This is a genomic window from Actinoallomurus acanthiterrae, assembly GCF_054775715.1.
In genome coordinates, this window is record NZ_BAAHCO010000001.1 from 8335858 (window position 1) to 8562442 (window position 226585).

199 protein-coding genes, 3 tRNA genes and 9 pseudogenes (1 of these 211 cut by a window edge) are annotated in these 226585 nt (G+C 71.3%); 83 read left to right on the forward strand and 128 right to left on the reverse strand.

Features of this window, described 5'->3' with window-relative positions:
- Positions 1 to 83: 83 nt before the first annotated feature.
- On the forward strand, positions 84 to 914 hold the full coding sequence (locus ACYVF7_RS39255) for a MerR family transcriptional regulator (RefSeq protein ID WP_460350767.1): 831 nt from the start codon (positions 84 to 86) through the stop codon (positions 912 to 914).
- On the opposite strand, the gene ACYVF7_RS39260 is transcribed toward ACYVF7_RS39255, so the two are convergent.
- Together ACYVF7_RS39260 and ACYVF7_RS39265 are read right to left on the reverse strand one after the other, a co-directional pair.
- Positions 903 to 1007 (reverse strand): DUF397 domain-containing protein, encoded by a 105-nt coding sequence (locus tag ACYVF7_RS39260; RefSeq protein WP_460350769.1) that lies wholly within the window; start codon positions 1005 to 1007, stop codon positions 903 to 905. The genes ACYVF7_RS39255 and ACYVF7_RS39260 overlap by 12 nt on opposite strands.
- Positions 995 to 1795, reverse strand: a complete 801-nt coding sequence (locus ACYVF7_RS39265; RefSeq protein ID WP_460350771.1) for a helix-turn-helix domain-containing protein — start codon at positions 1793 to 1795, stop codon at positions 995 to 997. Before ACYVF7_RS39265 ends, ACYVF7_RS39260 begins: the two co-directional genes overlap by 13 nt.
- 153 nt (positions 1796 to 1948) lie before the next feature.
- Here ACYVF7_RS39265 and ACYVF7_RS39270 point away from each other — a divergent pair, with 153 nt between their 5' ends.
- The 3 genes from ACYVF7_RS39270 (at position 1949) to ACYVF7_RS39280 (ending at position 3221) form a co-directional block, all read left to right on the forward strand.
- Positions 1949 to 2230 (forward strand): hypothetical protein, encoded by a 282-nt coding sequence (locus ACYVF7_RS39270; RefSeq protein ID WP_460350773.1) that lies wholly within the window; start codon positions 1949 to 1951, stop codon positions 2228 to 2230.
- Positions 2227 to 2472 (forward strand): hypothetical protein, encoded by a 246-nt coding sequence (locus ACYVF7_RS39275; RefSeq protein WP_460350775.1) that lies wholly within the window; start codon positions 2227 to 2229, stop codon positions 2470 to 2472. The genes ACYVF7_RS39270 and ACYVF7_RS39275 overlap by 4 nt, the downstream gene beginning before the upstream one ends.
- A 356-nt stretch (positions 2473 to 2828) precedes the next feature.
- Complete coding sequence (locus tag ACYVF7_RS39280) at positions 2829 to 3221, forward strand: hypothetical protein (RefSeq protein WP_460350777.1); 393 nt, start codon at positions 2829 to 2831, stop codon at positions 3219 to 3221.
- Between the two features lie 30 nt (positions 3222 to 3251).
- Here ACYVF7_RS39280 and ACYVF7_RS39285 read toward each other — a convergent pair whose 3' ends face one another.
- The 3 genes and pseudogenes from ACYVF7_RS39285 to ACYVF7_RS39295 form a co-directional block, all read right to left on the reverse strand.
- On the reverse strand, positions 3252 to 3440 hold the full coding sequence (locus ACYVF7_RS39285) for a hypothetical protein (protein WP_460350779.1): 189 nt from the start codon (positions 3438 to 3440) through the stop codon (positions 3252 to 3254).
- A gap of 337 nt (positions 3441 to 3777) precedes the next feature.
- Positions 3778 to 4575 (reverse strand): ArsR/SmtB family transcription factor, encoded by a 798-nt coding sequence (locus ACYVF7_RS39290; protein WP_460350781.1) that lies wholly within the window; start codon positions 4573 to 4575, stop codon positions 3778 to 3780.
- A gap of 147 nt (positions 4576 to 4722) precedes the next feature.
- Positions 4723 to 5007 (reverse strand): annotated as a pseudogene (locus ACYVF7_RS39295) (aldo/keto reductase); the annotation flags it as partial.
- A 15-nt stretch (positions 5008 to 5022) separates the two neighbouring features.
- Between ACYVF7_RS39295 and ACYVF7_RS39300 the strand changes: the two are divergent.
- On the forward strand, positions 5023 to 5610 hold the full coding sequence (locus ACYVF7_RS39300; protein WP_460350783.1) for a TetR family transcriptional regulator: 588 nt from the start codon (positions 5023 to 5025) through the stop codon (positions 5608 to 5610).
- Positions 5611 to 5634: 24 nt separating this feature from the next.
- Here the strand turns inward: ACYVF7_RS39300 and ACYVF7_RS39305 are convergent, their stop codons facing one another.
- Positions 5635 to 6741 (reverse strand): YbfB/YjiJ family MFS transporter, encoded by a 1107-nt coding sequence (locus ACYVF7_RS39305; protein ID WP_460350785.1) that lies wholly within the window; start codon positions 6739 to 6741, stop codon positions 5635 to 5637.
- 77 nt (positions 6742 to 6818) lie between these two features.
- Here ACYVF7_RS39305 and ACYVF7_RS39310 point away from each other — a divergent pair, with 77 nt between their 5' ends.
- Positions 6819 to 7418, forward strand: a complete 600-nt coding sequence (locus tag ACYVF7_RS39310; RefSeq protein ID WP_460350787.1) for a TetR/AcrR family transcriptional regulator — start codon at positions 6819 to 6821, stop codon at positions 7416 to 7418.
- A 58-nt stretch (positions 7419 to 7476) separates the two neighbouring features.
- Here ACYVF7_RS39310 and ACYVF7_RS39315 read toward each other — a convergent pair whose 3' ends face one another.
- The 4 genes from ACYVF7_RS39315 to ACYVF7_RS39330 all read right to left on the reverse strand — a co-directional run bounded on the left by ACYVF7_RS39315 (position 7477) and on the right by ACYVF7_RS39330 (position 10310).
- Positions 7477 to 7887, reverse strand: coding sequence for a VOC family protein (locus tag ACYVF7_RS39315; protein ID WP_460350789.1), 411 nt, complete (start codon positions 7885 to 7887; stop codon positions 7477 to 7479).
- 89 nt (positions 7888 to 7976) lie between these two features.
- A complete protein-coding gene (locus ACYVF7_RS39320) occupies positions 7977 to 8504 on the reverse strand; it encodes a GNAT family N-acetyltransferase (RefSeq protein WP_460350791.1) in 528 nt (175 codons plus the stop codon).
- Positions 8505 to 8508: 4 nt separating this feature from the next.
- Positions 8509 to 9306 (reverse strand): class I SAM-dependent methyltransferase, encoded by a 798-nt coding sequence (locus ACYVF7_RS39325; RefSeq protein ID WP_460350793.1) that lies wholly within the window; start codon positions 9304 to 9306, stop codon positions 8509 to 8511.
- Positions 9307 to 9341: 35 nt separating this feature from the next.
- Positions 9342 to 10310 (reverse strand): MerR family transcriptional regulator, encoded by a 969-nt coding sequence (locus ACYVF7_RS39330; protein WP_460350795.1) that lies wholly within the window; start codon positions 10308 to 10310, stop codon positions 9342 to 9344.
- A 121-nt stretch (positions 10311 to 10431) separates the two neighbouring features.
- Here ACYVF7_RS39330 and ACYVF7_RS39335 point away from each other — a divergent pair, with 121 nt between their 5' ends.
- The 3 genes from ACYVF7_RS39335 to ACYVF7_RS39345 all read left to right on the forward strand — a co-directional run bounded on the left by ACYVF7_RS39335 (position 10432) and on the right by ACYVF7_RS39345 (position 12985).
- Entirely contained in the window at positions 10432 to 11289 is an 858-nt protein-coding gene (locus ACYVF7_RS39335) for a DUF72 domain-containing protein (RefSeq protein WP_460350797.1), read from the forward strand.
- Between the two features lie 105 nt (positions 11290 to 11394).
- Positions 11395 to 11967 carry a phospholipid scramblase-related protein gene (locus tag ACYVF7_RS39340; protein ID WP_460350799.1) on the forward strand — a complete coding sequence of 191 codons (573 nt, stop codon included), beginning with the start codon at positions 11395 to 11397 and terminating at the stop codon, positions 11965 to 11967.
- Positions 11968 to 12175: 208 nt separating this feature from the next.
- The gene (locus ACYVF7_RS39345) at positions 12176 to 12985 is read left to right on the forward strand and encodes an SAM-dependent methyltransferase (RefSeq protein ID WP_460350801.1); all 810 of its coding nucleotides are present in this window, start codon (positions 12176 to 12178) and stop codon (positions 12983 to 12985) included.
- A 114-nt stretch (positions 12986 to 13099) separates the two neighbouring features.
- Here the strand turns inward: ACYVF7_RS39345 and ACYVF7_RS39350 are convergent, their stop codons facing one another.
- The 18 genes from ACYVF7_RS39350 to ACYVF7_RS39435 form a co-directional block, all read right to left on the reverse strand.
- Positions 13100 to 13687: a DUF6939 family protein gene (locus ACYVF7_RS39350; RefSeq protein WP_460350803.1), complete on the reverse strand. Its 588-nt coding sequence runs from the start codon at positions 13685 to 13687 to the stop codon at positions 13100 to 13102.
- A gap of 84 nt (positions 13688 to 13771) precedes the next feature.
- Complete coding sequence (locus tag ACYVF7_RS39355; RefSeq protein ID WP_460350805.1) at positions 13772 to 14443, reverse strand: GntR family transcriptional regulator; 672 nt, start codon at positions 14441 to 14443, stop codon at positions 13772 to 13774.
- A gap of 186 nt (positions 14444 to 14629) precedes the next feature.
- Entirely contained in the window at positions 14630 to 15340 is a 711-nt protein-coding gene (locus ACYVF7_RS39360) for an ABC transporter ATP-binding protein (protein WP_460350807.1), read from the reverse strand.
- Positions 15324 to 15842, reverse strand: coding sequence for an ABC transporter ATP-binding protein (locus ACYVF7_RS39365; protein ID WP_460350809.1), 519 nt, complete (start codon positions 15840 to 15842; stop codon positions 15324 to 15326). The genes ACYVF7_RS39360 and ACYVF7_RS39365 overlap by 17 nt, the downstream gene beginning before the upstream one ends.
- On the reverse strand, positions 15736 to 16170 hold the full coding sequence (locus ACYVF7_RS39370; RefSeq protein WP_460350811.1) for an ATP-binding cassette domain-containing protein: 435 nt from the start codon (positions 16168 to 16170) through the stop codon (positions 15736 to 15738). The genes ACYVF7_RS39365 and ACYVF7_RS39370 overlap by 107 nt, the downstream gene beginning before the upstream one ends.
- The gene (locus ACYVF7_RS39375; RefSeq protein WP_460350813.1) at positions 16170 to 17186 is read right to left on the reverse strand and encodes a branched-chain amino acid ABC transporter permease; all 1017 of its coding nucleotides are present in this window, start codon (positions 17184 to 17186) and stop codon (positions 16170 to 16172) included. The genes ACYVF7_RS39370 and ACYVF7_RS39375 overlap by 1 nt, the downstream gene beginning before the upstream one ends.
- Positions 17187 to 17206: 20 nt before the next feature.
- Entirely contained in the window at positions 17207 to 18100 is an 894-nt protein-coding gene (locus ACYVF7_RS39380) for a branched-chain amino acid ABC transporter permease (protein ID WP_460350815.1), read from the reverse strand.
- Between the two features lie 10 nt (positions 18101 to 18110).
- Positions 18111 to 19259, reverse strand: coding sequence for a branched-chain amino acid ABC transporter substrate-binding protein (locus ACYVF7_RS39385; protein WP_460350818.1), 1149 nt, complete (start codon positions 19257 to 19259; stop codon positions 18111 to 18113).
- Positions 19260 to 19349: 90 nt separating this feature from the next.
- Entirely contained in the window at positions 19350 to 20354 is a 1005-nt protein-coding gene (locus ACYVF7_RS39390) for a 4-hydroxyproline epimerase (protein ID WP_460350820.1), read from the reverse strand.
- Positions 20347 to 21243 carry a dihydrodipicolinate synthase family protein gene (locus ACYVF7_RS39395; protein WP_460350822.1) on the reverse strand — a complete coding sequence of 299 codons (897 nt, stop codon included), beginning with the start codon at positions 21241 to 21243 and terminating at the stop codon, positions 20347 to 20349. Before ACYVF7_RS39395 ends, ACYVF7_RS39390 begins: the two co-directional genes overlap by 8 nt.
- A gap of 131 nt (positions 21244 to 21374) precedes the next feature.
- Positions 21375 to 22868 (reverse strand): FAD/NAD(P)-dependent oxidoreductase, encoded by a 1494-nt coding sequence (locus ACYVF7_RS39400; protein ID WP_460350823.1) that lies wholly within the window; start codon positions 22866 to 22868, stop codon positions 21375 to 21377.
- Positions 22861 to 23112: a (2Fe-2S)-binding protein gene (locus tag ACYVF7_RS39405; RefSeq protein ID WP_460350826.1), complete on the reverse strand. Its 252-nt coding sequence runs from the start codon at positions 23110 to 23112 to the stop codon at positions 22861 to 22863. The genes ACYVF7_RS39400 and ACYVF7_RS39405 overlap by 8 nt, the downstream gene beginning before the upstream one ends.
- Before the next feature lie 131 nt (positions 23113 to 23243).
- On the reverse strand, positions 23244 to 24446 hold the full coding sequence (locus tag ACYVF7_RS39410; protein ID WP_460350828.1) for an NAD(P)/FAD-dependent oxidoreductase: 1203 nt from the start codon (positions 24444 to 24446) through the stop codon (positions 23244 to 23246).
- A 25-nt stretch (positions 24447 to 24471) separates the two neighbouring features.
- Complete coding sequence (locus ACYVF7_RS39415; RefSeq protein ID WP_460350830.1) at positions 24472 to 24801, reverse strand: L-rhamnose mutarotase; 330 nt, start codon at positions 24799 to 24801, stop codon at positions 24472 to 24474.
- A 52-nt stretch (positions 24802 to 24853) separates the two neighbouring features.
- The gene (locus ACYVF7_RS39420; protein WP_460350832.1) at positions 24854 to 25750 is read right to left on the reverse strand and encodes a carbohydrate ABC transporter permease; all 897 of its coding nucleotides are present in this window, start codon (positions 25748 to 25750) and stop codon (positions 24854 to 24856) included.
- A gap of 8 nt (positions 25751 to 25758) precedes the next feature.
- The gene (locus tag ACYVF7_RS39425; RefSeq protein ID WP_460350834.1) at positions 25759 to 26658 is read right to left on the reverse strand and encodes a carbohydrate ABC transporter permease; all 900 of its coding nucleotides are present in this window, start codon (positions 26656 to 26658) and stop codon (positions 25759 to 25761) included.
- Positions 26658 to 28016: an ABC transporter substrate-binding protein gene (locus tag ACYVF7_RS39430; protein ID WP_460350836.1), complete on the reverse strand. Its 1359-nt coding sequence runs from the start codon at positions 28014 to 28016 to the stop codon at positions 26658 to 26660. The genes ACYVF7_RS39425 and ACYVF7_RS39430 overlap by 1 nt, the downstream gene beginning before the upstream one ends.
- Entirely contained in the window at positions 28003 to 29292 is a 1290-nt protein-coding gene (locus ACYVF7_RS39435) for an alpha-L-fucosidase (RefSeq protein ID WP_460350840.1), read from the reverse strand. Before ACYVF7_RS39435 ends, ACYVF7_RS39430 begins: the two co-directional genes overlap by 14 nt.
- Positions 29293 to 29409: 117 nt before the next feature.
- On the opposite strand from ACYVF7_RS39435, the gene ACYVF7_RS39440 reads away from it, so the two are divergent.
- Together ACYVF7_RS39440 and ACYVF7_RS39445 are read left to right on the forward strand one after the other, a co-directional pair.
- A complete protein-coding gene (locus ACYVF7_RS39440; RefSeq protein ID WP_460350843.1) occupies positions 29410 to 29793 on the forward strand; it encodes a GntR family transcriptional regulator in 384 nt (127 codons plus the stop codon).
- On the forward strand, positions 29793 to 30182 hold the full coding sequence (locus ACYVF7_RS39445) for an FCD domain-containing protein (RefSeq protein ID WP_460358366.1): 390 nt from the start codon (positions 29793 to 29795) through the stop codon (positions 30180 to 30182). Before ACYVF7_RS39440 ends, ACYVF7_RS39445 begins: the two co-directional genes overlap by 1 nt.
- Positions 30183 to 30200: 18 nt before the next feature.
- Here the strand turns inward: ACYVF7_RS39445 and ACYVF7_RS39450 are convergent, their stop codons facing one another.
- Both ACYVF7_RS39450 and ACYVF7_RS39455 read right to left on the reverse strand, forming a co-directional pair.
- Complete coding sequence (locus tag ACYVF7_RS39450; RefSeq protein ID WP_460350845.1) at positions 30201 to 30530, reverse strand: hypothetical protein; 330 nt, start codon at positions 30528 to 30530, stop codon at positions 30201 to 30203.
- A gap of 191 nt (positions 30531 to 30721) precedes the next feature.
- Positions 30722 to 31582, reverse strand: coding sequence for a hypothetical protein (locus tag ACYVF7_RS39455; RefSeq protein ID WP_460350847.1), 861 nt, complete (start codon positions 31580 to 31582; stop codon positions 30722 to 30724).
- Positions 31583 to 31964: 382 nt separating this feature from the next.
- Between ACYVF7_RS39455 and ACYVF7_RS39460 the strand changes: the two genes are divergently transcribed.
- Complete coding sequence (locus ACYVF7_RS39460; protein ID WP_460350849.1) at positions 31965 to 33218, forward strand: nucleotidyl cyclase domain-containing protein; 1254 nt, start codon at positions 31965 to 31967, stop codon at positions 33216 to 33218.
- A gap of 8 nt (positions 33219 to 33226) precedes the next feature.
- Here ACYVF7_RS39460 and ACYVF7_RS39465 read toward each other — a convergent pair whose 3' ends face one another.
- The 3 genes from ACYVF7_RS39465 to ACYVF7_RS39475 are packed head-to-tail and all read right to left on the reverse strand — an operon-like array spanning position 33227 to position 34719.
- Positions 33227 to 33925, reverse strand: coding sequence for a dienelactone hydrolase family protein (locus ACYVF7_RS39465; RefSeq protein WP_460350851.1), 699 nt, complete (start codon positions 33923 to 33925; stop codon positions 33227 to 33229).
- A 15-nt stretch (positions 33926 to 33940) separates the two neighbouring features.
- Entirely contained in the window at positions 33941 to 34543 is a 603-nt protein-coding gene (locus ACYVF7_RS39470) for a winged helix-turn-helix domain-containing protein (RefSeq protein ID WP_460350854.1), read from the reverse strand.
- A 35-nt stretch (positions 34544 to 34578) separates the two neighbouring features.
- Entirely contained in the window at positions 34579 to 34719 is a 141-nt protein-coding gene (locus tag ACYVF7_RS39475) for a putative leader peptide (protein ID WP_460350856.1), read from the reverse strand.
- 295 nt (positions 34720 to 35014) lie between these two features.
- On the opposite strand from ACYVF7_RS39475, the gene ACYVF7_RS39480 reads away from it, so the two are divergent.
- Positions 35015 to 35353, forward strand: coding sequence for an STAS domain-containing protein (locus ACYVF7_RS39480; RefSeq protein ID WP_460350859.1), 339 nt, complete (start codon positions 35015 to 35017; stop codon positions 35351 to 35353).
- Between the two features lie 227 nt (positions 35354 to 35580).
- Here the strand turns inward: ACYVF7_RS39480 and ACYVF7_RS39485 are convergent, their stop codons facing one another.
- The 5 genes from ACYVF7_RS39485 to ACYVF7_RS39505 form a co-directional block, all read right to left on the reverse strand.
- On the reverse strand, positions 35581 to 37521 hold the full coding sequence (locus tag ACYVF7_RS39485; RefSeq protein WP_460350862.1) for a S9 family peptidase: 1941 nt from the start codon (positions 37519 to 37521) through the stop codon (positions 35581 to 35583).
- Between the two features lie 264 nt (positions 37522 to 37785).
- The gene (locus tag ACYVF7_RS39490) at positions 37786 to 37998 is read right to left on the reverse strand and encodes a hypothetical protein (protein WP_460350864.1); all 213 of its coding nucleotides are present in this window, start codon (positions 37996 to 37998) and stop codon (positions 37786 to 37788) included.
- A 119-nt stretch (positions 37999 to 38117) separates the two neighbouring features.
- Positions 38118 to 38501, reverse strand: coding sequence for a hypothetical protein (locus ACYVF7_RS39495; RefSeq protein WP_460350866.1), 384 nt, complete (start codon positions 38499 to 38501; stop codon positions 38118 to 38120).
- Complete coding sequence (locus ACYVF7_RS39500; RefSeq protein ID WP_460350868.1) at positions 38498 to 39283, reverse strand: hypothetical protein; 786 nt, start codon at positions 39281 to 39283, stop codon at positions 38498 to 38500. Before ACYVF7_RS39500 ends, ACYVF7_RS39495 begins: the two co-directional genes overlap by 4 nt.
- 629 nt (positions 39284 to 39912) lie before the next feature.
- Positions 39913 to 41904 (reverse strand): hypothetical protein, encoded by a 1992-nt coding sequence (locus ACYVF7_RS39505; protein ID WP_460350870.1) that lies wholly within the window; start codon positions 41902 to 41904, stop codon positions 39913 to 39915.
- Between the two features lie 275 nt (positions 41905 to 42179).
- Between ACYVF7_RS39505 and ACYVF7_RS39510 the strand changes: the two genes are divergently transcribed.
- The gene (locus ACYVF7_RS39510; RefSeq protein ID WP_460350873.1) at positions 42180 to 44012 is read left to right on the forward strand and encodes an ATP-binding cassette domain-containing protein; all 1833 of its coding nucleotides are present in this window, start codon (positions 42180 to 42182) and stop codon (positions 44010 to 44012) included.
- Positions 44013 to 44201: 189 nt separating this feature from the next.
- Here ACYVF7_RS39510 and ACYVF7_RS39515 read toward each other — a convergent pair whose 3' ends face one another.
- Positions 44202 to 44933: a fibronectin type III domain-containing protein gene (locus ACYVF7_RS39515; RefSeq protein ID WP_460350876.1), complete on the reverse strand. Its 732-nt coding sequence runs from the start codon at positions 44931 to 44933 to the stop codon at positions 44202 to 44204.
- Positions 44934 to 44942: 9 nt separating this feature from the next.
- Positions 44943 to 45554 (reverse strand): hypothetical protein, encoded by a 612-nt coding sequence (locus ACYVF7_RS39520; RefSeq protein ID WP_460350879.1) that lies wholly within the window; start codon positions 45552 to 45554, stop codon positions 44943 to 44945.
- A gap of 332 nt (positions 45555 to 45886) precedes the next feature.
- Here ACYVF7_RS39520 and crcB (ACYVF7_RS39525) point away from each other — a divergent pair, with 332 nt between their 5' ends.
- From crcB (ACYVF7_RS39525) to crcB (ACYVF7_RS39535), 3 genes are read left to right on the forward strand one after another with little or no spacing between them, the layout of a single operon-like run.
- Positions 45887 to 46570 carry a fluoride efflux transporter CrcB gene (gene crcB, locus ACYVF7_RS39525; protein WP_460350882.1) on the forward strand — a complete coding sequence of 228 codons (684 nt, stop codon included), beginning with the start codon at positions 45887 to 45889 and terminating at the stop codon, positions 46568 to 46570.
- Entirely contained in the window at positions 46567 to 46920 is a 354-nt protein-coding gene (locus ACYVF7_RS39530) for a DUF190 domain-containing protein (protein WP_460350886.1), read from the forward strand. The genes crcB (ACYVF7_RS39525) and ACYVF7_RS39530 overlap by 4 nt, the downstream gene beginning before the upstream one ends.
- Positions 46917 to 47279: a fluoride efflux transporter CrcB gene (gene crcB / locus ACYVF7_RS39535; RefSeq protein WP_460350888.1), complete on the forward strand. Its 363-nt coding sequence runs from the start codon at positions 46917 to 46919 to the stop codon at positions 47277 to 47279. Before ACYVF7_RS39530 ends, crcB (ACYVF7_RS39535) begins: the two co-directional genes overlap by 4 nt.
- Before the next feature lie 72 nt (positions 47280 to 47351).
- Here crcB (ACYVF7_RS39535) and ACYVF7_RS39540 read toward each other — a convergent pair whose 3' ends face one another.
- The 14 genes and pseudogenes from ACYVF7_RS39540 to ACYVF7_RS39605 all read right to left on the reverse strand — a co-directional run bounded on the left by ACYVF7_RS39540 (position 47352) and on the right by ACYVF7_RS39605 (position 65504).
- Positions 47352 to 49748: a glycoside hydrolase family 95 protein gene (locus ACYVF7_RS39540; RefSeq protein WP_460350890.1), complete on the reverse strand. Its 2397-nt coding sequence runs from the start codon at positions 49746 to 49748 to the stop codon at positions 47352 to 47354.
- A gap of 87 nt (positions 49749 to 49835) precedes the next feature.
- Positions 49836 to 50972: an aldose 1-epimerase family protein gene (locus tag ACYVF7_RS39545; RefSeq protein WP_460350893.1), complete on the reverse strand. Its 1137-nt coding sequence runs from the start codon at positions 50970 to 50972 to the stop codon at positions 49836 to 49838.
- Between the two features lie 255 nt (positions 50973 to 51227).
- Positions 51228 to 51946: pseudogene (locus ACYVF7_RS39550) on the reverse strand (SDR family NAD(P)-dependent oxidoreductase); the annotation flags it as partial.
- A 14-nt stretch (positions 51947 to 51960) separates the two neighbouring features.
- Positions 51961 to 53109, reverse strand: a complete 1149-nt coding sequence (locus ACYVF7_RS39555) for a hypothetical protein (protein WP_460350895.1) — start codon at positions 53107 to 53109, stop codon at positions 51961 to 51963.
- A complete protein-coding gene (locus ACYVF7_RS39560) occupies positions 53106 to 54323 on the reverse strand; it encodes a CaiB/BaiF CoA transferase family protein (RefSeq protein WP_460350897.1) in 1218 nt (405 codons plus the stop codon). The genes ACYVF7_RS39555 and ACYVF7_RS39560 overlap by 4 nt, the downstream gene beginning before the upstream one ends.
- A gap of 1 nt (position 54324) precedes the next feature.
- Positions 54325 to 55101, reverse strand: coding sequence for an enoyl-CoA hydratase/isomerase family protein (locus ACYVF7_RS39565; RefSeq protein ID WP_460350899.1), 777 nt, complete (start codon positions 55099 to 55101; stop codon positions 54325 to 54327).
- A gap of 8 nt (positions 55102 to 55109) precedes the next feature.
- Positions 55110 to 56360: a dienelactone hydrolase family protein gene (locus ACYVF7_RS39570; RefSeq protein ID WP_460350901.1), complete on the reverse strand. Its 1251-nt coding sequence runs from the start codon at positions 56358 to 56360 to the stop codon at positions 55110 to 55112.
- 63 nt (positions 56361 to 56423) lie between these two features.
- Positions 56424 to 57638 carry an SGNH/GDSL hydrolase family protein gene (locus ACYVF7_RS39575; RefSeq protein WP_460350903.1) on the reverse strand — a complete coding sequence of 405 codons (1215 nt, stop codon included), beginning with the start codon at positions 57636 to 57638 and terminating at the stop codon, positions 56424 to 56426.
- A gap of 3 nt (positions 57639 to 57641) precedes the next feature.
- Positions 57642 to 59516: a hypothetical protein gene (locus ACYVF7_RS39580; RefSeq protein WP_460350905.1), complete on the reverse strand. Its 1875-nt coding sequence runs from the start codon at positions 59514 to 59516 to the stop codon at positions 57642 to 57644.
- A 62-nt stretch (positions 59517 to 59578) separates the two neighbouring features.
- The gene (locus ACYVF7_RS39585; protein ID WP_460350907.1) at positions 59579 to 60370 is read right to left on the reverse strand and encodes an RraA family protein; all 792 of its coding nucleotides are present in this window, start codon (positions 60368 to 60370) and stop codon (positions 59579 to 59581) included.
- 11 nt (positions 60371 to 60381) lie between these two features.
- Complete coding sequence (locus ACYVF7_RS39590) at positions 60382 to 62424, reverse strand: type I phosphoribosyltransferase (RefSeq protein ID WP_460350909.1); 2043 nt, start codon at positions 62422 to 62424, stop codon at positions 60382 to 60384.
- A 2-nt stretch (positions 62425 to 62426) separates the two neighbouring features.
- Positions 62427 to 63344: a carbohydrate ABC transporter permease gene (locus tag ACYVF7_RS39595; RefSeq protein WP_460350911.1), complete on the reverse strand. Its 918-nt coding sequence runs from the start codon at positions 63342 to 63344 to the stop codon at positions 62427 to 62429.
- Positions 63345 to 63387: 43 nt separating this feature from the next.
- Positions 63388 to 64239: a carbohydrate ABC transporter permease gene (locus tag ACYVF7_RS39600; RefSeq protein ID WP_460350913.1), complete on the reverse strand. Its 852-nt coding sequence runs from the start codon at positions 64237 to 64239 to the stop codon at positions 63388 to 63390.
- On the reverse strand, positions 64236 to 65504 hold the full coding sequence (locus tag ACYVF7_RS39605; RefSeq protein ID WP_460350915.1) for an ABC transporter substrate-binding protein: 1269 nt from the start codon (positions 65502 to 65504) through the stop codon (positions 64236 to 64238). Before ACYVF7_RS39605 ends, ACYVF7_RS39600 begins: the two co-directional genes overlap by 4 nt.
- A gap of 187 nt (positions 65505 to 65691) precedes the next feature.
- Here ACYVF7_RS39605 and ACYVF7_RS39610 point away from each other — a divergent pair, with 187 nt between their 5' ends.
- Positions 65692 to 66783 (forward strand): GntR family transcriptional regulator, encoded by a 1092-nt coding sequence (locus tag ACYVF7_RS39610; protein WP_460350917.1) that lies wholly within the window; start codon positions 65692 to 65694, stop codon positions 66781 to 66783.
- Positions 66784 to 67302: 519 nt separating this feature from the next.
- On the opposite strand, the gene ACYVF7_RS39615 is transcribed toward ACYVF7_RS39610, so the two are convergent.
- The 4 genes from ACYVF7_RS39615 to ACYVF7_RS39630 form a co-directional block, all read right to left on the reverse strand.
- Entirely contained in the window at positions 67303 to 67929 is a 627-nt protein-coding gene (locus tag ACYVF7_RS39615) for a carboxymuconolactone decarboxylase family protein (protein WP_460350919.1), read from the reverse strand.
- 56 nt (positions 67930 to 67985) lie between these two features.
- Positions 67986 to 68279: a hypothetical protein gene (locus tag ACYVF7_RS39620; RefSeq protein ID WP_460350921.1), complete on the reverse strand. Its 294-nt coding sequence runs from the start codon at positions 68277 to 68279 to the stop codon at positions 67986 to 67988.
- Positions 68280 to 68649: 370 nt separating this feature from the next.
- Entirely contained in the window at positions 68650 to 69519 is an 870-nt protein-coding gene (locus tag ACYVF7_RS39625; protein WP_460350923.1) for an SDR family NAD(P)-dependent oxidoreductase, read from the reverse strand.
- Between the two features lie 365 nt (positions 69520 to 69884).
- A complete protein-coding gene (locus ACYVF7_RS39630) occupies positions 69885 to 71114 on the reverse strand; it encodes an MFS transporter (RefSeq protein ID WP_460350925.1) in 1230 nt (409 codons plus the stop codon).
- A 349-nt stretch (positions 71115 to 71463) separates the two neighbouring features.
- On the opposite strand from ACYVF7_RS39630, the gene ACYVF7_RS39635 reads away from it, so the two are divergent.
- Positions 71464 to 72228 carry a polysaccharide deacetylase family protein gene (locus tag ACYVF7_RS39635; protein WP_460350927.1) on the forward strand — a complete coding sequence of 255 codons (765 nt, stop codon included), beginning with the start codon at positions 71464 to 71466 and terminating at the stop codon, positions 72226 to 72228.
- Between the two features lie 27 nt (positions 72229 to 72255).
- Here ACYVF7_RS39635 and ACYVF7_RS39640 read toward each other — a convergent pair whose 3' ends face one another.
- Complete coding sequence (locus tag ACYVF7_RS39640; RefSeq protein WP_460350929.1) at positions 72256 to 73035, reverse strand: 3-hydroxybutyrate dehydrogenase; 780 nt, start codon at positions 73033 to 73035, stop codon at positions 72256 to 72258.
- 211 nt (positions 73036 to 73246) lie between these two features.
- Complete coding sequence (locus ACYVF7_RS39645) at positions 73247 to 75244, reverse strand: exo-alpha-sialidase (protein WP_460350931.1); 1998 nt, start codon at positions 75242 to 75244, stop codon at positions 73247 to 73249.
- A 133-nt stretch (positions 75245 to 75377) separates the two neighbouring features.
- On the opposite strand from ACYVF7_RS39645, the gene ACYVF7_RS39650 reads away from it, so the two are divergent.
- Complete coding sequence (locus ACYVF7_RS39650; RefSeq protein WP_460350933.1) at positions 75378 to 76718, forward strand: sialidase family protein; 1341 nt, start codon at positions 75378 to 75380, stop codon at positions 76716 to 76718.
- Here the strand turns inward: ACYVF7_RS39650 and ACYVF7_RS39655 are convergent.
- On the reverse strand, positions 76709 to 77488 hold the full coding sequence (locus ACYVF7_RS39655) for a FadR/GntR family transcriptional regulator (RefSeq protein ID WP_460358367.1): 780 nt from the start codon (positions 77486 to 77488) through the stop codon (positions 76709 to 76711). The two genes, ACYVF7_RS39650 and ACYVF7_RS39655, sit on opposite strands and share 10 nt — an antisense overlap.
- A 144-nt stretch (positions 77489 to 77632) precedes the next feature.
- On the opposite strand from ACYVF7_RS39655, the gene ACYVF7_RS39660 reads away from it, so the two are divergent.
- The 6 genes from ACYVF7_RS39660 (at position 77633) to ACYVF7_RS39685 (ending at position 85291) form a co-directional block, all read left to right on the forward strand.
- Positions 77633 to 79243 carry an ABC transporter substrate-binding protein gene (locus ACYVF7_RS39660; RefSeq protein ID WP_460350935.1) on the forward strand — a complete coding sequence of 537 codons (1611 nt, stop codon included), beginning with the start codon at positions 77633 to 77635 and terminating at the stop codon, positions 79241 to 79243.
- Positions 79244 to 79327: 84 nt separating this feature from the next.
- Positions 79328 to 80287, forward strand: coding sequence for an ABC transporter permease (locus ACYVF7_RS39665; protein ID WP_460350937.1), 960 nt, complete (start codon positions 79328 to 79330; stop codon positions 80285 to 80287).
- The gene (locus tag ACYVF7_RS39670) at positions 80287 to 82356 is read left to right on the forward strand and encodes a dipeptide/oligopeptide/nickel ABC transporter permease/ATP-binding protein (protein WP_460350939.1); all 2070 of its coding nucleotides are present in this window, start codon (positions 80287 to 80289) and stop codon (positions 82354 to 82356) included. Before ACYVF7_RS39665 ends, ACYVF7_RS39670 begins: the two co-directional genes overlap by 1 nt.
- Positions 82274 to 83293 carry an oligopeptide/dipeptide ABC transporter ATP-binding protein gene (locus ACYVF7_RS39675; RefSeq protein ID WP_460350941.1) on the forward strand — a complete coding sequence of 340 codons (1020 nt, stop codon included), beginning with the start codon at positions 82274 to 82276 and terminating at the stop codon, positions 83291 to 83293. The genes ACYVF7_RS39670 and ACYVF7_RS39675 overlap by 83 nt, the downstream gene beginning before the upstream one ends.
- Before the next feature lie 128 nt (positions 83294 to 83421).
- The gene (locus ACYVF7_RS39680; protein WP_460350943.1) at positions 83422 to 84348 is read left to right on the forward strand and encodes a dihydrodipicolinate synthase family protein; all 927 of its coding nucleotides are present in this window, start codon (positions 83422 to 83424) and stop codon (positions 84346 to 84348) included.
- A gap of 247 nt (positions 84349 to 84595) precedes the next feature.
- Positions 84596 to 85291 carry an IclR family transcriptional regulator gene (locus ACYVF7_RS39685; protein ID WP_460350945.1) on the forward strand — a complete coding sequence of 232 codons (696 nt, stop codon included), beginning with the start codon at positions 84596 to 84598 and terminating at the stop codon, positions 85289 to 85291.
- A 75-nt stretch (positions 85292 to 85366) separates the two neighbouring features.
- Here the strand turns inward: ACYVF7_RS39685 and ACYVF7_RS39690 are convergent, their stop codons facing one another.
- From ACYVF7_RS39690 to ACYVF7_RS39705, 4 genes are all read right to left on the reverse strand, one after another.
- Positions 85367 to 86548 (reverse strand): MFS transporter, encoded by a 1182-nt coding sequence (locus tag ACYVF7_RS39690; protein ID WP_460350947.1) that lies wholly within the window; start codon positions 86546 to 86548, stop codon positions 85367 to 85369.
- Between the two features lie 74 nt (positions 86549 to 86622).
- Complete coding sequence (locus ACYVF7_RS39695) at positions 86623 to 88317, reverse strand: JmjC domain-containing protein (protein WP_460350949.1); 1695 nt, start codon at positions 88315 to 88317, stop codon at positions 86623 to 86625.
- A gap of 19 nt (positions 88318 to 88336) precedes the next feature.
- Positions 88337 to 89461, reverse strand: coding sequence for a SagB/ThcOx family dehydrogenase (locus ACYVF7_RS39700; protein WP_460350951.1), 1125 nt, complete (start codon positions 89459 to 89461; stop codon positions 88337 to 88339).
- Entirely contained in the window at positions 89458 to 90465 is a 1008-nt protein-coding gene (locus tag ACYVF7_RS39705) for an ATP-grasp domain-containing protein (protein ID WP_460350953.1), read from the reverse strand. The genes ACYVF7_RS39700 and ACYVF7_RS39705 overlap by 4 nt, the downstream gene beginning before the upstream one ends.
- A 448-nt stretch (positions 90466 to 90913) precedes the next feature.
- Here ACYVF7_RS39705 and ACYVF7_RS39710 point away from each other — a divergent pair, with 448 nt between their 5' ends.
- The 4 genes from ACYVF7_RS39710 (at position 90914) to ACYVF7_RS39725 (ending at position 94208) form a co-directional block, all read left to right on the forward strand.
- The gene (locus tag ACYVF7_RS39710) at positions 90914 to 91129 is read left to right on the forward strand and encodes a hypothetical protein (protein ID WP_460350955.1); all 216 of its coding nucleotides are present in this window, start codon (positions 90914 to 90916) and stop codon (positions 91127 to 91129) included.
- A 63-nt stretch (positions 91130 to 91192) separates the two neighbouring features.
- Entirely contained in the window at positions 91193 to 91954 is a 762-nt protein-coding gene (locus ACYVF7_RS39715; RefSeq protein ID WP_460350957.1) for an alpha/beta fold hydrolase, read from the forward strand.
- Positions 91951 to 93210: a cytochrome P450 gene (locus ACYVF7_RS39720; protein WP_460350959.1), complete on the forward strand. Its 1260-nt coding sequence runs from the start codon at positions 91951 to 91953 to the stop codon at positions 93208 to 93210. The genes ACYVF7_RS39715 and ACYVF7_RS39720 overlap by 4 nt, the downstream gene beginning before the upstream one ends.
- The gene (locus tag ACYVF7_RS39725; RefSeq protein WP_460350961.1) at positions 93207 to 94208 is read left to right on the forward strand and encodes an IclR family transcriptional regulator; all 1002 of its coding nucleotides are present in this window, start codon (positions 93207 to 93209) and stop codon (positions 94206 to 94208) included. Before ACYVF7_RS39720 ends, ACYVF7_RS39725 begins: the two co-directional genes overlap by 4 nt.
- A gap of 7 nt (positions 94209 to 94215) precedes the next feature.
- Here the strand turns inward: ACYVF7_RS39725 and ACYVF7_RS39730 are convergent, their stop codons facing one another.
- Positions 94216 to 94779: a TetR/AcrR family transcriptional regulator gene (locus tag ACYVF7_RS39730; protein WP_460350963.1), complete on the reverse strand. Its 564-nt coding sequence runs from the start codon at positions 94777 to 94779 to the stop codon at positions 94216 to 94218.
- A gap of 77 nt (positions 94780 to 94856) precedes the next feature.
- Here ACYVF7_RS39730 and ACYVF7_RS39735 point away from each other — a divergent pair, with 77 nt between their 5' ends.
- The gene (locus tag ACYVF7_RS39735) at positions 94857 to 96095 is read left to right on the forward strand and encodes an FAD-dependent monooxygenase (protein WP_460350965.1); all 1239 of its coding nucleotides are present in this window, start codon (positions 94857 to 94859) and stop codon (positions 96093 to 96095) included.
- Positions 96096 to 96110: 15 nt separating this feature from the next.
- On the opposite strand, the gene ACYVF7_RS39740 is transcribed toward ACYVF7_RS39735, so the two are convergent.
- Positions 96111 to 97055 carry a GNAT family N-acetyltransferase gene (locus ACYVF7_RS39740; RefSeq protein ID WP_460350967.1) on the reverse strand — a complete coding sequence of 315 codons (945 nt, stop codon included), beginning with the start codon at positions 97053 to 97055 and terminating at the stop codon, positions 96111 to 96113.
- Between the two features lie 296 nt (positions 97056 to 97351).
- Positions 97352 to 98152 (reverse strand): hypothetical protein, encoded by an 801-nt coding sequence (locus tag ACYVF7_RS39745; protein WP_460350969.1) that lies wholly within the window; start codon positions 98150 to 98152, stop codon positions 97352 to 97354.
- Positions 98153 to 98344: 192 nt separating this feature from the next.
- Here ACYVF7_RS39745 and ACYVF7_RS39750 point away from each other — a divergent pair, with 192 nt between their 5' ends.
- The 5 genes from ACYVF7_RS39750 (at position 98345) to ACYVF7_RS39770 (ending at position 102576) form a co-directional block, all read left to right on the forward strand.
- Complete coding sequence (locus ACYVF7_RS39750; protein WP_460350971.1) at positions 98345 to 99574, forward strand: cytochrome P450; 1230 nt, start codon at positions 98345 to 98347, stop codon at positions 99572 to 99574.
- 45 nt (positions 99575 to 99619) lie between these two features.
- On the forward strand, positions 99620 to 100294 hold the full coding sequence (locus ACYVF7_RS39755) for a class II aldolase/adducin family protein (protein ID WP_460350973.1): 675 nt from the start codon (positions 99620 to 99622) through the stop codon (positions 100292 to 100294).
- On the forward strand, positions 100291 to 101232 hold the full coding sequence (locus ACYVF7_RS39760; protein ID WP_460350975.1) for a carbohydrate kinase family protein: 942 nt from the start codon (positions 100291 to 100293) through the stop codon (positions 101230 to 101232). The genes ACYVF7_RS39755 and ACYVF7_RS39760 overlap by 4 nt, the downstream gene beginning before the upstream one ends.
- A gap of 134 nt (positions 101233 to 101366) precedes the next feature.
- Complete coding sequence (locus ACYVF7_RS39765; protein ID WP_460350977.1) at positions 101367 to 102185, forward strand: class I SAM-dependent methyltransferase; 819 nt, start codon at positions 101367 to 101369, stop codon at positions 102183 to 102185.
- 115 nt (positions 102186 to 102300) lie between these two features.
- Positions 102301 to 102576 (forward strand): isoamylase early set domain-containing protein, encoded by a 276-nt coding sequence (locus ACYVF7_RS39770; protein WP_460350979.1) that lies wholly within the window; start codon positions 102301 to 102303, stop codon positions 102574 to 102576.
- Positions 102577 to 102711: 135 nt separating this feature from the next.
- On the opposite strand, the gene ACYVF7_RS39775 is transcribed toward ACYVF7_RS39770, so the two are convergent.
- Positions 102712 to 103290: a TetR/AcrR family transcriptional regulator gene (locus ACYVF7_RS39775; RefSeq protein ID WP_460350981.1), complete on the reverse strand. Its 579-nt coding sequence runs from the start codon at positions 103288 to 103290 to the stop codon at positions 102712 to 102714.
- 96 nt (positions 103291 to 103386) lie between these two features.
- On the opposite strand from ACYVF7_RS39775, the gene ACYVF7_RS39780 reads away from it, so the two are divergent.
- Complete coding sequence (locus ACYVF7_RS39780; RefSeq protein WP_460350983.1) at positions 103387 to 104298, forward strand: TIGR03620 family F420-dependent LLM class oxidoreductase; 912 nt, start codon at positions 103387 to 103389, stop codon at positions 104296 to 104298.
- Between the two features lie 111 nt (positions 104299 to 104409).
- On the opposite strand, the gene ACYVF7_RS39785 is transcribed toward ACYVF7_RS39780, so the two are convergent.
- From ACYVF7_RS39785 to ACYVF7_RS39795, 3 genes are all read right to left on the reverse strand, one after another.
- Positions 104410 to 105618 (reverse strand): MFS transporter, encoded by a 1209-nt coding sequence (locus tag ACYVF7_RS39785; protein WP_460350985.1) that lies wholly within the window; start codon positions 105616 to 105618, stop codon positions 104410 to 104412.
- Positions 105619 to 105839: 221 nt separating this feature from the next.
- On the reverse strand, positions 105840 to 106712 hold the full coding sequence (locus ACYVF7_RS39790; RefSeq protein ID WP_460350987.1) for an alpha/beta hydrolase: 873 nt from the start codon (positions 106710 to 106712) through the stop codon (positions 105840 to 105842).
- A 57-nt stretch (positions 106713 to 106769) separates the two neighbouring features.
- On the reverse strand, positions 106770 to 107180 hold the full coding sequence (locus tag ACYVF7_RS39795) for a MerR family transcriptional regulator (RefSeq protein WP_460350989.1): 411 nt from the start codon (positions 107178 to 107180) through the stop codon (positions 106770 to 106772).
- 56 nt (positions 107181 to 107236) lie between these two features.
- Here ACYVF7_RS39795 and ACYVF7_RS39800 point away from each other — a divergent pair, with 56 nt between their 5' ends.
- The 3 genes from ACYVF7_RS39800 (at position 107237) to ACYVF7_RS39810 (ending at position 109284) form a co-directional block, all read left to right on the forward strand.
- Entirely contained in the window at positions 107237 to 108436 is a 1200-nt protein-coding gene (locus ACYVF7_RS39800) for an MFS transporter (RefSeq protein ID WP_460350991.1), read from the forward strand.
- Between the two features lie 44 nt (positions 108437 to 108480).
- Positions 108481 to 108777, forward strand: a complete 297-nt coding sequence (locus ACYVF7_RS39805; protein WP_460350993.1) for a Scr1 family TA system antitoxin-like transcriptional regulator — start codon at positions 108481 to 108483, stop codon at positions 108775 to 108777.
- A 138-nt stretch (positions 108778 to 108915) separates the two neighbouring features.
- Entirely contained in the window at positions 108916 to 109284 is a 369-nt protein-coding gene (locus ACYVF7_RS39810; protein ID WP_460350995.1) for a hypothetical protein, read from the forward strand.
- 79 nt (positions 109285 to 109363) lie between these two features.
- Here the strand turns inward: ACYVF7_RS39810 and ACYVF7_RS39815 are convergent, their stop codons facing one another.
- Positions 109364 to 109924, reverse strand: coding sequence for a TetR/AcrR family transcriptional regulator (locus ACYVF7_RS39815; RefSeq protein ID WP_460350997.1), 561 nt, complete (start codon positions 109922 to 109924; stop codon positions 109364 to 109366).
- A 105-nt stretch (positions 109925 to 110029) separates the two neighbouring features.
- Here ACYVF7_RS39815 and ACYVF7_RS39820 point away from each other — a divergent pair, with 105 nt between their 5' ends.
- The 3 genes from ACYVF7_RS39820 to sigJ all read left to right on the forward strand — a co-directional run bounded on the left by ACYVF7_RS39820 (position 110030) and on the right by sigJ (position 112311).
- Positions 110030 to 110578 (forward strand): cupin domain-containing protein, encoded by a 549-nt coding sequence (locus ACYVF7_RS39820; protein WP_460350999.1) that lies wholly within the window; start codon positions 110030 to 110032, stop codon positions 110576 to 110578.
- A 99-nt stretch (positions 110579 to 110677) separates the two neighbouring features.
- On the forward strand, positions 110678 to 111415 hold the full coding sequence (locus ACYVF7_RS39825) for an SDR family oxidoreductase (protein ID WP_460351001.1): 738 nt from the start codon (positions 110678 to 110680) through the stop codon (positions 111413 to 111415).
- The gene (gene sigJ / locus ACYVF7_RS39830; protein WP_460351003.1) at positions 111412 to 112311 is read left to right on the forward strand and encodes an RNA polymerase sigma factor SigJ; all 900 of its coding nucleotides are present in this window, start codon (positions 111412 to 111414) and stop codon (positions 112309 to 112311) included. The genes ACYVF7_RS39825 and sigJ overlap by 4 nt, the downstream gene beginning before the upstream one ends.
- Positions 112312 to 112353: 42 nt before the next feature.
- Here sigJ and ACYVF7_RS39835 read toward each other — a convergent pair whose 3' ends face one another.
- On the reverse strand, positions 112354 to 113613 hold the full coding sequence (locus ACYVF7_RS39835) for an SGNH/GDSL hydrolase family protein (RefSeq protein ID WP_460351005.1): 1260 nt from the start codon (positions 113611 to 113613) through the stop codon (positions 112354 to 112356).
- Positions 113614 to 113785: 172 nt separating this feature from the next.
- On the opposite strand from ACYVF7_RS39835, the gene ACYVF7_RS39840 reads away from it, so the two are divergent.
- The 5 genes from ACYVF7_RS39840 to ACYVF7_RS39860 all read left to right on the forward strand — a co-directional run bounded on the left by ACYVF7_RS39840 (position 113786) and on the right by ACYVF7_RS39860 (position 117619).
- Positions 113786 to 113858 (forward strand) — tRNA-Trp (locus ACYVF7_RS39840).
- Positions 113859 to 113886: 28 nt separating this feature from the next.
- Positions 113887 to 113959: transfer RNA gene (locus tag ACYVF7_RS39845), tRNA-Arg, on the forward strand.
- Between the two features lie 279 nt (positions 113960 to 114238).
- Positions 114239 to 114310: transfer RNA gene (locus tag ACYVF7_RS39850), tRNA-OTHER, on the forward strand.
- A gap of 10 nt (positions 114311 to 114320) precedes the next feature.
- Positions 114321 to 116486, forward strand: a complete 2166-nt coding sequence (locus ACYVF7_RS39855) for an SDR family NAD(P)-dependent oxidoreductase (protein ID WP_460351007.1) — start codon at positions 114321 to 114323, stop codon at positions 116484 to 116486.
- Positions 116486 to 117619: a leucine-rich repeat domain-containing protein gene (locus ACYVF7_RS39860; RefSeq protein WP_460351009.1), complete on the forward strand. Its 1134-nt coding sequence runs from the start codon at positions 116486 to 116488 to the stop codon at positions 117617 to 117619. The genes ACYVF7_RS39855 and ACYVF7_RS39860 overlap by 1 nt, the downstream gene beginning before the upstream one ends.
- A gap of 57 nt (positions 117620 to 117676) precedes the next feature.
- Here ACYVF7_RS39860 and ACYVF7_RS39865 read toward each other — a convergent pair whose 3' ends face one another.
- Complete coding sequence (locus ACYVF7_RS39865) at positions 117677 to 118885, reverse strand: RNA-guided endonuclease InsQ/TnpB family protein (RefSeq protein WP_460351011.1); 1209 nt, start codon at positions 118883 to 118885, stop codon at positions 117677 to 117679.
- A 1224-nt stretch (positions 118886 to 120109) separates the two neighbouring features.
- Between ACYVF7_RS39865 and ACYVF7_RS39870 the strand changes: the two genes are divergently transcribed.
- The 4 genes from ACYVF7_RS39870 to ACYVF7_RS39885 are packed head-to-tail and all read left to right on the forward strand — an operon-like array spanning position 120110 to position 125561.
- Positions 120110 to 121174 carry a hypothetical protein gene (locus ACYVF7_RS39870; RefSeq protein WP_460351013.1) on the forward strand — a complete coding sequence of 355 codons (1065 nt, stop codon included), beginning with the start codon at positions 120110 to 120112 and terminating at the stop codon, positions 121172 to 121174.
- Positions 121171 to 123012, forward strand: a complete 1842-nt coding sequence (locus tag ACYVF7_RS39875) for an ankyrin repeat domain-containing protein (RefSeq protein ID WP_460351015.1) — start codon at positions 121171 to 121173, stop codon at positions 123010 to 123012. The genes ACYVF7_RS39870 and ACYVF7_RS39875 overlap by 4 nt, the downstream gene beginning before the upstream one ends.
- Positions 123009 to 124268, forward strand: coding sequence for an AAA family ATPase (locus ACYVF7_RS39880; RefSeq protein WP_460351017.1), 1260 nt, complete (start codon positions 123009 to 123011; stop codon positions 124266 to 124268). The genes ACYVF7_RS39875 and ACYVF7_RS39880 overlap by 4 nt, the downstream gene beginning before the upstream one ends.
- Before the next feature lie 3 nt (positions 124269 to 124271).
- Positions 124272 to 125561, forward strand: coding sequence for a vWA domain-containing protein (locus ACYVF7_RS39885; protein WP_460351019.1), 1290 nt, complete (start codon positions 124272 to 124274; stop codon positions 125559 to 125561).
- Here the strand turns inward: ACYVF7_RS39885 and ACYVF7_RS39890 are convergent.
- The gene (locus tag ACYVF7_RS39890; protein ID WP_460351021.1) at positions 125447 to 126220 is read right to left on the reverse strand and encodes a polysaccharide lyase; all 774 of its coding nucleotides are present in this window, start codon (positions 126218 to 126220) and stop codon (positions 125447 to 125449) included. The genes ACYVF7_RS39885 and ACYVF7_RS39890 overlap by 115 nt on opposite strands.
- 197 nt (positions 126221 to 126417) lie before the next feature.
- Between ACYVF7_RS39890 and ACYVF7_RS39895 the strand changes: the two genes are divergently transcribed.
- Complete coding sequence (locus ACYVF7_RS39895) at positions 126418 to 127635, forward strand: alpha-hydroxy acid oxidase (protein WP_460351023.1); 1218 nt, start codon at positions 126418 to 126420, stop codon at positions 127633 to 127635.
- A 15-nt stretch (positions 127636 to 127650) separates the two neighbouring features.
- Here the strand turns inward: ACYVF7_RS39895 and ACYVF7_RS39900 are convergent, their stop codons facing one another.
- The 6 genes from ACYVF7_RS39900 to ACYVF7_RS39925 form a co-directional block, all read right to left on the reverse strand.
- Positions 127651 to 128220, reverse strand: coding sequence for a hypothetical protein (locus ACYVF7_RS39900; protein WP_460351025.1), 570 nt, complete (start codon positions 128218 to 128220; stop codon positions 127651 to 127653).
- A 323-nt stretch (positions 128221 to 128543) separates the two neighbouring features.
- Positions 128544 to 129515 carry a serine hydrolase gene (locus tag ACYVF7_RS39905; protein ID WP_460351027.1) on the reverse strand — a complete coding sequence of 324 codons (972 nt, stop codon included), beginning with the start codon at positions 129513 to 129515 and terminating at the stop codon, positions 128544 to 128546.
- 154 nt (positions 129516 to 129669) lie between these two features.
- The gene (locus tag ACYVF7_RS39910; protein ID WP_460351029.1) at positions 129670 to 132909 is read right to left on the reverse strand and encodes an NACHT domain-containing protein; all 3240 of its coding nucleotides are present in this window, start codon (positions 132907 to 132909) and stop codon (positions 129670 to 129672) included.
- A gap of 98 nt (positions 132910 to 133007) precedes the next feature.
- Positions 133008 to 134201, reverse strand: coding sequence for a hypothetical protein (locus ACYVF7_RS39915; RefSeq protein ID WP_460351031.1), 1194 nt, complete (start codon positions 134199 to 134201; stop codon positions 133008 to 133010).
- A 124-nt stretch (positions 134202 to 134325) separates the two neighbouring features.
- The gene (locus tag ACYVF7_RS39920; protein ID WP_460351033.1) at positions 134326 to 135516 is read right to left on the reverse strand and encodes a L,D-transpeptidase; all 1191 of its coding nucleotides are present in this window, start codon (positions 135514 to 135516) and stop codon (positions 134326 to 134328) included.
- Between the two features lie 199 nt (positions 135517 to 135715).
- Positions 135716 to 137164 (reverse strand): aldehyde dehydrogenase, encoded by a 1449-nt coding sequence (locus ACYVF7_RS39925; protein ID WP_460351035.1) that lies wholly within the window; start codon positions 137162 to 137164, stop codon positions 135716 to 135718.
- 112 nt (positions 137165 to 137276) lie between these two features.
- Between ACYVF7_RS39925 and ACYVF7_RS39930 the strand changes: the two genes are divergently transcribed.
- The gene (locus ACYVF7_RS39930) at positions 137277 to 137870 is read left to right on the forward strand and encodes a cysteine hydrolase family protein (RefSeq protein WP_460351037.1); all 594 of its coding nucleotides are present in this window, start codon (positions 137277 to 137279) and stop codon (positions 137868 to 137870) included.
- A 7-nt stretch (positions 137871 to 137877) separates the two neighbouring features.
- Here ACYVF7_RS39930 and ACYVF7_RS39935 read toward each other — a convergent pair whose 3' ends face one another.
- The 5 genes and pseudogenes from ACYVF7_RS39935 to ACYVF7_RS39955 form a co-directional block, all read right to left on the reverse strand.
- Positions 137878 to 138261 carry a Zn-ribbon domain-containing OB-fold protein gene (locus ACYVF7_RS39935; protein ID WP_460351039.1) on the reverse strand — a complete coding sequence of 128 codons (384 nt, stop codon included), beginning with the start codon at positions 138259 to 138261 and terminating at the stop codon, positions 137878 to 137880.
- Positions 138258 to 139454 carry a thiolase C-terminal domain-containing protein gene (locus ACYVF7_RS39940; RefSeq protein WP_460351041.1) on the reverse strand — a complete coding sequence of 399 codons (1197 nt, stop codon included), beginning with the start codon at positions 139452 to 139454 and terminating at the stop codon, positions 138258 to 138260. Before ACYVF7_RS39940 ends, ACYVF7_RS39935 begins: the two co-directional genes overlap by 4 nt.
- Complete coding sequence (locus ACYVF7_RS39945) at positions 139451 to 139888, reverse strand: hotdog family protein (RefSeq protein ID WP_460351043.1); 438 nt, start codon at positions 139886 to 139888, stop codon at positions 139451 to 139453. Before ACYVF7_RS39945 ends, ACYVF7_RS39940 begins: the two co-directional genes overlap by 4 nt.
- A gap of 104 nt (positions 139889 to 139992) precedes the next feature.
- A complete protein-coding gene (locus ACYVF7_RS39950) occupies positions 139993 to 140580 on the reverse strand; it encodes an FAS1-like dehydratase domain-containing protein (RefSeq protein WP_460358370.1) in 588 nt (195 codons plus the stop codon).
- 153 nt (positions 140581 to 140733) lie between these two features.
- A pseudogene (locus ACYVF7_RS39955) lies at positions 140734 to 141793 on the reverse strand (CaiB/BaiF CoA transferase family protein); the annotation flags it as partial.
- Between the two features lie 81 nt (positions 141794 to 141874).
- On the opposite strand from ACYVF7_RS39955, the pseudogene ACYVF7_RS39960 reads away from it, so the two are divergent.
- A pseudogene (locus ACYVF7_RS39960) lies at positions 141875 to 142060 on the forward strand (hypothetical protein); the annotation flags it as partial.
- A 177-nt stretch (positions 142061 to 142237) separates the two neighbouring features.
- On the opposite strand, the pseudogene ACYVF7_RS39965 reads toward ACYVF7_RS39960, so the two are convergent.
- From ACYVF7_RS39965 to ACYVF7_RS39990, 6 genes and pseudogenes are all read right to left on the reverse strand, one after another.
- Positions 142238 to 143773, reverse strand: a pseudogene (locus ACYVF7_RS39965) (CoA transferase); the annotation flags it as partial.
- A gap of 1 nt (position 143774) precedes the next feature.
- Positions 143775 to 144641, reverse strand: a complete 867-nt coding sequence (locus ACYVF7_RS39970; RefSeq protein WP_460351045.1) for an SDR family NAD(P)-dependent oxidoreductase — start codon at positions 144639 to 144641, stop codon at positions 143775 to 143777.
- A 204-nt stretch (positions 144642 to 144845) separates the two neighbouring features.
- Positions 144846 to 145055 (reverse strand): ferredoxin, encoded by a 210-nt coding sequence (locus tag ACYVF7_RS39975; RefSeq protein ID WP_460351047.1) that lies wholly within the window; start codon positions 145053 to 145055, stop codon positions 144846 to 144848.
- A complete protein-coding gene (locus ACYVF7_RS39980) occupies positions 145052 to 146251 on the reverse strand; it encodes a cytochrome P450 (RefSeq protein WP_460351049.1) in 1200 nt (399 codons plus the stop codon). Before ACYVF7_RS39980 ends, ACYVF7_RS39975 begins: the two co-directional genes overlap by 4 nt.
- A gap of 86 nt (positions 146252 to 146337) precedes the next feature.
- Positions 146338 to 147123 (reverse strand): SDR family NAD(P)-dependent oxidoreductase, encoded by a 786-nt coding sequence (locus ACYVF7_RS39985; RefSeq protein WP_460351051.1) that lies wholly within the window; start codon positions 147121 to 147123, stop codon positions 146338 to 146340.
- Positions 147124 to 147184: 61 nt separating this feature from the next.
- Positions 147185 to 148618 carry an MFS transporter gene (locus ACYVF7_RS39990; RefSeq protein WP_460351053.1) on the reverse strand — a complete coding sequence of 478 codons (1434 nt, stop codon included), beginning with the start codon at positions 148616 to 148618 and terminating at the stop codon, positions 147185 to 147187.
- Positions 148619 to 148838: 220 nt separating this feature from the next.
- Between ACYVF7_RS39990 and ACYVF7_RS39995 the strand changes: the two genes are divergently transcribed.
- Both ACYVF7_RS39995 and ACYVF7_RS40000 read left to right on the forward strand, forming a co-directional pair.
- A complete protein-coding gene (locus ACYVF7_RS39995) occupies positions 148839 to 149279 on the forward strand; it encodes a nuclear transport factor 2 family protein (protein ID WP_460351055.1) in 441 nt (146 codons plus the stop codon).
- A gap of 83 nt (positions 149280 to 149362) precedes the next feature.
- Complete coding sequence (locus ACYVF7_RS40000) at positions 149363 to 150976, forward strand: flavin-containing monooxygenase (protein ID WP_460351057.1); 1614 nt, start codon at positions 149363 to 149365, stop codon at positions 150974 to 150976.
- Between the two features lie 186 nt (positions 150977 to 151162).
- Here ACYVF7_RS40000 and ACYVF7_RS40005 read toward each other — a convergent pair whose 3' ends face one another.
- A complete protein-coding gene (locus tag ACYVF7_RS40005; protein ID WP_460351059.1) occupies positions 151163 to 151402 on the reverse strand; it encodes a hypothetical protein in 240 nt (79 codons plus the stop codon).
- A 1738-nt stretch (positions 151403 to 153140) separates the two neighbouring features.
- On the opposite strand from ACYVF7_RS40005, the gene ACYVF7_RS40010 reads away from it, so the two are divergent.
- Positions 153141 to 154610 carry a hypothetical protein gene (locus ACYVF7_RS40010; protein ID WP_460351060.1) on the forward strand — a complete coding sequence of 490 codons (1470 nt, stop codon included), beginning with the start codon at positions 153141 to 153143 and terminating at the stop codon, positions 154608 to 154610.
- 216 nt (positions 154611 to 154826) lie between these two features.
- Here the strand turns inward: ACYVF7_RS40010 and ACYVF7_RS40015 are convergent, their stop codons facing one another.
- Together ACYVF7_RS40015 and ACYVF7_RS40020 are read right to left on the reverse strand one after the other, a co-directional pair.
- Complete coding sequence (locus tag ACYVF7_RS40015) at positions 154827 to 155372, reverse strand: hypothetical protein (RefSeq protein WP_460351062.1); 546 nt, start codon at positions 155370 to 155372, stop codon at positions 154827 to 154829.
- Positions 155369 to 156466 carry a helix-turn-helix domain-containing protein gene (locus tag ACYVF7_RS40020; protein ID WP_460351064.1) on the reverse strand — a complete coding sequence of 366 codons (1098 nt, stop codon included), beginning with the start codon at positions 156464 to 156466 and terminating at the stop codon, positions 155369 to 155371. Before ACYVF7_RS40020 ends, ACYVF7_RS40015 begins: the two co-directional genes overlap by 4 nt.
- 1683 nt (positions 156467 to 158149) lie before the next feature.
- Here ACYVF7_RS40020 and ACYVF7_RS40025 point away from each other — a divergent pair.
- Positions 158150 to 159523 carry a serine hydrolase domain-containing protein gene (locus ACYVF7_RS40025; RefSeq protein ID WP_460351066.1) on the forward strand — a complete coding sequence of 458 codons (1374 nt, stop codon included), beginning with the start codon at positions 158150 to 158152 and terminating at the stop codon, positions 159521 to 159523.
- Between the two features lie 998 nt (positions 159524 to 160521).
- Here ACYVF7_RS40025 and ACYVF7_RS40030 read toward each other — a convergent pair.
- Both ACYVF7_RS40030 and ACYVF7_RS40035 read right to left on the reverse strand, forming a co-directional pair.
- Entirely contained in the window at positions 160522 to 161604 is a 1083-nt protein-coding gene (locus ACYVF7_RS40030) for a questin oxidase family protein (RefSeq protein WP_460351068.1), read from the reverse strand.
- A gap of 10 nt (positions 161605 to 161614) precedes the next feature.
- Complete coding sequence (locus tag ACYVF7_RS40035) at positions 161615 to 161785, reverse strand: hypothetical protein (RefSeq protein ID WP_460351070.1); 171 nt, start codon at positions 161783 to 161785, stop codon at positions 161615 to 161617.
- Positions 161786 to 161888: 103 nt separating this feature from the next.
- On the opposite strand from ACYVF7_RS40035, the gene ACYVF7_RS40040 reads away from it, so the two are divergent.
- The 3 genes from ACYVF7_RS40040 (at position 161889) to ACYVF7_RS40050 (ending at position 166048) form a co-directional block, all read left to right on the forward strand.
- Entirely contained in the window at positions 161889 to 162914 is a 1026-nt protein-coding gene (locus tag ACYVF7_RS40040) for an ArsR/SmtB family transcription factor (RefSeq protein ID WP_460351072.1), read from the forward strand.
- 176 nt (positions 162915 to 163090) lie between these two features.
- Positions 163091 to 163777 (forward strand): maleylpyruvate isomerase family mycothiol-dependent enzyme, encoded by a 687-nt coding sequence (locus ACYVF7_RS40045; protein ID WP_460351074.1) that lies wholly within the window; start codon positions 163091 to 163093, stop codon positions 163775 to 163777.
- A gap of 192 nt (positions 163778 to 163969) precedes the next feature.
- Complete coding sequence (locus ACYVF7_RS40050; RefSeq protein WP_460351076.1) at positions 163970 to 166048, forward strand: glycosyltransferase 87 family protein; 2079 nt, start codon at positions 163970 to 163972, stop codon at positions 166046 to 166048.
- Between the two features lie 16 nt (positions 166049 to 166064).
- Here ACYVF7_RS40050 and ACYVF7_RS40055 read toward each other — a convergent pair whose 3' ends face one another.
- From ACYVF7_RS40055 to ACYVF7_RS40065, 3 genes are read right to left on the reverse strand one after another with little or no spacing between them, the layout of a single operon-like run.
- A complete protein-coding gene (locus tag ACYVF7_RS40055) occupies positions 166065 to 166499 on the reverse strand; it encodes an ROK family protein (protein WP_460358372.1) in 435 nt (144 codons plus the stop codon).
- 10 nt (positions 166500 to 166509) lie between these two features.
- Complete coding sequence (locus ACYVF7_RS40060; protein ID WP_460351078.1) at positions 166510 to 167199, reverse strand: ROK family protein; 690 nt, start codon at positions 167197 to 167199, stop codon at positions 166510 to 166512.
- Positions 167196 to 168392: an ROK family protein gene (locus ACYVF7_RS40065; protein WP_460351080.1), complete on the reverse strand. Its 1197-nt coding sequence runs from the start codon at positions 168390 to 168392 to the stop codon at positions 167196 to 167198. The genes ACYVF7_RS40060 and ACYVF7_RS40065 overlap by 4 nt, the downstream gene beginning before the upstream one ends.
- A 267-nt stretch (positions 168393 to 168659) precedes the next feature.
- On the opposite strand from ACYVF7_RS40065, the gene ACYVF7_RS40070 reads away from it, so the two are divergent.
- From ACYVF7_RS40070 to ACYVF7_RS40080, 3 genes and pseudogenes are all read left to right on the forward strand, one after another.
- Positions 168660 to 170330 carry a carboxylesterase/lipase family protein gene (locus ACYVF7_RS40070; protein ID WP_460351082.1) on the forward strand — a complete coding sequence of 557 codons (1671 nt, stop codon included), beginning with the start codon at positions 168660 to 168662 and terminating at the stop codon, positions 170328 to 170330.
- Positions 170331 to 170462: 132 nt separating this feature from the next.
- Positions 170463 to 172955 carry a glycoside hydrolase family 3 C-terminal domain-containing protein gene (locus ACYVF7_RS40075; protein ID WP_460351084.1) on the forward strand — a complete coding sequence of 831 codons (2493 nt, stop codon included), beginning with the start codon at positions 170463 to 170465 and terminating at the stop codon, positions 172953 to 172955.
- A 226-nt stretch (positions 172956 to 173181) separates the two neighbouring features.
- Positions 173182 to 173778: pseudogene (locus ACYVF7_RS40080) on the forward strand (IclR family transcriptional regulator); the annotation flags it as partial.
- Between the two features lie 155 nt (positions 173779 to 173933).
- On the opposite strand, the gene ACYVF7_RS40085 reads toward ACYVF7_RS40080, so the two are convergent.
- Entirely contained in the window at positions 173934 to 175196 is a 1263-nt protein-coding gene (locus ACYVF7_RS40085) for a poly(ethylene terephthalate) hydrolase family protein (protein ID WP_460351086.1), read from the reverse strand.
- 367 nt (positions 175197 to 175563) lie between these two features.
- On the opposite strand from ACYVF7_RS40085, the gene ACYVF7_RS40090 reads away from it, so the two are divergent.
- Positions 175564 to 176055 carry a MarR family winged helix-turn-helix transcriptional regulator gene (locus tag ACYVF7_RS40090; protein ID WP_460351088.1) on the forward strand — a complete coding sequence of 164 codons (492 nt, stop codon included), beginning with the start codon at positions 175564 to 175566 and terminating at the stop codon, positions 176053 to 176055.
- A 42-nt stretch (positions 176056 to 176097) separates the two neighbouring features.
- Here the strand turns inward: ACYVF7_RS40090 and ACYVF7_RS40095 are convergent, their stop codons facing one another.
- Positions 176098 to 176748, reverse strand: a complete 651-nt coding sequence (locus ACYVF7_RS40095; protein WP_460351090.1) for an FMN-dependent NADH-azoreductase — start codon at positions 176746 to 176748, stop codon at positions 176098 to 176100.
- 148 nt (positions 176749 to 176896) lie between these two features.
- Between ACYVF7_RS40095 and ACYVF7_RS40100 the strand changes: the two genes are divergently transcribed.
- From ACYVF7_RS40100 to ACYVF7_RS40110, 3 genes are all read left to right on the forward strand, one after another.
- Positions 176897 to 177565 (forward strand): nitroreductase, encoded by a 669-nt coding sequence (locus tag ACYVF7_RS40100; protein ID WP_460351092.1) that lies wholly within the window; start codon positions 176897 to 176899, stop codon positions 177563 to 177565.
- 119 nt (positions 177566 to 177684) lie between these two features.
- A complete protein-coding gene (locus ACYVF7_RS40105; protein ID WP_460351094.1) occupies positions 177685 to 178953 on the forward strand; it encodes an MFS transporter in 1269 nt (422 codons plus the stop codon).
- Positions 178954 to 179026: 73 nt separating this feature from the next.
- Positions 179027 to 179566 (forward strand): hypothetical protein, encoded by a 540-nt coding sequence (locus ACYVF7_RS40110; RefSeq protein WP_460351096.1) that lies wholly within the window; start codon positions 179027 to 179029, stop codon positions 179564 to 179566.
- Between the two features lie 84 nt (positions 179567 to 179650).
- On the opposite strand, the gene ACYVF7_RS40115 is transcribed toward ACYVF7_RS40110, so the two are convergent.
- From ACYVF7_RS40115 to ACYVF7_RS40165, 11 genes and pseudogenes are all read right to left on the reverse strand, one after another.
- Entirely contained in the window at positions 179651 to 180658 is a 1008-nt protein-coding gene (locus ACYVF7_RS40115; protein ID WP_460351098.1) for an LLM class flavin-dependent oxidoreductase, read from the reverse strand.
- Entirely contained in the window at positions 180655 to 182331 is a 1677-nt protein-coding gene (locus ACYVF7_RS40120; RefSeq protein ID WP_460351100.1) for an NAD(P)/FAD-dependent oxidoreductase, read from the reverse strand. The genes ACYVF7_RS40115 and ACYVF7_RS40120 overlap by 4 nt, the downstream gene beginning before the upstream one ends.
- 10 nt (positions 182332 to 182341) lie before the next feature.
- Positions 182342 to 183130, reverse strand: a complete 789-nt coding sequence (locus ACYVF7_RS40125) for an enoyl-CoA hydratase/isomerase family protein (protein ID WP_460351102.1) — start codon at positions 183128 to 183130, stop codon at positions 182342 to 182344.
- A complete protein-coding gene (locus tag ACYVF7_RS40130) occupies positions 183123 to 183917 on the reverse strand; it encodes an amidohydrolase family protein (protein WP_460351104.1) in 795 nt (264 codons plus the stop codon). Before ACYVF7_RS40130 ends, ACYVF7_RS40125 begins: the two co-directional genes overlap by 8 nt.
- Positions 183914 to 184747 carry an SDR family NAD(P)-dependent oxidoreductase gene (locus tag ACYVF7_RS40135; protein WP_460351106.1) on the reverse strand — a complete coding sequence of 278 codons (834 nt, stop codon included), beginning with the start codon at positions 184745 to 184747 and terminating at the stop codon, positions 183914 to 183916. Before ACYVF7_RS40135 ends, ACYVF7_RS40130 begins: the two co-directional genes overlap by 4 nt.
- An 89-nt stretch (positions 184748 to 184836) precedes the next feature.
- Entirely contained in the window at positions 184837 to 186108 is a 1272-nt protein-coding gene (locus tag ACYVF7_RS40140; protein ID WP_460351108.1) for a CaiB/BaiF CoA transferase family protein, read from the reverse strand.
- Between the two features lie 523 nt (positions 186109 to 186631).
- Entirely contained in the window at positions 186632 to 187453 is an 822-nt protein-coding gene (locus ACYVF7_RS40145) for an HpcH/HpaI aldolase/citrate lyase family protein (protein ID WP_460351110.1), read from the reverse strand.
- A gap of 265 nt (positions 187454 to 187718) precedes the next feature.
- Positions 187719 to 188168, reverse strand: a complete 450-nt coding sequence (locus tag ACYVF7_RS40150; protein ID WP_460358374.1) for an AMP-binding enzyme — start codon at positions 188166 to 188168, stop codon at positions 187719 to 187721.
- Between the two features lie 93 nt (positions 188169 to 188261).
- A pseudogene (locus ACYVF7_RS40155) lies at positions 188262 to 189366 on the reverse strand (AMP-binding protein); the annotation flags it as partial.
- A gap of 85 nt (positions 189367 to 189451) precedes the next feature.
- Positions 189452 to 190588, reverse strand: a complete 1137-nt coding sequence (locus ACYVF7_RS40160) for an acyl-CoA dehydrogenase family protein (protein ID WP_460351112.1) — start codon at positions 190586 to 190588, stop codon at positions 189452 to 189454.
- 35 nt (positions 190589 to 190623) lie between these two features.
- Positions 190624 to 191808 (reverse strand): acyl-CoA dehydrogenase family protein, encoded by a 1185-nt coding sequence (locus ACYVF7_RS40165; protein ID WP_460351114.1) that lies wholly within the window; start codon positions 191806 to 191808, stop codon positions 190624 to 190626.
- 61 nt (positions 191809 to 191869) lie between these two features.
- On the opposite strand from ACYVF7_RS40165, the gene ACYVF7_RS40170 reads away from it, so the two are divergent.
- The 3 genes from ACYVF7_RS40170 to ACYVF7_RS40180 are packed head-to-tail and all read left to right on the forward strand — an operon-like array spanning position 191870 to position 194594.
- Positions 191870 to 193051, forward strand: a complete 1182-nt coding sequence (locus ACYVF7_RS40170) for a thiolase family protein (protein WP_460351116.1) — start codon at positions 191870 to 191872, stop codon at positions 193049 to 193051.
- A gap of 23 nt (positions 193052 to 193074) precedes the next feature.
- Positions 193075 to 193839: an SDR family NAD(P)-dependent oxidoreductase gene (locus ACYVF7_RS40175; protein ID WP_460351118.1), complete on the forward strand. Its 765-nt coding sequence runs from the start codon at positions 193075 to 193077 to the stop codon at positions 193837 to 193839.
- Positions 193836 to 194594, forward strand: coding sequence for a crotonase/enoyl-CoA hydratase family protein (locus ACYVF7_RS40180; protein ID WP_460351120.1), 759 nt, complete (start codon positions 193836 to 193838; stop codon positions 194592 to 194594). The genes ACYVF7_RS40175 and ACYVF7_RS40180 overlap by 4 nt, the downstream gene beginning before the upstream one ends.
- Positions 194595 to 194800: 206 nt before the next feature.
- On the opposite strand, the gene ACYVF7_RS40185 is transcribed toward ACYVF7_RS40180, so the two are convergent.
- The 7 genes from ACYVF7_RS40185 to ACYVF7_RS40215 all read right to left on the reverse strand — a co-directional run bounded on the left by ACYVF7_RS40185 (position 194801) and on the right by ACYVF7_RS40215 (position 203661).
- Positions 194801 to 195562 (reverse strand): FadR/GntR family transcriptional regulator, encoded by a 762-nt coding sequence (locus tag ACYVF7_RS40185; RefSeq protein WP_460351122.1) that lies wholly within the window; start codon positions 195560 to 195562, stop codon positions 194801 to 194803.
- 103 nt (positions 195563 to 195665) lie between these two features.
- Entirely contained in the window at positions 195666 to 197117 is a 1452-nt protein-coding gene (locus tag ACYVF7_RS40190) for an amidase (RefSeq protein ID WP_460351124.1), read from the reverse strand.
- Between the two features lie 394 nt (positions 197118 to 197511).
- Positions 197512 to 198756, reverse strand: a complete 1245-nt coding sequence (locus tag ACYVF7_RS40195; protein WP_460351126.1) for a PP2C family protein-serine/threonine phosphatase — start codon at positions 198754 to 198756, stop codon at positions 197512 to 197514.
- Positions 198757 to 198861: 105 nt separating this feature from the next.
- Entirely contained in the window at positions 198862 to 199809 is a 948-nt protein-coding gene (locus tag ACYVF7_RS40200; protein ID WP_460351128.1) for a hypothetical protein, read from the reverse strand.
- A gap of 117 nt (positions 199810 to 199926) precedes the next feature.
- Positions 199927 to 200703, reverse strand: a complete 777-nt coding sequence (locus ACYVF7_RS40205) for an ABC transporter ATP-binding protein (RefSeq protein WP_460358376.1) — start codon at positions 200701 to 200703, stop codon at positions 199927 to 199929.
- A gap of 581 nt (positions 200704 to 201284) precedes the next feature.
- Positions 201285 to 202520 carry an iron chelate uptake ABC transporter family permease subunit gene (locus tag ACYVF7_RS40210; protein WP_460358378.1) on the reverse strand — a complete coding sequence of 412 codons (1236 nt, stop codon included), beginning with the start codon at positions 202518 to 202520 and terminating at the stop codon, positions 201285 to 201287.
- A gap of 100 nt (positions 202521 to 202620) precedes the next feature.
- The gene (locus tag ACYVF7_RS40215) at positions 202621 to 203661 is read right to left on the reverse strand and encodes a FecCD family ABC transporter permease (RefSeq protein WP_460351130.1); all 1041 of its coding nucleotides are present in this window, start codon (positions 203659 to 203661) and stop codon (positions 202621 to 202623) included.
- Between the two features lie 129 nt (positions 203662 to 203790).
- Here ACYVF7_RS40215 and ACYVF7_RS40220 point away from each other — a divergent pair, with 129 nt between their 5' ends.
- The 6 genes and pseudogenes from ACYVF7_RS40220 to ACYVF7_RS40245 all read left to right on the forward strand — a co-directional run bounded on the left by ACYVF7_RS40220 (position 203791) and on the right by ACYVF7_RS40245 (position 212699).
- Positions 203791 to 204816, forward strand: a complete 1026-nt coding sequence (locus ACYVF7_RS40220; protein ID WP_460351132.1) for an ABC transporter substrate-binding protein — start codon at positions 203791 to 203793, stop codon at positions 204814 to 204816.
- Between the two features lie 38 nt (positions 204817 to 204854).
- Positions 204855 to 205823, forward strand: coding sequence for a siderophore-interacting protein (locus ACYVF7_RS40225; RefSeq protein WP_460351134.1), 969 nt, complete (start codon positions 204855 to 204857; stop codon positions 205821 to 205823).
- Between the two features lie 17 nt (positions 205824 to 205840).
- Entirely contained in the window at positions 205841 to 207364 is a 1524-nt protein-coding gene (locus ACYVF7_RS40230) for a pyridoxal phosphate-dependent decarboxylase family protein (RefSeq protein WP_460351136.1), read from the forward strand.
- A pseudogene (locus ACYVF7_RS40235) lies at positions 207348 to 208643 on the forward strand (lysine N(6)-hydroxylase/L-ornithine N(5)-oxygenase family protein). The gene ACYVF7_RS40230 and the pseudogene ACYVF7_RS40235 overlap by 17 nt, the downstream one beginning before the upstream one ends.
- Before the next feature lie 107 nt (positions 208644 to 208750).
- Positions 208751 to 211077 (forward strand): annotated as a pseudogene (locus tag ACYVF7_RS40240) (GNAT family N-acetyltransferase).
- A gap of 170 nt (positions 211078 to 211247) precedes the next feature.
- Positions 211248 to 212699 carry an exo-alpha-sialidase gene (locus ACYVF7_RS40245; RefSeq protein WP_460351138.1) on the forward strand — a complete coding sequence of 484 codons (1452 nt, stop codon included), beginning with the start codon at positions 211248 to 211250 and terminating at the stop codon, positions 212697 to 212699.
- Between the two features lie 176 nt (positions 212700 to 212875).
- Here ACYVF7_RS40245 and ACYVF7_RS40250 read toward each other — a convergent pair whose 3' ends face one another.
- Genes ACYVF7_RS40250 through ACYVF7_RS40260 form a run of 3 tightly spaced genes read right to left on the reverse strand, consistent with a single transcriptional unit; the run spans position 212876 to position 216066 of the window.
- Positions 212876 to 213910, reverse strand: coding sequence for a Gfo/Idh/MocA family protein (locus tag ACYVF7_RS40250; RefSeq protein ID WP_460351140.1), 1035 nt, complete (start codon positions 213908 to 213910; stop codon positions 212876 to 212878).
- A 3-nt stretch (positions 213911 to 213913) separates the two neighbouring features.
- Positions 213914 to 214909, reverse strand: a complete 996-nt coding sequence (locus ACYVF7_RS40255; protein WP_460351142.1) for a Gfo/Idh/MocA family oxidoreductase — start codon at positions 214907 to 214909, stop codon at positions 213914 to 213916.
- Positions 214906 to 216066 carry a Gfo/Idh/MocA family protein gene (locus ACYVF7_RS40260; RefSeq protein WP_460351144.1) on the reverse strand — a complete coding sequence of 387 codons (1161 nt, stop codon included), beginning with the start codon at positions 216064 to 216066 and terminating at the stop codon, positions 214906 to 214908. Before ACYVF7_RS40260 ends, ACYVF7_RS40255 begins: the two co-directional genes overlap by 4 nt.
- Positions 216067 to 216321: 255 nt before the next feature.
- On the opposite strand from ACYVF7_RS40260, the gene ACYVF7_RS40265 reads away from it, so the two are divergent.
- Positions 216322 to 217248, forward strand: a complete 927-nt coding sequence (locus tag ACYVF7_RS40265) for a dihydrodipicolinate synthase family protein (protein WP_460351146.1) — start codon at positions 216322 to 216324, stop codon at positions 217246 to 217248.
- Here the strand turns inward: ACYVF7_RS40265 and ACYVF7_RS40270 are convergent.
- Positions 217186 to 217944 carry a TetR/AcrR family transcriptional regulator gene (locus tag ACYVF7_RS40270; RefSeq protein WP_460351148.1) on the reverse strand — a complete coding sequence of 253 codons (759 nt, stop codon included), beginning with the start codon at positions 217942 to 217944 and terminating at the stop codon, positions 217186 to 217188. The two genes, ACYVF7_RS40265 and ACYVF7_RS40270, sit on opposite strands and share 63 nt — an antisense overlap.
- 82 nt (positions 217945 to 218026) lie before the next feature.
- Here ACYVF7_RS40270 and ACYVF7_RS40275 point away from each other — a divergent pair, with 82 nt between their 5' ends.
- Positions 218027 to 218971 (forward strand): alpha/beta fold hydrolase, encoded by a 945-nt coding sequence (locus tag ACYVF7_RS40275; protein ID WP_460351150.1) that lies wholly within the window; start codon positions 218027 to 218029, stop codon positions 218969 to 218971.
- A gap of 33 nt (positions 218972 to 219004) precedes the next feature.
- Here ACYVF7_RS40275 and ACYVF7_RS40280 read toward each other — a convergent pair whose 3' ends face one another.
- Both ACYVF7_RS40280 and ACYVF7_RS40285 read right to left on the reverse strand, forming a co-directional pair.
- A complete protein-coding gene (locus ACYVF7_RS40280) occupies positions 219005 to 219790 on the reverse strand; it encodes a hypothetical protein (RefSeq protein ID WP_460351152.1) in 786 nt (261 codons plus the stop codon).
- A gap of 98 nt (positions 219791 to 219888) precedes the next feature.
- Complete coding sequence (locus ACYVF7_RS40285; RefSeq protein WP_460351154.1) at positions 219889 to 220992, reverse strand: DUF2637 domain-containing protein; 1104 nt, start codon at positions 220990 to 220992, stop codon at positions 219889 to 219891.
- A 142-nt stretch (positions 220993 to 221134) separates the two neighbouring features.
- On the opposite strand from ACYVF7_RS40285, the gene ACYVF7_RS40290 reads away from it, so the two are divergent.
- The 3 genes from ACYVF7_RS40290 to gap all read left to right on the forward strand — a co-directional run bounded on the left by ACYVF7_RS40290 (position 221135) and on the right by gap (position 225623).
- Positions 221135 to 223483, forward strand: a complete 2349-nt coding sequence (locus ACYVF7_RS40290) for a penicillin acylase family protein (RefSeq protein ID WP_460351156.1) — start codon at positions 221135 to 221137, stop codon at positions 223481 to 223483.
- Positions 223484 to 223559: 76 nt separating this feature from the next.
- On the forward strand, positions 223560 to 224516 hold the full coding sequence (locus ACYVF7_RS40295; RefSeq protein WP_460351158.1) for a GlxA family transcriptional regulator: 957 nt from the start codon (positions 223560 to 223562) through the stop codon (positions 224514 to 224516).
- A gap of 108 nt (positions 224517 to 224624) precedes the next feature.
- Positions 224625 to 225623: a type I glyceraldehyde-3-phosphate dehydrogenase gene (gene gap, locus ACYVF7_RS40300; RefSeq protein ID WP_460351160.1), complete on the forward strand. Its 999-nt coding sequence runs from the start codon at positions 224625 to 224627 to the stop codon at positions 225621 to 225623.
- A 191-nt stretch (positions 225624 to 225814) separates the two neighbouring features.
- Here the strand turns inward: gap and ACYVF7_RS40305 are convergent, their stop codons facing one another.
- Positions 225815 to 226585, reverse strand: partial view of a LysR family transcriptional regulator gene (locus ACYVF7_RS40305; protein WP_460351162.1) — the 3' portion only. 168 nt of this gene lie beyond the right edge of the window; the window shows 771 of its 939 coding nt (coding positions 169-939); its start codon lies off the right edge, out of view — the gene reads right to left on this strand; its stop codon occupies positions 225815 to 225817.

A 226585-nucleotide genomic window follows, 5' to 3' on the forward strand; every position in this document is an offset into this window, starting at 1 on the left:
ACGTTCGCCGCTGCCACAGCGGAAGGGTCAAGTCAGAACGCGGGCGGAACTCTCCCCTCAGGGGAGGCCGCACAATGGTCCCCATGCTGAGGTACCTGTCCATCGGCGACTTCTCCCGAGCCACCCACATGACGGTGAAGACGCTGCGCCACTATCACCGCATCGGCCTGCTCGAGCCTGCCGCCGTGGACCCGCACACCGGCTACCGCCGCTACACCCCCGAACAGATCCCCACCGCCCAGGTCATCCGCCGCTTCCGGGACCTGAACATGCCGCTGGAGGAGATCCAGGCCGTGCTGACCGCCCCCGACCTGCGGACCCGCAACGAACGGATCAGCGCGCACCTGACCAGCTTGGAAGAAGAACTCGGCCGCACCCAACGCGCCGTCACCTCACTGCGCGACCTCCTGGCACCTCCCCCGGCCGACGTCCCGGCCGGCATCGAGTTGCGCAGCGTCCCGGCGACCCCCGCGGCGGCGATCAGCGAGGGCGTCGACGCCGAGGACTCCGTCTCCTGGCTCCAGGGCGCCCTCGGCGAGCTGTACGCGACCCTGACCGCGCAGAACGTGTCACCCGGTGGGCACGCCGGGGGCATCTACGCCGACGAGTTGTTCACCGACCACCGCGGGCAAGCAACGATCTTCGTGCCCTGCACCAGCGAGATCCGCGCAGTGGGCCGGGTCACCTCGCTGGTCGTGCCACCGGCCGAACTCGCGCTCATCACCCACGCAGGCCCACCAAGCGACGTCGACCGCGCCTACGGCACCCTCGCCACGTACGTGACGCGCCACGCCCTCGCCGTCGACGGCCCGATCCGCGAGTACTACCTCATCGGCCAGCGCGACACCGCCGACCCCTCCCAGTGGCGCACCGAAATCGGCTGGCCGGTCTTTCAAACAGGCTCAGGCGCCTGATACCGAACGCCCCTTCTCAACAACAGCGATCTCAACACACTGTTCAGCGTTCGACCCACTGCGCGACGACTTCCTCCATGTCAGGGTTCCCACTCTTGAGCCACCATCTCTATTAATGCAAGCGAGTCATTGGGCGACAAGGCAAGTTCACGGATATCCTCCCAGACCCGCCCGATCTCCGCGACCTGGTCAGGTTTCTCGATCACCTGACCTCTGAGAGCGGTGTCCAAGTTCGCAATTTCGGCCCCGTCCAACTTTGCGATCATGAACGGACAGCCTGCGTAGTACCTCGTGCCCGCAGGCACTACCTTTACGACGATGTTCGACCACTGCGCCAAGTCACGCACATGCATCAGCTGGTCGAACATCACCTTCTCGTCGCCGACCATGCGCCGAAGCGCATATTCGTCGATGACAAAGATGCACATCGGTGGATTCTCATCGTTGAGTATCACCTGCCGCTCGATTCTTCGACGTACGAGCTCCTCGACGTCGATCGACAAGTGCCGATTAAACCGAATAACGGCACGTGCATAGTCCGGAGTCTGGAGGAGTCCAGGGATAACCGCGAGATCGTAGTTCTGAATCATGTTCGCGTGAGCCTCGGCGGACAGCCACCTGTCGGTCCACACGGTGGGAATCTCGCGAGTCACCCACTTGTCGAAGTATCGAGCGAGGTAGCCGTTGGTACCGAGGGCTTCATCGCAGCGTTTGACGTCGTCCAGGTGCGGCGTACGGCGGCCGTTCATCCACTGGCTCACGGTGGAGGGCGCGACGTGCAGTGTTTCGGCGAACTGCTTGCCGGTCAGGCCGGCCGCTTCGCAGGCATAGGCCAGCTCCCTACCCCACGCGTCGAGCGCCGTCTCTCGTTTCGGTGCCATTGGGGGTTCACATCCTCATGTGAATGGCTCTCGGGGCTTCACGCAGGAGCGACGGGGGCTTAGTCCTTCACAGCCTAATCCCTTGCCGCCACGCTGTGTAGTACCGATCTCACGTTAGGAGATTAACCAATGCGGCCGCACACGAGCGAAGAGATGAGCGCATTCGCGAAGTGGCTTACACAGGCCTGCCAGGAGGCGGGGATGCGCGCGGAGCAGTACGGGGCAAAGGTCCGGATTATCGCAAGCTCCCACTTTCTCACCGAAGAGGTCGAATGCCGCCCCGACAGCGACGGAGACCTCCGATGGTGGTGGTCCTGGGGCAAGCCGATCGCCGCCGGAAACGACTCCGCGCGCATCCTCACTCCGGACGAGGTGGACGATCTCGTGGACGCCATCGCCCGCGTCGTCGCGGTCCCGATCAGGCGGCGGCCATGACGGAGCCCCAGGGGGTGACCGACCCGATCGCCCGGGCGACCCTGGAGTCGGTCCGGGCGTTCAACGCCGCCATCGACCGGCTCGGGCTGCCCGCCATGACGGCGGCGTGCGAGCTCACCCAGCTCGACCGCCTTATCCGTAGGTATCCGGAAGCAGCGCGGAAGAGCCTCCAGCTCCACGACCGCGAGAAGCGTCCCCGGCTCGAAGCCCCGAGACGCATCGGAACGACGCGAAGACCTTAGTCGTCGAAGTCCGCATGTCCCGACGGACCGCAATCTCATTGTTGGCCGCTGCCGTTCTCTTCGGCGCGGGCTGTTCACCGGCGGGCCCCGGTGATCCGGTGCTGCCGGATCAGGCCGCAGCCTGCGCGACACGGTCGCCGAAACCCACCCCGCGTCCCAGCCCCAGTGTGACGAAGCTGGCGTGGCGGGCCGAGGAGACCTCGGACGGCGCCGTTCGGATGACGGTCGGCGATGTCGCTGCGGCGCCACGGACCCCTGGGGCTCGGCGAAGAGCGGACTTCCGCCACCCGTGGAATCCGAACGACTGCGACGACGTACGGATCGTGCGGGTCAAGGGCTGGTGGTGCACCACGACCGTGGACAAGATCGTGGAGTCGGGAGAGATCGTGGTCGGCGGCGGCACGCCACGCGCCCGCATTCATGGTGCGGGCTTTTCGACCCGATGCTCCGGCCGCCCGCACCGGATGCGCCAGCGGTACCAGGTCCAGCGGGACAGCTGGAACGGCATGCGTCCCTACACCCATTTGCAGGAGACGCACTGGACTGCGGATCAGAACCAGACGGGTCAGCCGATCTCCGTGGGGTGCCCACGCGGGAGGGTCGGAACGTATACCTATCGCCTGGCGGTCGCGACCGAAATCGATGATGACCATCTTCCCGCCGGGGGCACAGCCGACGACTCATCGGTCGGAGACTCTCCCGCGACCAGCCCGGTCATCCGCACCAGTTGCGGTACCGGCGTCAGCTGACCCCCGGACGGACCGGCATCCGGAGGAAGATCACGCTACGGCTTCGACACTGATGCCTTCCGATAGCAGGGCCAGGAGTTGTTCCGTATGGCCGGGCAGTTCCGCTGCTGCGAGGCCCGTGATGAGGTCCCTCAGCGGCAGACACTGATCGGCCAGCACTCTGCCGTTGGAGAGGAGCCGGGTGGGGACCAGCGTGTCGAGTTCGGCGTCGCTGAGCATCGGTCCGCCGAGGACGCAGAGGGCGTCCGCCTGGATGCGGATGCGGTCCCGAAGTCCCGCGTTGCCGCCGGTGAGCGTGATGACGCGTTCGATGGTCCAGGCGTCGAGTGCCGTGCGGTTGTCGTACGTCGTGTTCGCTCCCGAGGCGATCGAGGAGACGGCGGCGAGGGTGGCGGCGTTGATGAGGGTGACGTGCGCCAGGATCTGGTCGGCGTTCCATTCGCGCCGGCGGGACGGGGCTCGTACCGGAGTCGGCCACGGTGGCGGCGGCGTCCAGCAGCGCGCGGTAGGCGTCCCGGAGCGGGGCGGTGTCCATCATGTCTTCTCTCCCGCCGTCTCAGGCGTGCGCACTGGACATCTCCCATGGTGCCTGCGGGAGGACGTCGCCGGTCTCGAGCAGCGACTTGAGGTTCGCCAGCACCGCCGGCCAGCCCTGCGAGATACCACCGAGCATCTCCAGGTTGGGGAGCTTCTCGTGGGTCACGGTGAGGCGGACGATGTCCTGGTGCGGTTCGACGAGGAAGGTGACGACCGACGGCTCTCGCTCGGCGTCGAGGCTGTCCTCGAAGGTGATGACCAGGCGCGTCGGGGGCTCGCTTTCGAGCACTCGGCCCACGACGTCGACGGCGCCTGACCCGTCGACGCGCCGGTGCTCCCAGGACGAGCCCGGCTGCCAGTCCGAGACGTTGGCGTGTCCCCAGTAGCGCGCCGTCAGGTCCGCGTCCGTCAGCGCCTTCCACACCTGCTCCGCGCTCGCGCGGATGTAGGTGACGTAGACGTAGGTCGGCACGGTGGTGGGTGCGTCGGTCATGGCGTACTCCTCTGCTTGGTTCTTGATGGCGCTGATCACCTGCAGGCGCGGCTTGTCGAACTCCGAGATCCAGCGCTCCTCGATCTCGTGGATCGGCGCCGGGTTGAGGTAGTGGAGCCGCTCCCGTCCGCGCCGTACGACGGTCACGAGGTTGGCGCGCTCGAGGATGTCGAGATGCTGTGTCGCCGACTGGCGCGCCATGTTCAGCCGCTCGCACAGCTCGCGCAACGTCTGGCCGTTCTGCTCGCGCAGACGGTCGAGCAGGAGTCGTCGGGTGGGATCGGCCAGCGCTTTGAAGACCGAGTCCATCGCTTCGAGGCTCACGAGACCATTATGCAGGTATTTACCTGCATAATGTCAATGCCGAGCATCTTCGGCCTGGTCAGGCCGGTGATCACCGGAACCACCCGACGAGATCGCCGAGGTCAGGAGCGGGCCTCGGCGAGGCGACGGAGCGGGCCCTCGGCCGGGTTACGCCGGTACGCGAGCGGAGACCTCGTCGAGTGCCTTCAGCTCGTCCTCGCCGAGCTCCACCTCGACCGACGCCACCAGGGCCGGGAGCTGGCCGACGGTACGGGCGCTGGCGATGGGAGCGACCACGTTGGGACGCTGGCGCAGCCAGGCGAGGGCGATGGTGGCGGGCTCGGCGCCTCGGGCCGTGGCGATCTCCCGCAGGGCCGCCACGACGGCGAGTCCCGCGTCGGAGAAGTAGGAGTCGGCCATCTGCTCGCGCGAGGCGCCCTTGAGGTCGGCCCTGGTCCGGTACTTGCCGTGCCTCCCTACAACCGAGCCGAGACCACGCGCCGGATCTTCGAGGCCGCGGTGAAGGAGTTCTCCGCGGAGGGGGTCTCAGGTGCCCGGGTGGACCGGATCGCGCAGCTGGCGGACAGCAACAAGGCGCTCATCTACAGCTACTTCGGCAACAAGGAGCAGTTGTTCGCCGCCGTCCTGCAGAGCCGGCTCACCGACCTTGCGGAGGCGGTCGCGCTGGATCCCGAGCGCGTGGGCGACTACATCGGCGAGCTGTTCGACTTCATGACGTCCAACCCGGACGTGCTGCGGCTGGTCCAGCACGAGGCCTGCCATTTCACGGTCGGCGACGTGCCGCACCGTGGGCCTCGCCAGGCGCACTACGAGGAGAAGGTCGCAGCCGTCCGTGCCGCACAGGAGGCCGGCACGGTGGATCCCGGCCTGGACGCGCGTTTCGTGGTGATGAGTCTCATCAGCCTGGTGAGCTGGTTCGTGGCGGCCCCGCAGATCACCGACATGGTGGTCGGAGACCCAGGGGACGCCGATCTGCGTCGCCGCTACCGCGGCCACCTCGTGGACATGGCACACCGAATGCTCGCCCCCCGCTGACCCGCCGTACGGGGGTCGCCGATGTCAGGTGCGGGTCTCGGCGAGCCGCCGCGAACGGGCGGAGCGCGTACGGTCCCCAGCGAAGGCGATCACGGCCCCCGCGAGGCACAGGATCGCGGTCCACGCCAGGGTGGCGGTCCAGTCGGCGGGCGGGACGTGGCCTTTAATGAGGGTGGTGACGGCGGCCGGGACGCCCATGAACGTCGCCCCGTAGATCAGCGCGGAGGCCAGGATCACCGGTGGCGCCGAGGTCGTCAGCGCCAGCGCCGCTCCCCCGCCCAGGGCGGCGAGCAGGGTGGCCAGGGCGCGGGCGCCGGGCCACTGGGCGGTCGGGCGGCTCCACAGCGCGGGCGCCGCGATGACGGCCAGGCCCAGCGCCGTCCAGGTGAGCACGATCTGCGTGAGCGACGCGTGCCGGTCGGCCAGGTAGGCCGACAGGAACGTGATGTACGTGATGTATCCGGCGGCGAACAGCAGATAGGCCAGGCCGGGGGCCCACAGGGCGCCGAGGCGGGCCCGGCCGGTCGTCGCGGCCCGCGCGTCGTCGTCCGCGCCCGTCGCGGTCCAGCTCACCACCGTCGCCAACGCCGCGGCGACCGCCAGGCCGCCCCAGGCCAGGCGCCAGTGCTCGCCCAACGCCGGGATGGTCGCGCCGCTGAGCACGATGCCGAGACCGGCGCCGGCGAAGTACACGGTGATGGGAGTGCCGGAGTCGGCCTGGGCGGCGATGCGCGAGGCGATCACCCCGCCGGTGATGAACACGACCGCCCCCGTCGCACCGGCCGCGGTCCGCGCGGCCAGCAGCGCCCCGTAGTCGGCGCTCACGGCGGTGGCGGCCAGCGACACGGCCGTGAGGGCCATGCCGGCGCGGAAGAGGGCGGCGGTACCCCAGCGGCGGACGAGGACGGCGGTCACCAGCGCGCCGAGCAGGTAGCCGAGTCCGTTGGCGGTGCCCATCGCTCCCGCCTGGCCCAGGCTCCAGCGCAGATCCTCGCGCATGGCCGGCAGCAGCAGCCCGTAGGCGAAGCGCGCCAGTCCCAGCGCCGAGGCGGTGCCCAGAGCCAGCCGCGCGGCCCGCCACACCGCCGACCGCGCCGTGGGCGTCCTCGGTCCAGCGCGTAGATCCGGCATGACAGCCCCTAGATCGAACCGGTCGGTACGACCCTGGACGATAACACCTGATCGAACCGAGCGGTACCATCCATGTCATGCCGGTCCCCAAAGGCTCGACGATCGACCCGGCGCGCACCCGCGCCGCCATCCTGGAAGCCGCCACCCCGATCCTGTACGAGCGCGGCCTCGACGGCATCGGCGTCGCCGAGTTGTGCACCCGCCTCGGCGTCTCCAAGGAGACGCTCTACCGGCACTTCGGCACCAAGGACGGGCTCGTACGGGCCATGCTGGAGGCGCGCAGCGAGCGGGTGACCCGGTGGCTGGCCGAGAGCGCCGCGGCCGCCGGGCAGGACCCCGCCGACCAGCTCGCCGCGGTGTTCGACGCCCTGCAGCAGTGGTACGACGACCCGGTCTTCCGCGGCTGCGCGATGCTGAACGCGGCCGCCCAGCACCACGTCGAGGCCGTGCGCGCCCTCACCGCGCGCCACCTGGACCGCCACCTCGAGCTCCTGACCGGCATCGCCGGGCGCGCCGGGGCCGCCGACCCGCACACCCTGGGACGGCAGTTGCTCATGCTCGTCGAGGGAGCGACCGTCGTCGCCGCGTATCACCAGGCGGCCGACGCGGGCGAGCACGGCCGCGAGGCCGCGCTCGCCCTCCTGTCCGCCGCCACCCGAACCGACCCGCAGGACTGACCCGCCGGGCCGGCGCGGGAGTGCCGGAGCGACTACGCGCCGACGTCGACGATCCGCGTCACGAGGACTGGCCGATGTTGACCATCCACGGGACCCCGAACTGGTCGACGCACATGCCGAACTCGTCGCCCCAGGCCTGCTTCTCCAGGGGCATCGTGACCGTCCCGCCCGCGGACAGCTTCTCCCAGTAGCCGCGCAACCGGTCGGCGTCGTCGCCGCTGAGACTCAGCGAGACTCCCGCCATGGGCTGGAACTCCATCTCGCTGGGGACGTCGGCGCCCATGATCGTGTAACCGGCGTCGGTCTCCAGCATCGCGTGCATGATCCGGTCGGCGTCGGGTGAGTCCGCGGCGCCGAACTCGGCGAAGGTGTTGGACATGAGGTTGCCGCCGAACACGCCGGCGTAGAACTCCATCGCCTGGCGGGCGTTGCCGTTGAAGCTGAGATACGGGTTCAGCCGAGAGGCCATGATTCCTCCTGAGACTGCGGGCTCTGGAGCCCGGTCGGCCGAGGCGGCGTAGGTGCGCGCCGCCCGGACACGCGCCCGCCCCGGGGGACTCAGGTGACGATGGCCCAGACCTGCACGTCGCGGTGTTCGCCGTCGAGCTGGAAGGCCTTGCGGTGAGTGCCCTCGTGGGTGAAGCCGAGGCGCCGGGCAGCGGCGATGCTCGCCTCGTTACGAGGGTCGCACAACCACTCGACGCGGACCATCCCCCGTACGTCGATCGCCCAGTCGATGAGCAGACGGCAGGCACGGTTGATCAGACCCTTGCCGCGCGCCTCCGGGGAGAGCCAGACGCCGAGCTCGCAGACGCCCTGGGCGGCGTTGAAGGTGCGGAAGATGACGCCGCCCTCCAGGACGCCCGAGACGTACAGGCCGAAGATGCGAGCGCGGTCGACGGCCTGACGGTCGGCGTAACCCTGCAGGTAGGCACGGGCCGACTGCTCGTCGACGACGGTGTACGCCCACGGGATCCACGGCTTGAGCGCGGCCCGTACCCGGTCGGCGTATACAGCGAACTCGGCGGCCTGCCACGGCTCCAAGGGACGCAGTTCGGCGTCGTATCCCAGCGATGTGCTCAGCATCCCGTCATCCCACCGGAATCGCGCGTACGAGGACAAGCGAGCCGTTCAGGTACGGCTGACGGCGCAGGGCACCGTGGCGTTCGTCCCAGGCTCCGGAACGGAGGTCGGTCCGGAGCCGCTCCACGTACTGCTCGCACGTCTGCGAATCGACGAAGCTCCACGCCGAGCACGCCTGCCGCGCCCCGGGATCGAGCAGGCGCTCCGGTCGCGCGTAGTACGCCTCGTTGAAACCGTCGGTGCAGTCGGCGGGGATGGGCACCGGCCGCACCGACACCTCACCGCCGAGCGCGTCGGCGATGTCGCCGATCGCCGGATAGCGCCGCGCCTCGGTGTCCAGGACGAGCGGCGCGTATTCGTACAGCCAGAAGTCGCGCACCAGGTCCGGGTCGCAGGTCAGGACGACGACGGGCCCGCGCGCGACGCGCCGCATCCCGCGCAGGCCGGCCTTCAGGTCGCTCCACTGGTGGACGCTGAACGTGGTCATCGCGGCGTCGAAGGCGTCGTCGGCGAACGGCAGGTCCTCGGCCGTGGCGTCGACGGCGGGCGGCAGGTGGGCGGGACGCTGGGACCGCATGGACGCCGACGGCTCCACCGCCGTGACATCCGGCGCCACGGACTCGTACGCGCCGGCGCCCGCACCGACGTTCACCAGGGACCGCACGTCGCCCAGGGCGCCGGCGATGAACCGCGCGATGCGGTCGTCCGGCCGGCGGTAGTCGGTGTAGCCGCCGCCGATGCTGCCGTAGTCCGCGTCCCCCGCGCTGCCGTCCGCGCTGCGCTCGCCCCTCGATGCGTGATCCATGATCGGCAACCTAGACCTTGCCCTCGTGGGCAACGTCAAGCGCCCCCGGCGGGATCGGCGTGCAGCCAGCGCAGCACCTGCTGAGCGTGCTGGTCGGGCGGGAAGATCGGGTAGAAGGCGTGCTCGATCCGTCCGTCGCGGATAACGAGTGTCAGGCGCTTGTAGAGCCGGGACCCGCCGGCGTGGAAGGTGGGCAGGTCGAGCGCGTCGGCGAGCCGGAAGCCGGTGTCGGACAGCATGGCGAAGGGCAGGTTGAGCCGGCCGACGACTTCGCGCTGGTAGTCGGTGTCCTGGCTGGACAGCCCGAACACGCTGCTCACGCCGGCCGCCCTCAGTTCGCCGTGGTGGTCGCGGAAGCCGCACGCCTCCGGCGTGCAACCGCGGGCCCCGGGGATGGCGTCCCAACCCTCGGGCAGATCGGTGTCCGGCCTGCCCGTGAGGGGGTAGCAGTAGAGGATCGACCGGCCCGTCCGTCCGAGTTCCGCGAGGTCGATCACGTCGCCGGCCGTGCTCGGCAGCCGCAGGGAGGGGACGGCGAGACCCGGCAGATGATCCGCCGCGCCGTCGTCCTGGGGCACCGGCAGGTCCGCCGGAATCCTGGTCCAGTCGTGCATGACAATCCTTTCGTCGGAGGGATCGCTCACCGTGCTGCCGCGGTAGGCGGCCTGTCGCAGGTGGTGGACGAGGAGGTCCCGCCGCGCGGTGAGCGCCTCGATCCGCGTGTTGAGATCCGCGATGGCCTCGCGGTAACCGGCCAGCGCGGCCGGGCAGTCGTCGGCGTGCTCCCGGCCGGATGCCAGACATTCCAGGAACGGCCGGGTCTGTTCGACCCGGAGCCCGAGTTCGCTCAGCGCGCGTACCTCACGGACCAGCCGGACATCGTGCTCGGAGTAGTCCCGGTAGCCGTTGGGCAACCGCCCCGGCGTGATCAACCCCAGCGATTCGTAGTACCGGACCGTCTTGGTGGTCACTCCGGCGCACCGGGCGAGCTCTCCGATCCTCACCCCGGCCTGCCTGCGAAGACGCTCATGTCCTCCATGAGGACGAAACTAGACCTTGCCCTCGTGGGCAGGGTCAAGCCACCGTCGCGCGCCAGAGCGTGGGAATTTGGGTAGCGTCGCGTCCGTGCGGCTTCATGTGGGATGCGCGATGTGGACGCATGCGCCATGGCAGGGGCGGTTCCTGCCCCAGCGGCTGCCTCCCCAGGAGCGGCTGAAGGCGTACGCGTCCTGGTGCAACGCGGTCGAGGGGAACACCACGTTCTACGCCATTCCGGCGAGAGGCACGGTCGAGACCTGGGCGGACCAGACCGACCCGGATTTCCGCTTCGTCCTGAAGCTGCCCAGGTCGATCACGCACGAACGCCGCCTCGGCGACGTCGGCTCGGAGCTGCGGTCGTTCCTGGACGCGATCGAACCGCTCGGGCCGCGCGCCCACGCCCTGTGGATCCAACTGCCGCCGGCGTTCGCACCGGCGGACGTCGGAGTGCTGGCGGGCTTCCTGCGCCGGCTCCCTTCTTCGCACCGGTACGCCGTCGAGGTCCGCCACCGTGCGTTCTTCGAGAACGAGAGCGCCGCGCGGCTCCTCGAGAAGGCGCTCGCCGGCGTCGGCGCGGAGTGGATCCCCTTCGACACGACGCCCCTCTTCCAGACCCCGCCGACGAGTGACATGGAACGGGACGCGTGGACGAAGAAACCGCGCGTGCCGCGACGCACGGTCGCCCTCACCGACCGTCCCATCGTCCGGTACCTCGGCCGGGACTCCACCGACCGTACGGTCGAGGGCTGGCGGGGATGGGTCGGCCAGGTCGCCCAGTGGCTGCGCGAAGGCCGTACGCCGACCGTGTTCATCCACACGCCCGACAACGCCGACGCGCTCTCGCTCGCCCGCCGCTTCCACGAGGACGTACGGGCGCGGTTGCCCGAGGTCGAGCCGCTGCCCGAGCCGATGCGGGCGCCGTCCGAGCCGCCGACCCTATTCTGACCGGCGGCCACCGCACTTTCGAATGGCTGAGGCCCCGCTGAGATCGGAAGATGACGCGTCCCGGCAACCCCGATCGGCCGAATTGACGAGGCATACTCAGTGAGTATGGACGTGCTCTTCGATTCCCCGGTCGTACGGGTGCGGCAGCCTGGGAAAATTCTGCCTACCCAGGCGAAATACGAGATCTACGACGACAGGCGCCAGCACCTGGCGTCCGCCGCCGAGACGGACAGGCGCACGCGTCTGCAAATACTCAAGGCGGCACTGCCCACCGCGCCGCCGGCGGGCGCCCGGATCCTCATGGTCACGGCGGCCGACGAAGAGCCGCTCCTGCTCCTGACCCGGCATCCGGACGGGCGGCTCAGCGAGGTGCATCAGCCGGACGGCGGCCTGGTCGGCCGGATCCTCGCGACCCGGACCACCCGCCATTACAGCCTCACCGACGACCAGGAGCAGGTCCTGGCGGAGGTCGTCGGGGAGTTGTCGCTCAAGCATTTCAACGTCACCGGGCCCTCGGGCGCGCGCGTCGCCCATCTGAGCAAGACCTGGGCGGGGCCCAAGGAATGGCTCACGCCGGCCGACAACTACAAGGTGACGTTCACCGGCCCCGCACCCGAGCCGGCCCGCACACTGATCGTCCTGACGGCGATCGTGCTCGACCTGGCACTGTACGAATAGGGTCCCGTTCCGCGCTTTCGGCGGCCTCGCCCATGAAATGATTCCGATTTGCAGGTAACGGAGGGCCCGCAACCCATATAATGGCGGATCAGTGATCTTGGGCCGCAATTCAACAGATGTGGCAACTTACCGCAAATGGCCGCGTTTGCGGCGGTACGGGCCTACGGTGTTGATCGATGTCCGCGACCACTGCGCCAGGAGATTCTCCATGACCGACGGCACTCCCCCGTCGCGGCCGGCTGCGAAGATCGACACATCCCGGCCGCATTCCGCCCGGATCTGGAACTACTGGCTCGGCGGCAAGGACAACTACCCGGTGGACCGCCAGGTCGGCGACGAGATCGAACTGCTCCACCCCGGCATCATCACGTACGCGCTGGCCGACCGGGCGTTCCTCGGCCGCGCCGTGCGGTACCTCGCGGAAGAGGCGGGGACCCGCCAGTTCCTCGACATCGGCACCGGCCTGCCCACCGTCGACAACACCCACGAGGTCGCCCAGCGGGTCGCGCCGGAGGCCCGGATCGTGTACGCCGACAACGACCCTCTCGTGCTCGTCCACGCCCAGGCCCTACTCACGAGCAGCCCCGAGGGCAGCACCGACTACATCGACGCCGACCTGCACGACCCGGACGCGATCGTGACCGCCGCCGCCAAGACGCTGGACTTCGACCGGCCGATCGCGATCATGCTGCTGGGCATCGTCAACTTCATCGCCGATCTCGACGAGGCGTACGCGATCGTACGGCGGCTCATGGACTCCGTACCGGCGGGCAGCCACCTGGCCATCTCCCACACCACGTACGGCCCGGCGATGGACGCCGCCGTGGAGTACTGGAACCGGTTCGGCACGCCCAAGCTGACCCAGCGCACGCCCGAGCAGATCGCGGGGTTCTTCGACGGGATGGACCTGCTGGAGCCGGGTGTCGTGTCCTGCTCGCGATGGCGGCCCGAGGCGGAGCCGTGGGGCGAGCCCGAGGAAGTGAATCTCTTCTGCGGACTCGCCCGCAAGCGCGCGTGACACCCGCCCGCACCGTGATGCCGGCGACCTCCAGCACGCAGCCGGCCGCGAAGACACCGAGGAGCCAGGCCCGTACGCGCGGGCGCAGCGTCAGCGCTTCGACGAAGAGCGCGGTTATTGATCGTCTTCCTCTGGCCACCGACCTTGGATGTAGAGGCAGATCAGCGCGGCGTGGGAGAGCGGGGTTGCGGGATCGTTGATGTCGCCGTTGGTGGTGTAGTCGAGGAGGAGGACATCGTGTCCGTCGGCGAGCTGCCGGAGCCGTTCCACGAGATCGCTGGTCTTGTTCTCCAGCACCCAGCGGTAGCTGGGGAGATAGATGCGGCGACGCGCGGTCTGGTAGCTCAGCAGCCGGTCTCCCCGCAGGCCGTCGCGGTGGCCACGTACGGATCCGTGCTTGCGTACGGTGCGTTTTAGTCCGGTCATGGTGGTGATGTTGAGCTTGGCGGCGTCGACGTCGGCGGTCTCAAAGACCTTGAGAGCCTGCCAGATTCCTTCGACGGACTGGCTGTTGACGCCCGGGGTCCGCGGGACGGGGATACCACCGTGTGGGTAGAACGGGCTCAGCCTCACCCATGGCTCATCCGCCTTGGAGGTCACGTCGATGACCTGGGCACCAGGGAAGGCCTTGGCGAGCGAGGCCGCCGAACGACGGCGGCCGGCAACGTGAATGGACAGGACGAGACCCCAATTTCGCAGCAAATGGACGGGGTCAGCTTGGCCGATGGGGGTGACATTTTCCGTGACCTGGCCGGGCCGACGTAGCGTAACGACGCTTGGAAGTGGTCAGCTGCCCGTGGCCTTGGCGGGGCCGGCCCAGATGCCGCGGACGTGGCGCAGGTGGTGGCGCATCAGCGTCTCGGCGCCCTCGACGTCGCCGTGGGCGACCACGTCGAGCAGGTCGAGGTGTTCGCGTGCCGAGGGCAGCAGCTCGCCGCGCTCGGCCAGATTCGGCACGCCGTACAGCCGGGAGCGGTGGCGCAACTCCCGCACGACCTCGACGAGCTGCGCGTTGCCGGCCAGGGCGAGCAGCTCCAGGTGGAAGGTCTGGTCGGCCTCGATGTAGGCGAGGATGTCGCGGCGTTCGGCGGCCTCGACGATGGCCTCGGCGAGCGGCCGCAGCTTCTCGACTCCGGCGGGGGACGCGGCGACCCGGCCCACGGTCGGCACCTCGACCAGCGCGCGGATCTCGGTGATGTCGTCGAGGTCGCGGTCGGACAGCTCGGTGACCCGGAAGCCCTTGTTCCGGACCACGGTGACCAGGCCCTCCTTGACCAGGTCGAGCATGGCCTCGCGGACCGGGGTGGGTGAGACTCCGAACCGCTCGGCCAGCGCCGGCGCGGAGTACACGACGCCCGGCCGCATCTCCCCGGCCACGAGCGAGGCACGCAACGCCTGCGCGATCTGCTCGCGGACGTTCTGCCTCGCCCCTAGCTGCGGCAGGTTCAGCTCACTCATGCCGCGTCCTTCCTATGACGGCCCCGGCGACGAGACGATCCTCCCAGGTCCGTAGCAGTGCGGATGCACGGCCTCCGGCGTCCGCACCGCTACGTACGCCTCTACGCACGGCACCCGCTCACCGCCGCGGGGTCGCGGCCGGGCTCGGGCGAGCCGGCCGCGACCCCGCGGCGCGTGGGGAGGGACTCACGTGACGCCGCCGAGGTAGGCCTCGACCACGCGGGAGTCGGCGGCCAGGTCGGCCGCCGGGCCGTCGAGGACGCAGCGGCCGTTCTCGATCACGTAGCCGCGATGGGCGATCTTCAGCGCGGCCTTGGCGTTCTGCTCGACGAGCAGCACCGACGTGCCGGCCTCGTTGATGTCGCGGATGACGTCCATCACCGCCGCGACGATCAACGGTGCCAGCCCCATCGACGGCTCGTCGAGCATGAGCAGCCGGGGCCCGGCGACCAGCGCGCGGCCGATGGCCAGCATCTGCTGCTCGCCGCCGGACAGGGTGCCGCCGTGCTGGTCGCGGCGTTCGGCCAGCTTGGGCAGCAGGGCGTACGCCCGGTCGACGCGGCGGGCCAGCTCCTTGGCGTCGCGCACGAGGTAGCCGCCGAGCAGCAGGTTCTCGTGCACGGTCAGGGTGCTGAAGATCCGGCGGCCCTCCGGGACGTGCACCAGACCCCGGCCGACGATCTTGGGCGGGGACTCGCGGGTGATGTCCGCGCCCTCGTACGCGATCCGCCCGGCACCGGGCCGGACGAGACCGGACACGGCCGACAGCGTCGTCGTCTTGCCCGCGCCGTTGTTGCCGAGCAGCGCGACGATCTCGCCCTCGCCCACGGTGAGCGACATCCCGCGCAGGGCCTGGACCCCGCCGTAGCTCACCTCCAGGTCACTCACCTCGAGCACCGCCGACCTCCTCTCTCGCCGCTTCGACCTCGGCCTCGTCGGCGTCCCGCCCGAGGTACGCCTCGATCACCGCCGGATCGCCCCGGACCTCCGCGGGCGGCCCGTCGGCGATCTCCCTGCCGAAGTTGAGCACGACGACCCGGTCGGAGACCTCCATGACCAGGCCCATGTCGTGCTCGATCAGCGCGATCGCGATGCCGAGGTCGCGGATCCGCCGGATCAGGTCGAGCAGTTCGGCCTTCTCGCCGTGGTTCAGGCCGGCCGCGGGCTCGTCGAGCAGCAGGAGCTTCGGGCGCCGGGCCAGCGCGCGGGCGATCTCGACCCGGCGCTGCTCGCCGTACGGCAGGTTCCGGACCAGGCCGGTGCGGTCGCCCCGCAGTGCTTCACCCCCGTGGCTACGCCCCGCCGCCCCCCAGCCGACGAAGTCGAGCCACTTGTTCGCCTCGTCGGTGCCCTCGCGCTCGCTGCGGCGGTACCGGGGGGTGTGCAGCAGCGCGTCCACGACCCGCTGCCGCAGCCACAGGTGCGTGCCCGGCCCGTACGTTGTCCAGCACGGACATCTCGCCGAACACGCGCAGATTCTGGAACGTCCGCGAGACGCCCCGCGAGGCGATCAGCGAGGGCCGCCGCCCGGTCACGTCCGCGCCGTCGATCCGGATCCGGCCCGCCGTGGGCTTGTAGAACCCGGTGACGCAGTTGAACGCCGACGTCTTGCCCGCGCCGTTCGGGCCGATCACCGAGACGATCTCGCCCGCGCCGACGCCGAACGACAGCCCATCCACGGCCAGCACGCCGCCGAACGACAGCCGCAGGTCCTCGACTTCCAGCATCACCGCTCCCTCGATCGATGGGGCCACAGACCCTGCGGCCGGGCGATCATGACGATGATCAGCAGGACGCCGAAGGCGAAGAACCGGTAGTCGGCCAGGCCGCGCAGCACCTCCGGCAGGAGGCTGATCACGATCGCGCCGAGCACCACGCCGGGCGTCGAGCCCATGCCGCCGAGCACGACCGCCATCAGTACGAGCGCCGACTGCAGGAACGTGAAGCTCGCCGGGGAGATCGCCGACAGCTGCGCGGCGAACAGCACCCCGGCCAGGCCGCCCCAGACCGCACCCGCGATGTAGGCGGCGAGCTTCACCTTGTAGGTGTTGATGCCCATCGCCTCGGCGGCGTCCTCGTCCTCGCGGACGAACCGCCAGGCCCGGCCGATGCGAGACCGGCCGAGCCGGGCCGCGAGCAGCACCGCCACGGCGACGATGACCAGCACGGCGTAGTAGAAGACCACCGGGTCGGACGACGCGTCGCCGAACAGGCCGGGGATGCCGTAGATGCCGGACGGTCCGCCGGTGATGCTCAGGTTGTTGGCGGTGATCCGGATGATCTCCCCGAACCCGAGCGTCACGATCGCCAGGTAGTCGCTGCGCAGCCGCAGCGTCGGCCCGCCGATGATGACGCCCGCGAGCACCGTCACGACGATCACCGCCGGGACGGTCGCCAGCAGCGGCAGCTTCAGCTCGGTGGACAGCACGCCGCTGGTGTAGGCGCCGACCGCGAAGAACGCGGCGTACCCGAGGTCGAGCAGGCCGCAGTAACCGACCACGATGTTCAGCCCGACCGCGAGCATGACGAACACGACCGCGCTGGTCATCACGTCCATCGCGTACGGCGTGGCGATGATGAACGGCGCGAGCAGCCCGATCGCCAGGCCTGCCCAGCCGAGGTGGCGGCTCTCCAGGAACCGCGTGACGAACGTCGGACCCCGGCCCTTGACCGGCTTGACCGGCGGATCCTGCACAGTGGCGCCGCCGCCCGCGCTCACACCCGCTCCGCTATCCGAGCTCACGCCCGCTCCGTCGCCCGCGCTCATACGCGTTCCGTGACGCGTTCGCCGAGCAGGCCGGTGGGCCGCACGGTCAGGAACAGGATCAGGAAGCCGAACGCGAAGACGTCGCGCCACTGCCCGCCGACGAAGTGGGTGCCGAACGACTCCAGCAGGCCGAGCAGGAGGCCGCCGAGCATCGTGCCCGGGATGTTGCCGATGCCGCCGATGACGGCCGCGGTGAACGCCTTGAGCCCGATGATGAAGCCCATCAGGAAGTCGATCTTGCCGTAGTAGCCGCCGGCCATGACGCCCGCCGCCCCGGCGAGCGCCGAGCCGATGAAGAACGTCCGCGAGATGACCTTGTCGACGTCGATGCCCATGAGCAGGCACGCCTTCGGGTCGAGGGCGATGGCCCGCATGGCGCGGCCCTGGCGGGTCCGGGTGATCAGGACGTTCAGCGCGACCATGAGGACGACGGAGACCGCCATCAGGGCGATCTGCTGCCAGGTGATGCGCGCGCCCAGGACGTTCAGCGAGGTGCCGTCGAGCCGGACCGGGTAGACCTTCGGGTTCGGGCCGGCGACGATGCGGGTGCCGTACTCCAGCGCGAACGACGCGCCGACCGCGGTGATCAGCAGCGACAGGCGGGGCGAGCCGCGCAGCGGGCGGTAGGCGATCCGCTCGATGACGACACCGGACAGGCCGGTCGCCACCATCGTGAGGATCAGCACGACGAACAGGGCGACGAGCGAGGAGGACTTCACCAGCCCGCCCATCGCCCCGAGCATCGCGAACCCGCTGAACGCGCCGAGCATGTACAGGTCGCCGTGGGCGAAGTTGAGCAGCTTGATGACGCCGTACACCATGCTGTAGCCCAGCGCGACCAGCGCGTAGAACGAGCCGACGAACAGGCCGTTCCAGATCAGCTGTGACATTGACGCAGGCCTACTTCAGCGCGTCCTGGAGAACGAACTTGCCGTTCTTGACGACGAGGATCACGAAGCCGCCGCTGGACAGCGTGTGCCGCGGGGTGAACTTCAGCGGGCCGGAGAACAGCTGCAGCCCGTCGATGCCCTCCAGCGCCGTGACCAGCTTGTCGCCGTCGGTGCTGCCGGCCTTCTTGATGGCCTCGGCCGCGACGCGCACCGCGTCGTAGGACTGGGTGGAGTACGGTCCGGGCTCCGCGCCGAACTTCTGCTTGTAGGTGGTGATCCAGCTCTCCGCGCCCTGGATGGTGTCCGGGGTCTGGGTCATCGTCGCGTACGCGCCCTCGCGCGGCCCACCGGCGATCTTGATGAGCTTGGCGTCCACCGAGCCGTCGCCGACCATGAACTTGCCCTTGTACCCGGCCTGCCGCAGCTGGCGGAGGATCAGGCCGCCCTCCTGGTAGTAGCCGGTCCAGTAGATGAAGTCCGGGTTCGAGTGCAGCACGTTGGTGATGTTCGCGGAGTAGTCGGACTCGCCAGGGGTGACCGCGTCCAGCGTCGCCTTGTCCGGGCCGCCGGGCTTGTCGAGCTCGGCGGCGGTCCGCACCGCGATGTCCTTGGAGTACGAGGTGTTGTCGTCGAGCACCGCGACCTTCTTGGCGCCGCTCTTGGTCAGCCACGCCATCGCGGCGGCGGCCTGCTGGTCGCCGGTGCCGTTGACGAAGAACACGTGCTTGAGCTTCTGGTCGACCAGCTCGGTGGAGTTCGCCGCCGGGATGATCATGGGGATCTTGCGGCGGTCGAAGACCGGCAGCGTCGGCAGGGTCGCGCCCGAACAGTAGCCGCCGACCGAGACCGCGACGTTCGCGGCGACCAGCTTGTTCGCGGCGGCGACCGCGGTCTTCGGGTCGCACGCGTCGTCCTCGGCGCGCAGCTGCAGCTTGCGTCCGATCACGCCGCCCTTCGCGTTGATCTCGTCGATCGCCAGCTGGGCGCCGTTCTTCATGTACGGGCCGATGTCGGCGCTGCTGCCGGACAGGGGGATGTCCATCCCGAGCAGGATGGGGCCCTTGTCCTTCTTACTGTCGCCGCCGAGCACACCCTGGCCGCAGGCCGAGGCGGTCAGAGCGGTCGCCGCCAGCGCGACGCCGAGAGCGGTTCTTCTCATAACGATCTCCGAGGTGACAGGTAGGGGGAGATGGCGGCGCGGCCGGATGGCCGCGCCGCGTCGGGGACGGTCGGTGTCAGGAGCGGGGGCTCACAGGAGGAACCCCTCGGGGAAGGGGTCGTCGGGGTCGAGGAAGTACTGCGCGGTGCCGGTCACCCAGGCCCGGCCGGTGATCGTCGGCACGATCGCGGCCCGCGAACCGGCGAGAGTCGTCTCCTCGGCGATCCGGCCGATGAACCGGCTGCCGATGAACGACTCGTTGACGAAGTCCTGGCCGGGCGCCAGCTCGCCGCGCGCGTGCAGCTGGGCGAGCCGGGCCGAGGTGCCCGTGCCGCACGGCGAGCGGTCGAACCAGCCGGGGTGGATCGCCATCGCGTGCCGGGAGTGCTTCGCGTCCGAGCCCGGCGCGACGAACTGCACGTGGTGGCAGCCGGTGATGTCGGGGTTCTCCGGGTGCACCGGGCGGTGCTGCTCGTTGATCGCGTCCATCATCGCCAGTCCGGCGGTGAGGATGTCGTTCTTGCGGGCCCGCTCGAACGGCAGCCCCACGCGCTCGATCGGTAGGATCGCGTAGAAGTTGCCGCCGTAGGCCATGTCGTACGTGACGGGCCCGATCCCCGGCACCTCGACGGTCTGGTCCAGGGCGTCGGCGAACGACGGGACGTTCTGGATCGTCACGCTCCTCGCCGCGCCGTCGCGCACCGCGACCTCGGCGACGACGAGCCCGGCGGGCGTGTCGAGCCGGATCGTGGTGACCGGCTCGGTGACCGGCACCATCCCGGTCTCCACGAGCACGGTGGCGACGCCGATCGTGCCGTGCCCGCACATCGGCAGGCAGCCGGAGACCTCGATGAACAGCACGCCGTAGTCGGCGTCCGGCCGCGTCGGCGGCTGCAGGATCGCGCCGCTCATCGACGCGTGCCCGCGCGGCTCGTACATCAGCAGCGTGCGGACGTGGTCGAGGTGCTCCATGAAGTGCGCGCGCCGCTCGAACATCGTCGCACCCGGGATGACGCCGACCCCGCCCGTGATGACGCGGGTCGGCATCCCCTCGGTGTGTGAGTCCACGGCGTGGAACACGTGCTTGCTACGCATTGGTCTCCAGGTGCGCGGCGGCCTCCGTGGCGGCCCGCACGGTCGCGGCCTGCTCCTCGGTCAGCGGCAGGCGGGGCGGGCGGCACGGTCCGCCGTACCCGCCCATGACGTCCATGGACAGCTTGATGGCCTGCACGAACTCGGTCCGGGAGTCCCAGCGCAGCAGCGGGTGCAGCGCGCGGTACAGCGGCAGCGCCCGCTCCAGGTCGCCGGCGACCGCCGCCCGGTAGAGCTCGACGCTCGCCTTCGGCAGGGCGTTCGGGTACCCGGCGATCCAGCCCTTGGCGCCCGCGATGGCCAGCTCCAGCAGCACGTCGTCCGCGCCGATCAGCAGGTCGAGCTCGGGCGCGAGCTCGGCGATCCGGTAGGCGCGGCGCACGTCGCCGCTGAACTCCTTGACCGCGACGATGTGCCCGGCCTTGTGCAGGCCGGCCAGCATCTCCGGGGTCAGGTCCACCTTGGTGTCGTACGGGTTGTTGTACGCGACGATCGGCAGGCCGGCCTTGGCCACGTCGGCGTAGTGCGCCTCGACGATCCGGTCGTCGGCGCGGTAGGCGTTCGGCGGGAGCAGCAGGACCGCGCCCGCGCCGGCCTCGGCGGCCTGCTCGGCCCAGCGCCGCGACTCCGCCGAGCCGTAGGCCGCGACGCCCGGGACGACCCGGTCCCCGCCGATGGCCTCCACGGCGGTCCGTACGACCCGCTCCCGCTCGTCGTCGGTGAGATTCTGGTACTCGCCGAGCGAGCCGTTGGGGCACACGCCGTCGCAACCGGCGTCGACGAGCGCGCGGACGTGCTCGGCGTACCGGTCGAAGTCGACCGACAGGTCCTCTCGCAGCGGCAGCGCGGTAGCGACCAGGATGCCGTGCCAGGGCTTACGGGGGGCAGTCATGCGGTTCTCCCTGATGCGATGTGACATTTCACGTTCTGCTGAGCGTGGCCGTCAAGGTGTCCCCGGACTCGTGATACGTCCGTTATGCCGGGTTAATCGGATGGTTCCCGCGCCGGGACGACGCGGAACGGTCAGGGCTGCTCGTCGCCGAGGTCGTCGGGACGCGCAGGCGGATCCTCCGCAGCGTCGCGGAGGCGTACGGACTGGTCGTCGGCGAGATCGCGGAGGCGTACCGGCGGATCCTCCACGGCATCGCCGAGACGCACGGACTGGTCGTCGGCGAGATCGCGGAGGCGTACGGGCTGGGCGATCGGTCGTCGCGCCGCGGCGAGCAGATCGTCCGCGCCCGGCGGCCGGCCGCAGGCCGTGGCGGTGAGCCAGGAGGTCGCGTAGCCGCAGACCCGGCCCTGGCACCAGCCCATGCCCGCCCGGCTGAGCAGCTTGGCCGACCGCGGATCGGTGGCCCCCAGCCCGGCCGCCTCGGCGAGCCGCCCGCAGGTCACCTCCTCGCAGCGGCAGACGAGCGTGTCGTCGTCCAGGCGGCCCATCCATCCCGGGCGGACCGGATACGCCTCGTGCATGGCCTCGGCGAACGCCCGCAGCCGCCGCCGTTTGGCCAGCAGCCGGCTCACGTGGGCCGGGTCCGGCGCGACCCCACCGGCCGCCTCGGCGACCCCGAGCCCGGCCAGTTCTCCCTCGACGAGCGACAGCTGCGCGCCGCCGACCCCGGTGGTCTCCCCCGCCGCGTACACGCCGGACACGCTCGTACGCTGGGCGACGTCGACCGCGACCACCGGGCTGCCGTCGGCGTCCATGCGGGTGGCGCAGCCGAGTTGCAGCGGGATCTCCAGCTGCGGGGTGAAGCCGTAGCCGACCGCGACCGTGTCGCAGGCGACGACCCGCTCGTCCACCGGAGCCCAGTCCCGGTCGAGCCGGGCGACGGTGACCGCCTCGACCCGGCCGTCCCCGTGCGCCGCGACCACGGCGTGTCCGGTGCGATACGGGATCCGGTGCCGCGCCAGCGCGGCGGCGTACCCCGCGCCCTCCCAGGCCTTGCCCGGATTCCGGGCGAGGTTACGGGCGAAGCCGTACGGCCGGTTGCTCTCGAAGACGCCTGCGACCGTGGCGCCCGCCCCGGCCAGGCCGGTCGCGACGGGGAACAGGAACGGCCCGGTGCCCGCCACGACGATCCGCTCGCCCGCCGTGACGCGATCGCCCTTGAGCAGGGCCTGCGCGCCGCCCGCGGTGAGGACGCCCGGCAGGTCCCAGCCGGGGAACGGCAGCGAGCGGTCGTACGCTCCGGTGGCGACGATCACCGATCGCGCGTCGATCCGTACCGGCCGCTCGTCGCGGTCCCCCGCGAGCGCGTGCACGGTGAAGCCGTCCTCGACGTGCCAGACCCGGTGGGCCGGCAGGTAGGTCAGCCGGTCGAGCGCGTCGCGCAACCGGACGAACGCGTCCCAGCCGTGGTGGAGGCCGCCCGTCTCGGCCGCGTGGTGCCGGTAGTACTGCCCGCCGGGACGCCGCCCGGCGTCGACGAGCGCGACGTCCAGCCCGGCCGTCGCCGCCGTCACCGCCGCGGCCAGGCCCGCCGGACCGGCCCCGATCACCACGACGTCACGCATCGGGACCACCGCCCTCGACGACGTCCCCGGACCGCGCCTCGACCATGCAGGCCCGCAGGGACCGACGGCCGTTGACGGTGACCAGGCAGTCGAAGCACACGCCGATGCCGCAGAACAGCCCGCGCGGCCGCTCGTCGAACCGGGTCGTCCGCCAGGACCGGATCCCGGCGGCGGTCAGGGCCGCGCCGATGCTCTGGCCCGGTTCGAACGGCACGGGCCGCCCCTCGAAGACGATCTCACTCATGCGCCCCCCTTCCAAGCCCAACCAATCTGTTCTTCCCGACCAACCGGCCCCGACCGACCTCCCGGCCCGGCCGACCTCCCGGCGTCGGAGGAGTGACCAGGCACGCTGTGCTTTCGATTCGCTCGCTCCGCTCACTCATGGTTCTCCGGAAAACGGTCGGGGCGGAACGGTCCAAGGTCGAGGTCGGGCCGCGCGCCGGTCAGGGACTGGGCGATCAGGTGACCGGTCGCCGCGGCCAGGCCGATTCCGGCGCCCTCGTGGCCGCAGGCGTGCACGAGGCCCTCGGCGCGCGGGTCCGGTCCGATGACCGGCAGGTGGTCGGGGCAGTACGGCCGGAACCCGCAGTAGGCGCGGATGGCCGCGACGTCGCCGAGCACCGGGAACAGCCGGATCGCCTGGCCGGCGAGCCGCCGCAGGGCCGGCAGCGACAGCGTCCGGTCGAACCCCACGCGTTCGCGGCTGGCGCCGATCAGGATCGTGCCGGACGGGGTGCCCTCGACGACCGCGGACGACTCGAGCCCCTCGTCGTCGCTGGCGACGTTCGCGACGTACTCCGCCCCGTACACCTTGTGCCGGATCAGCGGCGGCAGCGGCTCGGTGACGAGGATGAACCCCCGGCGCGGCAGGATCGGCACGTGCGCCCCGGCGAGGGCGGCCACCTCCCCGCCCCACGTCCCGGCCGCGTTCACGACCGCCCCGGCGGCGAGATCCCCGTGGTCCGTGCGCACCCCGGTGACCCGGTCGCCGGCGCGCAGCATCCCGGTCACGGTGACGCCCGTACGGACCTCGGCCTTCGACGCGCGCAGCAGGTGCGCGGCGGCCAGCATCGGCTGGACCTGCGCGTCCTGCGGATAGAACATGCCTCCGGCCAGGTCCGGGGCCAGATGCGGCTCGTAGCCGGGAAGGTCGGCGGCGGGCACGGGGTCCGCGTCGACGCCCGCGGCCCGCTGGTGCGCCGCAAGCTCCGCCAGGCCGGCGACGCCCTCCTCGGTCTCCGCGACCACGAGTCCGCCCTTGGCCTCGTACTCGAAGGTCGCGCCGAGCCCGTCCCGGGCGGCCAGCTCCGTCCACAGCGCCGAGGAGAGCAGCGCGAGGTCGAGCTCCGGGCCGGGCTCCTTGTCGGAGACGAGGAGGTTGCCCTCGCCCGCGCCGGTGGTGCCGCCGGCCACCGCGCCGCGCTCGACGACGGTCACGCTCAGCCCGGCCCGCGCGGCGTAGTACGCGCAGGCGGCGCCGACGACACCGCCACCTACGATCACCACGTCAGTGCTGCTCACAGGCAGTAAAATGTCACATTGCTCGTGAACGCACAAGAGTCGGCGGACACGACCCATGGGAGAAGGCCGGGACATCTCTCCCCTACGGTCCGTCGTCGTGGAAGACCTCCTCCATCGGCGCCCACCACTCTCCTTCGGCCGCCGACTCGACCGGCTGCTGGCACGGATCGGTCAGCAGCCACCACCGCCGCGTCGTCTCGTCCTCGGCGAGCCGCGCGAGGTCCGCGGCCAGGTCGTCGCCGCCGTACTCGTAGTAACTGAACAGCAGTCCATCGCGGAGGAAGATCGAGTAGTTGCCGATACGGGCACGGTGCAGTGCGGCCAGCACGTCCGGCCACACGGCCGCGTGCAGCGCCCGGTACTCCTCTTCCTTCTCCGGCCGGAGCCGGATGACGGTGGCCACTCGCCTCATCGGCGCTCCTCGCTCTCGTACGGGGACGGTCGTCCCCCCGTGTGGTCCAGTCTCACTTGAGGGCGCCCAGAGTGATGCCGCTCGTGACGTAGCGCTGGAAGAAGAGGAAGAGGACGACGATGGGGAACGTGGCGATGACGAGACCGGCGAAGAAGGCTCCCTGGTCGCTGACGAACTGCCCCTGGAAGGAGAGCAGCCCGACCGAGAGCGTGCGGTTCTGCGGGCGGGTCAGCAGCACGACCGCGAACTGCACCTCGCTCCACACGAAGATGAGCCCGAGCAGCGACACCGAGATGAAGCCGCCCTTGCTGATCGGCAGGACGACGCGCAGCAGCGCGGCGAGCTCGCCGTACCCGTCGATCTTGGCGGCCTCGAGCAGCTCCCGCGGGACCGCGGCGAACACCGACCGCATGATCAGCGCGATCGTGGGCGTCATGAAGGCCGCGTAGACCAGCGAGACCCCCAGCACGCTGTTGAGCAACCGGTAGCGCCCCAGCAGTTCGAACGTCGGGATCAGCGCGACGACCAGGGGGACGCTCAGTGCGAGCACCATGATCCGGCTCACGACGTTCGACAGGCCTCTGGTGGCGCGGGCCAGCCCGTAGCCGGCGAGGCTGCCGCAGGTCACCCCGATCGCGAGGCTGCAGAGTGCCACGAGCAGGCTGTTGACGATGTAGGTCGACAGCGGCGCCCCACCGACCACGCCGCGCCAGGCGGCGGCGTAGTTCGACAGCTGCCATCGGCCGCCCAGCCCGAGCGGATGGGCGTAGATGTCGTTCGTCGGGTGCAGCGAGAGCAGCAGCATCGAGACGAACGGGACCACGGTGATCGCGGTCCAGGCCAGCAGGAGCAGGTATCCCAGGTACCAGAGTGGCCCGTGCCGCCGGGCCGACCGCCGCCGCCTGGTGGCCGCCGGCGCGGCCGGATCGGCGGGCCGCGTCCGCGTCATCGAGGCCGTCATCGCGCGTCCAGGGAGCGCTGACGGAACACCTGCAGCACCATGATGCCGATCGCTCCCACGATCAGTGTCGTCACGACCGCGGTGGCCGAGCCGTAGCCGTAGTCCTGGTCGAGGAAGGACTGTTTGTAGACCAGTACCGGCAGGATGCTCGTGGAGTTGCCGGGTCCACCGCGGGTCATCGCGTAGATGACGCCGAAGGCGTTGAACGAGAACACCGACATCAGTGTGGTGATCGTGCCCAGCATCGGCAGGATGTTCGGCAGCGTGATGCGGAACAGCCGCCCGGCCGCGCCGACTCCGTCGAGGGTGGCCGCCTCGTGGACCTCCGGCGGGATCGCGTCCATCGCGCCCAGCAGGATCAGCATCGCGTACCCGGTCTGCGTCCACACCGCGACGAAGATCGTCGCGTACAGCGCGGTCGAGGACGAGGCGAGCCAGGCGTGCCCGTCGCCGAGCCCGACGGAGCCGAGCACCGAGTTCACCACGCCGCTCGTCGGCTGGAAGGCGTTCGACCAGAAGACGCCCGCGACGCTGACCGGGATGATCACCGGCAGGAACCACACGACCTTGAAGATCCGGGCGCCGGGAACGTTCCGGCTGACCGCGTTGGCGAGCAGGCAGCCGATCACCACCGTGAACACCACGGTGCCGAGGAAGAACGCCAGGCTGGTGACGATCGACTGACGGATCAGCGAGTCATGGACGAGACGCCGGTAGTTGGCCAGGCCGCGGAAGGCGACCGAGCCGACGCCGTCCCAGGACCCGAGACTGATGTGCACGGACTCCGCGATCGGGAAGGCGATGAACAGGGCCAGCAGCAGCATGGCCGGAGCGATCATGGCGAGCGGGAAGATCCGCGGGCGGCGGGCGCGCGCCGCCACATGGGGTGAGGCCATCAGTCGGACGCTCCGGAGACCTTGCCGGACTGGAGGTTCTCCAGCGCCGTCTGGAACTGCTGCGCCGCCTGCTGGGGGCTCAGTTTGCCCGCCACGAGCTTCTGCAGCACCGGCACGGCGAAGGCCTGTCCGAGCGTGGAGGGCACGGTGGAGTCCCAGATGTTGACCAGTCCGACGGACTGCGACAGTTCGAACTGCTGCTGCACCAGGTCGCCGAGGTTCGACAGGCTCGACGGCTTGATCGAGGTGAACACGGGCAGCGAGCCGGTCCCGGCGATGACGCTGACCTGGTACTTGTCGGTCATGAAGAACTCGAGGAACTTCTTGGCGAGCGCGGGGTTCGCGGCCTTCGCCGGGATCACGAAGGTGTCGCCGTTGAAGGCGTCGAACGGCGTCTTACGGCCCGCGGTGAGCGGGGGCAGCAGGAACCAGCCCATGTCGAACGACGGCTTGGCCGTCTTCAGGTCCGCGTAGGAGTAGTTGCCGCCCTGCAGCATCGCGAGCTTGCCGCTGGTGAACAGCGCCTGCGCCTGGGTGGTGTCCATGCCGAGCATCCCCTTCTGGTAGATGCCCTTCGTCTGCCAGTCCCGGATCGTCTGCAGGACCTTCACGAAGCCCGGATCGGTGTACTTGACGTCCGTGGGCGATCCCGGCTTGAAGTTCGTAAGCATGGCGCTGTACTGCTCGGGCGTCACCGCGGTGGGCAGCAGTGCGTCGAGCGTGTGCCCCAGGTCGAACGGGCTCGAACCGCCCACGCCGAAGCCCTGGTAGCCGGCGGTCTTGAGCCTGCCCACCATGGACTCGAAGTCGGCGACGGACGCGACCTGGTGGCCGGGCGGGTCGGGGATGCCGGCCTTCGCGAAGGCCGCCTTGTTGTAGTAGACGGGAGCGATCAGCAACTCGTCGTAGAGGACGCCGTAGTGGTGCCCGTCGGTCGTGTAGTAGGCGGTCTGGCTCTTGGAATACTTGTTCGCGAGGTCCGCGGCCGTCCAGACGTCGTCGATCGGGGTCAGCTGGTGGTTCTTCAGCAACGCCGACCAGACGCCGGTGCTGCGCTGGAGGTAGCCGATGTCGGGGGTGGCGGTCGAGCTGAGCAACGCGACGTTCGGGCCGCGCGAGCTGTTCGAGTCGACGCCCTCGAAGGTGACCTTGGTTCCCGGGTTGGCCTTCTCGAAGTCCGTGCCGACCTGCCGCATGGCGGTGCCCATCGGCCCGGTGGCGATCTGCACCCGGAGCGACTTGCCGTCGCCGCCGGAGGTGGGGCCGGTGCCGCACGCCGACAGCACCGCGGCGGTCGCGAGCAGGACACCGGCGACGGCGGTGTATCGGGTGGCCCTTGCTGTTCTAGAGACTCGCACGTGACTCGTCCTTCGGGGAGGTGGCCAGTTCGATCGCGATGACGTCGATGAGCGCGCCGGTCGGCGGTGGCACGGTGATGAAGAGTTCGCCGAGCGGTTCGTCGTCGGCGCCGTTCGCCTTGTGCACCTCCTCGTTCACGCGGTACGGGAGCGGTTGTTCGGTGCCGAGCATGCGTACGCCGGTGACCGAGCTGATGGGAACGTTGCGGACGATGAGGTCGTCCTGGGGGCGCAGGAGCAGGTGCAGGTAGATCTGGTCGCCCCGCTGGGTGACCGGACCGTGGAAGTCGATGCGCTCGGGCGCCGGCCCGGCGCCGATGACGCTCTCGCCGTGGCCGGCCAGCCAGGCGCCGAGCGCCTTGAGGGTGGCGACCTCGGTCGGCACGAGCGACCCGTCGCCCCGCGGTCCGATGTTGAGCAGGAGGTTGCCGCCGCGGGAGACGACCTCGCTCAGGTAGCCGGCGAGCAGCCGCGGGCTCTTGTAGTCCAGGTCGTCCGGCCGGTACGCCCAGCTCTCGCTCATGGTGAGGCACAGCTCCCACGGGCCGGCCGGAGGGCGCCGCGGCATGCCCTGCTCGGGGGTGGCGTAGTCGCCCTGGCCGGGGAGGCGGTCGTTGATGATCACTTCCGGCTGCAGCGACTTGATCAGTTCGCGCAGCTCCGCGGCGTGCCACTCCTCGGCGGTGCGCTCCCACTCGCCGTCGAACCACAGCAGGTCGATCGGCCCGTAGTCGGTGAGCAGCTCGGTGAGCTGCCCCTTGACGTAGTCGAGGTACCGCGCCCACCGCTCCGGCGAAGGCCGCCGGTACAGGTCGTGCGGATAGGGACGGTCGGCGTCGGTGAACGCGGGGTAGTCCGGGTGGTTCCAGTCGAGGAGGGAGTAGTAGACGCCGACGCGGAGTCCCTCGGCGCGCAGCGCGTCGAAGAACTCGCGGGTGATGTCACGCCCGTACGGTGACGCCGCGATGGAGAACCGCGACCACCGGGTGTGGTACATCGAGTAGCCGGCGTGGTGGCGGACGGTGAAGACGACGTAGCGGGCGCCCGCGTCGCGGGCCAGCCGGGCGACCGCCCGGGGGTCCCAGCGCCGGGGGTCGAAGACCGCCGCGCTCGACTGGTACTCCGCGACCGTGACGTCGGCCTCCGGCTCCGTTCGCCCTGGCAGGATCGACTTGCCGACCAGCGGCCACCCGATCTCCAGGCCCTGCGTGCTGGCGTGGTCCCAATGGACGAACAGCCCGAAGCCCGCTTCGCTGAACCAGTCGGGAAGAGCCACGAGATCACCCTCTGTTTCCGGCGGGCGTGGCCCGGATCGGATACGATACGATTTGAACGAGAGAATGCAGGTCTGTTCCGACGCGTGTCAACAGGTGGTCGACAAAGATTCGCGGCCATGGCGGTGACGTACCGACGAATCGGTCCCGCTGAGATCGTGGGCGTCGTCGAACTGGGAGGTGTGATGAGCGAGCCGCCGCCGTCCGGGCGCGCTGACGCCGGAGCCGACCCGGGCGCGGCCGGACCGGCCAAGGTCAACGTCCGCGAGTCGGTGTTCCAGACGCTCAAGACGCTGCTGATGGACCACGACCTGGAGCCCGGGACGCGGTTGTCCATCGACGGGCTGGCCCGCCGGCTGGAGGTGTCGCAGACCCCGGTCCGCGAGGCACTCGCACGCTGCGAGTCAGAGGGGCTCGTCGTACGCGGCCGAACGCCGGGTATCTCGTCGCTCCCCTGCTCGACCAGGCCGGCCTGGACGACCTGTACGACGTCCGCCTGCTGATCGAGCCGGCGGCCGCCGCCCGCGCAGCCCGGCACGCCACCCCGGAGGAGGTGACCGAGATGCACCGCCTCATCGAGCGGATGACGCCCACGCTGCGCGGCGACACCTACGAGGCGTACCGCGGCTTCGCCGAACTGGACGCCGCGTTCCACGACGCGATCGCGCAGGCCAGCCGCAGCCCTCTCATCGCCGACACGTTGCGCAGGTTCCGCGCGCACACGCACAGCTACCGCCTCTACTTCCGCCAGGGGATCGCCGGTCACGCCGTCGACGAGCACCGTACGGTGCTCGCCGCCATCGAGCGACGGGATCCGGACGCCGCGGCGGCGGCCATGCGCGGCCACCTGGAGACGTCGCGGTCGCGGCTGAAGAGCGCCTACCAGGAATGACGCCGGAGAGTTCTGGCGTCAGGCCGCGTGATGATGAACGAGGCGGCCGAGCGGCACGAGCAGCACCGTGGCGCGCAGGTCGGCGACGAGCAGGGCTCGCGCGAAGAGCCAGACCGCGACGACGCCGAGAACGGTCGTCACGTCGGCCAGCCACCACGGCGGGTCGGACGCGACCCAGACCCGCTCGGCATCGGGCCAGGCCAGGAGGAACAGGCTGAGCGCCGCGACGAGGACGATGTACGGCGCTCGGCGCGCATCGCCGCCGGCGGCAGGGGCACCGGCGTCCGGGGCCGGGCTGTCGGGCTTCGGCGTGTCCGCAGGCCTCGGAGCGATGCCGGCAGAGGCCACGCCGCTCGGTCCCGTACGGCGCCGTCGCGACCGTCCCCCCACGTTCCCCCAGATCCTCTAGGTCGGGGATGAACCTACACCGGACCGTGGCCCGTCATGAGCGGAGCGCGTCGGGAGAAGGGGGCTCTGGCGCGGCCGTGGACGGTGAGGTCCCCCGCCGGCGGAGGACCTCACCGTGACCGGTCATCCGGCTAGGCGCGGGAGGCCTTGTAGTTCCGGAACAGCAGGTGGGTGTCGATGATGTCGGAGGACGCGCTCTTGATCGACCGGTAGATCCCCCACTTGGGCCGGACGTAGTCGCCCTGGTCGGGGATGTTGACGTTGGACATGCTGCCGTCGGCCACGACGGGCGCGCTGGAGCCGGTGCCGTTGCGGGCCACGAACCCCGCCTTGCCCTTCGAGCCGATCGTGAACGTCCACTCGACGGTGATCCACTTGTCGCGCAGCGGGGACAGGTTGGTCGAGGCGATGTCCGGCGATCCCGACATGCTGTACGCGCGGGCATGGAACGTCTCGGTGCTGCCGCTCCGGCCCAGGTCCAGCGTGATCCAGGGCCCGCCGTTCGTGGCCGGCGTCTTGAGCTGGAAGATGTGCGTGAACTTGCTGGTGCCGTGCAGCGTGGACGGCATGTACATCTCGTACGAGATGGTCCAGGTCTCGCCGTTCTTCATCTTGAGGGCCGTGCCGTTGGACACCATGCCCTTGGACTCTGTCCGCTGCCGGTCGTTGTCGCCGGTGCTGTCCAGATCGTCCTTGTAGATGTCGAACCGGTAGTGGTCGCCCTCGACGTAGACGTACTTGCGGCCCGGGTGCTTGCCGGCGCGGTCGGCCTCGATGCCCTCGAACGCGTTGAGGCCGTCGGTGGCCGGGTTCGGAGACCAGAGCACCTGCGCGGCGGCCTTGGCGCCGAGCGCCTGACTGTCGGCCGTCAGGCCACCGGCCGAGGCCGAGGCGCATCCGGTGAGCGCGATCGGCGCGACCATGGCGGCGACGGCGAGCGAGCCGAGCACGCGCCGGCGTTCGTACCGGGGAGATGCTGAGCGATCGGTCACGGAGACTCCTTCGCTGGTGCGCGAGGCGGGTGAGGTGCGCCGCCACGCGACGGGGCGGGGGACCCCGAGCCGTGCGGGTGAACGGCCGGCTCAGGGCGTGTGCGCCCATGGAATCATCGGAGGAGTCTTCTATCAACAAGGTTTCCTAAAAAAGGACGATCGCTCGCACTAACCCTCTTTCGAGCGGCGTATATGCACGCGAGATTGCGGCAGACGCTCCGTTCCATGGCACTTGCGACCGGACGCGGGGACCGTATCGTCGCCCAGGTGGACGCGTCACTGAGAAGCAATACATCGGATGTCTATGGCCATCGCCTTTACGGTGTAGATCAATATAACTTAGGGCGTTCAATTGATGACTCTTCGCTGTTATTCTGGCGCGGTGACCTCCGAATCCCCTTCGGGCCGGCACGCGCCCGGCGACTTCGACCTCACCCATGACATCGCCGGCGAGCCGCCATCGGCCCTGGTCGAGCAATGGCGGCGAAGCGGCGGGACCGCCGCTGACGCGCGGCGCCTCCTGAGCGGGTACGCGATCGAGGGCTACAGCGTCGTGTCGGACTCGGCGGGGCTGACCCGGCTCAGTGAGCGGCTGACGCTCCTGGAGGTGCTCGCGCTCATCGACCGGCCCAAGCGGATCCTGCACGCGTACGGCAGGTCCGTCGGCGGCCGACCCGTCGGCGTGTGGGCCGCCGACAACGGCCAGATGTTCCACCCGGCCGAGACCCGCGCCGCGACGGTGCTGTCCGCCCTGCTGACCGTTCAGGACGAGATCCGGCGTCACTGCCAGGTCCGGATCGGCATCGGCGCCCATCGCGGGACCTTCAGCGCGCTGTCCGGCGGCCTGTACGGCGCGGCGGCCGACGCGATCGAGGACCTCGCGGAGAACCACGTCGACGGCGGCGAGATCGTCGTGACGGAGGCGGTGGCCGATCGGCTCCCGGCCGGGCACCCCTTCGTCCTGCGACGCAAGGACGCGCCGGCCCACCCGCTCGGCACCGTCCATCGGGTGCTCGACGGGCCGCGCCTGGACGACGTGCGGCCGGTGGACGGCGAGCGATATCCCATCCCCTACTCCCCCGACCTGCACGCCGACCTGCTCCGCCTGGAGAAACGCCCCGGAGACGCCGCGCTCCTCGCGGAGCTCACCGCACGCCACCTCCGCGAGGGGACGATCGTCCTGGCCGAGCGCGGCGGCGTCCCGGCGGAGACGCCCGACGTCGCGCTGCTGCGCGGGCTGTCCCGGTCCGCGGTGATGAAGGAGACCGGCCTGCGGCTGCTGCCCCCGCGCGGCGCCCTCGAGATCAAGGTCGCCGGTCCGCTGGCGATCTACCTCTTCGACGAGCCGCAGCCGGCGGTGCGCTTCGCGCTGCGGCTACGCGCGGCCCTGGCCGACCGCGAGATCGTCTCCCGGATCGGCGTGGACACCGGGCCGGTGCTGGCCGGAGAGACTCCCGGCGGCGGCCGGGACGTCGCCGGCGCACCGGTCAACGTCGCGTCGAAGATGGCCCAGGACCTCGGTCGGCCGGGCCACGTCTACCTCAGCGACGCCCTGCGCGAGCACACCGGCCTGGCGTCCTTCGTCCCAGTCGAGAAGGTCGTCTCGGGAGTGCGCATCTGCTTCTTCGAGGGATGAGCCCCGGCTCAGCGCAGGTGGCGGGCGAGGAAGTCCTCGGCGCGACGCCAGGCGCGGGCGGCCGGCTCGGCGTCGTAGAACATCGGTGCCTTGCGGTTGTGGAAGGCGTGCCCCGCCTGCTCCTCGACGTGGATCTCGACGGCGGGCCGCTCCGCGACGGCGGCCTCGATCCGGGCGACCTCCGCGCGTGGGATGTACGGGTCGCTGCCGCCGAAGTGCAGTTGCAGCGGCCGTTCGATGGAGTCCAGTAGGGCGAGCCGTTCCGGCACGGCGGAGCCGTAGAAGGACACGACGGCCGCCGCGGTGCCGCGCGCGGCGAGGGCGAAGGCGATCGAGCCGCCGAGGCAGAACCCGACGATCCCCACCGGGCCGTCCACGTCGGGAAGGCCGGCGAGGTGGTCGAGGGCGGCGGCCGCGTCGGCGACGCCCTGCTCGAGGTCGAAGCGCTGGGCCAGCTCGAGCGACTCCTTGAGGCCCGTCTCGTCGTGCCCGGCACGCCAGCCGGGCCGCAGCCGCCAGAACAGATCCGGTGCGGCGGCGACGTATCCCAGCCGGGCGAGGTCCTCGGCGACCGCCTCGATGTAGTCACTGACCCCGAAGATCTCTTGAATGATCAGAACTCCGGGCCCGGTGCCGCCCTCGGGCAGCCAGACGTTCAGGTCGAACGCACCGCCGGGGACCGTCACCTGCTCGACACGTGAAGTCACGGCGTCCAGCGTAGATCAAACCGAGGAGGACGACCGGTCCGGGATCCGGCGCTCCTCGGATGGGCGGTAGCAGTAGCCGACCCGCCGTACGGTCACCAGGCGCCTGCCGTGCCGGCCGAGCTTGCGGCGCAGCCGATGGACGTGGACGTCGACCGTTCGCGGGACGACCACGCCCCCGGCATCCCAGACGGCGTTCATCAGATGGAGCCGGGTGAACACCTTGCCCGGTCGCGCCGTCAGGTAGTCCAGCAGCTCGAACTCCTGGAACGTCAGCGGCACCTCCGTCCCGTCCACCCAGACGCGCCTGGCATCGCGCTCGACCACCACCAGGTCGTCGGGCTCCTCTTCGGGACGCTCCCGGGACGCCGGCGGTGTCCCAGGCGTCTCGTGCGTCCCGGACGTCCCGGGCGTCCCGGGCGTCCTGGGTGCCTCGACGTCCGCCGCCGGCAGGAGATGCGCCGTGATCACCATCACCTGACCCGTCTCCGGGATCGGGATCATCTCGAGCAGACCGCCCGGCGGCACGTCGCCGACGATCGCCGGAAGCGCGTCGCCGAGCCCGCGCTGATCGTCGTCCTGGAGGCCGGGATCGAGCTTCGCAACCTGAAGTCGTGACATCGACTGACTTCCTTCGTTCCCATGGGTACGGATCTTCAGGGCCGGGGCGTCGGGGACGCACACAGGGCGCTGGCCTGCCGGCGCAGATCGACGTGCCGGCGCACCGTCAAGGGAACGTTGCGACTCACGATTCCAGACTGCGGAACTATTCCTACTTTGTCAACCTGAAATATCATAAATAACGCCCGTCATGTGATTCCGTCGATCGGGATGAGTCGGCGGGATGGGGGTACCCCACGTCAGTGGACCGGATGGGTCGAGGGAAGGGCGCCGGCGGCTGCGAGCGCGTCGCCGATCCGCCCCTCGTTCCGCCCGGTGGTCCTGGGAACCGGGAGGGGAAGGGCGTGGGCAGGCTTGCCATACGATCGGCCAAGGATGAATGGCGGTCCAAGGGTGAAGACCACCATCATTCGGCGTGGAGGTAGAGACGACATGGCGGCGGATCGACCGGAGGAAGCGACGCTGGATGTGGTGATCGGAACACGGGGCGAGTGGTCCCTGATCCAGGTGGCTGGGGAGCTCGACTACACGACCGTCGGAGAACTCCGCGAACGACTGGACGCCATGCTCTCGGCGGGGCAGCCCCGGATCGCCCTCGACCTGTCCGCCCTGGACTTCTGCGACTCGGTGGGGCTCGGCTGTTTCGTCGGCGCGTGGAAGCGCGCCCGTAAGGCCGGCGGCGACCTACTCCTGCTCCGCCCCGCCGGGCACGTCCAGCGGATGCTCCGGATCACGGGCCTCGACAGGTTCCTTTCCAGCCTCGACCAACTTCCCGGCGCCGGGCCGGCACCGGCGGTGACGCGGACCTGACGGCGGCCCTGGAGGCGGGTCGCACCAGGTCTGCCACATAACGTCGCGAAGCCACACCGCTGAGGCCTGGCCGTCAAGACCGGGCCGTCAAGACCGGGCCGTCTAGGCCGGGCCGCCAAGGCCGGGCCGCCAAGGCCAGGCAGTCAAGGCCAGGCAGTCAAGGGCGGGCCCTCAAGCTGGGGCCGCCAAGGCAGGGCCGCTAACACAGGTCCGCCAGGGGCGGGCCGTCAAACCGGCGACGGGCCCGTCGCGGTCAGCCAGGCGGCCTTCTCCGCCAAGGCCGTCGCGATGCCATCCCGGCTCTGAGGCGAGTGGCCTTCCCCTGGAAGCAGGACGAGCCGCGCTCGGGTCCCGTTGGCGACGAGCGCCTGGAACAGAAGCGTCGCCTGGGTCACGGGGGTCGCCGGATTCGGGTCGGCGTCGCCGTGGATGATCAGAACCGGCCGCCGGATGCGGGGCGCGTTAACGATCGCGTCGAAATCCTGGTAGACGCGCGGAGCCTCCCAGAGCGTACGGGTCTCATCCTGGAAGCCCAAGAGCGTCAACTGCCGTGAGTACGCACCGCTCTGCACGATCGCGGTACCGAACAGATCACAGTCCGCGATGGCCAGCAACGCGAGTGTCGCGCCGAAACTGGCGCCACCGACGGCGAGACGAGACGGGCCGGTGCGGTCGGCGACTCCACTGCGGAGCACCGCGTCGCGAATCTGCCGGACGAGGCGGGGCCGGATCTCCTCATCGGGAACACCTGGCGACCAACGAGGGACGAGCCTCAGGTCGAGTACGCCGTATCCGGCGAGGGTCAGCCAGTGGGGATCGAGCGCGGCCCCCCCGCCGGGGACCGTCTCGGCCGCCTGCGACAGCCAGACGAGGACGGCCGGCGGATCCGGCCGTGCGGGCAGGTGGAGCGAGAACTCCGCGCCCGCCTCGGGAATCCGGCCATGCAACGGCGGCGGCCCTCCCGGGTGGGCCGGCAGCGGGGACCGCACCCGCCGCTTGCCGCGGACGGGCCGTACGTCGCCGGGAGACCAGCCCGCGACGGCGATGAGCTCCTCGTCCTCCGGCACTGTGAGGTCGCAGAGCCGACTCGCGTCCATGCCCTCCTCCGGCACCTCCCAGACGGCCAGATGGTTCGCGGCGTCGACGGTGGCGAACCGCCGACCGCCCGCCACCGGGCGGGGAGCGACGGCAGCGATCTTGATCAGCGTGGGCGGCCGGAGGCCGAGACCCAGACACCGGACGGGCCGAGGTGAACCGGGGTCGACGACAAGGACGGAGTAGGCACCGTCGGCGTCCAGCGCCAGGATGAAGAGACCGTCCTGGCAGTGCGCCTGGAGGTAGCGCCCTCGGTGCCGGTGCAGCGGCCGTGCGCGCTCGATCGGACCGTCCGCCATCGCATACGAGGTGACCGCGAAACCGTCCAGGTCGCCCGTGACCACGACCAGGTGCGCCGTCCCTGTCTCCGTCCCCGCCGCTGTCCCCGTTCTCGTCGTCGCCCCCGCCCCCGTTCCCGCCATCGCCGCCACAGTCCCCGCCGTCGCCGCCGCTGTCGCCGTCGCCGTGGTGGTTGTCGCGGTGGGTCCGCCGGTGTGCCGGGGCGCGTGATGTGGCGCGTGGCGGGCGGCTCGGATCCAGCAGAACTCGAGCAGTTGGCCCTCGTCGGCCTGGATCAGATGTTCGTCCGAGGATCCGGGGACGCCGACTGCCACGAGCGCGCCGCCGATCGTCGCCGGAGCGCAGGCGGCGACGTGCCCGGTCGGCGCGCCCCGCACCTGTTGGTACGGCCGGGCGCCGAGGGGGATCCGCTCGACCGCTCCTCCGGCCGGATCCAGCGTGACGAAGCGGGATGGCCGGTCTTCCGCGTCGTGAGCGTCGCCAAGGACCCGGACCCGTTGGCCGGGCGCGGCTTCGAAGACCCGGGGCATCGCGTGGTGGGCCGGGGCCAGAGCGTCGTACGGGCCGCTCGACAGGTCCACCGGCACCACGAGTGCGGGGCCCGCCCAGGCCACGGGGAACTCGTCGCCCGAAAGCAAGGCCGGCACCGGGGCCAGGAACGTGACCGAGCGTGCCACGGCATCGGCGATCCAGCACCGCGGGCGGCCGGGTTCGAGCGCGACACCCGCGAACAGGCGATGCTCCGTGGGGTGCTGGACCGGTCTTCCGAGCACTTCTCGTAGCCGCTCCGGGACCCACCGCGTGCCGTCCGGAAAATGAAAGGACAACCGCCCGGACGGCAGGCTCGCTGGAATTCGACCGGAACGAACGGTGGGCGGATATGGCATCCGGGTGAGCGAGCTGCCATACCCGCCACTGTGAGATTCCGTCGCGGTCTCGACGCACGCGTCGAGCATGTCGCAGACCTGTTTCCGGAGTCTCTCGTCGATCATGTCACCCGCCGCAACGGCCGGTGACCTCAAGCCCTCGAAGGACCTTTATGCCCGGCAGCAGTAGACCTTGTATCCGGTCCAGCAGCAGGCACCGTCGCCGCAGCTGTTGCGATTCCGCTCGGTGTATCCGGCCGGGCAGGCGCCGGCGCAGAACGGCGCCGTCCCGTCCCAGTAGCAGGACTCGGCCTCGCGCTCGTTGCGGTAGGGGGTGACGGTGAACGTGGTGCGTGTCGCGGCCATTTCTTGAAGACCGTGCATGCGTGGCAGATCCTTTCTTTTTGCGACTACCGGCCATCCCGGCACTTACAGAATGACCTGCCGTGAAACCGATGTCAATGAGCAATTCTTGATCCTATTTTGATCGATTTTAAATGCACTCACTGCGGAGATTCGCCCGTTTTTGGATATCTGATCAATTCGACCAGATAATTACCGGGCGGCGCGTCGATGTCCAGCGGAACGCCCGCGATCTCGATCCAGGTAAAGACGCGGTATCCCCCGTGGGACTCGGGCAGCGGGTCGGCTCCCACGACGAGTTGCGCGGGGACGCCACAGCGGTGCAGAGCCGCCACGACGAGGGCGTTCTCCCGCATCGGAGCGCAGAAGCCGGCGAAGAGCCGCAGCGTCAGGACGATCGGGGTGACGGCCGGGCGGGCGGCGCGGCGCCGCCGGGGTGGCCGGTCCATTCCGGCGATGAGGTCGGGCAGCTCCTCGCGGCGCAGCCGCAGTGCCGTCCACATCGCGCTGATCGTTGTCGTCATGTGGTCACCTGTGAGCCCGGTCGGCGGGAGTGGGGCGTCGAACGGCGTAGCAGATCACGGATCGCGGCGAGCCCATGGGCAGCCTCGGAGATCGCGGTGCCGTTCGCGTCGTACGCGACGGCGGCCGGGAACGCTCCACCCGCGGCCGTCGCGTCCTCTTCGGTGTCGGCGCGCCGGAAGCGCACCGGGCAGTCGGCCATGGCCTCGTAGCGGTCGCGCTGGGCCTCGAGCGCGGCGCAGTAGCGGCAGGACTCGGCCGTGAAGATGACGATGTGGTCGACGTCGGCCGGTGCCGGCAGGTCACCGGTGCCGGAACGGCGCGCGAACCAGGCGACGGCGGATCCGGCGAGGCCGACGCCGACGGCGGCCTCGCCGCAGGCGGGCCAGACCCCTGGGGGGCCGATGAGGCCGGCGAAGGCCGCCGCCGCGACGACCGCGCACCCCGCGGCGTGCCCCGTCGTGAATCGCGTGGGAATCCAGCTGCCGAAGCACGCGCACCGGCGCCCCCTCATCCGGAGCGCGGCGATCGTGTACGCGGTGAAGACGGCGCCGAGCAGTCCCAGGCGTGCCGAAACTGACGACGGGACGAGCGCCGCCACGACCACGAGGCCCTCGGCCACCGTCACCTGGGCCGGCCCCGCGAGCCTGCCCGAGCGGCCCGTCATGGGCCAGCTGACGCGCGTGGTCTCCCAGTCGGTGAGTTTGGCGGCGAGACTAAGGGCGAGAACGGCGACGCCACCGACGAGGACGGCGGCGGCGCACAGGCCGGCGAGCTCTCTCATGCGGTCCTCTCCTGCTCGATCAACCAGCCCTCCTCGACGCCAGCCCGGATCTCGGCGGCGAGTGCGCGCGATGGCGGGCCGACCGACGGGAGGTCCGCCGGCGCGCAGTCACCCGGCGCAAGGTCCGTCGGCGCGAGGTCCCCCGGCGCACGATCACCCGGCGCGACATCCTCCAGCGCACGGTCACCCAGCTCGACGTCCCCCGACGCGACGTCCCCCGGCGCACAGCCACCCGACGCGACGACCCCCGACGCGAGGTCCGCCGACGCACGGCCACCCAGCGCGCCGTCACCCAGCGCACGGCCACCCGACGCGACGTCCCCCGACGCACGGTCACCCAGCGCACGGTCACCCGGTTCGACGTCCCCCGGCGCAGGGGCGGAGTCGGCGCGGATCTCGGCGGCGAGGGCGGGCGGTGGCGGGCCGGCGCCGGGTCGGTGCCGGCGAGCAGTGCGGCCAGCTCGGAACCGATCTGCCGGGCGGCCGGCCGGGCGCCGTCCAGCACGAAGGCTCCCCCGAAGGGCATGGGATGCAGGCTGATGCCGTCGTCGAGTCTCCAGCTCATGAGCCCTCCTTCGTCTGGGGAGTGACCGGGCGCGCCATGCCTACGATTCGCTCGCTCCGCTCGCTCATGACCGCCCTCCCGTGGCCAGCAGGTCGGGGTGGCACGTGGCGGTGACGTAGAGCCGGCGCAGCGCCCGCGCGTCGGCCAGCACCCGCATGGAGTCGGAGAGAACGGCGCGCAGGCGGTCATGGACGATCCAGGGACTGCCGTCGGCCCGGGCGAGCAGTGCCGCGCGCTGCGCCGGCGTGGCCAGGCGGCTGGTGACGAAGGCGGCGGCCAGCAGGCCGTCCCGTTCGTCCGGTGTCACGTCGCCGGGCCGCCGCCCGGGCGGGAGCAGGTCGTGCAGCAGCGGGGCGGCCTGGATGTGACCGTCGCGCCGGCGCACCCGAAGGCGACCGTCGCGGGCCAGGAGCACCGCCGCGCCGAGCACCACCGGATGGGCGCAGACCAGGACCGGGTCGGCCCTGCGGTCGCCGGGTGCCGGTGGCGGGCGCTCGAGAAGGTCGAGTACGACGTGCAGGGCCTCGGCGCCGGGGACCGCGCCCGTCGTGTCGTCGACGATGGGAAGCAGGTGGCTGGCGGTCTGAGCGGAGGTCACGGCGGCGCCGGCCTCGGCGACGGCCGGCGAGATCCAGCCGCCCGGGAGGAGGGCGTCGGCGTCGTCCGGCGGGTGCGCGTGGTCGTGCGCCGACGCGGACTCGTCGCCGCGCGGCGGGCTCCAGGCCCGCCACCCAGGTCGGCCGAACAGGGTCGGGAACGGCGCGGCCATGGTGAGCTGCCGCCATCCGGTACGGAGCCGGCCGGGCGTGTCGGCCACTCCGGTCAGCAGCCGGACGATCCCCGCCCCGCTGAGGAGCGGGCCGGCCTCATCTCCGGCACTCCGGAGGAGCTCAAGGACCGGCGGCCAGGGATCACCCGCACCGGTGACATCGGCCCGAGGGTCGTCGCAGGCCCGTCGCCAGTGCTTCGTGCCGTCGATGACCTCGGCGCCGACGGCGAGTCGTCCGCGCCGCCGGTCGAGCACCGGGACGTCCAGATGGACGTGGAGGCGCCGCAGCCGGGCCGGGTCGACCGCGGCCAGGGCCGCCGCGCCGAGCCCGCCGCCGTCCCCGAGGACTCCACGGCCCCCGGCCGCGGCCAGGGCCTCGTCGACGGCGTGCCGGAGGGCTCGGCGGACCATCTCGCGCGGGTCGGCGGGACGCCCGAGGATCCGGCGGGCCTGGTCGGCGAGGGCGGCGAGGGCGGCGAGGTCGAACTCGTCCAGGGTGAGGCGCTCCCGGCCGCCGGACGTGCTCAGCGCCGTGCCGCACGCCAGTTGGAAGACCCCTTCGTGCGGCGTGAGCGGCATCGGCACGGGCTGCCCGGACAGCGCCGCCGCGACGGCGGCGACCCAGGGCGCGGATCCGTCGCCGGCCACGTCGGCCAGGTCGGTGGAGAACCGCACCACGCGGCCGTCCGGGCCGTCGGCGACGGTGTAGAAGAGCCGTGTCTGCGACAGCGCGCCCCTGCCGAGAGTGCCGGTGGCCGGGTCGGCCCACGTCTGGGCGAGACGGCCCGCGGCGGCGAACGGTCCGACGACGACGGGACCGGCCCCCGCCCCCGCGGGGGAGCCGGTCCCTGCCTCAGCGTCGGCCGTCGTGTGGACGCCCGCCCCGGGCCCCGCCTCCGCGTGGAAGCCCGCGTCGGGCCCGACCCCCGTGTGGGAGCCCGCCCCGGGCCCGACCCTTGTGTGGGAGCCCGCCCCGGGCCCCGCCTCCGCGTGGAAGCCCACCCCGGACCCGACCCCCGTGTGGGAGCCCACCCCGGGCCCCGCCCCCGCGTGGGAGCCCGCCCCGGACGCCGCCACCCCGGGCACCGTCGCCCCGGATGCCACCGCCCGGAAGTCCGGCGTCGGCGAATGGCGTCTCCCGCAGGAGCAGATCGTCTCGACGACCATCCGTCCGGCCGTGGCGGTGCCGGTGAAGCCGACCGGCGCCCCGCCCGAGGCGCAGCCGACGGCCCGAGCTCCGGGCGGGACACCGGTCAGCGTGCCGCGCCGGAGGGTCGAATCCGGCAAGCTATTGCGTTTTCCCACCGATCACCCCGAAGAGCCAGGTCCGGACATTCCATCGAATTTCACATTCTGCGCCACCCAGATAATCGATCTTTCCCAGAAAAGGCCACTGCTTGGGCGACACATTGACCCGACCTTACCAAGAGCGACGGACATTGCCGAGATGCCGCGTGAATTGTCCAATGATGTAGGCATTCACGGCGCTCGTCATTTCCTCACGACGCGTGGCAGACTGCCGGACGGTAACGGGAGAGCATGGCGCGAAGAAAGGCGGCACCATGACGATCGAGGGTCAGTGGCGGCGTTTTACCGGGATGCGGCAATTGCTGGCCTTCGGGGTGTCCCTCGGCTGGCGAGCCGACCATCGCCGGGTGGTGGCCGTCCTGCTTCTGCAGATCCTGCAGTCGATCGGGCTGGGCGGCATGATCCTCGGCGGACACGGAGTGGCCGACGGGCTGCTCGGCTCCGCGCACGGACACGCCGACATTCCGCGAGCCGGAATATCGGCGCTCATCGTCATGGCCCTCGCATTCGTCAACAGCACGCTCAATGTCATCGGTCTCCTTCATCAGAGCGTGCTTCGCGTCGCCATCGAACGCGACGCGGTCGAGGCGGTGACCGCGGCCACGGCCCGGGCGGATCTACTGGAATTCGAACGGCCCGGATTTCACGACACGGTCCGCCTCACACTGACGGCGGCGCAGATTCACGCGCCCAATCTGCCGTTCACCGTCATGACGGTGACGCGGACCGCGTTGACGCTGGTGACGGTGGTGATCGCGCTGATCGCCATGGCCTGGTGGCTGCTTCCGCTTCTGCTCGTCGCGGCGATCCCGTCGATACGCGTCGCACTGCTCCAGCAGCGGTCCCATTTCGACCTGCGGCGGAGCCTCACCGAGAACCAGCGCACCGCCGGATACCTCACCCAGTTGCTCACCGGCAGAGATGAGGCCAAAGAGCTTCGCGCATTCGGCCTGAGCCGTACCTTCTTCGACCGGTTGACGGCGTGTTATGACCGCGCGCTGAGCGCGGAGGTCGCGTTCCGGCGGCGATTCCTATGGAAGGAGATCCGGGCGCGACTGGCCGGGCACGCCGTGGCGGCCGCCGCGGTCGGCGGTCTGATCGTCGCGACGGCCTCGGGGGTCATCGGCACGGCGGCCGCGCTGACGGCGCTCGGCGGCCTGCTGATCGGCGTGCAGCAGGGCATCGCGCTCACATCCGTTCTGCGGGCGTCCGGCGACTCGCTACGCCACCTCGACGCGTTGCGGACGTTCACCGCCGGCGTGGGCGGGCCACCTCCACCCCCCGCGGTCACCCGCCGGTCGTTCGGCTCCCTGCGGGCCCGCCGGCTCTCCTTCACCTACCCCGGGACCGCCCGTCCCGCCGTGGACGGCGTGTCGATCGACCTGCGCCCCGGCGAGGTCATCGCCCTCGTCGGGGAGAACGGCTCGGGCAAGACGACGCTGACCAAGCTGCTGACCGGGCTGTACGTCCCGGACTCCGGGGAACTGCTGATCGACGAACGGCCCATCGCCTCGGCCGCCGAGCTGCGGGCGCTGTCCACGGTGCTGTTCCAGGACTATCTGCGCTACAAGCTGTCCGTCGCGGAGAACATCGCGCTCGGCGATCCGGCGTTCCTCGACGACCGCGGCCGGGTCCTCGGCGCGGCACGGCGCGCCGGCGTCGCCCCGATCGTCGCGAACCTGCCCGGCGGGTACGACACGCTCCTCGGGTCGGAGTTCACCGGCGGCACGGACCTGTCCCTCGGGCAGTGGCAGCGCGTCGCGCTGGCCCGGGCCTTCTTCCGGCAGGCACCGCTCGTCGTGCTGGACGAGCCGACGGCGGCGATGGACGCGCGCGCGGAGGCCGACCTGTTCGCCCGCATCCGGGAACTGTTCGCCGACCGTACCGTCCTGCTGATCTCCCATAGGTTCTCGAGCGTCCGCTCGGCCGATCGGATCCACGTGCTGTGCCAGGGCAGGATCATCGAAGTCGGCACCCACGACGAGCTGATGGCCGTCGACGGGACGTACGCCGAGTTCTTCCGCGTTCAGGCCGCCGCCTACCTCGACGACCCGGCACCGCGGTCGCGATCGATCAAGCCGGTGTGAGCCGCCGCCGGACTACGCCGCCCGACTGCGCCGCCGCCTCACTCCGCCGCCTCACTCCGCCGTCCCACTCCGCCGTCCCACTCCGCCGTCCCACTCCGCCGGGCCGTGTCCGCCGGGCCGTGTCCGCCGGGCCGTGTCCGCCGGGCCGTGTCCGCCGGGCCGTGTCCGCGGACACGGCTCGGCGGCGCCTCACCGGTCCGCGGGATCCGCGCCCGTCTTCCGGGCGGCGAGGTTGGACGACCGCCCGTAGGCGAACGCCCGGACCCGGTACGACGCGACCCGCTCCTCGGGCAGGGTGATCAGCCCGAAGGAGTCGATGTCCGGGTCGATGACCGCGACCACCTGGAAGTCGGGGCGTCCGCTCGGCCGGGACTCGAGCAGGTACCCGTCCTCGTCGCCGGCGTGGTCGATCCACGTGAACCTGATGCCGTTCGACGTCATGACGGTGCCGCGCAGATCCGAGGGGGCCGCGGCGGCGCTCCCGTCTCGTACGGTGTGCCGGTCGGCCGGGCCGCCGATGCGCCGGGGAGTCGCCCAGTCGTCATCGCGCTTCGCACCCGCGCCCTTCCGCCGACCTCCGGGGACGGTGATGTCGATCGGGCGTGAGGCCGGCCCGCGGTAGGCGCGGACCCGATAGTAGAACGACGTCTCCGGCATGAGGTCCGGATGCGTGAACGTCGTCTCGCCCGGTGGGGCGAACCGCAGGATCGTGTACGGGCCGCGGGGGTCCGTCGCGAACTCCACGACATGACCGGCGACACCTCGCTGCGTGTCCCGCCACGTCAGGGTGACCTCCGTCGGCTTCACCAGAGTGGCGGTGAGCCGGATGGGCGGATCCGTCGCGGCAGGCCGGGCGGTCGACCGGGACCCGCAGCCCGCCAGGCCGAGCACGAGGAGAAGCACCAGGATGGAGACCCTCATCGAGGGGGCCTATTTCTGCCAGAAACTGATGTCGCTCCACTCGACCTTGATCGGCCCTTTGCCGCTGGCGGTGCGGTAGGCGCCGAACTTGTCGTAGAAGCTCCCGCTCTCACTCGACGTCGTGTATTTCAGCGACCCGTTGATGTAGACCCGGAGCTGCTTGCCGACGACGTGGACGGTGTTGACCCGGACGCGGGTGCCGACCGTCGCGCCGGTCGCGATGGTGTCGCCGCCGTGCACGGAGTAGAGCCGGCCTCCGTTCTCGACGGCGAGCAGGAAGAACGGCCCGGTCGTCTTGAACGTCTGCTTCAGGCTGACCCGGCTGCCGCCCATGCTGACGATGCGGAAGTAGCCCTCGAACTGCCGGGTGCCGCTGGAGTAGGTGTCGTACCGGCGCTCGGCTCGCTGCTCGCCGCTGGAGTTGGAGCAGCTCAGGGTGAACGTCAGGCCGTCGACCTGGCCGCAGCCCACCTCTTGGACCTTGTAGCCGGGTGAGTACGACGTCCAGGGACCGGACTCGACGGGGTCCGCCGCGGCGGAGCCGGGAAGGGCGAGGACGCCGAGCACCGGTGCGGCGGCGAGCGCCCCTGCCGCGAGCCGCGTCCGGGTGGGAGATCGCATGAGTTCCTCCACATCCTTCTTTGATAAAGCTTCCTTACAATTAATTCATAGGACCACCATCCACTGCTCACGTCAATACTCGCAACCTGACCAGTCGTCGATAGACCGTTCCATTATGAGAAATGCCAGGTGATGACGACCGACGGTCAGCAGCAACCGGACACAGTGGCGTCGGAATACATCCGATCAGTACGGTGACGGCACGCGACGGGACGGGGCCGTCTCTGCGGGGCACGTCGATGGGGCACAATGGGGAGATCGAGGTGATGGGGCTCACCCACAACCGCGGCACCCGCCGCTGACGGTCCCTGACGTGATGTCAGGGAGGTGTCGTGCCGCGAAGGATCGTCGTCGCGACGTCCACGGTCCGCCGGTCCGGCGGACGCCCGCCCCGAGCGGGCGCCTCCCGCATCCGGTTCCTGATGAGCGCCCACCCCGGAAGGATGGCCGTGACCTCACGATTCCCCGATGGCTCGGTCGGCGGCCGCGCCGATCTGCCGATCGATCCCGACCTCGATCCCGACCTCGACACCGATGACGAGGGCACCGATGCCCAGGGCGACGTCTTCGCGCATCGGGCGTCGCCCCGCCGCCGTCGCGAGTGGAGCGTCCTGGCGACGATCTCGCTCGGCGGCTCGCTCGGCAGCCTCGCCCGTTATCTGGTCTCCGTGGCCGTTCCCGTCGCGCCCGGCCGCTTCCCCTGGGCCACCTTCCTGATCAACGTGTCCGGGTGCTGGGCGATCGGCCTGCTGATGGTGCTCGTCATGGACGTATGGCCGCCGAACCGGTACGTCCGTCCCTTCTTCGGCGTCGGAGTCCTCGGCGGCTACACCACGTTCTCCACGTTCGCCGTCGAGACCAGGAACCTCGCCGGGCACGGCGCGTGGCCCCTCGCCGGCGGGTACGTGCTGGCCAGCCTGGCCGGTGGCCTGGCCGCTGTCTGGTGCGGGATGATCGTCGCCCGCCTCATCGCCGGCCTGCCCGTACGCCGAGGCCGGGAAGGGAAGCGAGCATGAGACTGCACGGCAGGGCCTGCCGCGTCACGATCTTCATCGGTGAGACCGACCAGTACCACCACAAGCCGCTCTACACCGAGATCGTCCATCGCGCCCACGCCCGTGGGCTGGCCGGAGCGAGCGTGTTCCGCGGTATCGAGGGATACGGCGCCTCCTCCCACATCCACACCAGCCGGATCCTGTCGCTCAGCGAGGACCTGCCCCTGGCCATCGTGATCGTCGATGCCGAAGAAAAGATCGTCGACTTCCTCCTCGAGCTCGACGACCTCATCGACGAGGGTCTCGTCATACTCGACCAGGTCGAGGTCTACCGGTACGTCGGCCGCGGAACCACCCCGGAGGACTCATGATCGTCCTCCTCGTCCTGGTCGGTGGCGCCGTCGGCGCGCCCAGCCGTTACCTGCTCGACCGCTACGTCCAGCAACGTCGCGAGAGCGTCTTCCCCTGGGGAACCTTCGCCGTCAACCTCATCGGCTGTCTCATCCTGGGACTGCTGACCGGTGCCGCCCATGACCTGTCGAGGCCGGTCGTCGCCCTGCTCGGGACCGGCTTCTGCGGCGCCCTGACCACCTTCAGCACGTTCGGATTCGAGACCGTACGGCTCCTGGAGAACGGGTCGTACCGCGAGGCCGGCCTCAACGTCGTGGCCGGCGTCGGACTCGGGCTGCTGGCTGCCACGGCCGGCTTCGCGATCGGCGTCTCCGTCTGAACCACGGCGACGCCGATCACGCGTCGTACGGCGGGCGCGCCGCCACCCCGGCGCGAGCGCGAACGCCGGTGCTCAGGACGGCCGGATGCGGTACGTCCCGCCGGGCCGGGTGTCGAAGACCGCGACGTTCGGCTCGGGACGGCTGACCCGCGCGCCCGTCACCGACACCGGCGCCTGGGTCCGGAGCCGGATCTCCTCGCCGAGGTCGGAGCGGATCTCCGCCTCGGACAGGGCGCCTCCCCGCCACTCGACGTCGACCTCGAATCCGCCTCGCGCGCGCAGGCCCCGTACGTGACCGGCCGGGAAGGCGTCCGGCAGGGCGGGCAGGAGGTGGACCTCCCCGGCGTGGCTGTGCAGCAGCATCTCGGTGATCCCGGAGACGCCGCCGAAGTTGCCGTCGATCTGGAACGGCGGATGCAGGTCGAACATGTTGGGCGCCGTCCGCGCGGGCGTGAGCAGGCTGGACAGGTGCTGGTAGGCCTGCGCGGCGTCCTCCAGCCGGGCCCAGATGTTGATCTTCCAGGCGAGTGACCAGCCCTGGCCGGCGTTCCCCCGCAGTTGGAGGCTCCGCTTGGCCGCGTTGACCAGGTCGGGCGTCTGCCGCGGCACGATCTGCGCGCTGGGGAACACCCCGTACAGGTGGGAGACGTGCCGGCTCACGACCAGCGCCGCCTCCCGCCAGTCCTCCAGCCACTCCTGGAGCTGGCCGAGGTAGCCGATCTGCATGGGCGCGAGCCGGGCGCGCGCCGCCTTCACCTTCGCGCGGAAGTCCCGGTCCTGCCCGAGGATCTCCGACGCCTCGGCGCACGCGTCGAACAGGTCGCGCAGGATCTGCATGTCCATCGTCGGCCCGGCGCAGATGCTGACGCTCTCGCCCTCGTCCTGGTGGTGGGTGACCTCGGGCGACTGGGACGGGTTGGTGATCAGCCAGCCGTGGTCCGGGTCCTCGACGAGCGTGTCGAGGAAGAACTGGGCGGCGCCCTTGATCACCGGGTAGTCGCGGCGGAGCAGGCGCTTGTCGCCGGTGAACCGGTACCGGTCCCACAGCACGACGGACAGCCAGGCGCCGCCGCTCGGCCACATGCCGTACTGCGCGTAGTCCACCGGCGCGGTGCCGCGCCAGCCGTCGGTGTTGTGGTGCAGCACCCAGCCGTCCGCGCCGTACTGCGTCTTGGCGGTGCGCCGCCCCGACTCCGCCAGCTCGTGGACCATCGCCGCCGCCGGCTCCCAGCAGTCCGCCAGGTTGGTGGGCCCGGCGGGCCAGTAGTTCATCTCGAAGTTGATGTTGACGGTGTACTTGGACTCCCACGCCGGGGTCATGCTGTCGTTCCACAGCCCCTGCAGGTTCGCCGGCTGCCCCGGCGAGCGCGAGCAGGAGATCAGCAGGTAGCGCCCGTATTGGAAATACAGGGCCGCGAGCTGGGGGTCGGCGCCGGTCTGGAACAGCGGGATCCGTTCGTCGGTCGGCAGCGCCACCTTGTCCGAGGTGCCCAGGTCGAGCTGGACGCGGCCGAACAACCGGCGGTAGTCGTGCACGTGGACGCGGCGGAGCAGCTCGTACGGCCCCGCCGCAGCGGGCCCGAGCGGCCGCCGCGCCCGGGCCGCGGGGTCCGCGCTCACGTCCTGGTAGTTCCGGTAGCTGCTGCCGATCGAGATGAGCAGGGTGACGGCGTCCGCGTCCTCGACGATCAGCTTGCCCTGGTCGGTACGGACCCGGCCGCCGTGCGCGACCGCCCGCGCGAGCGCCTGGAACCGGACGGCCCCGGCGCGGCCCTGCCACTCGCCGCTCACGCCGTCGAGGGCGATCGTCCGGTCGTCGGCCGCGGTCGTCGTGGTCTGCTGCGGGCTGTCGAACGCGGCCTCGAAGGAGATCGAGCCCGCCCGGTCCGCGGTCAGCCGCACCGCGATGACCTGGCCGGGGGTGCTGGCGAAGACCTCACGGGTGTACCGCACGCCGTCCCGGACATAGGTCACGCTCGTGATCGCGGTCTCGAGGTCCAGCTCGCGGCGGTAGTCGGTGGGGTCGCCGCCCTTGGGGAAGGTGAGCGTGAGGTTCCCGACCGGCTGGTACGCGGCCTGCTCCGACGGCCGGCCGAGGAAGGTCCTGTCCACGAGTCGCTGGGCCTGGTTCCACTTGCCCGCGAGCACCAGGCGGCGGATCTCGGGCAGGTTCGCCAGCGCGTCGGGGCTGTCGTAGTCGTGCGGGCTGCCGGCCCAGATGCTGTCCTCGTTCAGCTGGAGCTTCTCGGAGTCGACCCCGCCGAACACCATGGCGCCGATGCGGCCGTTCCCGATCGGGAGGGCCTCCAGCCACTCCTTCGCGGGCCTGCGGTACCAGAGCCGGAGCGGGTTGGTCTCCTGGTCGCCGGTGTCGGCGTGGGCGGCGGCCCCGGTGACGACGGCCGTCGACGCGACCGCCGCGCCGACTCCGGCCGCTTTGAGGACACTACGTCGGGAGAGCTCGGACATGTCATGACCTTTCGTTCGGTCCCTGCTACTGGCGGAGTCCCCGATGGTTCGCGGCGGGCGGGTGCCCGCCTCCGGCGTCCCGGCGCCTCAGGTGAGGCGGGTTTCGAGGCCGGCGATCCGGCCGTCACGGCTGAGGCGGGTCTCGAGATCGGCGATGGCGTCGGCGCCCTGATGGACCCGGAAGACGGTGTGGTAGGTCCGGGACTCGCCCGGTCCGAGCCAGATCATGCTTCCGTCGTCGCGGGCGGCGGCGTCGCCCGCCACGTGGTGCGTCGACGGTTCGAGGCCCACCGCGTAGTCACCGGCGCGCAGGTTGAGCCACTGGAAGAAGCACGGGAACTCGGCGGCCCGCCACTCGACGCTCACCGCGAGCCCGAGCCGGTCGTTGACCAGCGCGGCCCCCGTCAGCCCGTCCGCGTCGGCGGCCAGCTCGTGCTCGTACACCTGCTCCACGAATCCCGGCAGCGGAGCCGGGAGCGTCCACGCGTCCACGCCCTGCTCGGCGACGCTGTCGGTCCGCCACACCGTCTCGCGTACGGGCGCGAGGAAGCGGCTGCCCTCGTCGAGCAGAGGCCAGCCGAGGTTGATGTGGTACAGGAACATGTGCGGGACCGGATCGAATCCGGGGTTGTGCACCGTGTCGGTGAGGCGGATCTCGTCGCCGCCCAGGTCCGCCTCGATCCGGCGGGTCAGCCGCAGGTTCTCGGCGAACACCGCCGCCTGCCGCACCTCCCCTTCGGCCCACAGCACGCAGTCGTCGCCGTCCCACCGCTCGCCGTACCCGGTCAGCCGCGCCGGGATGTTGGCCACCCGGCCGTGCAGCCCGTGCCGCACCGCCGGCCGTGGCGGGTACCGGTACGACGCGGCGTCCACCTCTCCGCCGAAGAGGGTGTGGTCGAGTCCCGCGGTCACGGTCAGCCCGGAGAACGAGCGCAGCCACGAGAGGCCGTCCTCGTCCGCGTGCTCGTGCAGCCCGGGGTTGCGGAACCCGGTCCGCGACCGCCACCCGAATGCCCGGCCGCCGTGCTCGGCCGCGCCGAGGTCCATGCAGCGGTCCACGAGGACGTCGAAGGCCAGCCCGCTCCCGGTCCGGAACTCCAGCGCCCGGATCCCGCGCTCGACACCGTCGCCGAGGGTGACGAGCCGCACGCCTCCGGCCGCCGCCGGATCGCCCATCCGCGCCGCGAGGTCACGCCGTCCCAGTTCCTGCCCGCGCACTCTCATCGCTCACCTGTCCAGATTCGTTCGGCAAAGGTTTTCCGCCGTCGCCCGCGCCGGTGTCCGGAGATCGGGGGGCGGCCTGCGTCGGCGTACTCGGGGGTGGCTTGCGTCGGCGTACGAAGATCGGGGGCGGCTCGTGCCGGTGGCCCCGGTCGCCGTGCCGGTGGCCTCGGGACGGCCCGTGCCGGCGATCCCAGGCCGCCCACGGGCACGGTGGCCCGCGCCGGTGGCCGCGGATCGCCGGCCGCCGCCGTGCTGTCAGGTCATGACCCAGCCGCCGTTGACCTCGATCGTCTGCCCCGTCACGAAGGACGCGTCGGGTCCCGCCAGGAAGGCGACGACCGAGGCGAGTTCGTCCGGAGTGCCGCGCCGCTTGAGCGCCTGACGCTCGAGGACGAAACGCGTGTAGCCGTCCGGGTCCGGGTGGATTGTCTCCGCGGCGGTGGGGAACGCGCCCGGGGACACGCAGTTGACCCGGATCTCGCGTGGCCCGAGCTCCCGTGCCAGCGCCCTCGTCAGCGCGGTCACCGCGCCCTTGGTCGTGACGTACGCGGCCAGGTCGGGCCACCCGCCGTGCATGGTGATGGACGCGACGTTGATGATCGCCCCGCTGCCGTGTTCCGTCATGAGCCGGGCCGCCGCCTGGGCGATGATCCAGTACGCCCGCTGGTTGACCGCCTGGACGTCGTCGTACTCGGCGAGCGGCACCTCGAGGAACGGCCGGCTGGGTAGACGGCCGCGTTGTTGACGAGGACCCGCACCGGGCCGAGCCGCTCGGCGGCCGTCGCCACGGCCGCCTCGATCGCCGCCGCGTCGCGCAGGTCGGCGACGAGCGGCAGGACCGTGCCGCCCGCCCGCTCGATGAGGCTCGTGGTCTCGGCGAGCGTGGCCGCGTCGACGTCGAGAGCCGCGACCGGGGCGCCGTCGCGGGCGAGGCGGCGGGCCGTGGCGCGGCCGAGCGCTCCCCCGGCCCCGGTGACAAGAGCAGTGGTCATGCGCACCTCCAGGCTTCGTAGTGTTTGTCGAGGTCGCGGAGCAGTTCACCGTGCGGTGCCCGGCCGGCCAGCCCGTCGCGGATCAGCCGGGAGGCGGTGTCCTGGAACGTGAGGTAGCCGGCGGACCGCGGGCGCACCCACGCGGCCTCGAGCGTGGCGCGGGTCGCCCGGTAGAAGCCGCCGCTCAGCGCGGAGACCGCCGGGTCCGTCCAGGCGGAGCGCGCCGCGGGCTGCCCTCCGGTGGCGGGGTACAGGTTGCGCTGTACCGCCGGTGACAGCAGCCGGCGCACGTGGTCGCGGATCGCATCGCGCACCTCCAGGTCCTCGGTGCGGGACCGGGACACCGCGAGCCCGGTGCCGCCGAGCACGCTCCCGGGCCGCCCGCCCGGCGCCCACGCCGGAGCGTCGGCGAACCGCACGCCACGAGCCCCGGCGTAGGTGACGTATCCGTACACGAGCGGGCAGTACGCCGGGCCGCCGTCCGCGGCGATCGCCTCGAGCACGCAGATCGGGTTGAGCCGCCAGACCTCCGCGACGCTCCGGGCCAGCAGATCGGCCATCGCGTCGAGCGCGACCTCCCCCGCCTCGCGCGGCACCAGGACGTCACCGGACCGGCAGGGGTCCGCGCCGTACGTGACGCACAGCGCGCAGAAGGTGAGGAAGGCGTGCGGCCCGCCGAGGCACAGCGTCGTCGGCGCCGACCGGGCCAGCTCGCGTACCTCGTCCCAGGTCGCGGGCGGCGTGGCGGTCAGGCCGCGGCGGAACGCCGACACCTGGCCCGCGGCGTCGACCGGCAGCGCCCACGGCCGGCCGTCGAGGACGTAGCTGTCGAAGGAAGGACCGACGGCCTCCTCCCGCCACGCCGCGAGCTCCGCCGCTTCGAACAGGTCGTCCATCGGCAGCAGGCAGCCGTCGGCCACGGCCGTTCCGAGCCCGGGGTGGTCGACGACCAGGAGGTCGTAGTCGCCGGTGAGGGTGACGAGGGGCCGCGACTCGAAGCCCTCGAGGGGCTGGCGGTCCCAGCGCAGCGGGGCCCGTACGCGCCCGTACCGGTGCGGCCCGGCGTCGTCGAGCCGCGCCAGGACGTCCAGCGGCGCGTACCCGCGCGGATGGTCCCAGGTGAGGCCCCGCAGCCCTCGCGTCACGACGCCCGATCCTCACGGACGGCCGTGTCCGGGGCGGTCACGACGTGGTCCGCGAGGAGCCGCGTCACCTGGTCGCCGGTGTAGCCGGCCTCGGTGAGCACCTCGCGGGTGTGCTCGCCGACGACCGGCGCGCCGCGACCCACCCGGGGCGGGGTCGCGCTGAACCGGTACGGGAACCCGGGCGTCGTCACGGTGCCCTCGGTCGGATGCTCGTAGGTGACGAACGACCCGTTGTGCCGTACCTGCGGATCGGCCAGGACGTCGGCGTAGGAGTAGACCGGGCCCGCCCAGATGCCGTGCCGGCCGAGCAGGTCGAGCCACTCGCCGGTGGTGCGGCCGGCCAGCCGTTCCCGGACGAGTGCGGTGATCTCGTCGCGGCGGCGGTGCCCGTCCACGTCGGTGTCCATCTCCGCCAGCGCGGGCAGGTCGAGCGCCGCGCCGAGCGCGTCCAGGGGTGGCATGGCCAGTGCCAGGTGCCCGTCGTGGGTGGCGAACACCCCGTACGGTGCGCGGATGTAGGTGTGTCCGTGCGGTTCGGCGCCGCGGCGTTGCGGCACTCCCCCGACGGTGTACACCGACAGCTCCTGCATCTGCACGGCGATGGCCGCGTCGAGCATGTTCACGGTCACGAGCTGGCCCTCGCCGGTGCGCTCCCGGTGGAGCAGGGCGGCGAGGGCCCCCTCGAACGCGCTGTACGCGGTGATCGCGTCGATCGCGTACGTGCCGGCGGGCGCGGGCGGGTCGCCGTCGCGTCCGACGCTGAACATCGCCCCGCTCATCGCCTGGAGCAGCAGGTCCTGTCCCGGCCGCCCGGCGTAGGGGCCGGACTCGCCGTACCCGGAGATCGAGACGTACACGATGCCCGGGTTGATCGCGCGGATGGTCTCGTAGTCCATCCCGAGGCGTTCGGCGACGCCGGGCCGGTAGTTCTGCAGGAACACCGCCGACCGGCGCGCCAGGGCGTGGACGGCGGCGCGGCCCTGCGGGGTCTTCAGGTCGACGGCGAGGCTGCGCTTGTTGCGGTTCAGGGACAGGAACGACGCGTTCAGCTCCCTCCCGACCGCACCGCCGGCGGGGGCGCTCCGCTGCCACTCCCCGCTGATCGGCTCGACCTTGACGACGTCCGCGCCAAGGTCGCCGAGCCGCATCGCCGCCAGCGGCCCGGCCATCGCGATCGACAGGTCGATCACCCGGTACCCGTCGAGGATCCCCATGTCAGCGCCCCTGGAACCGCGGGTCGCGGCGCTCGGCGAACGCGGCCCGGCCCTCGGCCGCATCCTCGGTGGCGAAGCAGATGGTCTGCAGGTCCCGCTCGTAGCGGATCGCCTGGTCCAGCGGCATCGTGTACGCCGCGCGCAGGTTGGCCTTGGCGGTCTGCGCGGCGATGGGCGCGCGGGCCGCGATGCGCCCGGCCAGCTCCCGGGCTTCGGCCCGCAGGTCCTCCGGCTCGACGACCGCGCTGACCAGGCCCCAGGCGAGCGCCCGCTCCGCGTCGATCGGGTCGCCGGTGAGCAGCATCAGCGCCGCGTTGCCCGACCCGACGCTGTGCGCGAGCAGGGCGGACTGGCCGGTGCCGCCGATCCAGCCGAGCTTGATCTCCGGTGCGGCGAACGTCGCGGTGCGGGCGGCCAGCCGGATGTCGCAGGCCAGTGCGAGTTCGAGGCCGCCGCCGTAGGCGTACCCGTTGACCGCCGCGATGAGGGGCTTGCGCAGCTCCCGCAGCGCGTCGCCGTAGTCGCCCCGGTTGCGGAAGTCCCAGGGCGTCGCGTACGCGTCGAGCTCGCCGATGTCGCTGCCCACGCAGAAGGCCCGGTCGCCGGCGCCGGTCAGCACGACGGCGCGGATCTCCGGATCGTCGCTGAGCCTGGCGGCGTGCCCGCGCAACGCGTCGGCCATCGCGGGCGTGACGGCGTTGAGCTTGGCCGGCCGGTTCAGCGTGATGACGGCGACGTGGCCGTCGACGTCGCACCGGACGTCGGTGGTCTGGTTCATGGATTTCCTTACGTCAGCCGGCGCTTCAGGTGATCGAGGGCGGAGTCCTGCAGGTCACGGTCGAAGCGGTGCGGGCCCGGGTGGAACTCCCCGACGTACGCGTCCGGCGCCCCGGCCCGGCGGTAGTGCTCGGTGAGCCTGTCGTGGGCGGCCCGCATGCCGTCGAGCGGGAACAGCGCGTCGTCGCGCAGGTACTGGACCAGGAGGGGTGAGGGCGCGCGGGCGGCGGCCAGGTCGGGCCAGTCGCCGACCCGTGGTAGGTCCGGCGGGAAGAACATCCAGGTGTGCCCGGCGACGTGCCGGTCGAGGAGCGCGCGGTGCGTGCTCATCATGCCCGCGATGACGGCGGCGCCGACGTGCGGACTCGTGGCCTGGAGCAGGGCGGCCCGGCATCCGCCGCCGGAGAAGCCGACGCAGCCGATCGGCCCGTCGCGTACGTCCGGTCGCGAGCGGAGGTAGGCGGCGGCGACGCGGTCCTCGTAGGCCGCGATGCCGGCCAGGCTCGTCCCCAGCAGCGCGCAGTACTTGGCCACGACGTGCTCGTGCCGGGCGGCCAGGCGGTTGTACCAGCGGAGGTCGGCGGGGTCGCCGCCGTCGTGCTCCAGGGCGACCCACCGGTCCTCCGGCGACGGCCCGGCGGATCCCGCCATGGTCGCCGCCGGGAAGCGGCGGCTGCCCCACAGGAACACGTCGGGGACCAGCACCGTGAAGCCGCCCCGCGCGATCGCGTCGGCGAAGGGACGGCCGCCGTAGAACGCCCGCCGCAGCTCGCCGACGCCGGGCGGGATCCCGTCGGGACCGTCGGCGATCTTCTCCTTGCCGTGGTACTTGAAGGCGTCGTGGCCGTGCAGCGCGAGGACGCCCGGCAGCGGGCCGCGTGCCCCGGCCGGGCGCAGCAGCCAGGCGCGCGTCCGCGGCCCGTACCCGACCGACCACGACACCTCCTCTCCGTCGAGCCCGCCCCTGGACCAGCGCCGCTCCACGCGCGGCTCGCCCGGCGTCCCGTCATGGTCGAAGCCGACGATCCGGCGGACCGCGGCCGCGTCGAGCCGGCCCGCGCCGGCCGGTGCCAGGCCCGCGCCAGCCGGATCCATGCCCGCCCCGCCTGGAGCCAGGACCGCCCCGACCACAGCCGTGCCCGTTCCGGCCGGCCCCAGGCCCGTCCCGCCCGGAGCCAGGCTCGTCCCGGCCGACATCAGGCCCGCGGCGAAGTCCGCCAGGTCGCTGAACGGCCCCAGGTCCCGGTGGTTCCGCGTCACCGTTCCCCTCCGCTTCCTCGGAGGCGGCGTGCCCGGGAGGGTCGCTCCCGGGCACGCGCGCGCCTATCTCCGGCAGTGCAGCAGCGCCAGGCCGATCGTGTCGGCCATGGCCCGGTAACCGGCGTCACCCAGGTGGAGGTGGTCGCCGGAGTCGTACGCGGGCAGCAGCCGCGTGGGATCGGCCGGGTCACGGGTGGCGCGGTCGAAGTCGACGACGCCGTCGAAGACGCCGCTCGTCCGGATGAAGGCGTTGACCTCCTGCCGGACGGCCTCGTTCGCCGCGCTCTGGTAGACCGAGCCGCCGAACGGGGTCAGCGTCCCGCCGACGAGGCAGCGGCCCGCGGCGTGCGCCGCCACGACCATGTCCCGGTACGCCGCGGTCAGCTGCGCCGCCGTCGCGCCGCCCGCGCCGATGTCGTTGACCCCTTCGAGCAGGATCACCGTCCGGACGCCGGGCTTGGTCAGGACGTCGCTCACCAGCCGCGTCCGGGCGCTGCGGCCGACGCCGTCCTTGAGGACCCGGTTGGCCGAGATCCCCTCGTCGGTCACGCCGAGCCGCCACGCGGGCGGCAGGGCCCGCAGCCGGTCGGCGAGGTAGTCGGGCCACCGGTGGTTCGCGTTCGTGGTGGAACCGACTCCCGAGGTGATCGAGTCGCCGAGGGCGGCGACCGTGGAGACGGTCCTCGGCGCGGTCACGACCACGGCGTCCAGCCAGAACCAGACGGCCGACTGGGTCGGGAACGCCGTCCCCGCCTCCTCGGCCGCGTGGTCGCCCGCCGTCGACTTGTAGGTGAACTGCATCGTGCGGTTGTGCGCGGTGAGCTTTCCGCTCGCGCCGCGCAGGTAGAGGCTCACCGCGAGGTTCCGCCGGGCCGGCACGCGCCCGGGCAGCGGGTCGCTGAGCACCACGCCGCCCGGCGGCACCGTCACCGAGTCGCCGCCGCCGAAGCGCAGCCGCCGGTTGGAACCGGGCACCAGGCCCGGTCCGGACCGCTCGACGCCGACGTACGCGGCGCCGAACGTCACCGGCCGGTCGCCCAGGGCGTTGGACAGCCGGATCCGCAGGCCGGTGCCGCCGACGCTGGTGTGCACGATGTTCCGTACGGTCATCTCGGTGAGGGTTCCGCCGGTGGTGTCGTCGGCCGCCGCCCACGTCGACACCTCATGGGAGGATCCGCGGGCGGCGTACGCCGGTGTGGCACCGATCAGGGGAACGACGAGCAGCGCGATCGCCCACCGCGCCCGGCGTCGTGTGGATCTCCCGTTCCGCGCGTCCATGGGTCAGTGGCCCTGGGCCGCGGCGGGGATCGGGTAGGGGAAGCCGGCGGTCACGCCGATCTTGTCGTACTCCATCTTCGAGGAGTCGAAGTTCGCGTCCCAGCTGTTGTTCTCGAAGGTGTTGCAGTTCGTGTTGCCGTGGAACGGCTGCCGGTACTGGATGTTCGTGGCCTGGATGTCGGAGAACCTGTAGCCGCAGCCGCCCGCGTCCATGTGCACCCCGCTGGGCACGACGTCCGGCATCGACGGGTCGGCGTTGACGTCGTCGATGAGGATCTGCGACATCGACGCCTCGATGGTGTGCGGCTCGAAGTTCTGCACGCCGTACGAGTCGATCGCGCCCATGTCGCCGCTGTCCTTGCCGGCGTGCGCGATCCGCAGGTAGCTCAGCGCGTTGCCGCCCGTGTAGTTGTCCGCGTTGGCGACGGTGGTGATCGCCTTGACGCTGACCGCGTAGCGCGCGCTGTGCTGGATGACGCTGTGGCTGAGCTCGTTGTGCCCGCTGTCGAGGATCTCGTAGCCCGAGGCGTCACCGGGGACGAGCTCGCCGATCCAGCTGATGTAGTTGTCGGTCAGGACGTTGTGGTTCGCGACGTCGCCCTCGCCGGGGTAGGGCCCTTCGATCTTGACGCCGTCGCCGCCGAGGTTCTCGAAGAGGCTGTCGGAGACGGTGTCGTGGTCGTTGGCGAACAGCAGGAACACGCCGGTCCAGCCGGTGTCGGCGATGTGCAGGCGGCGCAGGCCGACGCGGGTCGTGTTCGTCAGCGTGATCGTGCCGTATTGATTGCGCGGCATCTCGATCTGCCGGTCGTAGTCCGGGTACTTGTGCACGTAGCCGGAGTCGCCGACGCCGTTCCAGCCGTAGCGGTACCAGTCGGTGAAGTCGGTGTACTGGACGGTGAGCCCGTCGAGCGACAGGTCGTGCACCCGCGCGGACGGCGAGCTGCCCGCGATCGAGAAGACCGTCTTCACCGTCGGCGCCATGACCGTGCTGTTCTCGATCGAGCCGTTCTTGGGCCAGTAGTAGAGCATCCCGTCGCTGTGGTCGAGGTAGTACTCCCCTGGCTCGTCCAGGAAGTCGAGGGAGTTCTGGATGAAGTAGCGCGAGCCGACCTGGGAGTACAGCGAGAACCTCGTCGGGTAGCGGAGGCTGACGAACTTCTTCTTCCAGTTGACGTTGAGGACCGGGTCGGTGTCGGTGAACCAGCTCCAGTGGCCGCCGGACCAGACGACGACCTGGGCGTCGTGCAGGTCCCAGTTCTGGTTCCAGTCGCCGTCCTTGTAGGCCATCCACTGCTGGGAGTTGGTCAGGGCGTCGTCGGAGCTCTCCACCGACTGCAGGTAGGGGCCGAGCGTCTCGGTGGAGGTGCGGTTCGGGTAGCGCGCCGTCGTGGCCCGCTGACCGTTGTCGTACAGGGTGTAGAAGGGATGGTTCTTGTCGGTCTGCACCCGGTAGATGTCGCCCTTGTAGTGCTGCCAGCCGGTGATCTGCCGGGCTCCGAGGAAGCGGGCCTTCCCGGGACCGTCGTAGCTGCGGTAGACGACCGAGTGCCCGTTGCTTCCCGAGTCGGCCTCGTTGAACTGGATCGTGTTGTCGACCTCGTAGTCGCCCGCTCGTACCTGGACGTCGAGGTCGCAGCGCATGTCCCGGTTCAGGTGCCGTTGCCGGATGACGTCCCGGGCGTGCTCGATGGTCTTCCACGGGTGGCCGATGGTGCCGTTCGCCCGGTCGTCGCCCTGCGCGGAGACGAACAGCTGCTTCGGCGTGCACGCCCGGTCGCGGGCGTCGGCGGCGGCCGTGGGCACGGTCAGGCACGCGAGTGCCGTGACCGCGCCGACGGCGCCGCGCAGGAGTCGCTGGCGGGATCTACGGAACATGAACCCTCCTCGGGTCGTACTGGCGGGAACCCCGATGGATCGGTCGCGATGGTCGGCGGCGGTCAGGCTCCCCGCCCGTCGGCGCGCCAGCGCTCGTACTCGGCGCGGGTCTCGGGCGTGAGCGGGTAGTAGTCGGTCAGCGCGCCGCCCTCCTCGATGCGCGACCGGCTGAACCGCTCCCACTCCTCGTGGTCGGCGGCCGCGTCGATGAGGTCGGGGGCCTTCCGGCGCGGCACTACCACGGCACCGTCGTCGTCGGCGACCACCAGGTCGCCGGGCAGGACGAGCACGCCCCCGCAGGCGATCGGCACGTCGTACGCCCACGGGAACAGCTCGGACTGGGAGGCGTAGTGTGGGGTGACGCCGGTCGACCAGATGGGGACGCCGAGCCGGCGGACGCGGGGCGCGTCGCGGACGCAGCCGTCCACGACGATGCCGGCACCGCCCCTCTGCTTGAAGTAGCGGACCAGCATGTCCCCGAAGCAGCCGGTGTAGGCGCTGCCGTAGGCCTGGACGACCAGGACGTCCCCGGGCTGGACGGTCTCCAGCACGGCCCACAGCGCGGTGTGCCGCTCGATGTACTCCTGGCCGAGACCGGAGGCGATGTCCTCCCGCTGGGGCATGAACTGCAGCGTCAGCGCCCGCCCCGCGACCTTCTGCCCGGGCGACATCGGCCGCGGCCCGGACACGAACGTGCGCCGGATGCCCTGCCCGTGGAGCTTGGCGCAGGCGGTGGCCGCGCTGACCGCGGAGAGCCGCCGGACGAGGTCGGGATCGGGTGGTTCCGGCGCCTCACCGCGTACGGGCAGCTGCCACACCAGGTCCTCGTCGGTCGTCCGGGCGCTGTCTTCCACTGATGGGCTCCTCACGGTCGCCGTCCCGCCGGGATGGTCCCGGCGTGCTGGTGGGCGGGCCGGGCGGCCCGCAGGGTCAGACGCAGATCGATCCGGATGCGGCGCCCCGGCGGCAGCACGACCTCCAGGCGCGGCCCGCCGACGTCGAGCTCACGGGTGACGACGGTCGCGTCCGGCGCGACGTACGACGTCAGGTCGCCGGGGTAGCCGGTGTCGGCGGCGGTGACGACGGCCCGGGTGATCCGGTGCTCGCCGAACGCGCCGGCCTGCACGACCACCCGCCGGGTCCCCGTCAGTCCCGTGTGCACGAGTTCGACGCCGGTACGGTCGGGGCCGACGTCGTCGACGAGGGCCGCGACGCCGGGCGGCAGGCCGGGCCGGCGGCGTTCGGCGTCGAAGTAGGCGAGGCGCGTCGGCAGCAGGCCGCCGTTGTACAGCACCTGCGGCGTGCCCGTCGTGAGCTGGAGCAGCGCCTCGGTCAGCACCGGGTTGAGCCGCTGCCAGTGGTGGATGTGGAACTCATCCGGCGCGGCCCGGTCCGCGGCGATGAGCGCCATGCGGCGCTCGACCTGGCCGAGCGCGGCGGCGAGCATCGCCTCCGGGAACCCGGGGTTGTCCCCGCGCAGGTACGCCAGCCACGGCGCCTCGTGGCCGGCCTCCTCCTTGTTTCGGAAGCCCCGGACGACGCTCCAGTCGTAGCCGGACGCCTTCCACAGCCGGTCGAGGCGGTCCCGGTCCTCCTCCGCCATGCCCGCGTGCCACAGCCACACCGGCAGGCCGAGCTGCGGCGGCTGGAAGTCGAACCAGCCGGTGTCGTCGTGCCGGTTCGGCACCAGGAGGGTGGGCCGGTCGGCGTCCTCGCCGAGTTCGGCGAACCACCGGTCGCTGATGCTCATCGACGTCGCCCCGGGAGGTCGGTCGGGGCCGGGAGGTCGGTCGGGGCCGGTTGGTCGGGAAGAACAGGTTGGTCGGGAAGAACAGGTTGGTCGGGAGAAGGCACTGACGGTCCCGCGGATCCCGTGGCGCAGGACCAGGTCGAGCGGACCCCGGCCGAGGTCGAGGTGGTCGGTGCCGCCGGTGAGCAGGACCGTGTTGACGGCGGCGACCACGGCGGCCGCTCCGACGCTGTACACGCCGTGCGGCCACTGCCAGCCGTAGTTGCCGCCGTACCAGCGGCCGTCGTGCAGCTCCCCCACCCGGCCCGACGGACCGACGTTGTCGGGGAGGATCCCGCCGAGCGCGGCGGCGCGGCGTTCCCAGGACTCGACGTAGCGCAGCGCCCAGTCGCGGTACCGGTCCTCGTGCCCGTACAGCCAGGCGTTGGTCGCCAGGCCGGTCGCGGCGAGGTTGACGGCGACGTCGCCGCGGCCGATCCGCTCGTTCATCGCGGCGCCCATCCGGGCGGCGTTCACGGGGTCGGCCAGGTCGTCCCAGGTGGAGATGCCGGGCAGGTCCCGCAGCGGCAGCCCGTACGGACGCATGGAGGTCAGGTCCGCGCCGTACGACGCCCACTCCTCGTTGACGCCGTAGCGTGGGCCGCCCGCGCCGTTGTGCGGCGCCCGGATGATGTCGGCGGCCGGGTCGTAGTTGCCGGCCGGGGAGCCGGGCAGGTACAGCTCGGCGAACCGGCGCGCGCGTTCGGCGAACCGTTCGTCGCGCGGGTCGGCGGCGCAGATGCCGTAGAACAGCAGCAGGGACTCGCCCTGGTGGAACCAGTCGTAGCCGCGCTCGAACTCGTCGACGAGGTAGCCGGACTCGCTGAGCTGGGCGGTCACTCCCTCCCAGTGGTGTTTGCAGGCGTCGAGGAGGTCGTCGGCGCCGCCCAGCTGGTAAAGGGTCGGCCAGTTGAAGAACGCCTCGTAGAAGTCGTCGGCGCCGTCGCGGCTCTCCAGCGCGCCGGTGTAGCGTAGCCGGCCGTCGCCCTCGCAGTAGCGGCCGGCGAACGCGCGCCACGCCTCGTCGAGCGCGTCGAAGAGCCGGCGTTCCAGGATCGCCCAGGCCGGGGGTGCGCCGACCGGCACGCTCGCGACGACGCGGGGAATCCGCTCAGTCATGGTCAGCCCTTCGTCGCACCGGCCGTCAGGCCGCTGATGATGTGCCGCTGCATGATCACGAAGAAGACGAGGAGCGGCGCGATCGCGAGCAGCAGCGTCGGGAAGACGACGGTGAAGTCGGTCTGGTACTGGCTGACGGCGGCGTAGACCCCGGTCGTGACCGTGTACAGGCCGCTGCCGGGGCCGAGGATGATCTGCGGGTTCACGAAGTCGTTCCACACCGAGAAGGTGTTGAGGATGACCATCGTGGCGACCACGGGCCGCATCAGCGGAAAGATGATCTTCCAGAAGACGCGGAGCCGTCCGGCGCCGTCCACCGCGGCAGCCTGGTCGAGCGTGACCGGGATGGTGCCGATGTACCCGGCGTACAGGAAGATCGAGAACGGCAGTGTGAGGGACGTCTCGAACAGGACGAACCCTCGGATCGTGCCCATCAGCCCGAGCGTCTTCAGGACGTACACCACCGGGATGACCAGCACCTGGCTCGGGATGAACGTGCCCGCCAGGAAGACCAGCAGCAGCGCGCGGTAGCGGCGGCGCGGGCTGCGGGCGATGACGTACGACACCGGGCCGGCCAGCACCACCGACAGCACGTTGACCGCGACCACGAACAGGATCGTCACGGCGTACCCGCGCGCGATGTCGAACTCCGGGTTGTGCAGCGCGTGCCCGAGGTAGCGGGTGGTCAGCGAGCCCAACGGCAGGCCGAACGGATGCTCGAGGATCTGCTGCTGTGGCTTGAACGCGTTGACGACCAGCACGTACAGCGGGGTGAGCATGAAGATCGCGACGATGCCGAGGAACAGCGGCCGCCACACCCGGCGCGGACGGCGGGCCCGCGACCGTACGGTGCCGGGCGGCTCCGGCGGAGCGGTCGCGGTGTCCGCCCGGGCGTCGATGGTGGTCAGGCCCTCGCTCACGAGTACACCGCCATCTCTCCTCGCCGCCGGAGGCGGGTGACGATCAGGGCGAGCGCGGCGGTGACGACCATGAGGACCACGGACTGCGCCGAACCGAACCCGAGCCGGTTGTCGTGGAAGGAGTTCCACAGGATGAGGTAGGCGACCGTCTGGGTCTGGCCGGCCCGCCCGCGGTCAGCGAGACCACCAGGTCGTACGTCTTGAGCAGCGTCACCAGGGACAGGACGACGTTGACGGTCACGACGGGCCCGAGCGCCGGCAGCGTCACGTGCCGGAACACCTGCCATCGCGAGGCGCCGTCGATCCGGGCCGCTTCCACGAGTGACGCGGGGACGGCCTGCAGCCCGGCGAGGTAGAGGACGATGTTCACCCCGAAGCCCGCCCAGATCAGGACGGCGATCATGGTGACCATCGCCCACGTGGGGTCGGACAGGAACGGCAGGACGCCTCCCCCGTGCGCGGTGACCAGGCTGTTCACCGCGCCGGTGGTGCCGAGGATGGCGCTCCAGAGGAAGCCGACGACGAGCGCGCTGAGCACGTGCGGGTAGAACAGCACGACCCGCAGGAAGCGGTTCGCCCGGGAGGAGCCGTTCACCAGGACGGCGAAGCCGAGTCCGAGCAGGTTCATCCCGGCCGTGCCGACGATCGCGGCGAGCAGGGTGACGGTGGCGGCGTGCCCCATGACGGGGTCGCCGAACAGGTGCGCGTAGTTGGCCGTCCCGACGACGTGCGGCCGGGCGCTGTAGCCGTCCCAGTCGGTCAGGCTGAGGTACACCGCCAGCCCGACCGGGACGAGCAGCATGACCGCGAACAGGACGGTGGCCGGCGCGACCATGAGCAGGGTCGCGAAGCCCTCTCCCCTGCGGCTCGGTTTCGTGTGCGTCGCGTGGGTCATGAGCGCGACGCGACCCACTGGTCGACGGCGGCGGCCACCTTCTCGGGTGAGCGTCCGACGTACAGCCCCTGGACCTGGGTGTTCCAGGCGTCGTTGAAACCGTTCGGCAGGGTGTCGTCGCCGTACCCCTCGCCCTGGGGGACGGTGGCGGGCGCGGCGTCGAGGATCTGCTGCACCTGGCGTTCCAGCGGGGTGAACCTCCGGTCGAAGCCGGGCCGGAAGTTCCCGTCCTGCTGGAGCTGGCTGGTCACCGCGCTCTTGTCGGTCACCAGCCACTGGACCAGCTTCAGCGCCAGGGTGCGGTGCTTCGCCGACTTGAGGATCATGTACGGCGCGGCCATCGTGGCGCCCTGCGGCCCCGGGCTCCGCTGCCCGGTCTGCACCGGCGCGGCGAACACGCCGACCTCGAAGTCCTTCTTGGCCGTCGCCTCGGCGGCGGTGAACCAGCTGCCCATGATGTACATGGCCGCCTTGCCGGCGAAGAACCTCGTCTGGGAGTCCGGGTACTTCAGCCCCATCGCGTTCTTGTCGACGTAGCCCCGCTCGATCCAGCTCTTGTAGAGCCGGAGGTGCGGCAGCAGCGACTCGCCGACCTTGAGGCGTCCGGCCTTGACGTCCTGGTACCACTGCGGATGGCTCTGCGCCAGCGAGGGGTCGGCGAGCTGCAGCAGCTGCAGGCCGGTGACGAAGTCGCCCGCGGTCTGCAGGGGGAGGTAGCCGGCGGCCTTCAGCTTCCCCATGTCCTGGGTGAGCTCGTCGAGCGTCTTGGGCGGCTGCTGGATGCCGGCCTTGGCGAAGGCGGTCTTGTTGTAGAAGACCAGCGACTGCGCCTGCTCGCCCACGCCGACCGTGTAGATCCGGCCGCCGACCGCGGCCTGCCGGGCGAGCGGGGCGCCCGTGGCCCAGGGCTGGTCGGTGAGGTCGAGCATCTGCGAGGCGCGGGTCGGATCCGCGGTCAGCTGCTCGACGACGTCGGGGGCGTTGCCGGCCGCGAGCTGCTGCGGCAGCGTGTCCGCGACCGACTTGCCGGTGGGCGCCTCGATCTTGACGTGCACGCCCGGGTTCGCCCGCTCGAAGGGCTTGACGAGCCCTGTCCAGTAGCTCTGGGTGAGGTTCGGGGTGATGTTGACGAGCATGCGGACGGTGCCCTTGTCCCCGCCGCCCGAGGTGTTCCCGCCCGAGAACCCGCCGCCTCCGCCGCAGGCGGCCAGGGCGAGGGACAGCAGGGCTCCGACGGCCGCCCGGCTCACATGTCGTGGACGCATCACGTCTCCTCCGTTGAGGCCCCCGGAATTGAACGTTTTAACGGGTCACTCATCGAGTAACGATTCGTTAATAGATCGCCCCGGCACGAGGTGTCAAGCATTACGCCCACATGACAAGGCGTTGAAGCCCGTGTTACCGTCGGCAATCGAGTCGTAAGTCTCTGTGCATGGGCGGTATTCTGAATCGATGACGACCCACCCCAAGACCTCTCTGGTGCTGAGCGACAGCGACCGCTCGACCCTGCTGGCGTGGGGTTCCCAGTCCGACGGCGCCCTCGCCCAGCGCAGCCGGATCGTGCTCGCCTGCGCCGAGGGACTATCCAACAAGGACGTCGCCGCCCGGCTCGGCGTCAGCCCCGCGACCGTCGGCAAGTGGCGGGACCGGTTCACCGAGCGCGGCCTCGACGGGCTGGCCGACGCGCCCCGCCCCGGCCGTCCCCGCAGCGTCGACCGGCGGGAGGCCGAGCGCCTCATCGCCGCCGCCCTCGGCACGGCCGAGCGCGGCGGCCCGGTGCCCTCCACGCACTCCCTCGCCCGCAGCCTCGGCCTCTCGCAGTCGACGGTGTCCCGGATCTGGCGGGAGCTGCAGGACGCCCCGCCGGACGCCCCGCCCCCTCCCCCGGAGATCCCGCTCGGCGCGGACGACGACCTGCTGCCGCGCGAGCTGCTGTCGGATCGGGTCTACGAGCGGCTCCGCCGCTCGATCGTCGACGGGGAGCTGACGGCGGGCGAGCGCCTCATCGAGTCGGAGATCGCCCGGCGGCTGGGCACCAGCCAGGCGCCGGCCCGGGAGGCGATCAAACGGCTCGTCCACGAGGGCCTGGTCCGCTACCTGCCGCACCGCGGCAGCTACGTCGCCGAGATCTCCGAAGAACAGGCCCGCGAGGTCCGCGACGTCCGCGTCCTCCTCGAGGAGTACGCCGCCCGCGGCGCCGCCGCACGGATACAGCCGCCCATGCTCGACCGCCTCGGCGAGGACGTCGAGGCGATGCGCCGGGCCGCCGGGCGCGGTGACATCGGCGGCTTCCGCGACGCCGACATGGCCTTCCACCGCCACGTGTGCGCCGCCTGCGGCAATGGATTCCTGCTGCGGGTCTGGCGCATGATCGAGCCGAGCCTATGGGGCCTGCACGTGCTCGGGGACCCCCGTTACGCCGGCGACTGGGCGGCCATGGCCGACCACCACGCGACCCTGGTGGCCGCGCTCTCCCACGGCGACCCGGACGAGGCGGGACGTCTCTTCGCCGCCCACGCCCGCGGCGAGTCCACGCGGACGTAGGGCGTGGCTTACGAAGACGCCGTGGTCTAGGGGCTCATGTGCTCGTCCGGCCCGCGGCAGCGCTGCTCAGACGCCGGCACCCGCCTCCAGATAGGAAGCGGGTGCCTCAAGCGATTCGACCGGGCCGCGAGTTACCGGATGAGGAGTTCCCAGCGTGGGTTGCTGCCACTGCCGAGATCCCTGCACCAGTACTCGTTCCAGCCCTCGCGCTCGTACTGCTGACCTGCGTCGTCGATGCAGAGAGACTTGGTCTTGTAGCCCCCGATCTCGACCCAGTTGGCCGCCTGGGCCGGTACGGCCAGGGCACCTACCGCGATGGTGGCGAGCCCGACGCTCGCGACGGCTGTACGAAGGCGCGTCCGCGTTTCCTTTCCTGGAGGACACAGATTTCGGCCGCCCGCCGTCCCGCCGGTCCGGCAAAACGATCTTGACGTCCGCGACTAAATGATCATCCCGTCTCACCCGATGCGCAAGACATTCCAGGGTGGATCTTGACGGTCTTCGCCCACACCGCGGCGGTCAGCGGTGCCGGCGCGGATCGGGCGGGATGCGCAATGTCGTGATGACCGTCGCCAGCATGTCGTAGTGGGCGGCGAGCATGATCAGCTCGATGCTCTCCCGCTCGTCGAGGTGCGCGCGCAGCCCGTCCCACGCCTCGTCGCCGAGGTCGCCCTGCGCCTGCAGAGCGTCCACGGCGGTCAGGACGGCGCGCTCCCGGGGCGACCAGCCGTCGGCCTCGGGCCCCTCCTCGGTGAGCCGGGCGAGGTCGGCGCGGGTGACCCCGGCCCGGGCGCCGAGCCGTACGTGATGGTCGAACTCGTAGCGGCAGCCGCGCGAGTGCGCCACCCGGAGGATGACCAACTCGGTCTCCCGGCGGGGCAGCACCCCGCCCGGCATCAGCCGCCCGGCGAAGCGCAGCCAGCCGCGGAACAGGCGGCGGTGCCGTCCGAGGACCCGGAACAGGACGGGCGGCTCCGTGCCGACGCGCCATCCCGCCAGCCAGGCGAAGATCCAGGCCGGCGTGCCGAGGTCACGGCGTGCGCCGGGCGCGACGCGCGGGACCATGCCGGTGGCGGCGCCGCCGCCGGGTGCCGGGTGCTCGACGCCGGAGTCGTTCTCGGCGGCCGTCCGATCACGTCGTCGCATGCGATCAGCAATACACGAACGCATGTGTCCGCGATAGCTCCCGCCGTACGAAATGTTCAGCCCGCCGCCGCACCGAAGTGCTCGACGATCCCCCGCGCGTAGTAGGGCTCCCAGTCCTCGGCCGGGCTCTCGGCGGCGTACCGCTTGTCCAGGCTCACCAGCAGGTAGACCAGCTCACTGCGGACCGGCTCGGCCGCCAGGAGCTCCGGCAGCTCCGAGAGCCGGATCAGCCAGTCGGCGTACCAGGAGGCCCAGTCGTCGTCCACGCCGTCCGCGATCCGATAGACGCTGTGGTGGACCTCCCCGGCCTCGTGCAGCAGTTCGCGCACAGCCTCCGTGGTCGTGTCCATCGTCCCGCCCCGAACCGATCGCGGCGCGTCCGGCGGCCATCGGCCCGGCGCGCTCATGAGGCCGGCCCTTCCAGCGGCGTCGGGGCACCCTCGGATACGGGCCGGTGACCTGGACTTTCCCCACTCCGCGGGCACCGGTAAACCTCACCCGGCGCCGGACGCCGTCAGAGCGGCCGACCGACCATCCGGCGGGCGGCGGTGAACCCGAGCTCCCCATCGGTCCGACCGGTCCGTCGGCCGCGGCGTACAGGCCTCCCCCCACACGACGGGCGGCGGTGAACCCGAGCTCCCGATCACCCCGACCGGTCCGTCGGCTGCACCGTACAGGCCTCCCCCCACACGACGGGCGGCGACGAACCCGGCCTCCCGATCAGCCCGACCGGTCCGTCGGCTGCGGCGTCGTGAACGTCGCGTCCTCCCCGCCGGCGATCCGCAGCGCCCGCTCGACCCGCGACCGTACGGCCACGTCGAACACCCGCTGGGCCGCCATGCGCCCGTGCAGGACCGGTCCGACCCAGCGCGGGGCGTGGACGCGGCGGGCGCGCGTGGCGATGCCACGCTCCAGCGCGTCGATCCCGGCGCTGAGCGGAGTCACGCCGGTGAACGCTCCTCGGCGGCCCTGCAGCGCGGCCGTGGCACGCGTGCCGAACCCGCGGCGGGTCATGTCGGTGTCGAGTTCGGCGAAGTACGCGACGCCGACCCGCGCGCCGGTGTGCCGCAGTTCGATGCGCAGGGTGTCGCCGAGGGCCTCCACCGCTGCCTTCGACGCGCTGTAGGCCCCGAGCAGTGGGGCGCGGACGGCGGCGGCCAGCGAGGCGACCGCCAGGACGTAGCCGTTCGGATGGGAGATGTACGGGCCGGCCGCGCGCAGCGTGTGATAGGTGCCGAAGACGTTGACCCGCATCGTCGTCTCCAGGACGCCGGGGTCGCCGTCGAGGATCGGCCACTGGCAGGCGACGCCGGCGTTGGCCACCACCACGTCCAGGCCACCGAGCTCCCCGGCGAGCTCCCCCACGGCACGCTCGACGCCCTCCCGGTCGGTCACGTCGCAGAGTCGCCACGGCGCGTCTCCGCACGCGCCGGCGACGGTCGCGAGCCCGTCCGGCTCCAGCCCCGCGAGGGCCACGCGGGCGCCGCGGGCGTGCAGGCGGCGGGCGAGCGCCGCCCCGATGCCGCGCGCCGCTCCGGTGATCAGCACCCGCCGACCATGGAGGAGCATCCGGTCGTTCGGTCGTCGCATAGACCAGCAATACACGACGTTGATCGTGATATCCCGATCGCGGCGGCATCGGCGATGGCCGAATGCGGACTCGGCGCCGCTGCGGTCCACCGGCACACCGCAGCACGGCACGCAGGCCCGCACCGCACCGCCCCGCGCGACGGAGCAGGTCGGGGCGGCGGCCATGCCGCGTCGGGCACGGGCTCGCCGCCGGCCACGGGCGCGGGCCCGGCGGCGCAGGACGGGGCAGCTATGCCGCGTCGGGTACCGGTTCACCGCCGGCCACGGCCGCGGGCCCGGCGGCGCAGGACGGGGCAGCTATGCCGCGTCGGGCACCGGTTCACCGCCGGCCACGGCCGCGGGCCCGGCGGCGCAGGACGGGGCAGCTATGCCGCGTCGGGCACCGGTTCACCGCCGGCCACGGCCGCGGGCCCGGCGGCCGCCGGGGCCGCGGGCCGCCGGCCGCGCCGCCAGATCGGGGTCGCGAGCAGGACCACGAGGAGCCCGCCGGCACCGGGGAGGATGAACGCCCACCGGCTGCCCCAGTCGTCGATGATGGTGCCGGTGACCGGACCGGCGACGGCCAGGCCCAGCGTCATCGCGGCGCCGTGCAGGCCCGTCGCCTCGCCACGGGCCTCGGCGGGCACCCACCGGCTGAGGGTGTCGATCGTGGTGGAGATGCCGGGGGCGCACAGCAGACCGGCCGGGAGCAGCACGAGGCACACCACCCGCCAGTCGCCGAACAGGCCGACCGGCACGGTGAGCGCGGCCATGGTCCCGACCATCACCAGGGGTGAGAAACCGCGGGGCAGCGCACCGTAGACGAACCCGCCGATCAGCGAGGCGACGCCCCACACGGCGAAGGCGAGGCCCGTCCACCGGGTCGCGGCGTCGGCCTTGAGCACCGCGACCACGCCGAGCTCCGTGGCGGCCAGCACGAACGTCAGCGCGCACGTCACGCCGAGGAGCGCCAGCAGCGCCGGGGTCAGCCACTGCCGGCGGCGCACCACGGCCCCGCCTGCCTCCGCCTCCCCCTCGACGCGGACGGGCGGGTCGACTATCAGCAGCGCGATGCCGGACACCACCAGCCCGATCCCGAGGAACGTCATGGTCCAGGTGCTGCCGAGCGCGGTGGTCACGGCGACGGCGAGTGCCGGGCCGGTCATGTAGGCGATCTCGACCAGCATCGAGTCGAGCGCGTACGCGCTGCGGCGCTGCTCTGCCGGGACGGTGGCCGCGAGGCACTGCCGGACGACGCTGAACACCGGCAGCGCGAGCACACCGTCGGCGAACGCGGCCGCGACCAGCGGCCAGTACGGCAGGAACGACGCGGAGATCCAGAACACCAGTTGGGCGACGGTGGTGACCGCCAGGACCGGCCGGAGGCCGCGCCGGTCGACGAAACGCCCGGCGATGGGAGAGCCGACGGCCACTCCGGCGGTCGCGGCCGCGCCGACCAGGCCCGCCTCCAGGAAGCCGAGCCGCAGCCCGCCGACCACGTGCAGGGTCAGCGTCAGCCCGGTGGCGACCACGGGGACCCGGGCCAGCAGCCCGACGAGCAGCAGCGTCCGGACGCCGGGGATGGACAGCACTCGCCGGTAAGGTTCGACAGTCATAATGATCACTTACCTCCACGACGCAGTATGACAGCGAGCCCCAGGCCCGGAAAGCGAATTTTCCGCCCACCCGGAGCGTCCGGCGCGCTGCTCGTCACGACTTCCTGACAGCGCTCGTCAATCGGGAGTTCGGGCGGCTCGGCATCGCGGTATAAGCACCACGACGGGGGTGGCCGCCCACGGTCCCCGCTGTTCGGCTGCGGGTCCGGGCCGCTCCTAGGGCTGCTAAAACGGGGGCAAAAAGGTGACGAGTGACGGAAATGACAAAAATAGCAATAGCCAGGAAAATGATCGGGCGGGCATTCGTCATCGGCGGTGGTTCCTGCCGGCCGCCCTCGGATTGGCCGTCGTGGTGGGCGGTGCGGTCGGCGCCGGAGTCCTCCGGCTCACCGGCTCACACCCGGCCGAACACCGCTCGGCCGTCCAGCGCCGAGCGACGCAGCCGAAGCAGCCGGTCCAGCCCAAGGTCGACTGCCATGTGCACAAGTGCATCGCGCTGACCTTCGACGACGGGCCGCTCGCCGAAACCACCCCCAAGCTCCTCGACGCCCTGAAGGCCCACGGAGCGCACGCGACGTTCTTCGTGCTCGGCATGCAGGTGGCGGGCAATGAGGAGGTGCTGAAACGGGAGGTCACCGAGGGCCACCAGGTCGGCAACCACACGTTCGACCACAAGAAACTCGTGGGGATGCCGCGCGCGAAGGTCGAGGACGAGCTGATCCGCACTCAGGAGGCGATCCTCCAGGCGACGGGCACGACGCCGACGGTGTTCCGCCCGACGTACGGGTCCACCGACAAGCAGTTGAACGGGATCGCCAAGGAGATGGGTCTCGCGCAGATCCTCTGGACCATCGACACGGTGGACTGGAAGGACCGCAACACCGCGCTCGTCACGAAACGCGTCCTGGCCGGCGCGAAGCCGGGCCACATCGTGATCATGCATGACATCCGGCCGACCAGCGTGAACGCCGTCCCCGGCATCCTGACGGCCCTCGCCAAGCAGGGGTACGCCTTCGTGACGATCTCCGAGCTGTACGGCGGCAAGCTGACGCCGGGCGAGCGCTACCCGGCGTTCCTCGGCTCACCCGTCGCGGGCCCCGCCCCGCCGATGTAGTCCACGCCGTGGGAAGGGCGTCGCTTGTCAGTGCGCGGTCCAGCCGCCGTCCATGGTGAGCGACGCCCCGGTGATCATCGACGCCTGCGGCGAGCAGAGGTAGGCGACCAGTTCGGCGACCTCGTCCGGCTCGATGAGCCGCCGGATCGCGGCCCTCGCGAGCATGACCTCGTCGATGACCCGGTCGGGTTCCATCCCGTGCGCGGCGGCCTGGTCGGCGATCTGGTGCTCCACGAGCGGAGTGCGGACGTACGCCGGGCTGACGCAGTTGGCGGTGACCCCGTGCTCGGCCGCCTCCAGCGCGATGACCTTGGTCATCCCCTCCAGGGCGTGCTTGGCGGCCACGTAGGCCACCTTGTACGGCGAGGCCACCCGGCCGTGGACCGAGGAGATGCCGATGACCCGGCCCCATCCTCGGCCGTACATTGCGGGGAGCGCCCGCCGCGCCAGCCGGAACGGCGCCTCGACCATGATGCGCTGCATCCGCGCGAAGACGTCCGGCGGGAACTCGGTGACCGGCGCGACGTGCTGCAGTCCGGCGTTGTTGACCAGGATGTCCACGTCGCAGTCGACGGCCTCGACCGCTGCGGCGTCGGACAGGTCGGCGGCGACCGCCCGGCCGCCGATCTCCCGGGCGGCGGCCTTCGCCTCCTCCTCGCGCAGGTCGACGATGACGACCTCGGCACCGGCGGCCGCGAGCCTGCGGGCGCAGGCCAGCCCGATCCCGCCGGCCGCGCCGGTCACGAGGGCCCGGCGGCCGGACAGGTCGAGACCGACGGACGGCTGAGGGGTGTTCGGTGAAGCCACGCGTTCTCCTCCTCGGCATCGGGACACTCGGTGCGAAGACGATCATATTGATGCGGGATCGGCCCACCGCGCCGCGCGAGTCTCGGGCATGCGGTGCGGCGCGTGGTGAACCACCGCGCTCGCGGAGGCGATCCCGAGCCGAGAGCGCCGGTGGGGTGCCCGCCGTTCCGGCGGGCACCCCGTTCAGGGCGTGTCGGTGGGGCTTGTTCGGTCAGGAGACCGTCTCGAAGGGCAGCCACAGCGCGAGCCGGCCGCCGATCCGCTGATCGGAGGTCGCGAGCGTGTGGATCTCCGCGGAAGACAGGGCCCGCTTGTACACGCGCACGTCGTCCAGCGTGCCGTGGAACCGGCTGGCGCCGTCGATGCGCTCTCCGACGTGGATGCCGTCCACGCCGAACTCCTTGCCCGCGGTGACCGAGCCCGGCGGCACCGCGGCGGAGGCGACCTGCGTCCCGTCGATCCACAGGGAGAGCTTCCCGTCGGCGCGCTGCAGCGCCACGTGGTGCCACTGGCCGTCGTTGTAGGCGTTCGCCGACTGGACGGAGATGTTGAACCGATCGACCGCGATCAACGCGTTGATCCGGTGGGACGCCGGCTCGGCCCGCAGCCACACCTGCGGTGTCGTCCCGCTGCCCCACCGGTACGCCCACAGCAGCGCGTGCGTCCCGGCGGTGTCGGAGTAGCGGAACCAGGTGGCCATCGTGAAGTCGTCGCCGCCGACGTCGATCGCCCGGCTGTACGGCACCTCGACGCGGTCATCGACCCCGTCCAGGTCGAGGCCGTTGCCGAACCGCCCGGGAACGGTCTGCGCGCCGCCGCGCACGTAGGCGTCGTTGCCGCGGTGCGAGGCGTCCGGGGTCTTCGGCCCCGGCGCGGGCGGCGCGGGGATGCCCGGGGGCGTGCCGTTCGGCGTGGCGAGGTAGGCCTCGTTGAAGTGCGCCCAGCGGATCGTCTCGTATGGGCTGGCGGTGCCCGCCTCGTACAGCAGGCCGGCCTCGTCGGCGCCCAGCTTCACCATGTCGGAGTAGGCCGACGGGCCCCACCAGAAGACCTTGCCCTGCTGCCAGCGCTGCCACGTACGGGCCTCGTCGAAGGACGAGCGCACCGCCATCGCCTCGCGCGCCACGGGGTGCGCCGGCGAGGACAGCAGGATGCGGTTGGTCTTGTCGCCCTGGTCGCGGGCGTGCATGCGCAGCGTCGAGGCCTGGACGTCCGGCACCGAAAGGTTCTTCACGATACGGAACGGCTTCTCGAACGTCTCCCCGCCGTCCTTGCTGATGGCGTACGCCCGGTTGCCGGGGTCGGTGCCGCGCTCACGGGCCAGCGCGTAGATCCGCCCGTCGGTGAGCTCGACGACGGTCACCTCCTGGGCGATGATCGTGCCGTCGTCGTAGGCACTCGTCGCCCCGATGTGCCAGGTCACGCCGCTGTCGTCGCTGTAGAGCAGGTGCGTGCCGTAGGTGTGGGGACCGACCCCGTCGTAGATCTCGTAGTTGGCGCCGAGCACGAGACGGCCGGCGTGCTTGCCCCGGGTGAGCTGGATGCCGTGCATCGGCCCGGTCGCGTACCAGAAGTTCCACTCCGGGCGCTTGCCCTCGGTCATCTCGCGGGGCGCGGTCCAGGTGGCGCCGTTGTCATCACTCCACTGCACGTACGGGTCGCGCTTACAACCGTTCGGGCAGGGGTCCGGGCCGTTGTGCGTGCTGACGAGGACGACCCGGCCGGTGCGCTGGTCGACGATCGGCACCGGGTTGCCGTGCGTCGAGCCGTTGCCCTTCGAGACGACCTGCAGCGGGCCCCAGGTGCGGCCGCCGTCGGCGGAGCGCCGGAGGACGATGTCGATGTTCTCGTCGTCGCCGCAGTCCTTGACGCGGCCCTCGGCGAAGGCCAGCACCATGCCGTTGGCCGCCCGGACGACCGCCGGGATCCGGAAACAGGCGTAGCCGAACTGCTTCTGCTGGAAGAGGACCTGTTCTTCGTCGAAAGGCGCCGGCGAGGCCGGCCGGGCGGAGGCGGTCGAGGCGGAGGCGGTCGGCGCGGCCGGGGCGGAGGTGGTTGCGGGGGCCGTCGCACCGGCCGTCCGGGCGGTGGCCAGGGCGGCCGGCGAGCCCAGGAGGAGTCCGGCCGCGATCAGGGCGACACGTCGCCACACGCCTGGTCGGCGCCGGGGCGGTTTCTCGAAGGCGTACCTCATAACGGTGCCTTTCATGAGAGGGACGGAGGTGGCGGACATCCTATGTCCTACGTTCTATGTCCACCAGACCTGCTATTGACGCCCCCGAGGCCTGCCGTTAGCTTCCCCGGACATAGGACATCCCATGTCCAGGGAAGGATTTGAGCCGATGCGAGCAGTCGATCGCGGGCCCCTCCGCGCCGCGTGCGTCACCACCGTTCTCGTGGCCGGCCTCGCCGCCGGGACGAGCCCGTCGCGGGCGGCCGTCCGGTGCGAGACGTCCGTGCCGTACACGGCGGGCACCGAGGGCTACAGCGCGTTCCGCATCCCCGCGGTGATCAAGACCAGGTCCGGCGACCTGCTGGCCTTCGCCGAGGGCCGGTTCTCCGGGCTCGGCGACGCCGGGAACATCGACACCGTCGTCAAGCGGTCCACCGACGGCGGCTGCACCTGGGGTCCCCTCCGGGTGGTGCAGGACAGCGGCCCGAACACCTCCGGCAATCCCGCGCCCGTCGTGACGGCACGAGGCCGGGTCGTGCTGCTGACGACGTACAACGCCGGGACGGCGACCGAGACGGCGATCCTGCGCGGTCAGGTGACGCCCGATCAGAGCCGCCGCGTCTTCACGCAGTACAGCGACGACGACGGGACGACCTGGTCGACGCCGCGCGAGATCACCGCCGACGCCAAACTCGCGAACTGGCGCTGGTACGCCACGGGCCCCGGCCACGCGATCCGGCTGACCCACGGCCGGCACGCCGGGCGGCTGTTCGTCCCGGCGAACCACTCGATCGCCCCGCCGGCGGGCTCGACGGACCTCGGGTCGGAGGCCAAGTACTACGGCGGGCACGGTCTCTACAGCGACGACGACGGCCGGACCTGGCACATCGGCTACGTCGACGACAACCCCGACGGGTACGTCAACGTGAACGAGTCGACGGCCGCGCAGCTGCCCGACGGCCGCGTCTACATCAACGCCCGCGACCAGAACGGCACGAGCCCCGCGACCCGCGCGGACGCCTACAGCCGGGACGGAGGCCGTACTCTCACGGCGCCGTTCCGCCCGCAGGACACCCTGACCGGCCCGGTCGTCGAGGGGAACGTCCTGCAGCCGCGCGGCCGGAAGGCGCCGCTGGTGTACTCCGGCCCGGCGAGCCCGACCAGCCGGGCGATCATGACGCTGCGCGTCAGCCGGGACGGCGGCGCGACGTGGCGGCCGGCGCTGACCCTCTCGACGCTGCCCGCCGGCTACTCCGACCTGGTCCAGGTCGACGCCCGTACCGTCGGCGTGCTGTACGAGACGGGGAACGCCGGACCGTACGAGAAGATCACCTTCCGCCGCGTGTCACTGCGCGACCTGGAGAATCAGTCCTCGCCGGCCGCACGGCGGGCCCCGGAGACCCGCCGTGCGTCCCCGGCCGTGCGCCGGCCGGACGGCGGGGTCCGGACACCAGCCGTCGCCCAGGCCGGGCACAGGCTCCGGACACCCGCCGTGCGTCCTCAGTCGTGATCCAGCCGGGCGAGCCGCGCGCGTACTTCGGCGAAGTGCGCGCGCATCGCCGCCTCGACGGCGGCGCGGTCGCCCGCGATGACCGCCGTGTAGATGTCGCGATGGATGCGGGCGACGTCGGCCGGGGTCTCGTCCGGCGCGCCCAGGTCGTCGCGGAGCTGGTGGTAGACCTCCCAGAAGGCGCCGAGGAGCCGGCCGACGAGCGGGTTGCCGAGGGGCTGGTAGAGCAGGTCGTGGAAGAGCCGGTCGGTCTCCGGGGAGACGGTCCCCACCTGCGCCTCGGCCTCCATCCGCTCGATGACGTCACGGACGGGGGCGAGGACCTCGGCCGGATCCGTGCCGCCGCCCTCGGCGATCAGCCGCTGCGCCAGGCCGTTCTCCAGGACCTCGCGGATCTCGATCAGGTTGCGCAGTGCGTCGCGCGGCCCGATGCGGGTGTGGAAGGTGAGCTCATCGACCAGCCCGCCGAGCGACAGCCGTCCCACGAACATCCCGAAGCCGTGCCGGATGTCGACGATGCCGACGGCCTGCAGGGCCTTGAGCGCCTCACGGACCGAGTTGCGGCTGATGCCCAGCTCCTCGATCAGCTCCGACTCGGTCGGCAGCGGATCTCCCGAAACGAGACCCCTGCGCACGATGATGTCCTTGACCGCCTCCTGCACTTCAAGCGCCCGCGTCGGCCGGCCGCCGCGTGGGGCGGGAATCCGCCGGGCGGACGAGGGACGCCGGGCGGGCGAGTTCCCGGCGGTCTGCGGATCATCGCGAAACATCAAGGACATCTCCTGGTCATTCGGGCTTGACCGGGCGCGGGTTGGACCCTAGCCTCCACCCTACTGGACGTGGGATGTAGGACGTCCAATCTGCCCGTGACGGAGACGAGCGTTACCCCCCGATAACGACATGTAGGAGGCACCGTGAGCGCCCCGGTTCCCTTCAGCCGCCGTGACTTTCTGCGCTACAGCGGGACGGTGAGCGCCGCAGCGGCCGTCTCCGCCGCCCTGTCGGCCTGCAGCGGGCCCGCCTCGACGAGCTCGACAGGCTCCAGCGGGTCCAAGGACCTCGTCACCGCCGTCATCGGATACGGCAACGACCAGACCTGGGACCCGACCATGACGGCGTCGGCGTTCGCGATGGCCGGCATCAACCACATCTACGAGGGTCTGGTCGACACCGACCCGATCACCCGCGCGCCGTACCCGGCACTGGCCACCGCGCTGCCCGCCGACCCCAAGGCGACCACGTGGAAGTTCACGCTGCGCCAGGGCGCCAAGTGGCACGATGGGCAGCCCGTCACCGTCGACGACGTGCTGTTCACCTTCGACCGCATCCTCGACCCGAAGGCCCAGACGCTCGTCTTCAACTTCTTCGCCACCTGGTTGAAGGAGGTGCGCAAGGTCGACGACACCAGCGTCGAGCTGGTCTTCAAGTTCCCCTTCCCGGACGCGCTCCCCCGCCTCACGATCGCCAAGATCATGCCGAAGCACGTCTACGGCCAGCCGGGCGGCTGGGACGCCGCCAAGAACGGCAAGTCCGTCGGCTCGGGCCCGTACAAGATGGTCCAGCACAACCCGAAGTCGAACACGACGTTCGAGGCGTTCGCGGACTACAACGGCCCGCGCAAGCCCGCGATCAAGAAGATGAACTGGCTGTCCATCGTCGACGCCTCCGCCCGCGTCGCCAAGATCTCCGGTGGCTCCGCCGAGGCGCAGATCGCCGACAACGTGCCGTACGCCAACATCGACCAGCTGAAGAAGAGCGGGCTGACCGTCGAGGGCGGCAAGGGCATGAACCACATGTTCATCATGTTCAACACGGGCAAGAAGCCGTTCGACGACGTGCGGGTCCGCCAGGCGCTCTTCTACGCGATCGACACCCAGAAGATGATCGAGGTCGCGCTGAAGGGCCACGGCGCCCCGGCCACGAGCTTCCTCAACGAGCAGAACCCCTCGTACGCTCGCGCGAAGACCGTCTACTCCTACGACCCGGAGAAGGCCAAGTCGCTGCTCAAGGCGGCCGGCGTCACGAACCTCACGATCAACCTGATGGCGGTCAACGTCAGCTGGATCGCCGACTGCCTGCCGACGATCGCCAACTCCTGGAACGCCATCGGCGTCAAGACCACCCTCGCGCCGCAGGACACCAGCGCGCTGTTCACCAAGATGGACCAGTCGCAGGACTACCAGGCGGTCGCGGCGGCCTCGAACCCGAACCAGTTCGGCCTCGACGCCGACCTCATCCTCCGCTATAACTACACGCCCGGCGGCAACTGGATGAAGTACACCAAGTGGGACAGCAGCCCGGACGCGAAGAAGCTGTTCGCGCAGATGGACGCGGCCACCCGCGAGCCGGACCAGCAGAAGAAGCTCCAGCTCACCCACGACTACATCGACCTCATCGCCGAGCAGGCCGTGCTCTACCCGGTCGTGCACACCGAGCTGATGACCGCCTGGAACGCCAAGAAGCTCACCGGCGTGCGGGCGCAGGCCTACCCCGGCATCAACCTGCTGCAGGCCAAGCGCACCTGACCGCGGACGGCGGCGGGAGAGGTCCCCAGGCCCGCCGCCGTTTCCGCTTCACCCCTCGACCCGACTCTTCCCAGGAGGCACCCGGTGGCAGTCATCGCCAGAATGCTGGTGCGCCGCGTCCTCATCCTGATCCCGCTGTTGCTGGGCGTCGTCCTGTTCGTCTTCATCGTCATGCGGTTCTCCGACAGCAAGCCGGAGTACGCCTACTTCGAAGGCTCGAACCCGACGCCCGCGCAGGTCCACCAGTTCAAGGTGGACAACGGCCTGCTGGATCCGCTGCCCGTCCGGTACGTGCGGTTCGTCGGCCAGCTGGTACGCGGCGACATGGGCACGAGCGTGCTGACGAAGGCGCCCGTACGCGACTCGGTGGCGACGGCGATGCCGCTCACGCTGCAGCTGACCCTGCTCGGCGTGGTGATCGCCATCGTGCTGTCGCTGATCTTCGGGATCACCGGGGCGATCTTCCGGGACCGCTGGCCCGACCAGCTCATCCGGCTCGTGTCGCTGATCGGCCTCGCGGCCCCGGCCTTCTGGATCGCGCTGCTGATGATCCAGTACCTGGCGGTCGAGCGCGGCTGGTTCCCGACCAGCGGTTACGTCAACCCGGCCGACTCCTTCACCGGCTGGCTGAAGTCGATGACGCTGCCCGCGCTGTCGCTGTCGCTGCCGCAGGCCGCCTACCTGACGCGAATCATCCGCACGTCGATGGTCGAGGAACTCGACAAGGACTACGTACGGACGGCCGTCGGCAGCGGCCTGCCCCCGATCGTCGTCGTCGGCCGCAACGTCCTGCGCAACGCGCTGGTCAACCCGCTGACCGTCCTGGGCCTGCGGGTCGGCTACCTGCTCGGCGGCGCGGTGGTCATCGAGACCATCTACTCGCTGCCCGGCATGGGCCAGCTCATGATCACCGCGGTGCGCAACGGCGACCCGGCCGTGGTCCAGGGCGTCGTCCTCACGATCGCGACCGGGTTCGTGGTGGTGAACCTCGTCGTCGACGTCCTCTACCTGCTCGTCAACCCCCGACTCAGGAGCGCGACCTGATGCGCAACGGCCTGGCGAAACGTCTGTCCCAGGGAGGCGTCGGCTTCCGGCGGCTGGGCGTGCTGTCGTGGATCGCTCTCGGCGTGGTCGTGGTGATCGTCCTCGCCGCCGTCTTCGCCCCGGTGCTGGCGCCGCACTCCCCGTACGTCCAGGAGACGTCGGGCGGCGGCCCGAGCGGGTCGCACTGGATGGGTCTGGACAGTTCCAACCGCGACATCTTCTCCCGGCTGCTGTACGGCGCGCGCTGGTCCCTCATCATCGGCCTCGGCGCCACCGGGATCGCGCTGGTGGCCGGCGCGCTGCTCGGCTCCATCGCCGCGACCTCGCGGCGGGTGGTCGACGAGACGATCATGCGCGTCCTCGACGTGATCATGGCGTTCCCGGGCATCGCGCTCGCCGCCGTGCTCGTCGCGGTGTTCGGCGGCAGCATCCCGGTGCTGGTGTTCGCCCTGGCCTTCCTCAACGCGCCGGCGGTGGCCCGCGTGGTCCGCGGCAACGTCCTGTCGCAGTACGGCGAGGACTACGTCGCGGCCGAGCGCGTCATCGGCGCCCGCACCCCGCACATCCTGCTCCGTCACGTCGCCATCAACTGCGCCGCGCCGGTCCTGGTCTTCTGCACCGTGATGGTCGCCGACGTCATCGTCTTCGAGGCGTCGCTGTCGTTCATCGGCGCGGGCGTACGGCCGCCGGACCCGTCGTGGGGCAGCGTCATCGCCGATGGCAAGAACATGGTGCTGCTCGGCGGCTGGTGGGCCACGGTCTTCCCCGGACTGGTGATCCTCCTGACGGTGCTCGCGCTGAACATCCTCGCCGAGGGCGTCTCCGACGCGTGGGCCACGCCGGCGGCGCGGCGCCGCGACGCGGCCGGCAAGAAGGACGACGTCGACGCGCTCGAGCAGGCGACGCCCGGGTCCGGCGAGGTCGCCCCGCTGCCCGGCCTCGCCGAGGCGGCGGCGCGCCTGGCCGAACGGGCCCGTCCCCTGCCCAAGGGCGAGCCGGTCCTGGCGGTGGAGAACCTCGCGATCGGCTTCGACGACCAGCACGACGGCGTCGACATCGTCGACGGGATCTCCTTCGACGTACGGCCCGGGGAGGTGCTCGGCCTCGTCGGCGAGTCCGGCAGCGGCAAGTCGCTGACCGCGCTGACCATCATGGGCCTGCAGCCGCGCGGCGCGCGGGTGCGCGGGCAGGTCCGCTTCGACCACAAGGACCTCCTCGCCCTCGGACGCTCGGCCCGGCGGCGGCTGCTCGGCCACGACATGGCGATGATCTACCAGGACGCGCTGTCGTCGCTGAACCCGGCCATGACCATCAAGGCGCAGCTCAAACAGGTCGTCCGGCGAGGTGGCCGGCGCAGCCCGACGGAGCTGCTGGAGCTGGTCGGCCTGGACCCGGCGCGCACGCTCCGGTCCTACCCGCACGAGCTGTCCGGCGGGCAGCGGCAGCGGGTGCTCATCGCGATGGCCCTGTCCCGCGACCCGAAGCTCATCATCGCGGACGAGCCGACGACGGCCCTGGACGTCACCGTTCAGGCGCAGGTCATCGCGCTGCTGCTGCGGCTGCGCGAGGAGCTGGGCTTCGCCCTCATCCTCGTCTCGCACGACCTGGCCCTGGTCTCCGACGTCACCGACCGGGTCGTGGTGATGTACGGCGGGCAGATCGTCGAGACCGGCGTGACCTCCGCCCTGGTCGGCGCGCCCGCGCACCACTACAGCCGGGGTCTGCTCGGCTCGGTGCTGTCCCTGGAGTCCGGGGCCGAGCGCCTCACCCAGATCCGTGGCGTGGTGCCCTCCCCCGCCGACTTCCCGGCCGGCTGCCGCTTCGCCGACCGGTGCCCGATGGCGACCGAAATCTGCCGTACGGAGACCCCCCGTCTCGACGGCCAGGGACTCCGTCACTCGGCCGCCTGCCACCACCCGGCGATCGACCTCGCCGGCTCCATGTCCGCCGCCGGCACGGGCGCCCCGCCGGCCCCGAGGAGGCACGTTGACCGCCGACGAGACCCTCGTCGAACTCTCCGACGTCCACGTGGTGCACAAGGCGCGCACCGGCGGCCTGTTCACCCGTGACCGCGTCTACGCGCTGACCGGGGCGGACCTGACCGTCCGCCCGGGTGAGACGGTGGGCGTCGTCGGCGAGTCCGGCTGCGGCAAGTCCACCCTCGCCAAGGTCCTCGTCGGCCTGCAGCGACCCACGTCCGGCACGGTCTCCTTCGGCGGCAAGGGCATCTGGTCGATGTCCGCGTCCGAGCGCCGCGGGGCGATCGGGTCGACGACCGGCATGGTCTTCCAGGACCCGTCGACCGCGCTGAACCGCCGGCTGCCGATCCGGCGGATCCTGCGCGACCCGCTCGACGTGCACGGCGCGGGCACCACTCGCGAACGCGACGAACGCGTCCGGGAGCTGATCGACCTCGTGGGCCTGCCGAGGAGCGTGGCCGACCTGCTGCCCGGCCAGGTCTCCGGCGGTCAGCGGCAGCGGGTCGCGATCGCCCGGGCCCTGGCGCTGCGGCCGAAGCTGCTGGTCGCCGACGAGCCCACCAGCGCGCTGGACGTCTCCGTACGGGCGCAGATCCTCAACCTGCTGCTCGACCTGAAGCAGCGGTTCGACCTCGCCATGGTCTTCGTCTCGCACGACATCCAGACCGTACGGCGGATGAGCGACCGGGTCGTGACGATGTACCTCGGCCGGATCGTCGAGCAGACCCCGGCCGACGCCGTCCCCGGGCGCGCCCGCCACCCGTACACCCGCGCGCTGTTCTCCGCGACGCCCGGCCTGCTCTCGCCGATCGACCCGATCCCGCTGATCGGGCCGGTGCCGTCGGCGACCCGGCCACCGAGCGGCTGCCCGTTCCGTACGCGCTGCTGGCGGGCCGACGACGTCTGCGCCGCCGAGATGCCGGCCGCGGAGAACGACGGTGGGGAGCACCTGTTCCGCTGCCACCACCCGGTTCCGGCCGGAGCGACCGACCGCGAGCTGATCGGCCAGGCCGGGGAGCGTGACTGATGCAGGCGGGGAACGCCGCGCGGGCAGCGGCCACCGCCACCTCCGCGTCGTCGGGCGTGCGCACTCCCAAGTTAGACCGTTCCAACCGCTCGCACTCACGCTCTCACTCAGTGACTGAAGGGAAATCGATGACCACCGCCACCAAGCTTTCCGGCGTCATCCCCCCGGTGTGCACCCCGCTGACCCCCGAGCACGAGGTCGACACCGCTTCGTTGACGCGGCTGGTGGATCACCTGCTGGACGGCGGGGTCGACGGCCTGTTCGTCCTGGGATCGTCATCGGAGGTGGCGTTCCTGCCCGACGGGCACCGGAAGGTCGTGCTGGACACCGTGCTCGGGCACGTCGCCGGGCGGGTCCCCGTGCTGGCCGGCGTCATCGACATGACCACACCGCGGGTGCTCGACCATGTGCGGGTCGCGGTCGAGGCCGGCGCCGACGCCCTCGTCGCCACCGCGCCCTTCTACACGCGCACCCACCCCGCCGAGATCGCGCTGCACTTCCGGATGATCGCCGAGGCGGGTCTCCCGCTGTACGCCTACGACTTGCCGGTGTCCGTGCACAGCAAACTCGGGGCCGACCTCGTGCTGGAGCTGGCCGCCGAAGGCACGCTCGCCGGGCTCAAGGACTCCAGCGGCGACGACGCCGGGCTGCGCGAGGTGGTCCTCGGCCGCCGGGACCGCGCCCTGCCGTCGTTCTCGGTCCTCACCGGTTCGGAGCTGACCGTCGACTCGGCGCTGGCGATGGGCGCGGACGGCGTCGTCCCCGGGCTGGGCAACGTCGACCCGCACGGGTACGTACGGCTGTACCGCGCGGCGTCGGCGGGCGACTGGGCGGCGGCCCGTACCGAGCAGGAGCGGTTGTTCCGCCTGTTCGGACTGGTGAACGCCGGTGGTCCGCACATGGGCCGCAGCTCCTCGGCGCTGGGGGCGTTCAAGGCCGCGCTGCACCTGCGGGGCGTCATCGACCATCCGACCACCGCGCTGCCGCAGATCCCGTTGGGCGACGAGGAGATCGCCGTGGTCGGCAAGTACCTCGCCGAGGCCGCCCTCCTGTAGTCGAATCGGCCATTTCGGTCGGCGAATTCGCCGACCGAAATCGGCGGAATCCCGCGCCGGAAATAAGTGGTGCATTGCCAACATTCCCCCATTTTACGATCTTGAATTATGCGCAAATGGGAGTTACGCATATAAAGATCCGGATCCTGGCGTGAATCACCGTCGAGCGGCGGAGATCCGCAGGTGGTCGATGGGAGGAACTGTGACGGCTGAGGCGTCCGCTGAAGACGTCTGCCCCGGAAGATCGGTGGGACCCACCACCGGGCGCGGAGTGCTGGAAGGCGCATTCGGACTGTTGGAGGCGGTGCGGGAGGCCCAGGAGGCCGGTCTCACCACGCTGGCCGCGGTGAGCGGGCTACCGAAGGCGACGGCGCATCGCCTGCTGGAGCAGTTGGTGGGATTAGGAGCCGTCGAACGGCACCGTGGCCGCTACCGGATCGGCCCGCGGATGTTCCGGCTCGGCCACGGCTGGCAGCCGCATCCCGGGCTTCGAGCCGCTGCGCAGGGACCCATCCGCGAACTCGCCGCCGCCACCGGAGCCTCAGTGGGCGTCTGTGTCCTGCGCGACCAGGTCACCATGGTGGTCACCGGGGTGAGCGGTGAGGCGGAGCCGCTCGTCTCGATGCGACCGGGCAGCACGTACCCCTGGTCGACCGCCGCCGGCAAGGTCCTCATGGCCAACGCCGGCCCGGACGTACCGCTCGGCCCCGTCCCCGCCTCCTGGCAGCGGGCGAGCGCGCGGATCCGGGACGAGGGCATCGCCTTCGACCGCGAAGAAGTGATCCCGGGCATCAGCTGCACGGCCGTACCGCTCCGCGACCGGTCCGGCGACACCGTCGCCGCGCTGTGCGCGGTGGTGGCCCGTCCCGAGCCGCTCCCGCAACTGGCCGACCTGACACTCCGCGTCGGCCGGTCCATCACCACCCGCCTGCGAGGCCGGTGAGAAGACCGGCAGCCACCGGCCGGCGACCCGCGACGCACGCGAGATGCCGGCCGCGGCAGGCTGCGCGGCGGCCGCTCAGTCCTCGGTGTGCGTGGACAGCGCGCGGCGGGAGGACGGCAGCGCCGCGGCCACTCCCACCGCCGCCATCACGGCGGCGAGGACGAGGCACGCGTGCGCCGGGCCGGCCTGGACGATGAGCCACCCGCCGACGAGCCCGGCGAACAGCGACGGCGTCGCGGTCATCAGGCGTACGGCCGCGAACGTCTGGGCCCGCTCGTGGTCCGGGACGAGCATCATCCACCGCGCCGTCACCAGGCCCTGCCACAACGGCCACGCCGCGAACACCAGGGCGTAGACCGCGCCGAGGAGGAGTCCCCGGCTCGCCGCCAGCAGCGTGAACAGCACGGCGGTGCCCAGCGGCACGGCGACGACGAAGACCCGGAGGAGGGACGGCCGGGTCCGGGTGCGCGAGCCGACGAGCGCGCCCAGCAGCCCGCCCGCGCTGCCGCAGGCGAGGACCAGCCCGACCTGGACCGGCGAGCCGCCGCCGCGCTGCGCCAGGACGACGATGACGAGGCGGAGGGCGTTGATGAGGAAGTCGGTCACCGCCACGAAGGCGCCCGTCAACCGGATGAACGGCGTGTTCAGCACGTTGCGCCAGCCCTGGGTCAACGAGCCGAGGCCGAGTGCCCCGCCTGAGCCCGGGTCCGGCCGGCCGAGCGGCGAGCGCATCCGCCGCAGCAGCACGAGGGACACCACGTGGGAAACGGCGTCGGCCGCGAACGGGACCGCGCGCCCGATGCCGAGCAGCAGACCGCCCAGCGGCGGGCCGGAGAGACCGGCGCCGTACGAGCGCGCCTGGTTGAGGACGAGCGCGCGCGGCAGCCGGTCGCCGTCGGCGACGTACGACACCGCCGCGGTCTCGGCCACGCTGAAGACGCCGTACGCGACGCCGCTCACGAGGCACATCCCGACCGCGACCAGGAAGGAGAATCGGCCGGTGAGCAGGGTCGCCGTGAAGACGAGCAGCGCGGTCAGGGAGACGGCGTCGCAGGCGATCATGACGGTGCGCCGGGAGTGCCGATCGGCGACGAGGCCGCCGAACAGGTGCGCGGCGAGGAAGCCCGCCATCGAGAACGCGCCCGCGACGCCCGCCTTGACCGGGGAGTGCGTCTCGGCGAGCACGAGAAGGGTGAACGCGGTGCCCGACGCGCGGCTCCCGAGGTCGGACAGTGCCTGCCCGACCCAGAGCCGCACGAAGTCGCCGCGCCCCGGCCATTCAGCGCGGGCGTGCCTCGCGCCCGCCGCCCGCCTCCGCGTCGCCGAGCCGCTCACCGCGCCGCCCGCTCCCGCGCCTCTCCGTCGCGGGCGCTCCCGTCGGCGACGGCGGCGTCTTCGCGGAGGGAAGCCCCGTCAAGGAGGGCACTCCCCTCGGTGACGCCGCTCCCTTCGGTCTGGGCACTCCCCTCGCTGCGGGCGTGCCCGTCGGCGACGGCGGCCCTTTCAAGGCGGGGCGCCCCTTCGAGGACAGCGCTCCCGTCGGCGACGCCGCTCGCTTCGGTCTGGGCACCTCCCTCGGCGCGGACGTGCCCGTCAGCGACGGCGACCTTCTCAAGGCGGGGCGCCCCTTCAAGGAGAGCGCTCCCATCGGCGACGCCGCTCGCTTCGGTCTGGGCACCTCCCTCGGCGCGGACGTGCCCGTCAGCGACGGCGACCTTCTCAAGGCGGGGCGCCCCTTCAAGGAGAGCGCTCCCATCGGCGACGCCGCTCGCTTCGGTCTGGGCACTTCCCTCCATGGGGGAGCGTTCGTCCGCGACGATGACGCCTTCGGCGAGGAGCGTCCGGATGGCCGCCTCGACCGCGGAGGCCGGCTCCGTGGCGGTGAGTGCGTCGAGGGTGATGGGCGTCGCCGACGCGGCCAGCAGCCGGTCGAGCACGGTCGCGGCCGTGCCGGCGAACCGCAGGACCCGGTCGCCGAGGTGCAGCGTGATCCCGCCGTCGGTCCGGTCCATGCCGGCGATCGCCTCGGGGCGGACGGCGACGGCGCCGGGGAGCGCCCGGTCGCCGGGGAGCACGGCCGATATCGGGCGGCCCGGCGCGGGGAGGAATCTGGCCCGCTGCGCGCCCAGCACCCGCGTGGCCAGCTCGCTCACGTCGGCCCGCCCAGCCCACTCGGCCAGGTCCCCGAGCACCGAGCGTACGGCGTCCTCGACGGAGTCCCGGCTCCGGGCGAACCGCGGCGGCAGGTCGTGCCGGAAGTGCTCCTCGTCGGTGAGCGCGTCGAGCAGGATGGGAACGATGGAGTACCGGCTGGTCTCCGCGATGCCCACGGTCAGATGCAGCGACGGCTCGTCGCCGGCGAAGACGTTGTGAATCCAGCCGCGCGGGATCCACAGCACGTGGCCCGGCTCGAGGACGAACTCGTGGTCCGGGGGCCTCTCCCGCAGCCGGTGCCACTCCTCCGGGGGCAGCACCTGACGCGGCCACGCGTGCCGTTCGAGCGGGAACGGCAGGAACGGCCGGTACAGCTGCCACGTCTTGCTGCCCTCGGTCTGGATGATGAAGACCGAGTGCGTGTCGTGGTGGTGGTCGAAGCCCTGGGAGCGCCGGGGCGTCAGGTAGGCGTTCGCGTGGACCGGCATGCCGATCTCGTACGCGAGCCGGCGGCAGGTGTCCGCGATGGGCCGCCAGGTGAAGTGCAGGTCGTTGAGCACGAGGGTCGCGCCGCCCTCGAGCTCGCCGGCGACGAGGGTGAGGTTCGCCAGCTCGCTGATGCCGTTCGGCTGCCCGACCGGCCCGGTCAGGAACCGCTCACGCGGAAGCCGCGCACCGTCCTTGATCATCTCGACGAACGGGTACCGCAGGGCGTGGTCGCTCAGCAGCCGGTCGACGGCGCCGAAGTCGATCAGCGCCTGAAGCCGCTCGGGCGGTCGTTTCGACAGGATCGGCTCCGTCGGCAGTGCCGTACGGAACGGTTCGACGTCGTCGACGAGGGCGGCCAGCATCGATGTCTCGCGATCGGTCACAGAAGGCTCCAAAAGGGGGTCAGGTGAGGGGGCGCGAGAGCGCCGCGGAGACCTGGTCGAGCCCGGTCGGCAGGCCGAGCGCCGTCACTCCCAGCGCGATCTCCTGGTCGGGGTCGCAGCCGAGGGCCTCCTCGATCGCCTCGTCGCGGATCGCGGCGGAGAAGCCGACGCCGAGGCCGAGGGCGGTGGCCAGCAGATAGACGGTCTGGCTGAGGTGGCCGAGGTCCATCAGGACGATCCGGTACGTCCGGCCCACGCCGTACTTCCAGCGGCTGCGGGCGAGGACCGCCGTGTAGTAGAGGACCGCGGCGGCTCCGCCGATCCACGCCTGGTCGGCCACCGAGTGGACGACCTGGTCGCGCGACCACGCGACGCCGAGGTCGGAGAACCCGCGCCGAACGGGGTCGAAGTGGTAGAAGCCCGGCTTGAGCCCGGTGACGTTCAGGGCGTGCACGTACACCTCGATGGGGTGCCGGGCCCCTCCCGACGGGCTGGCCTTGAACACGTTCCCGAACAGTTCGTCGTCGGCCGAGCGCGGCCGCGCCGGCGACGGCCCGGTCGCGGTGCCGACCAGCGTGCTCAGGTCGGCCAGGTCGAGCGGCTCGGCGCTGAAGCGGCGGGTGGTCCGCCGGGCGGTGAGGACCTCGCCGAGCGACCTGCCGGTGAACGTCCCGGCCGCCGGCGGCGCGGGCACCGGCACGAACGGGCGGTCGGAGAAGTCGCGGTACGGGCCGGGCGGCGGCGCGGCCTTCGCCTTCTCGCGGAGCCGGCGGGCGTCGTCGTCGCCGTCGGCGAAAACCGTACCGTGATGCATTCGCGTCGCGAAATGGTAATAGCGGGCGGCGGTCCCCCACCCTTCCCAGGCGTCCAGCCGGGCGCGCTCGGCCTTGTTCTCCGCAGAGTCCTCGGCGATGAGAACGCCCGCGCGCAGCAATTCATCGACCGAGGAGCGCATCCCCTCGGCGTCTGCGGAATCGGCACACAACTGCGCCACGCTGTCGGCGTCCCGCCATTCACGGAACCATCGGCAGAGCCATTCCGCGCGTTCGGTCAGTTCGTACTGGCGGTGCCGTACATAGTCGTCCCAAACCAGCCGTCCGCCGTCCCAGAACATGGCGGCGTTCTCGGCGACCTTGAGTCTCATCCCGTTCCTTTGGAAAACGCCGGATCTGCTGCGGAGAACGCACCGGTGACGTACCGCAGAACGGCCTCGGACACGGAGGCCGAGCCGGCGCGGTTCTCGAACCACAGCCAGTCGCCGGTCACGTTCACCTCGAGGAAGACGTAGTCGTCCTCGGTCACCAGGAGGTCGAAGGCGGCGACGCCCAGCCCCCAGGACGCGCAGAGGCCGCGCAGCGCGGCCACCAGCCGGTCCGGAGCCTCGATCGGGGTGACGCGCACGCTCTCCGGATCGGTCCACAGGTCCTCGGCGGACCGCTTGTCGACGCGGAACGCGACGACCTCGTCGCCGACGATGAAGATCCGCAGCTCGTGGCCGGACTCGACGAACTCCTGGACGAGCGCCGGACCGGCCTCCGGTCCGCCCGCCAGCAGATCGTCCCGTGAGACGCGCCGGGGGAACAGGCTGCGCAGCGACCCTGGCTCGGGCTCCAGCCAGTGACTCCCCAGCGGCTTCAGCACGTAGCCGCCGGGCGGGTCGCCCAGCGCCGACAGGCTCTGCCGCGGCTCCGTGGTCAGCACCGTGCGCGGCACCGTCAGCCCGATCCGGCGGGCGCCGTCGAGCTGCGTCAACCGGTCCAGCTCCCGCGCCGGGCGGTTCACCAGCCGCCAGCCGGGGTTGGCCACGGCCCAGGCGAGGAACGCGTCCCACTGGCCGGCGACGTACTCGCCGTGCCCCGCCGGCGCCGGAATCGCGGTCAGGTCGAAGTGCCGCAGCCACAGCAGCCGGGGGGCGAACGGCTCGCCCGCGACCGTTATCCGGCCGTCGTCCACGACCGACACGGGGACGTCGACGCAGCGGTCGCCGTCGATCCGCGCCAGCCGTACGCCCTTGGCCGCGAGCTCGAGGGAGAGGGCGTCCATCTCCCGGTCGGCGGCGCGGGTCAGCACCAGGACGCACGGGACCGCCGGCGAGTCCGGGTCCGCCCGGTGCACGCCGAAGTCGAACATGCGCTGCTGAAAATCCATCGTCCGATTCGACAGCACACATGAATATGAATTCATGCGCATCAGCATAGGAAGCGCGGTTTCAACGCCCATCCGTGATTCTCTCATTCAGGTACCGGCCGAAACGACGGCAGGGATGCCTACTACTGCGCATCCCTGCCGTCGCCCTCGACCTTCAGGACGGTCAGTTGTCCTTCTTGTCGTGGTTCGGCGACACGCTCGCGTATTCCCGCGCGTACTCACCGAGAGCGCCACCGTCGGCCGTTCCGGCCAGGACGAGCTTCGCGATCTCCTGCATTCTCAACACCTCCTTTCGGGGGAAAACCGTTGATGGCTGAATTCCGCCACACGATCGGGAGAATGAGAAGATCCCGGTCCACTGAGCGGACCCGATTCCGGGAGAATCCGAATATCCGCACGTCGACCGCTCTTTGGCCGGCGGCACGGGGACGGCAAACGATCGGGGCCGGTGGGCGTCCTCGGCGAGTACGCCGACGAGGGCGGCCGCTGGCCGCTGCGCGGCGGCCGCTCGGAGCTCACCGCGAAGAGCCTTCGGCGGGCCCGCCTGGGCGCCGCGGAGCGCCATGCCCTGCTCGGCCAGGACCTGCCGCCCTGGCCCTCCCGAGTACCTGCGGTTTCCGTATCTCCGTTGACAGCGGCACGGTCAGAACGGATGCTCGCCTAACAAACGCCCGTTCTTCGATCGGCGTGCCCACTATTCGGGCACGAGAGCTGGGGGTCTGAATCCGTGGTCGTCGCCCTGCCCCATGACCTGTGCGGCTCCGGGCCGCACCACGTGATCGCTCTGCACGGCTGGTTCGGTGACCGCGGCGCCTTCCGCAGGGTCCGGCCGTACCTGAACGAAGAGGCGTTCACGTACGCCTTTCCGGACTATCGCGGGTACGGCGAGGCGCGCGACCTCACCGGCGACTACACCCTCGCCGAGATCGCCGGGGACGTGATCGCGCTGGCCGACCGGCTCGGCTGGGAGGAGTTCTCGCTGCTCGGGCACTCGATGGGCGGGGCGGTGATGCAGCGGGTGATGCTGGACGCGCCCGGCCGGGTCCGCAGGCTGGTCGGGGTCTCCCCCGTCCCGGCGTCCGGCGTGCCGTTCGACGAGCAGGGCTGGGCGCTGTTCTCCGGAGCCGCCGACGAGCCCGGAAACCGGCGGGCGATCATCGACCTCACCACCGGGTCGCGCCTTCCCGCCGCCTGGCTGGAGGAGATGGTGGCCGCCTCCCTCGCGAACTCCACGGTCCCGGCCTTCCGCGCCTACCTCGCCGCCTGGGCGCGTACGGACTTCCACGCGGAGGTCGTGGGCGATCCCACGCCCGTGCTCGTCATCGCCGGCGGGCACGACCCCGCGATGTCCGCGGACCTCATGCGGGGAACCTGGCTGGAGTGGTATCCCAACGCCGAGCTGACCGTGTTCAGCGACGCCGGCCACTACGCCACGGACGAGACGCCGCTCGCCCTCGTCTCCGCGGTAGAGCGCTTCCTGGCCGCATGAACCTCGACGTCTTCGACCCCCGCGTCTACGGGCGGGGCGTCCCGCACGAGACGTACCGTCGCCTGCGGGACGAGGACCCGGTGCACTGGCAGGAGGAGCACGAGGTCGGCGGCTGGCCGGCCGGGCCGGGCTTCTGGGCCGTGACCCGGCACGCGGACGTGGCCCACGTGCTGCGCACTCCCGGCGAATACAGCTCCTGGATCGGGGCGACGCAGATCCGCGACCCGGACTCCGCCGACCTGCCGTTCATCCGGCAGATGATGCTCAACCTCGATCCGCCGGAACACGGCCGGCTGCGGCGCATCGCCGCCAGGGTGTTCACGCCCCGCCGGGTCGAGCGGTTCGCGGCCGACGTCGGGCGGCGCGCCCGCCTGCTCGTCGACGGCATCGCCGAACGCGGCGAATGCGACCTGCCGGTCGACGTCACCGACGACTATCCGATCCAGAATCTCGCGGACCTGCTCGGCATCCCGGAGGAGGACCGCGGCTGGATCCTGGAGTGGACGAACCGCGTCATCGGCTACCAGGATCCCGAGCACGGCGGCGCCCTTCATGGGCCGGACGGCGCACCGGTCAACCCGCGGTCCCCGGCGGCGCTCCGCGACATGTTCGAGTACGCCCACGTGCTGGCCGCGGACAAGCGCCGGAACCCCTCGGACGACCTGATGACGGCCCTCGCCACGGCCGAGGTGGACGGCCGGAGCCTCACCGACCCCGAGCTGTCGATGTTCTTCTTCCTCCTGGTGATCGCCGGCAACGACACCGTACGCTCCGGCCTGCCCGGCGGCGTCATGGCGCTGCTGGACCACCCGGACCAGCACCGGCGCCTCCTCGAGCACCCCGGACTCCTCGACTCCGCGATCGAGGAGATGCTGCGCTGGCATCCGCCCGTGCTCAGCTTCCGGCGCACCGCCGCGCGGGACACCGTGCTCGCGGGACGCCCGATCGCCGCGGGCGACAAGGTGGTGGTGTTCCACGCCTCCGCCAACCGCGACGAGCGGAGGTTCACCGAACCGACGCGGTTCGACGTCGCGCGGCGCCCGAACGACCACGTCGCGTTCGGCGACGGCCCGCACGTGTGCCTCGGCGCGCACTTCGCCCGCCTGCAACTGCGGATCTTCTACCGGGAGTTCCTCTGGCGGCTGCCGGACCTGGAGGCCGCAGGCCCGCCCGCCCGTCTGGTCTCCAACTTCATCGCCGGAATCAAACACCTACCCGTCCGCTTCACGCCCGTTCGCCGGAGCGACGCTCGATGACCAACCGACGGCACCACCGCTCAGCCCCACCCGACCACCGGCGCGCCGACGCGCCCGCCCCCGAACAGACCGCCGGGTCCGGCCCACCGGTCCCCGATCCGGCGGCCGGGTCCGTCCCACCGGGTCCCGATCCGGCCGCCGGACAGACCGCCGGATCCGGCCCTCCCGGCCCCGAACCGACCGCCGGCCCGCCCGCCGACTCGCCCGCCGCCGGCCCGCCCGCCGGGTCCGGCCCGCCCGGCGCCGAATCATCGGAGACGACCGCCGGGACGTCGGCGTCCCCGGAGTCGATCGCCGAGGCGCCCGGCGCGGTGGCCGGGGCACCCGGTCCGCCCACCGCGGGGTCGAAGACGATCGACACGGGCCTGCGGCTTCTCGAGATCCTCCGGGAGCATCCCGGCGGGCTGACCATCACCGAGCTCGCCCGCATCGCCGACGTGCACCGCAACGCCGTCGCCCGGCACCTGACCGCGCTGCGCAACCACCGTCTCGTCACCCGGACCGGCAACCTTTTCACGCTGGGACTGGGCATCGTCGAACTCGGCGCCGCGGTGCAGCAGCGGCTCCGCTCCGCCGCCGCCGGCGCGCTCCAGTCCCTGGCCAACGACTGCCATGCCACGGCCTTCATCGCCGTACGCGACACCGAGGAGGAGGTCGTCGCGCTCGCCGTGGCCGAGCCTCGGGGTTCCGCCCTCCACGTCGCCTACCGTCCGGGCAACCGGCACGCCATCGACCGCGGAGCGCCCGGCATCGCCATCCTCGCCGGCCGTCCGCCCCTGCCGGACGAACCGCCGGTGGTGGAGAACGCCCGCCGCACCGGCTACTCGGTCACCGCCGGCCAGCTGGAGCCCGGCGCGTGGGGCATCGCCGCGCCGATCAAGCCGACGGGGCGACCCGCCGAGGCCAGTGTCGGGGTCGTGACCATCGGCGCGCAGGAGGAGTCCGCCATCGCCCCGCGCGTCCGCGCCGCCGCCACCGAGATCGCCCGCCTCCTCTGAGGCATGATCACGCCCTTCGCCGGGCTTCGCGGCGCGGCTCGATGCCCAGGGCCGCGCAGGCGCCGTCCACGGCGACCCGGCGGAGCTCGTCCTTTGGCACGTCGGCGAACTGGAGCGTGCAGTCCTGGAGGCCGCCGAAGGCGATGACGGCCCGGGTGGCCTGCTCCAGCGTGGGTTCGGGGCCGTGCAGCAGCCTCGTCAGCCGCCTGCGCCAGGCCAGCACGAGGTCGATCAGGCCGAGGTCGGCGAGCGTGGTCAGCTCGCTGAGCATGAGCACGATCTCTCGGCGGTGGCGGTAGTGGAAGTCGAAGTAGCCCTCCAGCAGGGCGCGGGGCTCGACTTCGCTCAGCGCCTCCTGACCCGCCAGGAACGCCTCTTCCTCGTCGATGATCGGCTGCACGATGCTGCGGACCAGCTCCTCGCGTGAGGAGAAGTGGTAGTAGAGCGCCGGCTTGGTGATGCCCAGCCGGTCGGCGATCTCCTGCAGGCTGGTCCGCTGCACACCCTGCTGCGCGAAGAGCTCGCGGGCGACCTCCTGGATCCGCTGCTTGGTGTCAGAGGGGCGAGGCATGCTGCCAGCGTATCTGACTTAACGATAGGTAAGTAACCGGCGTACACTTACCTATCGTTAAGTAAGGAGGCGTACTCATGCGGATTCTCATCTCCGGCGCCAGCGTCGCCGGTCCGGTACTGGCGTACTGGCTCACCAGGCACGGCTTCTCCGTCACCGTCGTCGAGCGCGCGCCGGCTCTGCGCAAGACCGGCGGCCACGCGGTCGACCTCTACTGGCCCGCGATGGACATCTCGGAGAAGATGGGCGTGCTCCCGCGCGTCGAGGAGCGAGCCACCGGCACGAACCGGATGACCGTCTACCGGGAGGGCGCGCGGCGTCCCGTCCGGGCGGACCTCTCCAAGATCTTCAGCGCCGCCTCCCGCCGGCACGTCGAGATCATGCGCGACGACCTGAGCGAGATCTACTTCGACGCCGCGCGCGACGACGTCGAGTACGTCTTCGGCGACTCGATCACCGCGATCTCGCCCGACGGCGAGGTGCGGTTCGAGAACGCCGCGCCCCGCCGCTTCGACCTCGTCGTCGGCGCGGACGGGCTGCACTCCAACGTGCGCCGCCTCGCCTTCGGCGACGAGTCCCACTTCAGTACCTTCATCGGGGCCTACCTCGGGGTGCTGACCCTGCCCAACACCTCCGGCCTCGACCGCGAGCTCCTCATCCACGTCGGCGTCGGCCGCACCGCCGGTATGTACGGCTCGCGGCACCTCGGCGACGCGCGGGCGTTGTTCCTGTTCCGGAGCGAGCGCGAGCTCGACTACCACCACCGGGACGTGCCCCGGCAGAAGGAGCTGCTGCGCGGTGCGTTCGCCGGCATGCACGCCGACGTGGACCGCTGGCTGGACGAGCTCGACCGCACTCCGGCGTTCTACTTCGACTCGATCACCCAGCTCCGCATGGACACCTGGTCGCGAGGGAGGGTGACGCTCGTCGGCGACGCGGGCTACTGCCCCGGCCCGGCCGTCGGCGGCAGCACCAGCCTGGCGGTCGTCGGCGCGTACGTCCTCGCCGGGGAGCTGGCGTGGGCGGGCGGCGACCACGAGCGCGGATTCCCCGCCTACGAACGCGCGATGGCGGAGTACGTGCGCGGCAGCCGCGCGGTCGCGCTGAGCGCGGCGAAGACCCTGATCCCCACGTCCCGCCTCGGCGTCTCGGGACTGGTCCAGGGCGCCCGCCTGATCTCCGCCCTGCCCGCCGGGCCCAGCCGCGCCCTCGTCCGCCTCACCACCAAGACCGCACGCCTCTACGACTCCATGACGATCGACGACTACCCGCCGTCGCCCGCCGCATCAGGATCAGAAGGCCGGGTCGCCGACTGATCCTCTGGCCGTACGTCAGTCCCAGGTCATGTTGATCTCGCGTTCGAAGTTGACGTATCCGGCGCGCTGGAAGGCGGCGGCCATGGGCGTGTTGCCGAGGTCGGTCGAAGCCCGGATCCGGGGGACGTTCTCCGCGGCGAGGACGCGGGTGCCTTCGGCGAGGATGTCGTCGATGTAGCCGTTGCCGCGGTGTTCGGGCAGTACCGCGATGTAGGCGATGATCGGGTTGTAGGCGTTGCGGGCCGGGATCACGAAGCCGACGGGCTCCCCGCCGGGCAGCGTCGCGACGCGCCACCAGGCTCTGGGGCTGGTGTAGCGCGCGAGCTCGTCCTCGTAGTGGCGGGTCGCGGCCTGGTGGGGCGACATGCGGGTCAGGTCGTCGCGGCTGTGGGCGTCCAGTGTCCAGTCCAGGACCGAGACCATGATGCCGAGGAGCTCCGCGCTGTCGTGAGGGGTGCGGAAGGCCAGTCGGCCGCTCGGTTCGGGAAGCGCGGTCCCGGGGCGCCATTCCAGGCGGAGCCGTTCGACGAACAGCCGGGCGCCGGTGCGCTCCAGGATCGTCATGCGGTCCTGGACGGCCCGCCTGGTGGCGGCGCCGTCGCGCCAGCCGGGCGGAACGAAGCGGCTGTACTCCGGCCGGCGTGACCCGTCAGGGAGGACGGCGGCCGTCGCCGTACGCAGGAGCCGTTCACCGACCTCGACGCGGGAAAGAGCGGGGAGGCCGTCGTCGATGTCCAGGAGGTCCAGCAGGTGCGGGGTTTCGCGGCCCGGCCGAGCCCACCAGGCGATCCTGGCCAGCAGCCGGTCCCCTCGCAGGGCCACCCACATCCACTCCGCCCGCCTGCGGCCTTGGGCGAGGTCGTCCGGCAGTTCGTCGTTCAGGACGTAGGGCAGCCGGCGGAAGAGGTCGAGTTCGTCGCGCCCGGCGATCGGGCGCATGGTCACATTCTTGAGTTCCACGGTCGAAGCACGCTCCAGTGAAGGCGCTCGCCCGCTCCGGGAGTCAGACGCGGTCCGCGCCCCGGGAGGAGACGAGCGCGGTGATGATGGACGTCACGGCTCACCTCTCCTTTCGCTGTCGTATCCCGCAAGCCCAGATGCCCGGGATCCAGCGATCACGTCTATCGGATCCCGGCCCCTGTCGGCAACGGAATATCGCTCACCGGCTCTCGCCTCGCCGGTGAGCGCGTTCGCGTCCAAGGTTCGCCGCTCATGCCATCCGAGGTTCGCCGCTCATGCCATCCGAGGTTCGTCGCTCACGCCGTCCGGGGTTCGGCCGTTCGGCCGGTCTGGCCGAGGAGCGCCAGCGCGCGGGCCGTCTCGGTGGCGGTGAAGGGCAGCCCTGGCCGGTGCAGCCGGATCCGGTCCCCCGACGGCGCGGCCAGGGACAGGGTCTCGCGACCGTCGTGGTCGCCGATGTCGGGGACGAGGCGCGCCTCGAACAGTGCCGCGAGGGCGACCGGCAGGCGGTCCGGGTCCTCGCCGGCCCAGGATGCCAGCAGGAGGGCGTGGGTGACCGGGTCGACCAGTTCACGCATGGTGGCCGGGCGGGCCCGTACCGACCGGCCGCCCGCCGCGGTCAGCGCCTCGATCAGTGTCTCGGCCCGTACGGGCTCCGGCAGTTGGACGTGGAACTCGTCGACGGTGCCGTCGGTGTCGGGCTGGGTGCTGAGCGACATGATGTTGCCGCCGATGGCGGCGGTCGCGGCGGCCAGCGCCGCCAGTTGTCCCGGTGTCTCCCGCACCCGCGCCCGTACGCGCCACAGGCGGGCGGCCGGGACCACGGTCTCCGGTACGGGCCGGGATCCGGTCGAGTGATGCCGGTGGGTGAGCCAGATGTGCGCCGACACGATCGCGCACAGGACGCCACCGAGCGCGATCAGCATCAGCGCGCCGGACTCGCGGTGGCCCAGCGCCGTGGAGAACAGGTGGGCGATGCCCGCCGCCACGAACAGCGCCGCGAACTCGACGGCCTCACGCCGCCAGGCTCGCGTGCGGTGGCCGTGGGGGACGCCGACGCGGTCGATCGGGCGGCCTTTCCTGAGCTTCAGTGCCATGCCGACCACTCTGCGAGGCCCGCGTTGCGTCGCGTGATCGCCGCTATGACGCCGCGGTAACCGGAACCACCTTTTTGTATATGTGCGGCAAAAGCGACGAAACACGGTCCACCGGTGCCGATGACACGAACGCCGACCGTGACTTACCGTGGGCGTCAGTAGATCCGCTGACGTCGATCCTGGGGGATGGCCATGACGTACGGTGCGGACCTCGCGCGGCTCGATTTCTGGGCACGGCCCCCGGCCGAGCGTCATCAGGCGTTCGCGGAGCTGCGGGCCGCCGGGGAGCCGGCGTTCGTCGAATATCCCCGACCCGGACAGCCGGTGAACGGCTTCTACGCCCTCACCCGCCACGCGGAGATCCTCGAGGTCAGCCGGAACCCTCAGGTCTTCAGTTCCGAGCCGACCTCGACGAGTCTCGACGACCCGCCGTCCGTGCTGCGCGACTACGTCGGCTCCATGATCAGCCTGGACGATCCGCGGCACGCGCGGATGCGCCGCATCGTCTCGCGCGCCTTCACGCCCAGGATGGTCAAGAAGTTCGAGGACGACGTCTCGCTGATCGCCGCCCAGATCGTCGACGGCCTGGCCGAGCGCGGCCCCTGCGACTTCGTCACCGACGTGGCGATGCCGCTGCCGCTCACGATCATCTGCGCGATGATGGGGATCCCCGAGTCGGCGTACGGCGACGTCATCGACGCGACCAACGTCATCATCGCGATCGGCGACCCCGACTACGTGGGGCCCGAAGGGCAGGACCGGTCCTCGGTGCTCATCGAGAAGTTCTCCTTCATGCACGATCTGATGGGCGAGCTCGCCCAGGCCCGGCGCGCGAACCCGGCTGACGACGTGGTCACCGCGCTCGTCCACGCCGACGTCGAGGGAGAGTTCCTCACCGAGCGGGAGCTGGGGAAGTTCTTCGGGCTCCTCGTCGTCGCCGGCAACGAGACGACCCGCACCGCGCTGTCCCACGCCCTCGCGCTGTTCACCGACCACCCCGACCAGCGCGCGCTGCTCCTGGACGACCTGGACGCCCGCCTGCCGGCGGCCGTCGAGGAGATCGTCCGGTACGCCACCCCGGTCACCTGGATGCGCCGCACCGTCACCCGCGACGTGGAGCTTCTCGGGCACACCTACCGGGCCGGGGACCGCGTCGTCCTCTACTACAACTCGGCCAACCGGGACGAGGCCGTCTTCGACCGCCCCGACGTCTTCGACATCACCCGTACGCCCAATCCGCACGTCGGGTTCGGCGGGCCGGGCCCGCACTTCTGCCTCGGCGCGCACCTGGCCCGGCGTGAGATCACGGTGCTGCTGCGGGAGCTGTTCACCCGGCTTCCCGGCATCCACGCCACCGCCCCGCCGGTCCGGCAGCGTACGAGCTTCGTGAACGGGATCAGCCGGCTGCCCTGCGCCTTCTGAGCTGAACGTGACTTTGATTCATATTCGGCATTAGCCTTCCGTCTCATGGCGGATGCGGACCTGGAACGGCAGCGACGCTCGGTGGCTGCGGCATGCCACGACCTCGCCCGCGAAGGGCTGCTCATCGGTACGGCGGGCAACGTGAGCGTGCGCTCGGGAGATCGCGTCGCCGTCTCCGCGACCGGCGTCGTCCTCGGACATGCCACACCGGATCAGGTGACCGTGGTGGATCCGGACGGCGGCGTGGTCGCCGGTGACCTGGAGCCGACCTCCGAGCTCGAACTGCACCTCGGCGTCTACGAACGGTACGGCGCGGGCGCGGTGGTGCACACGCACTCGCCGCAGGCCACCGCGCTGTCCCTGGTCCTGGACGAGCTCCCGTGCGTGCACTACCAGCAGCTGCAGCTCGGCGGATCCGTACGGGTGGCGCCGTTCGCCGTCTTCGGCACCTCCGAACTCGCCGAACTGGTGCTGACGGCGCTGGAGGGCAGGTCGGCGGCCCTCATGGCCAACCACGGGGCGATCGCGCACGGTCCGACGCCGGCCAAGGCGGTGGAGAACGCGCTCCTGCTCGAGTGGGCGTGCGGCGTCTACCTGCGCGCCGCCACGATCGGCACGCCCCGGGCGCTGAGCACCGACCAGCAGGCCGCCGTGATCACGGCGGCGCTCGGCCGCGGCTACGGCCGGACCCGGCGGATCGACAAGGAGAACGCCCGATGACGCAGACGATCATCACCCTCGGCGCGCACGTGTTCGACGTGCAGGTCCGCCCGGTCGAGGTCATCCCGGAAGGGCAGGGCGCGGCACTCGTCGACCAGATCCGCTTCAGCCCGGCGGGAACGGCCGCGGGAACCGCGGTCACCCTGGCCAAGCTCGGCGCGACGGTCCGCACCGCCGGGGCGGTCGGTGCCGACCCGATCGGCGACCTGCTGCTGACCATGCTCGCCCGGTACGGGATCGACACGTCGCTGGTGGTGCGCCGCGACACCGTGCAGACCTCGGCGTCGGTGCTGCCGATCCGCCCGGACGGCAGCAGGCCCGCCTTCCACGTCCTCGGCGCGAACATCGCCTACGGCAGCGACGACGCCCCGTACGCCGACATCGCCGCCGCCACCCACCTCCACCTGGGCGCGCCCGAACTCATGGGCGGCGAGAACGCGGCGAAGATCCTGGCCGCCGCGCGGTCGGCTGGCGTGGTCACCTCCGCCGACCTGCTCGCCCCCGGCGATCCCGGGTTCCTCGACACGATCGCACCCGCGCTGCCGGGCCTGGACCACCTGCTGCCCAATGACGAACAGGTCCTCGGCCTCACCGGCGCCGCCACGCTCGAGGACGGCGCTCGCATGCTGCTGGACCGGGGCGTCGGCTGCGTCGCGGTCACCCGGGGAGCGCGCGGTGCGCTGGTGATGACCGCGGACGAGAAGTTCGAGGTGCCGGCGTTCGCCGTCGAGGTCGTCGACACCACCGGCTGCGGCGACGCGTTCTCGGCCGGGTTCCTACGCGGCGTCGGCCTCGGCCGTCCCCTGCGGGAGGCCGCCGTGCTCGGCTGCGCGGCCGCGGCGCTGGTGGCACAGGGGCTCGGCAGCGACCACGGGGAGTTCGACCTCGCCGCGGCCGACGCGTTCGCCGCACAGGCCCGCCCCCTGGACGTGCGCTGACACGCGCCGTCTGACGCCAGGGTGCCCTCCCATGGCGACGGTTTCTCACATTCCGAAGTTTCACTAATCTGTGAATTGGATGTAAGTTCTGAACATAGCCCTGCCGTCGAGGTCCGCGAAGGGACGCGTCTGCCGTGACGACCGAGAAGATCGCCCTGTCCGGCGTACAGGAGACGATGCTGGCGACGTTGTACGGCAAGGCGATGGAGAGCCGGTCCGCCGATCCCGTCCTCGTCGACGAGCAGGCCGAGCAGGCGGTCGACCGGATCGACTACGACTTCTCCCGCCTGAAGGTGACCCGTAACACGGCCGTCTCCGCCGCCGTCCGCTCGCGGTACCTCGACGACTGGGCGCGCGACGCCCTGGCGGAGCTTCCCGATGCGACCGTGCTGCACCTGGGCTGCGGCCTGGACTCCCGGGTGTACCGGCTGGACCCGCCGCGAACGGTCCGCTGGTACGACGTCGACTATCCCGATGTGATCGCGCTGCGGCGCCGCCTCTACCCGGAGCGGCCCGGCTACCACCTGGTCGCGTCCTCCGTGACCGACCCGGGCTGGCTGACGGAGGTGCCCGCCGACGGGTTCGCGGTGGTCATCGCCGAAGGGCTCACGATGTACCTCACCCGGGAGGAGACCAGGGACCTCTTCGAGCGGCTGACGCGCCACCTGCCCGGCGGCGTGCTCATGTTCGACGCGTGGAACTCACTCGGCATGCGGGCCGGCGCCCGCCAGGGGGTCATCAAGGCGTCCGGGGCGAAACTGGGCGGGTGGGGCATCGACCATCCGCACGACGTGGAGGCCCTCGTGCCCGGTCTGGCGTTCGTCGCCGAGCAGACGTTCTTCGACATCCCGGAACTCGACCGGTACGGCAGGCCGGTCCAGATGGCCTGCCGCGCGATGAACCATATCCCGGCCATCCGGAACATGGGACGGCTCCTGCGGTACCGCTTCTGACCCGCCCGGCGCGACCTGCGTGAATTCTGGGTTACATGCCGTGTCGTCCGGTCCGCCCGTCTCCGGCCGCGCCAAGCTGGGACCGATCTCCCGGCACCCCCCATGAGGAGCCCCGATGCTCGTGCGCTCACGGCTTTTCGGCCGCAAGACCCGCGTCACGTTCAGACTTCCCCTCGACCGTCCCGACGGCATCGTCAGCGTGGTCGGCGACTTCAACGGCTGGGAGCCCGGTCGCCACGAGCTCGTCAGGCGGCGCAACGGCACGCGCAGCGTCTCGGTGACCCTCTCCCCCGGCGTCCACCGGTTCCGCTACCTGGCCACGGGCGGCGTGTGGTTCGACGACGACGCCGCCGACCGCACCGACGAGCACGGCTGCCTGATCGAAGTCTGACCCGCGGCGAGCCGACGAGCGAACGAGAGACTGGGGGTGGGCCCCCGTTCAGGGGGCCGGCGATACGTGGCCGGCGAGGTACGAGCCGGCCACGAAGCGAGCGAGGAGGCGAGCGCGGCAGTGAACACGCCCCCGTCATCCGCGCACCGCGTCGAGGACGACCCCGAGTAGCCGGTCCGGCTGTCCGGGGTCGTCGTCGTTCCGGGCGGTGGCCAGGGCTATTCCGACGACGAGCTGGATCAGGTCGTCCGGCGACAGGTCGGCACGGGCGGTCCCCGACTCCTGGGCCCTGCGGAGCAGCGCGGCGGCCGCGTCCCGGATGCGCCGGTGGCAGTCGACGCCCGTACCGTCCAGATCCTCGATCAGCAGAGCGCTGCCGAGCCCCTGGTTGACGCGCGCGTGCACCAGGAACGCGCCCATCCACTCGGCGAGGGCCTCGAACGGGGCATCGGCGGCCATGAGCCGCTCGGCGTGCCCGCACAGCGTACGGATCTGGTCCTGGAGGACGGCCGACAGCAGCGCCTGGCGCGTGGGGAAGTGCCGGTAGAGCGTGCCGGGTCCGACGCCGGCCCGCCGGGCGATCTCGTTGAGGGACGCCTCCGGCCCCGCCTCGGCGAACGCCCCCCTGGCCGCCGCGACGAGCCGCTCCTGGTTGCGGCGCGCGTCCGCCCGCTGCGGGCGTTCCGTGACCGCCCGGCCGTTGCCCGTCGCCATCGCTGATCCTTTTCCCGGTAGCCAAGTGGAGAGGTTCTCCGTATCCTAGCGGCCACAAACCGGAGAGGTTCTCCGGTAATCCTGTGAGGAGTACGGATGACGGACGACGCACGCCACGGACTCGGCCGGGTCGGAGTGTGGACCTTCGCCTTCGACGGGCAGCCCGCCGGACGGGTACGGGAGGTCGCCGCCGAGATCGAGGAGCTCGGTTACGGAGCCATCTGGTACGGGGAGGCGTTCGGCCGCGACACCGTGGGCCAGGCGTGGTTGCTGCTGTCCTCGACGCGGCGGATCACCGTCGCGTCGGGCATCGCCAACATCGCGTTCCGCGACCCGATCGCCATGGCGACCGCGGAGCGCACACTCGGCGACGCGTTCCCCGGCCGCTACCTGCTCGGCCTCGGCGGCCATCGGGTGGACGACACGGTCCACAAGCTCGACGGCTACCCCATGCCGGCGCGCGGCCGGGCGGTGACGACCATGCGTGCGTACCTCGACTCCATGGACGCGGTCCCGCACCACGGCCCGATCCCGGACCCGGCGCCGCGCCGGGTGCTCGCGGCGCTCGGCCCGAAGATGCTGACACTCGCGGGCGAGCGCACCTGGGGCGCCCACCCGTACTTCGTCCCCGTCGAGCACACCGTACGGGCCCGGCAGATCATGGGCCCGGACGCCTTCCTCGGAGTCGAGCAGGCGGTGGTGCTGGACACCGACCTCGACCGGGCCCGCGAGGTGGCGAGGGCCCACGTCGGCGGCTACGTCACGATGGCCGCCCACCAGGAGGCGAACGTCCGGCGGCTCGGATTCGGCGACGAGGACATCGCCGGCGGTCCGAGCGACCGCCTGGTGGACGCGATCGTCGCGTACGGCGACGTCGAGGCGGTCCACGAACGCGTACGACAGCACCTCGACGCCGGCGCCGACCACGTCTGCCTGCAGGTCCTCACCCCCGACCCGACCGCCCTGCCCCTCCCCGAGTGGCGCGAGCTCGCCGCCGTCGCCGGCTGACCCGCTCGTCCGGGTCAGGCTTGAGTCGCGAAGCCGTGCGGGAGCATGCGATGACGGCCTCCTGCATCGCCTTTCCGACGGGTGGCGGCTTTGGCCGCCGCCGCCCCATCCTCAACCGCCGCGCTCGTGACCGGTACCGCTCCCCCTCGACGCGGTGGAAGGCCATCGTGCGGAGAGGAGGGCCACGGCGAGGTTGGTGCCGACCAGCAGTGCCAGGGCCGTACGCAAGGTGGCGGCGTCGGCGATGCCGCCGATGAGGGCGGGGCTGAGGATGAAGGCGCTGTAGCCGGCCGCGGTGGTCGTCGCCACCGCCTGCCCGGAACGGCCAGGTGCGGCGCGTGCGGCGAGTGACAGCGCGGTCGGGACGATCGGGGCGACGGCCAGGCCCGTGAGCAGCAGGCCTCCGATCGCCGAAGCGGCCCCCGGCGCGCCGACGGCGCAGGCGATTCCCGCGGAGGCGAGGAGGCCGGCACCGAGGAGTACCCGGCGTTCTCCGCATCGCCGCAGCAGGCGGGCGGCGAGGAGCCGGCCGAGGAGCGATGCGAGGTGGTAGCCGCCGATGGCCGTTCCGGTGAGCGCGATGCCTGCGGAGCGAGTCTGCCGCAGGTAGATCGCCAGGAAGCTCTCCAGCGCGCCGTCCCCGAAGAAGGTCACCGTGACCACGGCGATGGCGAGCCCGACCGCCGGGATGCGCCATACGCCTTGCCTCCGGTGACCGGGGTTCTCGGCTTCCCGCCACGGCGGCAGGGACGCCCTGCGCACTGTCAGGCCCGCTGCGGCGAGGACACCCGCGAGAAGGAGGTAGACGACGTGAAACCCGATGCCGATCGAAAGCAGCGATGCGCTGAGGGCGGCGCCCAGCAGCGCACCGAGGCTGAACCCGGCATGCAGCCCGGTCATGACCTGGCGGTCGTAGGTCCGCTCGTAGTCGGCGCCGACCGTGTTGGCGCCGAGATCGATGAAGCTCACCATCAGGCCGTACAGGACGAACACCGCGACCAGGGTGCCGGTTGAAGCGACCCACCCGAGCAGCACGAACGCCGCCGCGGTTCCGGTGAATCCGGTGAGGAGGATCGGGCGGCGCCCGACCCGGTCGACGAGACGTCCGCCGCCGAACAGGGTGATGACCCCGGCGGTCGCGGCGGCAGTCACCGCCATGCCCAGGGTGCCGGGCTTCAGGCGCAGGGCGGACGCCAGCTCGGCCAGCTGAACGGCCCAGACTCCGACGTGGAAACCCAGGACCAGGAAGAGGCCGGCGGCGAGAAGGTAATGGCGCTGCCGCGTGGACAGGCGGTGACGCGGGACAGGAGGGAACGACAAGGATGACTCCAGCGAGGAGGCGGGACGGATACCGCGTCCAGGCAGCACGAAACGGCCGGTGACACACCGGCCGCGCTGTCATCGAGAAGAGTGGACGCGCGGGCTCACCGCGCGCAGGTTGTCTCCCCTTCGCCCAGCTCTCCCTCTTGCTGCGGAGTCACGAGCCGTACCTTAGCCAGCCGACCCGCAGGCGCAACCGCTTATCGCGGGTACGGCGCCGGCTAACGCACGGAGCAGATCGCGGATCCGATCACGGACGTCACGGCGTCCGGGTGCGAGATGAGCGTCAGGTGAGAGCCACCGTGGAACTCGGTGATCTTCGAGTGCGCCCGGCGGGCCATGGACCGCTCCGAGGCCGGGGTGATGATCCGGTCGCCGGTGCTGATGAAGTACCAGGACGGAATCGTCTTCCACGCCGCGGCCTTCGACGGCGTCATGAACGCGCTGGTCGAGGCGGCTCGCTGAGAGGCCCACAGGCGTACGGCGGTGTCCCGCGGCAGGTCCGAGGCGAACGAACGGACGAAGACGTTCTGCTTGAGGTACAGGTCGGTCGCTCCCTCGGGTGCTCCCGGGTAGGACACCTTGTCGTAGAGGGTGGCCGCGTCCTTGTTGAGGTCGGAGCCGGAGCCGCTGAGCCCGCCGGTGGTCTCCCCGATGTCCGGCGCCGCGGCGTCGACGTACACGAGGGCCTTGACGTTCGGAACGCCCGCGGCGGCGTTCGTGATCACCGAGCCTCCGTAGGAGTGTCCGACGAGCACGATCGGGCCGGAGACGGTCTTCAGGAAGTCGGCGACGGTCGCGGCGTCGCTCGTCAGGTTCCGGAGCGGATTCGCTATCGCCCGCGCGTCATAGCCTGCTCGTCGCAGGGCGTCCACCTCGCCGTTCCAACTCGACGTGTCGGCCCAGGCTCCATGGACGAGGACGATCGTCGGCTTGGTCCGGGCCGGCGGCTGGCAGGGCAGCGGCGGGGTCTCGAGGGTGGATGAGGCCCGCGCCGTCGTGGCCGCCTGGGCGTTCGGTGCCCCCACGGACGCGGCGACCACGGTGAGCACCGCCACGAAGGTGATCATCTTCCCGCCGGGCGAGCGTCTCATTTGTCCCGTCATCAGGGCGTGATGCCTCGAACAACGGCGCGATTAACTCATCGAGGACTAAAGCCCCCGTTCGATCGATCGACCGGCGGTCGCGGTGACGGCCGGCGGGACGTCGCCTCGTACGGCCTCGAGGTATTCGGCGATGGCGTCCCGGTTGCGGGTCAGGCACTCGATGCGCTCGGTCATGCGGTCGCGCTCGCCCTCCAGCGTGGCGAGCATCTCCGGGGTGGCGTCCGGGAAGTGGATGGACCGGGGCTTGTCGAGGCACGGCAGGATCTGCTTGATGATCCGGGTCGGCAGCCCCGCGTCGAGCAGGCCCCTGATCTGGATGACCCGGTCGACGAAGCGCGGATCATAATCGCGGTAGCCGTTCGCGCAGCGCTCAGAGACGATCAGGCCCTGCTCTTCGTAGTAGCGCAGCAGCCGCCGGGACGTTCCCGTACGCTCTGACAGCTCCCCGATGCGCATGTGAACCCACCTCGCGCTTGACTTTCACATCTATGTGAGGGTTTGAGCATACGGGCATGTCTCTTCGGAACGCAGAGCGAGCTGTCCATTCACCTGCCGAGAACCGCCGGCTCCCCCTGTCGGCGCTGCTGGCGCTGGCGACTGCCGTATTCATCACCAGCCTGACCGAGACACTCCCCGCAGGCCTGCTGCCCGCGATGAGCGCGGACCTTCAGGTCAGCGAGTCCGCGACCGGACAGTTGGTGACGATCTATGCGATCGCCACGGCGCTGACCGCGATCCCCCTGACCGCCGCCACGTCGGGATGGCGGCGCAAGCGCCTGCTGCTGACCGCGATGGCGGGGTTCGGCGTCGCCAACACGGTCACGGCCCTCTCGGCGAACTATCCCCTCACCATGACCGCCCGCTTCGTCGCCGGAGTGGCGGCGGGCCTGGCGTGGGCGCTGCTGGCCGGATACGCACGCCGCCTGGCCCCCGCACACCTCCAGGGCAGGGCACTGGCCATCGCGATGGCCGGCATCCCGATCGCGTTGTCGCTGGGCGTACCCGCCGGCGCTTTTCTCGGCAAGGCGCTGAACTGGCAGACGGCGTTCCTGAGCATGACCATGCTCACCGTCGTCCTCCTCGCCTGGATCGTCGCGGCCGTCCCCGACCACCCGGGCCGGCGGCAGAACGACCGGACCCCCATCCTGGCCGCGCTGCGCGTCCCCGGCGTGACACCGGTCCTGTTCGTCACGCTGGTCTTCGTGCTCGCCCACACGATCCTCTACGCGTACATCGCGACCTTCCTCGACCGGCACGGCATGGGCGGCTCCACCGACCTGGTGCTGCTGGTGTTCGGCATCGCGTCCATGGTGAGCATCTGGGTCGTCGGCGCCCACATCCACCGCCGGCTGCGGGCCCTCACCATCGCCGCCACCCTCCTGGTCGCCGCGGCGGCGGCCGTGCTGGCCCTGTTCGCCGGAAGCCCCACACTCGTGTACGGCGCCGCAGCGCTGTGGGGGCTCGGCTGGGGAGGCGTACCCACCCTGCTGCAGACCGCCGTCGGCGACGCGGGCGGCCACCAGGGCGACGCCGCACAGGCCATGCTCGTCACCCTGTGGAACGTCGCCATGGCCGGTGGCGGAATCATCGGCGGCGTCCTCCTCGACCACTACGGCCCGGGATCGTTCCCCTGGAGTCTCCTGCTGCTCCTCGCTCCGGTCCTGCTGGTCGTCGCCGCGGCCCGCACCCACGGCTTCCCTGCGAAACGCTGAACATTCACCCTGCGCGAGGTTCCGTATTCGATCCGGTGCGGACGGTGACACGCCGGGCAGATGCCCTTCGCGAAAGTGCCCTCCGTACGCCTGCGCCGGATCGGATCGGCGCGTTTTCTGCCGACGCTCACCTAGGTATCGCTGGACCGTTTGACGTCTTCAGCCTCCGCCCGCCGGGACAGCTGACGGTCGCCGTGGTCGACGACTTCACTCAGAGCACCTTCATTGAAAACGAAGCCGAAGTCGCCACCTTCGAACGCATCTTCACCTACTTCCGGCGCTTGGCACTCGATGGAGCATCTTCGCAACGGCTCATCCAGGAGATAGCGTCGGGCCTATGACCGTCATCGATCTGGCCAGCGTCATTTGGCGGCAGAGCATCCGTAGCGGATCCAACGAAGGCAGCTGCGTCGAGGTGGCTGTCGTTCGACACCGTGGAGAGTGAGAACGAGGCATTTCCGCCCTGTTCGGTGCGTGGGGTGCGGGCGCTCTATGTGCGCCAGACGAGCTGTCCTTGTGACTTTGCGGACGTGACCGTGGACTTCGAGCCGTGGGAAGAGGGCTTCGCGTTCGAGGTCGCCGACAGCGCCACCGTCGAGGATCACTTCCGCCCGGAGCTGCCCGGATACCGGGCCGCGCTGGCCGAGGGCATCCGGGAGGAGCTGGCGGAGCAGGTGACCGACGTTCCGCTGGCGGTCGCGGTCGTCCTCCAGAGGATCCGCGTGCATGAGGTGGACTCGCACGATGGGGCGTTCCGGAAGGCCGGACGCGTCGCCGTACGGGAGGCGCTGCTCCGGCTGAACGGCCCGCCGCCGAGACCCGAGCGCCGCCGCGCGCGGCCATCGTGAACGCCGGCGGTCGCTGAGTGCCTGCGAACAAGCCCTCTCTCATTCCGTGACCCACGGGCCGGCCAGCCGGCGTGCACGGTCAGGATGGCAGGAAGACCGCGGTCGCCTCGTCGGCGAGTACGGCGGAGGGCGGGGCGTCCGGATCGGTTTGTGCCAGGTGCGACAGTCCGAGGATGGCCGCGTAGGCGACCCGTGCCCGAGACGCCGCCCGGTCCGGCGGCAGGCCGAGTTCGTGGTAGGTACGAGCCAGGAGTTCCAGCCGGGCCCGGTTCACCTGGCGGACCGCGTCCTGGACCCGGGGGTCGTTGCGGTCGCCGAGCAGGCTCAGGTGCACCGACGGCGCCAGCGGCTGGACGGCGTGCACGACAACGGTGAGCAACTCGCGCAACCGCCGTGCCGGATCGGCGATCGCGGCGAACTCGGCGAGTCCCCCCTCACCGTGACTTCGCACCCACTCCACGAGTGCTGCCGTGATCAGCTCGTCCCGGTTCCGGTAGTGCGCGTAGAAACTGCCCTTGGTCACGCCGAGCGTCCGCGCCAACGGTTCGACCGCGACCGCGGCCAGCCCGCCGTCCGCGATCGCCTTCAGCGCGGCCAGCGCCCAGTCCTGGGCGGACAGCCGGGTCGACCCGTTCACCACGGCCAACAGGATACGCCGACGCGTTGACGGCCCCACAGACCGAGGATACGGTTGCGTATCAATACGCTGCCGTATCAATACGCAACCGTATTAAGGAGCGGCCGGATGGGGCACATGAAGGTCCGCCGAGTGGTCACCGGGCACGACTCCGAGGGCAAGTCCCGCGTGGTCGACGACCGTGATGTCGAGCCCATCACGTCCGACCTGATGCCCGGCTGTGCGGCCTACCGGCTGTGGGGCCGGGATGAGCGACCCACGTTCCCCGACGACGGCTCGCCGCGCCGCGCCGCAGCGTGGTACCCGCCCCGAGATGGGTCGCGCTTCATGATCAACACGATCCCGCCGGGCGAGCTGGTCCTGCCCCCGGATCTCGATATGGCCGCGGCCTTGGACGAGCTGGAGCGGCAGATGCCGGGCGCGATGGCCGCGATGGAGCCCGACGCCCCGGGGATGCACACCACCGACAGCATCGACTACGTCCTGGTCGTCTCGGGCGAGGTCACGCTGGAGCTCGACGACGGCGAGCAGACGGTGTTGCGGGCAGGCGACGTGGTCGTCCAGAACGGCACCCGCCACGCCTGGCGCAACCACGGCACCGAGACCTGCACGATCGTCGGCGTCGCCATCGGCGCGGACCGCTCCCCGGCCCAATAGTCCAGGTCGATGATCCAAACCCGGCTGAGAGATCCCCGCCAGGAATCCTGCGGCGCCGGGCCGATGTAACACTCTGGCGGGCCATGTCGTCTCAGGGGCATGAGAATCGCTGTCGCTGGAGGAACGGGGACGCTTGGCCGGCACCTGGTCGAGGAGTTGCACTCGCGTGGGCACGACGTGCGGGTGCTGAGCCGGAGCGCGGAGCAGTACCGGGTGGACCTGACGACCGGAGAAGGGCTCGACGAGGCCCTGGCGGGATGCGAGGTCGTGGTCGACGCGGCCAACGCGTCCAAGCACGCGGCGGACACCCTCGTCGAGGGGTCGCGGCGGCTGCTGGCCGCGGAGGAGAGGGCGGGCGTGGGGCACCATGTCTGTGTGTCGATCGTCGGCTGCGACCGGGTTCCGATGAGCTACTTCCAGGTGAAGGCCGAGCAGGAGCGGGTCGTCGAGGGTGGCCGCGTTCCGTGGACGATCGTGCGCGCGACGCAGTTCCATGAGCTGGTCGACACCACGTTCGCGTCGGCCGCGAGGTGGCGGGTGATGCCGGTGCCGCGGGGCCGGCTGCAGTCCGTCGCGGTCGCCGAGGTGGCGCGGGCGGTCGCCGACGTCGCGGAGGGCGCCCCGTACCGGCGGCGCTTCGACGTGGCAGGGCCGGAGGTCAACGACATCCGGGATGTCGCCCGGACCTGGCGGTCGGTGACCGGCCGCCGCGTACTTCCGCTGCCGCTGCCGTTGCCCGGCGGGGTCGGGCGGGCGCTGCGCTCGGGTGCGCTGACCGGTGATCGGCCCGACGTACGCGGAACGACGCGGTTCGCGTCATGGCTGGAGGCGCGATGACGGCCGCACGGTCGAACCGTGACGGGACCGCCGACCAGGACGAACTCGCGCGGGCGTTCGAAGCGGAGCGGCCACGGCTGCTCAACGTGGCGTACGCGACGACCGGCTCCCTGGCCGAGGCGGAGGACTGCGTTCAGGAGGCGTGGCTGCGCCTTCGCCGGCTCGACGATCCGGCCGGGATCCGCGATCTGCGCGCCTGGTTGACGACGACCGTCGGCCGGCTGGCGCTCGACGCGCTGGGCAGCGCGCGCGTACGGCGCGAGCGGTACGTCGGGCCGTGGCTGCCCGAACCGCTCGTCAAGGACGTCGACGACCCCGCCGACCGGGTCACGCTCGACGAGTCGGTGAGCATGGCGCTGCTCGTCGTCCTCGAGCGCCTGTCACCGGCGGAGCGGACGGCGTTCCTGCTCCATGACGTGTTCGGGATGTCCTTCGGCGAGGTCGCCGAGGTCGTCGGGCGTAAGCCGGGGGCGGTGCGGCAGCTCGCCTCCCGCGCGCGGCAGCACGTCGAGCAGGGGCTGCCGCGGTTCCCGCCCACGTACACCGAGCAGCGGAGAGTGGTCACCGCGTTCGTGGCGGCCTGCCGGGACGGTGACCTGAAGGGGCTCGTCTCGGTGCTCGATCCCGACGTCACGTGGCGAGGCGACGGCGGCGGAAAGGTCTCGGCGTTCCCCCGTGTCGAGCGGGGCGCGGCGAACGTCGCGCGGAGGCTGCTGGCGTACGCCCGCCTTCCGGTCGACGCCGTACGCATCGCGGAGATCAACGGCGCACCGGGGTTGGTCATGCGGGACGCCGACGGCGTGCTGAGCGTCGTCGCGTTCACGGTCGACGGCGGCCGGATCACCCAACTCGACGTCATCCGGAACCCGGACAAACTGTCGGCCGTCCGCCTCTGAAACGTGCGGCGGGCCGCCTGGTCCCGGCGGCCCGCCGGGACCTCACAGCCCTGCCAGGTCCACCGCGTCGGCCATGGCGCGGTAGCCGGCGTCGTTCGGGTGCAGGTGATCGCCGGAGTCGTACGCGGAGAGCATCGCGAGCGGGGCGGCCGGGTCACGGGTGACCGCGTCGAAGTCGACGACGCCGTCGAACGTGTGGCTCGTGCGGATGTACGCGTTGACCGCCTCACGGGTGGCCTCGAGGGTGTCGTCGTACACCTTCCAGCCCTTGAACGGCAGGATCGTCGCGCCGATCACCTTGATGCCCCGCGCGTGAGCGCGGGCCGCGATCGTCTCGTACACCGCCTCGATCTTCTTCGGGTCGGTCTCGTGCGGGGTCTGCTGGATGTCGTTGATCCCTTCGAGGACGATGAGCGTACGGACGTTCGTCCGCGACAGGACGTCCTCGTCGAACCGGGCGAGCGCGTTGACGCCGAAGGATCCGCCGTCGAGCAGGAGCCGGTTCCCGCTGATGCCGGCGTTGAGCACGCCCAGGCGCCGTACCGGCGGCAGGGTGCGGAGGCGGTCGGCGAGGTAGTCCGGCCAGCGGTGGTTCTCCCCGACCGTCGACCCGTAGCCGTCGGTGATCGAGTCGCCGAGGACGGCGAGGCTGCCGCGCGCGGGCGGGTTCAGCACGTCGACGCCGGTGAGGTAGTACCGCTGCCCGGCCTTTCCGGTGTAGGCGTCACCGGACACGTCCCGCGCGTGGTCGCCGCCGGGAGCGTAGTACGAGATCTGCTGGCCAAGGGAGTGCGTGGTCACCGAGCCCGCGACGGCAGGAAGGTAGACGGTGACGAGCAGGTCCGTCCCCGGCCGTACGGCCAGCGGGGCCGGGTCCGTGACCAGGTCCGTTCCGGCCAGCACGGAGGCGGATCGCGCCCCGTGGAAGGTGACCTCGCGCATGGTGCCGGGAACGGCCGCCGCGCCGTCCTCGCCCGCCCGTACGGCGACGGTGGCGTGCCCGAGGGTCAGCGGCTCGGTGCCGAACCTGTTCGACAACCGGATCCGTACGGCCGCGCCACCCGTACTGAGGTGCACGATGTTCCGGAGCGAGGAGCCGGACAGCGTGCCGGCCGGATCGGTCACGCCCTGGGCCGGTGACGCCTCCCAGGACCCCACCCAGCCGTACCCGGAAGGCCCGCCGGACGGGCTCGCCGGACGAGCGGCCGCCCCGGCCGCCGGCGTGACCGCCATCCCGCAGGCCAGGAGCACCGCCGCCGCGAGGACCCGTCCCCGTACCCGGCCCCATCTCGATCGTCCCACCGTCGCGCGCACCATCGAACCACCTGCCTCGGCTGGGAAAGCGCTTTCCGGATGGAACGTAAAACGCCTACCGAACCGGGGCAATAGGGCGGTCCACAATCGGCCGCGCCGCCGCGCCGCCGACGGCCTTATGGGTTCTTCGCCCCCCTTGCGTCGCTACGCTCTCTCGTGCGAGGCCGTAGCGCAGAGGTCGTCGCGCCTGACTCCAGATCAGGAGGACGCCGGTTCGAATCCGGCCGGTCTCGCCCCGCATTCGTTACCCTCACTGACGGCAGGTCCGTAGCGCAGAGGTCGTCGCGCCTGACGCCTAAGCAGGAGGACGCCGGTTCGAATCCGGTCGGTCCTGTCACTCTCACCGGCCGATCCGGGCGGTCGGCACCGGCCACAGGGCGGGCATGTCTTGGCGCCGGACCGACGGACGGGCTGGCGGACCGACGGGCTGCCGGACCGACGGGCTGCCGGACCGACGGACCGACGCACGGACCGACGGACGGGCGGATGGGCAGATCGACGGGGCCGCCGGGCCGGGTCGACGGGGCCGCCTGGTCGGGTCGACGCGCCGAAGGGCGCATCCCTCCTGTTCAATCCCGAAGTGTCCGGGTTGTTCGCTACGCTCTCTCGCGGCAGGGCCGTAGCGCAGAGGTCGTCGCGCCTTACAGCAGGTTGGAGGACGCCGGTTCGAATCCGGTCGGCCTTGCCCTTTTTTCGTGGAACAAACGGTGGGGGTGTCCGTGGTCGTCGATCCCGACCGGCCCGGGAGCCGGCCGGCCGGATCCGGCACCGCCCCCGACCAGGCCGAGATCGACGCGTGCCTGCGCGTGATGGCGCTGGCCCGCGCGGCGCATCCGGACGACCCCCGCTGGGCGGCCGTGCACGACGCCGCCGCACAGCTCTACCGGGCAGGCAAGAAGGCGCGGAAGGCGTCCCGGCACGCCGACCGCAGACGGCACGACCGCGAGGCGACCGCCGCCGCGACCCGCTACCGGGAACAGGACCCCGCGCCCGAGCCTGGCCCGCCAGGCGACCAACCCGCGCTTAAGCTCGGCCCGCCAGGCGACCAGCCCGAACCCGGACCCGGCACGCCAGGCGACCGACCCGCGCTTGAGTTCGGTCGGCCAGGTGACCGACCCGAGCCCGAGCCTGGCCCACCAGGCGACCGGCCCGTGCTTGAGGCTGGCCCGCCAGGCGACCAGCCCGCGCCGTCGGCGCAACCGGACCGGGCTGTGACCGCCGTAGGGGAGCCCTCGATCGGGCGGGCATCCGTCTCACCGCGTGGTGGCACCCTCCCGCAACCCGGACCGTCGAGCCATCGGCCCACACCGTCGGCGCGACCGGAGCGGCATGCCGTACCGTCGGACCACTCGTCCGAGCCGGCGATGGGCTCCCCGGAGCAGGACCCCGCCCTTCGGCCCGGTCCGCCGGGCGATCGGCCCGCGGGATCCGGGCGGCCGCTGGTCAAGGCGCGGCGGTGCTACGTCTGCAAGGTGCACTACCGGCTGATGCATCCTGAGTACCACCTGCTCTGCCCGGCGTGCGCCGAGGAGAACCTGGCCCGCCGGCACGCCCGGTGCGACCTGCGCGGCCGGCGCGCGATCGTGACGGGCGGGCGGGTGAAGATCGGTTTTCAGCTCGCGCTGAAGCTGTTGCGCGACGGCGCGGAGGTCCTGGTGACCACCCGTTTCCCGCGCGACGCCGCGCGGCGGTTCGCGGCCGTCCCCGACGCCGGCGACTGGCTGGACCGGCTCCGCGTACACGGGGTCGACCTGCTCGACCTGGCCGCCGTGGCGGGTCTGCTGGAGGCCGTGCACCGGGAGTTCCCGTCCCTGGACATCCTCGTGAACAACGCCGCCCAGACGATCCGCCGCCCCGCCGCGTACCACCGTGAGGTGCGCGCCGCCGAGCACGAACCCCTCACCGGTCTCGCCACCCGGATCGACGTGACCGACGCGACCGCCGTCCCCGGCGCTCCAGTGCACCCGGGACCGACGCCCGCCACCGGCGCTTCCCTGCTCCTCGGACCGGCGACCACGCCCGGCGCGTCACCGCTCCCCCGCCCTCCGGCCACGCCCGGTGCGTCACCGCTCCCCCACCTACCGGCCACGCCCGGTGCGTTCCCTCTCCCCCACCCACCGGCCGCCCCGACCGAGCTCCCCCACCCATCGACGACACCCGGCGCGTCACCGCTCCCCCACCCATCGACCGCGCCTGGCGCGTCTCGACTCCCGCATCCACCGGCCACGCCCGGCGCGTCCTCGCGCTCCGATCCGGCGGCCGGGCTCCCGGACCGGCCTCCTGGAGCGGGCGACGTCACGACGGCGTGGGATGACGCTTTCGATGCGCTGTTCCCCGCCGGGCGTACGGACGAGACCGGGCAGCCGCTGGACCTGCGCGACGTCAACAGCTGGAGCCTGCGGCTGCACGAGGTGGACCCGGCCGAGTGGCTGGAGGTCCACATGGTCAACTCGTTCGCGCCGTTCCTGCTGACGTCGCGGCTGCGCGGTCTGCTGGAGGCGTCGCCGTGGCCGGACCGGTACGTCGTGCAGGTGTCGGCGATGGAGGGCAGTTTCTCCCGCGGTCACAAGACCGTGCGCCACCCGCACACGAACATGGCCAAGGCCGCCCTGAACATGCTGACCCGTACCGCCGCGCCCGACTACGCGGCCTCGGGCATCCACATGACCAGCGTGGACACGGGCTGGGTGACCGACGAACGCCCGCACCCGGACAAGGCCGCGCAGCGGGAGGCGGGGTTCCGCCCGCCGCTGGACGTCATCGACGGCGCGGCCCGGGTCTACGACCCGATCGTGCGCGGGGTGGGCGGGGAGCGCCTGTCCGGCCTGTTCCTGAAGGACTACCGACCGGTGGATTGGTGATGATCGAGCCGACGCCCGTACGCTGCCCCGCGATCGAGCACCCCGACGTTCCGCCGGCTGATCCGGCGGACCTCGCGCCGCTTCTCGCCCGCCTCGCCGACCCGGCCCCGGTGGCGGCGGACGAGACGTTCCCGCTCGGCACCGTGCGCCCGGACGGCCGGGTGGACCTGTGCAAACAGGGACTGGGCCCGGCGGGCGCCGCCCTGCTGCTGCCCGTCGCCGCCGCCTCGCCGCACGCCGCGCACATACTGCTCGGCACGAACGCGATCGGGGACGACGGGGCCCGGACGGTCGCGGACGCGCTGGTCCCCGGACACGGGGTGGAGACGGTGTACCTCGGCTGCAACCGCATCGGCGCGGCCGGTGCGGAGGCGCTCGCCGACCGCCTGGCCTCGGACACCACTGTCCGCGCGCTCTGGCTGAAGCGCAACCCGATCGGCGAGGCGGGAGTGCGCGCCCTCGCCGGCGCGCTGCGCCGGAACACCACGATCCGCACCCTCGACCTCGTGAACACCGGCCTGACCGCGGACGGACTGCGGGCGCTGCTCGCCGCGTTCACCGACCGGCCCGTACCGGTGGAGCGCGTCTTCCTCGGCGGCAACGGGCTGGGCTCCGAGGCGGCCGACGTGCTGGCCGCGCTCATCCGGGACGCCGGCGTCCGCGAGCTGTACGTCCCGGCGAACCACCTCGGTGACGCGGGGGCCGCCGTGCTCGCGGCGGCGACCGACCCCGCCCGGCCGGTCCGGCTGGGGCTCGGCGGGAACGGCATCGGCCCGGAGGGCGCCCGCGCGTTGGCCGACGCCCTCGGCAGCATCGAGGCGCTGGACCTGGGCCGCCCGCCCTCCGAACGCAGCCTCGGCGCGTCCGCCAACGTCACCGGCGACGCGGGCGCCGCCACCCTGGCCGCGGCGCTGCCCGGCAGCCCACTGCGCCGGCTGGAACTCCGCCGTACGGGGATCACCGGCCGCGGTGCGAAGGCCGTGCTGGCCGCCGTGCCCGAGGACACCCGCCTGGAGTACGTCGGGTTCGGACCGGGCGTGCCCCGCCGGGTCAAGCGGGCGCTCACGCCCCGGCTGCGGCCGGCCTCCGGGCCCCATCCGGACGTCCACGCCATCGGAAGCCTCTACCGTTGACTTCCTTCCCCTTCTGAAGAAGGGGAAGTCCCATCGGCCTTGCGGCCGATCCGGCCTTTAGGCCGGGCGCCTCACGGCGCGGGGTTCCTGTTTCAGCGCCGAATGCGGAAGGGAGGCCCCTTGCCGTCTGACACCAGCTCCACAGGCATCACCAGGGGTTTGCCCGGCTACGGCTCGACCAGCCGCAAGGATGTTCTCGGCCGCGTTGATGTCCCGGTCATGCCGGGTACGGCAGCCCGGACACGTCCAGCGCCGGGTGGAAAGACTCAGCTCCGCGAGCAGATGCCCGCATACCGAGCAGGTCTTGGACGAGGGATACCAACGGTCGATCACCACGAGGGTGCGTCCGGCGCGTTCGGCCTTGTACTCCAACTGCCGCCGGAACTCCCCCCATCCCGCATCGCTGATGACACGCGCCAGCGCGCGGTTCTTGACCATGCTCTTGACCGCGAGGTCTTCGATCACGATGGTGTCGGCCCGACGGACCAGGTTGGTGCTGGTGCGGTGCAGGAAGTCGGCGCGGGCGTTGCGGACCTTACGGTGGGCGCGGGCGACCTTGGCCTTGGCCTTACGCCGATTCATACTTCCGCGCCGGCAGCGGGCCATGCGCCGCTGATAGCGGGCCAGGTTACGGGCCTTGCGTTCCAGATGGCGGGGGTTGGCGATGCGTTCCCCGTCGGAGGTGACCGCGAAGTCCTTCACGCCCAGGTCGATACCGATTTCGTGCCCGGCCTCGTCCATGGGGTCGGGCGTGTCGGTGTCGACGGCGAAGGTGACGTACCAGCGGCCGTCGGTGTCGCGGGAGATGACGACCATGGTGGGGTTGAGCGTGGCCACCTCGACGTCGTCGAAGGACCACACGAACCGCAGCGGCGTGGTCGTCTTGGCCATGTACAGCTCGCCGTCCTTCATGCGGAACGCCGAGCGGGTGTAGTGCGCGGACTGCCGGGAGCCTCGGTTCTTGAACCGCGGGTATTTGGCCCGGCCGGCGAAGAAGTTCGCGAACGCCGCGTGCTGATGCCGCAGCGTCTGCTGCAACGGAACCGACGAGACCTCCGAGAGGAACGCCAGGTCCTCGGTCTTCTTCCACGCCGTCAGCGCCGCGTCGGTCTGCCGGTAGGAGGTCCTCTCGCCCCGCTGATGGTACGCCGCGTGGCGGTCGGACAGGGTCTTGTTCCACACCAGACGCACACACCCGAACGTGCGGTTGAACACCGCCGCTTGTTCGGGGTCCGGGTAGGCCCGGCACTTGTACGCCGTCCGCATGACCGACACCTTACAAACGTCCAGCGACTGTGTAAGGCGAATTGCCGAATGTCGGCGGACTCCGTTCTCAGGCCGTCCCGGCTACGCCGGGCCACTCCTGACAGAGTCTGGATTCCTCCCCGGCCTGAAGGCCGGGGCATCCTCCGGAGAACTAGGTGAACGCCAACCCCCTCAGGCTCCCGTCCGGATCCCATCCTCCGCACGAGGCGTCGCGGCTGCGGCGGATCCGGCGGTACGCGGTGCCGCGGTGGATGATCGAGCAGGCCACCGAACGACGCCTCGCCGGCGACTGGCGCGGCGCCTGCGCCGCGGCCAACGTCGACGTCGCCTTCGACCTCGCCGACGTCGCCCATGAGCACGGTGCCGCCGTCGCCGCCGCGCTCGAAGACGACCTGCTCCACTTCGCCCCCGACCTGCTGCGCTGGCACCTGCCCCGCCTCGACCGTGGCCACACGACGCTCGTCCCCGACCAGACGTTGGTCCTGAACCGTACGGCGGGCGCACCGGCGCTGTTCGTCATGACGCCGCGCTGGATGACCCACGGCGCCCAGCGGCCGACCCTGTGCGTCGGGAACGTGCCCGCCGGCGACATCTACCTGGAGACCGACCTGGCGTACGCCGCGTTCTGGCGCAACGTCGTCCAGGACTGGAGCGCCGCGCGGCACCTCTGGGACGTACGGCACGCCGGCGAGCTGCGCGAACGCTGCGGCGGCGGAGACCGCGCGCCGTTCTTCGAGGCCGACGGCACCCCGCGCACCGCCCTCCCCGGCGGCGCCCCGTCTGTCGGCCTCCCGGGCGCAACCTCGCACCCGAGCTTCCCCGAAGGCACCCCGCGCACGCGACTTCCCAACGGCACTCCGCCTGCCGGTCTCCCCGGCGGAAGCTCGCGCCTCTCCGAAGGCACCCCGCGCACGCGCCTCCCCAGCGGCACTCCGCCCTGCCGGCCTCCCCGGCGAAAGCTCGCGCCTCCCCGAAGGCACCCCGCGCACACGCCTCCCCAGCGGCACGCCGTCTGCTGGCCTCCCGGGCGGGACCTCGCGAACGAGTCTTCCCGAAGGCACCCCGCGTACGAGCCTCCCCGACGCCGCGCCCGGTCCCGCCGACCCGGCGGCGCACACCGAGTGGGTCACCCTGCTGCACGAGAGGGGCGAGGTCGAGGCGGCGTTCGCCGCCGCGGGCATCACGCTGGACACCGCTCCGGTCGAGGTCGACTCCTACTACAGCGTGCCCGAGGTCGACCCGCTCGCCGTGTTCGAGCGGATGCCGCTGGCCCTGACCCGGCTGGAGCCCGAGATGCGGCGGCTCGCCGAACGGTCGGGGCGGGAGCGGTTCTGGATCCCGTACCGGCAGTATGCCGCCGTCCTGTTCGAGCTCGACGGAGCCGGGGCGGGCGTACGCGCGCGGGTGGCCGCGTTCGAGATGTACGAGGAACCGGACGACGCCGACGTGCTGCCGGAGGCGTGCTGGCGCCGGCTGCCCGACCTGGACCTGCTCCGGGACGGGCACACATCTCCGGAGCAGCTGCACCCGCTCGTCCGGGAGGCACTGTTCCCCGCCCGGACGGGCGCCGGCGGCCCGGTCGGACCGCCCGATCCCGAGCCTCCCGCCCCGGTCCGCGTCCGGTGCAAGGGCGAATGGCACGAGGTGGTGTCCCGCAAGGGCGCCCTCCACATCCCGCACGACGAGGAGGAGCAGCGGCGGGAGAGCGCGCTCCGGGCGTTCGGCGGCGCGGTCGCGGGCTGCTTCGCCGTACGGGAGACGTGGGCGTCGGGGGCCGGGCGGCTGCCGAAGGCCCTGCGCGCCCAGCGGGACGAGCTGTTCGCGCGGGTTCAGCACGGCGACGCTCCCGGCGTGCTCGCGCTGCTGGACGCCGGGGCCGACCCCCGGGTGCGCGACGGCCGGGGACGCACGCTGCTGCACCTACTGCACCTGCTGGACGGCGGCGCCGATCCGCGCGTGCGCGGCGCCCGGCGGCGCGAGGTCGCCCACACCTTGCGCCTCCTCGACCACGACGGACTGCTCGCCCGGCTCCTCGCGGCGGGGCTGGACCTCGAGGCCAGGGACGCGTTGCGGCGCACGCCGCTGTTCACGGCCATCTGCTGCGACGGCTCGGCGGCGCTCGTACGGGCCCTGCTGGCCGCCGGGGCGCGGATCGACGCGTCCGGTGAGATCCACGGCGACGAGGAGCTGTCGCTCTATCAGCTGATCGAGTGGCAGGGCAGGAACGACCTCGAGTTCATCAAAGAGCGGATCGAACGCGAGTACCCGCACTTGACCGAGGAAGAGTGAACGCCACCGGTATGCGCCGCTCGAAGTCCTACTCCTCGGAGACCGCGGGCGCCTGGCGCCGGATCCGGCGGTACGCGGTGCCCCGGTGGATGATCGAGCAGGCCACCGAACGACGCCTCGCCGGCGACTGGCGCGGCGCCTGCGCCGCGGCCGGCGTGGACGTCGCCTTCGACCTCGCCTCCGTCGCGAACGAGCACGGCGACGCCGTCGCCGCCGCGCTCGAGGACGACCTGCTCCACTTCGCCCCCGACCTGCTGCGCTGGCACGCGCCTCGGAACGTGGGCGAGTGGACGACGATCCGCGCCGGCCACCGGGTGGTGCTGAGCGGCCCCGGGGACCGGCCGTACCTCCACATCGTGACGCCCGAACGGCCCGACGCGCCACAGCGCCTCGTCCTGCGCTTCGGCCCGGTCGATGAGCGGGACGGGCCGTGGGCCGCGTGGCGTGTACACGACTGGACGAGGGCCCGGCACCTGTGGGACGTACGGCACGCCGGCGAACTGCGCGAACGCTGCGGCGGCGGAGACCGCGCGCCGTTCTTCGAAGCCGACGGCACCCCGCGTACCGCCCTCCCGACGACCGCGCCCGGCCCCGGCGACCCGACGGCGCACACCGAATGGGTCACCCTGCTGCACGAACGCGGCGAGGTCGAGGCCGCCTTCGCCGCCGCCGGAATCGACCTGGACCCCACCCCGTACACCACCCGCTGGTCCCACACGATGGAACCCCTGGCCATGCTGGAGAGGCTGGCCGTGGCCCTGACCCGTCTCGAGCCGGAGATCCGGCGGCTGGCGGATCACGGCCACGGGAGCCGCTGTCACCTGCCGGCCGTGCACTACTGGAGCAGCCCCGTTCTGCTGGAGAGGCTCGACGGCGGCGGCCTGCGCGCCCGGCTCGCCGACCAGCAGCAGGTCGCCGGCGTCCCGGTGATCCCCGAGGCGTGCTGGCTGCGGCTGCCGGACCTCGACGCCCTGCGCTACGGCGACCTCGACGCGGAACGCCTGCACCCGCTGGTCCGCGCCGCGTTGTTCCCCGGCCGGGCGGCCCCGGACGGCCCGGCCGGGCCGCCGGATCCCGAAACTCCGGGACCCGTGCGGGTTCGGTGCCGCGGTGAGTGGCACGTCGTGGCGTTCCGCGACGGGGCGCTGCGGGTCCCGCACGGTGAGGACGAGCAGCGGCGGGAGCGCGCCATGGAGGCGCTCGGCGGCGTCGTCACCGGCTGCTTCGCCGTGCTGCCGGTCGTACGGTCCGGCCGGGGCCGGCTGCCGAGGGCCCTGCGCGAGCAGCGGCGTGAGTTCTTCGCCCGCGCCGAACACGGGGACACGCCGGGTGTGCTGCGGCTCCTGGACGCCGGAATTGACCCCCGCATCCGCGACGGCAGGCGGCGCACGCTCCTGCACCTGCTCCCCCGGCTCGACCATGAGGCGCTGCTGCCGCGGCTTCTGGCGGCGGGTCTGGACGTCGACGACCGGGACGACCTGGAGCTCACCCCGCTGCACGCCGCGACAGGCGGCGGCGGTTCGGCCGGGCTCGTACGGGCCCTGCTGGCCGCCGGGGCGCGGATCGAGGCGGTCGACCAGGACAGGAGCACGCCGCTGCTCGTCGCCGTCGGCCGGAACGCCCCGGTCGCGGTCGTCCGGGAGCTGCTGGCCGCCGGGGCGCGGCGGGACGTCACCGACCGCTGGGGCCTCTCGGTACGCGACCACATCCATCGGTGCAAGCGACGCGACCTGGCCTTCCTCAAGAAGGAGCTGGATCGCGACCACCCCGACGTCGGAAACGGCCGGTGGCCGTGGCCCTTCGAAGAATCGGGGCCCGCTGAGGAAGAGGAAGAGTGAACGTCTCCGACGACATCCCGGCCAACGGCCCACAGCCCGCCGGCGCCCGCAGAACGGACCCGCGAACCGACGCATCCGCACAAGACGCTCTGGCCGCCGCGGACGACCTGGTCCGCCGTCTCGGCGCGCCGCGGACGGAGCCGGCGGCGAACCCGCAGCTGGAGGCGCTGGCCCTCGCGGTGTCGGCGAACCTGCCCGTGCTGCTGTGGGGCGAGCCGGGCATCGGCAAGTCCGCCGGCCTGCGACAGCTGGCCGACTCGCTCGGCGTCCCGCTGGAGACGGTCATCGCCAGCGTGCACGAGCCGTCCGACTTCGCCGGCCTGCCCATCGTCGGTGACGACCCCGCCGCCACCGGCGTGCCGATGGCCCCGCCGGACTGGGCGGTACGCCTGGCCACGGCAGGGCGCGGCCTCGTGTTCTTCGACGAGCTGTCCTCCGCTCCCCCGGCCGTGCAGGCCGCACTGCTGCGCGTCGTCCTCGAACGCCGGGTCGGGAGCCTGACGCTCCCCGAGCCGGTCCGCGTGGTCGCCGCCGCGAACCCGCCGTCGAGCGCCGCGGACGGCTGGCACCTCAGCCCGCCCCTGGCCAACCGGTTCGTCCACCTGCGCTGGACCCACGACCCCCGGACGGTCGCGCGCGGCATGGCGGGGACCTGGCCGGCCGTGTCCCTGCCACGCGTCGACCCGTCCCGCGTGCCGAGCGCGGTGGCGCGCGCCCGCGGGGTGATCTCCGGGTTCCTGACGGCGCGGCCCGGCCTGGCCCACAGCCTGCCCGGTGACGCGGAGAGCCGCGGCGGCGCGTGGCCGTCGCCGCGTACCTGGGAGATGGCGCTGCGGCTGCTCGCGGCCGGGTACGCCACCGGGGCGGACGACAAGGCGGTCGCGGCCGCGCTGATCGGCGCCGTCGGTGACGGCGCCGGGATGGAGCTGCTCAACTACCTCGAGCAGCTCGACCTGCCCGACCCGAACCGCGTCCTCGCCGATCCGGACGCCTTCGCGCTACCGACGCGCGGCGACCGGCAGCTCGCGTTCCTGACCGCCGTCGTCTCGGCGGTCCAGACCGACCTGACCCGGCGGCGCTGGGAGGCCGGCTGGGCGGTGCTGGCCAAGGCGGTGGACGCCGGAGTGCCCGACATCGCGGCCCGGGCCGCCGCCGACCTGGCCGCCCTGCGCGACACCGACTGGGCGGTGCCGAGCGGCATCGACGCCTTCGTGGATCTGCTGCGGCTGTCCGGGGCCCTGCCGGGAGGCGGCTGAGCGATGGCCGAGCTCGACCGGGTCAAGCTGCTCGCCGCACGGTACCGGGCCGCGACCGACCGGCCGTACCTCGCGTCCGCGCTGTACTCGCTGACGGTCGTGCCGAGCACCCGGGTGCCGACGATGGCCGTCGACCGGCACTGGCGGTGCTACGTGTCGCCGGCGTTCGTCGCGGAGACGCCGGTGCCCGAGCTCGCGGGCGTCTGGATCCACGAGGTGGCGCACCTGCTGCGCGACCACCACGGCCGCGCCGAGCGGCTGCCCGCCGCCGACCAGCGTGACCGGCTGCGCGTCAACGTGGCCCAGGACTGCGAGATCAACGACGACCTGCTCGACGACGGGCTGGCGCTGCCGGACGGGCGGGTGGAGCCCAGGACGTTCGGCCTCGACGCGGGCGGGCTGTTCGAGGAGTACCTCCCCCACCTGCCCCGGTCGGTGACGTGCTCCGACTGCGGCTCCGGAGCCCACGGAACGCCGGGCGACTGGGAGATCACCGACCCCGGTGGGGTCAGTTCGGTCGAGGCCGAAGCGCTGCGGCGGCACACCGCCGAGGCCATGCGCGCGCACCAGCGCAACCGGGGCACCCTCCCGGCGGGCTGGCGGCGCTGGGCCGACCAGGTCCTCGAACCGACCGTCGACTGGCGCCGCGTGCTCGCGGGCGCCGTACGCGAGGCGGTCGCCTGGGCGGCCGGAGCGGTCGACTACACCTACCGGCGCCCGTCCCGCCGCACCGCCGCGCTGCGCGGCGTGGTCCTGCCGACCCTGCGCCGCCCGCTGCCCGCCGTCGCGATCGTGGTGGACACGTCCGGGTCGATGGGCGACGACGAACTGGCGGCGGCCCTCAGCGAGGTGACCGGCGTGCTGCGCGAGGTCGGCGTCGGCGGGAACCGGGTCACCGTGCTGGCCTGCGACGCCGACGTCCACGCCGCGTCCCGGGTGACGTCCGCGCAGCAGGTCACCCTGGCCGGAGGCGGCGGCACCGACATGCGCGTCGGCATCAAGGCCGCCCTCGCCCTACCCGAACGGCCCGGCGTCGTGATCGTACTGACCGACGGCTACACGCCATGGCCCGAGGAGCCCTCGTCGTCCCGCCTCATCGCCGCCCTCATCGGCGATGACGCCCCGCCCCCGCCGCCTGGGCCGAGACGGTGCGCGTCACGGACCTGCGCTGACGTACCTCACCAGTTCGCCGGCTCGGCCAGGGTGTATGACGACGCGATGCGCGCCTGGTCATGGAAGATCGACAGTACCGACTGCGCGGCCGGCTTCCCGGTCCGCCAGGCGGTGCAGTAGATGCCGGAGGACCACCGGATCGTCTGGGAGGTGCTCGGGAGCACGGTCATACCGGTACGGCTCACCAGCTTCTTACCGTTCACCCAGACCTCGAACGCGCCGGTGCCCGAGGCCAATTTCAGGCGCGTGACGACACGGATCCAGGTTCCGCGGAGCGAGCTGATCGCGCCGATCGTGCCGCTGATCCCACCGGAGCCGCCGTACCGCAACTCGTCTCCGTAGACGAACATCAGCAGCCACGGTCCCTCCGGGTCCTCCGGAGACCACTGCTGGAACGTCACGTTCTGATCGTGGAACTGCCAGCCGGCGGGCAGGTAGATCGCCTGACCGTAGTAGCGGTCCTGGCCGACGCTCTGCGCGCCGCTCTTGATGACCTCGGAGTGATATCCGCCGGTCTCCTCGATGTAGGTCTGTTTCGCCTCGATCGCCGTGGAGCCCTTGTAGGCGGGACTGCTCACCGTCCGGATCACGCCCTGTTTCTGGGCGTAGGCCTTGTCCCAGCCACCGGTGGTCCCGGTGTCCTGGAAGTACACGCCCGCCGGCAGGGCGGCGGCCCCGGCCGCGCTCGTCCGGACGGCCGCATGGCCTCCCGGAGCCCCCGCCAGCGCGGCGGCGGACACCAGCCCGGCGACGAGGAACCCACGTCTGCGCATTCTCATGCGACACACCATGATCGCATTCGCATTAACCGTCAAGATTCCTTACAGAAGCGTTCACAGCCGAGATCGCCCGGATGGGCCCAGCCGGTGGCACGACGGACCTCGGGACGGCACCGCACGCTGCGGCACCTCCGGATCGCCGTGAAAACATGACCGCTATTTGAGGTTGTGCGCGTCCACGGATGAAAGGTGTGAGCGTGAATCTTCGGGAGATCCGGTCCTTGATCAGGCTCGAGCCGTTCGAGCGCGACCCGGTACGACGGCGGCTCGCCCACTGTCACGACGTCGACGACCTGCGCCGGGTCGCCCGGCGCCGTACCCCGAGAGCGGTGTTCGACTACGTCGACGGCGGCGCGGACGACGAGATCAGCATGGCCGCCAACGTCGACGCGCTACGACGGTGGCGGTTCACGCCGCGCACCCTCGCCGACGTGTCATCCGTGGATACCGCGACCCGGCTGTTCGGCCGGCCGGTCGCGCTGCCGCTCGTCCTCGCGCCGACCGGCTACACGCGCATGATGCATCCCGTCGGCGAGCCCGCCGTGGCACGCGTCGCCGCCCGCCGCGGGGTCCCGTACACGCTGTCCACGGTCGGTACCACCTCCGTGGAGGACCTCGCGGCCACCGCGGGCCATCCGGACCTGTGGTTCCAGCTGTACGTGTGGAAGGACCGCGAGACCAGCTGGGAGCTGGTCGACCGCGCGGCGGCGGCCGGCTACCGCGTGCTGGAGGTGACCGTCGACACGGCCGTGGCCGGGCACCGCGGCCGCGACGTGCGCAACGGGCTGACCGTCCCGCCGAGCCTGACCGTCCGCACCCTGCTCGACCTCGGCTCCCGCCCCGGCTACTGGACCCGGATGCTCCGCTCCCCCGGCCTGGAGTTCGCGAACCTCACCGGCGCGAACGGCGTGCCCGGCTCGGTGACGATGGAGAACATGGCCGGCCAGTTCGGCCCGGTGACGTGGGAGGACATCGCGGAGCTGCGGCGACGCTGGGCCGGTCCGCTCGTCGTCAAGGGCCCGGTCGGCCCGGACGACGCCCGCCGCGCGGTGGACGCCGGGGTCGACGGCCTTCACCTGTCCAACCACGGCGGCCGTCAGCTCGACCGGCTCATGCCGCCGATCGACACCCTCGCGGAGGTACGCGCCGCGGTCGGCGACGACGTGTGCGTCCTCGTCGACTCCGGCATCCGGCACGGCGCCGACCTCGCGATCGCCGTGGCGCTCGGCGCGGACGCGGGGGCCATCGGCCGGGCGTACCTCTACGGCCTGATGGCCGGCGGCATCCGCGGCGCCGACCGCGCCCTGGAGCTGCTGACCGCGCAGTTCACCCGCACGCTCCAGTTGCTCGGCGTCCGCTCAGTCCAGGAGCTGCGCGACCACGGCCGCGAACTCATCCGCCGCGACCCGGCGTAGGCACCGCCGAAGCTCCTAACCGAGGCTGACAGCGGTGAACCCGGTGGCGCCGTAGATGGAACCGGCCGGTGGGTTTCGGGTCTGAGTTCGGTCGCCGTAGTCGAACAGCAGCAGAGAGGCGGTGGCGGTCGCGGGGATGTCGTACACCAGGGTCTGGACCACGCTGCGCCTGCCGTACCGATCCTTGGACACCTTGGGCGGGCCTGACATGCCGGGGTCGGCCGGGAACTCCCGCCCGGCGAGGTCGACCAGCGGCGTCTCCCCGCCGGGCACGTCCTTGAGCGGGACTTCCCTGGCATTCGTGCCGTACGTCCCGGCGGAGCCGTACATCTCCGCGGAAGGAATCGCGACCTCGAAGGTCGCGGAGACGAACTGTCCCCTGGCCTTTTTCACCGCCCCGCCTCCGTATGGTGACTTGATCGCGGGGATGCCCTTCCGAACCTTGGTGACCTTGAGCCAGACCATGGGGCCCGGGAAGTCCTTGAGGGAGACGTCCTCCCCGACGGGCGCCGCCCGGCGGATCGGGAAGGCGCCGTTCATGGGGAGGTTCGTCACGTCGATCCGGGGCTTGGGGATTCGCGGCATGTCGCGACATTTCGGGCCGGTCGCCCCAACCGCCACCACGGTGAAGTCAGGACCGATACCAGGCCCGACGAGGTCGTATGACCGCGTTCGCGCGTACTCCCTCGCCAGGCGTTGTGCCCGTGCCACGGACTCCCTGCGTTCCCTCTCGAACTGGCGAAGCCGTTCCAGCGCGATCTGGTCGGCTTTTTCCTGAGTGAACGAGTGAGCCCAACGACGCGTTCGGTCGCAGCCGTCCTCGCCGTGGGCGGCGGGAACCATCGCGACACCGAGCGCCATGACGCTCAACACCGTCACGTCGGCCACCTTCCGGGGAGGCCTGAAGATCACGAGCGGCCACCGACCGCGTCGAGGAGGGTCCGGCCGAGAACGGCGCGTGCCTCCACGGCCGGGTGCGTCGCACCGTAGTCGTCCTGGTCGTCCAAGCCGACGGCGAAGAACGCGAACGTCAGCGCCGGGGCACCGGCGGAGTCGAAGACGATGCCCACCTCGTGCCGCCGGTCGTTGTACGCGCCGTACTTCGCGGCCACCCGGGCGCGCTCCTGGGAGGACATGTTGCGGCGGACGCCGTCGGTGTATCCCGGTTCCGACCACCGCATGATCTCGAGCAGGAAGTCCGCCGACTCCGGCGACACGATCGTCTTCTGGGCCAGTCCGGTCAGCAGCGTGTGCATCTCCCGGGGTGTCGTCGAGCCGTGGTTGAAGCGTCCCGGGTGCTCCGTGTCCGGCGCCACCCTGGTCTTCTGGAAGCCCTTCCGCTGAAGGATCCCGTTCAGCTCATCGGCGGGCAGCACGCGGGCGATCAGCGGCAGCGCCGAGTCCTCGGAGAGCAGCAGCAGCGTAGTGATCACGTTGGCGAGGGTCAGGGCGTCGCCGTAGGTCTTCTGCAGGTGCCACATGCCGCTGTCGCCGGCGCCCGCGACGATGGCGTCGGCCGTGAGCTCGACCTTCTGATCCATCCGCAGCTCACGGCGGTCGATCTTGTCCATCAGTGCGACGGCCATGGCGAGCTTGTTGACGCTGGCGGCACGGACCTCCGTATCGGCCCTTTCGTCGATGACCGTGGTCTGCCCGCCACCGGCTGCGGTCATGGTGACGAGCGAGCACCATGTGCCGCCCGCCTGCCGGGTCTCCCGGGCGTAGACCTGCCTGATCCGCTCGGGCGAATGCGGCTTCGCGCCGCCTTTCGTCTCCGCGTCGGCGGGACGGACGCCGGACAGTCCGGCCGACACGCTCGCCGCCGTGACGGCGAGCCCGCCGCGCAGGAACACCGACCTGCTGATCCGGTTCTCGCCCACCCATGCCTCCCAGCGCCGTTGTCGATCATGTCTCCGCCGACCGATACTGCCACGACCGCACCGCTAAAAGATCTTCATGCGACGCATCACCGGCGCTGCGGGGCCTCTGGCGGCTCAGGCACCGATGGTCGCCGCCGGAGTGAGGGCCACCCCTTCATCGGGAGCCGGCGGTGCGCACCCTTCCGGCGGCCGCGACGCGGAGCCCTGAGGCCAGCCGGCCGAAGTCGGCGTCCGGCCACCGTTGTTCGATCGCCCTGACGAGCGCGACGACCAGGTCCCGGCCGTGGATGCCGTGCCCGGGTCCGCCGTCGCCCGGCAGCCGCCGCCACAGGTCGTTGATCGCCTCGAGGTACAGGTCGGTCGGCCGCACGGTGTTCGCCTGCCGGAGCAGGTCGACCACCGTCGCGACCGGCAGCCGGCCGACGTCGTCGCGGAGGCGCAGGAGGACGAGCCGGTACAGCTCCGGGAAGGCGGCGACGGCACGGAGGCATTCGCCGTAGACGGCCGCGCGTTCCCGGTCGGACGCGTCTCGCGTGTGGTCGAGCCGCGCCAGCTGGTAGGCGGGCAGGATCAACGTCTCGTCGTCCGCGGCCCAGCGGATCCGGTCGCCCAGGGCCTGGAAGGAGGGCACGGACTGGAGGAAGAGCAGCCCGAGGCGCCAGTTCGGCAGGAACGCCATCCTCCTGACGAGGAACCCGATGTCGCTGGTGGCGGGCACCCGAAGGTCGTAGGAGACGATGGGATCGCCGGAGAGGTACACGTCGTAGTCGGTCGTCTCCGGTCGTGAGCCGGGCGGTGAGACGGCGAAGGCGTCCAGCACGGACACCGCGGAGCCGTCCTCCCGGCTCAGGCGGATCCGGAGGTCGTCCGTCAGGTTCACCGTGACCCGGAGGGTCATCACGATCCCATCCCACTCCGACGGCGACAGCTGCGCCCGCCAGAGGTGACTCAGCTGGACCCAGCGCTCCACCACGGCGGCGCCAGAACCGGGGAACATCTCGGCCACGGTGATCCCCTCGCCGGAGAGGAGGACGAGGAGGACGGTGAGGTTGGCCGAGTAGGCGGCGAGACGCCGCGTGACCGGATGCCCGGCCGGCTCGTAGCCGGCGTACGACCTGCCGCCGTGCGGGTAGAGGGCGCCGTCGAGGAGCTCCAGCAGCAGCGTCCTGCGGGGGTCGTGATCGCCTGCCGGGGTCCGGTGGAGCAGTTCCCCCAGGAAGCCGACGATCGGCGCGCGTTCGGCCACGCACGCGAAGGACAGGACCGCGAAGAGGAAACCGTCGTCGGGCCGGCCGCTGGCCGCCGTCGAACGCGCGCTCATGACCTCCCGGACGGCGACCAGGTCGCCGAGGGCGCGGGCGGTCAGCCAGGCGACGAGGAACTCCCCGAAGGTGGGGTGCAGGAACTCGTAACTGCGTGTCCGCTGGTCGCGTACCCGGGCCTCGGAGCGGTGGATGAAGAAGAACCGGCTGGTGACCTCCTGCGCCGGGCTGAGCGCCGCCGCGTCGCGGGAGGCGGTCGCCGCCCGCTCTGGCAGCAGGACGGCGAGGTCCCGGTCCAGGTCGTCCTCTGAGGCGGTCTGCCGGCCCCGGGCGAACATGGCGGCCGCGGCGACGGCCAGCCGCTCCAGTTCCGCCTCGGCGAGCCTTCGCTGGGCCTCGGACGGCAGGGCCGCGTTGTGCGGGGACTTGCGTATCTCGCGGAACGCGAAGTCCATCAGCAGGGCCTCGTACAGCCCCGCCTGCCCCAGGGCGGTCGTACCCGCCTGCTGCAGTGCGTTGTCGTTCGCGTCGAAGATGGCGAGCAGGAGCAGGAGGAGCGGCTGCCGGGCGAGCTCACGATGGGCCAGTACGGTCTCGGCCGGCAGCGTCCGCCGCGCCCGCGCCTGGAGGATGTCCGCGTTGTGCCGGTTCCAGACGTCCAGCCAGTACCGCACCTGATCGTCGCTGAAGGGCTGGAGCTGCAGCGCGATACAGCCCGCCGGATACCGTACGCGGTCGGCGACCACGGTGCGGCTCGTCACGATGACGGCGATCGGGTGACCGATCGCGAGCTGCCGGCGCTGCAGCTCGCGTACCTGCTCCAGATAGTCGTACCGGTTGACGCCCGACGCCTGCAGCATCTCGTCGAAACCGTCGAGCATCACGACCGGCAGTGCCCCGCCCGCCGCGTCGAGGAGGTCGGGCAGGGTCGCCCGTTCCCCCGACTGCTGGTGGATCGCCTGCTCGATCTGTTCCTGGATCAGGGATTCGGCGGCGACGTCCCGCAGCTCGACCCGGATCGGCAGGAAGTCCTCCTCGGGGAGCCGCGCGGCGAGGATCTCGGTGAGTTTGGACTTGCCCGACCCTGGTTCGCCGAGGACGACGAGCGGGGTCTGGACCGCCCGGGGTGAGGTGAGGTAGCCGGAGAGGAACGCCTCGGCGTAGGGCGTCGGCTCCTGGCGCTCCCACCACTCCTGGCCCGCGGGGATGTCCCCCGGCCGGACCTCCGCCACCTTGCAGCGTGGATTGACGTACGCCTCGCCGAGCGTGGGCAGGACGACCCCTTCGGGCGTCCGGCCCGCCGCGACGATCGGCTCGGCGAGTGCCGCGCGGTAGCTCCGCAGCAGGTGGCGTCGCGGCCGGTCGCCGGGCCGGCTCGCCGCCATCTCGGTGAGGATCCGGCCCACCTCGGACAGTCCCGCGCCGAGCGCGTCGACCCGGGTGAGGTTGGCCCAGACCTCGAACTCGCGGTTGTCGGCGGCCAGGCGGCGGAACGCCTGTTCGTAGCCGCTCAGGGCGGCGGACGGTACGGCCATGACCGCCCGCGTCAGGCGCGTGCGTTCGGGGCCGGTGAGGTCGTCCCAGACGGCGACGCCGCGGATGAAGGTCGTGAGCCGCCTCGACATGAGCTCGTAGGTCGCCGTGATCGCCGCCCGGGTGCGCTCGTACGGCACGTGCGGCTCCGGCAGCGGGAGCCTGTCGTTCACCAGTCCCTCGAGCAGCTCGGCGCCCCCTCGCGCCGGAGCGCCGCCGGTCGCGGTCGCGACCCGCTCGGCGGCGGTCAGCTCCAGCCGGTCGAGCACGATCGGCAGGTCCGCCTGTTCGAGGGCCTCGAAGTAGGAGGACACCACGAGGACGGCATGGGCCGCGGCGAGCCGCTGCGTCCGGTCGAAGCGGGAGAGCCCGTTGCGCCGCTCCGAGATCCGGCGCACGGTCTCGTGCCCGAACCTGACGATCTCCTCTTTCAGGTCGAACAGGTTGAGGGGGGCTGACACGTCGTGGCCGGTGGCCGCCGCCGCCACCGTCCACGTCGCGAGTCCCGCCGCGGCCAGCCGGTCGACGATGCCGACCAGGCGGCTGTGTCGGGTGCCGAGAATCTTCAGGGCGTCGGCGTAGGTCAGCGACTCTGCCACACAGGCTCCTGGTATGAGGGGGACGGTGCTCCCACGGGGACGGGGCTCCCATCATCACCCAGGGAGCCGGAGGTTCCCACGACGGCGAGGACGCCGCGTCAGTGGCGGTCGCCCGGGTCGTCGTACTCGATCCGCGAGGCGGGCTGGAAGGGCCCGCTGACGATCTCGCGGACGAACCGGCCGCCGCTGAGGATCTCCTCGGCGGAGACCTCGTACGTGAAGTCCTGACCGGGCTGCAGCACCCGGGTGCCGAGCACGACGGAACGCTGGGCACGGTAGATCGACGCCCAGGGCGAGCAGTAGTACATCGACCCGGTCCGTACGATGTCGCCTCGGTACAGCGCCGCGTTGATCTGCTCCTGGACGCGCAGCGTCTTGGCGGGGTCCGGGTCGTGCCGCCACATCTCGTCGATCGACCGGATGGCCTGCGCGTCGCTCGTCCAGCGATGGAGGGAGCCGGGGTCGCTCAGGCACCAGGGGTCGAAGCCCAGGGCACCCGGAGGAGGCAGCCGGTCGCCCACCGCGCCCCCGCCCATCACGCCGCGGCCGTACGTCGTGAGCAGGGTGGGCATCGCGAGGAGCTGGCCCAGGTGGTAGTACGCGCCCAGGGCGTGCTGGAGCCGCTGCTCGATGATCTCGTGCAGCTCCTGGCCCGCGCCGGGTTCGAAGACGTGCGCGGCGTAGTCGGCGGCGGACGACGCCTCGGCGGCGATCTGGCGCAGCCGGGACAGGTCGGCGCGGTGGCCGTCGTGAGCGCACGCGACCTCGAAGGTGCCCAGGGCGACCTCGGCGTGCTCCCGGACGGCCTCACCAGCCGCGATCATGGCCTGCAGGTGCGGCGCGGGGCAGGGCTCGATCTCGATCCAGCCGGGCAGGTCGGCCGGCAGTGTCATGGCGGGGTCCGGGCGGTAGTCCGGGTTGGCCGCGGCCTGGCGGCTCAGCGAGAGCCAGCCTTCGACCTGGCCGAAGAACGCCCAGACCTGCTCGGCCGTCACCCTCGGGAGGTAGCCGACGGTGCGGGTGTCGGCCCGGTAGTCGGCCTCGATCATCTTGTCGCCCAGGGTCTGCAGGACGTACGCGTTCCAGGCGTACAGCTGCTGGGCGGCCGCCGCGACCGGGGCGTCCCAGGGGTCGATCCCCTGGGCGGTCAGGTCACGGCGTACGGCCTCGGCCTCGTCGAGCGCCCGGTAGACCGCGACCCCGGCCTTCTGGATCGACTCGATCGTGTTCGCGGGGACCTCTTTCTTGAATCCCGCGACCACGCGTGTCAGTAGGCCCGGATTGGCCGTCATCGCTCTCCCGTCATGCCCGAAGGTGCTCTTCGCCGTCCTTCGACGTGGTCAGGACGGGTCGCGTTCCATGATCGGAAATAGACGTGGCGGGGCCGAAGCGGCCCCGCCGTCCGTCATCCGTCCGTCAGCCCGTCAGAGGCGTCGTCGTCACCGGCTGCTTCGACGCGCTCTCCTTCATCCACTTGGTGAAGGACAGCTGCCAGTAGCCCCAGCCGTTGTTCCACTCGAGGTCACGCGTCGTACCGCTGATGACGATGACGTCGCCGCGGTTGCTCAGGTTGAAGAACCACTTGGCGCCGGCGGGCGTCTGCCGGACGCAGCCGTGGCTGCAGTTGCTGTGCCCGAGGCAGCCGTACTCGCCGGGGCTCTCGTGGAGGTACTCGCCGCTGTTGCTGATCTGGACGTCCTTGTAGACCAGCTCGTGGTAGTACCCGGGCTCGCCCTTCTTGATGTTCGGCGAGGTCATGGTCACGACGGGCTCCTTGCCCATCGCGAGGTGGACGCCGCTCGTGGTGCGGAAGTCGTTGCCGTGGGAGTCGCTGCCTCCCATGCCACCGCTCACCTTGATGGTCTTGGCGAGCTTGCCGTCGACGTAGACCTTGCTCACGTGTTTCTTGAGGTCGACCTTCGCGATGTGGGACGCGCCGATCGAGAAGTTTCGGGTGACGTCCTTGGTGCCGTACACGCCGTTGGAGGCCCGGACGCCGGCCAGGTGTGCGACGAGGCTGACCTTGCTGTGCGCCGGCCAGTACGCCTTGGTCCGGTAGATGGCCTGCTCGCTGGTGATCCAGCGCCACGCGCCCTCCATCGGGGAGGTCGAGCGCACCTCCAGGGCCTTCTCGACCGCCGCGCGGTTGCTGACCGGCTGGTCGAAGTTCACGGTGATCGGCATGCCGACGCCGACGGTCTCCCCCGCGCTCGGCGTCACGTCGCTGATCTTCACCGTCGAGGACGCCTTGAGCGTCGTGAACTTACTCGTGGCGGTCGTGACCTTGCCCTTGGCGTTCTTCGCGGTGGCCGTCACGGTGTACGTGGCGCCGGGCTTGAGCGTCCACTTGGTGGTCCAGCTCTTCTTGTCCGCGGACAGGGTGCCGTCGACGGTGCTCTGGCCCGACTGCACGGTCACCTGCTCCAGGACACCGCTGCTCGCGGTGACCGAGACGCCCTTGTCCGGGCGGACCTTCTTGGCCCCGTCGGCCGGAGTGATCGCGGCCGCCGCGTCGGGGGCCTTGGCCTCCTTACCCGCCGTGGAGGCGCTCCCGCTGGATGAGCACGCTGCGGCCAGCGTGAGAGCCGCTCCGGCCGCTGCCGGCATGATCCATCGACCCGACTGCCTGATGCGCACTGATGACCCCACTTCGCGCAAAAGATGCGCGGCTAAGGAGGGCATGCCAAGAAGGTGCCGCCGCGCATCGTAAAACCCCGGTGATTCGAGCATCATAGTATCGATCATCGGCAATTAGCCCCGCAATCGGCACTTTCCATGCTCTTGACAGGAAATCGTGAGGAGATCGTCAGGGACCGAGCGCGATGGAGACGGGCTCGAGATAGGTGCGCAGGCCCTCCGGCCCCATCTCGCGGCCGAGGCCGGACTGCTTGAAACCACCGAACGGCGTGCCGAACGCCTGCGGGAAGCCGTTCAGGCTGACCATTCCGGTCCGCAGCCGCCGGGCGACGCGCAGCGCCCGCTCCGCGTCGGCGGACCAGACGGACCCGGACAGCCCGTACATCGAGTCGTTCGCGATGGCGACGGCCTCCTCCTCTGAGGAGTACGGGATCACGGCGACCACCGGGCCGAAGATCTCCTCGCGCGCGACGCGCATGGCATTGGTGACGCCGGTGAGCAGGGCCGGATTGACGTACCAGCCGTCGTCCAGGCCGCCCGGGCGCCCGCCGCCCACGACCGTGGCACCCTCGGCCCGGCCCGTCTCGACGTACCCCTCGACACGCTTCCGCTGCACCTCGCTGACCAGCGGGCCGATGTCGGTGTCCGGATCGAACGGGTCGCCGACGCGCAGGCCGGCGAAGGCGGCGGCGAGCGCGTCGGTGAACTCTCGTTGTCGTTGATCCGGGACGAGCACGCGGGTCTGCGCGATGCACGCCTGGCCGTTGACCATCATCGCCATCGGCATCAGGCCGCGCACGACCGCGCCGGCGTCGGCGTCGCCGAGCACGACGGCGGCGGACTTGCCGCCGAGCTCCAGCGTGACGCGCGCGATGCGGTCCGCGCACAGCGCCATGATGCGGCGGCCCGCGGCGGTGCTGCCGGTGAAGGCCACCTTGTCCACCAGCGGGTGCCGGACGAGGTGCTCGCCCACCTCACGCCCGGCCGGCAGCACACTGAACGCGCCCTCGGGGAGGCCCGCCGCGGCAAGGGCGTCGGCGAGCAGGTAGGCGCTCAGCGGGGTCTCCGGCGCCGGTTTGAGGATCACCGAGCAGCCGGCCGCCAGCGCTGGGGCGACCTTCAGCGCGGGGGCGCTCAGCGGGCCGTTCCAGGGGGTGATGGCGGCGACCACGCCGGCCGGTTCCTGAACGACCAGGCTCCGGTTGACGCCGTCCTCCCGGATCTCCTCGAGGGGCTCCCGCTCGATGAGGTCCGCGTAGTAGCGCAGGTGGCGGATCGGGTTCGGCACATGGGCGCGCTCGGCGAACCAGCGCGGGCAGCCGAGCTCACCGGTGAGAAGGTCGACCGCGGCGTCGCCGAGCCGCTCGATGTGGTCCGCCGCGGCGCGGAGGACGGCGGCGCGCTCGGCGGGCGCGCGGTGGCGCCAGTCACCGGCGGCGAACGTCTCGGCGGCACGTGCGACGGCCGCGTCGACGTGGGCGACAGTGGCCGGCCGCACCTCGCCCACGGGCTTCCCCGTGGCCGGGCTGCGCACCTGGGTGACCGCGCCACCGCCGGACTCGTCCCAGACGCCGCCCACGAACACCCCTGGCCGGTGATGAATGCCGGAGCCTGTCATTTCGCGCCCTCCACGGCCTGCTCGCTCGGCGGGGAGGCCGCATCGACCCTCCCGGCCCGCCAAATCTATGCGTATCATATTCCTACTATTTGCCCGCCGGAAGGGAGCGCTCGTGGTCACCGCCGCGCTGGTCATCGACATGCAGAACGGGTTCTGCCGCGCCGACGGATCCCTCCCGCGCGCCGGGTTCGGGCTGCCGCGGATCGACACGGTGATCCGGAACAACGCGGCGATGATCGACGCCGTACGCGCGGCGGGGACGCCGGTCGTCTTCACCCGGCACGTCTTCCGGCCCGACCTGGTGGACGTGCCGGCCCGCATGATGGCGGCCCTGCCGCCGGGCACGACCCCGCTGGTCCGCGGCAGCCGGGACGCCGAGATCGTCGCCGAACTCGCCCCGCTGCCCGGCGACCGCGTCATCATGAAGAACCGTTACGACGCCTTCCTCTACACGGACCTCGAACTCGTCCTGCGGCTGATGGGCGTCCGCCGGCTGCTCGTGAGCGGCGTCGTGACCAACGCCTGCGTCGAGGCGACCGTACGCTCGGCCGAACAGCGGGACTTCGAGGTGTTCGTGGCCGCCGACTGCACCTCAGCCCCTGGAGCCGCCCACGAGGCGGCCCTCGCGTCGATGGGCGTGTTCGCGACGGTCGGCCCCTGGCGGGAGCTCCTCGCCGGTTTCGCGCCCGCCGACGCCATGGCCTGAACCGCCTTCACGTGCGGGGAAGCGCGATCGGCACCGCCTCCCCGCCCTCCGGGGTCTCGAATCCGATCCGTACGGGATGGCCCGCCCGCAGCCCGGCCGGGTCGATGTCCTGAACCTGGACGGTGATCCACGGCCCCTCCTCCAGTTCCACGACCGCGACGACCGTGTCGGGGGCGTCGCGCCCCGGGATGACGGTCCACGTCACGATCTCGCCGAGACCGGAGGAAGGTCTCCAAACCGGCGGTGACGTCGGGGCTACCGGATCGATCGCCGCGGCGGGCGGGAGATACCGGCCGCTCGCGGCGGACCAGCGCAGCAGCAGGACACCCTGTGCCGCTGCGTCGAAGAACTCGGCGGACTCCTCGTCCCGCTTGATCGGTGCGATGGTCATCGCCCGTCACCTCCCTCGGCGTTGGGGCTCAGCAAGAGCGTCGAGTGGTAGTCGACGACTCCGCCGTTGCCGCTGACCAGGACGACCTCGGCGCCGTCCACCTGCCGCACCCCGCCGTCGCCGCGGGCCTGGATGATCCCTTCGGACAGCGGCGTCATGCCCCACATGTAATAAGAGGAGAGCTGGCCGCCGCCCGTGTTCGTGGGGTGGTCGCCGCCCGGGGCCAGCGCGCCGGAGGCGGCGAACGCGCCGCCCTCCCCCTTGGCGCAGAATCCGTAGTCCTCCAGCGAGACCACGGTCGTGTAGGTGAAACAGTCGTAGATCTCCCGGACGTCGACGTCCGCCGGGCCCAGCCCCGCCATGGCGAAGGCGGCCGCTCCGGACGCCGCGGCACCGGTGACCAGCCCGAACTCGCTGCCGCGCCCCATCGGGTGGCCGGGGTGGCCCTGCCCCCAGCCGAGCACGTACACGGGAGGCCGGCGCAGGTCGCGGGCCCGCTCGGCGCTCGTCACGATGACGGCGATGCCGCCGTTGCTGACCAGACAGCAGTCGAACAGGCGCAACGGGTCGGCGATCATCCGGGACGCCTGGTGGTCCTCCAACGTGAGCTTCCGGTCCTTCATCTGGGCCCGCTCGTTCAGCGCCGCCCACTGCCGGGCGGCCACCGCGACCGCGCCCAGTTGCTCACTGGTCGTGCCGTACCGCTCCATGTGCCGCCGGGCGGCCAGCGCGTACTTGGCGGCGGCGGTGTTCAGCCCGGCCGCGCTCGGCAGCCGGTCGAGGCTCGCCCCCGGGCGGGCGGCGCCGCTGTAGGCGGCGCCCGTGCCAGCGTCCTTGCGCAGCGGCGCGTCGGCGTACACGCACGCCACCACGTCGGCCATGCCCGCGTCGATCGCGAGACCGGCGTACTGCACCATGCCGCCGGCCGACGAGCCGAAGCCCTGCATCGCCGAGAGCAACCGCAGGTCCCGCAGACCGAGCGCCGCCTGCAGCGGCGGGCCGATGTCGCCGCCCACGCCCGGGTTGATGAGCAGGCCGTCGATCTCGGCGAGGCCGACGCCGGCGTCCTCGGCGGCGAGGGCGACGGCCTCGACCGCGAACCCCATCGCCGTACGGCCGTACACCTTGCCCATCTCGGTCATGCCGAGACCGGCGATGGCGATCCGGCCGGACAGGTTACGTGCCCGGTTCATCGTGCTCCTCGCGTCGGCAGCGTCACCCGGACCGTTCCTGGGCCGACGGTGACGCCGGCCGAGTTCTCGCACCACAGTTCGAGGTCGACGGCGCCGGGGGCGTCGTCACCGCCGACCGACGCGACGCGCCCGCGTACCCACGTCGTGTCACCGACCACGTTGAAGGCCCGCATCCGGAAGCCCTTGATCCCGCGGATGGTCCCGGCCGGGCCGATCCAGTCGCGTACGGCGCGCTCCCACATGCCCAGCAGCAGGCCGGTGTTGGCGTACATCTCCGGGGCGCCGGTGGCGCGGGCGTACTCGGTGTTGTGATGGATGGAGTTGAAGTCGCGGTTGGACCCGGCGGCCATCACGAGCCGGTACACCGTCAGCGGATACGCGACGCCCGGCAGTTCCTCGCCCTCGCGTACGTCCTCGACGTACCGCTGTCTCATGGGCGCGTCCGGTCCGGGTGTCCCGATCGTTTCTTCCGTGGCCGTGTCCGAGCCGGATGTCTCTTCCGTGGGTGTGTCCGGCTCGGCTGTCCCGGTCGGTCCCGTCATGACCGTTCCCCCTTCGGCTCATAGGCGTACGTGCCGGTGCGCTGCCGCGCGACGACCTCACCGGTGTCGGTCACGATCTCGCTCTCCCAAGTCAGAAACGCGCCGCGGCCGACGGAGGTCTCCTTGGGAAGGCACCGGACCAGCCTGCGCCCGCGACGGCCGATCCGTTCCCCCGCCACCACGGGGCGCAGGAAGTCGAACTCGATGTCCGTGGCGAAGAACCCGGTGGTCCGGGGGCCGATGGGCATGTCCTGGTTGTTGATGGGGCTGTGCACCGGCTGCGCGTTCCGGTCCGCGGAGTCGAACAGCGTCTCGCCCGGCCGCCACATCGGCGGGATCGCCCACCCGACCACACCGGTGTAGGGCATGGTCACATCGGCGAACCCGTGCTCTCGCGCGGTCTCCGGGTCGGTGTGCAACGCGCAGTCCAGCTCCAGCGGTTCGAGGAACCGCCGGATCGCGCCACGCTCGACCACGTCGGCGCCGTAGACCGTCCGGCCGTCGGAGAAGTCCTTGCCGACCGCCTCCTCCACCGGCCGCCAGGCCTTCCTCCAGTCGTCGTGCGCCGGCCGTTCGTCGCTCACGTCAACACCCCTCGTTCGGTCAGCTCGCGCACCCGGGCCTCCGGGTACCCGAGGATCTCCCGCAGTACGAACTCGTTGTCCCGGCCGAGCGTGGGCGCCTGCGCGGACCCGGCCGGGCGTCTCCGAGAGCACGTAGCGCGGCCCTTCGACGACCGTCTCCCCGTGCAGGGGGTGCGGCAGCCGGACCAGGTGCCCCCGGTGCCGCAGTGCCGGATCGGCCGCGAAGTCGGCGGGGTTCGCCGACAGGTGCGCCGGGACGCCGGCCGCCTGCAGCAGCTCCTCCACCTCCCGCGCCTTCCGCGACGCGGTCCACGCTCCGACCAGCCGGTCGAGCTCGGCCGAGCGGGCCCGCCGCGGCGGCGGTCGCCAGGTCCGGGTCGGCCGCGAGATCCGGACGGTCCATCGCGTACGCGAGGCGCGCCCACTCTGCGTCGTCGCGGGCGGTCAGCGCCACGAAGCGGTCCCGGCCGTGCTCCGGCAGACACGGGTACACCCCGTGCGGCGCGAAGACCTCGTCCGCGTTGCCCCTCCGCCCTACGACGGTGCCGTCGGCGAAGTAGCGCGCGCAGTACGGAGACAGGAAGTAGACGCCGGACTCGACCTGGGAGACGTCGATGTAGCATCCCTCCCCCGTCCGCTCCCGGCGCTCGAGCGCCGCCAGCAGCGCGACGAGCCCCAGCCGCGGGGCCACGTAGTCGGTGTAGGGCCCGAACGTTCCGACGGGCGGTTCGCCCGGGAAGCCCACGAGATTCTGGAAGCCGCTCAGCGACGCGCCGGTGCTGCCGTACCCGGCGAGCATCGCGTACGGGCCGGTCTGCCCCATCAGCGAGGAGCTGAGCATGATGAGCCGGGGGTCCCGCGCCCGCAACGTCTCGTAATCCAGGCCCCAGCGGCGCATCAGGCCGGGCGAGAACGACTCGATGACGACGTCGGCCCAGGCCGCCAGGTCGCCGGCGACGGCTCGCCCGTCCTCCGTGCCGAGGTCGAGGGTGACGCCGTGCTTGCCCGCGTTCACGGTGCCGAACAGCGCCGAGTTGTCCCGGCCCGGCACGCCGCCGTGGAAGGGCGGCATGAGCCGTGACGTCTCGATCCGCCGCGCGGACTCCACACGGACCACCTCGGCTCCGAAGTCGGCCAGCGCCCGGCCGACGAGCGGCCCGGCGACGACCCAGGACAGGTCGAGGACCCGCAGTCCCGCCAGGGCGTCGCCCACCCGCCCGGCGGTGGCTTGGAGATCGCCCGATTCCGCAGCGAGGCGCCGTGCGCCGTCCGCTCGGCCGGCGATGGCCCGCGGGTGGGTGGGGCTCTGCGGGCCAGCGGCGCCCGGTTCGGCGGGGATCTGCGCGTCAGCGGCGCGCAGGCCGGCAGTGCTCTGCGGGAGCGCGGCGCTCGGCGGGCCAGCGGCACGCACGTCGGCGGAGCTCTGCGGGCCGACGGCGCCCGGTTCGGCGGGGCTCTGCGGGCCAGCGGCGCCCGGTTCGGCGGGGCTCTGCGGGCCAGCGGCGCCCGGTTCGGCGGGGATCTGCGCGTCAGCGGCACGCAGGCCGGCAGTGCTCTGCGGGAGCGCGGCGCTCTGCGGGCCAGCGGGGCGCGGGTGGGCGGGGCGTGGCCTCGGGGTCGCCGTCCACTGCGCCCGTACCTCGGCGGTGTGCTCGCCGGGCAGCGGCGCGGGGCGTCGTACGGAGGGAAAGGACGAGCCGGTGATGTGCGCGAACCTTCCGGGAAGGGTCGTGGCCCGGTCGCCGTCGCCCACCGTCGACCAGAATTCCCGCTCCGCCAGTTGGGCGCTGGCGGCGATGTCGTCGATCTCCGCGATGCCGACGCACAGCAGCCGGCGTTCCAGGGCCGCGTCGAGGACCTGCGCCTTGGTCCTGGTGGCGAAGAAGGCGCGGATGTCGGCCCGCGCGGCGGCGATATCCTCGCCGGTCAGTTCGCCGGACTCGATCCGCTCGGGCACGCGGCGCCAGTCCCACTCGGCGAAGCGTGGCTCGCAGGCGTCTTCGGCGCGCAGCCACGCGAAGAAGTTGTTCGTGAACCCGCCGGACGCGGGCCCCATGGCGAGGTGGAACTCGATGACGCCGTCCCGGCAGGCCCACTTCTTCATCGCGCTCGACGTCGCCGCCCCGCTGCCGCTCTGGTCGGTGCGCGCCACCGGTTGCTTCTGCCATTCGGGCTTCTCGTCGCCGACGGCGTCGGCCAGCACCCGGCCCAGGGTGGTCACCCCGAGCGACGCCTGGACGGACACGTCGACGAGCTGTCCCCGGCCGGACAGGTACGCGATGAGCGCTCCGGCGGCGGCATCCGCGGCCGCGTGCAGGTAGGCCTGCCGAACGCTGATCCGCAGCGGCGGGCCGTCGCCCTCCCGGTGCGGGTCCAATGGCCCGCCGGCGGCCCACAGCACCAGGTCGCTGTCGGCGTAGCCGGCCTTGGGACCGCTGAGCCCGAACGGCGTGATCGCCGCGTGGACCAGGTGCGGGAACCGGCTCCGTACGCGCTCGGGGTCCAGTCCGTGCACGGCGAGCCGGTCGAGCGGCCAGGAGGTGACGAGGATGTCGGCCGCGGCCAGCAGCGCGTCCAGGTCGGCGCGGCCGTCCGGCGACGCGAGATCGAGGGCGACGCCGCGCCGGTTCGCGGCGTAGGCGTCCCAGTAGAACGAGCGACCGCCCAAGGCCGACGGATCGCCCACGACTGACGGACCGCCCCCGGCCGACGGCGACCGCTCACGCGCGGTCGAGCCGCCAGGCGACTCCGCCTGCACCGTGTGGGCGTCCCGGAAGAACGACCGGCCTGCGGCCGACGGCGGCTGCTCACGTGCGGTCGAGCCGCCGGGCGACTCGAGCTGCACCGCGTGGGCGTCCCCGAAGAACGACCGGCCTGCGGCCGACGGCGGCTGCTCACGCGCGCTCAAGCCACCAGGCGACTCCGCCTGCACCGTGTAGGCGTCCCGGAAGAACGACCGGTCCCCGGCCGCCGGCGGCTGCTCACGCGCGCTCAAGCCACCAGGCGACTCCGCCTGCACCGTGTAGGCGTCCCGGAAGAACGACCGGTCCCCGGCCGTCGGCGGATGCTCACGCGCGCTCGAGCCGTCGGGCGGCTCGAGCTGCACCACGTCGGCGCCGAGGTCGGCCAGCAGGCGGCCGCACAGGAGTCCGCGTTCGTCACTGAGGTCCAGGACCCGGACGTGTTCGAGCATGTCAGCGCCGCTCCGTCCGCCGGCCGTTCTCGAAGATTGCCGAGGTGCCGGCGAACCGCTCGGTGAGGAACGGCGACGAGCCCGGAGCGCTCGTCATGCCGCCGTCCACCGACAGAGTCTCGCCGGTCACGAATCGGGAGGCGTCGGAGGCGAGGAACAGCACGGCCTCGACGACGTCCTCCGGGCGAATCGGGCGGTCCATCCACGCGGTCGCCGCCATCCTCTCCGCCGCGCCGTCCAGGTCGGCGGCGTCCCCGGTGGCGACGTCGGCCATCATCGCGGTCACCGTGGCGCCGGGCACGACGGCGTTCACCCGGATCCGGTCGGCCCGCAGCTCGGCCGCGGCGGACCTGGTCAGCCCGATCACCGCGGCCTTCGCGGCGCTGTAGGCGTGGGGGCCCTGGCCGCCCGTCAGGCCAGCCGGGCTGGACGTGGAGATGATCGAGCCGGAGCGCAGGGGGCGCATGACGCGGGCGGCGTGTTTCATGCCGAGGAAGACGCCCCGGAGGTTCACCGCGAGGGTCCGGTCCACCTCGTCCATGTCCGCCGTCGCGATCGGGCCGATGGCGCCGAGGACTCCGGCGTTGTTGAACATCACGTCGAGGCGGCCGAACCGCTCGACGGCCGTGTCCACCAGCCCGCGTACGTCCGCCTCGTCGGCGACGTCGGCGGGCCGCATGATGAGACGGCCCGCGGACTCGGCGGCGATCCCGGGCGGCCGGCCCTCCCGCAGGTCGCCGGCGACGACGGACGCGCCCTCCTCCAGGAAGCGCCGGACCGCGGCCGCGCCGATCCCCGACAGCCCGCCGGTGACGACGGCGACCCGGCCCGCGAGGACGCCGGAACGTACCGGCTCCGGCTCGCTCATGCTCCGCTCCCCGCTCGCCGCCGAGGCGCCTTCGGACGCCGTCCTCCCTCGTACGGCCGTCGTTTCCACCGCTCCACGGCGCCGCGCCGCTCCGGCTCGCTCATGCTCTGCCCTCCACTCGCCGCCGAAGCGCCTTCGGACGCCGTCCTCCCTCGTACGGCCGTCGTTTCCACCGCTCCACGGCGCCGCGCCGCTCCGGCTCGCTCATACGGGCCGTACCAGGCTGATCGCCATCTCCGGGCAGGCGTCCGCCGCGTCGGCGGCCTGGGACTCCAGGCCCGCGGGCACGTCGAACTCGGTGCCGCGCTGCTCGACGAAGCCTTCCTCGTCGTCGCTCAGCAGGTCGGGGGCGACGGTGTAGCAGCGGCCGTGCCCGGTGCAGCGGGCGGCGTCGATGCGAATCCGTTCGGTCACGGCGTCCACTCCAGGGGAAGACCGGTCAGTGTGAGCTGACCACCACGTTCGACCAGGTCGGCGCCTGGCTTGAGCCGGTAGTCCGGAATCCGGGCGTGCCACTCGCGCAGGACGACGGCGAGCTCCAGCCGGGCCAGGTGCATGCCGAGGCAGCGGTGCGGGCCGGCGCCGAAGCCGAGGTGCTGGTTGACCCCCTTGCGCCCGGGGACGAACCGGTCCGGGTCGGGGAACTTCCGGGGGTCCCGGTTGGCCGAGCCGATGCCCAGCCACACGACGTCACCCTCGTCCATCTCCAGGCCGTCGAGGTCCACCGGGCGGGAGGTCTCCCGGCCCGCCTGGATGACCAGCGGGTAGAGCCGGATGAACTCCTCCACCGCGGCCGGCCCGAGACCGGGGTCGTCGGTCAGGCTCCGGCGGTCGGCCTCGTTGCGGGCCAGGTGCCAGAACATGTAGCCGAGCGCGCTGCGCGTGGTATCCAGGCCGGCGAGCATCAGCGTCATGCAGATCGTCAGGATGTCCTTCTCCGGCATCTGCCGCTCGCCGACGTGGGCCTGGACGAGCCGCGAGACCAGGTCCTCCTTCGGATCCAGCGGTTTCACCCGGCGGAGGGCGACGAGATCGGCGAAGTACGCCATGATCCGCTCGGAGGCGGCGCGGGCCTTGTCCTGGTCGCCGCCGAAGAAGCCGCGGAACGTGTCGTCGGCCCAGGGCACGAAGAACTCCCCGTCGGCGGCGGGCAGCCCGAGCAGGACGAGGAACACCTCGGTGGGATAGCGGATCGCGAAGTCGGCGACGAAGTCACAGGTCCCCTTCGGCGCGAGTTCCTCGACCATCTCGGCGCAGCGCGTAGTGGCGAAGGGCTCGATCCGGCGGACGGCGGCGGGCGAGAAGTACGGGTTGATCACGCGTCGCATGTCGGCGTGCTCCTGCCCGCCTAGCCGCTGCGGCAGCAGGTCGATGCCCTTCTGCGGATTGAGCGCGCTGGTGACCTCGTTGGTGAAGGTATCCGGATCCTGGAAGCCGGCCAGCACGTCGTCGTAGCGCGTCAGCATCCAGAATCCGCGCTCGGTCTGGTCGTTCCAGTAGAACCGGCTCTTCTCGCGCTCCTCGTCGAGCAGCGCGTAGTGGCCGGTGGGCGCCGTCGCCGCCCGGTAGTCCGTGTGACTTACCGGACACGCCCCGATCCGCTCAGACATCGGCACGGCTCCTATCATCTATTTCGGACACGTTGCCACCAGCAACGAATAAAAGTCAATAATCATGCGCATGGTTTTAACCCTGGCTAGGCGCGCGTGCCGCGCCAGGCCGTCGTGCCGCCGTCCACGGCGTAGACGCCGCCCGTGATGAACGACGCGGCGTCGGACGCCAGGAAGCAGACGAGCGCCGCCACCTCCTCCGGCCGCCCCATGCGGGGGATCAGGTGGTTGCCGGACATCTGCCGCTCCTGTTCCGCCCGGTCCGCGGCGGCGTCCAGGTGGCGGCGGCTCATGGGAGTGTCGACCGAGCCGGGGCAGTAGCAGTTGCACCGGACGTCCGGCGCGAGCTCGATCGCCATCGACCGGGTCAGCTGGATGACGCCGCCCTTGCTCGCCGAGTAGGCCGGCAAGGGATATCCCGTCAGGCCGGCGACGGACGAGGCGTTCACCACGGACGGGCCCCGGTCCGAGGCCCGCAGGTGCGGCGCGGCGTGCTTCGTCGCGAGCCACATCGCCTTGAGGTTCACCCCCATCACCGCGTCCCAGGCCTCCTCGGGGAGCGTCTCGAACGTCGCGCCCGGCGCGAACGCGTTGTCCAGCACGCCCGCGTTGTTCACCAGCGTGTCCAGGCCGCCCATCGCCTCCACGGCCGCGGCCACCATGACCTCGACCTGCGCGGAGTCCCGGAGGTCGACGTGGACCGCCACCGCTTCGGCGCCCCGTTCCCGTACTTCGGCGGCGGCCTTCTCGGCCTCCTCCACGTCGAGGTCGGCGAGGGCCACGTGCGCGGCGCCCTGCCGTGCCGCCTCGATCGCGATGGCCCGCCCCATCCCGGCCGCCGCCCCGGTGACCAGGAACCGCTTGCCCGTCATTCGTTCTCCCCTCGGCGTACGGCCGACCGCCCGGCGGCCGGCCGTACACGATCGTCGACGGTCAGGCCCGGTGGGCCGTCCGCGGACCCCGGATCGCCAGCGCGCAGACGGCGCCGAGCACCGCGATGCCGGCGCCGATCCACCAGCCCGTCTGGAAGCTGTGCTCGGTCGGCACGGCGATCGGCCCGGCCTTGATCACATGGGCGGTGAGGATGGCGGTGATGCCCGCACTGGCGACGGCCGCGCCGATCGGCCCCGCAGTCTGCCCGATCGCCGCCGCGGTGGCGACCTGCTCCGGACGCAGCGCCCCGATGAAGGTCATGTACGCGCAGGCGACGCCCATCCCGTAGCTGACGCCGAACAGCGCCGGCCACACCCACAGCTGCCACTCCGCGCCGTGCGCGACCGCGAGCAGCACCATGGAGAGGATGGCGACGACGAAGGACAGCAGGCCCAGCGCCCGGGCGGGCACCCAGCGGGCGACGGCGCCGGACACGATCCCGCCCGCCGCGATGCCGACGCACATCGGCACCATGACCATCCCGCCGAGCAGCGCGTCGTAGCCGAACCCGAACCCGGTCGACTTGGGAGCGGTCGCCATGGCGGGAATCGTGAAGTCCATGATCCACACCAGCATCGCGGTCAGCAGGAACACCCCCGCGCCGAGCAGGAAGGTCCGGTCGCGCAGCGCCCTCGTGTTCACCATCGGCTCGTCGGTCCGGTCCTCGATCGCCCACCAGGCGGTCGCGGCCACCACGCCGAGGATCAGCATCCCGAGCACCTTCGCCGAGCCCCAGCCCCAGTGCGGCCCCATGCTCAGCGGGATGAGGACGAGCGCCAGCGCGGCGCCGAGCAGGCCGCCGCCGAGCCAGTCGACCCGGCGGACGACCCGGTCCCCCGTGCCGGGCACCGCCGTGAGCGCCGATGCTGTCGCCACGAGCCCCAGCACGGCCAGCGTCCAGAACACCGCGTGCCAGCCGACGTGCACGGTCTCGGTGATCAGCCCGCCGAACACGAAGGCGAGACCCGCGCCCACCCCCTCGGCGCCGGCGATGCACCCGAGCGCGAGGCTCAGCGCGCGGCCGGACATGTTGGTGCGCACGATGGCCAGGGACAACGCGATCGCGCCGAGTCCGAACGCGCTGATGATCCTCCCGATCAGCAGCACCGACATGCTGGGCGCGACGGCGTCGAGAGCGGCGCCGACGGTCACCGCGCCCATCGCGACCGCGAGCATCATGCGCTGGCCGAAGATGGAGGCCAGCGGCGGGAAGATCCCGGTGGCGACCGCGCTGGCCGCGGTACTCGAGATGACGGCCCAGTTCAGCAGGGCCCCGGACGCGTGCAGTGACGCGCCGATGTTGGGGAGGACGGACAGGGGGACGATCGCCGAGAGGGTGGCCAGCACCACGCAGTACGCGATGGCGCCGACCATGACGATCGATGCCGAGAGACGTCGTGGCGCTGCCGCGACGTGGGCGGTTGAGGCGGTCATTTCGGATCCTCCAGGGGCGAGAGCGGAGTCTGCCGTCCGCTCGCGTGCACCCGGCGCCGGGGAGGCTCGGGCCGTCGCGACGAAAGAGGAGCCTGATCCCCCGAAGGCTCCGGAAAGGTGTTGATGGCGAATAAAGTAGCCATATCATGCGACTGGTTTCTTTGTGACGTCAAGGTTACGACGGCGACAACCTGAGGACCTTCCCGAGAGGGGTCGATCCGTGACCATCGAAGAGCGTCTGCGGCGCGTCGAGAGCCGCCTGGCCCTGCAGGAACTCGCGGCCCGCTACTGCCTCGCCATCGACGACCGGGACTACACCGCGCTGGCCGCGCTGTTCCACGCCGAGGCCGTCATGCCCATCGGCGGACGGGAGGTCCACGGCCGCGCCGCCGTGGTCGATGCCCTGCGCGAACGGCGCGGGGAAGGCCGATCGGCGCACACTCCCGACGCGTACGTCCTCCACGAGCTGGGCGAAGACCATGCGACGGGCACGGTCCTCGCCCACGTCGAGATGGGCGTCGGCGACACGACGCACTTCGGCGCCCTCCGCTACGCCGACCGGTACGTACGGCAGGGCGACGACTGGCTGTTCCTCCGGCGCGAGATGACGGTGATCCACATGGGACCGTGGCCGGACGTCGCCCGCTCGCTGACGTCCTGAGCCGTACGGGCGGGCCTTAAATATGAGCATGTTTTGTGGTTAACTCGTCCCCGCGTCACGGTCAGCGACCGGAAGGAGTCCCCATGGCCCGTCCCGCCGGGATTCAGGCGGCCGAGTTCGACGTCGTCATCGTCGGAGCCGGATTCGCCGGGCTGTACGCGGTGCATCGCCTCCGCGGCCTCGGGCTGTCGGTGCGCTGCTACGACGCCGCGAGCGGCGTCGGCGGCACGTGGTTCTGGAACCGCTATCCCGGCGCCCGGTGCGACGTGGAGAGCATGGACTACTCCTACTCGTTCTCGCCCGAGCTCGAGCAGGAGTGGAGCTGGACCGAGCGGTACCCCGCCCAGCCGGAGATCCTGCGCTACCTGAACCACGTCGCGGACCGCTTCGACCTGCGCCGGGACATCCAGCTCGAGACCAGGGTCACCGGTGCGTCCTTCGATGAGGCGGAGGGCCGATGGGAGGTCCGTACGGACCGGGGCGACCTGGCGCGGGCCAGGTTCGTTGTCATGGCCACCGGATGCCTGTCGGCCGCGCGCATCCCGGACTTCCCGGGGCTCGACTCCTTCCAGGGAGCGACCTACCACACCGCCGACTGGCCCCACGAGGGCGTGGACTTCACCGGAGAACGGGTCGGCGTGATCGGCACCGGCTCGTCGGGCACCCAGGCGATCCCGCTGATCGCGGCCCAGGCGGCGCACACCACCGTGTTCCAGCGCACCGCCAACTTCAGCCTGCCGGCCCGGAACCGGCCGCTGGACCGCGAGTACGAACGCGCGCTCAAGGCGCGGTACCGCGAGCACCGGGAGTTCGTCCGCTACACGCCGAACGGCACCGCGCGTCGCAACAACGACCGGTCGGCGCTGGAGGTCCCGGCGGAGGAACGCCGGGCCGAGTACGAGTCCCGCTGGCAGGAGGGCGGCGGCGGCTTCATCGGCGCCTTCAACGACCTGCTGAAGAACGAGGACGCCAACGACACCGCCGCCGAGTTCCTCCGATCGAAGATCCGGGAGATCGTGCGCGACCCGAAGGTGGCCGAGTTGCTGACCCCGCGCGGCTTCCCGGTGGGTTCCAAGCGCGTGACGGTCGACACGGGTTACTACGCGACGTTCAACCGGCCCAACGTCACGCTCGTCAGCGTCCGTTCGGCACCCATCGAGGAGATCATCCCTACCGGCATCCGCACCGCCGAGGCATCGTACGACCTGGACGTCATCGTCTTCGCGACCGGCTTCGACGCCATCACCGGGGCCGTGCTCGCCATGGACCTCCGCGGCCGGGGCGGCCTCCGCCTGCGCGACAAGTGGTCGGCGGGCCCGCGAACGTATCTGGGGCTGGTCACCGCCGGCTTTCCGAACCTGTTCCTCGTCACTGGCCCGGGCAGCCCCTCGGTGATCAGCAACATGGTGGTGTCCATCGAGCAGCACGTCGACTTCATCGCCGACTACCTCGTCCACCTCGAGAAGAACGGCCTCACAGTCACGGAGGCCGACGCGGCGGCGGAGGACGCGTGGATGGACCACGTCAACGAGGTCGGGGCCGGCACGCTCTTCGTCAAGGGCAACTCCTGGTACGTCGGGGCGAACGTCCCCGGCAAGCCCCGGGTCTTCATGCCCTATGTCGGCGGCGTCGGCGTCTACCGCCGCAAATGCGAAGAGATCGCCGCAAACGACTTCCCCGGCTTCCGCACCACCTGAGCCACCCGCACTCCAGCGCGCGGCATCCCTGTCGAGCTCCTTCGGCTTCGCCTCCAGGTGCGCACGGTTTAGGAATCCACCGGCGATCTAACAGCTCGATCGGGCCTGACCTGCGTCGGGTCATCTTCCGGTTGGGCGGAGACGGCCGTCATCCCGCGAATATCCCGCGCCGACGGCGGCCCCGGCTCAGTCGTCAGTGGCGACCCCTTCCACAAAGTAGTGAAGCCCTTCCTCTGGCGGTGGACAACCAAGGGTCTCGATGATGCGAGGCCACATCTCGGGCTTGACCTCGTAGCAGTGGACCATCCACTCGTCATCGTCCCGGTCGAACAGGTCTCGGATGCGGATCAGTTGGTGTCGAGTGATCGGAAGGGTCATCCGCAACCACTCGTCTTCGCTGTCGTAGGCAACGAGCTCCCATCCCATGTAGCGCTCCGTGGGTAGCCCGTGGCGTCGTATCTGTGCTTGGACACGGTAACGATGTCCCTGCGCCATCAGCTTGGAAAGTCGGTGCCGCTGATCGTTGACCAGCGGCGGCGTTGCTGACCTGCACCTTCTCCGGCGCTCTACGACCGTACGCGACCGTGATCGTCCGCTCTAACGGACACGCGTGCCCCTGAAGCTCACCGGAAGCAGCGCTCAGCGTCAGACAAACGGCGCGCGTGATTGCTATCAGGTCATCCAGACTTAGGGCAGCAACTGGATAGGAGAAGGGTGCCGATGTCTGGATCATGGCAGCCGCTAAGCGTCCGCCTCTCAGGCGAAGCGGCGGGACAGGTCTTGCACGAGGGGATTCCATCGCACCTAAGATCGTCACTCGAACAATGGATCGAGTGGGTGGCGACAGAGCATCTCGCGGAGCGTGCTGCCCTCCGTCTCCGCCTCGACCTGCCTCATGGCTGGAGCTGGAACCGTCTTCTGCTCCAAGATCCGAGCCTTCTACTAGACGTGGTCGACGCACTGTTGTACTTCCACCCCGGTCACCCGCCCACGGTCGTAGAAGACCAAGCCGCGCTTGAAATCATCGGAGAGAGACTTAATCAACTGCTCGTCGACGCGGGGTCTGCATACGAGGTTGCCAACGATATGTCAGGCCTTACTCGGCGGCTAGACGAGACTGTGCAACGGGCAGCGCAGTACGTTAAGCAGCATGCCGATGCCGATACACGGGATCATCTGCGAGCTGCTTGGACGGCTGCGTACGGGCTACATCCCGATCCGAGCAAGGCGTATGGCGAAGCGGTCAAGGCTGTGGAAGCAGCCTCCATCCCCGTTGTCGTACCGACCCAAGCGGGGGCAACGCTGGGACACGTTCTCGGCCAGCTAGATCGACAAAGCCACCTCTACGAACTCGCTATTACCGACAAGACACGTGCGGCCGCGTCGGTCGATGCGGCAGCTCATCTTGTCCGGCTCTTGTGGGAGGGGCACAGTGATCGCCATGGAGGTAGCTCGCTTAGCCGTCCCATCAGTCAAGAAGCAGCCGAGATGGCGGTACATCTGGCGACTACTCTCGTCCAGTGGTTCACCGCTGGATACGTCCGGCGCAGGCCATAGCCACCTACTGGGTCATCCCCTCCGCCGTCCCTACTTTGATCGTGGGTTGCTCGGGCCGTCGGCAGAGGGGATGACCCGGCTTCCACCTCGACCAGCCACTGACCACCGTGTGCAACGTGCCGCCTGGATTCATCCCCGAGCTTGAGGTCCCCGCCGGAGGCATCTCCTACAGAACCCCGGGCTGCCGTGTGATGCCTGGGACGAGCGGAGCGAGTCTGCCAGCGGCCCTGCGCCTACCCCAAAGAAGGACTCGGAGCCGACCTGAAACGTAGGGCCAGCCCTACAGGCTTGGACTGCGCGACCTTCCGCTTACGAGGAAGAGCGACGCCTCTGCTGGTGATGCCCCCGTCGAGGTCAGAGCCGGTCGGCGTGCGCTCGCGGCAGGCGGTGGTGGCTGTCATTGCTGTCACCGCTGCTGTCAGGCGACGTGACCGTCGACCTGGCTTGATACGGCTATCCGACCCATGTCACGTGACCGTTCCGGCCGACGTTCAGGCTGCTTTGACGGAGTGAGGTCCGACACTGACGATAATGTCCACATGTCCGCCCTGCGAGAGGGCCTGCTCGACACGACCAAACACCAACAAGTCTCGCCTAGGGAATAAGCGTGCTTGAGCAATCCGTCCTGCTAGATGAGTTCCACCGCCTCAAGTCCAATCTGGATGCTCAGAGGCGCGGCTACGCGCTGGAACAGCTCCTCGTGCGCGCTTTCCGCAAGGCGCATTTCAAGGTGCAACACAACCCTGGCATAGCCGCTCCCCGACAGACCGACCTGTCCGCTACCTACGGTGTCGACCGGTACCTAATCGAGGCTAAGTGGGAGGGAGAGCCACTAAACAGCGGTCACATCGACGATATGCGGCTGGCCAGGCTTGGGCGCACCGAGGGGTCGGTTGTTGGCGTCATCTTCAGCGTCAGCGGCTTTCGTGACAGCGCCACCCAGGAAGTCGTCGCCAGGCGCGAACGTTCAGTTCTTCTCTTCGGTGAGCCAGAACTAGAACGCATCCTCGCCAACCCTGACGAGCTACTTCGACTGCTGCGGGTGAAGCGAGATGAGCTCGTCATTCACGGGCGTGCCCATCTGGACGCGTCGGAGTCATCCAAGCGGAAGGCTCCACGTGAGTCGCACGACCTTCCTGGGACGGCCGTTTCCCTGCTCGACGCCGGCGGGCAGCCACTGCCTTACGTAAGTTCCGGAGGGCAGTTCGGACAGTTCTCCTTCGTCCAGACCCTGGCCGACATCGACTGGGGGTTTGGTGCCGGCTTCGGGGTCACCCTCGACATCCCCATCCGGGTATACAACGCCGAGGGCATCGTGGAACTGCTCCACGAGATGCACCGCATGGGGTGGGTCACCGACCAGCCCCGCTGGAACATCCAACAGGCGCACATCAACTGGCATGGCGTCGGTGCTCGTTCGTTCGTTGAGACGCTAAGGGACTGGCAGAAGCGAACGGAAGCTTCGCAGCAGCCTCACCACACGGAAGAGATCACGTACTACGACGTCTGCGCGGGTGGGTTCTTCACCCTCACGGCAGGCGTCGCCTACCACGAGACTCGTGTGGCCTCTCACTGCAACGTCTCTTTCCAGTTGGCTGGCGTTCCTCTGGATACCTACCCGATCAAGCACCTGTATGAGACGTTCAACGTTATGGGGGCTGCCCACTTCCGGTCTCTCAACGCTCCACTTGCCAGGAGGTACTGGCCTTCACCAGATAACGCGGTTGCGCTTGAGGCTGTCGGCTTCGTCACGGAGCACGACGCTCCTGGTCTGGACGGGAACGAACGGGAGTGGGTCACCGGCATCGTGGTGAAGAACCCGTATGTCCGCGGCTCAGGCGCATCCGTTCCGGATGACTGGCCGGGTCACTTGGAGGACTCGGAGCTGCTGATCTGTGACCTGCGCTCGCATCATCCGCTTAACGAGCCGCGTAGTGACTACCGCCTGTGCGGCTGGGAACTTGCCTGGACCTCTGACGCGCTCGTGGCTCACATCGTTGCCGACTGGTTTGACCAGACCGATCGAAGTGCTGGAAGCCACAACCATGTCGAGAGCTCAAATGAAGCCGAGGTCTAGGGCCCAACCCCTCGTCGCAATTCGTCCCCTGACAGCGGCACACGCCGGCACTGAGCCGAACCTGGCTGAGTGTGCACTGTCGACCTGATGAGCTACCGTATGGCTGGCATTTTGCTGCTGGAAGTCGGCGTTACCGTTAACGTTTCCGTCAGATCGCGCACATTCCGCAGGATTGACTTTGTCGCGCAACGCTGGCGCGACCGTGAACCTCTTGAATCATGTGAGGCCTTCTTGTTGAGCCCAGTTGGCGAACCCGCCTAGGCCGAACGGGAGCCGGTAAGAGTTTTCAAGAAGATCGTCGGCCACTGCCGACACCAATGGAACAGTGAGGAGCCCTTGGCGGATTGCGTCACAGAGCAACCCGAGCGTACGACGTACTTCGACATCCCGCTGTGCCGCTACCTTCCCGGCTACACGGTCGTCGAGAATCGCTGTGGCGTTCGGTGATGTCTCAGCAAGCGCAAGAACACCGCACTCGCCAATGTTGCGTCCGTTGGGGCCCACCAACCGTTGCTCGTAGTAGGAGAAGGCGGCCAGCTGTGCGTCGGTATCAAGCCGAACTACCCCAATCCAGTCCGCGTCGAGTATTGCCCGGAGATGGGGATATTGTCCGGCACCACTTCGCAGTTCGGCCTCTACGACGTCTGGAATGATTGCCTGGGCATCGCCAAGAATCGCTTTGAGTACACCTAGCCACTGGCTGCGTGCAAAGTGGCTCAGCGGGCCGGTATCGAGTACATAGATTCTGCGCCCATCGCTCACGATGTAACAGCCCAGATCTCACTATCGGGCGGTACGGGAAGGTCTGGCAGTGCGTCGCTATCGAAGGTGCCTAGCAGTAGTCCTAGTGCCCGGTCCGTGGTCACCGTCTCGCTCCGATATAGGCTCAGAACGGCCTGCTCATATCGCCTAGGGAGCGAAATTGGTTCAAGTTCGTGGTGAACAACTAGGTTCTTCTCTACGATATCGGCCTTCTTCGTCCGAACCCGACGGATGCTGTCAGCCTGATCGGCGTTGACGAGTCCAAGTTCGTTGAGTCGCCGCGAGAGTGTTGCCATGTCTACGCGATAGTGACTCCCAGCTCGAACAGCCGCATCGCGCAACGTTTCATCTGGCTGCTGCACCCATGCCCCCCACCGCGTCCGGAGGTCGAGTTCGGGCAACAGCAGCGCTCTTGCGAACCGGTCCAGTCGGGCCTCAAGGGCCTCAGCGTCGGAAGAGGCGACCCGCCAGTCTGTCGTGTACGGGTCGGCGATCAGATAGTGCCCCAACTCGTGGGCAAGTGCCAATCGCCGGCGCCCAGGATGCAGATCACCGTTGATCACAGACACACCACCGGCTTGCAGCAGTACCGTTCCCGCGTCGGCGCCTTCATCAAGATGGATGGAGAAAGGCAAGAGTCCAATGGTCGCAACAAGTCCCGCGAGGTCATGGACCGGTGTGTCTGGCTGCAGCCCCAGCATCACACGTGCGGACGTAGCAAGAGAGTCGGCCTCGGCAGGAGTCTGTGGTGGTGCCGCGACTTCGGGCTGGTTCCGGATGAGCCCAGGAAACTCGCTAGCCACAAACTCGACGTCCCGCACGATCCGGTCCAGGTCAGTGTCGACAGTCTGGAACGCAACGGCTGGCTTCGAAGCGCGGTAGGAGACGATCGACGGCGGTCCAGGGTCGACAAACCACTCGACCCGGCGCCGCAACTCTCGGGCGATTGCGACGAGTTCTATTGCGGACACGCGTCGTGCCCCAGTCTCGATCTTCGCAAGAGCGCTGCGCTCAACGCCGACGGCTGAAGCCAACTGCGCCTGCGTGAGCCCGGCCTCGGCTCGAGCCTCCGCTACACGCTCCCCAATACCCATGTGTGCGATTCTAGAACAGGCACGCCCGTGGGAACATGCCCCCAGGCGGCTATGGATGGCGCGGGGGCGGCAGGGCGGCCTGCGCCCTCGACCTCCATGACCTGACCGTTGGGGCGCGAGTGTGATTCAGTCACACTGATCTCCTCCATGGTCGGCTTGCCTTTGTACTGGGGCGGGTCTTGGCCCGACACGTGGCTAGCATCTTCAAACAATCCGCAACACTTGCAGCGTCGCACCGAACCGTGTCGTCGTCGCCGCGCCCTGATCAGTTGCCGGGCCCCGCAGTCGATGTGAGAGACCCCGCTAAGCCTGCGCGGTCCAGCACGGCCTGAACGGATAAGACCGGCATGCCAAGACGTCCGGTGATCTGCACCAGTCGTCGCCGCCGTTTCCAGCCTGGGTGCACGATCTTGTGCACCACTAACTCGTCTGTCCTGGAGGTGTGGTGATGCGGCCAGCATGGGCGGTTGGTCATCACCCGGCGGCGCCATGAGGTGCCGCCTTGACGTAGATCGTCTACCAGCTGGTGAGAGGTCGCGTTACGCGAAGGGAGCAGTCTCGCTTCGTCGCGCCGACCGTACGCCGAAAGGCGGACGGTCGCTCGCATCGTGGTTACCGTCGCGAGAAAGCTCCGAACGTGATCTCTCGGAGCTGTTCCCGCAGGTCAAAGATGGTGTGCAGGGGCGGGGTCGAACCGCCAACCTTCCGCTTTTCAGGAGTGACGGCACACCGGGCGGAGGACGTGTGCCGGCGGCTGTCGGCGGTTGCCGTCGTTGCCGTCAGTCGCACCCAGGTTATTCATGGATAGCCGACCTGGACCGCACCGCCGACTACAGCCCGAGGAGTGGAGCGGCGTGTCCCGAGGGGCAGACGGTCCGTAGTTGAGTTGAGGCCAGCGAGGGTTAACGTCGCCGTGTGGCTGGTTGGCAGGCAAGCGATCCCAGAGGCATTTGGGACTGAAGCGGCCTCTTGTGCCCGGCCGAAACCTCCTGGCGGATACTTCCATATTCTTTAACTCTAGATAACAGTAGATGTAGGGATGTCCATCCTATCATGTACCTATGCGCCTACTTTTGCAATATGTAGTTAATAATACGAACACAGAGACTACTGTCGATGATGCGACCCTGCGTACAATACTGAAACAGTTGGGCTGGCTTCCAAAGAACCGAGCGCTTGCGCAGGTCAGCGACATGCAGCCGGCCACCGATCTCTTGCTATCGAGTGACTCGACATATGCGAGGCCGCCCGCCCGACACGACCGCCCCCACGCCACACGCCCATAGGGCGCGTACCGGGGGCGGACGGCGAGCGCCCGATGCGGAGCGTCGGCGCCTTGACCCATCAACAGCCGCATTCAGCAGTCACCGCCTGATCCGTAGCAAGATCGGGAACGTCCAGGGCCGTCCAGATCTATCTCATGACCTGCTGCTGAATTACTACGCCGTCCAGGTCGGTCCACGGCCGTCCAGGGCCATTGTTAGCACTGGCGTTAGCGAGATCATCTTATGCTGGCAGGCGAGGGAAGCGGTCTGGGTGCTCAGCCCATGACGTTCAGTACCCGCCGCCTATCTATGTCGTTGAAGGGTTAGCCGCGGCTGCAGGACTAGCGACCATTTCGGGAGCGATCGCGGGGCATTCGCTGACGGCGAGCTGACAAACACCCGGTGTATCGTCGCGCGCATGGTGTCTGAAGACGTTCTGCGGGGCTCGGCCTCCTGGCTGCTCGCCGTACTGGCGGGCGATATCCCGCCCGATGATGTCGAGGCCGGGTTCGTGCCTCGCCTCAGTGAGGGCCGCGATATCCGCACCGCTCTGGCTCGGCGCTTCGCGCGCTTCCGGGATTACCGACCCGAGCTCGCCTCCTTCGAGTGCGTCGCGCCGACGCGAGCACGCGCCGTTGTGCACTCCGGCGGCGAGGAGTGGGAGTTCACGATCGCGGTCGAGGCCGCCGCGCCTCACCGGATCGCCGTCTTTCAGCCCCATCTAGTTCCCGCCGACGCCGTGCCGTGGACTGATGTCGCCGGTCGGTTGCGGGATCTCGACCATCGCTCGTCGAGCCTTCCGGCCGCGATCGCCTCGCGTGTCCGGACGCGACTGCTTGATGCCGTGACAGATGAGCACATCGCAGGGCTCTGTTGTGGTGTGGTTCTCGACGGCGCGGTCGTCCATCGCGAATTCCTCGGTGCGGCCGACGTGCGAAGCCTAATTCCCTTGGGCGAGGCATCGGTGTTCCGTGTTGGATCGGTGACGAAGCTGGTCACGGCGCTGGCTGTGCTGGATCTCGTCGACATCGGCGCTCTCGACCTGTCCGCGGAACTGTCGCGCTATGTCCCCAGCAGCCCCGGCGGCTTCGACGCCACGGTCAGCGAGCTGCTGCTGAACCGATCGGGCCTGCCGAAGGACTTGTTGAGACAGCGCGGGACGTCGGTGCTGCCGGGGACGCTGGCCGACGCCGTCATCCGGCTGAAACCCGCTTGGCCGGCAGGAGAGCGAGCCGAATACTCCAGCCTCGGCTACGAACTGCTCGGACTTCTCGTCGAGCATGTCGCCGCCGAGTCGTTCGCCAACTACTGCGCACGCCGGATCCTGCCGCGTTTCGGCATGACCGGCGTACAGCTCCCCCGTCCGGACGCGATCGCACCGTCGACCGTCACGGGGACCGAGGTGGTGGTCGGCAAGGTCGCGGCGGTCGTGGAGGACGTCGAGTCGTACCGCTTCGCCAGCGGGATGACGGCCGACCTGCCGAGCCTGCTCGCCCTCGCGAACGCGGTTGGCCGGGCCGACGATCCGCTCATCAGAGCCTTGATGATGCTGACAACGCCTGCTGGCGGCGGCGCACGGTTCGTCCCCGGCGCCGCGTTGCTCGACCGGCCAGGCGGCACGATCGTCTGGCGCGGCGGCAGCACGCGTGGTTTCACCGCCGAGCTCATGGCTGCTGGTGATGGGTCGGCGGCGGTGGTGTTGCTTGCGGCGGCGACGCCTGCCCCGGGATTGCGGGCTGTGGCCGACGAGTTGGTGAGCGGGATGAGGGCAGGCGGAAGTTGGGCTTCGTGAAAGGCCGCACCCTTAAGCCACCGATGTAGCCGGCACGCCCACGAGAGGGCGGCTGCCCAGGCATGGCTCACGTAGCCGGTGCGGCGCAGAACCGTCCGTTTGGATCGGTCACAGGGACCGCCGTGATTCGAGGACAAGCCGACCCGGACCGCAGGGCCGGCTACGGCCCGAGGACCGGAAGCGGCGCGTCAGTTCCCTGAGTCAAGCTGGTGGCGCGGTGGTCAATGGTTTCTGCTGTTCAGGTGCCACATTGAGGAGCCGGGTTATTCGGTGGCAAGGTGACCCGGACCGCAGCGTAACGAGGACCGGAAGCGCCGCGGCGCGGCCCGCGCAGCGGGACGCCTTTAAAGACGTGGAGAAAGTCCCCATCCGGGCAGACTGCCCGCCTTGTCCTGTCCCGGGAGATGCTTGTCAGCCGGCTTGTTTCCGCTGCTCGTAGCGGCGACGCCATGCCGCGCAGCGTTCGACGTGCTCAAGTACGCGGTACAAGGAGGTCGCCCAGCGGCTGTGCCACAGTGTCAAGGTGCTGTGGAAGGTCTACGCGGGATGCCTCAACGGCGACGAGGAACGGATCAACCGCATGATCGAGAAGGCACTTTTGACGTGACACGCGCGACGGTGGACGGTGACAGGGCTCCGGTTCATCCCGGAGCCCTTCGCTTTTCCAGGGGCTGACCTGGGTCGACGCCCGGACTCTCATCCCGCATATATCCCGCGACCACCGGCCGGGGACTGCTTCCGGTGGCATACGGCTGCACACGCGCGATCCCCGGCGACCTGTGTTCGCGCTGGTCAGCCGGGATTTTCCTTGATCAGATGGGTGCCCCCGGCAGGATTCGAACCTGCGGCACACGGTTTAGGAGTCCACCGGCGGTCTAACAGCTTGATCGGGCCTGACCTGCGCCGGGCCATCTTCCGGGTGGGGCGGAGCGGCTGTTGGCAACGGCGTTAGCACGTCCGCGCCAAGGTCGTCGTAAGGGCCTGACCCTTCTGGGGCGTCAGGGACGGTCGATCAGCTCGCCGACGTGCAGGGTCGCGGCGAGCAGCTCGGGGTCGCCGGTGCGGTCGTACGACTCGACGGCCGTGTCGGCGAACTTCAGGACGTGCTCGTCGCCGTGCTCGGCTGCCTGCTGGAGCGCGTCCTCGCTGGTCAGCTCGGGATAGCGCCGGACGATCTCCGCGTACGGGGCCGGCCGGGCCGGGGCGTACGGCGCGACGACCGCCACCACGGCCGCCCAGGCCGCCGCGAGACTCGGCGACCACTGCTCGGACGGCAGGACCGGGAGCACGTGCCGCATCGCGTTGGGCGCGGTAGCGGCGTGGACCAGCAGGACCGGCGAGCCGTGGCCGAGCCCAAGGTACGCCTTGGCGGCGCTGTCGACGAGCGACTCCAGTCGCGCCGGGACCTCCTCGGCGGACGCGGCGGGTTCCAGCACGCGCAGGCTCGCGGTCCAGCCCGGGCTGCGCTCGAGCCGGTCGAGCCGGTGGGCGATGAAGCCGCTCTGGTCCTTGAGCCGGGTGACGGCCGACAGGGCCTGTTGCGGCGTGAGGGAGCCCTCCGGCTCGACCGCCCCGGCGAGCGCGCGGTAGCGCGCCGCCCAGAACGCCAGCCCGTGGGCCAGTTCGTCGAGGGTCTGGCGTGTCGGGACGCGAGCGGTGCCGCGCAGTGTACGCACCGCGTGACCGACCCGGATCACGCCGTGGGTCGAGCCGGCCACGATCCCCGGCAGCAGCCGCGGCCACCACTCGGTGAGCACCTCCGACCACGGGCGCTCGGTCAGCTCGTGCCGGAAGTACGCGGCCCAGTCGGGCAGCCGCCGCGCCTGGCCCAGCGCCGCGCCCCACTCGCCGGGCCGAATGGCCGAGCTCGTGCCGGGCAGATCCGCCAGGCGGCGTACGTAGCGGTCTAGCCAGCGCTCGACGTCGATGTCGAGCCCTCGCCGGACAATGACCTCCACGGCCATCGGGCCGTGGTTGGTCATCCCGTGGTTACCCTCTTCGTCGCCGCCGAACTCCGGCCCGTACGCGTGCAACCGTTCGTACGCTGCGGACAGGGCCTCCGTCATCGATCCGCGGGTCATGGCGGCCACCTCAGCGGACGAAGAGCTTGGTGATGCCGTTGGCGTACGTCTCGGACTCGACCACCTCGATGTCCTTGAAGGTCCAGCCGCTGCTGCGATGGGCCTCGGAGCGGGTGCCGCCACCAGGAGACTCGACGACGCCGTCCAGCGAGACGAAGGCGGTGTAGATCAGGGTGCGCATCTTCGATTTCCTTCCCGTGGTCCGAGTGGATCTCCTCAGTCTTCAGTGGCGTCAGGCGCACGGCCACGATTAGGCTCAGGCCTAATCGGAAGAGGCGGCGCGCGTGATCCACCTGCACTTCACGGCGACCGACTTGACCCGCGTACGCTTCGCCGCCTCGCCCCTCAAGGAGACCGTCGCCAGCCTGCGTACGCTGGCCGCCCGCAGGCAGGGGCGGCACCTGCACGCTCCCTGGATCGACAGGTTCGCCGAGCGAGCGGGACGGCTGCGCAAGCGCGACCTCGACCTATTGCGGGCGCTGGTGCGCCCGGAGGGCTACATCCCCGACTTCCTGGTGCCGCCGCCAGGTCGCCGGTCCTCGACCTTCCCGGACGCGCTCGCGCAGATCGCCGACGCCGATCCGGAGATCGTGGCGCAGGAGTTGGCGCACCTGGCAGCTCACCGAATCGCCCAGCAGGGACCCGGCCGCGAAGGGCGGCGAGCCCTGCTCCAGGCGCTGGTGCACCGGCCCGATGCGGGCATCGGCCCCGTCACCGAGGCACTCGAGGCGTACTACCGGGTCGCGATCGCCCCGGACTGGCCGCGGATCGATGCGCTGCTGGGCGACGACATCGCCTACAGACTCGATGCCCTGGCCGATGGCGGCGTCGATCGGATGATGAGCAACCTGCACCCGTCGGTCACGTTCGCCGACCAGACGCTGAGAATCGCCAATTACTACGAGGGCCACGCCGACTGCGGCGGGCGCGGCCTGCTCCTCGTGCCGTGCGCCTTCGCCTGGCCGGACGTCCTGGTGCGGACCGCGCAGCCAGGGCCCCCTAGCGTCTCCTACTCCCCGCGCGGCCTCGGCCGGCTCTGGGAGGAGCACCCCCGGCAGACCGGCTCGGCGCTCGCCGGCGTCCTCGGGCACACCCGGGCTGCCCTGCTGACCCAGCTCGACCTGCCGATGTCGACCAACCAGGCCGCCACCCAGATGGCGCTCTCCGCGCCTACCCTCAGCGTGCACCTCCAGGCACTGCGCGCCGCCGGGCTGCTCACCTCGCGCCGGGCGGGCCGACAAGTGCTCTACTCGCGGACCGAACTCGGCGACCGGCTGCTCAGCGAGGCAGGCCGACAGCCCGAAGCCTGAGCTGACAGCGCGGGTACCGCTGGGCGCCCTGACCATCTGAGGTAACCGTTCCGCGCACGAGGGCACGCCGTTTCACCAGCGTCGATCCCGCGTCACAGCCTGTGGCCTTGTCGCGCTCGCCGTTCCGGAGGCGACGGGTGGTGAGTCCCATCGGCGGTGCGCTGTATCTTGGCGCCGTGGATTACCTGGCCACTCTCCGGCGCGAACTCGATGCGTTCGGTGCCGTGCTGGACGGCGACTTGTCCGCTCCTATCGAGCATTGCGGTGACTGGACGCTGTTCGACCTGGCCGCTCATATGGGAGCGGGTAACTTGTGGGTCGTCACGGCCGTGGGAGAGGGGCACGGCAACGACTACGACGAGGGGGCTGCGCCTCGCGACCAGGCGGCGCTCAAGGCCTGGTACGCCGAAACGGCGGACGCGCTCGTGCGCGCGCTGTCGGTCGATCCCTCGACCGACGCGTGGTCGTTCTTCCCGCCGCATACGGTCGGGTTCTGGCGTCGGCGCCGCAGCCAGGAGACGCTGATGCACCGCTGGGACGCCGAGAACGCGCTCGGTTCGGCGACACCGATGGACGTCGCGCTCGCCGCCGACGGCGTCGCCGAGGTCTTCGACACCATGGCGCTCCGCATGGTCGCGAGGGGTGCCGCCGCCGAGCCTGAGCAGGCCGTGAGGATCAGTGCCACCGATGCCGGCGGGTCCTGGACCTATGGGCCCGGCGAGCCGATAGCCGAGGTTTCGGGCAGGGCCGAGGACCTGCTGCTGATGCTCTGGGGCCGGAAACCGCAGGATACGGATTCGGTGGCCTGGATCGGGGATCGCGAAGCGGGACTGCGCGTCCTGGCCGGGCCGCTGGTGCCCTGACCGGCCCGGATCAGGCCACGTTCAGCCTGACGACGATCGAGGTTCCGGAGATCGACGGGTCGGCGAGACCGGTCGCGCGCTCTTAATGCCGTGGCTCCTACGGTAAAAGATCGGCGTGAAGTTCCTCTCGATTCTTACGCGTTCGGCTGTCGATCCCCGCGGCGCGTAGCAGGGTGTTCAAAGCTTGTTGGCATGGGGATTGAAAGTACGCCGCAGGTCAATTCGAGGGTGGCCGTCTTCCGCGTACCGCTGGCGTGGTGGCACAGGGCGATCGTTGGTTTCGTGGGTCTCTTGTCGGCCGCCGTGCTCGCCAGCGATTTCGCACGGCCCCACGCCCTTGTGGGGATACATCAATTCAACTCCTACAACGACGGCGTCTATTTCGGCGCAGCGTTGCGGATGGCCAGCGGGTATCTTCCCTATCGAGACTTCACGTTCTTGCACCCGCCGGGATTGCCGCTGATACTCGCGCCTATCGCCGCGTTGAGCCACATCGTCGGCGAGCCGGTCGCGATGGCGATCGCCCGCCTCCTGACGGCTGTGACCGCGGTGGGAGTCGTCGTCCTGGCCACATTGATCATGCGGTATCGCGGACGCATCGCCATGATGACGACAGGCTTGGCCTTGGCCTGCTCCCCGAGAACCGTCGATGTCGCCGACACAGTAGAGCTCGAGGCCTACTTCCTCATACTCTGCCTGCTCGGCACGCTTGTCCTATTCGGCTCGACCGGTCGTTTCACGGCGAGTCGGCGTCGAACGTTCGTGGGGGGGCTGGCGTTCGGGCTCGCCTGTGCGGTCAAAGTCTGGGCCTTGATGCCGATCGTCGCCCTGCTCACCGTCTATGCGGTCTCCTGCTTGGCGCACAAACAGTGGTGGCGGGTCAGGTGGCTGCTCGGCGGCATCACCGCCGGTGCGGCCATTCCGCTCGCCCCGTTCCTCGCTCTGGCCCCCGCCACATTCATCCATGACGTGGTCTCCGTCCAGCTCACCAGAGAAAGCTCGGGCTGGCAGGAGCTATCGATCGGCGCCAGGCTTCAGTCGATGACCGGCCTTGACGAGCTGCCCCACCTGCACGCGAAATCCGTTCTCGCCATCGGCATATTGCTGGCGCTCGCGCTGGCGTTCTTCGTCAGCTACGCGATGGTCGGCGACCGCGCCGCACTGGACTGGTTCGCACTCACAGGCACGGCCGTCGCGATAGCCGGGCTGTGCGTTCCGCGGCAGTTCTTCAGAACCTACGGTTTTCTTCCCGCGGTGTTCCTCGCTTTGCTGCTCGGCGTGGTCGTCGGCAGATTCGCTCGCGCGGTGATGTCAGGCCGTTTTGGACGCGATCCCAACGTAGTGGCTCTGCGGCGGACGGCAACGGTGAGCCTCTTGATCGCCGCCTACATCGCCGCCCTGGCGCAAATCGGATACACGCACAACTTTACCTCCAAGTACGTCGACTTCGGGCGTACGCTTTCCGCCTACATTCGCCCAGGAGCATGCGTCGTATCGGATGGCGCGTCACCCCTCATCGAAGCCGACCGTCTCGTCGCGGCCCGGCGTTGTCCCGCGACGGTTGACGTCTACGGGCAGTGGCTCGCGGCCAACCCGGCGCACCCGCCCCCGTATGAGGGACCATTCGAGCAGCCGCTCGTTCAGGCCTGGGAGACGGCCGTACGTCAAGCCGACTACGTCCTTCTGGCCGGCCCGCAATCGACCTTCGTACCCTGGACGGTCGGATTGTACTCGTACTTCTGGTCACACTATGCGCTGGTCTATATAGGGCCCGCCGCCTACCTCTTCCAGAAGACAGCAGATCTCGACCCGAAAACCCTTCCGCCTGAGTCAGCTGATCGACTGCTCGCAGCGGGGATTTCCGCCCAGCAAGCCGCCAACACGACGGACGCCCTGATCGATTACACCGCCGCAGAACAAATAGACCCCCGTAACGCGCTGACCCACTTCGACCTCGCCACCGTCTACCAGGGGACCGGGAACGCCGCCGGCGCGGAGAGCGAATACAAGCACGCACTCGCCATCAATCCGCGATTCGGCGCAGCGCTCTTCAACATGGGCGTGATGTTGACCGCGACCAGGCCGGCCGAAGCGATTTCCTATTATCGGAGGGATCTGCGAATCGATCCACGCCACGCGGCGGCGGATCTCAACCTCGGCCTGCTACTCATCAGGCGGGGTGAAACCACCCGAGGCCGCGCTCTGGTACGGAGGGCGGTTCGCCTGAACCCGGCGTTCCGACAACAGCTCCCGCCAGGAACGAAACTGTGAGGCCGGCACAAGACAGTCAAACCGCGCCTCGCAGGTAGGCACCCCGCGCCAGCGCGATCCCGCCCAGTGGCTCCGCTCGGATGCCGAGTGGCGAGGGGATCACCGGTAGATCGCCGACGGCGGGCAGCGCGGTGCGGCGTATCCCGTCCCGGATCCCGGCCAGCACGGCGGGGTGCGGTGGTGCGTCGGCCGTGCTCACCACGACGCGTTCGGGGTCGATCATGTTGGCCAGCGCGCCGAGCTGTTCGCCCAGCAGCTCTCCGATGCGGCCGAGCACGCGCCCGGCGGCGGCGTCTCCGGCGTCGCAGCGCCGGAACAGCTCGGTCAGCGCCAGCAGACCGCCCTTGCCGCCGGTGCTGTGCCGGGCGGCGATGTACAGCTCCATGGCCAGGCAGCCGCGGGCCCCGCACACGCACGGGTGGCCCATATCGTTGATCTGGATGTGGCCGATCTCGCCGGCGTCAGCCGGCGGTGCCCCGGTAGAGCCGCCCTCCGATGACCAGGGCCGAGCCGATGCCGGGGGCCAGTTTCACGTACACCAGGTCGCGGCAGCCCTGCCCGGCGCCCTCGGTGATCTCCCCGACGGCGGCCAGGTTCGTGTCGTTCTCCACCGTGATCCGGACGTCGGGCAGGCGGTCCCGCAGCCACTCCACCGGCCGGAAGCCGACCCAGTCCGGCAGGATGCCGCGGGGCTGCGGCTGGTCCCCGTCGCCGACGGGACAGGGCAGGCCCAAGGTAAGGCTCGTCAGCGACTCCACGGCCGAGTTCAGTGTCGTCAGGCACTCGTGCAGGAGTCGGTGGCCGCGGTCCAGTGCGCCCCTCGCGTTGAGGGCGACGTCCAGCGTCTCCTCGCGCTCGACGAACGCCTGGTCGTCGGCGTTCGCGACCCGTACCCGTACGGAGTCACGCGAGAACGCGAGCGCGGCGAACATCCCCCGGGGCGGCCGCCTGCGCCAGCGCTGCGCGGGCCGTCCCCGGCCGCCGGACGCGACGGCGGGCTCGCACAGTACGGCTCCTTCGGCCTGCAGCCGGTGGAGCATGTCGGCGAGCGTCGGCCGGCTCAGCCCGCTGGTCCGGACGAGGTCCGCCATCGTCACGGCGGTGTCGTACGGGATCAGCGCCAGCAGCCGGGACCTGCTCCCGGCGGTCATGCGCGCGCCTGCGACGTCGGCCGGGCCACCGGGACGGCGATCTCCGTCGCCCGGATGAGGGCGCCCAGGCTGCTCCCGCGTTCGCCCAGTTCACCGGCCACGAGGCGCATCCCGTCACCCACCGCCGGATGGGTGCGCCGGTCCAGCGACTCGCGGAGTCCGGCGAGCACCGGCTCGGCGGCGTCGGCCAGCAACCCGCCGAGCACGACCGCGGCCGGGTTGAGCATGTTCGCGAGGTCGCCGACGACGGTGCCGATGACCCGGCCCGCGTCGGTGAGCGCGCGCCGGACGATCGGATCGGCGTCGGCCAGCTCGATCAGCCGGGCCGGGCTGATCGTGCCGAAGGATGGCCGGAGCACCTCCAGGATCGCGGCCGACGACGCCAGCGACTCCAGGCAGCGGTGGCCGCCGCACCGGCAGGCGCGGCCCGCGCCGCCGGCGGCGCCCACCGGGATGTGCCCCAGTTCTCCGGCCAGGCCGTGGAAGCCGTGGTGTACGCGTCCGGCGAGGACCAGCGCGGCGCCGATGCCGGATGAGACCTTGAGGTAGAGCAGGTCCTGGAGGCCGCGGCCGGCGCCGAGCCGGGCCTCCGCCAGTGCCCCGAGGTTGGCGTCGTTGTCGATGACGACGGGCAGCCCGAGCCGGTCGCCGAGCTCGGCGGCCGGGCGGGAACCGCCCCAGCCGGGCAGGATCGAGCTGGTCACCACGCTCTGGTCGGCGGCCAGGACCGGTGCCGGAAGGCCCATGCCGACCGCGACCGGTTCCCGGGGCCCCGGGAGCGGCGCGAGGGCGGCGCGGATCTGCTCCTCGGCCACGCGCAGCGCGGCGTCCCTGCTGCCGGCCACGTCGAAGTCGATGGTGTGCTCGTTCAGCACGCGCAGGGACATGTCGGCGACGGCGACCGAAAGGTGGCTGTGCCCGAAGTCGACGGCCGCGACCAGACCGGCCGCGGAGGTGAGCGACAGCCCGGCGACCGGACGGCCGGGCCGGCGGTTCCCGGGATCGGGGCCGGCGGTGCGCTCGGCCAGCAGCCCGGACGACAACAGCTCCGCCACCGCGCCGGACACCGACGACCGGGACAGCCCGGTCCGCTCGATCAGCTCCGCCCGGGTGAGGAAGACCTCCCCGCGCAGTTCGTCCAGGATCAGGCGCACGGCGGTCGGGCTCCGGCGCGCCCCGGCTGAGTCGGTCATACGCAAAACCCTCGGCAATCTACGGCACTTACGTCCAGTACTTTACATTAATGATTTTTGTAAAGCACTGGACGAAATGGATCCTTAATTAATCTCATTGACCGGCTAGATACTGGTACTTAGTCTCCTCTTGCAGATCGAACCGGAGGCCGGCACCGAAGGCAACCACTCGTGATCGGGGGCCGATTATGTCGCCCCGCTACGGAAACCCGAGCAGACGGGACCTCGGAATCCGTGGCTCAGGGGCGGCTTGAGAGGCAGGTACACATGATTCGCCGACGATCGCGCCAGAGATCGATCCTCATCGGGACGGCCCTCGTGCTCGCGGCCCTGCACGTCCCCCCGGCCCAGGCCGCGGCGCGCGGTGGCGGGACCGTCGCCACGGCGCGCGGTGAAGGGACCGTCGTCAGGACCGACAACGGCCTCGTCCGGGGCAGCACGGTCCAGGGTGTCGACAAGTTCCTCGGCATCCCGTTCGCGGCGCCCCCGGTCGGGGACCGCCGCCTCGCCGCGCCCGCGCCCGCGCCGCGCTGGTCCGGCGTGCGCCAGGCCACGAAGTTCGGCTCGCCCTGTCCGCAGCTCCCGAGCGGCAACGGACCGCGCTCGGAGGCCGAGGACTGCCTCTACGTCAACGTCTTCCGGCCCGCCGGAGCGCGGACCGCGCACCGCCGGCTGCCGGTGCTGTTCTACATCTACGGCGGCGGCCTGCAGAACGGCGGCGCCCAGCAGTACGACGGGGCCAAGATCGCCGCCGACAACAACGTCGTCGTGGTCACCGCCAACTACCGGCTGAACGTCTTCGGCCTGCTCACACTGCCGGGGATCAGCGGGAACTACGCGCTGCTCGACCAGCAGGCCGCGCTGCGCTGGACACGGGCGAACGTCGCGGCGTTCGGCGGCGACCCCCGTGCCGTGACCATCGGCGGCGAGTCCGCGGGCGGGATGTCGGTGTGCGCGCACCTGGCCGCGCCGGGCTCGGCGGGACTCTTCGAGCGCGCGATCATAGAGAGCGGCTCCTGCCCGTCGGCGCCACGTGCGCAGGCCGAGTCGCAGGGCACCGCGTTCGCGCGCTCGGTCGGCTGTGCCGATCCGGCCACCGCACTGGCGTGCCTCCGCGCCAAGCCCGTCGCGGAGCTCCTGGACGCGAGCACGCGCATCCAGACCTCCCTGGTGAACGGCGGTGATCCCCTGCCGACCGCGCCCGCGGACGCGGTGAGCACCGGTCACTTCGCCCGGGTGCCGGTGGTCATCGGCGCCAACCACGACGAGGGCCGGACCTTCGCCCTCGGGTTCCTCGGGTACACGCCGGCGCAGTACGAGGCCTGGGTCAGGTCGGTGTACGGGGACAAGGCGTCCGAGGTGCTCAAGCGCTACCCCCTCAGCGACTACACCGGCCCGTACGCCCCCGTCTACGCCATCGCGGCGATCATGACCGACGCGGGCCTGGTCGCCGGCATCGGGGGATGCCCGACGCTGAGCCTCTCCCAGCAGATCGCCCGCCACACCCGCACCTACCAGTACCAGTTCGACGACCGGAAGTTCCCCGGGCTCACCCCCGGCAAGCCGGAGGGGTACGAGTGGGGCGCGCCGCACGCGGGTGAGCTGCCCTACCTGTTCCCGAGCTTCGACAACGGCACGCCGATCACGCCGTTCTTCACCGCGGCCCAGCGCCGGCTCGCCGACGACATGAGTCACTACTGGGGCTCGTTCACCCGCGCCGGCACTCCCAACTCGCCGCTCCACCGCCTGGCGTACTGGCCGGACCTCAGGGCGAAAGCCGTGCTCTCGCTGCGGCCCGGCGGGCAGAGCACCCGCATCTCCTTCGGCGAGTACCGCGCGGAGCACAACTGCGACTTCTGGGACGGCCTGTCGGCTCCCGGCGCCTCGGCCCGCGCGACCGGCCTGATGACCGCCCGCGGCATCGGAACGCCGGGCTGATCAACCCCGTGCGGGGGACGTGGCGGGTTCCGAGGTTCTCGGGCCCGCCACAGCACCCCCACTGAATCCACCGTCATCCGGGCTCGCGCCCGCGATGACGGCTCCCCGCCCGGGGCAAGAGAAAGGATCTCCATGAGACGACCCGTCTTCCGGCGACGATCGGGCCGAGCGCTCCGCGTCACCACCCTCGCCGCGCTGACGGCGCTGCTCGGCTCGGCCACGGCCGGCCAGGCCATCGCCGACCCCGCGACAGGGTGGTCGGCGAAGGTACGATCGCTGGTCAGCGCCATGACGCTGGACGAGAAGCTCACGTTCGTCAGCGGCACCAGCGACCCCAAGTCGCTCGGCGAAGCCGGATACATCCCCGGTGTGAAGCGCCTGGGCATCCCCGAACTGCGGCTGACCGACGGCCCGGCCGGTGTGCGGGTGACCGCCCACGCCACGGCGATGCCGGCGCCGGTCGCGCTGGCGTCGTCGTTCGACGAGGGGCTTGCCCGCGCGTACGGGCGGGTGATCGGACGGGACGGACGCGCGCTGGGCCAGGACGTCCTGCTCGCCCCCATGGTCAACACCATCCGGGTGCCGTACGCGGGCCGGAACTTCGAGACGTTCAGCGAGGACCCCCTCGTCTCGTCCCGGACCGTCGCCGCCGAGGTCGGCGGGATCCAGTCCCAGGGGCTGATCGCCACCGTCAAGCACTTCGCCGAGAACAACCAGGAGACCGACCGCGGCGTGTTCGGCCCGGCGGTGAACGTCAACGTCGACGAGCAGACGCTGCACGAGATCGAGCTGCCGGGCTTCAACGCGGCGATCGAGGCGGGCGCCGGCGCGGTCATGTGCTCGTACAACAAGGTCAACGGCTCGTACGCCTGTGAGAATGAGCAGCTCCTGAAGTCGATCCTGAAGGAGCAGTGGGGATTCCGCGGCTGGGTGATGTCGGACTGGGGCGCCACCCACTCCCCCGAGGCGATCACCAAGGGCCTGGACCAGGAGATGCCGGGCGACGCGTACGGCCCGATCTTCACGGCGTACTTCAAGGAGCCGCTGCGCACCGCCCTGCGGGACGGGAAGATCCCGACGTCCGCCCTCGACCAGGCGGTGGCCCGGATCCTCGGCCAGATGGAGCGGTTCGGGCTGCTCAAGAAGCAGTCGAGGCCGTCCCGCGACCCGGCGGGCGGCGCGCAGGTGGCGCAGACCGTCGCCGAGTCCGGCGCGGTCCTGCTGCGCAACCAGCACGGCGCGCTGCCCCTCACGGGCGGTGCGGCGAAGAGCATCGCGGTCGTCGGCCCGACGGCCCGGACGCCGCTCGTCGGCGGTGGCGGCAGCGCCCACGTGATCCCGGAGTCCGCGAAGGCCCCTCTCGACGCCATCAAGGCACGGGCCGGAAGCGGCGCCCGGGTCGGCTACTCGGTCGGCGAGAACCTCGACGGGGTGCTGGTCCCCGCGTCGGCGCTGTCGCCCGCGACGCCGATCGACCGCACCGGCGGCAATAAGGTGCCCGCCGGGCAGTCGTTCTCGTACTCCGGGACCCTGACGGTGCCGGAGACCGGCGACTACCGGCTGGATCTGCAGACGTCCGGGGGCAGCGGCACGGTGACGGTCGACGGCAAGGACGTCGTCACCGCGGGCGGGTTCTTCAGCGGCAGCCTCATCCCGACCACCGACGGCCTGACCAACGCGCCGGTCACGCTGAAGCTCACCGCCGGAAAGCACACCCTCGCCGTGAAGACGACCGCGCCGACCGACGCGGCGCAGAGCGTACGGCTCGCCTGGTCCACGCCGCAGACCGTGCAGGCCGACATCGCGGCGGCGGCCGCCGCCGCGAAGAAGGCCACGACCGCGGTGGTCTTCGCCTACGACGAGGGCACCGAGGGCTCCGACCGGCCGTCGCTGTCGCTGCCCGGAAACCAGAACGCGCTCATCGCCGCGGTGACGAAGGCGAACCCGCGTACGGTCGTGGTCCTCAACACCGGTTCGTCGGTCACCATGCCGTGGCTGGACGGCACCGCCGCCGTCCTCGACATGTACTACCCGGGTCAGGAAGGCGCCGAGGCCACCGCCCGGCTGCTGTTCGGGGACGTCGATCCGTCCGGAAAGCTCACCCAGACGTTCCCGGCCTCCGAAGCCCGCACGCCGGTCGCCGGGGACCCGAAGCGCTTCCCGGGAGTGGACCTGCAGGAGGACTACTCGGAGGGCGTGTACGTCGGCTACCGCTGGTACGACAAGGAGGAGGTCCGGCCGCTGTTCCCCTTCGGCCACGGCCTGTCCTACACGACCTTCGCCTACCACGGGCTTTCGGTACGGCCGGGCCGGAACGGGCTGGAGGCGACGTTCACCGTCACGAACACGGGGCGGCGCGCGGGTCAGGAGGTGGCACAGCTCTACGTCGGTGCCGCCCCCGGTGTGTCCCAGCCCCAAGCGGTGCGGTCACTCGCCGGCTTCCAGAAGATCTCACTGCGGCCCGGTGAGTCACGCCGCGTCCGGATCGACGTGGGCGATCGGCAACTCGGCTACTGGAACACCACGAGTCACGGCTGGACCGTGGGCACGGGGTGGCGCACCGTCTCCGTCGGCTCCTCCTCGGCCGACCTGCGCCTGAACACCCGCGTCGACATCGTGCGCTGACGATCCGCCGCGTACGGCGACGGCCTGCCCTCCCCGGGCAGGCCGTCGCCTGGGCCCTGTCGAAGACCGCGCAGAGCGGCTGCCGCTGAGAGGACTCCCAGTGCGCACAGCGATTCCCCTGCCGTCCCCGGGCGAGCCCGCCGAGAAGGAGACCACCCAGAAGGAGCCCGCCGAGAAGGAGCCCGCCGCTCGTTCGGTCACCAGCCGGGTCCTCGGCGTGCTGGACGTGTTCGCCGGGGAACGCCGTTGGCTGACCCTCTCGGAGATCAGCCGGCGGACGGGAATGCCGCTGACCACCACCCATCGGCTGGTCCGCGAGCTGGTGTCCTGGGGCGCGCTCGAACGCGACCACGACGGCCGCTACCAGATCGGGCTGCACCTGTGGGCCGTCGCGGCGATGGCCCCACGGCGGCTGGAGCTGAGGGAGGTGGCGATGCCGTTCCTGGAGGACCTGGCCGAGACGACCGGACGGTCGCAGGTCCTGCTGACGGTGCTGGACGGAACGGACGTGGTGCTCGTGGAGCGGATCGGCTCCCCGGTCGGCTCCCGGATCGGCTCCCGGGAGGTCGAACCGGCCGGCGGACGGGGCCCGGCGCACGCCACCGGCGACGGCCTGCTGCTCCTGGCGTACGCGGCGGTGGCCGTCCAGGAACGCTATCTCGCCCGCCACAGGCCGGCCACCGGCCTGCGCCGGGCGCTCGCCGAGGTGCGCCGCACCGGCGTGAGCGGCCCTTGGCTCGGTCCGGGGAGCACGGTGGCCGCGCCCGTACGGGGCGGGGCGGGCGAGGTCATCGCCGCCGTGTCGGTCGTCCCCCGGGACTCCGGCCCCAGGCCGAGCACGCTCGCGCCCCTGGTGGTGGCCACCGCCCGGGCCATCTCCCGCGCGTTATTCCGCCGGCGGGAACGCGTGTCAGCCGGCCGCCCGCGCGCGGCGCGGGCGGCCGGCCCGGCGTGGGTGGCCGGCTCGGAGCGCTCCGGTCAGAACGGGCAGGTGTCCATCCAGCGCGTGACCAGGGAGGTGTTGTTCTTGTCGGCGTCACGCGCGGTACCGCACAGGAACGGAGTGAAACGGGTGTCGTCGCGCAGCCAGCGACTGAAGAAGGACACGATCCACTTGCCCTGCTTGGCCTTGTTGCCGTAGCCGGTCATCGGGCAGAGATGGTCGCCGGGAACCTCGATGTAGAGCTTCTCGGCCTGCGTCATGGAGTTGTACCACGGCAGCGCGTACGTGCCGCCGGGAGCGGCCACGTCGCTCTGGCAGGTCAGGAAGAAGGTCGGCTTGGTGACTCCGGCGAAGTTCCCGTTCTGGTAGTACGGGGCCATGGGCACGCCCGCCTTGAAGCGGGCGTCGTCCCGGAGGGTCACCATCGTGCCGCCGCCGCCCATCGAGTGACCGGCCACACCGAGCGTGCCGTTGACCTTCCCGGAGATCGGGTTGCCGGTGGCGTTGCCGAGCGCGAGCAACTGGGTGCCGGCGGCCGCGATCTGACGGGCCCGCGAGTCGGGATCGTCGCTGAGCGTGAGGGTGCCGACGTTGATGACGACGAAGCCCCAGGAGGCGAGGCGGGGTGCGAGCCACTGCAGGTTCTGCTGGGTGCCCTGATAGCCCGGCATCAGCACGACACCCGGGTACGAGCCGCTCGCCGTCGGGTAGGTGACCGTACCGGACCCGTACCCGCTCGGGCTGGGAACGGTGTAGTCGGCGGTCGCCAGCGGCCCGTTCGTGGCCTCGAGCGAGGCGGTCGTCGGATCCGGGATGCCGTTGCCCGGTGGCGTCGTGCCGCCGCTGGAGCCGTAGACCTGGAATTCCCACAGCGAGTAGCCGTAGACGGTGCCGCGCGCGGTGCCGTAGACGCGGACGTACCGGCCGTTCCCGGTCACGTCGAGGGTCTGAACACCGCCGGCGCCGGTGGTGGTCGAGTAGACGGTGGTCCACGTCGTGCCGTCAGCGGACGTCTGGATCTGGAACGCGCGGGCGTATGCCGCTTCCCAACGCAGCACGACCTGGCTGATCTGGTCGGTGGCGCCGAGGTCGACGCTCAGCCACTGCGGATCGCTGAACGCGCTCGACCAGCGGGTCCCGGTGTTGCCGTCCACGGCGGCCGACGCGGGGGTGGAGGAGTTCTCGGTGGACGAGGCGGTCGCGGGCTTGCCCTGGGACAGCAGTTCGGCGGCGGCCGCCGGCCGGGCGGGGACGGCCACCAGCGCCACGGCGATGGTGGTGACCAGTGTGATCAGCACCGCAAGGGCGCGGGATCGGATTCGGGACGGTGACGTCGAGGCGAGCGGATGGCGGGGTGGTCGCATCGTTGTACCTCCGGTGAGGAGTGCGGGGGCGATGCTCGGAAACACCGTGCGGCCGCACCGTAAGCCTCACCGATGCCGCCGGAGGGCGGCCTTTCCGCTGAGCGGCAGGAAGCGAATTGGCCGGAAAACGCCTTCTGCTCGCCGGAAGACGCCGGAACCGCAATGCCGTGCGACGTAGGGCCACAGCCTGCCGTCCCGTGCGGATGGCCGCGTATCAGCACGGAGGCTCGGGGCAGATGTGGCCGACACTTAGTTTCAGACGATACCGTATCGAATGAATTGACGGCTGTAGTGTGGTCTCATGACCGCCGACGTTCCTCATGGAACCACTGCCCCGCGTGCGACCGGCCGCCCCGGGGATACCTCGCCTTTCGCTCTCGGCCTGCTGTTGCGCCGAGCGCACTGGCACGCGGCCACGGTGATGACAGAGGCGCTTCGGCCGCTCGGCATCGAGTTGCGGCATTTCGCCGTGCTGATCGTGCTGGTCGACCGCGGGCCCACGGTGCAGCGGGACCTGGCGGAGGCGACGGGGTCGGACAAGGCGGGAGTCATGCGGGTCGTGGACGACCTGGAGCGTAAGGGGCTGGCCGTACGCAAGGCCGTTCCGGGCGACCGGCGGGCGCGGGCAGTGGAGATCACGCCGCAGGGCATCGAGCTTTTCGACGCGGCCCACGTGGCGGCGGAGCCGCTGGCTGAACGTCTGGTCGCCCAAATGGGGCCCGGCGAGCCCGAGCGGCTGACGGACCTGCTGACCCGGTTCGCCTACCCCCCAGGCGACGACGACGCCGTGTGACGTGCCGGGTCGAGGCGTCACACGGCGTCCGCGGCCCAGGAGCTACGCGGCGAGGCGCTCCGCGAGTTCCTTGGCCTTGGTGTTCGCATTCTCGAAGGCGCGCTTGCGGGAGGCCTCGTAGAGGGGGACCAGTTCTGACATGGCCGGGTTGCGGGAGGCCATGGTGAGTTCCGGGACGATGAAGTCGAGGTCCAGACCGAGGCTGCCCCTGAGAACGGCCTCCAGGTAGTTCTGTACGAACTCGTAGCCCTCGCGCGGAGTGCCCTGCGCGTAGGAGCCGCCGCGGCTGGCGACGACGACGACCGGGGTGCCCTGGGCGGAGGGGGTCTCACCGGTGGTGCGGCCGGGCAGGAGCACGCTGTCCAGCCACGCCTTGAGGGTCGACGGGATCGCGTAGTTGTACATGGGAGCACCGATCAGGACGGCGTCCGCCTGCTCCAACTCCTCGATGAGTTTCACACGCGCGGCGAACGCGGCGGACTGCTCCGGAGTGTGCTCGGACGGAGCGGCGTAACCGGCGGACCAGGCGTCGGCGGTGATGTGCGGGACGGGGTCGGCGGCGAGGTCACGGTAGATGACCGTTCCCTCCGGGTGCCGCTCCTCCCAGGTCTGGCGGAAGGCGGCCGTGACCGAACGGGACGCGGACGCCTCGCCGGGGAACACGGACGAGTCGATGTGCAGCAGTGTGGCCATGGACTTTCTCCCGAAGTGCAGGGCCCGAGGCGGCGAACCAAGGGCTGAGGATCCGTACTCGATGATAGTTACACACGATATAATATCGAGTGATACCATATTGGATGTAACGGAGTCTGATCGCGTTGAGGGATGGAGTCAGGCGATCATGGACGTCTATGAGGCGGTCACGAGCCGACGGGCGGTGCGCCGGTTCACAGACCGGCATGTCCCGAGGGAGACGCTGGAGCGCGTGCTGTCCGCCGCGGCCTGGTCGCCGTCCGGATCGAACCTCCAGCCGTGGCACGCCTACGTACTGACCGGCGAACCGCTGGCCGAGGTCAAGAAGCGTGCCGGTGAGCGCCTGGCCGCAGGCGACCCCTGGGACGAGCCGGAGTACGAGCAGTACCCGCCCACGCTGAAGTCCCCGTACCACGAACGCCGACACGCCTTCGGTGAGCAGCGCTACGGCGCACTCGGCATTCCGCACGAGGACCTGGAAGCGCGACAGAGGGCCGCTTCCGCGAACTGGGACTGTTTCGGCGCGCCCGCCGCTCTGTTCTGTTACATCGATCGCGACATGGGCTCGCCCCAATGGTCCGATGTCGGCATGTATCTGCAGACCGTCATGCTGCTGCTCCGCGCCGAAGAGCTGCACAGTTGCCCGCAGATGGCCTGGGCGAAGTTTCACAGGAGCGTCGCGGAGGTCCTGTCACCCCCGGACGAGCTCATCCTCTTCTGCGGCATGTCGATCGGGTTCGAGGACGTCACGGTGGATCACGGCCGTACGGGCCGGGCACCGCTCGATGAGACGGTCACGTTCATCGATGGTCACTGACGCCGGCCGTCCTCCAGACCTGGACGAGCTGGGCCGCGAAGGTCATTCGGTACATCGGCGGCGTCGGCTGCGACGAGGAGGTCCTTGTCCAGATCGGCGGCCGAGCCCATGATGTTTACGTGAACATCGGGCAGGGCGAGGAAGTGCGGCGGATGCCCGCCGGGTTGGTCGCGCTCGGGCTCGGCGGCTTCGGGATCGGCCTGACCGAGTTCGTGATCGCGGGCCTGCTGCCCCAGGTGAGCCGTGACCTGGACGTCTCCGTCGCGGCGGCGGGGTGGCTCATCTCGGGATACGCCCTGAGCGTCGCGATCGGCGCGATCCTGCTGACCGCCGCCACCGGCCGCATCCACCGCAAGACCGTCCTCGTCGGACTGGTGGCGTTGTTCGTCCTCGGCAACCTGCTGTCCGCCGTCGCACCCACGTACGCCGTGGCGCTGCTCGGCCGCGTCGTCGCCGCCCTGTGCCACGGCTCCTTCTTCGGCATCGGCTCGCTCGTCGCCCGCCGCATGGTCCCGCCGGAGCGGGCCTCGCGCGCCGTCGCCGTGATGTTCGCCGGGCTGACGGTCGCCAACGTGCTGGGGGTGCCGTTCGGCGCCCTGGTCGGCGAACGCTGGGGCTGGCGCGCCACGTTCTGGGCGATCACCGGGATCGGCATGCTGGCCATGACCGCCATCGCCGTGTGGGTCCCGGCCTGGGCGGGCGCCGTGGACGAGGCTCACAGACCGGCCGGCCTGCGCCCGCAGCTACGCGCCTTCCGCTCCTGGCAGGTCTGGCTGACCCTCGCCGCCACCGCCCTCGGCTACGGCGGCATGTTCGGGGCGTTCAGCTACATCGCGTACACCTTCACCGAGGTCACCGGCTTCTCCAACGCCGACGTCGCCTGGCTGCTCGTCGTCTACGGCAGCGGCCTGGTGATCGGCAACGTCGCCGGGGGCCGCGCCGCCGACCACGACCGCGACCGCACGCTGATCGCGTCCCTGGCGGGACTCGCCGCCACGCTCGCGGCGTTCGGGCTGCTGGCCGACGGGAAGGTCGCCTCGGTGGTCCTGGTCTTCCTGATGGGCGTCTTCGGGTTCGCCGGCGTCCCCGGCATGATCACCCGTGTCACGGACGCCGCCGGCGGCGCGCCGCTCGCCGCCAGCGCCAACGTCTCGGCCTCCAACGTCGGCAACGCCCTGGGCGCCTGGCTCGGCGGCCTCACGATCAGCGCCGGCCTGGGCTACACCGCGCCGCTGTACGCAGGCGCCGCGGTCGTGGCACTCGGCCTCGCCGTGATGGTGGTCACCGCGCGCACCGGGCGTGTCGCCTCACCTCCGCCGACCGGTCCTGGCCAGGCCGCTGGTCATACCTGGCTGGACCAGGAACGCGGGCCCAGCACGAGCCGGTAGCCGTCTGGGACCACGGCCGGTGATCGACACGCGGGCTGGTCCGACGGCACCCCTGCTGACAGACTCTTCGGACATGGCGAACAGCGGACTGTGGGTCGGCGTCCTCACCGCGCTGACCGCGCTCGCAGCCAGCTACATCACCGCGCGGGCGACCTCGCGCGCAGCGCTGGCTCAAGCCCGGATGACCACAACGGCAGCGGCCCTTCGTGAGCAGCGCGACCGGCGCCGATCCACCTATCGGGAGATGATGAACTGCGCGCACGGGTTCTCTGAGGTCACATGGCAGATCGACGAGGTCGACGCGGCGCGCGACCGCGAGAGCAGGGACCGGCTCCTGACGCAGATGTACGAGCGCATCGGCCCGGCCATCGCGGACATGAACAAGGCGAACCATGAGGTCCGGCTCGACGGTCCTGCCGAGGTATCCGCCGCAGCGGAGCAGGTGCGGAAGATGGCACTATGCCTACAGCCGCTGCTCAAGGCGCTCATCGGTGACGACAGTCCCGAACGGCGGCACGACTACGACGCCTCCTACCGGGAGTTCCGGGAGGCCTACGTCGAGTTCATCGGTCTGGCGCGAGCAGCGCTGGAAATCAAGGATGAGGTCCGATAGCCCCTTTCGTCTCGGCGTGATCGAACGCGCGCACGCCGCGCGATCCTGCATCCGCCGCATGGCGTTCATCACGCGGGCGGCGGCTCAGGTGAAGTGCGGGAGGACCTCGTCGCGGAACAGGCGCATGGTCGCCAGCACCTGCTCCTGCGGCAGGTCGTACCACTGCATCCGCACGATGACGTAGCCGACGCCGAGCCGCTCCAGCGCCCGGAGCCGGTCGACCGCCAGCTCCGGCGTGCCGAAGATGTACGACTCGTCGGCGACCTCCTTCGCCGCCTCGGCGCTGGTCAGGTGACGGTACGACGCGGTGCGGTCCGGCGCGTTGAACGCGGCGTACGCGCGCGTCAGGGCGCCGCGGGCGCGCAGGCCGACCTCTCGTGCGCGGTCGCCGTCGTGGTCGAGGACGAGTTCGCGGCGGATGACGTACTCGTGCCGGCGCTCGTCCCCGAGCCGTTCGGTCTCCTCCCGATGCCAGCCGAGCACCGTCGTCAGCCGGTCCGGTGAGACGTGCGGCGGCACGATCCAGCCGTCGCCGAGCCGGGCGGCCCGGCGGGCGCCGGTGCGGTGGGCGCCCGCGCCGACCCAGATCCGCGGGCCGCCCGGCTGGACCGGGGGCAGGCTGATCCGCTCCTCGTCGAGGGTGAAGTGCGCGCCTCGGTGGCTGACCCGCTTTCCCGACCACAACGCCCGGATGATCTCCACGGACGCCTCGTACCGGGTCTTCCGCTCGTCCAAGGGGATGCCGAAGGAACGGAACTCGTTCTCCCGGTAGCCCATGCCGAACCCGGCGATCACCCGGCCTCCGGACAGGTGGTCGAGCGTGGCGAAGTGCTCGGCTACCTCGACCGGATGGTGCAAAGGCAGGATGAGCATATTCGTGCCGATGTCCATGTCACCGGTCTCGGCGGTCAGGGCGGCGAGCGTCGGCAACGGCTGCAGCGTCGGCATGGTGCCGAGGTAGTGCTGCAGCATCCAGATCGAGGAGAAGCCCGCCTCCCGGGCGGCGGCGACCTGCTCGCGCAGCGCGCCGATCCGTTCCGCCGGCACCACCTCCGGCGGGAAGTCGTTCATGATGGCCAGACCGAACCTCATCGCCGTCCCTTCGCCAGATCACCCTGCGCGTCCAGTGCTTCCTGCCAGGTTCCTCCGGCCAGGAGCAGCCTGCGGTACGGCGCGAGCTCTCTCATCACACCGAACCCCACGACGCCTCGCAACGCTCCGTCGCCTCCCGCGATGGCGACGAAACACCCGTCCTCCGGGTCGCCGTGCACGATCCGCACCTCGTCCTCGGGACGGAACCGCCCGTAGATCTGCAGCCGCCCGCCGAGCTGGTCGGACCAGACGTAGGGAACGCCGTCGCAGACGGCACGGCCGCCGGTGAGGTTCGCGGCCACCACGGCGGCGTGGTCGACGGCGTTGGTCCAGTGCTCCCCGCGAACCGGTTCCCCGTACCGGGGATGATGCCAGCGGGCGACGTCACCGGCGGCGTACACGCCCCGCGCACCGATCGCGGCCAGGTGCTCGTCGCAGACGACCCCGTCGTCCAGGGTGAGCCCCGAGCCGGTCAGCCACCCCGTCTCCGGCACGGCCCCGACGCCGAGCACGACCAGGTCGGCGGGGATGCGCTCGCCGCCGGTGAGCCGGACGGCGGTGACCGGACGACGGTCCGGCTCACCGGCCCCGGCCCGCTCAACCGCCACCACCTCGGCCCCGACGCGCTCAACCACCGCCACCTCGTCCACGGCCCGCTCGACCACCGCCGCCTCAACCCCGGCCCGCTCGACCACCGGCACCTCGTCCACAGCCCGCTCGACCACCGGCACCTCGTCCACAGCCCGCTCGACCACCGGCACCTCGGCCCCGGCACGCTGAACCGCTGGTGCCTCGGCCCCGCTCCGCTCGACCACCGGCACTTCGCCCACGGCCCGCTCGACCACCACCGCCTCAGCCCCGGCACGCTCAACCACCACCGCCCCGGCCCCGGCACGCTGAACCGCCGGCACCTCGGCCCCGCTCCGCTCGACCACCACCGCCTCAGCCCCGGCACGCTCAACCACCACCGCCCCGGCCCCGGCACGCTGAACCGCCGGCACCTCGGCCCCGCTCCGCTCGACCACCACCGCCTCAGCCCCGGCACGCTCGATCGCCGCCACGCCCGTACCGAGCCGCGGTGTCACCCCGGCCCGGGCGTGCAGCCGAGTGAGGGCGGCGCCGAGGTACGGCCCGAGGCCGCGCTCCATCAGGGCCGGTCGCGGCTCGACGATCGTGACCTCGCAGCCCAGGCGACGGGCGGTCCAGGCGACCTCGGCGCCGATGAACCCGCCGCCCACGACGACGACGCGGGCGCCCGGCCGGCAGCCGGCGCGGATCGCGGCGGCGTCCTCGGGGGTGCGCAGCGCGTGCACGCCGCCGCCCGGCCGGATGCCGGGGAGGAGACGCGGAGCCGACCCGGTCGCCACGACGAGCGCGTCGAAGCGGACCCGGTCGCCGTCGTCCAGGGCGACGGTCCGGTCACCGAGGTCCAAGCCGGTCGCCCGCCTGCCCAGCCGCGCGTCGACGTGGAGTTCGGTCAGCCGGTCGGCGGACAGCAGGGGCGGCGCGTCGGCCTTGGGGTCGGCGAGGTAGGTCTTGGACAGCGGGGGCCGGTCGGCCGCGACGCGCGGTTCGGCGCCGATGAGGGTGATGTAGGCGTCGGATCCCCTGCGGCGCAGGGCCTGCACGGCACGGACGCCGGCCAGTGACGCGCCGACCACGACGATGTGCACGGGATGCTCCTCAGCTGTCGGGGTCGGGGAACCGGGGACGGCGCTTCTCCAGGAACGCCCGTGCCCCTTCGGCCATGTCCGGGCTGCCGATGGACTGAACGAGCATGCCCAGTCCGGTGCTGAAGGAGTCGCGGGCGGCGTTCCACCAGACATTGGAGCTGACCTTGGTGATCTCCAGGTAGCGCGGGCTGAGCACGGCCAGCTCCTCCACCCAGGCGTCGACGGTCGGGACCAGTTCGTCGTCGGGTACGACGGCGTTGACCAGGCCGAGGTCCAGGGCCTGGGCCGCGGTGTAACGACGGCAGAGCATCGCGAGCTCCTTGGCCCGTTTCTCCCCGATCTGCAAGCCCATCACGTTGGTCGCCCCGGTGACCGGCGAGCTCCCCACGCGCGGGCCGGTCTGGCCGAACGTCGCCGACTCGGACGCGATCGCCAGGTCGCAGGCGACGACGAGTTCGTTCCCGCCGCCGGCCGCGGGGCCGTTGACCGCGGCGATGACCGGCCGGGGACAGGACCGTACGGCGTCGAAGAGGCGCAGCGACGCGCGGTACAGGCCGCGCATCTCCGTGACGTCGGGCTCGCTGAGGCCGGCCAGCGCGCCGCCCGCGCAGAACGCGCCTCCGGCGCCGGTCAGCACGACCGCCCGTGAGCGGTTCGCGGCGTCGATGGCCTCGGCGACCGCCTCGGCCATTCCCGGGTCGTAGGCGTTGCGGCGTTCGGGGCGGTCGAGGGTGATCCAGGTGGCGTCTCCACGCTGTTCTACCAGGACGTCACCGCCGCCGTACACACGATCAGTCATTGCCGTTCAGCCCCATCAGGCGGGCGAAGTTGCCGCCGAGAATGCCCTCGGTCCGCTCGTCGGACAGGCCGAGGGCGCGGATCGCCGCGATCTCCCGCGCCGGGTCGGCCATCGGCCAGTCCGAACCGAACACCACGCGGTCGGCGCTGTGCCGAGCGATGATCTTCCGGACCCGGTCGGGGTCGACCTCGGCCATCGTCGGTGGCCAGGACGTCTCCAGGTAGACGTTCTCTCCGAGGAGCACGTCCTCGGCCTCGTCGAGACGGTGGTAGCCGCCGAAGTGGCAGGCGATCAGCCGCAGGTCCGGGAACCGGCGCGCGATGTCGCGGACCATCGCCGGCGTGGCCCGCTCGTTGCTCCGCCGGTCGCCTCCCGCACCGACGTGGGCGATGACCGCGATCTCCGAGCCGAACGCCTCGAGGATGTCCCACAGCCGCGGATCGTCGTACGCGAATCCCTGGAACAGCGAGTGGAGTTTCACGCCGGTGATGCCGTTCCGGCGAAGGCTCGCAAGGTTCTCCTCGGCCGGCAGATCCGGATGCACCGTGCCGAAGCCCAGCAGCCGGTCGCCGCGCTCGCGGGCGACGAACCGGTTGACGCCGTCCACGTGCCGGGCGGTGTCCGCGATGCCGAGAAGCACGCCGCAGTCCACGCCCGAACGGGCCAGCACGTCGCGCAGGGTCGAGATCCGACCGTCCCCGTGCCGCTCCAGCTGCGGAACGCGGCCGCTCAGCGCCCGCTCGGCGAGGGCGTCCGGCCACGCGTGACAGTGCACATCGATGATCATGATGTTCCTCCGCCGTCGACGGTGACGATGGACCCGGTCGTGTACGAGGACAGGTCGCTCGCCAGGTACAACGCCGTGCCGACGATCTCCTCGGGCCGACCGCCCCGGCGGAGCGCGAAGCGGCCCGCACGCTCGGCGAACGCCGCCATGTCCCAGGAGGCGCTGACGTCGGTGAGGAAGGTGCCCGCCATGATCGCGTTGACCCGTACGGCCGGCCCGAACGCGTGCGCGAGACCGACGGTGATCGCGTTGAGGCCGGCCTTGGCGGCGGCGTACGGCACGATGTCCGCCCGGGGACGCGCCGCCCCGGTGCTGCTGATGTTGATGATCGAGCCTTCGCCAGCGGCGGCCATGCGGGTGCCCGCGAGCGCGGCCAGCCGGAAGGGGCCCTTGAGGTTGACGCCGATGACCTTGTCGAACAGCTCCTCGCCGACGTCCGCGACGGTGCCGTAGCGCGGCGACATGCCAGCATTGTTGACCAGCACGTCGAGCCGGCCGAACTCCGCGTACGCCGCGTCGACGAGGCCGTCCAGCTCGCCCCAGTGCCCGACGTGACAGGCGTACGGGAGGGCCCTCCGGCCGGTCGCCGCACTGACCTCGGCGGCCGCCCGCTCGCAGGCGTCGAGCCTGCGGCTGGCGATGACCACGTCAGCGCCGGCCTCGGCCAGCCCCAGCGCGATCGACCGGCCGAGCCCGCGGCTGCCGCCGGTCACCAGCGCCACCCGGCCGCCGAGGTCGATCGGCACACCGATCACCGAGCCCCCGCCCGCAACGGACCCACTCGGCACGCCGGTCACCGAACCGCCGCCCACGGCAGACCCACTCGCCACGCCGGTCACCGAGCACTGGCCCGCAGCGGACCCACTCGGCACACCGGTCACCGAGCCCTTATCCGCCTCGGACCCATTCCGCACGCCGGTCACCGGACCCCCGCCCGCAGCGGGCCCACGATCCGCTCCGCGCCGAGCCCGGCGAGTTCCGCGGGCGACAGGGCGAGCAGCTCGCGCAGGGCCGGCTCGGTGTGCTCCCCGATCTCCGGTACCCCGTCGTACACGGGCCCCGGATACCCGCCCAAGTGCAGGATGGGGCCGGGGACCAGCGCCGGGCCGAGGACGGTCCCGGCCAGGTCGACGAGTGTGCGCTCCCGGAAGTGCGGATCCTCGACGACGTCCCGCGCGTCGTTGACCGGTGCCGCGACGACCTCGTGCCGGTCCAGGTCGGCGAGCACCTTCGCGCGTGGCCGGGCGGCCACCCAGGCGGCGACGATGCCCTGCAGTTCATCGTTGTGCTCCATCCGTGCCGTGTTGGTGGCGAACCGCGGATCGTCGGCGAACTCCGGATGCTCCATCGCCTCGAACAGCCGGAGCGCGATCCGCTGCGACGAAGCGGCGATGGACAGCCACCTGCCGTCCCCGGCCCGGTAGATGCCGCGCGGCGAGGCCGAGCCCGAGCCGTTCCCGACACGCTGTTGGATCTCCCCGGTGCTCGTGTAGCGCAGGATCATGTCGCCGAGGATGAACATCAGCGGCTCGTACAGCGCGACGTCGACGACGCCGCCGAGGCCGGTGCGCGACCGCGCCAGCAGCGTCGTGACCGTGCCGTACGCCGCGGAGATCCCGGCGATCGAGTCGGCGAACCCGAACGGCGGCGAGGTCGGCGGGCTGTCCGGCCAGCCGTTCGTGAACGCGTACCCGCTGGCGGTCTCGGCGACCGTGCCGAAGCCCGGGCGCTCGCGGTACGGACCGGTCTGCCCGAATCCGGAGACGCGGGTGAGCACCAGGCCGGGGTTGTCCGCCGCGAGCACGTCGTAGCCGAGGCCCCACTCCTCCAGCCGGCCGGGCCGGAACGACTCCAGAACAACGTCGACGCGGGCCGCCAGCCGGCGGACCAGGTCACGGCCGGCGGGCTGCCGCAGGTCGATGCCGACCGACTCCTTGCCCGCGTTGAGCCGGGCGAAGCCGAGGGCGAGGCCCTCGTGCTGTGGCGTCCAGTGCCGGGCGTAGTCGCCGGTCGCCGGGTCCTCGACCTTTACGACGCGCGCGCCGAAGTCGCGCAACATCCGGCCGGCCGTCGGGGCGGCGTACATCGTCCCGACCTCCAGCACCGTCACCCCGGCGAGCGGAGGGTCGGCGGCCCCCGCGCACCCGTCCGATGCCCGGCCGTTCACGTGGTGCCTCTGCGACTCGCTCATTCCGTGCCTCCCGCTCGCCTCCAGGGCGCCCGAGGACGCCGTCTTCGCTCGTCGCCGCGCTGGAAGGCGCTCGCCGACGCGGTTCGCGGTCGCCCTACGCGCCGCCCTCCCTCGCCGGGCCGCCGCTCGACTGCGCTCGCCAGCACGGGCGCGGGCGCGGTTCGCGGTCGCCGCACGCGCCACCCTCCCCCGCCCGGTCGCCGCTCGACGGCGGTCCGCGGCGCGAGCACGGTTCGCGGTCGGCCGACGCGCCGTCCTCGCTCGTCGCTCCGGTCGCTTCGCTCCTTAGGCCAGACGACGCGCGACCGCTCTGTTCGATGGCGCTCGCTTCGCTCCTTAGGCCAAACGACGCGCGACCGCTCTGTTCGATGGCGCTCGCTTCGCGAACGCGGGAGCGGTCGCCCGATGCTCCGTCGTCCCTCGTCTGGTCGCCGCTCCCTGCGCTCCTCAGTCCAGGCGACGCGCGCCGGCTCACGCTCGCCGCACCCCTCCGTCCAGAGGACGTCACTCCCTTGCGCCTCGCTCATTCCAGGCCTCCGCTCGGTACGAAGGGCGTCCCGGGCGCCGCGGCGACGTGGGCGAGCCACGCGCGCGCGGTGTCGGCGTGCGCCTTGTCGATGTGCAGGCCGCGGTACCGGACCGCGCCGTCGCCGACGGCGGCCGCACGCTCGTAGGCGGCGACGAGGCCCTCGTGGAAGGCGATCTCGTCGGGCGAGGCGGAGAAGACCTCGTTGATGGTCGCGACGTGCGACGGATGAATCGCGATCATTCCGCGGAAGCCCAGCCGGCGGCCCTGCCGCGCGAACTCCCGCAGGCCGTCGAGGTCGTCGAGACGCTCCCAGAGGGCGGTGAGCGGGTGGATGCCGGCCTCCCGGCAGGCCAGCAGGACGCGGCTGCGGAGGTACAGGGTCTCCTCCCCGCCCGGCGTCCACTGGTAGCCGACGGCCCGCGCGATGTCGGCGTGCTCGGCGGTCGGGCCGATCATCGCTCCGATGCGGGGCGAGGCGAGCGCGATCTCCCCGGCGCGCTGGATCGCGCCGACGGTCTCGACCGGGACGATGTACCACAGTCCGGTGACGCCGTTGCGGTGCTCGAAGTGGTCGAGGAGCGCGTCGTAGCGGATGACGTCGGCGGGTTCGCCGATCTTCGGGGCGAAGACGCCGGTGAGTCCCGGCACCACCGCCGCCTCCAGGTCGGCGCCGGTCAGGTGGGTGTCCAGCGCGTTGGGGCGTACGAAGAGCCCGACCCGGCCGTCGCGTTTCCGCACATCGGCGACCGACTGGGCGACGGCCGTACGGGCCTGTTCCTTCAGGTGGCCGGGGACCGAGTCCTCCAGGTCGAGCACGATCGCGTCGGCGCCGGCGGCCAGCGCCTTGGCGACCCAGGCCGGTTTGTGCCCAGGGCACGAAGAGGATCGAGCGGTAGGGCACCATCAGCGGCCCCCCGTCCCAGCCGGGCGGTGGACGAAGTGGATTGAGCGGTGAGGCAACATCAGCTGCCTCCCGTCTCGGCCAGCCGGTGGACGAAAAGGATCGAGCGGTGAGGCAACATCAGCCGTCCCCCCGTCCCGGCCAGCCGGTGGACGAAAAGGATCGAGCGGTGAGGCAACATCAGGCTCCTCCCGCGCCGGCCAGGCGGTCGTGGGTGTCGGGCGTGACGCCCTCGGCCCGCAGCGCGGCCTTCCGTACGCGCTCGGACGGGGTCTTCGGCAGCTCGTCGACGAAGCGGATGAAGCGCGGTACGGCGAAGGCGGGGACCCGTCCGGCGCACCAGTCCCACAGCTCCTGCGGCTTGACGTCGCGCGACGCGACGACGCAGGCCATCACCTCGTCCTCGCCGGCCTCGACGCCGGCGTCCACCCCGATCACCGCGCACTCCACCACCGGGTCGTATCCCAACAGCGCCTGTTCGACCTCGTACGAGCTGATGTTCTCGCCGCGCCGGCGCAGGGCGTCCTTGTACCGGTCGACGAAGTAGAACCAGCCGTCGGCGTCCTTGCGCAGCGCGTCGCCGGTGTGGAACCACAGGTTCCGCCACGCCTCGGCGGTACGTTCGGGCATGCCGTAGTAGCCGAGACTGCACGTCCACGGGTGCTTCGGCCGTACGACGAGCTCGCCGATCTCGCCGACGGGGACCTCGGCGTCGGTGTCCGGGTCGACCAGCCGCACGTCGAACCAGTCCGCGGCGGCGAGCCCGGCGGCCCCGGCGGGCCGGTCCTCGCCGTACGGGGAGAGGATGGGCGCGCTGGTCTCGGTGAGCCCGAAGACCTCGACGAACGCCTCGACGCCGAACCTCTCGCGGAAGCCGGCGAGGATGGAGCTCGCGGTCGGCGCGGCGAACACCGAGCGCAGGCGGTTGTCGGCGTCGCCGGGCCGGGCGGGCTGCTTCCAGATGAAGTCCATCATCACGCCGATGAGGTTGGTGACGGTGGCGCCGGACTCGCGCAGCTGGTCCACCCAGCGGCTGGCGCTGAACCGCGGCCGCACCACGAGCCGCGCCGGCGATCAGCGCCGGGTAGGCGGCCATGAACTGGGCGTTTCCGTGGAAGAGCGGCGTGCAGGTGAAGTAGACGTCCTCGGCGGTGAGGCGCTGCAGGCTGACGACCTCTTCGCCGAAGAAGAACATCTGCGCGTGCGGCATGGCCACGCCCTTCGACGGGCCGGTCGTGCCGGAGGTGAAGAAGATCGAGGCGAGCGATCGGGGCTCCGGCGCGGGCGGGTCGAATCCGGGGCGGGCGCCGTCGGCGAGTTCCTCCCACGGCCGGGCGTCCCATCCGGCGTCGCGCAGCGCCCGTACGGCCTCGGACTGCGCGCCGTGGTCGATCACCCAGAACCGCTCGATCACCCGTGCCGCGTCGGCGACGGCGAGGAAGCGGCCGGCCAGGGCGTCGTCGACGATCGCCCACCGTGGGGCGGCGGTCGTCAGCTGATGCTCCAGGAAGACGCCTTCGTAGGCGGTGTTGACGGGCACCTCGACGTAGCCGCCGACGCCGGTGCCCAGCCAGGTCCGTACGAACTGGGAGGAGTTGGCGGCCATCACCAGAACGCGGTCGCCCGCGTCCGCGCCGGCCCGTGCCAGGCCGTCGGCGACCGACTCGGCCTGCTCGAGGGCCTGCGCGTACGTCCAGCTCAGCCCCTCCTCCGGAGTGTCGAGGAAGGTCGCGTCCGGCCGGTGCCGCGCCTGGTGCCGCAGCACGGTCGACAGGGTCCAGTCGCGCTGGTCGGGGAACACCGGCCTGAGGTCCGTGTAAGTACGCATATCACCCAATCCGCCCGGCCACTCACACCACCGAACAAAGTAAGATAATCATACGCATGGTTTTGTGGCCAGGGCTACCGCGGGTTCACCGGCCCGTCGAGGACCGGGTCAGGGTCTTGGCGAGCTGGCCGGTCAGGACCTCGTTGCCGCCCTCGTAGATCCGCATCGGCCGGGCGTCGCGATACAGCCGCTCGATCACCGAGCCCGACACCAGGCCGAACCGGCCCATCATCTGCACGCACCGGTCGACCACCCGGCCCGCCATCTCGGTCGCGCCCACCTTGGCCATCGACGACCAGTGCAGGTTGGCCAGCGGGTCGGCGGCGGCCCGCGACGCCGCCGCGTACGTGAGCAGGCGCGCGGACTCCAGCTCGGTCCACGACGTCCCGAGCATCTGCGGGATCGGCCCCAGCCGGGACAGGGTGGTGCCGAACTGCTCGCGCCCGGTCGTGTGGCGCACCGCCTCGTCCAGCGCGGCCTGCGCCAGGCCCACCGCCGCCCCCGCCACCGAGACCCGGAAGGTCGCCAGCGTCCCCAGGACCAGCGGAAACGCCTGTCCGGCCGCGCCGATGCGATGGTCCGCCGGGACCCTGGCGTCCTCGAAGCGCACCGTCCCGAGCACGTGCGGGGCGATGATGTCCGGGCCGCTCTCGACGCGCACTCCCCCGGTCGCCGCCGGGACCAGGACGAGGCTGTGGCCGTCGCCCTCCCGGCACAGCACCGTGTAGACGTCCGCGGCGCCGGCGTTGGTGATCCACGACTTGACGCCGGTGACGACCAGCTCGCCGTCGCGCTCGGCGACGCGCGTGGTGACCGCTCTGAGGTCGGAGCCGACGCCGGGCTCGGTCAGGGCCAGGGCCGCGATCGCGTCGAGGGCCGCGATCCGCGGCAGCCATTCCCGCCGCACGTCGCCGTCTCCCCCGGCCGCGAGGGCGTATCCGCCGATGCCCTGCATCGCGAACATGGAGTCCAGGTGTCCCGAGACCGCCATCAGCGCCTCGCGCACGACCGTGACGGCGAGGGGGTCCACGGTCTCGTCCACGCCTCCGTACGCCGCCGGGACGGTCAGCCCGGCCAGGCCGCTCTCGCGCAGCGCCGCACGCAGCCCGGGGTCCAGACCGGTCCCGGCGTCGGCCGCGCCGGCCCGGTCCCGTACCGACTCCGCCAGCTTCACGGCGCGTTCTCGCAGGTCCTCGTGTCGCCGTGGCAGTTCGAAGGGCATCTCGTCTCCTCGGTCGGGACGGGTGCGGGCTCGCGTCAGCGCCGCTGGTCGAAGGTGCGGCCGAGCAGTTCGGAGACGATCCGGGTGCGCTGCATCGTCGGCGTGCCCCCGGCCAGCGCCCAGCCGTGCGCATCGCGGTGCAGGCGCTCGATGCCGTACTCCTCGGTGTAGCCGTTGCCTCCGTGCAGCTGGATGGCCAGGTCGGTCACCCGCTTGGCGGTCTCGTTGGCGGTGCACTTGGCGATGGACACCTCCAGGGGCGAGGGAAGGCCGCGCCCGGCGCCCCGGGCCGCGCGGTACACCAGCAGCCGCGCGGCCTCCACCTGCATGACCATGTCCGCGACGGTCAGCTGGGTGGCCTGGAACTCGATGATCGGCTTGCCGAACGCCTTCCGCTCCTGCACGTAGGCGACCGTGCGGTCGAGCGCCGTCTGCGCGATCGCGAGGCTCATCGTGGCGTTGCCGAGGCGCTCCAGCGAGAACCCGGTGAACAGGTCGCGGAACCTCCCGGCGGGAACGAGCAGGTTGGCCGCCGGCACCCGGACGTCGTCGAAGAACACGTCACAGGACGGGATGCCACGGAAGCCCATCAGCCGCTCCTGGGCGCCGTACGAGACGCCCGGGGTGTCGGCGTCGACGACCAGCGCGCCGATGCCCCGGGCACCGGGCGCGTCCGACATCCGGGCGTACAGCAGGTACTGGTCGGCGTGCCCGCCGCCGGAGATCCAGCGCTTGGCGCCGTTCACGCGGTAGTGGTCGTCGTCGAGGACCGCCGAGGTCGTCATGTCGGTGGCGGCCGAGCCGGCGTCCGGCTCGGAGATCGCCACGGCCATCGTCGCGTCCCCGCGGATGATCGGGGGAAGGTAGCGGGCGCGCAGGTCGTCGCCGCCGAGCAGGTTGACGACCGTGGCGGGGCCGGTGTTGCACTCGAACACCTGGAAGGCGGCCGGCCGGCACTCCTTGGCGAGCTCCTCGATGACCACGAGGGCGTCGAGGACCGGAGCCCCGGACCCGCCGAACTCCTCGGGCAGCGTGATGCCGAGCAGGCCCAGGTCGCCGAGCCTGCGGCGCTCCTCAGCCGGGAGCGGCGTGCGCTCGGCGTCCCAGCCGGCGGCCAGCGGAGCGTAGTGCTCACGGGCGAGATCGCGCGCCATCCGGCGGATCTCCCGCTGTTGGTCGGAGAGGTCGGCGTCCTGGGGGCTGTCGATCACTGCGGACATAGATTTCATGATATTGGTATGCATGGTTAGACCGTCAAGGCTCGCCGAGGAGGCCGGCACCATGTCCGCAGCCGTCATCGTCGACGCGGTGCGCTCGCCCATGGGCCGGGGCAGGCCGGGCGGCGCGCTCGCCGGGGTCCATCCCGTCGGCCTTCTCGCCCAGGTGCTCACCGCGCTGGTCGAGCGGACCGGCCTGGACCCGGGCACCGTCGACGACGTCCTCGTCGGCTGCGTGGGCCAGGCCGGCGAACAGTCGGCCACGCCCGGCCGGCAGGCGTGGCTCGCGGCGGGGTTCCCCGAGCACGTCCCGTCGGTGACGATCGAGCGCAAGTGCGGCTCGGGCCAGCAGGCGCTCGACTTCGCCGTCCAGGGCGTCGCCGCCGGCGCGTACGACATCGTGATCGCCGCGGGCGTCGAGTCGATGAGCCGGGTGCCGATGGGCTCGGCCCGGATGGGCGCGGATCCCTTCGGGCCCGAGGTCCTCGCGCGGTACGCCCCGGTCCCGCAGGGCGTGGCGGCCGAGCTCGTCGCGGACAAGTGGGGGCTGACGCGGGAGGCGCTCGACGCGTACGCCGTGCGCTCCCACACGCGTGCCGCGCACGCCGCCGCCTCCGGTGCCTTCGACCGCGAGATCGTGCCGATCACGACGGCGGACGGCGTCGTGTCCGCGGACGAGACCATCCGGCCGGGCTCGACCGCCGAGCGGCTCGCCGCCCTCCCGCCCGCCTTCGCGGGCTCCGAACACGCCGCCCGCTTCCCCGGCCTCGACTGGAAGATCACCGCGGGCAACTCCTCCCAGATCACCGACGGCGCCGCCGCGATGCTCGTCATGAGCGAGGAGCGGGCCGCGGCGCTCGGCCGCACGCCGCGGGGCCGGGTCGTCGCCTCGGCCGTCCGTGGCGACGACCCGGTGCTCATGCTCACCGGCCCCATCCCCGCGACGCGCGCGCTGCTGCGGCGCTGCGGCCTGTCGCTCGACGACGTCGCCGCCGCCGAGGTCAACGAGGCGTTCGCCTGCGTCCCGCTCGCCTGGCAGGCGGAGTTCGGCCTCGACGACGACCGGCTCAACCCCCGTGGCGGCGCGATCGCGCTCGGACATCCGCTCGGTGCCTCCGGCATCCGGCTGGCGACCACGCTCCTCGGTTTCCTCGAGGACACCGGCGGGCGCTACGGCCTGCAGACCATGTGCGAGGCGGGCGGCATGGCCAACGCCCTGATCCTGGAGAACCTCGGCGCGCGCTGAGCGCCCGGACGTGGAAGGACATCATGGACGTCACATCGGGATCGGCCGTCGTCACGGGCGGGGCATCGGGACTCGGGCTCGCGACCGCCCGGCGGCTGGTGGGCGCGGGAGTGCCCACCGTGCTGCTGGACCTGCCCCAGTCCGACGGCGCGGCGATCGCCGCGGACCTGGGCGGCAAGACCCGCTTCGTACCCGCCGACGTCACCGACCCCGCCGGAGTGACCGCTGCCCTGGACGCCGCGGAGGAGCTGGCGCCGCTGCGGACGCTGGTGCACTGCGCGGGGCGTGGCGGCGCCCTGCGGATCGTGGACTCGGCCGGTGAGCCCGGCTCGCTCGAGCTGTACGAGTCCGTGGTGCGGGTCAACCTCATCGGCACCTTCAACACGCTGCGACTCGCGGCCGCGCGGATGGCCCGCAACGAGCCGGTCGAGGACGAGCGCGGCGTCTGCGTGCTCACCGCCTCCGTCGCCGCGTGGGAGGGGCAGATCGGCCAGCTCCCGTACGCCTCGGCCAAGGCGGGCATCGTCGGGATGACCCTGGTGGCCGCCCGGGACCTGGCCTCGAAACTGATCCGCGTCTGCACGATCGCGCCCGGCCTGTTCGACACCCCGATCCTGGCGCGGCTCCCGGAGAAGGTACGGGACTCGCTCGCGACGATGGCGCCGCACCCGCGCCGGCTCGGCGCACCGGACGAGTACGCGCGGCTGGCCCTGCAGATCGTGGACAACCCGATGCTGAACGGCGAGACGATCCGGCTGGACGGCGCGATCAGGATGCAGGCCCGGTGAGCGTCCGGACCGAGCGTGAGGACGCCGTCCTCGTCGTCACCATCGACCGGCCTGGCGTCCGCAACGCCATCGACACCGCCACCGCCGAGGCGATCGGGGCCGCGATGGCGCGGCTCGACGACGACGACTCGCTCTTCGCCGGCGTCCTGACCGGCGCGGGCGGCACGTTCTGCGCCGGAATGGACCTCAAGGCGTTCCTCGCCGGGGAGCGCCCATCGGTGCCGGGCCGTGGTTTCGCCGGACTGGTCGAGGCACCGCCGGCCAAGCCCCTCATCGCCGCCGTCGAGGGGTACGCGCTGGCCGGCGGGTTCGAGATCACCCTGGCCTGCGACCTGATCGTCGCCGCCGACGACGCGTGGTTCGGCCTGCCGGAGGTACGCCGTGGCCTGATGGCCGGGGGCGGCGGGCTGCTACGGCTCCCCCGGAAGGTGCCCCTCGGAAAGGCCGCCGAATGGGCGCTCACCGGTGACCGGATCAGCGCCGCCGAGGCGCACGACGCGGGACTCGTCAACCGGCTGACGCCCCACGGAGAGTCCCTGACCGAGGCGAAGTCCCTCGCCGCGCGGATCGCCGCCAACGGCCCCCTGGGCGTACGGGCCACCAAACGCGTCCTGTACGAGAGCGGCCGGTGGCCGGCCGACGAGGCGTTCGCCCGGCAGAACGAGATCTACGAGCCCGTACGGTCGTCGGAGGACGCACGCGAGGGCGCGGCCGCGTTCACCGAGAAGCGCTCCCCGGTGTGGCGCGGCCACTGATCGATCTCCGACGGGGCACCGGGCGACCTCCGCGGTGACGCGGCCGCCAGGCGATCTCCACACGGGCCTCGGCCGCGGTGCCGGGCGCCGACCGATCTCCACGGGGCCCCGGCCGCCGTGCTGGACGCCGACCGACTTCCACGCGGGCCCGGCCGCCGTACCGGGCGACCTCGGCGCGAGCCCCGACCGCCGTACCGGGCCCGCGCCTATCGCCAGTCGACGACCTCGTTGACGAGGTGCGGGTGGCGCCGGCGTACGAAGTCGGCGTACTCCTGCATGTGCTGGCGCATGAGACGCTCGGCCTCGGCGGCCCGCCCCTTGGCGATGGCCTTGGCGATCGCCTGGTGCGCGGCCATGACCTCGTCGCGCCGCTCCCGGGGGAACAGCAGCCCGCTGACCTGGTCGTGGAAGATGTGCTCCAGCGACAGGGTCACCAGGTTGAGGATCGGGTTGCCCGACATCGAGGCGACCCGCTGATGGAAGTCGTGGGTGGCGGCGAAGTACGCGCCTTCGTCGTCCAGCACGGACGGGTCGTCCGCGTCGGCGAGCCGTTTCTCCAGCGAGGGATCGTTCCGCTGGGCCGCGATCCGCGCCATCATCGGCTCCAGCACGAGCCGCGCGTCCATCAGTTCGCCGAAGGTGACCCCGCCCAGGTGGTAGAAGAGGGTGGACATCCGGCCGTAGTCGCGGGTACCCACCTCGATGAGCATCGGGCCGCCGTGACGCCCCGGCTTCATCGTGATGAGCCCGTGCACTTCGAGAATGCGCAGGGCCTCGCGCAGCGAACCGCGCCCGACGCCGTACTCTTCGATCATCTCGGCCTCGGACGGCAGGACCGTGCCGGGCTCGAGCTTGCGGGCGACGATCTCGCGGACGATCTCCTGGGCCAGCGACTCGGCGACCTTGGTCCCTCGCTTGATCCGCTTGCGGGGAGCCGCGTCCTCGTCCATGCCCCAAGACATCATCATGATGATAAGGATACGGATTCCGGCGTACGCTACGGCGCGATCGGCGCAACAGGTGTCCGTCGTGATCCGCACCTCGTCCTCGACGGACACCCGGTAGTACGCCCTACTTCGGTGCCTGGAAGCCGCCGATCTTCTGTTCGAGCAGTTCGGCCAGCCGCAGCGGGGTGCGATCCTCGAACATCGGACCGATGAGCTGCACTCCCACCGGCAGACCCTCGGGGGACCGGCCCGTTGGTATGGCGGTGGCGGGCAGGCCGGGCATGGTGGCCAGACCGGCCCAGACGAGCTGGTCGAAGTACGGGTACTCGACGCCGTCGATGTCGATCCGGCGTTCCCTCGGATCGGGGTTGTGGTCGTGCGGGAACGCGGGAGTGGGCGTGATCGGACACACCACGGCGTCGAACTCGGCGAAGAACTGTCGCCAGCCGTGGCGGTGGAGCTCGCGACGGTTGTTCGCCTCGATCCAGTCGCGGTGACTGAGCACCATGCCGCGCAGCATCGCCGCATCGAGACTCTGGTCGTCCGCGCTCAGTCCGGCGGCGTGGGTCCGCAGCTGCTCGTACGCTTCGACGGGAAAACGTGCGACGGAGCCCGAAAACAGCAACTGCCTGTAGAGCATCGCGGCTTCGGTCAGATCGGGCAGCAGCGGACTGTGCCGTTCGACGCGGGCACCGTCGTCGACGAGCGCGTCGGCCACCCGGTTCACGCCCGCCCGTACAGCGGACCCGGTCGGAATGAGCGGATGCTCGTCGAGGACCAGGACCCGGAAGTCGCGGAGCCGCTCGCGGCGCGCGGGCGGCAGCGTCAAGTCGTACGCCACACCGAGCGTCAGCGGGTCCGGTCCGGCCATGACGTCGAGCAGGAGCGTGAGGTCGCGGGCACTGCGCGCCATCGGACCGACGACGGCGAGGTCGAGGTCGACCGGCAATGGCGGTGCCGGCGGCGCGACCATGCCGCGGGTTGCCGCCAGTCCGAGTGTCGGCTTGTGCGCATAGATGCCGCAGAAATGCGCGGGGGTGCGCAGCGAACCGGCGAGGTCGGAGCCGATGGACAGCGCGCCGAATCCGGACGCCAGGGCCGCCGCCGATCCACCGGACGATCCGCCCGACGTGCGATCGTGATCCCACGGGTTGTTGGTGGTGCCGTAGATCTCGTTGAAGCTCTGGATATCTTGCAGCCCCAAGGGCACATTGGTCTTACCGAGCACCACCGCGCCCGCGGCCTTGAGCCGCGACACCTGTACCGCGTCCTCGGCCGGCATGTAGTTCCGGTGTTGCGGCATGCCCCAGGTCGTGGGCAGCCCGGCGATATTGTAGGACTCTTTGACCGTCACCGGGATGCCGAGCAGCGGCCGGTCCTCGCCGCGGGCGCGCGCCTGGTCGGCATCGCGCGCGGCGGCCCGCGCACGGTCGAAGTCCGGCACACAGATCGCGTTGATCACCTTGTCGTCCCGCTCGATACGGGCGATCGCCTCGTCGGTCAGTTCCGCCGAGGTCACTTCACCGGCACGCAAGGCAGCCGCGAGTTCTTCTGCAGTCTGAAAATTCCACTCCATGAATCGGACCGTACCGGCCTCTGGAACAGGCCAGGAAATACCTCTTCGCGCAACGAGATGAACGTCTCAATATTCATCGTCTCCCTCTCCGGTCAGCGACAATTCGCTCGACCGTCGGCGATGGCGCCGCACGGCGGGATCGGTGTCGGCCTGGGAGTTCAGGAGACCTTCATCGGACACCCGCGCGTACTCCGCGAGACTGCGAACCGACCGGTCGCCGCGCGAATGGGAATTCGCGCTGCCGATTGTTGTGAATGTTGCATTTTGCCGTCGAAGGTGCCCTCAAGGCGTTCAGGGCGGCTTTCCAGCGGGCGATCCAGCGTGTGCGGCCCTTGTCGGTGGGATCCAGGCTCATGACCGCCAGGTAGACGCACTTCGATTGCCACCGGGCCCCTCACAGGCGGACGACGACGAGGGCGATGTCGTCGGTGCCGCCGCAGGAGACCTCGAGGTCGGACAGGACGGCGTCGGCCAGCCGCTCCGGGGCGAGCGTACGGTGGCCGGCGAGGCTGTCGGCGAGCCGATCCAGGCCGGCGTCGATGTCCTCGTCGCGGCGTTCGACGAGGCCGTCGGTGTAGAGGGCGAGGACGCTCCCCTCCTCGTACGTCCGGGTCGCCTGGGGCCGTGGGATGTGGTCGGGGCGCGCGCCCAGCGGCGGGTCAGTGGCCTGGTCGAGGAGTTCGACGACCTGGCCGGGGCCCGCCAGCATGGGCGGGAGATGCCCCGCACAGCTGTAGTCGATCGTGTGGGCGTCCCGGTCGATGACGGTCTGAACGGCGGTCGTCGCCAGCGCCCCGTCGACGTAGCGGGCGTAGAGGCCGAGGATGTTCAGCGCGTCGGCGGGCCCGTCCACGGTACGGATCGTCGCGCTCAGGGCGCTGCGCAGCTGGCCCATCACGCCCGCCGCCGACAGGCCGTGGCCGACGACGTCCCCGACGGCCACCGCGAGACGGGTCGTGGTCAGATCGACCAGGTCGTACCAGTCGCCGCAGACGTTCAGTGAGCCGACGGCGGGCAGGTAGCGGACGGCCGCGTCCCGGTGCTGAAACGGGATCATCGCGGGAAGCATGGACTGCTGGAGCGCCAGCGCCACCCTGCGCTCCCTGTCGTGGGCCTGCCTCAGCTGTTCGTTGAGCTCCTGCAGTTCCATGGCGCGGACGTACAGCTCGGCCTCCATCTCCTCGCCGCGCTCGCGCAGGTTCCGCACCCGGCCGCCGTGGATCCGGTTCCGTTCCCGGACGAAGGCGGTGACGTCCTCGACGCGGTGGATCAGCAGCATGACCTTTCCGTCCGAACCCAGGACCGGCGTATTGATCGGGCTCCAGTAGCGTTCCTCGAACTCTCCGGGACGGCCGACGACCGGGATGTCGTACTTCTGGGTCGCCATGGTGTCCCGCCGCCCCGTGGTCAGGGCCCGGCGCAGAGACGCGCTGAGGTTGCGCGTCCCGTTGGCGGCTGGATCCGCCGGATTGTCGGGGAACGCGTCGAAGATGTACTGGCCAAGCAGGTCATCCCGCTCGCGCCCGGTCGCTTCCAGGTATGCCTGATTGACGTCGGCGATGATCAGCTCGGGTGTCAGGATCAGGCATGGGCTGGGCGCCGCGGCGAACAGGGCCCGGTAGTCGATTTCCCGTTCCATCACATGCTCTCTAAGTGCATGCCTTCCTCCTAAATCTACGAGATTTCGGATGATCAGGCATGAAACGCCTTCCGATGATCGTCCCGGATCATGCCCGACGGCGTCTCATCCCGGCGCGGATCCGTCGTCGGGGGCGAGGACCGTCAGGAGCTCGGCGACCGGCCGCGGCTTCCTCGGCGTGCACGACGCCGTGGCCTCGCCGAAGGTCGCGGTCCGCGCCGTGATCACGACCCTGCCGATCCGCAACCGGTCGACGCCGGCCGCCCTCGGGGTCCATCCGCCCGACAGGTCGCCGGTGACCGACTGGAACGCGGGCACCGGCCCGCCGGTCCCCATCACCCGGAACACGGTGGACTCCGCGCCGGCAACGTCGATGTCGGCCGTGGCCGTCCAGGAGTCGATAGCGACCGGAGGCCGCAGGCTCATCCGAGAGATGTGCAGGCCGACCCGTGTGGCCGTGTCGGCCGGGAGCCGGTTCGGCGCCGCGGTGAGCGTGCCGTCGATGTCCACGGACCGCGTCCCGAGCAGCGGAACCGCGCACGTGTAGGTCATGGCGAAACGAGCCGCCCGCGCGTGTCCCTGCGGCACGGCGACCCTGGCCACGGCGGCCCCGACCGGAGGGACGCCGACCATGGCGATCCCGACCGCGGCGACTCCGGCCACGGCGATCCCGACCGCGGCGACCCTGCCAACGGCAACCCCGACCGTCGCGACGCGGGCCGCAGCGACGCGGGCTGAGGGGACGCGGGCCGAGGCGACGCGGGCCGAGGCGGCCCTGCCAGCGGCGGCCCTGACCGTCGCGTCCCGGCTCGTGGCGGCCCGGCCCGTGGCGGCTCGGCCCGTCGCTCCCCTGCCGACAGCGACTCGGGCCGCAGCAGCGCCAACGGCGACGCGGGTCGCGGCGGCCCTGCCAATGGCGGTCCCGACCGTGGTGACGCGACCCGAGGCGACGCGGGTCGTGGCGACGCGGACTGTGGCGGCCCTGCCGATGGCGGTTCCGGTCGTGACGGCGCTGGCCACGATCACCGAACGCTCGCCGAGCGACTTGATCATCTGGTCCCCCTTCGCAGAGATCCTTCTCGGCGACGAGGTCACCACGGGCGTGGCGGCGGGTGGGGCCGGTGAAACGCGGTTCGACGGAATCTTTGTCCGCCGTCGACCATGCGGCCCCTACCGCCGCCGTACGGCCGGGACGACCAGCGGCGTGCCGGTCTCCGGATCGTCGATCACACGGCACGGCAGCCCGAAGACCTCCTCGACCCGCTCGGCCGTGACGACGTCGGCGGGCGGACCCTCGGCGATCACACGTCCGTCGCGCATGGCGATCAGATGGTCGGCGTAGCGGGCCGCGTGGTTCAGGTCGTGTAGCACAGCGACGAGGGTGCGGCCCTGCTCCCGGTGCAGCCGCGCACACAGGTCGAGGACGTCGATCTGGTGGGCGATGTCGAGGTAGGTCGTCGGCTCATCGAGCAGGAGGAACGGGGTCTCCTGGGCGAGGGCCATCGCGATCCAGACGCGCTGCCGCTGACCGCCGGACAGTTCGTCCACGTACGCGTCGGCCAGATCGGCCACGCCGGTGCCGGCCATCGACTCCTGGACGACGCGGTCATCGTCGCGCGACCACTGGCGGAACAGCCCCTGGTGCGGATGACGTCCGCGTGCGACGAGGTCCGCGACCGTGATGCCGTCCGGGGCGATCGACGACTGCGGCAGCAGGCCGAGCGTCCGGGCCACCGCCCGGGTGGGGCGGGCATGGATGTCCTCGCCGTCCAGCAGGACGGTGCCCGAGCGAGGCTTGAGCATGCGCGCGAGGGCGCGCAGCAGGGTGGACTTGCCGCAGGCGTTCGGCCCCACGACGACCGTGAAGGAGCGGTCGGGGATGGCCACGGTGAGTCCTTCGGCGACCGTCCGGCGCTCGTACGCAAGGGTCAGCGACTGCCCCAGCAACCTCGGCGCGCCCCCGCCGGCCCCGCCCGTTCCGCGACTCGTACCAACGCCGTCCCCGCTCGAACCACACGCCGCACCCGCACGGTCCCCGCTCACGCCGGATCCCGCACCCACGCCGCGTTCGCCCAGCTCGGGCACCGCGCCCACGTCGGGTCCGTCCGCTTCGGATGCCGTGCCCACGTCAGGTCCGCCCGCCTCGGACGCCACGCCCACGCCCAGTCCGTCCGCTTCGGATGCCGCGCCCACGTCGGGTCCGGCCGCTTCAGGCACCGCACCCACACCCGGGCCACCCGCCTCGGGCACCGCGCCCACGTCGGGTCCGTCCGCCTCAGGCACCGCACCCGCACCCGGGCCACCCGCCTCGGATACCGCGCCCACACCGAGTCCGGCCGCCTCGGATGCCACGCCCACACCGGGGCCGCCCACCTCAGGCACCGCACCCACACCCGGGCCACCCGCCTCGGATACCGCGCCCACACCGAGTCCGGCCGCTTCGGATGCCGCGCCTGCGCCGTGTTCGCGTTCACGCGTCCCGTCGTGTCCCACGTTTCCTGCTTCCGTCGTTGAGGTGTCCGAGGTGTTCACAGCCGGCCCGTACGGCGCCGGGCGGCGAGTAGTCCGACCAGGTACGCGCCGCCGAGCACGCCCGTGACCACGCCGACGGGCAACTGGTGGCCGGGGATCAGCCGCTGGGCGGCCAGGTCGGCGGTGACCAGGAGGGCCGCGCCCATGCACAGCGAGGGCAGGAGGTTCGGGCCCGGGTCGCGGGTCAGTCGCCGGGCGAGTTGCGGGGCGGTCAGGGCGACGAACGCCACCGGGCCGGTGGCCGCGGCGGCCAGGGCACTGAGCAGGACGGCGGCGGCCAGCAGCGCCAGCCGCACCGCGTCCACTCTGACGCCGAGCGCCGTGGCCGCGTCGTCGCCCATCTCCAGGATCCGCAGCCCCCGGGCGCAGCCGAGCAGTACCACCGGCACGACGACGACCATCGCCGCCAGCAGCGGGGCGAGGTCGCCCCAGCCTCGCCCGTCCAGGGTGCCGGTCAGCCAGAGAATGGCGCGCGCGGCGTCGGGAATGTTCGCGCGGGTCAGCAGGTAGCCGTTGATACCGGTCAGGATCGCGTAGACGCCGATGCCGACCAGGATGAGCCGGTTGCCGTGCAGGCCGTCGCGCCAGGCCAGCAGGTAGATCACCGCTCCGGTGACCAGTCCCCCGGTCACCGCCCCGCCCGCCAGGACGAACCCGCCGCCGCCGAAGACGACGATCACGGTCAGGGCCCCGGCCGCCGCGCCCTGCGTGAACCCGAGGAGGTCGGGGCTGCCGAGCGGGTTGCGGGCCAATGCCTGGAAGGCGGCCCCGGACAGCGCCAGCGCCCCGCCGGCCAGCAGCGCCGTGAGCACCCGCGGCAGCCGTACCTGCTCGACGATGAAGGTGTCGGCGGGGGTGCCCTGACCGAGGAGCGTGCGGACGACGGCCGCCGGGCTCATCGGATAGTCACCGCCACCGATGGCGAAGACGGCGACGACCAGGGCGACCAGGACGCACGCCACGCCCACGGCCAGGGGCCGCGGCCGCAGCCGTACCGAGAACCCGCCGGCGGCCCGGATCACCAGAGCCCGGGTCGCCTTGCCCCCGGTCGCGTCCGCCCCCGTCATGTCCGCCCCCGTCGCGTCCGCCCCCGTCGCGTCCGCCCCCGTCGCGTCCGCCCGGGTCGCGTCCGCCCGGGTCGCCTCGCCCCCTGTCGCGTCCACCCCTCTCGCGTCCGCACCCGTTGCCTCGCCCCTGTCGCGTCCATCCCCGTCGCGTCCGCACCCGTCGATTCCACCCGGGTCGCGTCCACACCCGCCGCCTCGACCCCTCTCGCATCCACCCCCATCGCGTCCGCCACCGTCGCGTCCGCCCCGGTCTCGTCCGCGCGGGTCATGCGGTGACCGCCCGGCCGCGCCGGACGACGGCCAGGAAGACCGGGCCGCCGGCGACCATGGTGACGATGCCCACCTGGATCTCGGCGGGCCGGCTGAGGACCCGCCCGAGCACGTCCGCGCCGAGCAGTGTCACCGGTGCGAGCACCGCGCAATACGGGAGCAGCCGGCGCAGGTCGGGGCCGGTGAGCGCGCGTACGAGGTGCGGCACCATCAGGCCGACGAACACGATGGGTCCGCAGGCGGCGGTGGCCGCGCCGCACAGGATGGTGACGGCGACAATGGCGCCGACGCGGGTGCCGCCGGGGCGTGCGCCGAGCGCGCGGGCGGCCTCGTCGCCGAGGGCCAGCGCGTTGAGCGGCCGGGCGAGGACGGCGGTGAGCAGCGCGCCGGCCGCGATGAACGGGGCGACGCCTGTCACCGTCGAGGTTCGTGCGGTGGCCAGCGAGCCGACCGTCCAGAATCGCATGGCGTCGAGCGAGGCGGTGTCCAGGAGTTCGACCGCGCTGACGTAGGCGTACAGCGCGGCGTTGACGGCCGCCCCGGCCAGCGCGAGCCGGGCCGGCGTGGCGGAGCGTCCGCCGCCGACGGCCCAGACGAGGGCCGCGACCGCGCCCGCCCCCGCGAAGGCGAACCACACGTACCCCGTCACGGACGTGATCCCCAGGAAGGTGATCGCGGAGACGATGGCGGCCGAGGCGCCGGCGTTGATGCCGAGCAGTCCGGGGTCGGCGAGGGGGTTGCGGGTCAGCGCCTGCATCACCCCGCCCGCGAGGCCGAGGCCGATTCCGGCCAGGAGCCCCAGCAGGGTGCGCGGCAGCCGGGTCTCGCGGACGACCGTGTAGGCGGGCGCGTGCGGGTCGAAGAGGCCGTGCCACACCTCGCCGAGCGAGAACTGCCGGGCGCCGATGGCCAGGCTGGCGGCGACGACGGTGAGCAGGAGCAACAGCGCGGCGAAAAACGTGGCCGGGCGCCCTTTCCTGGCCGGTGCGGCCGGGGGCGACGCCGTCGGTGGACTCGATGACTTCGTGACAGACACGTACCAGCTCCGCTGCGGATCGAGAGCACGATCACACTGGACAACACGAACTTAGGTTAGGTTAACCTAAGTTCGATCACGGCTCGAGGCCGGCTCTCCCCCACATCCCCCATGAAGGAAGGCACCGTCATGCCCCATGCCCGGACCCCCTCCCAGCTGTCTCGCCGCGGCCTCCTGGCCGCGCTCGGCGGAATCGGCGCCGGCGCGCTGGTCACCGCGTGCGGCGGAGGCAGCGGATCGGGCACGGCGAAGAGCGGCGCGTCCTGGGCGTTCACCGACGACCGCGGGCGGAAGGTCACCGTGCGGGGCCGCCCGCAGCGCCTCGTCGCCTACGTCGGGACGGCCGCGGCCCTGCGCGACTTCGGCGTCGGGGATCAGATCGTCGGGGTCTTCGGACCCACGAAGCTCAAGGACGGCCGTCCGGACCCTCTCGCCGGCACCCTCGACGTGAACAAGGCCACGATCCTCGGCAACACCTTCGGCGAGTTCAACATCGAGAAGTACGCCGCGCTGCACCCCGACCTGCTGATCACCAACATGTACCTGCCGAACGCGCTGTGGTACGTGCCCGACAACAGCAAGGACAAGATCGCCGCACTCGCCCCGAGCGTCGCCATCACGGCCGCCAAGGTGCTCCTCACCGAGCCCATCCGGCGGTACGAGGAGCTCGCCGGGGCCCTGGGCGCCGACCTCAAGGCGCGGCAGGTCACCGATGCCAAGGCGCGGTTCGAGCAGGCGTCGGCGACGCTGCGCACGGCCGCCAAGGCGAACGGCGGCCTCAAGGTCATGGCCGCCTCCGGGAGCCCCGACCTGTTCTACGTCTCCGACCCGAACGCCAACGCCGACCTGCGCTACTTCCGCAGCCTCGGAGTCGACCTCATCGTCCCGAACAAGGTCAGCGCTCAGGGCTTCTTCGAGGACCTCAGCTGGGAGAACGCCGACAAGTATCCGGCCGACCTGATCCTGCTCGACGCCCGTACCTCCGCGCTGCAGCCCAAGGACCTGGCGGCCAAGCCCACCTGGGCGAAGCTGCCCGCCGTGAAGGCGGGCCAGATCACTCCCTGGCAGAGCGAACCGAGGTTCAGCCACGCGGGCTGCGCCCCGCTCATCGAAGCCCTCGCCGCCGCGATCCAGAAGGCCAAGAAGGTCCACTGACCCGCGACGAACTGACCCGCGACGACAGGAGAACCATCGTGAGCACGACCGCGACCGCGGCCCCCTTCCGCTTCTTCGACCTGCACGTCGTACGGACCCGGCGCCTCGGCCCGTCCATGGTCCGGATCACGTTCGGCGGCGAACGCCTCACCGGTCTCGCCGCCGGCGGCCGGGACCAGCGTTTCAAGCTCTTCCTCCCCCACCCCCACCAGGCCGCCCCCGTCGTCCCCACCGGCGCGGGCGAGGAGTGGTTCGCGCGGTGGCGGGAGATGGACCCGACCGTACGGGCGGTGATGCGCTCCTACACCGTGCGCGAACAGCGCCGGGACCCCGACGAGCTCGACGTCGACTTCGCCCTGCACGGGGACGGCGGCCCGGCCTCCCGCTGGGCGGCCCGGGCCCTCCCCGGCGACCGCGTCGTCGTGCTCGGCCCGACGACCCCCGACAACGGTGGCGTGGACTTCCGGCCGCCGCCCGGCGCCGACTGGGTCCTGCTCACCGGGGACGAGACCGCGCTGCCCGCGGTCGCCGGCATCCTCGCCTGGCTGCCCGCGGGCACGCGGGCGCGGGTGTGGCTCGAGGTGCCGCACGCGGCCGACGTGCAGGACCTGCCAACAAAGGCCGACGCCGAGGTCACCTGGCTCGTCCGGGACGACGCCGCCCCCGACCCCCTCCGAGACGACGCCGCCTCCGGCCCCCTCCGGAACGACGCCGCCTCCGACCCCCTCCGGAACGACGCCGCCTCCGGCCTCGTCCGCGGCGGCGCCGCCCAGGGCCTCGTCCTGGACGCGGTCCGGGCCGCCACGCTGCCCGCCGGCACGCCGTACGCCTGGATCGCGGGCGAGGCCGGTGGCGTACGGGCCCTGCGCCGGCACCTCGTCGGCGAACGCGGCCTCGACCGCCGCGCCGTCGTCTTCACCGGCTACTGGCGCCGGGGTGCCACCGAGGAGGACCGGCTCGCCGAGGCCGTGGCCGGCACCGCCGCCGCCGACGACGCCGACGACTGACCCTGGAAGGACGACACGTGACCTTCACGTCGCCCCTGCTCGACGCGCACACCGCCGAGCTGTACCGCAGTCTCGTCACCGCTGGCGTCGGCCGCGTGGCGGACCGGATCGCCTCGGTGGAACGGCCGCTCACCGGGATCGCCCCTGACCGGCTCGCCGAGGAGGTCGCCGCCGTCGACCTCGACCGGCCCCTCGGCGACGCGACCGCCGCCCTCGACGAGCTGGAACACCTCTACCTGCGCGACGCCGTCTACTTCCACCACCCGCGCTACCTCGCCCACCTGAACTGCCCCGTGGCGATCCCCGCCCTGCTCGGCGAGGCGGTGCTGTCGGCGGTCAACTCCTCGCTCGACACCTGGGACCAGAGCGCGGGCGGCACGCTGATCGAACGCCGCCTGATCGAGTGGACGGCTCAGCGCCTCGGCCTGGGCCCGGCCGCCGACGGTGTCTTCACCAGCGGCGGCACGCAGTCCAACCTCCAGGCGCTGCTGCTGGCCCGCGAGGAGGCGTGCGCCCGGACCGCCGCACCACTCCCCGCCCACGAGGAAGCCCGTGCCGGAACCGCCCGTCCGCTGCCGGCCAGTGATGAGGCGTGCGCCGCCCCCACGCGGTTGCGCGTCTTCGCTTCCGCGCACGGGCATTTCAGCGTCGTCAAGGCCGCCCGGCTGCTCGGGCTGGGCGAGGACGCGGTGGTCGGTGTGCCGTGCGACCGGGACCGGCGGATGCGCCCCGGCGCGCTGGCCCGCGAACTCGACCGGTGCCGCCGCCAGGGCCTGGTGCCGATGGCGGTGGTCGCCACCGCCGGGACCACCGACTTCGGCAGCATCGACCCGCTCCCGGAGATCGCCGAGCTGTGCGCGGCGGTGGGCGCGTGGCTGCACGTCGACGCGGCGTACGGCTGCGGTCTGCTGGTGTCCCGCCGGCGTCACCTCCTCGATGGGATCGAACGCGCCGACTCCGTCACCGTCGACTATCACAAGTCCTTCTTCCAGCCGGTCAGCTCCAGCGCCGTGCTCGTACGGGACCGGGCCGCGCTGCGGCACGTGACCTACCACGCCGACTACCTCAACCCCGCGCGCAGCGCCGCCCGGGGCATCCCGAACCAGGTCGACAAGAGCCTGCAGACGACCCGGCGGTTCGACGCGCTGAAGCTGTGGCTGACGCTGCGGATGATGGGCGCGGACGGCGTCGGCGAGCTGTTCGACGCGGTGATCGACCTGGCCGCCGAGGCCTGGGCGCTGCTGGACGCCGACCCGCGCTTCGAGGTGGTCGTACGGCCCCGGCTGAGCACCGTCGTGTTCCGCTACGCGCCGCCCGGCGTGAGCGCCGGAGCCCTCGACCGGGCGAACCTGCACGCCGCCGCCGAGCTGTCCGCCTCCGGGGCGGCCGCCGTGGCCACGACGGTCGTCGACGGCCGCCACCACCTGAAGTTCACGCTCCTCAACCCGCGCACCACCACGGGCGACATCGCCGCCGTCCTCGACCTCCTCGCCGGACACGCCCGCGCCTACCTGGGAGACGACCTTGCCCACGCCTCATGACTTCGTCGCCATCGGACTGGGCCCCTTCAACCTCGGCCTCGCCTGCCTGACCGACCCGATCGACGAGCTCGACGGGGTGTTCCTGGAGTGCAAGCCGGAGTTCGACTGGCACCCGGGGATGCTCCTCGACGGCACGACGCTGCAGACGCCGTTCCTCGCCGACCTGGTCACGCTGGCCGACCCGACCTCGCCGTTCTCGTTCCTCAACTACCTGAAGGCGTCCGGGCGCCTGTACTCGTTCTATATCCGGGAGAGCTTCTTCCCCCTGCGGGCCGAGTACGTCGACTACTGCCGCTGGGCAGGCCGGCTCGCCACGATCCGCTTCGGCCACCACGTCACGGCCGTGGAGTACGACGAGGGCGAGGGGGTGTACGTCGTCCACGCCGAGCGGCCGCAGGGCCGCGTGACGTTCCGGGCGCGCAGCCTGGTCCTGGGCACGGGCACGCCGCCGTACGTCCCGGACTGCTGCCGTGACCTGCCCGGCGACGCGATCCACGCCGCCGACTACCTGGGGCACCGGTCCGCGCTGCGGGCGAAGCGCAGCGTCACGGTCGTCGGCAGCGGCCAGAGCGCGGCGGAGATCTACCACGACCTGCTGCAGGACATCGACCAGCACGACTACGCGCTGAACTGGGTGACGCGGTCGCCGCGGTTCTTCCCGCTGGAGTACACCAAGCTGACGCTGGAGATGACGTCGCCGGAGTACGCCGACTACTTCCACGCGCTGCCCGCCGCGACCCGCGACCGCCTCTCCGCCGCCCAGAAGGGTCTGTACAAGGGCATCAACACCGAGCTCATCGACGAGATCTTCGACCTGCTGTACCGCAAGAGCCTGCACCGGCCGTGCCCGACGCGGCTGATGACCAACACGGCGCTGCGGGACGCGCACTACGACGCCGGCTCGTACACCCTCGGGCTGCGCTAGGAGGAGCAGGGCCGCGATTTCGCCCTCACCACCGAGGGCCTGATCCTCGCCACCGGCTACCGGTACGAGATCCCCGCGTTCCTCACTCCGGTACGGGACCGCCTCCGGTGGGACGAGTCCGGCCGCCTCGCGGTCCGGCGCGACTACAGCGTCGACGCGACCGGCCGCGGCGTCTACGTGCAGAACGCCGAGCTCCACACGCACGGCTTCACAGCGCCCGACCTGGGCATGGCCGCGTACCGCAACTCGTGCATCATCCGGGGCCTGCTGGGCCGCGAGCACTACCCGATCGAACGGTCGATCGCCTTCCAGGAGTTCGGCGCCGCGGTTTCGAGGGAGGTCGTGTCCGCGTGATCGTGTTCTCCCGTACGGACGACGTGCTCGGTGAGTTCGCCCTCCGTCCCGTCGACCCGGCCGGCGACGCCGCGCTGCTGCACGAATGGGTCACCCACCCCAAGTCGGTGTTCTGGATGATGGGCGACGCGAGCCCGTCCGACGTCGTCGCGGAGTTCGAGGCCATCGCGGCCCGGCCGGGCCACGCCGCGTACCTCGGCCTGCACGAGGGCCGCCCGGCCTTCCTCGTCGAACGCTACGACCCGCGCCGCGAACTCGGCGAGGTGTACGACGCCCGCCCCGGCGACGTCGGGATGCACTTCCTCACCGCGCCGCCGGCACGCCGATCCACGGCTTCACCCGCGCCGTCATCGTCACCGTGATGGAGCTGCTGTTCGCCGACCCCGGCACGCGCCGTGTCGTCGTGGAACCCGACGTGCGCAACACCGCCGTGCACGCGCTGAACGCCGCGGTCGGCTTCGAGGTCGCCGGCACCGTCTCCCTGCCGGGCAAGCAGGCCCTGCTGAGCGTCTGCACCCGCGAGCGGTACGAGGCGACGCGGGACCGCCGGTCGTACGGAACGCGCCGTGAACCGTACAACGCGACGCGGGACCGCCGATCGTACGGAACGGGACGAAGCAGCCGTGAACCGTACGAGGCGATGCCGACCGGGGACGACCGTCCCGGCGCGGTCGCGCACCTGACGCCTGGTCGCTGGGCGCACGCGAACCGGCTGCTGGTGCGCAAGGTGCTCGCCGAGTTCGCGCACGAGCGGCTGCTGGTGCCGGAGCGGCTGCCGGACGGCCGGTACGCCGTGCGCAGTGACGACGGCACCGTGGAGTACTCGTTCGCGGCGCGCGTCCTGGCGCTGGACCACTGGGACGTCGACGCGCACTCCATCACCCGGTGGCGCTCCGGCGCGAAGCTCCGGATCGACGCGCTCGACCTGATCCTTGAGCTGCGGCACACGCTCGGCCTCACTGAGGACGTCCTCCCGGTCTACCTGGAGGAGATCAGCAGCACCCTCGCGAGCAGCGCGTACAAGCTCTCCCGGCCCCCGGTCCGCGCGGCCGACCTCGCGCGGGCTGACTTCCAGGCCGTCGAGACCGGCATGACCGAGGGCCACCCCTGCTTCGTCGCCAACAACGGGCGGCTCGGCTTCGACGCCGAGGAGTACCAGCGGTACGCCCCCGAGGCCGCCCGGCCGGTCCGCTTGCTCTGGCTGGCCGCGCGCCGGGACCGCTCCACTTTCACGGGCGGCGCGGGCCTCGACCACGACGCGCTGATGCGCGCGGAGCTGGGCGCGGCGACCCTCGAGCGGTTCTCGGCCACGATGGCCGGGCTCGGGCTGGACCTCGCCGACTTCCACCTCATCCCCGTCCACCCGTGGCAGTGGCGGAACCGGCTGTCGGTGACCTTCGCCGGTGAGGTGGCGCGGCGCCGTCTCGTGCTCCTCGGCCCGAGCGACGACGAGTACCTCGCCCAGCAGTCGATCCGGACCTTCTTCAACGTCGGCGCGCCGTCGAAGCACTACGTGAAGACGGCCCTGTCCGTGCTGAACATGGGCTTCCTGCGCGGCCTGTCCGCCGAGTACATGGCGGCGACCCCGGCCATCAACGACTGGGTCGCCGACCTGGTCGCGAACGACGAGGTCCTGAAACGGACGGGCCTGACCGTGCTGCGGGAGCGCGCCGCGGTCGGGTACCACCATGAGCAGTACGCCGCCGCCTCCGCGAAGGGCTCCCCGTACCTGAAGATGCTGGCCGCGCTGTGGCGGGAGAGCCCGGTGCCGCTGCTCGGACCGGGCGAGCGGCTCGTGACCATGGCCTCGCTGCTGCACGTCGACCGGGCGGGCGATTCCTTCGCGTGCGCCCTGATCGACGGGTCGGGGCTGGACCCGGTCGCCTGGCTGCGCCGGTACCTCGACGCCTACCTGACGCCGATCCTGCACTGCTTCTACGCCCACGACCTGGTCTTCATGCCGCACGGTGAGAACGTCATCCTGGTGCTCGACGAGCGAGGCGTCCCGCAGCGTGCCATGTTCAAGGACATCGCCGAGGAGATCGGCGTGATGAGCGCCGACCGGCGGCTGCCACCGGAGATCGAGCGCGTCCGCGCGGACGTGCCGGAGGACATGAAGATCCTCTCGATCTTCACGGACGTCTTCGACTGCTTCTTCCGCTTCCTCAGCGCGGCCCTCGACGCGGACGGCACCCTCGACGAGGACACCTTCTGGTCGACGGTGGCCGCCTGCGTCGCGGACTACCAGGACTCGGTCCCCCACCTGGTCGACCGGTTCGCCAGGTACGACCTGTTCGCCGAGCGGTTCGCGCTGTCCTGCCTGAACCGGCTGCAGCTACGGAACAACCGGCAGATGGTCGACCTCGCCGACCCGGCCGGCGCCCTGCAGCTCGTCGGCACCCTGGACAACCCCATCGCCCGCTTCGCGCGCTGACCTGCACGGACACCTGCACTCATGATCATGCTGAGGCAAGGGGGAGACGAAAACGATCTTGAAGCTGTAACGTCTGCTCTGCCGTTTGGCGCCCGCTGGGGAACACGCTGCCCGGGCTTGGCGGCAGCGTCCCCTGTGGAGACACCCCCATCGAGGATGAGGAAGGCACGTTGAAACAACGTTCCAGGGCAGTGGTGGCCGCGGCGGCCACCATGTTCGCCTGCACCATCGCGGCTCAGCCCGCCTTCGCGGATGGTTCTGATCCTGCCGGTCTGGTAGTGATATCGGGCACCAGCGCGCTGCCGGCGGGTTGTGGGCTGGCCGAGGGCAACGGTTACGTGCTGAACCCGAACGCCGAGGTTCAGCCCATGGTGGCGCGGGATCCGAAGCAGTCGAAGCACCTCGTCGCGATTTACCAGCAGGACCGGTGGAACAAGTACGGCAGCAACGGAGCCGTCACCGTCGTGTCCAACGACGCCGGCGTGACCTGGCACAAGTCGGCGGCGCAGCCCGCGTTCTCCCGCTGCAACGGCGGCACCGCGGCCAACGGCGGGGACTACGACGTCACGACGGACCACTGGATCACGATCACGCCGTCCGGTGCGGCCGTGGCCGCGTCGTTCTCGCTGTCGCGTACCGGTCAGGTGACGGCGATGCTGGTGTCGCGGTCCGCTGACGGCGGCGAGCACTGGGACGCCCCCGTGACCCTGCAGCGGGACGACACCACGGAGTTCTTCAACGACCGCCCGGCGATCACCGCGGACCCGTACCACCCGGGCGTGGTCTACGCCGTGTGGGACCGGTCCTACAGCGAGTCGAACGGTGAGTGGGGCCAGCCGGTCTACATGGCGAAGTCGACCGACGACGGGAAGACCTGGACTTCGAAGAAGGTCTACGACTTCCCGACCAACAACGGCGCCATCGGTGCCGTTGTGCAGCCGATGGCCGACGGGACGCTGCTGCTCGGCATGCACGTGGAGAGCGACACCACCGCCGCCACCCAGGTCGTCCGCTCGACCGACGGCGGCGACACGTGGTCGACGCCGACGCTGAACGCGGCGGCGCCGTTCACCGTGGGTACCAAGATCCCGGACCCCGACAACGGGACTGACCCGGTGCGCAACGCCTCGCTCCCGCTGCTGGCGGTCCAGCCGAACAGCAAGGTGGTGAACGCGGTCTGGCAGAGCCAGAACGCCGACGGCACCTTCCACGTCGCGTACGCGCGGTCCACGGACGACGGGCAGACCTGGTCCACCCCGGTTCGCGTGGACAAGACGCCCACCGGTTCGGCCGTGGTACCGGCGATCGCCGTGGCCCCCAGCGGCGTCGTGGGGATCACGTACTACGACTTCCGGAACAACACGTCCGCCGCCACACTGCCCACCGACTTCTGGTCCATGACCTGCGCGGAAAACTGCACGGAGTCCGGATCGTGGAGCGAGCAGCACATGGAGGGTTCGTTCGACGCGCGGACGGTGCCGTTGACGAGTTCCGGCCGGATGATCGGTGACTACACCGGCCTGGTCTGGACGACCGGCTCGACCTTCCTGGCCGTCTACGGCGTGGCCACCGGCAACACCAGCAACCCGGTGGACATCCACAGCGACACCTTCGACCGCTGACCTGCCGGGTGCGATCCGCCGGCGGATCGCACCGTACGGTGCGGCGGCGCCACACCGACGACGGTGTGCGCGGCCAGGTCACAAGCTTTACGGGCCGGTCGGGTCGCCACGCGACCCGACCGGCCTCGACGTTGGGCGAGCAACCGGCGGAGTCGCGGACGAACCGCCACACGCGGTCACCGCTCGGTGGGGAAGACGATGCCGCACTGGGCGCGAATCTCGTCCATGACCCGGAGCGTGGTGATCGAGTCGTCGAGGGGGCGGATCGGGGACTGCGGTCGTCCGGCGGTGATGCAGCGGGCGGCGTCTGCGGCCTCGAAGCACAGGGCGTCGTGGGCGGTGCGTGCTTCGGTGAAGGTCAGTGCCGGGCCGCCGTGCGGCGTGAGGATGAGGTCACCGGGCTGGTTGAACGGGCCGGGCAGGGTCAGGGTCCCGTGCGATCCGGCGATGGTGGCCGTGGTCGGGGTGTCGCTGAACAGGGTGGTGTGCAGGACGGCCTGGTTGCCGTACGGGTCGCGGAGCACGGCGGAGATCTGGCCGTTGACTCCCGCCGGGTGGGGCTGTCCGGCGGCCAAGATCTTCGCGGGCGCGCCCAGGACCCACGTGGCGAAGGACACCGGGTAGACGCCGAGGTCGAGGAGAGGGCCGCCGGCCAGATCGGGGTTCATGATCCGGTGATCGGGGGTGAAGTGCTCACCGAAGTCGGCCAGGACGGTGTGGATCTCGCCGAGGACTCCGGATTCGAGGACCTGGCGCACGATGTCGTACCTGGGCAGGAAGAAGCTCCACAGGGCCTCCGCGCAGAACAGCCTCCGTTCGGCAGCGACCCCGGCGATCTCGGTGGCCTCCTCGGCGTTCAGCGCGAGGGGCTTCTCGACCAGGACGTGCTTTCCGTGCTCGAGGGCGAGCCGGGCGCAGGCCAGGTGGGCGGTGTGCTCGGTGGCGACGTAGACGACGTCGAGGTCGGAGGCGGCGACGAGCTCCTCGTACGAACCGTGGGCGCGGGGGATTCCGTGGCGGCGCGCGAAGTCCTCGGCGCGGCCGTGGTCGCGGGAGGCGACCACCGTGAGGCGCTGGCGGGTGTGGCGCCGAACGGAACGGGCGAAGCGCTCGGCGATCCAGCCGGTTCCGAGAATGCCCCAGCGCAACGCCGGGGCGGCCATCGGGTCGGGGGTACGGGCGGCGGGCAGGGCAGTGGGGAAGGCGGACACGTCCTAGACCGCCGGGGCCTGGACGGGGACGGTCCTGCCGCCGTTCTCCATGGAGTCGATGACCGCCGCCGCGACGGCGCTCGCGGTCAGCCCGTCGCGGGCCGTGGCCAGTGGAGACGGCGTGCCCGCGGCGATCGCGTCGACCCAGGCCTGGAGCTCGAGCCGGTACGCGTCGGCGAACCGGGGCCGCCAGTCGGCGGGGTGGCCGGTGGACCGCCTGCGATCGGCGTCGGTGACGACGCGGGCCGGGTCGGCCAGCGCGACCGTACCGCGGTCGCCGACGATCTCACAGCGGATGTCGTAGCCGTACCCGGCGTTGAGGAACACCTCGACGGTGGTCAGGGCGCCGTCGGCGGTACGGAGCAGGATCAGCTGTGGATCCCGCAGCCCGGCCGCCGCCGGCGTACGGAGCGGGGCGCGCCATTCGACCTCGGTGACCGGAGAGTCCAGCAGCCAGGGAACGGTGTCGAATTCGTGGATCGCCGAGCCGGTGACGCTGGACTCGCTGGTGGCCCCCGGCGCGGAGGCCACCCCGCGGCTGACGCAGTGCAGCAGCAGCGGCGCCCCGCAGTCCCCGGCGGCGAGGGCGGCCTTCAACTCCACGTACGCCGGGTCGAAACGGCGCATGAAGCCGACCGAGATCAGTCCCGCCTGCTGTTCCTCCGCCCGTACGACGCGCACGCATTCGGCCAGGGTCGGCGCCAGCGGCTTCTCGCACATCACGGGCTTGCCGGCCCGGACCGCGGCGATGGCCAGGTCGGCGTGGGTGGCGTCGTGTGAGGCGATGACGACCGCGTCGACGGCGGGATCGGCGATCAGCGCGAAGGCGTCGTCGGCGGTCCGGGCGTCCCGGACGCCGGCCGCGACGGCGCGAGCCCGGGCGGGGTCGATGTCGGTCACCACGGTGACGGCGGCGCCGGAGACGTGGCGGTGCAGGGTGTTCACGTGGTCGGCGCCCATGACGCCGGTGCCGATGACGCCGACGCGGATCTCGCTCATGGCAGGCTCACCCACGTCCCGGTCCGGGCGGAGCGGGTCATGGCGTCGAGCGCGACGGCGGCGCGGACGGCGTCCTCCAGTGTGGCGCCGTACGGCGTCCGCTCGGCGACGGATCGCAGGAAGCGGTACGCCTCGATGACTTTCAGATCGTCGTAGCCCATGCTGATCCCGGCTCCAGGCTGGAAGGCGGCGTACTCGCCGTCCCCCGGCCCGACGTGGACGGTGCTGACCGGCTGATCCTGGTAGGCCGTTCCCCGGCTGACGCCCAGTTCACCCATCCGGCGGAAATCCCAGAACAGCGCGCCCCTGGTGCCGTGGATCTCCACGCCGTAGTTGTTCTGCTCGCCCACCGAGACCCGGCAGGCCTCCAGGACGCCGCGTGCCCCGGAGGCGAACCGCAGGAGGCAGGAGACGTGATCCTCGTTCTCCACCCGCCCCCGCTCCCCTCCCGTGGACCGGGTGTGCCCGGCGGTGGCGCCGACCGGGCGGGCCCGCTCGGGTACGAACACGGCGGTGTCGGCGACCAGGGACGAGATCTCGCCGAGGAGGAAGCGGGCCAGGTCCACGCCGTGCGAGGCGAGATCGCCCAGCACGCCGCTGCCGCCGCGCTCGCGCTCGTACCGCCAGGTCAACGCGCCATCGGGATGCGCCGCGTAGTCGCTGAACAGCCGGATGCGGGCGTGGGTGACGGTGCCGATCTCCCCCGCGGCGATCATCTCCCGGGCCGTCTCGACGGCCGGGGCGTTGCGGTAGTTGAACCCGACGGCGCCCTGGACCCCGGCCTTGCCGACCGCGTCGGCGACCGCGCGGGCGTCCGCGGCGGTCAGGCCGACGGGCTTCTCGATCCAGAGGTGCTTGCCGGCCTCCGCCAGCGCCACGCCGATCTCGCGGTGGAGGAAGTTCGGGGCGGTGACGCTGACGGCGGCCACGCGCGGGTCGGCCACGACGTCACGCCAGTCACGGGTCGCCGTGGCGAAGCCGAATCGGGCGGCGGCCTCCTCGGCTCGGCCCGGCACCTCATCGGCGACCATGACGGGCTCCGGGCGCAGATCCAGCCGCGGGAAGTGATGCAGGACCCGGGCGTACGCCTGGGCGTGCACTCGCCCCATCCAGCCGAACCCCACCACGGCCACGCCCAGGGGACGATGACGCACCATCGGTCACCTCACCCGGACTCGTGGTCGGACGTCGAGTGGCGGTGGTTCGACGCTGCTCACGTGGTGACCTCCCCTGCCGGATGAACTAGAGCGCTCTAGGCTGGCCACTATGAGCCGGGCCGTTCAGGGATGTCAAGAGCGGGTTACCCGAACATCGCCGGATGCGGGGTCCGGCAGAACGGGGCAAGATCCCAGGGAGTAGATCCCCGGCGAGAGGCGTGGACGGATGACAGGTCGTCAGCAGGTCGGTGTCCGGTGAAACCCCCGACGGGCACCTGGGCGACGGTGCTCCTGCCGCTCGACGAGGACGACAACCTGCGCTGGGAACATGTCGGCGAGCAGGTGGACCGGCTCATCGCCGCCGGTGTCGACGGCGTGTACACGGGTGGGTCGGCGGCCGAGTTCTGGACCCAGGATGAAACGGAGGTCGACCGGCTCACCGCGCTCGTGGCCGAGCGCTGCGCATCGGCGGGGATGCCGTTCCAGATCGGCTGCGCCCACCCCAGCCCGCAGATCGCGCTCGACCGGCTGCGCCGCGCCCGGGAACTGGAGCCCGCGGCGGTCCAGGTGATCCTGCCGGACTGGTTCGCCGTCACCGACCGCGAGGCGATCGCCTTCCTGCGCCGGCTCGCCGACGAGGCGGCACCGGCGCCCCTGGTCCTGTACAACCCCCCGCATTCCAAGCGCGTGCTGACCCCGGACGAATACGGGCGCCTCTGCGACGAGGTCCCGGAGATCATCGGGCTCAAGGTCGGCGACGGGGACGACGCCTGGTACGAGGCGATGCGCCCGGTGATGGAGCGTGTTTCGGTATTCGTACCGGGCCACCATCTCGCCTCCGGCCACCGTCGCGGCGCGGCCGGCGCCTACTCCAACGTCGCCTGCCTGAACCCCCGCGCCGCCGTCGCCTGGTGGCACGCCATCCGCGACGGCCTCCCCGCCGCGATGGCCACCGAAGCCCGCCTCAACGCCTTCCTCGGCGAGTTCATCCAGCCCCTCCAGCGCGACTACTGCAACGCCGCACTCGACAAACTGCTGGCCACGATCGGCGGCTGGTGCCCGATCGGCACGCGGCTGCGCTGGCCGTACGCCGGCGTGCCCGCCGAACGCGCCGAAACGCTACGCGCCATCGCCCGCGAACGCCTGCCCGACTTCGTCTACCCAGGGCCGGACACCGCGTGACGGCTGGAGAAGCCCGGTCAGCACTCGGGTGATGACCCGGTCGAAGAGCGGCTCGGCGGGGTCGGCCTCGGGTGGTCCGGCCGCCAGCGCGGCGGCCAGGTGCGGGTGGCGACCCGCCGTCACGACCTCGCTCAGGTAGGCCGCCCGATCCCGCTGCCACTGCGGGAGGGTCCGGCCGGTGGCCCCCTGGGCGATCTCCGCGCGTACCAGGAGCGCGACCAGGCCGTTCAGCACGCCGATCGCCTCCAGCTTGGTACGGGGGTCGACGTCGACGCCGGAGAGGGCGGCCAGCGTGTGCTCGAGGTAGTCGACCGCGTTCGGCCCGATCGGACCATCCAGGCCGCCCGCGTCGAGCAGCCAGGGATGCCGGAGATAGATGTCGCGGCTCTGCCGGGCCAGGGTCAGCAGGTCCTGGAGCCAGTGTCCGGCGCCGGGCGCGGCGAGGTCGATCTCTCCGTTCACCTCGTTGACCATGAGTTCGATCAGCTCGTCGCGGGTGGCGACGTAGCGGTAGAGGGATGCCGGTCCGGTGCCGAGGGCTTCCGCCACCGCTCGCATGGTGACGGCGCCGAGCCCGTCGGTGTCGGCGAGCGCCACGCCCGCTGCGGCGATCCGGCTCCGGCTGTACTCCGGCGCCGGGCCGCGCGCCCCACGCTCAGGTCGTAGCCAGATGCTGCGGTCGGGCGCCTCGGCCACACCCCTCCCCTTTCTGCGAACGTCGTTTGCAGTATCGTAGCGGACGGACATATGCGAACGTCGATCGCAGTAGGGAGATGACATGGTCGACCGACCAACGGCCGGACAGGCTCTGGAATGGACGCCGACCCGGTACACGGCCAACGGCGGGGTGGACGTCGCGTTCGATCACCTGCGCGGGTCACGCGGCGAGCCGCTCCTGCTCATCATGGGGCTGGGGACCTCCCGCTTCTGGTGGCCGCCCGGCCTGTGCGAGGCGTTCGCCGACGCGGGTTTCGAGGTCGCCCGGTACGACCAGCGCGACGCCGGCCAGTCCACCCGCATGCCGGCGACTCCTACCGGCAATCCCCTCGCCGCGCTGTTCGGGAAACGCGGAAGTCCGTACACCGCCGAGGACATGACCGACGATGCGATCGCCGTCCTGGACGCCCTCGGCTGGGAGCGGGCGCACGTCTTCGGGCACTCCCTGGGCGGGCAGCTCGCGCAGCGCGTCGCCCTCCGCCACCCCGACCGCGTCCTCAGCCTGACGTCCTCCGCAGCGGTGCCCAGCGACGTGTCCGGGCTGGGCGTGCTGCGCTACCTGCGGTTCGGCCTGCTCGCCAAGCTGGCCCGCATGAAGTTCCCCGAGGGGCGCGAGGGCGACATCGAGGCGGCTCTGGCGGTCTGGCGCGGCATCGCCTCACCCGGCTACCCGTTCGACGAGTCGGCCGCCCGCGCGTGGGTCGAAGCCGAAGTGGACAGCGGGCCGCGTGACAAGAAGGCACAGAGCCGGCAGATCGGCGCCCAGTGGCACGGGCCACGGCTCCGCGAGCTCCACCTGCCGGCTCTGGTCCTGCACGGCGAGCAGGACCAACTCCTGCGAGTCGCCGCCGCACACGCCACCGCGCGGGCCATCGAGGACGCGCGGCTGGTGACCTTCCCCGGCGTGGGCCACGACCTCCCCGCCGCCCTGTGGCCGGACATCGCCCGCGAGGTCCGCGCGACGGCCGACCGGGCCGCACACCGCGAGAACACTGGTGGACCTTGACACTCGCGGCGTTCGTTAAGGCCGGGACACCGGTCATTTGAGGATGTTCACCGCGCGAGCGATGACCAGGGCGACCGCCACGATCGATATCGCCGACTGGGCGAGCATCATCATCTTGGCCCAGCGGGTGAGCGGCATCACATCCGTGGGGCTGAACGCGGTCGCGTTGGTGAAGGACAGGTACAGGTAGTCCAGGAAGGCGGGCTCCCAGTCCGGAGATGCCATCTCCGGAGCCTGCATCTGGGTGAACAGGAAGTCGGGATGTGGCCGGTGTGCGAGGGCTCGCGCCACCGGTCCGCCACGGTCCAGTTCCCAGTACCAGAGGGCGAACACGATGATGTTGGTGCCCCAGATGGACGCACCCGTGGCCAGCAGCGGCCCGGCGTTGTCGCCGGCCGTTCCATTGATCAGCTCGCGTACGAGGATGAACGCCGAGAACGTGTTCGCCACGGTGATGATCGCGATAAGGATGAGACTCGCGCTGCGCAGGACCCGGGACTCCCGGTTGATCCGCCGGGGGTTGGCCGCCACCAGGCCGACTGCCAGAGCCGTCTCAAGGGCGGGCAGCAGATAGCGCGGCTGCAGGGCGAACCGGCGCGGAAGCTCGATCTGCAGCACGATCGCCATGGCGACGGTGATCGTCACCGGAAGCCGCTGTTCTCCCTCGGTGCGACGCAGCCAGGCCGGGAGGTGGACGTCGTCGAAGCAGTCGGGCAGGTGCGCGTCGGTGTGGAGCACCTTTTCCAGGTGCGCGGTCTGGCGGCGCATCACATCGACCAGATACTGCGCTGCGTGATCGGTCGGGGGTCTCTCGCTCATGGGCGCATCTTCCCTGGTAGCGGGTCAGCCAAGGGTAAGCACGACAACGGGCGCATGGTCAGTTCGGCTTTCCCGGTGGCCAGGCCCGTTGATCCGGCTCAGCGGTAGCCGTTGGCGGCGTTGAGAAGTTCCGAGCGCAGGCGGCGGCCGTAGCCCGTCGTCACGCCCAGGCGACGGGCCAGTTCCGTGCCCGGGATGTCCGGCTCGGTGGCAAGGAGGGCCGCCGCGCGCTGGCGGGCGCTGCCCTCGGTCGGGGTGGACGCGTCCATCGGCGGGTCGGGGATCTGCCCGATCTTCGGCTCCACGGCCGGCAGTTCGGGTGGCGGTTCGGGGAGGGAGGGCTCCGGCTCCGGCGGCGTGACCGCGACCGGAGCGGGCGCCGTCCCGGGCTCGCGCCGCACGGCCGACCCGGACCGTACGCCGGGCTCGGGAAGCACGGCGGGCTCAGGCCGTACGGCGGGCTCGGGCCGTACGGCGGGCTCGGGATGCGCTCCAGGGGTGATGGTCGCGGTCAGGGACGGGAGGAGTTCCGCTGGGGCCACCCGGGAGAGCTTGATCGCCAGCCGCTCGTCGGCCGAGGCGTGGCGGCGCCACTTGCGGCCGTGGGCCATCTCCAGCCGTGCGATCTTCGCCCGGCGCTCGGCCTCCAGTTGCAGCGCCCGCCGGTACGACGTGATCTCCCAGAGGATCATCTGGCGGCGTAGCCGGGCCGTGGACAGTGGCGCCAGCAGCCACCGTGAGCGCCGGACCTTCTCCATCCGGCCGCCGTTCACCAGGCCCACGCGGGCGGCCAGGACGTGCCGGGCGTACTCGCAGAACAACACCCACAGCGCCGGCATCGCGGCGTGCGCGACGCGGATCGGGACCGGGCCGCCGGCCTGCCAGTTCAGCCAGATCGTCGCCGCCGTGAAGGCCCACGGGATCAGCCGCATCGACGGCTTGGCCATCCGCCAGTACGACAGCAGCAGGTCGGCGGCGGAGAAGACGAGGATCGCGACGTCGATGGCGACCGGTACGGCCCAGGCCGTGCCACGGAACCATGGGTGCACGTACTCGTACACCGTCTGGAACGAAACGTACATGCCGATCACAGCCAGTGCGAGCATCGCGGCGCCGATCAGGCACACCGCGGTGCGCTCGCCCTTGCCGTCGCCGAGAGCGCGTACCGGGTGCCCGTACCGTTCGCCGTCGCGGTGAGTCACGACCGGAGCCACCTTCCGTTTCGATCCGCCACTGTGGTCGCCCGGCACGATACGCACTTATCACCCAAGGATCGCCCGATTTGTGTATCAACACGTTGAACATCCGTTGCGGCGAGGCAGCGGCATCGGATAGTCAGGCCAGGTGACCACGACCTATGTCGTCCCCGGCCTGGCGGAGCCGGTCGAGATCCTGATCGACCGCTGGGGCGTACCGCACGTGTACGCGGAGTCGCGCGACGACCTGTTCGTCGCGCAGGGGTTCAACGCCGCGCGTGACCGGCTGTTCCAGATCGACTTCTGGCGCCGGCGCGGTCTGGGTCTGCTGTCGGAGGTCTTCGGCGCCGCGTACGTCGAACACGACCGGGCCGCGCGGCTGTTCCTCTACCGGGGCGACATGCACGCGGAGTGGCCGGCGTACGGCTCGGACACCGAGCGGGTGACCGGCGCGTTCGTCCGTGGCGTCAACGCCTTCGTCGCGCTGTGCCGCGGGCAGGAGGAGCACCTTCCGCCGGAGTTCGGCGAACTCGGCTACCTCCCCGCCTTCTGGGAGCCCTCCGACGTCGCGCGGATCCGCAGCCATGGTCTCTTCTACAACCTGGAACAGGAGGTCGCGCGCGCCCTCACGCTGCGGGACCACGGGCCCGGCGTCGAGGACCTGCGCCGCATACGCGAACCCGGCCCGCACGAGCTGCGCGTACCCGAGGGACTCGACCTCGGCCTCATACCCGACGACGTTCTGCGCGTCTATCGCCTCGCCACCGCACCTCCCGGCCTCGGCCCCCGCGGCGGCCTCGACGGCAGCAACAACTGGGTGATCGCCCCGTCCCGTACGGCCACGGGCCGCCCGCTGCTCGCCAACGACCCGCACCGCGCCGTGACCCTGCCCGCGCTGCGCTACATCGCGCACCTGTCCGCGCCCGGCCTGGACGTCATCGGCGCCGGCGAGCCCGCGCTGCCCGGCGTCTCCATCGGCCACAACGGCAAGATCGCTTTCGGGCTGACGATCTTCCCGATCGACCAGGAGGACCTGTACGTCTACCGCACCAACCCGGCCGACCTGCACGAGTACGACTACCGCGGCCGGTGGGAGCCGATGGAGTGCGTCCGCGAGACGATCCCCGTACGCGACGGCGAGGCCGTCGAGGTCGACCTGTGGTTCACCCGCCACGGCCCGGTGATCGACGAGCGCCCGGACCGGAACGCCGCCTTCGCCGTACGCGCCGCGTGGCTGGAGCCGGGCATGGCCCCCTACCTCGGCAGCATGGACTACATGAACGCGGACGGGCCGGACGCGTTCGTGTCCGCGATGAACCGCTGGGGCGCGCCTGGGGAGAACCAGATCTACGCCGCCCCGGACGGCACGATCGGCTGGCGCCCCGCCGGTCTCGTGCCGAAGCGCCCGAACTGGGACGGCACACTGCCGGTGCCCGGTGACGGCCGGTACGAGTGGGACGGCTTCCGCGACATGGACGAGCTGCCGTCCGTACGGGACCCCGAGCAGGGCTGGTTCGCCACCGCCAACCAGCTGAACCTGCCCGGCGGCCACCCGACGCCGCCGGTCACCTACGACTGGTACGCCCCGTACCGCCATGAGCGGATCGCCGAGGAGCTCGGCTCGCGCACCGGCTGGACCGTCGCCGACTGCGTGCGCCTGCAGACCGACTATCTCAGCGGGCCCGCCCGTCGCATCCTGCCGCTGCTGGCGGACGTCGACCCGCAGGGCGACGTACGGGTCGCGGCGGCGCTGGAGCTCCTGCGCGGCTGGGACGCGAGGCTCACGCCGGACTCGGCCGCGGCGGCGCTGTTCGAGATCTGGTTCCGCCGCCACCTGCGGCCCGCCCTCCTCGACGCGGCGCTGGCCGCGCTGGTCCCGCCGGACGAGCGCGCCCGGGCGCTCGCCCAGCTCCTCCCGGTCGAGGACCAGTCCACCGACGCGCGCGTCGACCTGGACCTGCTGGTCTCCCCCGGCGATCGCCTCGGTCACGACACCCCCGGCATCCGGCGGCGGATCCTGCGGACGACCCTCGCCGCGGCGATGGCCGATTCCCGCGACCTGCTCGGCGAGGACACCGCCGCCTGGGCGTGGGGCCGGCTGCACCAGGCCGAGCCGCGCCACCCGCTCGCCGCGCGGCTCGGCGACCGCGACTGGACCTCAGCCGATCCGGCGCCGCTCGGCGACCGCGACTGGACCTCGGCCGGCCCGGCGCCGCGCGGCGGCAGCGGCGACACCGTCGGCAGCACCGCGTACACGCCGGACTTTCGCCAGACCGGCGGCGCGACGTTCCGGCTGGTCGTGGACGTCGGCGCGTGGGACGAGTCGGTCGCGATGAACTCCCCGGGCCAGTCCGGCGTCCCCGGCAGCCCGCACCACCACGACCTGTTCGACGCCTGGGCCGCCGACGAGGCCTTCCCGCTGCTCTACACCCGCGAGGCGATCGAGCGGGCGCTGGCCGAGCGCATCGTCCTGGAACCGGGGCATCGGCGCGGGTAGGCCTGGGAGACCTCCTCCGGCTCCCAGGGTTCACAGCCCGCAACAGCCCACGTCCAGCCCTCGTACCCTGTTTCCCGTGCCGTCCTCCCGCCTGCGTCGCGTCGCCGTCCTCGTGCTCGAAGGTGCGAAGCCGCTTGATGTCGGCATCCCCGCGCAGGTGTTCACGACCCGGCCGAGCATGCCGTACGAGGTGCGGGTATGCGGCGCGGCACCCGGGCTCGTGACCGGCGGCGATGGCCTGGCCTACCACGTCGCCCACGGTCTCGACGCGCTCGCGTGGGCCGACATCGTCTTCGTCCCCGGCTATCGCTTCCCGGACCGCGACGACCCGCCACAGGCCGTCGTCGACGCGCTGATCGCCGCACACGATCGAGGTGCACGGCTTGGCGCGATCTCGACGGGCGCCTTCGCGCTCGCCGCCACCGGCCTGCTCGACGGCAGGCGCGCCACGACGCACTGGCACTACACGCGGTCGCTCGCACAGAAGCATCCGCTCGTCCGGGTCGACGAGAACGTCCTGTTCGTCGACGAGGGCAGCGTGCTGACGTCGGCCGGCGCCGCCTCGGGCATCGACCTGTGCCTGCACATCCTGCGCGGCGATCTCGGGGTGGCCGCGTCGAACCACGCGGCCCGGCGCCTCGTCGCGGCCCCCTACCGCAGCGGCGGCCAGGCGCAGTACGTGCCGCGCAGCGTGCCCGAGCCGCTCGGTGAACGGTTCGCCGCCACCCGCGAATGGGCCCTGCACCGGCTCGACGAACCCCTCAGCCTCAAATCCCTCGCCCAGCACGCGGCGGTCTCACCGCGCACGTTCTCGCGGCGCTTCGTCGAGGACACCGGGTACACGCCGATGCAGTGGGTCATGCGCGCCCGCATCGACCTGGCCCGTGAGCTGCTCGAGCGTTCGAAGCGCAGCGTCGAGCAGATCGCGAACGACGTCGGTCTCGGCACCGGCGCGAATCTGCGGAGGCACTTCCAGCACATCCTCGGTACCACCCCCAGCGAGTACCGGCGTACCTTCACCCAGGGCGAGTAGGCCGCCGGCCCGGCGTCTGGCGCGATCCTTTCGAACCATGGCGCTCAGGCCACGGCCACGGCCGGATCCCGCGCGCGAGGCTGGTGACGAACCGAAGGGAGACCACACATGACTCGCATCGCCATCAACGGATTCGGCCGCATCGGACGCAACGTGCTCCGTGCCCTGCTGGACCGCGACAGCAAGCTCGAGGTCGTCGCCGTCAACGACCTCACCGAGCCCGTCACCCTCGCCCGGCTCCTCGCCTACGACACCACGGCCGGGCGGCTCGGCCGTCCGGTGACCGCCGACGGGGACGCCCTCGTCGTCGACGGCCGCCGCATCACGGTGCTCGCCGAGCGGGAGCCGGCGCGGCTGCCGTGGGCCGAGCTCGGCGTCGAGATCGTGCTGGAGGCGACCGGCCGCTTCACCTCCGCCAAGGCCGCCCGCGCCCACCTGGACGCGGGAGCGAACAAGGTCCTCGTCAGCGCGCCGTCGGACGGCGCCGACGTCACGCTCGCGTACGGAGTCAACACGGAGGCGTACGACCCGATCGCGCACACGATCGTCTCGAACGCCTCGTGCACGACCAACGCCCTGGCGCCGCTGGCCGCGGTGCTCGACGAACTCGCCGGCATCGAGCACGGCTTCATGACCACGGTGCACGCCTACACGCAGGAGCAGAACCTGCAGGACGGTCCGCACCGCGACGCCCGCCGCGCCCGTGCCGCCGCGGTCAACATCGTGCCGACCACGACGGGCGCCGCCAAGGCGATCGGCCGTGTGCTGCCCAACCTCGACGGCAAGCTGTCGGGCGACTCGATCCGCGTGCCGGTGCCGGTCGGCTCGATCGTCGAACTCAACACCACCGTCGCCCGCGACGTGACCCGCGACGACGTGCTGGCCGCGTACCACGCCGCCGCGCAGGGCCCGCTCGCCGGCATCCTCGAGTACTCCGACGACCCGCTCGTGTCGTCCGACATCGTCGGCAACCCCGCCTCGTCGATCTTCGACGCGGCCCTCACCCGCGTCGACGGCCGCCACGTCAAGGTGGTCGCCTGGTACGACAACGAGTGGGGCTTCTCCAACCGCGTGATCGACACGCTGGAACTCCTCGCCACACGCTGACCGGTCCCCGAGCCGCCCTTGGAAACCGCTCCCAGCGCGGGTCGAGGGCGGCTCCCCGCACCGGAATACCGCGACCGTCGCGTACGTGACGGGGACCAGCACTTCGCGAGGACGGTCTCGCAGACGTGTCCGTTGATAGGCGGTGACCGGACTCCGGATCCGGTCCCGACCCTCTGGCCGATGTAACGGCCTTATTTCCGTGCCAGATCCGGCTTGGTCGCTTGGGGCCGCCGCTCCGCAAGCTGCACGAACTCGATGACTTTATGGTTGGGATTGTCGGCGTGCCAGGCAATAACGGCGCGGGCGGGCGGCATTCCAGTGAAAGGCACGAAGGTCACGCCTGGGTGCGAGAAATGGCTGGGCATGGCGGTCGTGGTGAGGTACACGCCGCTGCCGTATGCGACGAGGCCAAGGATCTCCTGCTCGGTGCACGCCGGGTTGGTCCGTCTGATCGGCCGTCCGGCGGGTGTGGCGGCTGGGGGCCAGAAGGTCCGCCGCAACTCCGCCGGGAGGGCTTCGGGGGGAGCGATGATCTTCAGCTCCGCAAGATCTTCTATGTCGAGGCTCGGACAGGCGGCCAGCGGATGAGACGAGGCGATGGCGAGCAGCCGAGGGAGTTCGGCGATCACCGAGCCTACGCGCAGGTCTTCCTGTTCCACCGGCCACAGGCAGACCTGTAGATCGATCTCCGCGCGGCGCAGCGGGCCGAACACGTCCGTCAAGGCCAAGTGGATCAGTTGGATCTCGCAATCGGGATACCGCTTGCGGAACGCGACGATGGAAGCATCGAGGGTGCTGCTGAGGGGACCCAGAAAGCCGATGCGCAGCCCTCGGGCGAGGTTGCGGACGTCCGTCATGGCATGGGCCAACTCGAGATATGCGGGCCGAGCGCGTTCCAACAGGCGGGTCCCGAACGCGGTCAACTGCACCCGTCGGCTGGTCCGCTCGAAGAGCCGCCCACC

What these genes read in the sequence shown, in the direction of transcription:
- ACYVF7_RS39755 (WP_460350973.1), top strand. Translation starts at nt 99,620, where the DNA reads ATGGCGGATGCGGACCTGGAACGGCAGCGACGCTCGGTGGCTGCGGCA.
- ACYVF7_RS40115 (WP_460351098.1), bottom strand. Translation starts at nt 180,658, where the DNA reads ATGAGGTTCGGTCTGGCCATCATGAACGACTTCCCGCCGGAGGTGGTG.
- ACYVF7_RS39725 (WP_460350961.1), top strand. Translation starts at nt 93,207, where the DNA reads ATGACCAACCGACGGCACCACCGCTCAGCCCCACCCGACCACCGGCGC.
- ACYVF7_RS39670 (WP_460350939.1), top strand. Translation starts at nt 80,287, where the DNA reads ATGCGCAACGGCCTGGCGAAACGTCTGTCCCAGGGAGGCGTCGGCTTC.
- ACYVF7_RS39355 (WP_460350805.1), bottom strand. Translation starts at nt 14,443, where the DNA reads ATGAGTGAGCTGAACCTGCCGCAGCTAGGGGCGAGGCAGAACGTCCGC.
- ACYVF7_RS39265 (WP_460350771.1), bottom strand. Translation starts at nt 1,795, where the DNA reads ATGGCACCGAAACGAGAGACGGCGCTCGACGCGTGGGGTAGGGAGCTG.
- ACYVF7_RS40065 (WP_460351080.1), bottom strand. Translation starts at nt 168,392, where the DNA reads ATGACCGACTCAGCCGGGGCGCGCCGGAGCCCGACCGCCGTGCGCCTG.
- ACYVF7_RS40025 (WP_460351066.1), top strand. Translation starts at nt 158,150, where the DNA reads ATGGTGTCTGAAGACGTTCTGCGGGGCTCGGCCTCCTGGCTGCTCGCC.
- ACYVF7_RS39970 (WP_460351045.1), bottom strand. Translation starts at nt 144,641, where the DNA reads ATGAGCGAGCCGGAGCCGGTACGTTCCGGCGTCCTCGCGGGCCGGGTC.
- ACYVF7_RS39980 (WP_460351049.1), bottom strand. Translation starts at nt 146,251, where the DNA reads ATGTCTGAGCGGATCGGGGCGTGTCCGGTAAGTCACACGGACTACCGG.
- ACYVF7_RS40130 (WP_460351104.1), bottom strand. Translation starts at nt 183,917, where the DNA reads ATGATCATCGATGTGCACTGTCACGCGTGGCCGGACGCCCTCGCCGAG.
- ACYVF7_RS40150 (WP_460358374.1), bottom strand. Translation starts at nt 188,168, where the DNA reads ATGCCCGAACGTACCGCCGAGGCGTGGCGGAACCTGTGGTTCCACACC.
- ACYVF7_RS39580 (WP_460350905.1), bottom strand. Translation starts at nt 59,516, where the DNA reads ATGTTCCGTAGATCCCGCCAGCGACTCCTGCGCGGCGCCGTCGGCGCG.
- ACYVF7_RS39935 (WP_460351039.1), bottom strand. Translation starts at nt 138,261, where the DNA reads ATGACCATCGCACCGATCAAGCGGGACGAGGAGTCCGCCGAGTTCTTC.
- ACYVF7_RS40195 (WP_460351126.1), bottom strand. Translation starts at nt 198,756, where the DNA reads ATGGAACGGGAAATCGACTACCGGGCCCTGTTCGCCGCGGCGCCCAGC.
- ACYVF7_RS39940 (WP_460351041.1), bottom strand. Translation starts at nt 139,454, where the DNA reads ATGAACCGGGCACGTAACCTGTCCGGCCGGATCGCCATCGCCGGTCTC.
- ACYVF7_RS39370 (WP_460350811.1), bottom strand. Translation starts at nt 16,170, where the DNA reads ATGCTGGAAGTCGAGGACCTGCGGCTGTCGTTCGGCGGCGTGCTGGCC.
- ACYVF7_RS39780 (WP_460350983.1), top strand. Translation starts at nt 103,387, where the DNA reads ATGACGGACGACGCACGCCACGGACTCGGCCGGGTCGGAGTGTGGACC.
- ACYVF7_RS39770 (WP_460350979.1), top strand. Translation starts at nt 102,301, where the DNA reads ATGCTCGTGCGCTCACGGCTTTTCGGCCGCAAGACCCGCGTCACGTTC.
- ACYVF7_RS40095 (WP_460351090.1), bottom strand. Translation starts at nt 176,748, where the DNA reads ATGGCCACACTGCTGCACATCGACTCGTCCGTGTTCCCCGGCGAGGCG.
- ACYVF7_RS39900 (WP_460351025.1), bottom strand. Translation starts at nt 128,220, where the DNA reads ATGCCGCGAATCCCCAAGCCCCGGATCGACGTGACGAACCTCCCCATG.
- ACYVF7_RS39705 (WP_460350953.1), bottom strand. Translation starts at nt 90,465, where the DNA reads ATGGATTTTCAGCAGCGCATGTTCGACTTCGGCGTGCACCGGGCGGAC.
- ACYVF7_RS40000 (WP_460351057.1), top strand. Translation starts at nt 149,363, where the DNA reads ATGGCCCGTCCCGCCGGGATTCAGGCGGCCGAGTTCGACGTCGTCATC.
- ACYVF7_RS40220 (WP_460351132.1), top strand. Translation starts at nt 203,791, where the DNA reads ATGCCCCATGCCCGGACCCCCTCCCAGCTGTCTCGCCGCGGCCTCCTG.
- ACYVF7_RS40050 (WP_460351076.1), top strand. Translation starts at nt 163,970, where the DNA reads ATGGGGATTGAAAGTACGCCGCAGGTCAATTCGAGGGTGGCCGTCTTC.
- ACYVF7_RS39920 (WP_460351033.1), bottom strand. Translation starts at nt 135,516, where the DNA reads ATGCCGGCAGCGGCCGGAGCGGCTCTCACGCTGGCCGCAGCGTGCTCA.
- ACYVF7_RS39655 (WP_460358367.1), bottom strand. Translation starts at nt 77,488, where the DNA reads ATGTTTCGCGATGATCCGCAGACCGCCGGGAACTCGCCCGCCCGGCGT.
- ACYVF7_RS39700 (WP_460350951.1), bottom strand. Translation starts at nt 89,461, where the DNA reads ATGAGACTCAAGGTCGCCGAGAACGCCGCCATGTTCTGGGACGGCGGA.
- ACYVF7_RS39540 (WP_460350890.1), bottom strand. Translation starts at nt 49,748, where the DNA reads ATGTCCGAGCTCTCCCGACGTAGTGTCCTCAAAGCGGCCGGAGTCGGC.
- ACYVF7_RS40200 (WP_460351128.1), bottom strand. Translation starts at nt 199,809, where the DNA reads ATGATCAAGTCGCTCGGCGAGCGTTCGGTGATCGTGGCCAGCGCCGTC.
- ACYVF7_RS39275 (WP_460350775.1), top strand. Translation starts at nt 2,227, where the DNA reads ATGACGGAGCCCCAGGGGGTGACCGACCCGATCGCCCGGGCGACCCTG.
- ACYVF7_RS39380 (WP_460350815.1), bottom strand. Translation starts at nt 18,100, where the DNA reads ATGTCACAGCTGATCTGGAACGGCCTGTTCGTCGGCTCGTTCTACGCG.
- ACYVF7_RS40070 (WP_460351082.1), top strand. Translation starts at nt 168,660, where the DNA reads ATGATTCGCCGACGATCGCGCCAGAGATCGATCCTCATCGGGACGGCC.
- gap (WP_460351160.1), top strand. Translation starts at nt 224,625, where the DNA reads ATGACTCGCATCGCCATCAACGGATTCGGCCGCATCGGACGCAACGTG.
- ACYVF7_RS40190 (WP_460351124.1), bottom strand. Translation starts at nt 197,117, where the DNA reads ATGGAGTGGAATTTTCAGACTGCAGAAGAACTCGCGGCTGCCTTGCGT.
- ACYVF7_RS40060 (WP_460351078.1), bottom strand. Translation starts at nt 167,199, where the DNA reads ATGACCGCCGGGAGCAGGTCCCGGCTGCTGGCGCTGATCCCGTACGAC.
- ACYVF7_RS40260 (WP_460351144.1), bottom strand. Translation starts at nt 216,066, where the DNA reads ATGGTGCGTCATCGTCCCCTGGGCGTGGCCGTGGTGGGGTTCGGCTGG.
- ACYVF7_RS40090 (WP_460351088.1), top strand. Translation starts at nt 175,564, where the DNA reads ATGACCGCCGACGTTCCTCATGGAACCACTGCCCCGCGTGCGACCGGC.
- ACYVF7_RS39985 (WP_460351051.1), bottom strand. Translation starts at nt 147,123, where the DNA reads ATGACGGGCAAGCGGTTCCTGGTCACCGGGGCGGCGGCCGGGATGGGG.
- ACYVF7_RS39650 (WP_460350933.1), top strand. Translation starts at nt 75,378, where the DNA reads ATGCGAGCAGTCGATCGCGGGCCCCTCCGCGCCGCGTGCGTCACCACC.
- ACYVF7_RS40160 (WP_460351112.1), bottom strand. Translation starts at nt 190,588, where the DNA reads ATGCCCTTCGAACTGCCACGGCGACACGAGGACCTGCGAGAACGCGCC.
- ACYVF7_RS39390 (WP_460350820.1), bottom strand. Translation starts at nt 20,354, where the DNA reads ATGCGTAGCAAGCACGTGTTCCACGCCGTGGACTCACACACCGAGGGG.
- crcB (WP_460350888.1), top strand. Translation starts at nt 46,917, where the DNA reads ATGATCGTCCTCCTCGTCCTGGTCGGTGGCGCCGTCGGCGCGCCCAGC.
- ACYVF7_RS39405 (WP_460350826.1), bottom strand. Translation starts at nt 23,112, where the DNA reads ATGAGTGAGATCGTCTTCGAGGGGCGGCCCGTGCCGTTCGAACCGGGC.
- ACYVF7_RS40030 (WP_460351068.1), bottom strand. Translation starts at nt 161,604, where the DNA reads ATGACCCGCGGATCGATGACGGAGGCCCTGTCCGCAGCGTACGAACGG.
- ACYVF7_RS39415 (WP_460350830.1), bottom strand. Translation starts at nt 24,801, where the DNA reads ATGAGGCGAGTGGCCACCGTCATCCGGCTCCGGCCGGAGAAGGAAGAG.
- ACYVF7_RS39310 (WP_460350787.1), top strand. Translation starts at nt 6,819, where the DNA reads ATGCCGGTCCCCAAAGGCTCGACGATCGACCCGGCGCGCACCCGCGCC.
- ACYVF7_RS39775 (WP_460350981.1), bottom strand. Translation starts at nt 103,290, where the DNA reads ATGGCGACGGGCAACGGCCGGGCGGTCACGGAACGCCCGCAGCGGGCG.
- ACYVF7_RS39510 (WP_460350873.1), top strand. Translation starts at nt 42,180, where the DNA reads ATGACGATCGAGGGTCAGTGGCGGCGTTTTACCGGGATGCGGCAATTG.
- ACYVF7_RS40255 (WP_460351142.1), bottom strand. Translation starts at nt 214,909, where the DNA reads ATGAGCGAGATCCGCGTCGGCGTCATCGGCACCGGCGTCATGGGCGCC.
- ACYVF7_RS39790 (WP_460350987.1), bottom strand. Translation starts at nt 106,712, where the DNA reads ATGAGACGCTCGCCCGGCGGGAAGATGATCACCTTCGTGGCGGTGCTC.
- ACYVF7_RS39545 (WP_460350893.1), bottom strand. Translation starts at nt 50,972, where the DNA reads ATGAGAGTGCGCGGGCAGGAACTGGGACGGCGTGACCTCGCGGCGCGG.
- ACYVF7_RS39270 (WP_460350773.1), top strand. Translation starts at nt 1,949, where the DNA reads ATGAGCGCATTCGCGAAGTGGCTTACACAGGCCTGCCAGGAGGCGGGG.
- ACYVF7_RS39385 (WP_460350818.1), bottom strand. Translation starts at nt 19,259, where the DNA reads ATGAGAAGAACCGCTCTCGGCGTCGCGCTGGCGGCGACCGCTCTGACC.
- ACYVF7_RS39520 (WP_460350879.1), bottom strand. Translation starts at nt 45,554, where the DNA reads ATGCGATCTCCCACCCGGACGCGGCTCGCGGCAGGGGCGCTCGCCGCC.
- ACYVF7_RS39925 (WP_460351035.1), bottom strand. Translation starts at nt 137,164, where the DNA reads ATGACAGGCTCCGGCATTCATCACCGGCCAGGGGTGTTCGTGGGCGGC.
- ACYVF7_RS39285 (WP_460350779.1), bottom strand. Translation starts at nt 3,440, where the DNA reads ATGCTCAGCGACGCCGAACTCGACACGCTGGTCCCCACCCGGCTCCTC.
- ACYVF7_RS40110 (WP_460351096.1), top strand. Translation starts at nt 179,027, where the DNA reads ATGGCGAACAGCGGACTGTGGGTCGGCGTCCTCACCGCGCTGACCGCG.
- ACYVF7_RS39495 (WP_460350866.1), bottom strand. Translation starts at nt 38,501, where the DNA reads ATGACGACAACGATCAGCGCGATGTGGACGGCACTGCGGCTGCGCCGC.
- ACYVF7_RS39515 (WP_460350876.1), bottom strand. Translation starts at nt 44,933, where the DNA reads ATGAGGGTCTCCATCCTGGTGCTTCTCCTCGTGCTCGGCCTGGCGGGC.
- ACYVF7_RS39735 (WP_460350965.1), top strand. Translation starts at nt 94,857, where the DNA reads ATGCGGATTCTCATCTCCGGCGCCAGCGTCGCCGGTCCGGTACTGGCG.
- ACYVF7_RS39440 (WP_460350843.1), top strand. Translation starts at nt 29,410, where the DNA reads ATGGCGGTGACGTACCGACGAATCGGTCCCGCTGAGATCGTGGGCGTC.
- ACYVF7_RS39915 (WP_460351031.1), bottom strand. Translation starts at nt 134,201, where the DNA reads ATGACGGCCAATCCGGGCCTACTGACACGCGTGGTCGCGGGATTCAAG.
- ACYVF7_RS39885 (WP_460351019.1), top strand. Translation starts at nt 124,272, where the DNA reads ATGGCCGAGCTCGACCGGGTCAAGCTGCTCGCCGCACGGTACCGGGCC.
- ACYVF7_RS39610 (WP_460350917.1), top strand. Translation starts at nt 65,692, where the DNA reads ATGACGACCCACCCCAAGACCTCTCTGGTGCTGAGCGACAGCGACCGC.
- ACYVF7_RS39620 (WP_460350921.1), bottom strand. Translation starts at nt 68,279, where the DNA reads ATGGACACGACCACGGAGGCTGTGCGCGAACTGCTGCACGAGGCCGGG.
- ACYVF7_RS39530 (WP_460350886.1), top strand. Translation starts at nt 46,567, where the DNA reads ATGAGACTGCACGGCAGGGCCTGCCGCGTCACGATCTTCATCGGTGAG.
- ACYVF7_RS39890 (WP_460351021.1), bottom strand. Translation starts at nt 126,220, where the DNA reads ATGAGAATGCGCAGACGTGGGTTCCTCGTCGCCGGGCTGGTGTCCGCC.
- ACYVF7_RS39605 (WP_460350915.1), bottom strand. Translation starts at nt 65,504, where the DNA reads ATGCGTCCACGACATGTGAGCCGGGCGGCCGTCGGAGCCCTGCTGTCC.
- ACYVF7_RS40185 (WP_460351122.1), bottom strand. Translation starts at nt 195,562, where the DNA reads ATGATGATGTCTTGGGGCATGGACGAGGACGCGGCTCCCCGCAAGCGG.
- ACYVF7_RS39425 (WP_460350834.1), bottom strand. Translation starts at nt 26,658, where the DNA reads ATGGCCTCACCCCATGTGGCGGCGCGCGCCCGCCGCCCGCGGATCTTC.
- ACYVF7_RS40165 (WP_460351114.1), bottom strand. Translation starts at nt 191,808, where the DNA reads ATGTCCGCAGTGATCGACAGCCCCCAGGACGCCGACCTCTCCGACCAA.
- ACYVF7_RS39325 (WP_460350793.1), bottom strand. Translation starts at nt 9,306, where the DNA reads ATGGATCACGCATCGAGGGGCGAGCGCAGCGCGGACGGCAGCGCGGGG.
- ACYVF7_RS39320 (WP_460350791.1), bottom strand. Translation starts at nt 8,504, where the DNA reads ATGCTGAGCACATCGCTGGGATACGACGCCGAACTGCGTCCCTTGGAG.
- ACYVF7_RS39255 (WP_460350767.1), top strand. Translation starts at nt 84, where the DNA reads ATGCTGAGGTACCTGTCCATCGGCGACTTCTCCCGAGCCACCCACATG.
- ACYVF7_RS40280 (WP_460351152.1), bottom strand. Translation starts at nt 219,790, where the DNA reads ATGAGCGAGAGACCCCCGACCGATCACGCAGCGCAGTATCTGGTCGAT.
- ACYVF7_RS39395 (WP_460350822.1), bottom strand. Translation starts at nt 21,243, where the DNA reads ATGACTGCCCCCCGTAAGCCCTGGCACGGCATCCTGGTCGCTACCGCG.
- ACYVF7_RS39760 (WP_460350975.1), top strand. Translation starts at nt 100,291, where the DNA reads ATGACGCAGACGATCATCACCCTCGGCGCGCACGTGTTCGACGTGCAG.
- ACYVF7_RS40125 (WP_460351102.1), bottom strand. Translation starts at nt 183,130, where the DNA reads ATGACTGATCGTGTGTACGGCGGCGGTGACGTCCTGGTAGAACAGCGT.
- ACYVF7_RS39470 (WP_460350854.1), bottom strand. Translation starts at nt 34,543, where the DNA reads ATGTCACGACTTCAGGTTGCGAAGCTCGATCCCGGCCTCCAGGACGAC.
- ACYVF7_RS39945 (WP_460351043.1), bottom strand. Translation starts at nt 139,888, where the DNA reads ATGAGACAGCGGTACGTCGAGGACGTACGCGAGGGCGAGGAACTGCCG.
- ACYVF7_RS39630 (WP_460350925.1), bottom strand. Translation starts at nt 71,114, where the DNA reads ATGACTGTCGAACCTTACCGGCGAGTGCTGTCCATCCCCGGCGTCCGG.
- ACYVF7_RS39420 (WP_460350832.1), bottom strand. Translation starts at nt 25,750, where the DNA reads ATGACGCGGACGCGGCCCGCCGATCCGGCCGCGCCGGCGGCCACCAGG.
- ACYVF7_RS39820 (WP_460350999.1), top strand. Translation starts at nt 110,030, where the DNA reads ATGGGGCACATGAAGGTCCGCCGAGTGGTCACCGGGCACGACTCCGAG.
- sigJ (WP_460351003.1), top strand. Translation starts at nt 111,412, where the DNA reads ATGACGGCCGCACGGTCGAACCGTGACGGGACCGCCGACCAGGACGAA.
- ACYVF7_RS39750 (WP_460350971.1), top strand. Translation starts at nt 98,345, where the DNA reads ATGACGTACGGTGCGGACCTCGCGCGGCTCGATTTCTGGGCACGGCCC.
- ACYVF7_RS39560 (WP_460350897.1), bottom strand. Translation starts at nt 54,323, where the DNA reads ATGGGGATCCTCGACGGGTACCGGGTGATCGACCTGTCGATCGCGATG.
- ACYVF7_RS39565 (WP_460350899.1), bottom strand. Translation starts at nt 55,101, where the DNA reads ATGAACCAGACCACCGACGTCCGGTGCGACGTCGACGGCCACGTCGCC.
- ACYVF7_RS40035 (WP_460351070.1), bottom strand. Translation starts at nt 161,785, where the DNA reads ATGCGCACCCTGATCTACACCGCCTTCGTCTCGCTGGACGGCGTCGTC.
- ACYVF7_RS40275 (WP_460351150.1), top strand. Translation starts at nt 218,027, where the DNA reads ATGGTCGACCGACCAACGGCCGGACAGGCTCTGGAATGGACGCCGACC.
- ACYVF7_RS39990 (WP_460351053.1), bottom strand. Translation starts at nt 148,618, where the DNA reads ATGACCGCCTCAACCGCCCACGTCGCGGCAGCGCCACGACGTCTCTCG.
- ACYVF7_RS39615 (WP_460350919.1), bottom strand. Translation starts at nt 67,929, where the DNA reads ATGCGACGACGTGATCGGACGGCCGCCGAGAACGACTCCGGCGTCGAG.
- ACYVF7_RS39410 (WP_460350828.1), bottom strand. Translation starts at nt 24,446, where the DNA reads ATGGGTCGTGTCCGCCGACTCTTGTGCGTTCACGAGCAATGTGACATT.
- ACYVF7_RS39745 (WP_460350969.1), bottom strand. Translation starts at nt 98,152, where the DNA reads ATGGCACTGAAGCTCAGGAAAGGCCGCCCGATCGACCGCGTCGGCGTC.
- ACYVF7_RS39475 (WP_460350856.1), bottom strand. Translation starts at nt 34,719, where the DNA reads ATGATATTTCAGGTTGACAAAGTAGGAATAGTTCCGCAGTCTGGAATC.
- ACYVF7_RS40100 (WP_460351092.1), top strand. Translation starts at nt 176,897, where the DNA reads ATGGACGTCTATGAGGCGGTCACGAGCCGACGGGCGGTGCGCCGGTTC.
- ACYVF7_RS40005 (WP_460351059.1), bottom strand. Translation starts at nt 151,402, where the DNA reads ATGGGATGGGAGCTCGTTGCCTACGACAGCGAAGACGAGTGGTTGCGG.
- ACYVF7_RS39825 (WP_460351001.1), top strand. Translation starts at nt 110,678, where the DNA reads ATGAGAATCGCTGTCGCTGGAGGAACGGGGACGCTTGGCCGGCACCTG.
- ACYVF7_RS40175 (WP_460351118.1), top strand. Translation starts at nt 193,075, where the DNA reads ATGGACGTCACATCGGGATCGGCCGTCGTCACGGGCGGGGCATCGGGA.
- ACYVF7_RS39730 (WP_460350963.1), bottom strand. Translation starts at nt 94,779, where the DNA reads ATGCCTCGCCCCTCTGACACCAAGCAGCGGATCCAGGAGGTCGCCCGC.
- ACYVF7_RS39345 (WP_460350801.1), top strand. Translation starts at nt 12,176, where the DNA reads ATGACCGACGGCACTCCCCCGTCGCGGCCGGCTGCGAAGATCGACACA.
- ACYVF7_RS40075 (WP_460351084.1), top strand. Translation starts at nt 170,463, where the DNA reads ATGAGACGACCCGTCTTCCGGCGACGATCGGGCCGAGCGCTCCGCGTC.
- ACYVF7_RS39645 (WP_460350931.1), bottom strand. Translation starts at nt 75,244, where the DNA reads ATGAAAGGCACCGTTATGAGGTACGCCTTCGAGAAACCGCCCCGGCGC.
- ACYVF7_RS39340 (WP_460350799.1), top strand. Translation starts at nt 11,395, where the DNA reads ATGGACGTGCTCTTCGATTCCCCGGTCGTACGGGTGCGGCAGCCTGGG.
- ACYVF7_RS39490 (WP_460350864.1), bottom strand. Translation starts at nt 37,998, where the DNA reads ATGCACGGTCTTCAAGAAATGGCCGCGACACGCACCACGTTCACCGTC.
- ACYVF7_RS39865 (WP_460351011.1), bottom strand. Translation starts at nt 118,885, where the DNA reads ATGCGGACGGCGTACAAGTGCCGGGCCTACCCGGACCCCGAACAAGCG.
- ACYVF7_RS39860 (WP_460351009.1), top strand. Translation starts at nt 116,486, where the DNA reads ATGATCGAGCCGACGCCCGTACGCTGCCCCGCGATCGAGCACCCCGAC.
- ACYVF7_RS40170 (WP_460351116.1), top strand. Translation starts at nt 191,870, where the DNA reads ATGTCCGCAGCCGTCATCGTCGACGCGGTGCGCTCGCCCATGGGCCGG.
- ACYVF7_RS40140 (WP_460351108.1), bottom strand. Translation starts at nt 186,108, where the DNA reads ATGAGCGAGTCGCAGAGGCACCACGTGAACGGCCGGGCATCGGACGGG.
- ACYVF7_RS39625 (WP_460350923.1), bottom strand. Translation starts at nt 69,519, where the DNA reads ATGCGACGACCGAACGACCGGATGCTCCTCCATGGTCGGCGGGTGCTG.
- ACYVF7_RS39720 (WP_460350959.1), top strand. Translation starts at nt 91,951, where the DNA reads ATGAACCTCGACGTCTTCGACCCCCGCGTCTACGGGCGGGGCGTCCCG.
- ACYVF7_RS39600 (WP_460350913.1), bottom strand. Translation starts at nt 64,239, where the DNA reads ATGACCCACGCGACGCACACGAAACCGAGCCGCAGGGGAGAGGGCTTC.
- ACYVF7_RS39575 (WP_460350903.1), bottom strand. Translation starts at nt 57,638, where the DNA reads ATGGACGCGCGGAACGGGAGATCCACACGACGCCGGGCGCGGTGGGCG.
- ACYVF7_RS39500 (WP_460350868.1), bottom strand. Translation starts at nt 39,283, where the DNA reads ATGAGAGAGCTCGCCGGCCTGTGCGCCGCCGCCGTCCTCGTCGGTGGC.
- ACYVF7_RS39400 (WP_460350823.1), bottom strand. Translation starts at nt 22,868, where the DNA reads ATGCGTGACGTCGTGGTGATCGGGGCCGGTCCGGCGGGCCTGGCCGCG.
- ACYVF7_RS39680 (WP_460350943.1), top strand. Translation starts at nt 83,422, where the DNA reads ATGACCACCGCCACCAAGCTTTCCGGCGTCATCCCCCCGGTGTGCACC.
- ACYVF7_RS39305 (WP_460350785.1), bottom strand. Translation starts at nt 6,741, where the DNA reads ATGCCGGATCTACGCGCTGGACCGAGGACGCCCACGGCGCGGTCGGCG.
- ACYVF7_RS39795 (WP_460350989.1), bottom strand. Translation starts at nt 107,180, where the DNA reads ATGCGCATCGGGGAGCTGTCAGAGCGTACGGGAACGTCCCGGCGGCTG.
- ACYVF7_RS39315 (WP_460350789.1), bottom strand. Translation starts at nt 7,887, where the DNA reads ATGGCCTCTCGGCTGAACCCGTATCTCAGCTTCAACGGCAACGCCCGC.
- ACYVF7_RS39590 (WP_460350909.1), bottom strand. Translation starts at nt 62,424, where the DNA reads ATGACTGAGCGGATTCCCCGCGTCGTCGCGAGCGTGCCGGTCGGCGCA.
- ACYVF7_RS40020 (WP_460351064.1), bottom strand. Translation starts at nt 156,466, where the DNA reads ATGGGTATTGGGGAGCGTGTAGCGGAGGCTCGAGCCGAGGCCGGGCTC.
- ACYVF7_RS39800 (WP_460350991.1), top strand. Translation starts at nt 107,237, where the DNA reads ATGTCTCTTCGGAACGCAGAGCGAGCTGTCCATTCACCTGCCGAGAAC.